The 227,241-nt window shown below is 70.6% G+C and carries 213 protein-coding genes, 1 tRNA gene and 4 pseudogenes (1 of these 218 running past the window's edge); 77 read left to right on the top strand and 141 right to left on the bottom strand.

Annotation, left to right across the window (positions count from 1 at the left end; genetic code table 11):
• Window positions 1-133: 133 nt before the first annotated feature.
• A complete protein-coding gene (locus tag RKD05_RS07760) occupies window positions 134-766 on the top strand; it encodes a hypothetical protein (RefSeq protein WP_424709166.1) in 633 nt (210 codons plus the stop codon).
• A gap of 72 nt (window positions 767-838) precedes the next feature.
• Here RKD05_RS07760 and RKD05_RS07755 read toward each other — a convergent pair whose 3' ends face one another.
• The 5 genes and pseudogenes from RKD05_RS07755 to RKD05_RS07735 all read right to left on the bottom strand — a co-directional run bounded on the left by RKD05_RS07755 (window position 839) and on the right by RKD05_RS07735 (window position 6,438).
• Window positions 839-1,897, bottom strand: a complete 1,059-nt coding sequence (locus RKD05_RS07755; RefSeq protein ID WP_424711794.1) for an ABC transporter permease — start codon at window positions 1,895-1,897, stop codon at window positions 839-841.
• Window positions 1,894-2,850, bottom strand: a complete 957-nt coding sequence (locus RKD05_RS07750) for an ABC transporter permease (RefSeq protein WP_424711792.1) — start codon at window positions 2,848-2,850, stop codon at window positions 1,894-1,896. Before RKD05_RS07750 ends, RKD05_RS07755 begins: the two co-directional genes overlap by 4 nt.
• Window positions 2,851-3,202: 352 nt before the next feature.
• Window positions 3,203-4,462 (bottom strand): annotated as a pseudogene (locus tag RKD05_RS07745) (sugar ABC transporter ATP-binding protein); the annotation flags it as partial.
• Window positions 4,463-4,487: 25 nt separating this feature from the next.
• Entirely contained in the window at window positions 4,488-5,207 is a 720-nt protein-coding gene (locus tag RKD05_RS07740) for an SDR family NAD(P)-dependent oxidoreductase (protein WP_424709164.1), read from the bottom strand.
• A gap of 70 nt (window positions 5,208-5,277) precedes the next feature.
• Window positions 5,278-6,438 (bottom strand): ABC transporter substrate-binding protein, encoded by a 1,161-nt coding sequence (locus RKD05_RS07735; RefSeq protein WP_022878156.1) that lies wholly within the window; start codon window positions 6,436-6,438, stop codon window positions 5,278-5,280.
• A 250-nt stretch (window positions 6,439-6,688) separates the two neighbouring features.
• Here RKD05_RS07735 and RKD05_RS07730 point away from each other — a divergent pair, with 250 nt between their 5' ends.
• From RKD05_RS07730 to RKD05_RS07715, 4 genes are all read left to right on the top strand, one after another.
• The gene (locus tag RKD05_RS07730; protein ID WP_424709162.1) at window positions 6,689-7,612 is read left to right on the top strand and encodes an alpha/beta hydrolase fold domain-containing protein; all 924 of its coding nucleotides are present in this window, start codon (window positions 6,689-6,691) and stop codon (window positions 7,610-7,612) included.
• A gap of 26 nt (window positions 7,613-7,638) precedes the next feature.
• Window positions 7,639-9,297: a flavin-containing monooxygenase gene (locus tag RKD05_RS07725; RefSeq protein ID WP_424709161.1), complete on the top strand. Its 1,659-nt coding sequence runs from the start codon at window positions 7,639-7,641 to the stop codon at window positions 9,295-9,297.
• 61 nt (window positions 9,298-9,358) lie between these two features.
• Window positions 9,359-10,129, top strand: coding sequence for an SDR family NAD(P)-dependent oxidoreductase (locus RKD05_RS07720; protein WP_424709159.1), 771 nt, complete (start codon window positions 9,359-9,361; stop codon window positions 10,127-10,129).
• The gene (locus tag RKD05_RS07715; protein ID WP_424709158.1) at window positions 10,126-10,368 is read left to right on the top strand and encodes a glutaredoxin family protein; all 243 of its coding nucleotides are present in this window, start codon (window positions 10,126-10,128) and stop codon (window positions 10,366-10,368) included. The genes RKD05_RS07720 and RKD05_RS07715 overlap by 4 nt, the downstream gene beginning before the upstream one ends.
• Before the next feature lie 20 nt (window positions 10,369-10,388).
• Here the strand turns inward: RKD05_RS07715 and RKD05_RS07710 are convergent, their stop codons facing one another.
• Together RKD05_RS07710 and RKD05_RS07705 are read right to left on the bottom strand one after the other, a co-directional pair.
• Window positions 10,389-11,351, bottom strand: a complete 963-nt coding sequence (locus tag RKD05_RS07710) for a serine hydrolase (RefSeq protein ID WP_424709157.1) — start codon at window positions 11,349-11,351, stop codon at window positions 10,389-10,391.
• 48 nt (window positions 11,352-11,399) lie between these two features.
• Window positions 11,400-13,373, bottom strand: a complete 1,974-nt coding sequence (locus RKD05_RS07705; protein ID WP_424709155.1) for a M13 family metallopeptidase — start codon at window positions 13,371-13,373, stop codon at window positions 11,400-11,402.
• A 73-nt stretch (window positions 13,374-13,446) separates the two neighbouring features.
• Here RKD05_RS07705 and RKD05_RS07700 point away from each other — a divergent pair, with 73 nt between their 5' ends.
• Together RKD05_RS07700 and RKD05_RS07695 are read left to right on the top strand one after the other, a co-directional pair.
• Complete coding sequence (locus RKD05_RS07700) at window positions 13,447-14,775, top strand: MATE family efflux transporter (RefSeq protein ID WP_424709153.1); 1,329 nt, start codon at window positions 13,447-13,449, stop codon at window positions 14,773-14,775.
• A gap of 42 nt (window positions 14,776-14,817) precedes the next feature.
• Window positions 14,818-15,351 (top strand): hypothetical protein, encoded by a 534-nt coding sequence (locus RKD05_RS07695; protein ID WP_424709152.1) that lies wholly within the window; start codon window positions 14,818-14,820, stop codon window positions 15,349-15,351.
• A 16-nt stretch (window positions 15,352-15,367) separates the two neighbouring features.
• Here the strand turns inward: RKD05_RS07695 and RKD05_RS07690 are convergent, their stop codons facing one another.
• The 3 genes from RKD05_RS07690 to RKD05_RS07680 form a co-directional block, all read right to left on the bottom strand.
• Complete coding sequence (locus RKD05_RS07690) at window positions 15,368-16,267, bottom strand: class C sortase (protein ID WP_424709150.1); 900 nt, start codon at window positions 16,265-16,267, stop codon at window positions 15,368-15,370.
• 74 nt (window positions 16,268-16,341) lie between these two features.
• A complete protein-coding gene (locus RKD05_RS07685) occupies window positions 16,342-17,751 on the bottom strand; it encodes a SpaH/EbpB family LPXTG-anchored major pilin (RefSeq protein ID WP_424709148.1) in 1,410 nt (469 codons plus the stop codon).
• Window positions 17,752-17,824: 73 nt separating this feature from the next.
• Window positions 17,825-20,341: a SpaA isopeptide-forming pilin-related protein gene (locus RKD05_RS07680; protein WP_424709147.1), complete on the bottom strand. Its 2,517-nt coding sequence runs from the start codon at window positions 20,339-20,341 to the stop codon at window positions 17,825-17,827.
• Between the two features lie 410 nt (window positions 20,342-20,751).
• Here RKD05_RS07680 and RKD05_RS07675 point away from each other — a divergent pair, with 410 nt between their 5' ends.
• Window positions 20,752-21,096 (top strand): hypothetical protein, encoded by a 345-nt coding sequence (locus RKD05_RS07675; protein WP_424709146.1) that lies wholly within the window; start codon window positions 20,752-20,754, stop codon window positions 21,094-21,096.
• Here the strand turns inward: RKD05_RS07675 and RKD05_RS07670 are convergent.
• Both RKD05_RS07670 and RKD05_RS07665 read right to left on the bottom strand, forming a co-directional pair.
• On the bottom strand, window positions 21,077-22,126 hold the full coding sequence (locus RKD05_RS07670) for a hypothetical protein (RefSeq protein ID WP_424709145.1): 1,050 nt from the start codon (window positions 22,124-22,126) through the stop codon (window positions 21,077-21,079). The two genes, RKD05_RS07675 and RKD05_RS07670, sit on opposite strands and share 20 nt — an antisense overlap.
• A gap of 97 nt (window positions 22,127-22,223) precedes the next feature.
• Entirely contained in the window at window positions 22,224-22,874 is a 651-nt protein-coding gene (locus RKD05_RS07665) for a TrmH family RNA methyltransferase (protein ID WP_424709143.1), read from the bottom strand.
• Between the two features lie 87 nt (window positions 22,875-22,961).
• On the opposite strand from RKD05_RS07665, the gene RKD05_RS07660 reads away from it, so the two are divergent.
• Both RKD05_RS07660 and RKD05_RS07655 read left to right on the top strand, forming a co-directional pair.
• Complete coding sequence (locus RKD05_RS07660) at window positions 22,962-24,239, top strand: Nramp family divalent metal transporter (RefSeq protein ID WP_424709141.1); 1,278 nt, start codon at window positions 22,962-22,964, stop codon at window positions 24,237-24,239.
• A gap of 9 nt (window positions 24,240-24,248) precedes the next feature.
• Window positions 24,249-24,884, top strand: a complete 636-nt coding sequence (locus tag RKD05_RS07655) for a metal-dependent transcriptional regulator (RefSeq protein WP_424709139.1) — start codon at window positions 24,249-24,251, stop codon at window positions 24,882-24,884.
• 174 nt (window positions 24,885-25,058) lie between these two features.
• On the opposite strand, the gene RKD05_RS07650 is transcribed toward RKD05_RS07655, so the two are convergent.
• A complete protein-coding gene (locus tag RKD05_RS07650) occupies window positions 25,059-26,006 on the bottom strand; it encodes an SDR family NAD(P)-dependent oxidoreductase (RefSeq protein WP_424709137.1) in 948 nt (315 codons plus the stop codon).
• Window positions 26,007-26,193: 187 nt separating this feature from the next.
• On the opposite strand from RKD05_RS07650, the gene RKD05_RS07645 reads away from it, so the two are divergent.
• From RKD05_RS07645 to RKD05_RS07630, 4 genes are all read left to right on the top strand, one after another.
• On the top strand, window positions 26,194-26,364 hold the full coding sequence (locus RKD05_RS07645) for a CsbD family protein (RefSeq protein ID WP_022878170.1): 171 nt from the start codon (window positions 26,194-26,196) through the stop codon (window positions 26,362-26,364).
• A gap of 84 nt (window positions 26,365-26,448) precedes the next feature.
• On the top strand, window positions 26,449-27,279 hold the full coding sequence (locus RKD05_RS07640; RefSeq protein ID WP_022878171.1) for an HAD-IIA family hydrolase: 831 nt from the start codon (window positions 26,449-26,451) through the stop codon (window positions 27,277-27,279).
• 1 nt (window position 27,280) lies between these two features.
• The gene (locus RKD05_RS07635; protein ID WP_424709136.1) at window positions 27,281-27,856 is read left to right on the top strand and encodes a YdeI/OmpD-associated family protein; all 576 of its coding nucleotides are present in this window, start codon (window positions 27,281-27,283) and stop codon (window positions 27,854-27,856) included.
• Window positions 27,857-27,868: 12 nt separating this feature from the next.
• Window positions 27,869-28,009, top strand: a complete 141-nt coding sequence (locus RKD05_RS07630; RefSeq protein WP_424709134.1) for a hypothetical protein — start codon at window positions 27,869-27,871, stop codon at window positions 28,007-28,009.
• 21 nt (window positions 28,010-28,030) lie between these two features.
• Here the strand turns inward: RKD05_RS07630 and pyrE are convergent, their stop codons facing one another.
• Entirely contained in the window at window positions 28,031-28,609 is a 579-nt protein-coding gene (pyrE, locus tag RKD05_RS07625) for an orotate phosphoribosyltransferase (protein WP_022878174.1), read from the bottom strand.
• Between the two features lie 56 nt (window positions 28,610-28,665).
• Here pyrE and RKD05_RS07620 point away from each other — a divergent pair, with 56 nt between their 5' ends.
• The 4 genes from RKD05_RS07620 to RKD05_RS07605 all read left to right on the top strand — a co-directional run bounded on the left by RKD05_RS07620 (window position 28,666) and on the right by RKD05_RS07605 (window position 32,575).
• The gene (locus tag RKD05_RS07620) at window positions 28,666-29,880 is read left to right on the top strand and encodes a hypothetical protein (protein WP_424709133.1); all 1,215 of its coding nucleotides are present in this window, start codon (window positions 28,666-28,668) and stop codon (window positions 29,878-29,880) included.
• A 71-nt stretch (window positions 29,881-29,951) separates the two neighbouring features.
• Complete coding sequence (locus tag RKD05_RS07615; protein WP_424709132.1) at window positions 29,952-30,794, top strand: exodeoxyribonuclease III; 843 nt, start codon at window positions 29,952-29,954, stop codon at window positions 30,792-30,794.
• A gap of 117 nt (window positions 30,795-30,911) precedes the next feature.
• On the top strand, window positions 30,912-31,340 hold the full coding sequence (locus RKD05_RS07610; RefSeq protein WP_022878177.1) for a YciI family protein: 429 nt from the start codon (window positions 30,912-30,914) through the stop codon (window positions 31,338-31,340).
• Window positions 31,337-32,575, top strand: a complete 1,239-nt coding sequence (locus tag RKD05_RS07605) for an RNA polymerase sigma factor (protein ID WP_424709130.1) — start codon at window positions 31,337-31,339, stop codon at window positions 32,573-32,575. Before RKD05_RS07610 ends, RKD05_RS07605 begins: the two co-directional genes overlap by 4 nt.
• Window positions 32,576-32,736: 161 nt before the next feature.
• On the opposite strand, the gene RKD05_RS07600 is transcribed toward RKD05_RS07605, so the two are convergent.
• Window positions 32,737-33,309, bottom strand: coding sequence for an NADPH-dependent FMN reductase (locus RKD05_RS07600; protein WP_424709129.1), 573 nt, complete (start codon window positions 33,307-33,309; stop codon window positions 32,737-32,739).
• Between the two features lie 146 nt (window positions 33,310-33,455).
• Between RKD05_RS07600 and RKD05_RS07595 the strand changes: the two genes are divergently transcribed.
• From RKD05_RS07595 to RKD05_RS07580, 4 genes are all read left to right on the top strand, one after another.
• Window positions 33,456-34,727 carry a sensor histidine kinase gene (locus RKD05_RS07595; protein WP_424709128.1) on the top strand — a complete coding sequence of 424 codons (1,272 nt, stop codon included), beginning with the start codon at window positions 33,456-33,458 and terminating at the stop codon, window positions 34,725-34,727.
• Window positions 34,720-35,391, top strand: a complete 672-nt coding sequence (locus tag RKD05_RS07590) for a response regulator (RefSeq protein ID WP_424709126.1) — start codon at window positions 34,720-34,722, stop codon at window positions 35,389-35,391. Before RKD05_RS07595 ends, RKD05_RS07590 begins: the two co-directional genes overlap by 8 nt.
• Before the next feature lie 241 nt (window positions 35,392-35,632).
• Window positions 35,633-36,517 (top strand): ABC transporter ATP-binding protein, encoded by an 885-nt coding sequence (locus tag RKD05_RS07585; protein ID WP_424709124.1) that lies wholly within the window; start codon window positions 35,633-35,635, stop codon window positions 36,515-36,517.
• Window positions 36,514-37,629: an ABC transporter permease gene (locus RKD05_RS07580; RefSeq protein WP_424709123.1), complete on the top strand. Its 1,116-nt coding sequence runs from the start codon at window positions 36,514-36,516 to the stop codon at window positions 37,627-37,629. The genes RKD05_RS07585 and RKD05_RS07580 overlap by 4 nt, the downstream gene beginning before the upstream one ends.
• A gap of 61 nt (window positions 37,630-37,690) precedes the next feature.
• Here the strand turns inward: RKD05_RS07580 and RKD05_RS07575 are convergent, their stop codons facing one another.
• From RKD05_RS07575 to RKD05_RS07530, 10 genes are all read right to left on the bottom strand, one after another.
• Window positions 37,691-38,071 (bottom strand): VOC family protein, encoded by a 381-nt coding sequence (locus RKD05_RS07575; protein ID WP_022879517.1) that lies wholly within the window; start codon window positions 38,069-38,071, stop codon window positions 37,691-37,693.
• Window positions 38,072-38,086: 15 nt separating this feature from the next.
• Complete coding sequence (locus RKD05_RS07570; protein WP_424709122.1) at window positions 38,087-38,776, bottom strand: hypothetical protein; 690 nt, start codon at window positions 38,774-38,776, stop codon at window positions 38,087-38,089.
• Between the two features lie 265 nt (window positions 38,777-39,041).
• Entirely contained in the window at window positions 39,042-40,436 is a 1,395-nt protein-coding gene (locus RKD05_RS07565; RefSeq protein ID WP_424709120.1) for a glycoside hydrolase family 32 protein, read from the bottom strand.
• Complete coding sequence (locus RKD05_RS07560) at window positions 40,433-41,422, bottom strand: LacI family DNA-binding transcriptional regulator (protein WP_022879520.1); 990 nt, start codon at window positions 41,420-41,422, stop codon at window positions 40,433-40,435. Before RKD05_RS07560 ends, RKD05_RS07565 begins: the two co-directional genes overlap by 4 nt.
• A 16-nt stretch (window positions 41,423-41,438) precedes the next feature.
• Window positions 41,439-42,350 (bottom strand): carbohydrate ABC transporter permease, encoded by a 912-nt coding sequence (locus RKD05_RS07555; protein ID WP_424709119.1) that lies wholly within the window; start codon window positions 42,348-42,350, stop codon window positions 41,439-41,441.
• A complete protein-coding gene (locus tag RKD05_RS07550; protein ID WP_026095925.1) occupies window positions 42,350-43,228 on the bottom strand; it encodes a carbohydrate ABC transporter permease in 879 nt (292 codons plus the stop codon). Before RKD05_RS07550 ends, RKD05_RS07555 begins: the two co-directional genes overlap by 1 nt.
• Before the next feature lie 70 nt (window positions 43,229-43,298).
• On the bottom strand, window positions 43,299-44,636 hold the full coding sequence (locus tag RKD05_RS07545) for an ABC transporter substrate-binding protein (RefSeq protein WP_424709117.1): 1,338 nt from the start codon (window positions 44,634-44,636) through the stop codon (window positions 43,299-43,301).
• Between the two features lie 50 nt (window positions 44,637-44,686).
• Window positions 44,687-46,153 (bottom strand): family 43 glycosylhydrolase, encoded by a 1,467-nt coding sequence (locus RKD05_RS07540; protein ID WP_424709115.1) that lies wholly within the window; start codon window positions 46,151-46,153, stop codon window positions 44,687-44,689.
• Between the two features lie 241 nt (window positions 46,154-46,394).
• Window positions 46,395-47,087: a hypothetical protein gene (locus tag RKD05_RS07535; RefSeq protein ID WP_424709113.1), complete on the bottom strand. Its 693-nt coding sequence runs from the start codon at window positions 47,085-47,087 to the stop codon at window positions 46,395-46,397.
• A gap of 27 nt (window positions 47,088-47,114) precedes the next feature.
• Window positions 47,115-48,884 (bottom strand): glycoside hydrolase family 15 protein, encoded by a 1,770-nt coding sequence (locus tag RKD05_RS07530; RefSeq protein WP_424709111.1) that lies wholly within the window; start codon window positions 48,882-48,884, stop codon window positions 47,115-47,117.
• Between the two features lie 114 nt (window positions 48,885-48,998).
• Here RKD05_RS07530 and RKD05_RS07525 point away from each other — a divergent pair, with 114 nt between their 5' ends.
• The gene (locus tag RKD05_RS07525; RefSeq protein ID WP_424709109.1) at window positions 48,999-50,366 is read left to right on the top strand and encodes a glucose-6-phosphate dehydrogenase; all 1,368 of its coding nucleotides are present in this window, start codon (window positions 48,999-49,001) and stop codon (window positions 50,364-50,366) included.
• 96 nt (window positions 50,367-50,462) lie between these two features.
• The gene (locus RKD05_RS07520; RefSeq protein ID WP_424709108.1) at window positions 50,463-51,047 is read left to right on the top strand and encodes a nitroreductase family protein; all 585 of its coding nucleotides are present in this window, start codon (window positions 50,463-50,465) and stop codon (window positions 51,045-51,047) included.
• 100 nt (window positions 51,048-51,147) lie between these two features.
• Here the strand turns inward: RKD05_RS07520 and RKD05_RS07515 are convergent, their stop codons facing one another.
• From RKD05_RS07515 to RKD05_RS07485, 7 genes are all read right to left on the bottom strand, one after another.
• Window positions 51,148-52,452: a type II toxin-antitoxin system HipA family toxin gene (locus RKD05_RS07515; protein WP_424709107.1), complete on the bottom strand. Its 1,305-nt coding sequence runs from the start codon at window positions 52,450-52,452 to the stop codon at window positions 51,148-51,150.
• The gene (locus RKD05_RS07510; protein WP_424709105.1) at window positions 52,449-52,730 is read right to left on the bottom strand and encodes a helix-turn-helix domain-containing protein; all 282 of its coding nucleotides are present in this window, start codon (window positions 52,728-52,730) and stop codon (window positions 52,449-52,451) included. The genes RKD05_RS07515 and RKD05_RS07510 overlap by 4 nt, the downstream gene beginning before the upstream one ends.
• Window positions 52,731-52,867: 137 nt before the next feature.
• Window positions 52,868-53,200, bottom strand: a complete 333-nt coding sequence (locus tag RKD05_RS07505) for a winged helix-turn-helix transcriptional regulator (protein WP_424709103.1) — start codon at window positions 53,198-53,200, stop codon at window positions 52,868-52,870.
• The gene (locus RKD05_RS07500; protein ID WP_424709101.1) at window positions 53,197-53,601 is read right to left on the bottom strand and encodes a VOC family protein; all 405 of its coding nucleotides are present in this window, start codon (window positions 53,599-53,601) and stop codon (window positions 53,197-53,199) included. The genes RKD05_RS07505 and RKD05_RS07500 overlap by 4 nt, the downstream gene beginning before the upstream one ends.
• A 43-nt stretch (window positions 53,602-53,644) precedes the next feature.
• On the bottom strand, window positions 53,645-54,112 hold the full coding sequence (gene rraA, locus RKD05_RS07495; RefSeq protein WP_424709099.1) for a ribonuclease E activity regulator RraA: 468 nt from the start codon (window positions 54,110-54,112) through the stop codon (window positions 53,645-53,647).
• Window positions 54,113-54,279: 167 nt separating this feature from the next.
• Window positions 54,280-56,481 (bottom strand): ATP-dependent Clp protease ATP-binding subunit, encoded by a 2,202-nt coding sequence (locus RKD05_RS07490; RefSeq protein WP_424709097.1) that lies wholly within the window; start codon window positions 56,479-56,481, stop codon window positions 54,280-54,282.
• Window positions 56,482-56,715: 234 nt separating this feature from the next.
• The gene (locus RKD05_RS07485) at window positions 56,716-57,705 is read right to left on the bottom strand and encodes a GlxA family transcriptional regulator (RefSeq protein WP_424709095.1); all 990 of its coding nucleotides are present in this window, start codon (window positions 57,703-57,705) and stop codon (window positions 56,716-56,718) included.
• A gap of 85 nt (window positions 57,706-57,790) precedes the next feature.
• Here RKD05_RS07485 and RKD05_RS07480 point away from each other — a divergent pair, with 85 nt between their 5' ends.
• Complete coding sequence (locus tag RKD05_RS07480) at window positions 57,791-58,054, top strand: hypothetical protein (protein ID WP_424709094.1); 264 nt, start codon at window positions 57,791-57,793, stop codon at window positions 58,052-58,054.
• Here RKD05_RS07480 and RKD05_RS07475 read toward each other — a convergent pair.
• The 5 genes from RKD05_RS07475 to RKD05_RS07455 form a co-directional block, all read right to left on the bottom strand.
• Window positions 58,030-59,316 (bottom strand): glycosyltransferase family 4 protein, encoded by a 1,287-nt coding sequence (locus RKD05_RS07475; RefSeq protein WP_424709092.1) that lies wholly within the window; start codon window positions 59,314-59,316, stop codon window positions 58,030-58,032. The genes RKD05_RS07480 and RKD05_RS07475 overlap by 25 nt on opposite strands.
• A 4-nt stretch (window positions 59,317-59,320) precedes the next feature.
• On the bottom strand, window positions 59,321-60,529 hold the full coding sequence (locus RKD05_RS07470) for a glycosyltransferase (RefSeq protein WP_424709090.1): 1,209 nt from the start codon (window positions 60,527-60,529) through the stop codon (window positions 59,321-59,323).
• Between the two features lie 201 nt (window positions 60,530-60,730).
• Entirely contained in the window at window positions 60,731-62,761 is a 2,031-nt protein-coding gene (locus tag RKD05_RS07465; protein WP_424709089.1) for an ABC transporter ATP-binding protein, read from the bottom strand.
• Complete coding sequence (locus tag RKD05_RS07460; protein WP_424709087.1) at window positions 62,758-64,485, bottom strand: ABC transporter ATP-binding protein; 1,728 nt, start codon at window positions 64,483-64,485, stop codon at window positions 62,758-62,760. Before RKD05_RS07460 ends, RKD05_RS07465 begins: the two co-directional genes overlap by 4 nt.
• A gap of 168 nt (window positions 64,486-64,653) precedes the next feature.
• Window positions 64,654-65,037 (bottom strand): DUF6958 family protein, encoded by a 384-nt coding sequence (locus RKD05_RS07455; protein WP_424709086.1) that lies wholly within the window; start codon window positions 65,035-65,037, stop codon window positions 64,654-64,656.
• Between the two features lie 63 nt (window positions 65,038-65,100).
• Here RKD05_RS07455 and RKD05_RS07450 point away from each other — a divergent pair, with 63 nt between their 5' ends.
• Window positions 65,101-65,694: a hypothetical protein gene (locus tag RKD05_RS07450; protein WP_424709085.1), complete on the top strand. Its 594-nt coding sequence runs from the start codon at window positions 65,101-65,103 to the stop codon at window positions 65,692-65,694.
• Between the two features lie 113 nt (window positions 65,695-65,807).
• On the opposite strand, the gene RKD05_RS07445 is transcribed toward RKD05_RS07450, so the two are convergent.
• Together RKD05_RS07445 and RKD05_RS07440 are read right to left on the bottom strand one after the other, a co-directional pair.
• The gene (locus tag RKD05_RS07445; protein ID WP_424709084.1) at window positions 65,808-66,191 is read right to left on the bottom strand and encodes a UBP-type zinc finger domain-containing protein; all 384 of its coding nucleotides are present in this window, start codon (window positions 66,189-66,191) and stop codon (window positions 65,808-65,810) included.
• 11 nt (window positions 66,192-66,202) lie between these two features.
• On the bottom strand, window positions 66,203-66,919 hold the full coding sequence (locus tag RKD05_RS07440) for an alpha/beta fold hydrolase (RefSeq protein ID WP_424709083.1): 717 nt from the start codon (window positions 66,917-66,919) through the stop codon (window positions 66,203-66,205).
• A 191-nt stretch (window positions 66,920-67,110) separates the two neighbouring features.
• On the opposite strand from RKD05_RS07440, the gene RKD05_RS07435 reads away from it, so the two are divergent.
• Window positions 67,111-68,115: a GlxA family transcriptional regulator gene (locus RKD05_RS07435; protein WP_424709082.1), complete on the top strand. Its 1,005-nt coding sequence runs from the start codon at window positions 67,111-67,113 to the stop codon at window positions 68,113-68,115.
• Between the two features lie 15 nt (window positions 68,116-68,130).
• Here the strand turns inward: RKD05_RS07435 and RKD05_RS07430 are convergent, their stop codons facing one another.
• Window positions 68,131-69,033, bottom strand: a complete 903-nt coding sequence (locus RKD05_RS07430; RefSeq protein ID WP_424709081.1) for a helix-turn-helix transcriptional regulator — start codon at window positions 69,031-69,033, stop codon at window positions 68,131-68,133.
• 106 nt (window positions 69,034-69,139) lie between these two features.
• Between RKD05_RS07430 and RKD05_RS07425 the strand changes: the two genes are divergently transcribed.
• Complete coding sequence (locus RKD05_RS07425) at window positions 69,140-69,736, top strand: TetR/AcrR family transcriptional regulator (RefSeq protein WP_424709080.1); 597 nt, start codon at window positions 69,140-69,142, stop codon at window positions 69,734-69,736.
• Window positions 69,737-69,814: 78 nt separating this feature from the next.
• On the opposite strand, the gene RKD05_RS07420 is transcribed toward RKD05_RS07425, so the two are convergent.
• Window positions 69,815-70,864: a helix-turn-helix domain-containing protein gene (locus tag RKD05_RS07420; protein ID WP_424709079.1), complete on the bottom strand. Its 1,050-nt coding sequence runs from the start codon at window positions 70,862-70,864 to the stop codon at window positions 69,815-69,817.
• Between the two features lie 145 nt (window positions 70,865-71,009).
• Complete coding sequence (locus RKD05_RS07415) at window positions 71,010-71,846, bottom strand: alpha/beta fold hydrolase (RefSeq protein ID WP_424709078.1); 837 nt, start codon at window positions 71,844-71,846, stop codon at window positions 71,010-71,012.
• A gap of 186 nt (window positions 71,847-72,032) precedes the next feature.
• Between RKD05_RS07415 and RKD05_RS07410 the strand changes: the two genes are divergently transcribed.
• A complete protein-coding gene (locus RKD05_RS07410) occupies window positions 72,033-72,527 on the top strand; it encodes a MarR family winged helix-turn-helix transcriptional regulator (protein ID WP_424709076.1) in 495 nt (164 codons plus the stop codon).
• Between the two features lie 8 nt (window positions 72,528-72,535).
• Here RKD05_RS07410 and RKD05_RS07405 read toward each other — a convergent pair whose 3' ends face one another.
• From RKD05_RS07405 to RKD05_RS07380, 6 genes are all read right to left on the bottom strand, one after another.
• A complete protein-coding gene (locus tag RKD05_RS07405) occupies window positions 72,536-73,171 on the bottom strand; it encodes a DUF998 domain-containing protein (RefSeq protein ID WP_424709074.1) in 636 nt (211 codons plus the stop codon).
• Window positions 73,172-73,420: 249 nt separating this feature from the next.
• Complete coding sequence (locus RKD05_RS07400; protein ID WP_424709073.1) at window positions 73,421-73,867, bottom strand: heat shock protein transcriptional repressor HspR; 447 nt, start codon at window positions 73,865-73,867, stop codon at window positions 73,421-73,423.
• A 67-nt stretch (window positions 73,868-73,934) separates the two neighbouring features.
• Entirely contained in the window at window positions 73,935-74,918 is a 984-nt protein-coding gene (locus RKD05_RS07395; RefSeq protein WP_424709072.1) for a DnaJ C-terminal domain-containing protein, read from the bottom strand.
• An 8-nt stretch (window positions 74,919-74,926) separates the two neighbouring features.
• Window positions 74,927-75,532, bottom strand: coding sequence for a nucleotide exchange factor GrpE (locus tag RKD05_RS07390; protein WP_022879418.1), 606 nt, complete (start codon window positions 75,530-75,532; stop codon window positions 74,927-74,929).
• A 12-nt stretch (window positions 75,533-75,544) separates the two neighbouring features.
• On the bottom strand, window positions 75,545-77,413 hold the full coding sequence (gene dnaK, locus RKD05_RS07385) for a molecular chaperone DnaK (RefSeq protein WP_424709070.1): 1,869 nt from the start codon (window positions 77,411-77,413) through the stop codon (window positions 75,545-75,547).
• A gap of 403 nt (window positions 77,414-77,816) precedes the next feature.
• Window positions 77,817-79,577, bottom strand: coding sequence for a DEAD/DEAH box helicase (locus tag RKD05_RS07380; protein WP_424709069.1), 1,761 nt, complete (start codon window positions 79,575-79,577; stop codon window positions 77,817-77,819).
• Window positions 79,578-79,727: 150 nt separating this feature from the next.
• Here RKD05_RS07380 and RKD05_RS07375 point away from each other — a divergent pair.
• Window positions 79,728-81,111: pseudogene (locus RKD05_RS07375) on the top strand (MFS transporter).
• A gap of 156 nt (window positions 81,112-81,267) precedes the next feature.
• Here RKD05_RS07375 and RKD05_RS07370 read toward each other — a convergent pair.
• Entirely contained in the window at window positions 81,268-81,783 is a 516-nt protein-coding gene (locus RKD05_RS07370; protein WP_022879422.1) for a MarR family winged helix-turn-helix transcriptional regulator, read from the bottom strand.
• Between the two features lie 110 nt (window positions 81,784-81,893).
• Between RKD05_RS07370 and RKD05_RS07365 the strand changes: the two genes are divergently transcribed.
• Complete coding sequence (locus RKD05_RS07365; RefSeq protein ID WP_424709067.1) at window positions 81,894-82,694, top strand: MarR family winged helix-turn-helix transcriptional regulator; 801 nt, start codon at window positions 81,894-81,896, stop codon at window positions 82,692-82,694.
• 162 nt (window positions 82,695-82,856) lie between these two features.
• On the opposite strand, the gene dcd is transcribed toward RKD05_RS07365, so the two are convergent.
• Window positions 82,857-83,462 carry a dCTP deaminase gene (gene dcd, locus RKD05_RS07360; protein WP_424709066.1) on the bottom strand — a complete coding sequence of 202 codons (606 nt, stop codon included), beginning with the start codon at window positions 83,460-83,462 and terminating at the stop codon, window positions 82,857-82,859.
• Window positions 83,463-83,652: 190 nt separating this feature from the next.
• Here dcd and RKD05_RS07355 point away from each other — a divergent pair.
• From RKD05_RS07355 to RKD05_RS07335, 5 genes are all read left to right on the top strand, one after another.
• Window positions 83,653-83,726: transfer RNA gene (locus RKD05_RS07355), tRNA-Gly, on the top strand.
• Window positions 83,727-83,958: 232 nt separating this feature from the next.
• On the top strand, window positions 83,959-84,360 hold the full coding sequence (locus tag RKD05_RS07350; RefSeq protein WP_424709064.1) for a PEP-utilizing enzyme: 402 nt from the start codon (window positions 83,959-83,961) through the stop codon (window positions 84,358-84,360).
• The gene (locus RKD05_RS07345) at window positions 84,360-85,679 is read left to right on the top strand and encodes a hypothetical protein (protein WP_424709062.1); all 1,320 of its coding nucleotides are present in this window, start codon (window positions 84,360-84,362) and stop codon (window positions 85,677-85,679) included. Before RKD05_RS07350 ends, RKD05_RS07345 begins: the two co-directional genes overlap by 1 nt.
• A 75-nt stretch (window positions 85,680-85,754) precedes the next feature.
• A complete protein-coding gene (locus tag RKD05_RS07340; protein ID WP_424709061.1) occupies window positions 85,755-86,948 on the top strand; it encodes a thiolase family protein in 1,194 nt (397 codons plus the stop codon).
• Window positions 86,948-87,364 (top strand): Zn-ribbon domain-containing OB-fold protein, encoded by a 417-nt coding sequence (locus RKD05_RS07335; RefSeq protein WP_424709060.1) that lies wholly within the window; start codon window positions 86,948-86,950, stop codon window positions 87,362-87,364. Before RKD05_RS07340 ends, RKD05_RS07335 begins: the two co-directional genes overlap by 1 nt.
• Before the next feature lie 64 nt (window positions 87,365-87,428).
• Here RKD05_RS07335 and RKD05_RS07330 read toward each other — a convergent pair whose 3' ends face one another.
• From RKD05_RS07330 to RKD05_RS07295, 8 genes are all read right to left on the bottom strand, one after another.
• On the bottom strand, window positions 87,429-88,229 hold the full coding sequence (locus RKD05_RS07330) for a coniferyl-alcohol dehydrogenase (protein WP_424709059.1): 801 nt from the start codon (window positions 88,227-88,229) through the stop codon (window positions 87,429-87,431).
• A 24-nt stretch (window positions 88,230-88,253) separates the two neighbouring features.
• Window positions 88,254-89,717 carry an aldehyde dehydrogenase family protein gene (locus RKD05_RS07325; RefSeq protein ID WP_424709057.1) on the bottom strand — a complete coding sequence of 488 codons (1,464 nt, stop codon included), beginning with the start codon at window positions 89,715-89,717 and terminating at the stop codon, window positions 88,254-88,256.
• Window positions 89,718-89,740: 23 nt separating this feature from the next.
• Window positions 89,741-92,347, bottom strand: a complete 2,607-nt coding sequence (locus tag RKD05_RS07320) for a CaiB/BaiF CoA transferase family protein (RefSeq protein WP_424709056.1) — start codon at window positions 92,345-92,347, stop codon at window positions 89,741-89,743.
• Window positions 92,344-92,844 carry an HtaA domain-containing protein gene (locus RKD05_RS07315; RefSeq protein WP_424709055.1) on the bottom strand — a complete coding sequence of 167 codons (501 nt, stop codon included), beginning with the start codon at window positions 92,842-92,844 and terminating at the stop codon, window positions 92,344-92,346. Before RKD05_RS07315 ends, RKD05_RS07320 begins: the two co-directional genes overlap by 4 nt.
• Window positions 92,841-94,088 carry an NAD(P)/FAD-dependent oxidoreductase gene (locus RKD05_RS07310; protein WP_424709053.1) on the bottom strand — a complete coding sequence of 416 codons (1,248 nt, stop codon included), beginning with the start codon at window positions 94,086-94,088 and terminating at the stop codon, window positions 92,841-92,843. The genes RKD05_RS07315 and RKD05_RS07310 overlap by 4 nt, the downstream gene beginning before the upstream one ends.
• Window positions 94,085-94,285 carry a ferredoxin gene (locus RKD05_RS07305; protein WP_424709052.1) on the bottom strand — a complete coding sequence of 67 codons (201 nt, stop codon included), beginning with the start codon at window positions 94,283-94,285 and terminating at the stop codon, window positions 94,085-94,087. The genes RKD05_RS07310 and RKD05_RS07305 overlap by 4 nt, the downstream gene beginning before the upstream one ends.
• A gap of 25 nt (window positions 94,286-94,310) precedes the next feature.
• On the bottom strand, window positions 94,311-95,576 hold the full coding sequence (locus RKD05_RS07300) for a cytochrome P450 (protein WP_424709050.1): 1,266 nt from the start codon (window positions 95,574-95,576) through the stop codon (window positions 94,311-94,313).
• 67 nt (window positions 95,577-95,643) lie between these two features.
• Entirely contained in the window at window positions 95,644-97,356 is a 1,713-nt protein-coding gene (locus tag RKD05_RS07295) for an FAD-dependent oxidoreductase (RefSeq protein WP_424709049.1), read from the bottom strand.
• 158 nt (window positions 97,357-97,514) lie between these two features.
• On the opposite strand from RKD05_RS07295, the gene RKD05_RS07290 reads away from it, so the two are divergent.
• Window positions 97,515-98,258 carry a FadR/GntR family transcriptional regulator gene (locus RKD05_RS07290; protein WP_424709048.1) on the top strand — a complete coding sequence of 248 codons (744 nt, stop codon included), beginning with the start codon at window positions 97,515-97,517 and terminating at the stop codon, window positions 98,256-98,258.
• Entirely contained in the window at window positions 98,255-98,983 is a 729-nt protein-coding gene (locus tag RKD05_RS07285; protein ID WP_424709046.1) for a FadR/GntR family transcriptional regulator, read from the top strand. Before RKD05_RS07290 ends, RKD05_RS07285 begins: the two co-directional genes overlap by 4 nt.
• Here the strand turns inward: RKD05_RS07285 and RKD05_RS07280 are convergent.
• Window positions 98,980-99,858, bottom strand: coding sequence for a tyrosine-protein phosphatase (locus RKD05_RS07280; protein ID WP_424709045.1), 879 nt, complete (start codon window positions 99,856-99,858; stop codon window positions 98,980-98,982). The genes RKD05_RS07285 and RKD05_RS07280 overlap by 4 nt on opposite strands.
• 63 nt (window positions 99,859-99,921) lie before the next feature.
• Between RKD05_RS07280 and RKD05_RS07275 the strand changes: the two genes are divergently transcribed.
• Window positions 99,922-101,550, top strand: coding sequence for a pyruvate, phosphate dikinase (locus tag RKD05_RS07275; protein WP_424709043.1), 1,629 nt, complete (start codon window positions 99,922-99,924; stop codon window positions 101,548-101,550).
• Window positions 101,547-102,434: a LuxR C-terminal-related transcriptional regulator gene (locus RKD05_RS07270; RefSeq protein ID WP_424709041.1), complete on the top strand. Its 888-nt coding sequence runs from the start codon at window positions 101,547-101,549 to the stop codon at window positions 102,432-102,434. The genes RKD05_RS07275 and RKD05_RS07270 overlap by 4 nt, the downstream gene beginning before the upstream one ends.
• A gap of 66 nt (window positions 102,435-102,500) precedes the next feature.
• Here RKD05_RS07270 and RKD05_RS07265 read toward each other — a convergent pair whose 3' ends face one another.
• Window positions 102,501-104,264 (bottom strand): PEP-utilizing enzyme, encoded by a 1,764-nt coding sequence (locus RKD05_RS07265; RefSeq protein ID WP_424709039.1) that lies wholly within the window; start codon window positions 104,262-104,264, stop codon window positions 102,501-102,503.
• 292 nt (window positions 104,265-104,556) lie between these two features.
• Here RKD05_RS07265 and RKD05_RS07260 point away from each other — a divergent pair, with 292 nt between their 5' ends.
• The 3 genes from RKD05_RS07260 (at window position 104,557) to RKD05_RS07250 (ending at window position 107,016) form a co-directional block, all read left to right on the top strand.
• Window positions 104,557-105,546, top strand: coding sequence for a hypothetical protein (locus RKD05_RS07260; RefSeq protein WP_424709038.1), 990 nt, complete (start codon window positions 104,557-104,559; stop codon window positions 105,544-105,546).
• Between the two features lies 1 nt (window position 105,547).
• Window positions 105,548-106,228, top strand: a complete 681-nt coding sequence (locus RKD05_RS07255) for a histidine phosphatase family protein (RefSeq protein ID WP_424709037.1) — start codon at window positions 105,548-105,550, stop codon at window positions 106,226-106,228.
• Window positions 106,229-106,296: 68 nt separating this feature from the next.
• On the top strand, window positions 106,297-107,016 hold the full coding sequence (locus tag RKD05_RS07250) for a FadR/GntR family transcriptional regulator (RefSeq protein WP_424709036.1): 720 nt from the start codon (window positions 106,297-106,299) through the stop codon (window positions 107,014-107,016).
• A gap of 6 nt (window positions 107,017-107,022) precedes the next feature.
• Here RKD05_RS07250 and RKD05_RS07245 read toward each other — a convergent pair whose 3' ends face one another.
• Window positions 107,023-108,102: an alcohol dehydrogenase catalytic domain-containing protein gene (locus tag RKD05_RS07245; RefSeq protein ID WP_424709035.1), complete on the bottom strand. Its 1,080-nt coding sequence runs from the start codon at window positions 108,100-108,102 to the stop codon at window positions 107,023-107,025.
• Between the two features lie 25 nt (window positions 108,103-108,127).
• On the bottom strand, window positions 108,128-109,558 hold the full coding sequence (locus RKD05_RS07240) for an aldehyde dehydrogenase family protein (RefSeq protein ID WP_424709033.1): 1,431 nt from the start codon (window positions 109,556-109,558) through the stop codon (window positions 108,128-108,130).
• Between the two features lie 131 nt (window positions 109,559-109,689).
• On the opposite strand from RKD05_RS07240, the gene RKD05_RS07235 reads away from it, so the two are divergent.
• From RKD05_RS07235 to RKD05_RS07220, 4 genes are read left to right on the top strand one after another with little or no spacing between them, the layout of a single operon-like run.
• Entirely contained in the window at window positions 109,690-110,886 is a 1,197-nt protein-coding gene (locus RKD05_RS07235; protein WP_424709032.1) for a cytochrome P450, read from the top strand.
• A 31-nt stretch (window positions 110,887-110,917) separates the two neighbouring features.
• Window positions 110,918-111,130 carry a ferredoxin gene (locus RKD05_RS07230; RefSeq protein ID WP_424709031.1) on the top strand — a complete coding sequence of 71 codons (213 nt, stop codon included), beginning with the start codon at window positions 110,918-110,920 and terminating at the stop codon, window positions 111,128-111,130.
• Window positions 111,127-111,726: a hypothetical protein gene (locus tag RKD05_RS07225; protein WP_424709029.1), complete on the top strand. Its 600-nt coding sequence runs from the start codon at window positions 111,127-111,129 to the stop codon at window positions 111,724-111,726. The genes RKD05_RS07230 and RKD05_RS07225 overlap by 4 nt, the downstream gene beginning before the upstream one ends.
• 48 nt (window positions 111,727-111,774) lie before the next feature.
• The gene (locus RKD05_RS07220; protein ID WP_424709027.1) at window positions 111,775-112,452 is read left to right on the top strand and encodes an SGNH/GDSL hydrolase family protein; all 678 of its coding nucleotides are present in this window, start codon (window positions 111,775-111,777) and stop codon (window positions 112,450-112,452) included.
• Window positions 112,453-112,476: 24 nt separating this feature from the next.
• Here the strand turns inward: RKD05_RS07220 and RKD05_RS07215 are convergent, their stop codons facing one another.
• The 5 genes from RKD05_RS07215 to RKD05_RS07195 all read right to left on the bottom strand — a co-directional run bounded on the left by RKD05_RS07215 (window position 112,477) and on the right by RKD05_RS07195 (window position 118,823).
• Window positions 112,477-113,739 (bottom strand): amidohydrolase family protein, encoded by a 1,263-nt coding sequence (locus tag RKD05_RS07215; protein ID WP_424709025.1) that lies wholly within the window; start codon window positions 113,737-113,739, stop codon window positions 112,477-112,479.
• Window positions 113,739-114,536, bottom strand: coding sequence for an ABC transporter ATP-binding protein (locus RKD05_RS07210; RefSeq protein WP_424709023.1), 798 nt, complete (start codon window positions 114,534-114,536; stop codon window positions 113,739-113,741). Before RKD05_RS07210 ends, RKD05_RS07215 begins: the two co-directional genes overlap by 1 nt.
• Window positions 114,533-115,837 (bottom strand): dipeptide/oligopeptide/nickel ABC transporter permease/ATP-binding protein, encoded by a 1,305-nt coding sequence (locus RKD05_RS07205; protein ID WP_424711790.1) that lies wholly within the window; start codon window positions 115,835-115,837, stop codon window positions 114,533-114,535. Before RKD05_RS07205 ends, RKD05_RS07210 begins: the two co-directional genes overlap by 4 nt.
• Before the next feature lie 380 nt (window positions 115,838-116,217).
• A complete protein-coding gene (locus RKD05_RS07200) occupies window positions 116,218-117,246 on the bottom strand; it encodes an ABC transporter permease (RefSeq protein ID WP_424709022.1) in 1,029 nt (342 codons plus the stop codon).
• A gap of 17 nt (window positions 117,247-117,263) precedes the next feature.
• Complete coding sequence (locus tag RKD05_RS07195) at window positions 117,264-118,823, bottom strand: ABC transporter substrate-binding protein (RefSeq protein ID WP_424709020.1); 1,560 nt, start codon at window positions 118,821-118,823, stop codon at window positions 117,264-117,266.
• A gap of 126 nt (window positions 118,824-118,949) precedes the next feature.
• Here RKD05_RS07195 and RKD05_RS07190 point away from each other — a divergent pair, with 126 nt between their 5' ends.
• From RKD05_RS07190 to RKD05_RS07180, 3 genes are all read left to right on the top strand, one after another.
• Window positions 118,950-119,972 (top strand): Lrp/AsnC family transcriptional regulator, encoded by a 1,023-nt coding sequence (locus RKD05_RS07190; protein ID WP_424709019.1) that lies wholly within the window; start codon window positions 118,950-118,952, stop codon window positions 119,970-119,972.
• 143 nt (window positions 119,973-120,115) lie between these two features.
• Entirely contained in the window at window positions 120,116-120,424 is a 309-nt protein-coding gene (locus RKD05_RS07185; protein ID WP_424709017.1) for a helix-turn-helix domain-containing protein, read from the top strand.
• On the top strand, window positions 120,417-121,601 hold the full coding sequence (locus RKD05_RS07180; RefSeq protein ID WP_424709015.1) for a type II toxin-antitoxin system HipA family toxin: 1,185 nt from the start codon (window positions 120,417-120,419) through the stop codon (window positions 121,599-121,601). Before RKD05_RS07185 ends, RKD05_RS07180 begins: the two co-directional genes overlap by 8 nt.
• Window positions 121,602-121,612: 11 nt before the next feature.
• Here RKD05_RS07180 and RKD05_RS07175 read toward each other — a convergent pair whose 3' ends face one another.
• The 14 genes from RKD05_RS07175 to RKD05_RS07110 form a co-directional block, all read right to left on the bottom strand.
• Complete coding sequence (locus RKD05_RS07175; RefSeq protein ID WP_424709013.1) at window positions 121,613-122,053, bottom strand: BLUF domain-containing protein; 441 nt, start codon at window positions 122,051-122,053, stop codon at window positions 121,613-121,615.
• Window positions 122,053-122,337, bottom strand: coding sequence for a hypothetical protein (locus RKD05_RS07170; protein ID WP_424709011.1), 285 nt, complete (start codon window positions 122,335-122,337; stop codon window positions 122,053-122,055). Before RKD05_RS07170 ends, RKD05_RS07175 begins: the two co-directional genes overlap by 1 nt.
• Before the next feature lie 86 nt (window positions 122,338-122,423).
• Window positions 122,424-122,822: an ester cyclase gene (locus RKD05_RS07165; protein WP_424709010.1), complete on the bottom strand. Its 399-nt coding sequence runs from the start codon at window positions 122,820-122,822 to the stop codon at window positions 122,424-122,426.
• Window positions 122,823-122,888: 66 nt separating this feature from the next.
• A complete protein-coding gene (locus RKD05_RS07160; protein ID WP_424709009.1) occupies window positions 122,889-124,460 on the bottom strand; it encodes a GMC oxidoreductase in 1,572 nt (523 codons plus the stop codon).
• A gap of 33 nt (window positions 124,461-124,493) precedes the next feature.
• Window positions 124,494-125,993, bottom strand: a complete 1,500-nt coding sequence (locus RKD05_RS07155) for an MFS transporter (protein ID WP_424709008.1) — start codon at window positions 125,991-125,993, stop codon at window positions 124,494-124,496.
• Window positions 125,994-126,122: 129 nt separating this feature from the next.
• Entirely contained in the window at window positions 126,123-126,899 is a 777-nt protein-coding gene (locus tag RKD05_RS07150) for an SDR family NAD(P)-dependent oxidoreductase (RefSeq protein ID WP_424709006.1), read from the bottom strand.
• On the bottom strand, window positions 126,896-127,897 hold the full coding sequence (locus tag RKD05_RS07145; protein ID WP_424709004.1) for a fumarylacetoacetate hydrolase family protein: 1,002 nt from the start codon (window positions 127,895-127,897) through the stop codon (window positions 126,896-126,898). Before RKD05_RS07145 ends, RKD05_RS07150 begins: the two co-directional genes overlap by 4 nt.
• Complete coding sequence (locus tag RKD05_RS07140) at window positions 127,894-128,919, bottom strand: amidohydrolase family protein (RefSeq protein ID WP_424709002.1); 1,026 nt, start codon at window positions 128,917-128,919, stop codon at window positions 127,894-127,896. The genes RKD05_RS07145 and RKD05_RS07140 overlap by 4 nt, the downstream gene beginning before the upstream one ends.
• Complete coding sequence (locus RKD05_RS07135) at window positions 128,916-130,049, bottom strand: FAD-dependent monooxygenase (protein ID WP_424709000.1); 1,134 nt, start codon at window positions 130,047-130,049, stop codon at window positions 128,916-128,918. The genes RKD05_RS07140 and RKD05_RS07135 overlap by 4 nt, the downstream gene beginning before the upstream one ends.
• Window positions 130,050-130,087: 38 nt before the next feature.
• The gene (locus RKD05_RS07130) at window positions 130,088-131,080 is read right to left on the bottom strand and encodes a cyclase family protein (RefSeq protein ID WP_424708999.1); all 993 of its coding nucleotides are present in this window, start codon (window positions 131,078-131,080) and stop codon (window positions 130,088-130,090) included.
• Window positions 131,077-132,036 (bottom strand): fumarylacetoacetate hydrolase family protein, encoded by a 960-nt coding sequence (locus RKD05_RS07125; protein WP_424708997.1) that lies wholly within the window; start codon window positions 132,034-132,036, stop codon window positions 131,077-131,079. Before RKD05_RS07125 ends, RKD05_RS07130 begins: the two co-directional genes overlap by 4 nt.
• A 34-nt stretch (window positions 132,037-132,070) precedes the next feature.
• Window positions 132,071-133,087 (bottom strand): VOC family protein, encoded by a 1,017-nt coding sequence (locus RKD05_RS07120; RefSeq protein WP_424708996.1) that lies wholly within the window; start codon window positions 133,085-133,087, stop codon window positions 132,071-132,073.
• 108 nt (window positions 133,088-133,195) lie between these two features.
• Window positions 133,196-133,933, bottom strand: coding sequence for a hypothetical protein (locus tag RKD05_RS07115; RefSeq protein ID WP_424708994.1), 738 nt, complete (start codon window positions 133,931-133,933; stop codon window positions 133,196-133,198).
• A complete protein-coding gene (locus RKD05_RS07110) occupies window positions 133,930-134,976 on the bottom strand; it encodes a Gfo/Idh/MocA family protein (RefSeq protein ID WP_424708993.1) in 1,047 nt (348 codons plus the stop codon). Before RKD05_RS07110 ends, RKD05_RS07115 begins: the two co-directional genes overlap by 4 nt.
• A 110-nt stretch (window positions 134,977-135,086) precedes the next feature.
• Between RKD05_RS07110 and RKD05_RS07105 the strand changes: the two genes are divergently transcribed.
• The 6 genes from RKD05_RS07105 to RKD05_RS07080 all read left to right on the top strand — a co-directional run bounded on the left by RKD05_RS07105 (window position 135,087) and on the right by RKD05_RS07080 (window position 141,206).
• The gene (locus RKD05_RS07105) at window positions 135,087-136,361 is read left to right on the top strand and encodes an ROK family protein (protein WP_424708991.1); all 1,275 of its coding nucleotides are present in this window, start codon (window positions 135,087-135,089) and stop codon (window positions 136,359-136,361) included.
• 43 nt (window positions 136,362-136,404) lie between these two features.
• Window positions 136,405-136,818, top strand: coding sequence for a hypothetical protein (locus RKD05_RS07100; RefSeq protein WP_424708989.1), 414 nt, complete (start codon window positions 136,405-136,407; stop codon window positions 136,816-136,818).
• A complete protein-coding gene (locus RKD05_RS07095; RefSeq protein ID WP_424708988.1) occupies window positions 136,815-137,828 on the top strand; it encodes a restriction endonuclease subunit R in 1,014 nt (337 codons plus the stop codon). The genes RKD05_RS07100 and RKD05_RS07095 overlap by 4 nt, the downstream gene beginning before the upstream one ends.
• Entirely contained in the window at window positions 137,825-138,784 is a 960-nt protein-coding gene (locus RKD05_RS07090; RefSeq protein ID WP_424708986.1) for a sugar phosphate isomerase/epimerase family protein, read from the top strand. Before RKD05_RS07095 ends, RKD05_RS07090 begins: the two co-directional genes overlap by 4 nt.
• Window positions 138,784-139,755 carry a sugar phosphate isomerase/epimerase family protein gene (locus RKD05_RS07085; protein ID WP_424708985.1) on the top strand — a complete coding sequence of 324 codons (972 nt, stop codon included), beginning with the start codon at window positions 138,784-138,786 and terminating at the stop codon, window positions 139,753-139,755. The genes RKD05_RS07090 and RKD05_RS07085 overlap by 1 nt, the downstream gene beginning before the upstream one ends.
• Window positions 139,756-139,901: 146 nt before the next feature.
• Window positions 139,902-141,206, top strand: coding sequence for a cytochrome P450 (locus RKD05_RS07080; RefSeq protein ID WP_424708984.1), 1,305 nt, complete (start codon window positions 139,902-139,904; stop codon window positions 141,204-141,206).
• A gap of 1 nt (window position 141,207) precedes the next feature.
• On the opposite strand, the gene RKD05_RS07075 is transcribed toward RKD05_RS07080, so the two are convergent.
• The 14 genes from RKD05_RS07075 to RKD05_RS07010 all read right to left on the bottom strand — a co-directional run bounded on the left by RKD05_RS07075 (window position 141,208) and on the right by RKD05_RS07010 (window position 154,701).
• Window positions 141,208-142,194, bottom strand: coding sequence for a Gfo/Idh/MocA family protein (locus RKD05_RS07075; RefSeq protein ID WP_424711788.1), 987 nt, complete (start codon window positions 142,192-142,194; stop codon window positions 141,208-141,210).
• On the bottom strand, window positions 142,194-143,057 hold the full coding sequence (locus tag RKD05_RS07070) for a ThuA domain-containing protein (protein ID WP_424708983.1): 864 nt from the start codon (window positions 143,055-143,057) through the stop codon (window positions 142,194-142,196). Before RKD05_RS07070 ends, RKD05_RS07075 begins: the two co-directional genes overlap by 1 nt.
• A gap of 1 nt (window position 143,058) precedes the next feature.
• Window positions 143,059-144,063: a sugar phosphate isomerase/epimerase family protein gene (locus RKD05_RS07065; protein WP_424708982.1), complete on the bottom strand. Its 1,005-nt coding sequence runs from the start codon at window positions 144,061-144,063 to the stop codon at window positions 143,059-143,061.
• Window positions 144,064-144,074: 11 nt separating this feature from the next.
• Entirely contained in the window at window positions 144,075-145,235 is a 1,161-nt protein-coding gene (locus RKD05_RS07060; protein ID WP_424711786.1) for a Gfo/Idh/MocA family protein, read from the bottom strand.
• Window positions 145,236-145,261: 26 nt separating this feature from the next.
• Window positions 145,262-145,678, bottom strand: a complete 417-nt coding sequence (locus RKD05_RS07055; protein WP_022877584.1) for a C-glycoside deglycosidase beta subunit domain-containing protein — start codon at window positions 145,676-145,678, stop codon at window positions 145,262-145,264.
• An 8-nt stretch (window positions 145,679-145,686) separates the two neighbouring features.
• Entirely contained in the window at window positions 145,687-146,328 is a 642-nt protein-coding gene (locus tag RKD05_RS07050) for a nuclear transport factor 2 family protein (protein ID WP_424708980.1), read from the bottom strand.
• A gap of 168 nt (window positions 146,329-146,496) precedes the next feature.
• On the bottom strand, window positions 146,497-147,531 hold the full coding sequence (locus tag RKD05_RS07045) for a sugar phosphate isomerase/epimerase family protein (RefSeq protein ID WP_424708978.1): 1,035 nt from the start codon (window positions 147,529-147,531) through the stop codon (window positions 146,497-146,499).
• A gap of 22 nt (window positions 147,532-147,553) precedes the next feature.
• Window positions 147,554-148,657, bottom strand: coding sequence for a sugar phosphate isomerase/epimerase family protein (locus RKD05_RS07040; RefSeq protein WP_424708976.1), 1,104 nt, complete (start codon window positions 148,655-148,657; stop codon window positions 147,554-147,556).
• On the bottom strand, window positions 148,654-149,061 hold the full coding sequence (locus RKD05_RS07035; protein WP_424708974.1) for a C-glycoside deglycosidase beta subunit domain-containing protein: 408 nt from the start codon (window positions 149,059-149,061) through the stop codon (window positions 148,654-148,656). Before RKD05_RS07035 ends, RKD05_RS07040 begins: the two co-directional genes overlap by 4 nt.
• Window positions 149,062-149,150: 89 nt before the next feature.
• Window positions 149,151-150,665 (bottom strand): GMC oxidoreductase, encoded by a 1,515-nt coding sequence (locus tag RKD05_RS07030; protein ID WP_424708973.1) that lies wholly within the window; start codon window positions 150,663-150,665, stop codon window positions 149,151-149,153.
• Window positions 150,662-151,456, bottom strand: coding sequence for a TIM barrel protein (locus RKD05_RS07025; protein ID WP_424708971.1), 795 nt, complete (start codon window positions 151,454-151,456; stop codon window positions 150,662-150,664). The genes RKD05_RS07030 and RKD05_RS07025 overlap by 4 nt, the downstream gene beginning before the upstream one ends.
• 71 nt (window positions 151,457-151,527) lie before the next feature.
• On the bottom strand, window positions 151,528-152,364 hold the full coding sequence (locus RKD05_RS07020; protein ID WP_063259064.1) for a carbohydrate ABC transporter permease: 837 nt from the start codon (window positions 152,362-152,364) through the stop codon (window positions 151,528-151,530).
• A gap of 1 nt (window position 152,365) precedes the next feature.
• Window positions 152,366-153,334 (bottom strand): carbohydrate ABC transporter permease, encoded by a 969-nt coding sequence (locus tag RKD05_RS07015; RefSeq protein WP_063259063.1) that lies wholly within the window; start codon window positions 153,332-153,334, stop codon window positions 152,366-152,368.
• A gap of 74 nt (window positions 153,335-153,408) precedes the next feature.
• Window positions 153,409-154,701 (bottom strand): extracellular solute-binding protein, encoded by a 1,293-nt coding sequence (locus tag RKD05_RS07010; protein WP_424708970.1) that lies wholly within the window; start codon window positions 154,699-154,701, stop codon window positions 153,409-153,411.
• A gap of 225 nt (window positions 154,702-154,926) precedes the next feature.
• Here RKD05_RS07010 and RKD05_RS07005 point away from each other — a divergent pair, with 225 nt between their 5' ends.
• From RKD05_RS07005 to RKD05_RS06990, 4 genes are all read left to right on the top strand, one after another.
• Window positions 154,927-155,865 (top strand): LysR family transcriptional regulator, encoded by a 939-nt coding sequence (locus RKD05_RS07005; RefSeq protein WP_424708968.1) that lies wholly within the window; start codon window positions 154,927-154,929, stop codon window positions 155,863-155,865.
• A 179-nt stretch (window positions 155,866-156,044) separates the two neighbouring features.
• Window positions 156,045-157,208: an FAD-dependent monooxygenase gene (locus RKD05_RS07000; RefSeq protein ID WP_424708967.1), complete on the top strand. Its 1,164-nt coding sequence runs from the start codon at window positions 156,045-156,047 to the stop codon at window positions 157,206-157,208.
• Between the two features lie 19 nt (window positions 157,209-157,227).
• Window positions 157,228-158,664 carry a GH39 family glycosyl hydrolase gene (locus tag RKD05_RS06995; protein ID WP_424708965.1) on the top strand — a complete coding sequence of 479 codons (1,437 nt, stop codon included), beginning with the start codon at window positions 157,228-157,230 and terminating at the stop codon, window positions 158,662-158,664.
• Between the two features lie 14 nt (window positions 158,665-158,678).
• Window positions 158,679-159,311 carry a TetR/AcrR family transcriptional regulator gene (locus RKD05_RS06990; RefSeq protein WP_424708963.1) on the top strand — a complete coding sequence of 211 codons (633 nt, stop codon included), beginning with the start codon at window positions 158,679-158,681 and terminating at the stop codon, window positions 159,309-159,311.
• A gap of 147 nt (window positions 159,312-159,458) precedes the next feature.
• Here the strand turns inward: RKD05_RS06990 and RKD05_RS06985 are convergent, their stop codons facing one another.
• The 7 genes from RKD05_RS06985 to pcaH all read right to left on the bottom strand — a co-directional run bounded on the left by RKD05_RS06985 (window position 159,459) and on the right by pcaH (window position 166,255).
• The gene (locus RKD05_RS06985) at window positions 159,459-160,934 is read right to left on the bottom strand and encodes a C-glycoside deglycosidase beta subunit domain-containing protein (RefSeq protein ID WP_424708961.1); all 1,476 of its coding nucleotides are present in this window, start codon (window positions 160,932-160,934) and stop codon (window positions 159,459-159,461) included.
• Between the two features lie 10 nt (window positions 160,935-160,944).
• The gene (locus RKD05_RS06980) at window positions 160,945-162,246 is read right to left on the bottom strand and encodes a C-glycoside deglycosidase beta subunit domain-containing protein (RefSeq protein WP_424708959.1); all 1,302 of its coding nucleotides are present in this window, start codon (window positions 162,244-162,246) and stop codon (window positions 160,945-160,947) included.
• Between the two features lie 192 nt (window positions 162,247-162,438).
• Window positions 162,439-162,819, bottom strand: a complete 381-nt coding sequence (gene pcaC, locus RKD05_RS06975; RefSeq protein WP_424708957.1) for a 4-carboxymuconolactone decarboxylase — start codon at window positions 162,817-162,819, stop codon at window positions 162,439-162,441.
• Entirely contained in the window at window positions 162,819-163,586 is a 768-nt protein-coding gene (locus RKD05_RS06970; RefSeq protein WP_424708956.1) for an alpha/beta fold hydrolase, read from the bottom strand. The genes pcaC and RKD05_RS06970 overlap by 1 nt, the downstream gene beginning before the upstream one ends.
• Complete coding sequence (locus RKD05_RS06965; protein WP_424708954.1) at window positions 163,583-164,908, bottom strand: lyase family protein; 1,326 nt, start codon at window positions 164,906-164,908, stop codon at window positions 163,583-163,585. Before RKD05_RS06965 ends, RKD05_RS06970 begins: the two co-directional genes overlap by 4 nt.
• Window positions 164,898-165,446 carry a protocatechuate 3,4-dioxygenase subunit alpha gene (gene pcaG, locus RKD05_RS06960; protein ID WP_424708953.1) on the bottom strand — a complete coding sequence of 183 codons (549 nt, stop codon included), beginning with the start codon at window positions 165,444-165,446 and terminating at the stop codon, window positions 164,898-164,900. Before pcaG ends, RKD05_RS06965 begins: the two co-directional genes overlap by 11 nt.
• A complete protein-coding gene (pcaH, locus tag RKD05_RS06955; protein WP_424708952.1) occupies window positions 165,443-166,255 on the bottom strand; it encodes a protocatechuate 3,4-dioxygenase subunit beta in 813 nt (270 codons plus the stop codon). Before pcaH ends, pcaG begins: the two co-directional genes overlap by 4 nt.
• Before the next feature lie 91 nt (window positions 166,256-166,346).
• Here pcaH and RKD05_RS06950 point away from each other — a divergent pair, with 91 nt between their 5' ends.
• Entirely contained in the window at window positions 166,347-167,099 is a 753-nt protein-coding gene (locus RKD05_RS06950) for an IclR family transcriptional regulator (protein WP_424708950.1), read from the top strand.
• A 163-nt stretch (window positions 167,100-167,262) separates the two neighbouring features.
• On the top strand, window positions 167,263-168,438 hold the full coding sequence (locus tag RKD05_RS06945) for a 4-hydroxybenzoate 3-monooxygenase (protein WP_424708948.1): 1,176 nt from the start codon (window positions 167,263-167,265) through the stop codon (window positions 168,436-168,438).
• A 79-nt stretch (window positions 168,439-168,517) separates the two neighbouring features.
• Here the strand turns inward: RKD05_RS06945 and RKD05_RS06940 are convergent, their stop codons facing one another.
• The 4 genes from RKD05_RS06940 to RKD05_RS06925 all read right to left on the bottom strand — a co-directional run bounded on the left by RKD05_RS06940 (window position 168,518) and on the right by RKD05_RS06925 (window position 173,356).
• Window positions 168,518-169,969 (bottom strand): amino acid permease, encoded by a 1,452-nt coding sequence (locus RKD05_RS06940; protein WP_051038656.1) that lies wholly within the window; start codon window positions 169,967-169,969, stop codon window positions 168,518-168,520.
• Window positions 169,970-170,115: 146 nt separating this feature from the next.
• A complete protein-coding gene (gene corA / locus RKD05_RS06935) occupies window positions 170,116-171,114 on the bottom strand; it encodes a magnesium/cobalt transporter CorA (protein ID WP_424708947.1) in 999 nt (332 codons plus the stop codon).
• A gap of 72 nt (window positions 171,115-171,186) precedes the next feature.
• Window positions 171,187-172,056 (bottom strand): EamA family transporter, encoded by an 870-nt coding sequence (locus RKD05_RS06930; RefSeq protein WP_424708945.1) that lies wholly within the window; start codon window positions 172,054-172,056, stop codon window positions 171,187-171,189.
• A 31-nt stretch (window positions 172,057-172,087) separates the two neighbouring features.
• Window positions 172,088-173,356 carry a serine hydrolase domain-containing protein gene (locus RKD05_RS06925; protein WP_424711785.1) on the bottom strand — a complete coding sequence of 423 codons (1,269 nt, stop codon included), beginning with the start codon at window positions 173,354-173,356 and terminating at the stop codon, window positions 172,088-172,090.
• Between the two features lie 183 nt (window positions 173,357-173,539).
• Between RKD05_RS06925 and RKD05_RS06920 the strand changes: the two genes are divergently transcribed.
• Entirely contained in the window at window positions 173,540-174,193 is a 654-nt protein-coding gene (locus tag RKD05_RS06920; RefSeq protein WP_424708944.1) for a heme oxygenase (biliverdin-producing), read from the top strand.
• A 9-nt stretch (window positions 174,194-174,202) separates the two neighbouring features.
• Here RKD05_RS06920 and RKD05_RS06915 read toward each other — a convergent pair whose 3' ends face one another.
• Entirely contained in the window at window positions 174,203-175,576 is a 1,374-nt protein-coding gene (locus RKD05_RS06915; RefSeq protein WP_022878185.1) for an ATP-dependent DNA helicase, read from the bottom strand.
• A gap of 4 nt (window positions 175,577-175,580) precedes the next feature.
• The gene (locus RKD05_RS06910; protein WP_424708942.1) at window positions 175,581-176,051 is read right to left on the bottom strand and encodes a MerR family transcriptional regulator; all 471 of its coding nucleotides are present in this window, start codon (window positions 176,049-176,051) and stop codon (window positions 175,581-175,583) included.
• 51 nt (window positions 176,052-176,102) lie between these two features.
• Here RKD05_RS06910 and RKD05_RS06905 point away from each other — a divergent pair, with 51 nt between their 5' ends.
• Window positions 176,103-176,948, top strand: coding sequence for an NAD(P)/FAD-dependent oxidoreductase (locus RKD05_RS06905; RefSeq protein ID WP_424708941.1), 846 nt, complete (start codon window positions 176,103-176,105; stop codon window positions 176,946-176,948).
• Here RKD05_RS06905 and RKD05_RS06900 read toward each other — a convergent pair.
• The 4 genes and pseudogenes from RKD05_RS06900 to RKD05_RS06885 form a co-directional block, all read right to left on the bottom strand.
• Window positions 176,933-178,513, bottom strand: a complete 1,581-nt coding sequence (locus RKD05_RS06900) for a chitinase (RefSeq protein WP_424711783.1) — start codon at window positions 178,511-178,513, stop codon at window positions 176,933-176,935. The two genes, RKD05_RS06905 and RKD05_RS06900, sit on opposite strands and share 16 nt — an antisense overlap.
• A complete protein-coding gene (locus tag RKD05_RS06895) occupies window positions 178,510-179,370 on the bottom strand; it encodes a glycosyltransferase family 2 protein (RefSeq protein ID WP_424711781.1) in 861 nt (286 codons plus the stop codon). Before RKD05_RS06895 ends, RKD05_RS06900 begins: the two co-directional genes overlap by 4 nt.
• A 76-nt stretch (window positions 179,371-179,446) precedes the next feature.
• Window positions 179,447-179,848: pseudogene (locus tag RKD05_RS06890) on the bottom strand (glycosyltransferase family 2 protein); the annotation flags it as partial.
• A 1,207-nt stretch (window positions 179,849-181,055) separates the two neighbouring features.
• Window positions 181,056-182,180: a serine hydrolase domain-containing protein gene (locus RKD05_RS06885; RefSeq protein WP_424708939.1), complete on the bottom strand. Its 1,125-nt coding sequence runs from the start codon at window positions 182,178-182,180 to the stop codon at window positions 181,056-181,058.
• A 106-nt stretch (window positions 182,181-182,286) separates the two neighbouring features.
• Here RKD05_RS06885 and RKD05_RS06880 point away from each other — a divergent pair, with 106 nt between their 5' ends.
• Window positions 182,287-183,369, top strand: a complete 1,083-nt coding sequence (locus RKD05_RS06880) for a hypothetical protein (protein WP_424708938.1) — start codon at window positions 182,287-182,289, stop codon at window positions 183,367-183,369.
• Between the two features lie 33 nt (window positions 183,370-183,402).
• On the opposite strand, the gene RKD05_RS06875 is transcribed toward RKD05_RS06880, so the two are convergent.
• The 14 genes from RKD05_RS06875 to RKD05_RS06810 all read right to left on the bottom strand — a co-directional run bounded on the left by RKD05_RS06875 (window position 183,403) and on the right by RKD05_RS06810 (window position 195,303).
• Entirely contained in the window at window positions 183,403-185,400 is a 1,998-nt protein-coding gene (locus RKD05_RS06875; RefSeq protein ID WP_424708937.1) for a cytochrome c oxidase assembly protein, read from the bottom strand.
• 95 nt (window positions 185,401-185,495) lie between these two features.
• On the bottom strand, window positions 185,496-185,783 hold the full coding sequence (locus RKD05_RS06870) for an HU family DNA-binding protein (protein WP_022878194.1): 288 nt from the start codon (window positions 185,781-185,783) through the stop codon (window positions 185,496-185,498).
• 206 nt (window positions 185,784-185,989) lie between these two features.
• Complete coding sequence (locus RKD05_RS06865; protein ID WP_424708936.1) at window positions 185,990-186,346, bottom strand: hypothetical protein; 357 nt, start codon at window positions 186,344-186,346, stop codon at window positions 185,990-185,992.
• Between the two features lie 916 nt (window positions 186,347-187,262).
• Window positions 187,263-187,568, bottom strand: a complete 306-nt coding sequence (gene rpsN, locus RKD05_RS06860) for a 30S ribosomal protein S14 (protein WP_022878196.1) — start codon at window positions 187,566-187,568, stop codon at window positions 187,263-187,265.
• Window positions 187,569-187,572: 4 nt separating this feature from the next.
• Window positions 187,573-187,743, bottom strand: a complete 171-nt coding sequence (rpmG, locus tag RKD05_RS06855; protein ID WP_022878197.1) for a 50S ribosomal protein L33 — start codon at window positions 187,741-187,743, stop codon at window positions 187,573-187,575.
• Window positions 187,743-187,979 carry a 50S ribosomal protein L28 gene (gene rpmB, locus RKD05_RS06850; RefSeq protein WP_013584774.1) on the bottom strand — a complete coding sequence of 79 codons (237 nt, stop codon included), beginning with the start codon at window positions 187,977-187,979 and terminating at the stop codon, window positions 187,743-187,745. The genes rpmG and rpmB overlap by 1 nt, the downstream gene beginning before the upstream one ends.
• A 295-nt stretch (window positions 187,980-188,274) precedes the next feature.
• Window positions 188,275-188,943 carry a DNA-3-methyladenine glycosylase gene (locus tag RKD05_RS06845; protein WP_424708934.1) on the bottom strand — a complete coding sequence of 223 codons (669 nt, stop codon included), beginning with the start codon at window positions 188,941-188,943 and terminating at the stop codon, window positions 188,275-188,277.
• Window positions 188,940-190,346, bottom strand: a complete 1,407-nt coding sequence (locus RKD05_RS06840; RefSeq protein ID WP_424708932.1) for a hypothetical protein — start codon at window positions 190,344-190,346, stop codon at window positions 188,940-188,942. The genes RKD05_RS06845 and RKD05_RS06840 overlap by 4 nt, the downstream gene beginning before the upstream one ends.
• Entirely contained in the window at window positions 190,336-191,193 is an 858-nt protein-coding gene (locus RKD05_RS06835; RefSeq protein WP_424708931.1) for a TIGR03943 family putative permease subunit, read from the bottom strand. Before RKD05_RS06835 ends, RKD05_RS06840 begins: the two co-directional genes overlap by 11 nt.
• The gene (locus RKD05_RS06830) at window positions 191,186-192,220 is read right to left on the bottom strand and encodes a permease (protein WP_424708930.1); all 1,035 of its coding nucleotides are present in this window, start codon (window positions 192,218-192,220) and stop codon (window positions 191,186-191,188) included. Before RKD05_RS06830 ends, RKD05_RS06835 begins: the two co-directional genes overlap by 8 nt.
• Window positions 192,201-192,614, bottom strand: a complete 414-nt coding sequence (locus RKD05_RS06825; protein ID WP_424708929.1) for a Fur family transcriptional regulator — start codon at window positions 192,612-192,614, stop codon at window positions 192,201-192,203. Before RKD05_RS06825 ends, RKD05_RS06830 begins: the two co-directional genes overlap by 20 nt.
• Before the next feature lie 42 nt (window positions 192,615-192,656).
• Window positions 192,657-193,517 (bottom strand): metal ABC transporter permease, encoded by an 861-nt coding sequence (locus tag RKD05_RS06820; protein ID WP_424708927.1) that lies wholly within the window; start codon window positions 193,515-193,517, stop codon window positions 192,657-192,659.
• Window positions 193,514-194,326, bottom strand: coding sequence for a metal ABC transporter ATP-binding protein (locus RKD05_RS06815; RefSeq protein ID WP_424708925.1), 813 nt, complete (start codon window positions 194,324-194,326; stop codon window positions 193,514-193,516). Before RKD05_RS06815 ends, RKD05_RS06820 begins: the two co-directional genes overlap by 4 nt.
• Entirely contained in the window at window positions 194,323-195,303 is a 981-nt protein-coding gene (locus tag RKD05_RS06810) for a metal ABC transporter solute-binding protein, Zn/Mn family (protein WP_424708923.1), read from the bottom strand. The genes RKD05_RS06815 and RKD05_RS06810 overlap by 4 nt, the downstream gene beginning before the upstream one ends.
• 80 nt (window positions 195,304-195,383) lie before the next feature.
• On the opposite strand from RKD05_RS06810, the gene RKD05_RS06805 reads away from it, so the two are divergent.
• Window positions 195,384-196,826, top strand: coding sequence for an MFS transporter (locus tag RKD05_RS06805; RefSeq protein WP_424708922.1), 1,443 nt, complete (start codon window positions 195,384-195,386; stop codon window positions 196,824-196,826).
• Window positions 196,827-197,166: 340 nt separating this feature from the next.
• Entirely contained in the window at window positions 197,167-198,351 is a 1,185-nt protein-coding gene (locus RKD05_RS06800; protein WP_424708920.1) for an ATP-binding protein, read from the top strand.
• 291 nt (window positions 198,352-198,642) lie between these two features.
• On the opposite strand, the gene RKD05_RS06795 is transcribed toward RKD05_RS06800, so the two are convergent.
• Together RKD05_RS06795 and RKD05_RS06790 are read right to left on the bottom strand one after the other, a co-directional pair.
• On the bottom strand, window positions 198,643-200,274 hold the full coding sequence (locus RKD05_RS06795) for an amidohydrolase (protein WP_424708919.1): 1,632 nt from the start codon (window positions 200,272-200,274) through the stop codon (window positions 198,643-198,645).
• The gene (locus RKD05_RS06790) at window positions 200,271-201,737 is read right to left on the bottom strand and encodes an APC family permease (RefSeq protein WP_424708918.1); all 1,467 of its coding nucleotides are present in this window, start codon (window positions 201,735-201,737) and stop codon (window positions 200,271-200,273) included. Before RKD05_RS06790 ends, RKD05_RS06795 begins: the two co-directional genes overlap by 4 nt.
• 154 nt (window positions 201,738-201,891) lie before the next feature.
• On the opposite strand from RKD05_RS06790, the gene RKD05_RS06785 reads away from it, so the two are divergent.
• On the top strand, window positions 201,892-202,902 hold the full coding sequence (locus RKD05_RS06785) for a LacI family DNA-binding transcriptional regulator (protein WP_424708916.1): 1,011 nt from the start codon (window positions 201,892-201,894) through the stop codon (window positions 202,900-202,902).
• Between the two features lie 60 nt (window positions 202,903-202,962).
• Here RKD05_RS06785 and RKD05_RS06780 read toward each other — a convergent pair whose 3' ends face one another.
• From RKD05_RS06780 to RKD05_RS06750, 7 genes are all read right to left on the bottom strand, one after another.
• On the bottom strand, window positions 202,963-203,583 hold the full coding sequence (locus tag RKD05_RS06780; RefSeq protein WP_424708914.1) for a hypothetical protein: 621 nt from the start codon (window positions 203,581-203,583) through the stop codon (window positions 202,963-202,965).
• Between the two features lie 206 nt (window positions 203,584-203,789).
• Entirely contained in the window at window positions 203,790-204,206 is a 417-nt protein-coding gene (locus RKD05_RS06775; RefSeq protein ID WP_424708912.1) for a DUF4260 domain-containing protein, read from the bottom strand.
• Window positions 204,206-205,519, bottom strand: a complete 1,314-nt coding sequence (locus RKD05_RS06770) for a dihydrolipoamide acetyltransferase family protein (protein WP_424708910.1) — start codon at window positions 205,517-205,519, stop codon at window positions 204,206-204,208. Before RKD05_RS06770 ends, RKD05_RS06775 begins: the two co-directional genes overlap by 1 nt.
• A gap of 107 nt (window positions 205,520-205,626) precedes the next feature.
• Window positions 205,627-206,604, bottom strand: a complete 978-nt coding sequence (locus RKD05_RS06765; protein ID WP_424708908.1) for an alpha-ketoacid dehydrogenase subunit beta — start codon at window positions 206,602-206,604, stop codon at window positions 205,627-205,629.
• A complete protein-coding gene (locus RKD05_RS06760) occupies window positions 206,601-207,731 on the bottom strand; it encodes a thiamine pyrophosphate-dependent enzyme (RefSeq protein ID WP_424708906.1) in 1,131 nt (376 codons plus the stop codon). Before RKD05_RS06760 ends, RKD05_RS06765 begins: the two co-directional genes overlap by 4 nt.
• Window positions 207,732-207,826: 95 nt before the next feature.
• On the bottom strand, window positions 207,827-209,281 hold the full coding sequence (locus tag RKD05_RS06755) for a family 43 glycosylhydrolase (RefSeq protein ID WP_424708904.1): 1,455 nt from the start codon (window positions 209,279-209,281) through the stop codon (window positions 207,827-207,829).
• A gap of 7 nt (window positions 209,282-209,288) precedes the next feature.
• Window positions 209,289-210,365, bottom strand: a complete 1,077-nt coding sequence (locus RKD05_RS06750; protein WP_424708903.1) for a histidinol-phosphate transaminase — start codon at window positions 210,363-210,365, stop codon at window positions 209,289-209,291.
• Between the two features lie 60 nt (window positions 210,366-210,425).
• Here RKD05_RS06750 and RKD05_RS06745 point away from each other — a divergent pair, with 60 nt between their 5' ends.
• The 5 genes from RKD05_RS06745 to RKD05_RS06725 all read left to right on the top strand — a co-directional run bounded on the left by RKD05_RS06745 (window position 210,426) and on the right by RKD05_RS06725 (window position 217,565).
• Window positions 210,426-210,830, top strand: a complete 405-nt coding sequence (locus RKD05_RS06745) for a phage holin family protein (RefSeq protein WP_424708901.1) — start codon at window positions 210,426-210,428, stop codon at window positions 210,828-210,830.
• A gap of 34 nt (window positions 210,831-210,864) precedes the next feature.
• Window positions 210,865-211,371: a low molecular weight protein-tyrosine-phosphatase gene (locus RKD05_RS06740; RefSeq protein ID WP_424708899.1), complete on the top strand. Its 507-nt coding sequence runs from the start codon at window positions 210,865-210,867 to the stop codon at window positions 211,369-211,371.
• Between the two features lie 27 nt (window positions 211,372-211,398).
• Window positions 211,399-212,778, top strand: a complete 1,380-nt coding sequence (gene purB, locus RKD05_RS06735; RefSeq protein ID WP_424708898.1) for an adenylosuccinate lyase — start codon at window positions 211,399-211,401, stop codon at window positions 212,776-212,778.
• Between the two features lie 345 nt (window positions 212,779-213,123).
• Window positions 213,124-216,438 carry an OmpL47-type beta-barrel domain-containing protein gene (locus RKD05_RS06730; protein ID WP_424708896.1) on the top strand — a complete coding sequence of 1,105 codons (3,315 nt, stop codon included), beginning with the start codon at window positions 213,124-213,126 and terminating at the stop codon, window positions 216,436-216,438.
• An 86-nt stretch (window positions 216,439-216,524) separates the two neighbouring features.
• Window positions 216,525-217,565, top strand: coding sequence for a zinc-dependent alcohol dehydrogenase family protein (locus RKD05_RS06725; protein WP_424708895.1), 1,041 nt, complete (start codon window positions 216,525-216,527; stop codon window positions 217,563-217,565).
• Window positions 217,566-217,577: 12 nt separating this feature from the next.
• Here RKD05_RS06725 and RKD05_RS06720 read toward each other — a convergent pair whose 3' ends face one another.
• From RKD05_RS06720 to RKD05_RS06700, 5 genes are all read right to left on the bottom strand, one after another.
• Window positions 217,578-217,913 (bottom strand): amino acid transporter, encoded by a 336-nt coding sequence (locus RKD05_RS06720; protein ID WP_424708894.1) that lies wholly within the window; start codon window positions 217,911-217,913, stop codon window positions 217,578-217,580.
• Complete coding sequence (locus tag RKD05_RS06715; RefSeq protein WP_022878463.1) at window positions 217,910-218,545, bottom strand: hypothetical protein; 636 nt, start codon at window positions 218,543-218,545, stop codon at window positions 217,910-217,912. The genes RKD05_RS06720 and RKD05_RS06715 overlap by 4 nt, the downstream gene beginning before the upstream one ends.
• Window positions 218,546-218,640: 95 nt before the next feature.
• The gene (locus tag RKD05_RS06710) at window positions 218,641-219,705 is read right to left on the bottom strand and encodes a WxL protein peptidoglycan domain-containing protein (RefSeq protein ID WP_424708892.1); all 1,065 of its coding nucleotides are present in this window, start codon (window positions 219,703-219,705) and stop codon (window positions 218,641-218,643) included.
• A 59-nt stretch (window positions 219,706-219,764) separates the two neighbouring features.
• Window positions 219,765-221,753 carry a fibronectin type III domain-containing protein gene (locus RKD05_RS06705; RefSeq protein WP_424708890.1) on the bottom strand — a complete coding sequence of 663 codons (1,989 nt, stop codon included), beginning with the start codon at window positions 221,751-221,753 and terminating at the stop codon, window positions 219,765-219,767.
• Between the two features lie 116 nt (window positions 221,754-221,869).
• The gene (locus RKD05_RS06700; protein ID WP_424708888.1) at window positions 221,870-222,787 is read right to left on the bottom strand and encodes a HupE/UreJ family protein; all 918 of its coding nucleotides are present in this window, start codon (window positions 222,785-222,787) and stop codon (window positions 221,870-221,872) included.
• A 425-nt stretch (window positions 222,788-223,212) separates the two neighbouring features.
• On the opposite strand from RKD05_RS06700, the gene RKD05_RS06695 reads away from it, so the two are divergent.
• Complete coding sequence (locus tag RKD05_RS06695) at window positions 223,213-223,863, top strand: hypothetical protein (protein ID WP_424711780.1); 651 nt, start codon at window positions 223,213-223,215, stop codon at window positions 223,861-223,863.
• A 235-nt stretch (window positions 223,864-224,098) separates the two neighbouring features.
• Complete coding sequence (locus tag RKD05_RS06690; RefSeq protein ID WP_424708886.1) at window positions 224,099-225,103, top strand: serine/threonine-protein kinase; 1,005 nt, start codon at window positions 224,099-224,101, stop codon at window positions 225,101-225,103.
• Between the two features lie 9 nt (window positions 225,104-225,112).
• On the opposite strand, the gene RKD05_RS06685 is transcribed toward RKD05_RS06690, so the two are convergent.
• Window positions 225,113-225,424 carry a hypothetical protein gene (locus RKD05_RS06685; protein WP_424708884.1) on the bottom strand — a complete coding sequence of 104 codons (312 nt, stop codon included), beginning with the start codon at window positions 225,422-225,424 and terminating at the stop codon, window positions 225,113-225,115.
• Between the two features lie 191 nt (window positions 225,425-225,615).
• Here RKD05_RS06685 and RKD05_RS06680 point away from each other — a divergent pair, with 191 nt between their 5' ends.
• Together RKD05_RS06680 and ppsA are read left to right on the top strand one after the other, a co-directional pair.
• A complete protein-coding gene (locus RKD05_RS06680) occupies window positions 225,616-226,482 on the top strand; it encodes a pyruvate, water dikinase regulatory protein (RefSeq protein WP_424708883.1) in 867 nt (288 codons plus the stop codon).
• Window positions 226,479-227,241 (top strand): annotated as a pseudogene (ppsA, locus tag RKD05_RS06675) (phosphoenolpyruvate synthase) (it continues 1,656 nt past the right edge of the window). The gene RKD05_RS06680 and the pseudogene ppsA overlap by 4 nt, the downstream one beginning before the upstream one ends.

Here is a 227,241-nt window from a genome sequence, read left to right as displayed (position 1 = left end):
GACGACGGCCGGAACGAAGCACGGCTACGGTCGGGCCTGGTCGCGCACATCGGCTTACTCGCTCCGCCCCGACGAGCGGTTGCTCTACCTCGTCCACACGGTCGAGGGCGGGTTCGATTTCACCGTCGAGGGCGTGACCGTCCGCACCGAGCCCGGCCAGATGATGGCCTTCGACGGCGGGGCCGCCGTCCAGGCCCAGACGATCGCCGACACCGCTCGCTACGTGTGGTTCTTTCCCGCGACACGCCTGACGCTGGGCCGGTCGCTCTTGACCGCGCACGAGCCGATCGCGCTGGTGAACGCCCCCATGCTGGGGCTGGTATCGATGACGAACGCCCTGTTGAACAATGAGGCCCAGACCTCGCCCTTCGCGCACGAACAGATCGGCTCGGCCATGGAGAACATGCTTCTCGCCGCCCTGGACGAGGAACAGCGCATCACCGAGGAAAGTGCCCTCCACCGCGACGGCCTGTTCACCGTGGCGCAATCGGTGATTCGGTCTCGATTCCCTGACCCCGGATTCGGGGTCTCGGAACTCGCGCGCGAACTGTCGACCAGTCGCAGCCACTTGCACCGAGCCTTCATGTCGATGGGGACGACGCCGCGGAGGGAGATCGAGAGATACCGTCTCGCCGAGGTCGAAAGACAACGCGCGCTCACCCCCGCCCTCAGCGACATCGTGGAAATGGCGGGATTCAGTTCCATGAGGCAGTACCGCCTGGTCCAGGCGCGCAACCGGGGCGCGTTCACGACCACTGACTCGTGAGCGCGGACGCCCGGCGCGTGAAAGGGCGGAGGCGCCCGACACGCCTCCGCCCCGTCCCGCACCCGTCCCGGGTCAGGACTCCCGTGCCATCCGCCGCACGGCCCTCCGCCGTACGAGCACCGGCACCAGCTCGCGGATCACCACGACCAGCACGAGCACGATCGCTTGGGTCAGCAGCTGCAGCGCGTCCGGCCAGCCGACCGACCGCAGGAGCTGGCCCAGTTGCGTGAGGAACAGCGCGGCCACCGCCGTCGCGGCGATCGAGGAGATTCCACCGGTGAGGGCCGTGCCGCCGAGGACGACCGCGGCGACCGTCGGCAGAAGGTACTGGTCGCCGAGGAACAGCGCGGGGGTCTTCGTGTACCCCGCGAGCAGGACGCCGGCAGCGCCGTAGCAGAGGCCCGCGAAGCCGTAGGCCGCGATCTGGTACACCCGCACCCGTACCCCGACGACGGCCGCGGCGGGTTCGCTGACCCCGACCGCGGTGAGACGCCGGCCGATGATCGAGCGCTGCGTGACCACGGCCGCGACGGCGATGACCACGATCGCGATGAGGGCCGTATTCGGGATGCCGAGCGTGCGGGCGAGCGCGAAGCGATTGAGCTCGTCTGCTGCCCCCGAGGGCGTGCCGTTCGCGATCGAGAACACCGTGCCGAGGAGGACGGCGTTCATCCCGAGCGTCGCGACGAGCGGCATGATCCGCAGCCCCGCGACGATCGCGCCGTTGAAGAGCCCGAAGACGCCCGGGAGCACCACCGCGGCGACGACCGCCGGCCACACGCCCCAGCCGTACTGCTGCGGCAGGGCCGTCGCGAGTACCGCGGCGAGCGCGATCATGCCCGGCACCGACAGGTCGAGGCCGCGCTGCTGCACGATGAGCGTCTGCCCGGCGGCGGCGATCGCGAGCACGGACGCGAAGGGGAGCATCGACAGCAGGGGCGCGGCATCCAGGCTCCCCGGCGCGATGACCGGGCTCACGAGGAACAGCGCCGCCGTCGCGACCGTGATCGGCACCCAGCTGCCGGCGAGCGCCCGCCGCCACACGGCTTCGGCGGAGCGGCCGGTCGGCGGAACGGGGAGCGAGGTGGTGGTGGTCTCCGGCGCGGAGCGCGGAGTGTCGATCTGGGTCATGAGGCACCTCCGGGAGAAGCGATGGCGGCGCCCCGCGGGCGACGTCGACGGCGGCCGCCGCCGCGCAGGGCGGCGTAAAGACCGGCCGCGGCGAGCGTGACGAGACCCGGCAGCCAGTACGACCAGGCCTGCGAGAGCCCCAGGAACGGTGAGACGTTGAGGATCTGCTGCACGAGGAACGCCGCCGCGATGACCGCGATGAACGATCCGCGCCCGCCGAAGATGCTCGTTCCCGCCAGGACGACGACGGTGACGGATGCCAGCGTGTACGACAGCGAGGGTCTCCCGTCGCCGATGCCGATCTGGGCCATGAGAATCACGGCCGCGGGGAGCACCAGCAGCGAGCAGAGCACGTAGGAGAGGAACCGCACCCATCCGACGCGGATGCCGAGGCGGGCGGCGGCCGCGTCGTGCGAGCCGACGGCCCGCAACTGCACGCCCCAGCGCGTGCGGCGCAGGGCGATCTCGAGCAGCACGAGCACCACGATGCCCGCGATCGTCGCGATCGGCACCAGTCCCACTCGGGCCTGGATCATCTCGGAGACGCCGGGGAAGATCACCCCGCCGGGCGTGGACCGCAGCAGCAGGTACAGGCCCTGCAGCGCCATGAACATCGCGAGCGTGGCGACGACGGGGCTGATCGCGAACCGGGTCACGAGCAGTCCGTTGATGACGCCCACTCCGATCGCTCCGGCGATCATGAGCGCGAGGCCGACGTAGAGGTTGCCGCCGTCGACGATCCAGAAGGACGACAGCACGACGAGGAACCCCATGAGCGGCCCGACCGACAGGTCGAAACCCGAGCCGAGCACCACGACCTGCTGCGCGGCGCCGACGAACAGCAGCGGCGCGATCATGAACAGCAGGTTGTTGAGGTTGAAGGGCGAGAAGTACGCGCCGTTGGTGGTCGCGACCGCGAGGGCGAGCGCGACGAACACGGCCGCGAGCGCCACGGCGGGAGCGTGGTCGCCCCGCAGCCACGCGCGCAGACGATGACGGCGGGCCGTCGGTCTCTTCGCGGGCCCGCACCGTCGTGGCGGTGAGAGCGGCGCGGGCGATCGCGGTCTCGGTGACCTCGGGTCCGGTGAGCTCCTGCACGACCTCGCCGCGCGAGAGGATCAGCACCCGGTCGCACAGTCCCTCGAGCTCGACACCGTCGGACGAGAGCACGACGACGGCGGCGCCGCCGTCGGCGGCCTCGCGGAGGATCCGGTAGATGTCGACACGGGCTCCGGCGTCCACGCCCTGCGTCGGCTCCTCGGCGAGGAGCACGCGGGGCCGGGCGAGCAGCGTGCGGGCGAGCACGACCTTCTGCTGGTTGCCACCCGACAGCGACGACACCGCGGTGCGCGGGCTCGGCGTCTTGATCGACAGGCGCCCGATCATCTCCTTCGCGCGCGCCATCATCTTCCGGTCACTGACGAAACCGGCGGTGGAGGCCTCGGGGAGGGTGCCGGCCGAGACGTTCTCCGCGACCGACAGCGGCAGGAACACGCCCTCGCGGTGCCGGTCGGCCGGGACGTAGACGACACCGGCCGCCGCCGCTCCCGAGGACCCGCCGCCGACCCGGCGGCCGTCGACGCTCACCTCACCCGTGGATGCCTCGAGTCCGGCGAGGGCGCGGATGAGCGCGGCTTGTCCATTCCCCTGGACGCCCGCGAGACCGACGATCTCGCCGGAGCGGACGGTGAGGGAGACGTCGTGGAAGTGGTCGCCCCGCAGTCCGCGGACCGTCAGCCGGTCGGCATCCTGGATCGTGCCGGCGATGCTGCCCTTCTCGGGGAACACCGCCTCGAGCTTGCGCCCGATGGCGCGTTCGATGATCTGCGCCTCGTCGACCTCGGCGGCGGGGAAGGTCCCGCGCACCTTGCCGTCGCGGAGCACCGTGATGCGGTCGGAGATCTGCTTCACCTCGGGGATCCGGTGCGAGATGTAGACCACCGCCGCGCCGCCCGCGACGACCTCGCGCACGCGGGCGAACAGCTTCTGCACCTCTTCGATACTGAGGTGCTCGGTCGGCTCGTCGAGGATCAGGACGCGCGGGTCGAGGGCGAGCGCTTTCGCGATCTCCACGACGAAGCGCTGCTCGACCGACAGGTCGGAGACACGCGTGCGGGCGTCGATGCCCATGTCCCACGGGGCGAGCCGTTCCGCGGCCCACGCGGCGGCGCGGCCGAGGCCGCCGACGCGGCGGAAGCCGACTCCGACGGCCATGTTCTCGGCGACCGTCAGGTCCGGCAGGAGAGCGGGGTCCTGGCGGACGATACCGAGGCCGAGACGCCGGGCCTCCTCGGGGTCGGCGGAGGCGAGTTCGGTGCCGGCGATCCACACCGAGCCCGCGTCCGCGGCGAGCGCCCCGGACGCGACCGCCATGAGCGTGGACTTCCCCGCCCCGTTCTCGCCCACGAGGGCGTGGACCTCGCCGGCGCGCACGTCCAGGTGCACGTCGGTGAGGGCGCGGACTCCCGGGAAGGTCTTGGTGATGCCGTCCAGGCGCAGCAGGGAGGCGACTCCCGCACCGGCCTCGGTGGGCGCGAGCGCCGTCCCCACGTCGATGTCTGTCATGGCGAATCCGTTCTGTCGGTGTGCATCACTGGGCGAGGTAGCCGCCGTCGATGACGAGCTCGGAGCCGGTGACGAAGCTCGCCTCGTCGCTGGCGAGGAAGACGACGCCGGCGGCGATCTCGTGCGGCTTGCCGGCGCGCCCCATCGGTGTCTGAGAGACCACGTAGTCGTTGACGTCGGGTGCCTGAGCGTCGGTGAGGGGCGTCTCGATGAACCCCGGATGCAGGGAGTTCACGCGCACGTTCTGCGTGGCGTACGTGATCGCGGCGTTCTTGGACATGTTCCGCACCGCGCCCTTGGTCGCGTGGTACGCGTGCGCGCCGCCGACCGCCGCCGAACCCCAGATCGACGAGATGTTGACGATCGAGCCGCCGCCCTGCGTGATCATGTGCGGGATCACCTCGCGCATGCCGAGCCACACGCCGGTCTGGTTGGTGGCGACGACGCTCTGCCAGTCGGCCATGGTGAGTTCGTGGAGCGGGTCGTACGCGATGATCCCGGCGTTGTTGACGAGGACGTCGATGTGGCCGTGCGCGTCGAGCACGTCGCCGATCACGCGGCGCCAGTCCTCCTCGGAGGCGACGTCGAGCGGGGCGTACTGGATGGGCCCGAAGGTGGGGTCCGCGGACGAGCGCGAGGTCGCGACGGTCGTCGCCCCCTCGGCGTGCAGGGCTTCCGCGATGGCGCGGCCGATGCCGCGGCCCGCGCCGGTGACGACGGCGACCTTGCCGGTGAGACGGTTCATGGCTTTCTCCTCCTGGGAGTGGGACGGGGGCCGGGGCCGCGGCACGTCCGGCCGCGACCCCGGCGGGGGATCACTGGAACAGCTGCTTCAGCTGGTCGACCGACAGGCCGGAGGAGAGGATCGCGTCGGCGGGCAGGCTGCTCTCGCACTTGGGCTGCTTCGACGAGTCCGTGGAGTCCTCGATGATCTCGAGGTTGTAGGTGGACGGCTCGTCGTTCGGCAGCCCGTTGGCCGCGGCGAGTGCCTTGTGCAGGGCGACGGTGACGATCCAGTTGCGCGAGGATTCGGTCGCGATCTGGTACGTCGGCTGCGTGTCCTTGTACTCGTACCAGAGGCACGCGAACTCGTTGCTGTCGTTCGCGGACCACACCGGGAACGGCTTGCCGGCGGCCTCGAAGGCACGGATGCCACCGACCGAGCCGCCGCCGTAGTCGGCGACGATGCCGTTGATGTCGCCGTACTTCGTGATGAGACCGGCCACGACCTGCTGCGTCTTGCCCGGCTCCCAGTCGGTGGCGACCGGACCGTCGGTGTTGAGCAGCGTCACCCCGGGGTTCGCCTTGACGGCCTCGAGGACGCCTTCGTAGACGCCCTGCGAGTACGAGTTGCCGGCGATACCGCCGAGCATGACGAGGTTGCCCTTGCCGCCCATGGTCTTGATGGTCCAGTCGGCGAGGTTCTTGCCGTAGGTGGTGATGTCCTCGGACACGAAATCGACGTAGTCCTTGCCGGGCGTCCCGCCGGGCGACCCGACGAAGGGCACGACCTTGACGCCCGCCGCGGTCGCCTTCTGGATGGTGGGGAGCAGCGCCTCACCCCCGTCGACGAACGTGACGATGACGTTCACGCCCTGCGCGACGAGCGAATTGATGTCGCTGATCGCCTTCTGGGTGTCGCCCTGGGCGTCGGTGTAGAGGACCTTCTTGATGTTCGGGCACTTGGCCGCCTCGGCCTCGAAGATGGCCCGGGTGATCTTGCGCCAGGAGTTGCCGCCGAAGCCGTCGGCGAGGGCGACGGTGATGTCCTTGTCGCCGCAGAAGTTCGAGATGTCCTGGATGTCGCCCTGGACGCCGACCGTGCCGGTGGTGACCTGGCTGTCGGTGGCGCCGGTGGTCGCGTCGCCGCCGGAGCCGGCCGAGGACAGCGACCCGGTGGAACAGGCCGAGGTGAGCAGGAGTGCCCCGACGGCGGCGAAGACCGCTGCCGCTCGGAGCGCGGTGCTGTGTCGCATGTGCGTGCCAACTTTCTCGTCATTGAGAGCCGGCCGGAGGGGTGGGTCCCCCGCTGTGGATGCCGGCATGGATGTGGTGGTGTCCAGCAGTCTGCGGCGGCGGGCGGGGGGCTGATCGCGTCACGGTGAGACGCGGGTGACTCATTCTGCGACACCCCGTCGCGACGGCCGGAGGGCGGTTCATCCTGGGGTCACCGGGGCGCTCCGATGCCCCGAACGACCTGGAATCCACGATGAGGAGGATCCGCGAATGGCCGAGAACAGGCCCACCGACCCCCTGGGGGAGATCTACGCCGAGTGGACCGTCGAGTTCACCGCCGCCCCCGACATGTCGCTCCCCGTCCTTCGATGGGTGTTCGAGGACTGGCAGCGCGCGACGGCCGAACCGGAGGACGTGACGTACCGTTCGACGAGCATCGGCGGCGTCCCCGGCATCCTGGTCACTCCGTTGGAGGCCGACCGCGATCGCATCCTGCTCGTGCTGCACGGTGGCGGTTTCGCGCTCGGTTCGTCGGCCAGCCACCGCAAGATGGCCGGACACCTCGCCAAGGCCGCACGCTCGTCCGCGTTCGTCGCCGACTTCCGTCTCGCCCCCGAGCACCCGTACCCCGCGCAGCTGGACGACGCGGATGCCGTGATCGACGCGCTCCTCGCCGACGGCTACGCCGCCGAGGCCATCACGCCGGTCGGCGACAGCGCCGGCGCGAGCATCGCGATCGCGACCGTCCTGCGGCGTCTGCAGCGCGGCGCGGCGCTCCCCGGGCGGGTCGCGACGATCTCGCCGTGGGTCGACATGGAGAACTCGGGCGAGACGATCGAGACCAACGACGCGACCGACTTCCTGATCGCCCGCGAGGGGTTGCAGGGGAACATCGACCGCTACCTCTCCGGCGGCGCCTCTCCCACCGACCCGCTCGTGAACCCGCTGTACGCGGACTTCACCGGGTTCCCGCCGCTGTTCATCACCGCCAGCGACGCCGAGTCCCTGTACGCCGACGCCGTGCGTCTGGCCGAGCGCGCCGCCGGCTTCGGCGTCGACGTGACGTTCGAGACCGTCTCGGGCGAACAGCACGTCTGGCCCCTCCAGGCGGGGCGGCACGCCCCCGCCGACACCTCCATCCGTCGAATCGCCGAATGGGTGCGCACGACCAGCTCGTCGCGCGTCTCGGCATGACCCCCTCCACCGAAAGGACCCCCGCCATGAGCGACACCCCTGCACGCGGTACCGGCGACCGCGACTACGACGCCATCGTCATCGGCGCCGGATTCTCCGGCTTGGCGATGCTGCACCACCTCCGCGAGATCGGCCTCCGCACGATCGCCGTCGACGGCGAGGACGGGATCGGCGGCACCTGGTGGGTGAACCGCTATCCCGGTGTGCGCACCGACAGCGAGTACTCGTACTACTCGTTCTCCTTCTCGAAGGAGGTGCGCGACGAGTGGACCTGGACCGAGCGGTACCCGTCCGGCGAGGAGGTGCTGGCGTACCTCAACTTCGTCGCCGACCGCCTCGACCTCCGCCGCGACATCCGCCTCAACACCCGCGTGGAGTCGGCCGTCTACGACGAGGATGCCAACACCTGGACGGTCCACCTCCAGGGCGGCGACACGCTCACCACGAAGTACCTGGTCAGCGGCATGGGTGTGCTCTCGCAGCCGATCTTCCCGGAGATCCCCGGTATCGAGACGTTCCGCGGTGAGAAGTACCACACCGCCCAATGGCCGCGGGAAGGCGTCGACCTGTCGGGCAAGCGCGTCGGGCTCATCGGCCTCGGCGCCTCCGGCATCCAGATCGTGCCCGTCATCGCCGGGCAGGTGGACGAGTTCTTCGTCTTCCAGCGCACGCCGAACTTCATCGTCGAGACGAACAACGACAAGGTCTCGGAAGAAGACATGGCGTGGCTCCGCGAGAACTACGACCTCGTCTACGAGAAGGCGGCGAACCACCCGTTCGGCGTCGCGATGGAACCCGCCGAGCACAGCGCGCTCGAGGTCTCCGAGGACGAGCGCCGCCGCATCTTCGAGAGCAAGTGGAACGAGGGCGGCTTCCACTTCGCGAACGAGTGCTTCAACGACCTCGCGACGAACCACGAGGCCAGCGAGCTGGCATCCGAGTTCATCCGTACGAAGATCGCCGAGATCGTGAAGGACCCCGAGACCGCGGAGCTGCTGTCGCCACGCACCTACTCGTTCAACGGAAAGCGCGTGCCGACCGGTCACGGCTACTACGCCGCGTTCAACCACGATCACGTCCACCTGATCGACACCGCCGAGACGCCGATCACAGCCATCACGGAGAAGGGCGTGAAGGTCGGCGACACCGAGTACGAGCTCGACGTGCTGATCTTCGCCACCGGCTTCGACGCCATGACCGGCACGCTCACTCACATCGACATCGTGGGCCGCGGAGGTCGCACGCTGCGCGAGAAGTGGGCGGAGGACGGACTCAAGTCGAACCTCGGCATCAATGCGAACGGCTTCCCGAACTTCTTCATGTCGCTCGGGCCGCAGACGCCGTACTCGAACCTCATCGTTCCGATCCAGCTCGGGGCCCAGTGGCTGCAGCGGGCGCTGAAGTGGGCCGAGGAGAACGGCATCGAGTACTTCGAGGCGACGCCCGAATCCGAGGACTGGTGGCGCGAGGAGACCGAGAAGACCGGCCGCCAGACCGTCATGTACACCGAGGGCAAGAAGGCCAAGGCCTGGTTCCTCGGAGAGAACATCCCCGGCAAGCCCGAGGAGTTCCAGGTCTACATGGGCGGCGGGCAGGTGTACCAGCGCTATTGCCGCGAGCTCGAGGAATCCGGCTACGCGTCGCTCCTCCACCGCACGGGCGCCAAGCAGCCCGTCGACGCCTGATCCGACCCCTCCGGCGGGGACGCGCACCGCGCGCGTCCCCGCCGTCACGAAAGGAATCCCCATGGCACGACTGCAGGGCAAGCGCGCGGTGATCACCGGCGCCGCCTCCGGAATGGGCCGCGCGACGGCCGAGCTCTTCGCCGCGGAGGGGGCGCGTGTCGCGCTCCTGGATGCGCAGCCCGAGGCCGGCGAGGCGGTGGCCGCCGGCATCCGGGAATCGGGGGGCGAGGCGCTGTTCACGCGCGCCGACGTGACGGACGAGTCCGACGTGCGCGCCGCGGTCGACGGTGCCGCCGCGGCGTTCGGCGGACTCGACGTGCTGATCAACTGCGCCGGGATCATCGGCGTCGACAAGCCCACGCACGAGGTCACGGAGCGGGAGTGGGATGCCGTGTTCGCGGTCGACGTGAAGGGCGTCTTCTTCGCGACCAAGGCCGCCGTCCCGCACTTCCTCGAGGCGGGGAAGGGCGCGATCGTCAACTTCTCCTCGATCTACGGGATCCTCGGCAACGACGAATTCACGCCGTACCACGTCGCCAAGGGCGCCGTGAACATGCAGACGAAACAGGATGCCGCCAGCTACGGCCGGCATCGGATCCGCGTCAACGCGGTGAACCCGTCGACCGTGCTCACCCCGCTCGTCGAGGGCATCGCCGCCGAGTACCCCGGCGGGATGCCGGCGTACGAGGAGATGATGACCGCACACCAGTCGATCCGCCGACTCGGCCGCCCGATCGACGTCGCCTACGCGGTGCTGTTCCTGGCCTCCGACGAAGCGGACTGGATTACCGGCGTGACGCTGCCGGTCGACGGCGGGTACACCGCCCGATGAGCGCCGAGATCGTGGTCTACGGGAAGCAGGAGTGCGTCGACACGCTCCGCACCCGCGCGCTGCTGCGAGACGTAGGCGCGGAGTACACGTTCGTCGACGTCGAGGCGTCGGCGGAGGACGCCGCCCGCGCCGCCGAGATCGGCGGCAGCACGAAGGTGCCGGTGGTCGTGCTCCCCGACGGCGCCGTCCTCGTCGAGCCGTCCGACGACGAGGTCCGCGCCGCGCTCGCGGCGAGCTGACCCAGCACCGGGGCGCCGGGTCAGAACACGTACTCCATCAGCTCCACTCCGAGCACGCGGAAGGCGTCGTGCGCGCGCAGCCGGTGAGCGATCGAGAGGTCGTCGAAGTTCACGATCATCGCGAACGCGACGCCGGCGCGCGGGCCCCCGAGCACGCCCGCTTCGGCGCGCACGCCGTTCGAGCGTCCCGTCTTGTTGACGAACAGCAGGCCGTGCTCGTCGTTCTCGTGCGAGAACGGATCCAGACCGGTGGCGGATGCCACGAGCGACAGGTCGTGGTTGAGACTCAGCCATTCCGCGACCTGGGCGCTGACCCCCGGCGACACCACCGTCGAGTTCACCAGCCCCGCGAACACCGCCGCCATCTCGCGCGCGGTGGACAGCGCGACGTGCGGCGCGTCGTCGGGGCCGCGGTCGTCGCGGAACCGGTCGAGCAGCGCCGTGCGGCGCAGCCCGAGCTCCTCGATACGGGCCCGGACCGCGGGCAGCCCGACGCGCTGCAGCAGGGCGTTGGCGGCGAGCGCGTCCCCCGCCGAGGCGGCGAGCACCGCGACGTCGGCCAGAGGCAGCGCGGGAGCCTTCAGGTGCTGCCACACTCCCCCGCCCGAGGCGGAGTCGACGGTCGCGCGATCGACGATCTCGAGCGCGTCGACGCGGCCCGCCTCGATGGCCGCGGCCACCTCGACGAGCAGCGGCACGACCCCGAGGCCGGCGACCGGCAGCGTGAGGAAGTCGTCGCCCTCGAGCACCGCGGAGCCGCCGTCGAGGTCGTCGATGCGCACCGACACCTTCGCTCCGGATGCCGCGAGTTCGTCGAGCGCCCGGAGCGTCGCCGTGAACGACCGCCGCCCGGCGGCCGCCCGCCGGGGCAGCCGCCGCGGGCCCTTGCGCGCCGACCCGCGGAGGGCCGGGGCGTCGCGTCGCGACGACTCCACGGGCCCTCCGGCGGGTTCGGGTGAGGCGGGCTCGGGAACCGGTGGCATGCCCACGAGCGTGGCTCCTTCCGGGTCAGGAGAGCAACAAACGCAACCTCACCAAATGGTGACGCGCTGGTCCTCGGCGAGCCACAGGGCGTCGCCCTCGGTCACGTCGAACGCGTCGTAGAACGCGTCGATGTTGCGGACGATCTGGTTGCAGCGGAATTCGTTGGGCGAGTGCGGGTCGATCGTGAGGAGCCGGATGGTCTCGGCATCCCGACCCTTCTGCTGCCAGATCTGCGCCCAGCTGAGCAGGAGCCTCTGGATGCCGCTGTATCCGTCGATCACGGGACCGTCGGCCGGCTCGTCCTCGCCGAGCGACAGCCGGTAGGCGCGGATCGCGATACCGAGGCCGCCGAGGTCGCCGATGTTCTCGCCGATCGTGAGCGCGCCGTTGACGTGGTGCTCTGCGCTGAGGCCCTCGGGCACGAGTTCCTCGTACTGGGCGATGAGGGCCTTCGTGCGTTCCTCGAACGCCGAGCGGTCGGCATCCGTCCACCAGTCGCGCAGCGACCCGTCGCCGTCGAAGCGGCTGCCCTGGTCGTCGAACCCGTGGCCGATCTCGTGCCCGATCACGGCGCCGATGCCGCCGTAGTTCGCGGCGGCGTCGCGCTCGGCGTCGAAGAACGGGTACTGCAGGATCGCGGCGGGGAACACGATCTCGTTCATCAGCGGGTTGTAGTACGCGTTGACGGTCTGCGGGGTCATGTACCACTCGTCGCGGTCGATCGGCTGGCCGACCTTCGCGAGCTGGCGGTCGTGCTCCCAGACGTGGGCGCGGCGGACGTTCCCGACGAGGTCGGCGGCGTCGATCTCGAGCGCGGAGTAGTCCTTCCACTTCACGGGGTAGCCGATCTTCGGCGTGAACGCGTCGAGCTTCGCGAGCGCGCGCTCACGCGTCTCGGGCGTCATCCACTCGAGGGATTCGATGGACTCGCGGTACGCCTCGATGAGGTTCGCGACGAGCACGTCCATGGCATCCTTCGCCGCGGGCGGGAAGTGCCGCTCGACGTACACCTTGCCGATTGCCTCACCGAGGGCGGCCTCGACGAGGCTCACCCCGCGCTTCCACCGCTCGCGGTTGACGGGGACGCCGGTGAGCTGCGTGCCGTAGAACGCGAAGTTCTCGGCCACGAACTCCTCCGACAGGAACGCCGCGGAGGAGTGCACGATCGCGAACCGCAGCCACGCCTTCCAGTCCTCGAGACGCTCCTCGACGAGCAGCGTCGCGAGCGACTCGACGAAGCTCGGCTGGTACACGACGACCTCGGCGAAAGCGTCTTCGTGTCCGGGCGCGACACCGGCGCGCCACGGCGCGAGGTCGAGACCGGCGAGACCGACCATCTCGTCCCACGTGCGGAGGTTGTAGGTCTTCACCGCGTCGCGGCTGTCCTCACGCGACCAGTGGTGCGTGGCGAGGTCGGTCTCGAGCGCGAACACCCGATCGGCGGATGCCGCGGCCTCGGCGACCCCGGCGAGCTCGAGGATGCGCTCGATGTGCGCCCGGTAGGCGGTGCGGGTCTCGGCGAAGTTCTCGAGCCGGTAGTAGCTCTCGTCGGGGAGCGACAGGCCGCCCTGGTAGATCACGGGGACGTACCGGGTCGGGTCGCCCGGGTCGGGCTCGACGAACAGGGTGAGCAGGCCGCTCACGCCGTCGCGCTCGAACTCGCCGACGAGCCGGAGGAATCCGGGCACGTCGGTGACGGCATCCACGCGCGCGAGCTGGTCGCCGAGCGGCGTCGCTCCCGCCTCCTCGATGCGGGCGGTGTCCATGAAGCTCGCGAACAGGTCGCCGATCTTGCGGGCTTCGCTGCCCGGCTCGGCCTGCTGCGACTCCTCCACGATGGTGCGGACGTCCTTCTCGGCCTGCTCGGCGATGAGATGGAAGCTGCCCCATCGAGCTTTGTCTTCGGGGATCTCGGTGCGCTCCAGCCAGCGGCCGTTGACGTGCCGGAACAGGTCGTCCTGCGGGCGGATCTCATCGCTGAGCTCTTCGAGCGCAAGACCTGCGTGGGGGGTCTGGGTCATGGACACAGGATAAATCCCTCCGCTCCACGCGGGCTCAGCATGTCGTGTCGGAGGCCGGCCGTAGGCTCGAACGGTGACCACACCCGCGCCGGCGACCCTGAACCGCCAGATCGTGCGGTTGGCCGTGCCGGCGCTGGGCGCGCTGATCGCCGAGCCGCTGTTCCTCATCGTCGACGGCGCCATGGTGGGCCACCTGGGGGTCGCGCCGCTCGCGGGCCTCGGGATCGGCAGCGCGGTGCTGCAGACCGTGGTCGGGCTGATGGTCTTCCTCGCGTACTCGACGACCCCCGCGGTCGCCCGCCGCTACGGTGCCGGTGAGCTGGGTCGTGCCGTGTCGGTCGGTATCGACGGCATGTGGTTCGCGCTCACGATCGGCGGGGTGCTCGCGCTCGTCGGGGTGATGGCCACGCCGCTCCTCGTCGGTGTCTTCGGCGCCGCGCCCGACGTGGCCGAGAACGCGCGCGTCTACCTGTCGATCTCGATGTGGGGGCTGCCCGCGATGCTCGTGGTGTTCGCCGCCACCGGGCTCCTCCGCGGCATGCAGGACACCTTGACGCCGCTGTGGATCGCCGGCCTCGGCTTCGGCGTCAACGCGCTGCTGAACGCGCTCTTCATCTACGGCTTCGGGTGGGGCATCGCCGGTTCCGCGATCGGGACGGTCCTGGCGCAGTGGGGCATGGTGGGCGCGTATGTGGTGATCGCCACCCGCCTGGCGCGTCGGCACGCGGCATCCGTCCGCCCCGAGGCCGAGGGTCTGCGGGGCACCGCGCGTTCCGGCGGGTGGCTGTTCGTCCGCACTCTCAGCCTGCGCGCCGCGTTCCTCGCGACGGTGGCGGTGGCCACGGGCCTCGGATCCGCCGAACTCGCCGGGTGGCAGATCGCCTTCACGATCTTCTCGACCGCCGCCTTCGCCCTCGACGCCCTGGCGATCGCGGCGCAGGCGCTCGTCGGTAAGTCGTTGGGCGCGGGCGACGTCGCGGGTGCCCGACACGTCCTGTCGCGCACGGTGGCGTGGGGCCTGTGGTTCGGGGTCGCCGTCGGGGCGCTCGTGGCGGCGGCATCCGGAGTCCTGGGGCTCGTCTTCACGGGCGATCCCGCGATCGCCGCGCTCATCCAGCCGGCCCTGCTCGTGCTCGCGGTCGCGCAGCCGCTCGCCTCGTTCGTCTTCGTCCTCGACGGCGTGCTGATCGGCGCGGGCGACGCGAAGTACCTCGCGATCGCAGGGCTGCTGAACCTCGTGCCGTACCTCCCCGCGCTCGTGCTCGTCGCCCTGTTCGCGGGCGGCGGCGCCGCGGGCCTGGCCTGGCTCGCCGCGGCGTTCTTCGGCGTCTACCTGCTGGCCCGCGCCACCACCCTGGGCCTGCGCGTGCGCGGCCGCGCCTGGACGACCGCGGGCGCCTGACACGCCCACGCGACTCCCAGGCGCCGCGCGTACCGTGCCGACATGAGGTCGAACCCCCCGGTCCTCGCGACCCTCCCCGCCCTGCTCTTCCCGGCGCTGCTCGTGCTCGCGGGGTGCACCTCGACCGACGCGACCCCGCCGTCCGCGTCCTCCGCCGGGCCATCGGCATCCGCCCCGTCTCTGGCCCCGTCGGCACCGTCCCCCGGCGCGGCGCTGCCGAGCGACGCGACCGCGCTCGAGCAGTGGGCGGCGACCGCGCTGCCGGAGAACGGCCTCGGCGGAAGCACCGCCGTCGCGCGCGGCACCGGTGAGGTCGGACCCGCCGGAGCCGCGGTCGACCTCGCGCCCGTCGGCGGATCCTGGGACGTCGTCGTCGCGTGCGAGAGCGCGACCGGAGCGCCCCTCACCGTCGAGGTCGCCGGGACCACCACCGACGTCGCGTGCGGCGCGCCGGGGCGGACCGGAGCGACGCCGACGACGATCCGATGGGATGCCGGCTCCCCGGCGACCCTCCGGGTGGACGCGCCCGAACAGGCGGTGTTCGCCTACGAAGTGCACCCGCGCGCCGGCACCTGAGTCGGGTCGGCGCGGCCTATGCCCGCGCTGGGCGCCCGGCCGTCCACACCGTCACGGAGAGCGCGAACAGCGTGACGGCCAGCACCAGGGCCCACCACGGGAAGCCGGGCACATCCGGGTGCGACCCCGCGTTCGCGAGGTCGGCCGCCGGTGTGGGCAGAACCCGCTCGCCCGTCACGAGGATCCGGTGGGTGTTGACCCCCAGCGGTGTGCACGTGACGAGGGTGACGAGGTCCTCCCCCGCCTGCGGCAGGAGCGTCTGCGTCTCGTCCGGGCGCACCACCCGCGTGTCGCGGACCCGGTAGGTGAGGACCTCGCCGAACACCTCGATGGTGAAGGTGTCCCCCACCGCCACCCGGTCGAGGTGATCGAAGAGCGTGGCCTGCGCGAGTCCGCGATGCGCGGTGAGCACGGCGTGCTGATCCGCCCCGCCGACGGGGAGGGACGTGCCCTCGAGATGCCCCACGCCCTTCGCGAGGGTCTCGTCGCTCGTGCCGTGGTAGATCGGGAGGTCGACGCCGATCACGGGGATCCGCAGTCGCGCCATCACCCCGTCGGCGTCCTCCCGCAGAAGGCTGCCGTAGTCGACGGCGGGGGCGTGAACGTCGGTGCTCTGCGGGATGCGCGCACCCGGCGCGACGACCGCGCCGCCCACGAGCGCCGCGTTGTACGCCGCGGCATCCCGGAGAGCCGCGGCACGAGCCGTCGTCGACGCCTCCCCGATCGTGCTCTCGACCCGCACGATGACCTGCGACTGGTGGTACTGCGCCCACCAGCTCGAGATCGTGGGGTAGAGCAGCAGCACGACACCCACGAGGGCCGTGAGCGCGAGGCCGACGGTCGCCCACGGCATCCTCCAGCGCGCGACGGCGGCCGCCGGCGGAGGCGTTCGGGATGCCGACGGGCTCGGGGTCATGTCACGCCTCCGTCTCAGCGGGTCGGGCGGAGGAGCCGCGAGGGGGAGGCGATCGCCGTCTCCCCCTCGGCTGCTCAGCGGCGCCGGGCGAGGACGCGGCGGCCGATGATCGCGCCCACGCCCGCGAGCGCGAGTGCGCCGCCGATCACGGTGAACAGCAGGCTCCCCGCGCCACCCGTGAGGGGCAGCGCCGGGCCGATCTGCTGCGTGTTCGCGATCGTGACGGTGGTCGGTGACGTCTCTCCCGCGGCCACCACGGTGACCGGGGTCCACGGGTCGGCGGGGAGCACGTAGCCGGCCGGAGCCTGGGTCTCCTTGAGCCAGTAGTCCGTGCTCTTCGTCGCATCGTTGCCCGCCCACAGCCCGTCGATGAAGATCTGCCCGTCCACATCGGTGGTGACGGGACCGGCGACCTTCGTGCCGTTCTTGGCGTCGTACACCTCGAACACCGCGCCCTCGAGGGTGTCCGAGGTCGTGGCATCCTGCTTGACGATCTTCAGCGGACCCCAGTTCGTCTGCGGGGTGTTGGTGGTGCGGTCGGACCCGTTCGTGTTCACCACGGCCGTGTTCGGGATGACGCCGTCGGCGCCGAGCGAGGTCACGGTCGTGGTGATGGCCGCCGTCACCGCGGTCGCGCCCGCCAGCTTCGCGAGCCCCGCGGTGGTGAAGGTGATCGTGGTGTTCCCGGCGACGGTGTAGTCGGTGTTCGCGGTGAGCGTCGTGCCGTCGACCTGGACGACGACTCCGACGTACGTGAGGCGCGGGTCGAGGGTGTCGGTGATCGAGAAGCTGCGGTAGGTGTCGCCCGCGGCGAGCGCCGGGATCGGCGCATTCACCGTCCACACGATCGTCGAGCCGAGCCCGGGCGCGGCGGGAGCGGCGACGGTCTTGGTCGGCGTCGTGGTGTTCAGCTTGTTCTTCGGATACACGTGCACGTCGTAGAGCCACGTGCCCTGGTTCGGGTACGGCACCGACACGAGGAACGGCTGCACCGGCGACACGATCGCGTTCGCGCCCGGGCTCGTCTCGGTGACCAGATACAGGCCGTAGGGCAGGTTCGAGACGACCGCCTGCCCGGTCGTGTCCGTGGCGGCCGCGGTGCCCGCCGCCAGCGAGAACGGAGCGGATGCCACGTTCTGGGGCGTTGCGCTCTGGATCTGGTCCCAACCGGCGGCCGTGGTCAGATCGATCGGCGTGCCGCTGTAACTCACGCGCTGGACGCTGAACTGGACCCCCGACAGCCCCTGCCCGAGCGCGGCGATCGCCGCGGCATCCGTGATCGGGGTGCCATCCCCCGCGGCGCCGGGATCACCGGCGTGCTTGTGGATGGTCAGCGTGCCGGTCGTGCCCTGGATGTCCGACGTGCTCGCGGTCGGGTTCGAGGCGTTCGCCGCCGGTGCCGCGGCGAACGCTCCGGCCGCGGCGAGGGCCATGATCCCGATGCCGGCGGCGAACCGGCGAAGCACGTGCGACCTGTTGCTCATTGCGATTCCTGCTCTCTGGTTCAGCGTCGCCGGCGACCGGCGGACGGTAGGTGTGTGGGGCTCGGGTGCGGGGTCAGGAGTGTGGGGTGCGGCGGCGGGCGCGGCGTAGCGCGCCGAGCACGGACAGTACGAGGAGGACCCCACCGGCGCAGACGAACGCGTCCGCGCCGGTTCCGCCCGCGAGCGGGAGAGCGGGGCCCTTCTGCTGCTCGTTCGTCTGCGCCCCGAGGTTCTGCGTCGTCCCGGCCGTCGCGGCGGACACGGTGAAGGCCAGGGATCCCGCGGCGACGTACCCGACGGGAGCGCGCGTCTCGGTCGCGGCGTAGCTGCCCCACGCGAGGTTCTCGAGGCGGAACGCCCCGGGTGCCGGGTCCTGGTCGAGACCGGTGCAGGGGGTGGCCGCGCAGTCCTTGACCACGGTGCCTGCCAGACCGGGACCGGTGAGGGTCCATTCGGATCCGGCCAGCAGGCCGCGGGTCGCCTTCGCGGTCTTGGTCCAGGTGACCGCGCCGGGCTTGCTCGAGTTGGTGACGGTGCAGACGACGGTGGCGTGCGCGGCAACGGCGACGGACGACCCCGTGACGGTCCCGCCGGCGCACGACCACGCCCCAGCCGCGTAGCCCGCGGGGCCGCCGGACTCGCTGAGCGCGTAGGTCCCCGGCGCCACGATGGCGTCGGTGATCGCGGCCGCGCCCGTCTTCCCGGTCACGGTCTGCGGTCCGGTTCCGGTCAGCGTCCAGTCCGCGGCGGTCGAGCTGCCCCCGTGGGTGTTGTCGACGACCTTCCGGAGAGTGAGAGTTCCAGAGGACGGCTTGTTCGTGATCGTGCACGCCACCGCATCCCCGGGCGCCACACCGGTGACGTCACCGCCGGACGCGACAGGCAGAGTCACCGTCCGCGTGGATCCGTCCAACGAGGTCACGGTGCAGGTCCCGGCGACGAAGTCCCACCCCGACTTCACGCTCTCGGAGACTTTCACGGTGGCCCGCGACGTGAGCGCGTCGAACGCGATCCGCCACGCGGCGTCGCCCGATGCGGGGGTGACCTGCGTGGTCGCCGAAGGTGTCATCGTCGCCGTGCCCGTCGTCGCGGTGGTCGCCGCCCCCAGCGTCCAGCCGCTCCCCGGGGCGGGGTTCTGACCGGTGATGTCCTGCACGGTCTTGTGCACGGCGACGGTCGCGATCAGAGGGGCGTTCGTGATCGTGCAGACGACGTTGTCGCTCGCGATGTTCGGGATCGTGATCGATGCGCCGGCGCCGCTCCCCACGATGAGCTGTCCGTCGTCATCGACGCATCGGTAGCTGCTGCTGTAGTCGGCCAGGCTTCCCGAGGCCGCCGTCTCGGTGAACGCGTACCCCGTGCCGTTCACGACGGGGATGGGTCCGATCTGCTGGCTCTGGAGACCGGTCGCGGTGCCGGACGTGGTAACTGACGCGACGTTCGTCAGGCCGCGGACGAGAGACAGCGTGAATTGATCGGTCGGGTTCACTCGCCCGGTCACCGACTTCAGGATGGTCAAGGTCGTCGGCGAGTCGCAGCTGGCCAGGTCGGTATTCGACCCGGGCGTCGCCGTGCTCACGGGCGACGCCCACGTCGCCGGGTCGACCAGCGCCACGGTGGACGCATTGGAGATGTAGGCGCGGCCGTCCGGTCGGAAGGCCAGCCCGTTGATCGACGTGAGCGGGGCCGTCTGAGCCGTCGTCTCGGACCGTGGGAGCTCGTTGTCGCCGGGGTGCGCAACGGCCGCGGCGAGGGTGCTCGCGGCGACCGTGTAGATGGTCGTCTTGCTCGCGCTGCCGACGATGTACAGATTGCCGAAACGGTCGAAAGCGAGATCGCCGTTCGTCTGGCCGGTCGCCGCCTTGATGTACCCGAGCTTCGAGTACCCGCCGGTGGCCGGGTCCCATTGGAAGATCTGGAAGGTCGCTTGGGAGAAGCCGCCGAAGATGAACGTCCCGGTGCTCAGGTTCACGGCGCCCGCGACCAGAGAATCCACTCCTGGCTTGTAGGCACTGCCGGGGACCACGTCCCAGACGCCCGTCGACGGTGTGTATCGAAGCAGGGCGCGAATCTCGTCGGCATCCGGGGACGAACGTTCGTACGCGTACATCGCCTGTCCGTTGTTGACGTCCACGGCCAGCCCGTTCACGGAGCTGACGACCGAGCCACCGACGGTCAGGCCCTTCCACCCGTCGCTCCACGCGGTCACCACGGGCGGAGAACTCGTGCTCGCCCCCGGAGCGATCTGCTTCACCTCACCGGTCGAGAGGACGGCGTACGCGTACCCGGTGCGGCACTGCGGAGCGGGCGTCGCGGCGGCGGCCGCCAGGGAGCGCAGCCCGGGCGCCGGTTCTGTGTCGGTCGAGGAGGCGTCCGGCGTCGGCCCCGCGTCGGCCGACGCCGGCACCGTGGTCTCCGTCGATCGGGGCGTCGGCTCGGGCTCGGGACTCGCCGACACCGCCGGCTCCGGATTCGCGGACGCCGACACCGCCGGCTCAGGGTTCTCGGATGCCGCGATCGCGGCGGGCGACGCCGCCCCGACCAGGAGCGCGCCGAGAATCACGGCCACCCCCGCACGGACGCGTGACACCCGGATGCGCGCCGCCCGGACGCGCGCCGCGCGGATCCCGAAGGGCCGACGGTCGGGTGACCACGAATGTTTCATTGGTTCGTCTCAGTTCAGGATCGGACCGAGAGGAACGGGATGCCGGAGACCGAGCACGTGCGCGCACGCACCCGGCCCATGACCCGAGAACGCCTGACTGTTGCGTCATCCGCCCCTACGCGTCCTGGGATGCTAAGACGGCTCGGCGCGTCGAACCCCCGGGATGGGCACGATCCCAGCCGCGGTGCCCGCGTTCTTCACCCGCTTTCGACGAGTCCGCACAAGACCGATGCGGGACGTCGGACCGACCCGGCTCGACCCGAACCCGAGCGCGCGGAACCCGAGTTCGCGCATTCTTTACACACGCGACACGCCGGATTCCCTATTCTGAGCGCATGCGGGGGCATGTGGCGGCAGTCGTGATCGTGGTCGCCGCGCTGATTCTGGCGATGGCCATCTTCTGCGCGGGCGGCTACTACTTCGTGGAGTACCAGGTGTGGGATGCGGCGTCTTCGACGTACGTGTACCGCGAGAGACCGTACTCCGGCGCGGTGCTGGGCCTCTCCGTGGTGTTCAGCGCCGCCGTACTGTACGCCGGGGCGCTGCTGCTCGTGCGGGCCGGCCGAGTGCATGGCAGGCCCCTCGTGGACGAGTGTCCGCTCCGGGGTGACTCGGCGCCGCGCACCGGCTCCCTCGACCGCGGCGCCGAGTCGGGCTCAATCAGCTCGCGGGGCCGTTGACGTAGCTCTGCGACACGGCGCGCTGGTCGGGGTCGTTGGCGACGGTTGCGGCGTAGCCGATCTGCGACGAGAACGTGCCCAGCGGCGTGTTCCCCGTTCCTCCCGAGTACGCGAGGCCGAACGTCACGACATCGCCGGACGCCAGTGGCGCCGTGAGCGAGAAGACGACCGAGCGGAAGTCACCCGACGCGGAGTTGTTCTGCTCGGCGAGGAGTCCGGGCGCGGGGGTGCCGTTGAGAGCGACGTTCGTCGGCGAGACCGTGTCGCCGAGCGCCACGTCGAAACTCAGCCGGACGACATCGCCCACGGCGGTCGGATTCGGCCCCACCGACGTGACGGTCGCTCCCGTGGGCCGATAGGCGGACCCGCCACCCGACGCCACCTCTTCGAAGTCCGCCGTCACCGTCGCGCCGAACGGCGAGGCATCCTCGGGGGTGCCGGGGCCGTTGACGTAGACGTTGTCGGACGCGGTCGTGTCCGACGGCTCGACGAGAGTCCACGTGCTCACCGCATCGGCGGGCTCGAGTGTGTCGTTCGGATAGTCCCCGAGGAACGTCAGCTGTGGACGGACGAGGATGCCCGTGTACGGGTCGGCGTTCGCGACGACCGTCGCGGCGAAGGTCGCGCTGTAGACGGCACGGTCCCCCGTGAGCACCGGGCCGCTGAAGGCCGCATCGCGGTCTCCCTGGCCGTCGCGCGTGTCGTAGGTGAAGCCGGTCACGTCCCAGAGTCGTCGATCGACCTCCAGGCGGAGGATCACCGGCCCCGTGTAGGTCTGCCCGGTCGTGCTGCCGACGACGACGCCCACCGGCTCGCTGGCGACGTAACGCTGGGTGAGCGCCGGAGTGAAAAGGGGCACACCGCTGCCGAACTGCGGGGAGAGCAGGGCGAGGTTCGTCGTGGTGCTCGCACTCGCCGACGGGGCGGCCACCGCCACGGCGATCACGGGCACGGCCCACGCACTCCCCTTCAGGAGCGAGCGGCGGTCGAGGCCGGAGACCGGCGCGGTCTCCAGAGGGGAATCGGACATGGCGAGGGGATCCATCCGTCGGGGGGCGAGTACGAACAGCATCGGTAGTCTGCGACACCCGGACGTGAATTTCGGCGGATCGCAGATGAGAAAGCTCTCATGCCCAGCGGCGACACCACTCGTACATGACGACGGCGGCCGCCGAGGCCGCGTTGATCGACCGCGTCGACCCGTACTGCGTGATCTCGATCACGCCGGTGGCCGCGGCGAGCGCTTCGGGCGACAGCCCCGGCCCCTCCTGACCGAACAGCAGTACGCACGCCTTGGGCACGTCCGCGCGGTCGACGGGGACGGAGCCGTCGACGTTGTCGATCGCCAGAACCGGAAGTCCGGCGTCGCGCGCCCAGCCGACGAACGCGGCGACGTCCTCGTGGTGCCGCACGTGCTGGTATCGGTCGGTGACCATGGCGCCTCGACGGTTCCAGCGCCGCTTGCCGATGATGTGCACCTCGGCGGCGAGGAAGGCGTTCGCGCTGCGGACGATCGACCCGATGTTGAGGTCGTGCTGCCAGTTCTCGATCGCCACGTGGAACGGATGCCGACGCGCGTCGAGGTCGGCGACGATGGCATCCATCGTCCAATACCGGTACGCGTCGACGACGTTGCGGCGGTCGCCCTCGGCGAGCAGCTCGCGGTCGTAGCGCGGGTCGTCCGGCCACGCGTCGGGTCCGCCGGGCCACGGCCCGACCCCCGGGAGCACCACCGGCGTCGCGTCGTCCGGCACCGGGGTCGCGTCGTGGTGGGTCACCGCTCCAGGCTATCCGCCGCCCCGCGCGCGCCGTCGAATCGAGCAACAGTACTTTTCGGCATCCCGAAATCTCGCTAATCTTTCGGGATGCCGAAAACTCTGGATGCCGCGCCCCCGCGCCGCGCCACGCGCCGCGCGGCATGGCTCCTCGGGCCCGCGATGGTCGCGGGCGTGGCGTATCTCGACCCGGGGAACGTCGCGAGCAACATGACGGCCGGGGCCGTGTTCGGCTACCTGCTCGTGTGGGTGGTGGTGCTCGGCAACGTCATGGCGTGGCTGATCCAGTACCTGTCGGCGAAGCTCGGCATCGTCACAGGCGAGAGTCTCCCGCAGCTGCTCGGGCGTCGCATCCACCGCCCGTGGGTCCGTCGGGCGTACTGGCTGCAGGCCGAGCTCGTCGCGATGGCCACCGACGTCGCCGAGGTCATCGGTGGTGCCGTCGCGCTGAATCTGCTGTTCGGCATCCCGCTGCTGTGGGGCGGGGCGATCACGGGCGTGGTGTCGATCGCGCTGCTGCTCGTGCAGTCGCGCCGCGGCGCCCGCACGTTCGAGACCGTCGTCATCGGGCTGCTGGTGATCATCGCTGTGGGCTTCACCGCGGGGCTGTTCTTCGCGCCGCCCGATCCCGTCGGTGTCGTCGGCGGACTCGTGCCGCGGTTCGACGGGGCGACGTCGGTCCTGCTCGCGGCCTCCATCCTGGGCGCGACGATCATGCCGCACGCGATCTACGCCCACTCGGCGCTGAGCCGCGATCGTTTCGCTCCCTCCGAACCGACCGCCGCCGCCGATCTCGAGGCGGCTCGCGGTGTCTCGACGCCGCGCCTGCTGCGCGCGACCCGGTGGGACGTGACGATCGCCCTCGCCGTGGCCGGCACGGTGAACCTCGCGATCCTGCTGCTCGCCGCAGCCAACCTCACCGGCGTCGACGGCACCGACAGCCTGGAGGGCGCCTACGCCGCTCTCCACGACGGGCTCGGCCCGCTGGTCGCGACGCTGTTCGCCGTCGGGCTGCTCGCGAGCGGGCTGGCATCCACGTCCGTCGGCGCGTACGCCGGCGCCGAGATCATGCACGGGCTCCTGCGCATCCGCGTCCCGCTGCTCGCGCGGCGCCTGGTGACGCTGGTCCCCGCGCTCGCGATCCTCGGGCTCGGCATCGACCCGACGGTGGCCCTCGTCCTCAGCCAGGTCGTGCTGTCGTTCGGCATCCCCTTCGCGCTCATCCCGCTCGTGGTGCTGACCTCCCGACGCGACCTCCTCGGCGTCCATCGCAACCGCCCCCTCACGACCGCCGCGGGCGTGGTGGCCTCGGTGTTCCTCGTCGCGCTGAACGCCGTCCTCCTGTGGCTGGTGTTCAGCGGCGGTTAGGCTGAGCGCGTGGACTCGCCCGTGGCCGACGACTATCTCAAGGCCATCTACCACCACACCGAGTGGCAGGACGACCCGATCACGCCCTCGCAGCTGGCCGGGGTGCTGAGCCTCGCCCCCTCCAGCGTCACCGAGATGGTGAAGAAGCTCGCGGCGCAGGGGCTCGTGAGCCACCGGCCGTACGGTCCCGTGTCGCTGACGCCCGCGGGCTCGCGGCGCGCGGCGTCGGTGATCCGTCGGCACCGCCTCATCGAGACGTGGCTCGTGCGCGAGTTCCACTACTCGTGGGACGAGGTGCACGACGAAGCCGAGATCCTGGAGCACTCGCTCAGCGACCGGCTCCTCGAGGGCATCGACGAGCGGCTCGGGCGACCCCGGTTCGACCCGCACGGAGACGCGATCCCGGATGCCACCGGCGCGGTGCACCGCGAACCCTTCGTGCTGCTGCAGGACGCGGCATCCGGCCACTCGGGGCGGGTGCTGCGGGTCAGCGATCGCGACCCCGAGCTGCTCCGGGCGCTCGTGGCACGGCGGATCGACGTGGGCCACGAGGTCGAGGTCGTGTCGCCCGATACCGTGCGCGCGGACGGCGTCGAGGTGGCGCTGCCCGAGGGCGCCGGCGCCTCGGTCTGGCTCACGCGCTGACGCGACAGGAGCGCCCGTGATGGGCGGAGGGCATGGGAGACGCGCGCGGCGCGCCCGTGACGGGCGGAGGGCGTGGGACGGCGGGAGGCCCGATCCGGCGCGGCGGATCCTCCCGCCGTCCCACGCCCTCCGATCGTCACCGCGCGCGACGCCGTCTCAGCCGAAGAACCGGATTCAGGATGCCACGCGGCGCACGCGCTCGAACGGCCAGCGGACGTGCGTCGCGGTCTCGCACGCGCGCCACAGGTCGGCGCTGAGCCCGCTGTCGCGCGTGAGGCGCGCGGGGGTCGCCCTGCGCGGAAGGCCCCGCGCGAGCTGCGCGGGTCCGTACATCGAGCCGCCCTCGGCGTGCGGGTCGGTCAGGGCGCGGACGAGAGCCCACGCCCCCTCGTCCTTCCCCTGCGTGAACGCGGCCTGGAGATTGTCGACGAACCGCGTGAGGCGCGTCGGTTCGTTCACCCCGCGGATGCCACGGGTCCGGCCACTCGTGGAGTAGCCGGGGTGGGCGACCAGGCTCTCGACCGGAACGCTGTGCGCCTTCAGGCGGCGGTCGGCCTCGAGGGCCAGCATCGTCGTGGCCGCCTTGGACTGCACGTACGCCCGCCAGGGCGTGTACCCCTCGACGAGGTCGGGGTCCGTCGGCAGATGCTTCCACAGCGACGTCGCCATGCTGCCGACCCACACCATGCGCCCGCGCGCCGCGGCCAGCGGGGTCAGCAGCTCACCGGCGAGCGCGAAGTGTCCGAGCACGTTCGTCGCGAAGACCTTCTCGTGCCCGCCGGCCAGCTCCCGAGTCTTGGGCGGGTGCACGATCCCCGCGTTCATCAGGAGGCCGTCGAGTCGACCCCGGGCGCGGACCGTCGCCGCGGCGGCGCGCACCGACCCGAGGTTGCTGGTGTCGAGGAGGAGCGTCTCGATCGAGGCATCCGGATGCGTCCGACGCACGGCCTCCTTCGCGAGCACGAGCCGGTTCGGGTTGCGGCCCGTCAGCAGCACGTGCGCGCCCGCACCGGCCAGCTGCTCGCACGAGAAGTAGCCGAGTCCGCGGGTCGCCCCGGTGACGAGGTACGCGCGGCCCGTGAGGTCGGGAAGGTTCCGGGGGTCCCACTCGTCGCGCGCCACCCTTCGACCCTAACGAGATCGCTCCGCCCCGTCACGGGTGCATTCCGCATGCGGAATACCGATCTCGTGAACTTTTTCGCTCGATCGCGTGACGAATGGCCGAGTCGACGCGTCTGAGGAGTGAGCACACCGGCTCCGCCGCGGCCACCACCCGGCGCGACGACGTCACTTAGGGAAGGAACCGATCATGGGTCTCGACGACAAGATCAAGAACGCCGCTCAGGACATCGTGGGCAAGGCGAAGGAAGCCATCGGCAACGCCACCGACAACGACAAGCTCGTCGCGGAGGGCAAGGCCGACCAGGTCAAGGCCGAGGCGAAGAAGGCCACCGAGGACGTGAAGGACACGTTCAAGTAAGCGTCCCCGCGGGGCGCCGACTCCGGGTCGGCGCCCCGTCCTCTTCCCTCTGGCTCTGTCGGCCCCCCGCGTTAGGCTGGGGCCATGCGAACCCGGGGCGACATCGAGTGCTGGCTCACCGACATGGACGGCGTGCTCGTCCATGAGAACACCCCCGTGCCGGGCGCGTCCGAACTGCTCGCGCAGTGGCGCGCCGAGGGTACGCCGTTCCTCGTCCTCACCAACAACTCGATCTTCACGCCGCGCGATCTGAGTGCGCGGCTGCGGTCGTCGGGCCTCGTCGTGCCCGAGTCCTCGATCTGGACCTCCGCCCTGGCCACCGCCGATTTCCTGCGGTCGCAGATGCCCGGCGGCTCCGCCTTCGTCATCGGCGAGGCCGGGCTCACCACCGCGCTGCACGAGGCGGGCTTCATCATGACCGAGACCGCGCCCGACTACGTCGTGGTCGGCGAGACGCGCAACTACTCGTTCGAGGCGATCACGAAGGCCATCCGCTTCATTCGCGACGGTGCCCGTTTCATCGCCACGAACCCGGATGCCACGGGTCCCTCGACCGAGGGCGTGCTGCCCGCGACCGGGGCGATCGCCGCGCTCATCACGAAAGCGACCGGCAAAGAGCCGTACATCGTGGGCAAGCCGAACCCGATGATGTTCCGGTCCGCCCTCAACCGCATCGGCGCGCACTCCGAGAACACCGGCATGATCGGCGACCGCATGGACACCGACATCGTGGCCGGCATCGAGGCGGGGCTGCACACCGTGCTCGTGATGACGGGGATCAGCGACCAGAACGAGATCGAGAAGTACCCGTTCCGGCCCGACGAGATCCTGGCATCCGTCGCCGACCTCGTCCGCGCCGAGCCGGTCGAGACCGACCTCGCCGACGGCGAAGAGGGCCTGGCCGAAGGCCTGTGACGTGGGCGCGCTCGACGACGGGGTGAAGGTCGCGGCGGTCGACGCCGCCGAGTGGGGCCGCTGGCTCGACGAGAACCACACCGTGTCAAAGGGCGCGTGGCTGCTCCGCGGTCGCGGAGCCGACGCCGGCCGCTACGTCGAGTACGAAGAGGCGATCTGCGAGGCGCTGTGCTTCGGGTGGATCGACGGTCCGGTGCGCGTGTTCGACGAGCTGAGCTCGGGCCTCTGGTTCGCGCCGCGTCAGCCCCGGAGCGGCTGGGCGGCGACGAACAAGGCCCGCATCGCCCGACTCGAGGCCGAGGGACGTCTGCGGCCCGCGGGTATCCGCGCGCTCGAGGTCGCCCGCGCGAACGGCGCGTGGGAGATCCTCGACGGGCCCGAGGCCGGCATCGAGCCACCCGAGCTGACAGCCGCGCTCGACGCGGTGCCCGCCGCACGGGCGAACTGGGACGCTTTCCCGCCCTCGGCCCGCAAGTTCGGCCTGACGCAGATCGCGATGGCCGTACGGCCGCAGACCCGCGAGGCGCGGATCGCCAGGATCGTCGCCGACGCCGCCGCGGGCAAACGCCCCGCCTGATCAGGAGACCCCATGGACGACCGCACGCTCTGGCTCCTCACGGCCTTCGTCATCACCGCCGGCACGCTCGTCGCGTTCATCGTGCAGTGGCGCCGCTCGCGGAAGGGCGACCACCGCGACCCGTTCGACGGTCCGGGCGACGGCGGGGAGTGATCCCCGAGGCGCCGCGGCCGACTACTGCGGGGCGAGGCCCAGGTCGTCGAGGTCGATGGATGCCAGCCACTGCAGGCCCTCGGCCTCGATCGCGGCCTGAGCGCCCGTCTTGCGGTCGACGATCACGGCGACGGCGACGACCTCGGCGCCCTCGCGGCGCAGGGCCTCGACGGCCTTGAGGGCGGACTGCCCGGTCGTCGAGGTGTCCTCGACGACGACGACGCGCTTGCCCGCGACGTCGGCACCCTCGATCTGGCGACCGCGGCCGTGGTCCTTGGGCTCCTTGCGCACGACGAACGCGTCGAGCGGGCGACCCGCGTGCACCGACTCGTGCATCACGGCGTTGGCGATCGGGTCGGCGCCCAGCGTGAGCCCGCCGACGGCGACGACACCGTCGAGGTCCTTCACGAGGTCGAGGACGAGACGACCGATCGCGGGGGCGGCTCGGTGGTCGAGCGTGAGCTTGCGCATGTCGACGTAGTACGTCGCCTTCTTGCCGCTCGAGAGGGTGAAGTCGCCGTGGAACACCGCCTCGGCGTTGATGAGGCCGATGAGGGCCTGACGGTCGGCTTCGAGCTCGGGCGTGGAGGCGGTGGTCACGGCGTCGATTCTATGGGGGTCACCGGGGCGGCCCGCCGACACGGGATACTCGCCGGGTGAGGAAGAAGAAGCTCGACGCGCTGATCCAGCGGCTCAGCGGCGAGGGGAGCACGGCCGAGGTGCGTGCCGCGCGGACGGAAGCCAAATGGCGCGCCCCCAGCCATCCGGAACTGCGTCGGACGCTCGCCGAGCACTACCGACGTCTCGGCGACCCCGCGCAAGCCGGGCGCTGGGGCCTCGTCTTCCCCGGGTGGGCGAAGCCGCACGAGGTCGCACGGTTGCGGTGGTTCCTCCTCGCCAACGCTGACGGCGGAGGCTTCGTTCGTCGGTATCTCGAACTCGGATGGCGCGAGCCCGTTCCCCCCGAGCTCGCGGACCTGGTTCCGCCCGCGCACGTGGACAGCGGGCCGAAACCCGACGCCCCGTCGTTCGCGGTGGGGTGCGGCGGCGCGGCTCTCGTCGTGGGTGGGATCGGGGCGATGTTCATCGCAGCGGTGCGGTTCGTCGGGCAGGCGCTCATCGCCGGCTCGGTGGATGAGTCGCTCCTTGACGTCCTCGTCCCGGGTCTGTTCGGTCTGGCAGGCGCGATCGCTCTCGTCCCCGCGTTCCGGAAGCGGTCGAAGGACGAGCGGGCGGCCGCTCGACGGTTCACCATCGAGCGCGCCCTCACCCTCCTCGACGAGCGTCCCGACGAAGGTCGGGTGATGCTCCAGTCTCTGGCCCGGACGACGGACGACGCCTCGGTGCGTGCCGCCCTCGTCACCGACGCACGCCGGAATGGACGACCCGCTGATGCCGGACGATGGGGATGCACGGAGGACGGCGTCACGACCCCCGCAGAACGCGACGCCTTCGCGACTATGATTCTGCGCAGACCGTCGACGAACGTGATCGAGCGGACGTTGACACTCTCAGGAGCGGCGTGGTCGATAGACCCCGGCAGCGGCGACCTCGCCGACGTTCTCCGTCGCGTCGGAGCGACACTTCCGAGCCCGGTTCCGCCGGTCGCCCCCGATATTCCGCCACGGCTACGGTGGTGGTTCGCCCCCCTCCTGGTCCTGCCTGTGGGGGCGGTCGGGATCAGCCTCCTCCCGGCATCTGCTCACCCGATCGCGGCGGGCACGCTCGCCGTCATGGCGACGTCGTGGGCGGTCATCGCCTTCGTGGCCGGTGTCGCGCGCGAGCGACCGCGTGGGCACAGGATCGGGTACATGGTGTGCGCTCTCGTCATGGCGGCCGTCGCGACCGGACTGGCGTTCGCCGCCACGTGAAGTCGTCATCACCTGCACGCGGACGTCGCCCTGGCCCGGCGATGTCCCCGCCCGAAAGTAGGCTGGATGCCATGCGCTTGGCCACCTGGAACGTCAACTCCGTCCGCGCCCGCGTCGCCCGCACCGTCGAGTTCGCCGTGCGCGAGCACATCGACGTGCTGGCGATGCAGGAGATCAAGTGCAAGACGGACCAGTTCCCGTACGCGGCGTTCGAAGAGGCCGGCTACCACGTCGTCGCGCATGGGCTGAACCAGTGGAACGGCGTCGCGATCGCCAGCCGCGAGCCGATCGAGGACGTCGAGATCGGCTTCCCCGGGATGCCCGGGTTCGAGAAGGGCCAGGAGGGTCCCGACCTGCCGAAGGAGGCGCGGGCCCTCGGCGCGACGATCAACGGCGTGCGGGTGTGGAGCCTGTACGTCCCGAACGGCCGCGGGCTCGACGACCCGCACTACCGTTACAAGCTCGACTGGCTCGAGGCCCTCCGCCGTCACACCGAGGACACTCTCGCGGCGACCCCCGGCCTGCCCCTGGCCCTCACGGGCGACTTCAACATCGCCCCGACGGATGCCGACAACGGCGACCCCACCGTGATCGAGGGCGTGACCACGCACGTCTCTCCGCCCGAGCGCGCCGCGTTCGCCGCGTTCGAGTCCGCGGGGCTCACCGACGTGGTGCGTCCCCTCATCCCCACCGGATACACCTACTGGGACTACAAGCAGCTGCGCTTCCCCCGCAACGAGGGGCTGCGGATCGATTTCATCCTCGGCTCCACGGCGTTCGCCGACGCCGTGCAGGGCGCCGAGATCCACCGCAACGAGCGCAAGGGCGAGGCGCCGAGCGACCATGTGCCCGTCGTCGCCGACCTCGACTTCGCCGACGGCGAGGACGACGACCTCCCGATGATCTTCGGCTGACGGCATCCGGGATCTTTTTTCGTCCCCCTGTCGATTCCGGGCCGCGCAATTCGACGCGATAGTAGGGGCAGGCATCCGCTCCCCCGGAATCCACGGCAGCAGGGAAGAGAAGAGACCATGACGAAGTACATGCTGATCATGCGCGGCACCGACGAGGCGTACGCGGCATACAAGCAGATCCCCTTCGAGCAGATCATCAACGACATGGGCGCGTACAACGAGTCCATGATCACCGCGGGCGTGCTCGTCGCCGGCGACGGCCTCGCCGAAGACATGAGCCAGAACTTCGTCGTCGAGTTCGGCGGTGAGGAGCCGGTGGTCACCGACGGCCCCTATGGCGAGACGCACGAGCTGTTCAACGGCTTCTGGATCATCGAGGTGTCGTCGCGCGACGAGGCGATCGAGTGGGCGCGCCGCGCGCCGCTCATCGCCGGCAACAAGCTCGAGGTGCGCCGGGTCACCGACGAGACCGACTTCGCCGCCTTCGCCGACAACGAGTACATCCAGAAGGAGGAGGGCTGGCGCGAGGAGCTGTCAGGGCGGTGACCCCCGACCCCGACCTCTCGCGCCGCGTCGCGGCGATCTGGCGCATCGAGGGTGCCCGGATCGTCGCGGCGCTGGCCCGCGTGGTCGGCGACCTCGGCACCGCGGAAGACCTCGCGCAGGACGCGCTCGTCGAGGCTGTGGAGCAGTGGGGGCGCGACGGCGTTCCGCGGAACCCCGGGGCGTGGCTCACGGCGGTGGCGAAGCGTCGCGCGATCGACGGCTGGCGGCGCGAGCAGCGCCTCGGCGCGAAGTACCGGCTCCTCGCCGCCGACCTCGACGAGGTGGCCGACGACGTGTGGGAGCCGATCGACGACGACGTCCTGCGGCTCGTGTTCGCCGCCTGCCACCCGGTGCTCTCGCGCGAAGCGCAGGTGGCGTTGACGCTGAAGGTCGTGGGCGGGCTCGACACCGAGGCGATCGCGCGACTCTTCCTGGTCCCCGTGCCGACGATGCAGCAGCGGATCGTCCGCGCGAAGAAGGCGCTGAGCGCGGCGCGCGTCCCCTTCGCGGTGCCCGAACCGGCCGAGTGGCCCGCACGGCGCACGGCGGTCCTCACCGTCGTGTACCTGATCTTCACCGAGGGCTACGTCGCGAGCACGGGCGACGCGGTCCTCCGCACGGAGCTCGCGCACGAGGCGCTGCGCCTCGGCCGCGTCCTCGACCGGCTGCTCCCCCGCGAGCCGGAGGTGCTCGGGCTGTCCGCGCTCATGGAGTTCCAGGCATCCCGCTTCGCCGCCCGGATCGACGGGAACGGGGATGCCGTGCTCCTGGCCGACCAGGATCGACGCCGGTGGGACCACTCGGCGATCGCCCGCGGCCGCGCGCTCCTCGACCGGGCCGACGCCCTCGGCAAGGGCCGCGGCCCGTATCAACTGCAGGCCGCGATCGCGCTGTGTCACGCCGAGGCCGCGAGCGTCGAGGCCACCGACTGGGACCGCATCGTCCTGCTGTACGAGATGCTCGGCCGGATCACCGCCAACCCGGTGGTCGAGCTCAATCGCGCGGTCGCCGTGTCGATGGCATCCGGTCCCGAAGAAGGGCTCGCGATCGTCGACGGGATGGATGCCACGCCCTTGCGCGGTTCGCACCTGCTGCCGTCGGTGCGCGGCGAACTGCTCGCGCGCCTGGGCCGCGTCGAGGACGCCCGCGCCCAGCTGCTCGAGGCCGCGGGCCTCACCCGCAACGCCCGCGAGGCCGCGCTGCTGCGGCGGAAGGCCGAGGCGCTGGGCGGCTGAGGCTCGAAGGTCCACCGGCGCGAAGCACGACGCTCGCGAACGTCGCAGATTTCCCCGTTCTTCGCAGGATTCCGCCGGAAATCTGCGAAGAACCGCCGAATCTGCGAACTTCGCGTGCAACGGCGGGGCCGGAGCGAACCCCGACCCCGCCGTGGGGTGCGTCAGACCGCGGGAACCGCCGCGGGAGCGGTGCGCTCGACGAGCGTCACGAGCGCCTCGATGATCGAGCGGAGGAACGCCGCCGTGCCCTCGTCGTTGACCGTGCCGTCCTCGTCGAACAGGCCGGGCGTCGATTGGATGTAGCCCTCGGGCTGACCGAGCACGAGCGCGTTGTAGTGCAGGAGGACCGAGCGCAGGTGCTGCTGACCGGCGGCGGTGGCGATGCCGCCCTGCGAGGTGCCGACGACCGCGGTCGGCTTGTCGTTGAACGACGCCTCGCCGTACGGACGCGCCGACCAGTCCAGCGCGTTCTTCAGCACACCGGGGATGGAGCGGCTGTACTCGGGGGTCACGATGATGACGCCGTCGGCATCCTCGATCGCGTTCTTGAAGTCCGTCGCGACCTGCGGGAAGTTCCCGTCGTAGTCGGGCGAGTAGAACGGGAGGTCCTTGATCGGAATCTCCTTCAGCGTCACGCCCTCGGGCGCGACCTTCTCGAGTGCCTTCGCGAGGCGACGGTTGATCGAGGTGCTGGAGATGCTTCCGACGATGTAGCCGATGGTGTAGTCGGTCACGATGATCCTTCCTGGGATGACGGGGACGCGGGGGCGCCCGGATGCATTCCCGTGTAACTGTTGCGTTCCGCGGCCTGTTCCCCGCGGGGGTTGACTCCGTCCGAAGGGGGATGCCGAACGTCGGTGGTCCCCCCTACCGTGGAGGGATGCCGAACCTCACGCGCGCGCAGTGGCGCAGCGACGTCGTCCTCGCGGCGGTGCTGTTCGTCGGGGGGCTCCTGAGCGCGGTGCTCTCCGCGGTTGCGGGGATCTACGGCGACCAGCAGGCCGAGTTCATCCTCGCGGTCGTGTACGTCACGGTGCTGGCCGTGCCGCTGGCCTTCCGGCGCCGGTGGCCGTCGATCGTGGCCGTGATCGTCTCGGTGGCGTACTTCGTCGCGGTCACGTTGCGCGTCCCCGAGATCTACGCGGGCAACATTGCGATGTTCATCGCCCTGTACACGGTCGGAGCCTGGTCGACGAACCGGCACCGCGCCACGATCGTGCGGGTGGCCATCATCCTCGGCATGTTCGCGTGGCTGTTCGTCGTGATGTTCCAGGACGCCACGATGCCGGTCGACCAGGTGCCGGAGGGCTTCCCGTCGCGCACCGGAGCCTTCTCGCCCTTCGTCGCGGCGCAGTTGCTGACGCTGGGGATCAACGCCCTGTTCTTCGGCGGCGCGTACTTCTTCGGCGAGCGCTCGCACCAGCAGCGTCTGCAGCGCGTCGCGCTCGAGGAACGTACGGCCGAGCTCGAGGCGGAGCGCGAGATCACGGCGGCCCAGGCGGTCGCGCTCGACCGCGTGCGGATCGCGCGCGAGCTGCACGACGTCGTCGCGCACCACGTCTCGCTCATGGGCGTGCAGGCGGGTGTCGCCCGTTCCGTGCTCGAGCGCGACCCCGACACCTCGCGGCGGGTGCTCAGCGGCATCGAGGAATCCGCGCGCACGTCGCTGAAAGAGCTTCGGCAGCTGCTCGAGACCCTCCGGACCCCGGATGCCACCCACGGCGAGGAGCCGAGCACCGACACCGCTCCGACGACGCACGGTCTGGCATCCCTCCCCTCCCTCGTCGCGGAGGCCTCGGCCGCGGGGCTTCCGACGACGTTCGCCGTGATCGGTGAGCCGGCGGTCGAGCCGCCGCCGCTGGTGCAGGTCAACCTGTTCCGGATCGCGCAGGAGGCGCTGACCAACGCCCGTCGGCACGCGGGACCGGATGCCACGGCCGACGTGCGCGTCCGGTTCGACGACACGTCGGTCGAGCTCGAGGTGACCAACACCGGCCGGCGCGGGACGGCGACCCCGGGGCTCGGGCAGCTCGGGATGCGGGAGCGCGCGGCGGTGTCGGGCGGCAGCATCGAGATGGGGCCGCGCTCCCGCGGCGGGTACCTCGTGCGGGTGCGCGTGCCGCTGGTCGAGAGCGAGGTGGTACATGCCTGACGTGCGCGTGCTGCTCGTCGACGACCACGCGATGATGCGGGCGGGGTTCCGTACGATCCTGTCGCTCGAGGACGACATCGAGGTGGTCGGCGAAGCGAGCACGGGGGTCGAGGCGATCGCCGCGGCCGCGCGCCTGCGGCCCGACGTGATCTGCATGGACGTGCAGATGCCCGACATGGACGGTCTCGAGGCCACGCGACGCATCATCGCCGACCCCGAATCCGACGCGGCGGTGCTCATCGTGACGACGTTCGACCGCGACGACTACCTCTTCGACGCGCTCGGGGCGGGCGCGAGCGGGTTCCTCCTGAAGAACGCCGGACCGGAAGAGCTCGTGGGCGCGGTGCGGGTGATCGGCGCGGGCGATGCGCTCCTCGCGCCGGAGGTCACCCGTCGCGTCATCTCACGGTTCGCCGGGCGCGGCGGCGACGTCGCGCCGCCTTCGCCCGCGGTGGAGCCGCTCGTCCTCGCGGAGCCCCTCACCGACCGCGAGGCCGAGGTGCTGAAGCTCGTCGCCGAAGCCTTGAGCAACGCCGAGATCGCCGCGCGGCTCTTCATCGGCGAGGCCACGGTCAAGACCCACGTGTCGAACGTGCTGCAGAAGCTCGGCGCCCGCGACCGCGTCCAGGCCGTCGTGCTCGCGCATCGGCACGGCCTGACCTGACGTCCACGCGGCCCCGGTGCCGGTACCGCCGGCCGCCGCCCGAGGACACAACGCAGGAAATCTGCGCAGCGCCGGCCGCGGCTGTGCGGAATCCCGCGGCTTCGCAGACATATCTCCTTCGTTGTGTCCGCGTGGCCGCCGAGCTCCCCCGCGCGGTGGAGTCCCAGAACCCTCCCCCGGACGGATGCCACGCCCCACCCTCATCCGTAGCGTGAATGCCATCACCAGAAAGGGGTGGACCGTGCTCGAACTGGACGGCATCACCAAGAGCTACGGCGGTCGCCGCGTGCTCGACGACGTGAGTTTCACCGTGGCTCCGGGGCGACTGACGGGCTTCGTCGGCGGCAACGGCGCGGGGAAGACCACGACCATGCGCATCGCGCTCGGCGTCCTCGGCAAGGACGCGGGCACGGTCGCGCTCGACGGCACGCCCCTCACGGCGGCCGATCGGCGACGCTTCGGCTACATGCCCGAGGAGCGCGGCCTGTATCCGAAGATGAAGGTCGTCGAACACATCGCGTACCTCGCGCGACTGCACGGTTTCGGCAAGGCCGAGGCCACCGCGAAGGCGACCGCGCTGCTTCGGCGGCTCGGCCTCGGTGAGCGCCTGAACGACCTGGTCGAGACGCTCTCGCTCGGCAACCAGCAGCGCGCGCAGATCGCCGCGTCGCTCGTGCACGAGCCCGACGTGCTGATCCTCGACGAGCCGTTCTCGGGCCTCGACCCGCTCGCGGTCGACGTGGTCGCCGGCGTGCTGCAGGAGAAGGCGGCGACGGGCACCGCGGTGCTGTTCTCCTCCCACCAGCTCGACGTCGTCGAGCGGCTGTGCGACGACCTGGTGATCATCGCCGCCGGCACGATCCGCGCGGCCGGCAGCCGTGAGGACCTCCGCGCGCAGCACGCGACGCACCGATACGAACTGCTCTCGGGCGGCGACGCGGGCTGGCTGCGCGATCAGCCCGGCATCACGGTGGTCGACTTCGACGGCGGGTACGCCGTGTTCGACGCCGCCGACGACACCGCGGCCCAGGCCGTGCTGCGCGCGGCGGTGGCGCGGGGGGACGTGGCGAGCTTCGCGCCGCAGCGGCCCACCCTCGCCGACATCTTCAAGGAGGTCATCCAGTGAGCACCGCAACGACGCCGCGCCCCGCCCCGAGCGAGCTGCAGAGCGTGTGGCTCGTGGCCGAGCGCGAGATCGGCTCGAAGCTGCGCAGCAAGGTCTTCGTGATCTCGACGGCGATCCTCGTCGTCGCGGCTCTCGCGTCGGTCCTGTGGGGCGGTTTCGCCGCCCGCGACGCCGGGGGCAGTGGCATCCCGGTCGCCGTCACGAACCAGACGCAAACTGCACTGTCGGGGCTCGAGGGTGTCGATGCGACGGTCGCCGACTCGGATGACGCAGCCCGCGCGCTCGTCGAGGACGGGACCGTGGATGCCGCCCTGGTGTCGGGATCGTCGAACCCCGCGTTCGACTACACCGTCGTGGTGAAGGACAGGGTCCCAGCCGCGCTCCTGCAGCTCCTCAGCGAGACCCCGGAGGTCGAGACGATCGAGCCCGGTGCGGGTGCGGCCGACGCGCTCCGCTACTTCATCGCGCTCGGGTTCGGCATCGTCTTCCTCATCGCCGCGAGTACGTTCGGCGGGACGATCGCGCAGAGCGTCGTCGAGGAGAAGCAGACGCGGGTCGTGGAAATCCTCATCTCCGCGATCCCGGTCCGTGCGCTGCTGGCGGGCAAGGTGCTCGGCAACACGGTCCTCGCGATGGCCCAGATCGTGCTGCTGGCGGCGGTCGCGGTGATCGGCCTCGCGGTCACGGATCAGGTCGGGGTGCTGGGCGCCCTGGGCGCACCGATCGCCTGGTTCGCGATCTTCTTCCTGTTCGGATTCGTGCTGCTCGCGTCGCTGTTCGCCGCCGCGGCCGCGATGGTCTCGCGTCAGGAGGACATCGGCGCCACCACCACGCCGATCACCATGCTGATCATGGCGCCGTACTTCCTCGTGATCTTCTTCAACGACAACCCCGTCGTGCTGACGATCATGTCGTACGTGCCGTTCTCGGCGCCCGTCGGGATGCCGCTGCGCCTCTACCTCGGCGACGCCCAGTGGTGGGAGCCCGTGCTCTCGCTGCTGATCCTGATCGCCTCGTGCGTCGGAGCGATCGCCGTCGCCGCCCGCATCTACCAGAACTCCCTGCTGCGCATGGGGGCCCGCGTCAAGCTGGCAGAAGCGCTGCGGGGCTGACCGGCTCGGGCCCGGTCACCGGCGGGATGGATGCCATGGCTTCTGGCATCCATCCCGCTTCTCATTCCTCGAGGACCGCGAGGACGTTGCCGGCCGGGTCGCGGAACCACGCGATCAGCGGGCCGCCCTCACGCATGATGCCGCGCGAATCGGTGGGGAAGTCGGCGTCGTCGTAGATCTTCGTCTCGACGCCGCGCGAGCGGAGGTCGTCGACGGCCGCCTCGACGTCGGAGACGGGGAAGTTCAGCACCGTAAAGGACGCCGGGACGTGGTGCGGCTTGCCGTACACGAGGACGATCCCTCCGGATGCCAGATGGAGACGGAGGAACCCGGATCCCTCGAGCACCTCCACGCGCAGGCCGAGCGTGTCGGCGTAGAAACGGTGGGCGGCGTCGAGGTCGTCGACGGCGAATCCGGAGAACGCCCCTTCGGAGTGGAACATGGTCGTGCCCTTTCTCTAGTTCTGCCTGATGTAGGCCGTGACGCTCTCGGACAGTCGGACGGGCGTGCCCGCGACGGCGTCGTCGGCCGGGTCGCCGATGGCGACCGTGAGCTTCTCGTCCACCCCGAACACCGCGGCCCCCGGGTGGCCGCCGCTCGCGCACCCCGCCGACCACGGCCGGTTCTCGGTGGAGGTGAAGACCGCGATGCATTCGCCGTCGCCGTCGTCGGGGACGGCGAGGTAGATGCGGAAGTCGCGGATCGTCGCGATGTAACGGATGCTCGCCGGGTCGATGCCGCTGTCGGACAGGATGTCGCCCGAGATCACGTCCTCGGCGGTCTGGGCGAACGCGAGTTCGGGCAGCGCCGGTGCGGAGGCGTCGGCCGGGGCGGGCTGGGTGGCCGCGGCGAAGCCGATCGCGGCCCCGAGGCCGACCAGGGCGACCGCGGCGAGCGCGGTGAGGATGCCACGGGTGACGGGACGGGACGTTCGCGGGGTGGCATCCACCGGCTCGTCGGGCGTGGGCGGCGCGGTCGGCGCGGGCGCGGGTGGCGTCGGCGGCGCGGTCGCGTCCGGTGCCGGGTCCGCGCGGATCTGATCCTCGAGCGTGCTGAGCCGGGCGATCTCGTCGGCGGTGGGCGCGGTCCCGCGCCCGCCGTACACGCGCTCGCGCAGCTGCGCCAGCTCGACGTCCTCGTCGCTCATGCCTCGACTCTAGGTGCGCGGTGAGTGGGGCGGGGCTGTGGGCGCCGGGTCGGGCGGCGCCGGCTCAGCGATCTGCACAAGCTCAGTGGAATCCGGCCCGATCGGACTGAGGGTGCGCGGATCGCTGAGGTTGCGCGGCACGCGCGGGAGAGCCCGGCACCGACTCAGCGATCTGGCCCCGGCTCCTGCGCCCTGCAACAGCGCGCGGCGGGGATCTCGAATGACATACCGTCCGCCGGGGCCCGGCGGTGAGAGGGGAGTCGGATCAGACGGTCGCCGGAACCGCCCGACCCTTCTGGACGACGCCGTCGGAGACGACGAGGCGCACCCCGGGAGCACCCGCCCCGGTCGGAACGTGCGTCGAGGCGGTCACCGGGCCTGAGCCGAGGGTCACGAGGTGCGAGAGCACGGTCGCGCCGTCGTCGGCGAAGATCTCGAGGAGCGGTCCGTCGAGGATCGCGGTGAGGACGCCGGTGCGGCCATCGACAAGCGGGGCCACCCGGGTGCCCGCGAAGTCGGGATGCAGGGATCGGGCAACCGTTCCGCCCCTCGACACGGACAGGGTGCCGACGGTGGGGTCGTGGACGATCTCGACCGTGGCATCCCCCTCCCCCTCGAGGGTCAGTCGCAGGGCCCCGGTCACCGCCGGGTCCCACCGGACGTCCACGAGAACGTGCGGCTCGACCGTGACCGGAGCCTCGACCGCGTCCGCACGATCGTCGCGGAGGTCGACGGACGGTCGCTGCACGAGACGCAGCTCGCCCTCGACGTCACGGAGTCCGAGGGTGCGCGGGATCGACATCGCGCCCCGCCACGGCGACGTCGGGACGACGTGGGCGTAGCGCCAGTTGCTCATCCAGGCGAGCATGACCGCCGCTCCGTCAGGCGCATCGTGGAAGGTCACGCCCGCGTACAGGTCGCGACCGTGATCGAGGGGCACGAGGGCGTCGCGATCCGCGCGGAATGCACCGTCGATGAGGTCGCCGACCACGTAGTGCATCGCGGAACCGACGGGGTCGGGATCCTCCCCGACGGGATTCGTGCTCAGCAGCAGCACCCAACGCCGACTGCCGGGCCGCCCTTCCACGGGGAGGTGAACGAGGTCGGGGCACTCCCACACCACGCCGTCCACACCGATCGGGCCGAAGGATCCGGACTCCCGCCACGAGAGCAGGTCGTCGGAGGCGTAGAACACCACGCGCCGCTCGACCGCTTCGACGGTCAGCATCAGCCAACCGCCGTGCGGGAGCCGCACCACCTTGGGGTCGCGGAAGTCGGAACTCCCCCGGTCGATCACCGGGTTGGCGGCATCCGGGATCCAGGTCTCGCCGCCGTCGACGCTCGTCGCACGGGACTGCGCCTGGATGCCATAACCGTAGGCACTCGTGTAGAACGCCGTGAGCGTTCCGTCGGCGTCGATGACGGTCGAACCCGAGTAGATCTGCTCGCCCGGTCGGTGCGGGAGCGCGACGCGATGCTCCTCCCACTGCAGGAGGTCGCGGCTGGACGCGTGGCCCCAGCTCATGTTCCCCCAGTCGTTCCCCTCGGGGTTGTACTGGAAGAACGCGTGCCAGCGACCGTCGACGAAGACCAGACCGTTGGGGTCGTTCATCCAATTGCGGACGGGGGCGAGGTGGAACCGCGGCCGGGGAAGGTTCACAGCGACTCCCGCGGAACGGAGGGGCAGGAGACCAGCTGGCGAGCGCCCACGGCCGGGGCATCGAGTCCGAGCAGCGTCCGCACGCCGGCCGCGCCGAGTTCATAGTGCGGCAGGGCGACGGTCGACAAGGGCGGTCGGAGATGCGCCGCGATGACGTCCTGGTTGTCGAAGCCCATGACCGCCATGTCGTCGGGGATGCGCAGGCCGCGTTCCCGGAGCCCGTCGTACAGACCCATCGCGACCCGGTCGTTGTGGCAGAAGACCCCGGTGGCGCCGGAGGCGAGCACGCCGTCGACCGCCGCGTATCCGCCCTCCTGGTCGGGGGCGGTTTCGAAGGCGAGCCCGGCGTCGAAGGCGATTCCGGCCTCCTCCAGCGCGGACCTGTAGCCGGCGAGCCGCCCGTCCCGGGCCGGCGAGGGCGTCGTGGTGTTGAGGAAAGCGATGCGGCGATGCCCGGCCGCGAGCAGTTCCTCGGTCGCCGTCCGACCGCCCTGCTCCTCGTCGGGGACCACCGCCGGGAACGAGTCGTCGCCGGCGAAGCAGTTCACCAGCACCGTCTCCGTGTGCTGCAGCGGCGGGGGGACCTCGATCTCGCGGTGATACCAGGTGGAGTACAGGATGCCGCGCACCTGGTGCTCCAGCATCATCGCGATCGCATCGTTCTCGGCGGCGGCATTGCCCTCGGTATTGGCGACGAGGAGGACGAAACCGTGGCGCCACGCCTCGTCCTGGGCGCCGTGGATGATCTGTCCGGCGAAGGGCGTGGTGGCGATGGCATCCGCCACCAGACCGATGAAGCGGGAACTGCCCTCCGACAGCGTCTTGGCGAGAGCGTTCGGACGGTAACCGAGCGCCGCGATCGCCTCGTGCACGCGACGCCGGGCATCCTCGCCGATGCGCGCGCCGGGCTTGTCGTTGACGACGTGCGACACGGTCGCGACCGAGACGCCGGCCGCCTTCGCGACATCGCGCATGGTGGTGGTCATGAGGGGATCCTCGTCTTCATCCCTTGGTGGCTCCGCTCTCCAGGCCGGCGATCATCGCCTTGTTCAGCACCAGGAAGACCAGCAGCAGTGGCGTCACCGTGACGCACACGGCGGCGAACGTCGCTGTCCAATCGGTGTTGCCCATCGCTCCGATGTAGTTTTGCAGGCCCAGCGGGATCGTCTTCAGTCCGTCGGAAAGCACGAAGGTGTTCGCGAAGACGAAGTCGTTCCAGATGAAGATGCTGTTGACCAGCACGACGGTGATGATGGTGTTCACCGACAGCGGCGCCGTGATCTGCAGGAAGATCCGGTACGGACCGGCACCGTCGAGCGAGGCCGCCTCGTACAACTCTCGCGGGATGTACTCGTAGAACGACGAGAAGAGGTAGACGCCCATCGGGAGCGAGAACGCCGCCAGCGGCAGGATCATCGACAGGTGGGTGTCGAGCAACCCCACCTGCGAGTAGTCGATGAAGAGCGGGACGAGCGCGATCTGCACCGGCACGATGATCCCGAGCAGGAACAGCGCACGGACGAGCCCGCTGAAGCGGAACCCGAGCACCTGCAGGGCGTAGGCGGCCATCATCCCCGCCACGACGATGAGCGCGCTGGCACCGAGGGTGACGATGAAGCTGTTGCCGATGTTCAGCGCAAGGTTGCCGGTGTCGAACGCGCGGGCGTAGTTGTCGAGCGTCCACTCCCGCGGCAGGGCGAAGGGGTCGCCGCCGGCGAAGTCCGAGGCCGTGCGGAAGCTGGTGAGGAAGAGCCACAGCAGCGGGTACACCTGCACGACGACGATCAGGATCACGGTGACCGTGAGAAGCGTGCGCTGGACCCGCAGGCGCGGCGAGTGGTGCACCGGCCGGGGTTCGATCTCGGGATTCCGGGGAGCGGATGCCGCGGGCGCGGGGACGAGAGTCGCGGTCATCACGCGTCCTTTCGACGGAGGAGCAGGAAGATGAGCCCGACCGCGACGAGGCATTCCACCACGATGAAGACGGAGAGGGCGCTGGCATAGCCGTAGTCGGTGTGCACGAAGGCGGTCTTGTACATGTACGTCGTCAGGAGCTCGGATGCCTGCCCCGGACCGCCGTTGGTCAGGAGGTACGGGATGTCGAATCCGCGCAGCGCGAAGGTGGTCGCCATCACCGTCGTGGTGATCCAGACGGGACGGATGTAGGGGAACCGGATGCGCCAGAACGTCTGCCACCACGAGGCGCCGTCCAGGCGGGCGGCCTCCTCGAGCTCCTTCGGCACGGCGATCAGCGCGGCGTAGATGATGAGCATGTAGAGGCCTGTGAAGCGCCACCCCTCGGGAATGGACACGGCGGCCAGCACGGTCTGGAGGTTCGACAACCACGCGGTCTGCAGCCCGTCGAGGCCGACGAAGGCGAGCAGCTGGTTGATCAGGCCCACCGGTTCGAGCGAGTAGATCCGGAGGAACAGGAACGCGATGGCCACCGTGGAGATCACGGCGGGCAGCAGGTACAGCGTCTTGACGAGCTCACGTGCGCGCGGCAGCGCGGTGAGGAGACCCGCGACGGCCAGGGCTCCACCGAGCTGGAGGACGAGGCAGATGGCAAGGTAGCCGAGCGCGTTGCCGAACGCGGTCCAGAAGACGTCGTCGCGGGTGAACATCTTCACGTAGTTGTCCAGGCCCACGAAGGTCAGACGGGTGATGCCGTCCCACGAGAAGAGGCTCAGCACGAGCGACTGCACGATCGGGAGCAGAACGGCGGCCCCGTACAGGAGCAGCGGAGGCACGAGGAAGACGGCGACGGCCAGCCCGGACCGGCGGGGAAGCATCGAGGTGCTCATGGGCCGACGGGTGGGCCGGCCGGCCCCGGTCACCCGGGGCCGGCCGGACGTCAGGACGTCAGCCACCGACGTTCTCCTTCAAGGCGGCATCCATCGTCGCCACGAACTCGTCGGGCGTGATGTCGCCCTGAACCAGCAGGGTCAGCTCCTGCTGGAGACGCGTGTTCGTGGCAGGGTCCAGCTGCGTGTCCCACGGCATCGCGATCTTGGTGCCCACGTCGCTGGATTGGGCGATCGCCCGGTCGTACAGAGGCGTCGCGTTGGACGGGATCGTGGTCTGGACATCGGTCGTCGGCGAGAGCGCGCCGGATGCGGCGACCTCGGCGGGGTAGCGCTCGAGCGCGAACTTCAGGAAGTCCCGGACCAGGGGGTCGTATGTCGCGGTGTTCACGGCCATCCCGATTCCCGACGGGGTGACGTATTCGTTGTCGGCCGTGGCCGCCCCGGGCAGCGTGGGGAGCGTGAAGTAGTCGACCTTGTCGCGGACGCCCGCGTCGAGCTTGTCCGTCGCCAGGTTTCCGAGTTCCCACGTGCCGATGTTGTACACGGCCGCCTTGCCCGACGTGAACTGCGCCTGCGCGTCGGCGTACCCGGTGGAGGAGAAGCCCTCCTGGAAGCAGCCGGCCTTGCCCAGCCCGGACAGCCACTCGGCCGCGGCGAGGCCGGGGGCGTCCGAGAACTTCGCTTCTCCGGTCTTGAGCTTCTGCACGTACTCCGGGCCGACCTGGCGGAACGGGTAGTACGCCATGTACCGCTCGAGCGGCCATCCGTCGGCCCCGTCCAGCGCGATCGGGGTGATGCCCTTCGCGCGGAGCGCCTGACACATCGGCGCGAAGTCGTCGAGCGTGGCCGGAACCGGGACTCCGGCCTGCGAGAGCAGATCACGGTTGTACCAGAAGAACTCGAGCTGGAATTCGAAGGGCACCATGTACAGCGAGCCGTCGTCGAAGCGCTGGTAGTTCAGGGCGGCTTCGCGGTAGGTGTCGGCGAGGCCGAGGTCCTTCAGCAGCGCGTCCACGTCGATCATCCGACCCTGCTGCGCGAGCTTCTGGGCGAACGGCGTGGCATCCGTGTCGAAGAGTTCGGGCAGTTTGTTGGCCGCCGCGAGCGTCTCGTACTTCTGGATGTAGCTGGGTCGGTCGGGCGTCGTGATGAGGTTGAGCGAGAAGCCCGGGTGGTCGGCGGCGTATTCGCCGGCGATCTTCTGCATCGCGGTGATGACGCCACCATCCGCGGGGCGCGAGAGAAGCCACGAGATCTCGCGGGGCTTCACCTCGCCCTCGGGGTGGACGTCGGTCGGGTCCGTGCCGCCGCCGGAAGCACCGCAGCCCGACAGGACGAGGGCAGCGGCAGCAGCGAGGGCGACCCAGGATGCCGTGCGCGTGAGGTTGACCATAGGAATCTCCGTTGATGTGTGGTTCGGGTGGTGGGAAGGAAAGGAGCGAATCAGGAGGACGCGACCAGGAGGTCGTCGTGCAGGGCGTCGGTCACGTCGGGGGTCCGCGCGGACACGTCGAGTTCGAGGACGGTGACGGTCCCCTCCCCGACGAAGGCGCCGATCGCTCCCTCGGTGCGGTCGTAGAGCCGCGTACTGAGGGTCACGGCACCGTCGACGGTGGCCACGCAGAGGTCGTCGACGACGACGACGTCGAGCCGATGCCGGCCGGGCTCCAGGAGAACGGGACGCTCGAGCTCGATGGCGAACGGGACGTCGCCCGAGATCTGCCACTGCTCACCGCCGGTGCGACGGCGCGGCCAGCGATCGAACACGAGGCGGTTGCGACGGGGTTCGAGGCGCAGCACGTAGGCCTCGTCACCGTCCGCGCTGGCCCGCAGCAAGAGCCCGCATTCGGTGGTGTCCGGGGCGATGTCGAACTCCGCCTGCACCCGGAAGGTGGCGGGCGCCGTCCCGGGGAGCACGAGGGCGGAATATCCGTCGGGTGCGGACAGAACGGTCGCGGATGCCAGTCCTCCGGCGCCCCGATCGAAAGTCTCGAGCAGCTCGCGCGGAGGGTGGAAACGCAGCGTGCCGTCGGAATTCTGCTCCGCCTCCAGGACGGAGAGGGTGCCGGCCCATTGCCAATCGCCGTCGTCGGTCGAGCCCTCTCGCGAGGAGATCCACCCGAAGAAGAAGCGGCGTCCGTCGCGCGCGGCCGATTTCGCCGCGTAATACGCCCGCCCGTCGAGGGTGTCGTTCTCCGGCACGTTCCAGGGGCCCTGCAGGCTGCGCGAGACGCGATAGCGCGTGGTGAAGGACTCGCTGAACTCGGAGTAGACCAGGTACCACCACCCGTTCCATTCGAAGACTTCCGGGCATTCGTGCGCGAGGTAACGCCGAGGGTCCCAGAACGGCTCGACGGGCTCCCACGACCGGAGGTCGTGCGAGACGCACTGCGCGATGACACCGCGGCGGCGCTCGGGGCCGTGCGCGTGCCGGGCGGTCACGAGCATGCGCCACAGCCCGGCTTCCTCGTCGCGGAACACGAAGGGGTCGCGCCAATCGGCCGTCTCGTAACCCGCCGTGGCGCCGAACGTGTCCTCCGGATGACGGTCCCAGGTACGCATGCCGTCCGTGCTCGTCGCATGCAGCACGAGCTGGAGAGGGAGTCCGTCGTTCCCGACGACGTCCGGGTTCTGTCCGGTGTAGAAGACGTGGTGGATGCCGTCGGCCACGACGACGCTTCCGGTGTAGACGTTGAAGTCGTCGGCATCCGGTCCTCCGGAGGCCAACGCCGGGCCGGTTTCGGTGAAGCCGACGAGGTCGTCGGTGACGACCCGGTGCCACGGCATGCCGATCTTGGGCGTGCGCCGCGACTCGTGGAGGTAGAAGAGGTGGAACCGGCCGTCCTCCTGCCACGGGATGACGTCACCGACCCAGGCTCCGGACGGTCGGAAGAACCCTCTTTGGTCCATGCGGATGACTCCTCGACGAGACGCTGTCTCCGATGAACCCAGGGTGGTTAATCGGTTACGCAGACCATAGCAAGGGACGCCGCGTATGGTCAACCGGTTAATCATGCCTTTTCGATGCGGCCGATCCGGGCTTCACCGACGGGGTCCGCGACGGCACCTCAGCGATGTGCACAGACTCAGTCGCGTCCGGCCCGATCGGACTGAGGCTGCGCGAATCGCTGAGGTTGCGCGAGGGCGCGGCTCACTCCGTCAGGTACGCGGTCACCGACTCGGACAGCCGCACGGGCAGGCCCCGGATCGACACGCGGGACGGGGCGCCGAGCGCGATGCTGAGGCGCCGGTCGACGCCGAACACTGCGCCGGCGTCGAGCGTGCCGCCGGCGGTGCATCCCGCCGACCAGGGCTGATCGTTGACGGCGATGAACGTCACGACGCACACGCCGTCTCCCCGCTCGCGCGCGGCGAGGAACACGCGGAAACCGCGCATGACGGCGATATAGCGGGTGCTCGCGGGGTCGATGCCGCTGTCCGCGATGATCCCCGACGAGATCTTGTCGTCGTCGGTCTGCGGGAACGCCAGTTCGGGATACGGGGATGCCGTCGACGCCGACGGCGTGGGGGAGGCTGCGGCGAGCGAGGGCGACGCGACGCCCGCGGCGTAGCCCGCCCCGATGAGCGCGGCCGCGGCGACGACCGTCACGATCACCGCGAGGGCGCGGGGACGGTGCGGAGGGGCATCCACGATCGGTTCGGGAGGGGCGACGGGCGACGGCTCGGCCGTCACCGGCTGCTCGACCGGCGTCGGGGCGCGGCCGGCGCGCAGCTCCTCCTCGAGGGCCGCGAGTCGCGCGATCTCGGCCTCGGTGGCCGGGCCTCCGGCTTCGCCGTAGACGCGCTCGCGCAGGTGGTTCAGCTCGACGTCATCGTCGCTCATGCCCCGACTCTAGAACGGCCGAGGGGGTCACGGGGCGGTTGCGCCCAAGGCATCCGAGGCACCCACGAGCGCGAGGTGCGACAGCGCCTGCGGGGTGTTGCCGGCCTGCCGCTTCCCCTTCGGGTCGTACTCCTCGGAAAGGAGGCCGACGTCGTTGGCGACCGCGGTCAGGCGGCGCATGAGGGCGACGGCGTCGTCGCGGCGGCCGGACCTCGCGTACTGCCCGACGAGCCAGAACGAGCACGCGAGGAACGGGTGCTCGTCCCCCGCGAGGCCGTCGACGCCGGTCGTGCGGTAGCGCAGCAACCAGCCGTCGGGCATGAGCGTCTGCTCCATCCGGGCGACGGTGGCGAGCATGCGCGGATCGTCGAACGCGCAGAAACCGACCTGCGGCAGGATCAGCAACGACGCATCGACCTCGTCGGTGTCAGCATGCTGCGTGAACCAACCGTCGGCGTGCACGCCGTGCGCGTCGATGTCGTCGCGCGCGCGATCGCGGAGCTGACGCCACGTGTCGACCTCGCCGTCCAGCCCGTTCTGCTCGACGGCCCGGATGCCACGATCGAACGCCGCCCACACCATCGCGCGCGAGTGCGTGAAGAAGTGCGGGTCGCCGCGCATCTCCCAGATGCCGTTGTCGGGGCGATCGAACCACTCCACGAGCTGGTCGAGGAGCGCCCGCTGCAGCGCCCACGAGAACGACGTCTCCTCGACGCCCGCGTTGCGCGCGGCCTCGAGCGCGACCATGACCTCGCCGATCACATCGGCCTGGTACTGGTCCACGGCACCGTTGCCGATGCGCACGGGTCGGGCGCCGTCGTACCCGGGCAGGCTCGTGATCTCGCGCTCGGGCAGGTCGCGCTCCCCCGCGATGCCGTACATGATCTGCACGTCGGCCGGGTCTCCGGCGATCGCGCGCAGCAGCCACGTGCGCCACCGGTGCGCGGCGTCGAGGTAGCCGTGGTCGATGTACGCGACGAGGGTCAGCGCCGCGTCGCGCAACCACACGTAGCGGTAGTCCCAGTTGCGTTCGCCGCCGAACGACTCGGGCAGCGACGTGGTGGCCGCGGCCACGATGCCGCCGGTCTCGGCGTGTGTGAGCGCGCGGAGGACCAGGAGCGAGCGCGTCACGAGGTCGGCGTGCTCGCCGGCCGCGTGCACGCGCCGGGCCCACGCGGCCCACCACTCGATGGTGCGTTTGAGGGTGGCATCCACGTCGATCGGGGCGGGCGCGGTCTGCCACGACGGCCCCCACGACAGCACGGAATCGACGCTCTCCCCCGCGACGGTGGTCCACAGCGCGCGGTGCGCGGTGTCGACGGCGATCAGGCGCGGACCGCGGAGGATCACGGCATCCGGACCCGCGACCGCGAGGATCGCGTGCTCGTGCCCCTGTCCGACCTGCCGCACCCACGGCACCGCCCGGGCGTAGTCGAAGCGGAAGCGCACCTCACTGACGAAGTCCACGGCGCCGGAGATCCCGATCACGCGCCGGATCAGCGCCTCGACGCCCTCGTCGATCGGCATCGCGTCGTGCACCTCGGCGACGCCGGTCGACGTCTCCCAGCGCGTGACCAGCACGAACGTGTCGGCGTCGTAGTGCCGGGTGACCGTGGCATCCGGATCCGTCGGACGCAACGACCACGCCCCGTGCGACTCGTCGCCCAGCAGCGCGCCGAACATCGACGCGCTGTCGTACCTCGGCAGGCACAGCCAGTCGACGCTGCCCTCCCGGGAGACGAGGGCGGCGGATCGGCAGTTGCTGAGGACGGCGTAGTCCTCGATCGCGGTGCTCACCCTCGTGATTGTGGCAGGGGATGCCGACATCGCGGCCGTGCATCTCGCTAGCGGCATCCGTGTGCCCGCTGCAAGCGACCTCCCGGTGTCGGAACCGGGCGCTACGGTGGCCCCATGCCGGCGGACACCACCCTGATCATCCTGGGCGCTTCGGGCGACCTGACCTCGCGTCTCCTGCTGCCCGCCCTCGGGCAGCTGCTCACGCGCGAGCCGAACCGGTCGGTGCGGCTGCACGGCGCGGGCATGGAGGACTGGACCGACGAGAAGTGGCGCGACACCGTGCGGGCGTCGTTCGCGACGATGGGCGCCGAGAAGGCCTTCGACAAGGTGGCCGACACCACCTACGGGCAGGCCGACATCACGAAGGCCTCCGATCTGCAGGAGATCCTGGATGCCGCCGAGGGTCGGCCCGCGCTGTACTTCGCCGTTCCGCCCGCGGTCGCCGAGAAGGCGTGCGTGGCCCTGGCCGACGTGAAGATCCCCGAGGGAACGATCCTCGCGCTCGAGAAGCCGTTCGGCACCGACGAGGCGAGCGCCCACGCGCTCAACCAGCAGGTCGCGAAGCTCGTGCCCGAGGACCAGGTGTTCCGCATCGACCACTTCCTGGGCCGGTCGACGGTGCTCAACCTCCTCGGGGTGCGCTTCGCCAACCGCCTCATCGAGAGCGTGTGGTCGGCCGACGACATCGCCGGGATCACCGTCGACTTCCCGGAGAAGCTCGGGCTCGAGGGCCGCGCGGGGTACTACGACCACGCCGGCGCGCTGGTCGACATGATTCAGAGTCACCTGTTGCAGGTCATGGCGTTCGTGACGATGGAGCCGCCGTCCTCCCTCGACCAGCTCGACCTGCGGGATGCCACGTCCGCGGTGCTGCGCGCGACGCACGTGTGGGGCGACGACCCGGTGAAGAACTCCCGCCGCGCCCGGTACACCGAGGGCACGATCGGCGACCGGCACTTCACGTCCTACGTCGACGAGCCCGGGGTCGACGCGTCGCGGCAGACCGAGACGCTCGCCGAGATGACGGTCGAGGTGCGCACCGCCCGCTGGCAGGGCGTACCGATCGTGCTGCGGTCCGGCAAAGCTCTCGGACCGGATGCCGGCGACCCGGCCGTGACCGTCACCTTCAAGCCCGTGCGGCACCTGCCCGACGGCTTCGTCGGTGAGAGCGACCCTTCCGTGCTGACGTTCTCGCTCGGTCCCGACACCATGAGTCTCGGGCTGAACGTGAACGGCGCCGACGACCCGCTCGAGCTCGAACGCGTCACGCTCGCGGCAGACCTCGGCGAGGGCGGCCTGAAGGCCTACGGCGAGGTGCTCTCCGGCATCCTGGACGGCGACGCCATGCTTGCCGTCCGCGGTGACGCCGCCGAACAGTGCTGGCGCATCGTGCAGCCGGTCATCGACGCGTGGCGCGCGGGAAAGGTCCCGCTCGACGAGTACCCGGCGGGGACCGCGGGTCCGACGTCGTGGGGGCTGTGACTTTCTCCGTCACACGGGAACATCCGGCGGCCTGACCGCGTTCGATGGACTGGGTCAACGGAGCCCCGGCATCGTTCTCACCCCGAGGAGTACCCCATGTCCCACGTTCTCGACCGCACCGCGCAGACCGACGTCCCGATTCTCGACGTCCTGGCCGAGCGCTGGAGCACGCGCGTCTTCGACGCCGAAGCCCCCATCGACGAGGAGGCCCTGCGCGCCGCCTTCGAGGCCGCCCGCTGGTCGCCGTCCGCCAACAACACGCAGCCGTGGCGCTTCATCGTCGGCCGCCGCGGAACCGACGCCCACGCGAAGATCGTCGAGTCGCTCGTCGGGTTCAACCAGGGATGGGCGTCGGCCGCCGGCGCGCTGATCGTGGTCCTGGCCGAGACCGCCGACGCGGAGGGCAACGCCCTCCCGTGGGCGACGTACGACGCCGGTCAGTCGGCCGCGTTCTTCACGGTCGAGGCGCACGCCCGCGGCCTCGCCACCCACACCATGGGCGGCTTCTCGGGCGACGAGCTGCGCAGCGCCTTCGGCATCGACCCCCGCTTCACGCCGGTGACCGTCATCGCCGTGGGTGCCTTCGGCGACCTGGATGCCGCCGACGAGGCCGTCCGCGCCCGTGAGTCCGCGCCCCGCACGCGCCGTCCCCTCGCCGAGTCCCTGCTTCTCGACGCCTGACGCGGCGCCGGCTCCCGGCATCCGTTCCCCGCCCCCGTATCCGCGCATCGCGGTGCGGGGGCGGATGTGCGCGCGGGGGCGTGCACCGCTCGACCGGGCGTTACGAAGGCGCGTCGCCACGCGGCTGCGGGGTCCCCAGGCGATCACGCAACATCAGCGGCAGGTGCGACGCGATGCGCGCGGGCTTCCCGTCCAGCAGGTTCTGCGCCTGGCCACGCACGTAGCCGGGAACGTGCGCTTCGATGCTGTCGTGAGCGGGGAGAAGCCGTGTCGCTTCCACCATCGAGGCGAGGGTCTCCTCCACCGCAGCCGTGGCGTCGGCTTCCGACAACCCCCAGGAGACACCCTCCGCGATGAGGTCGCCCCGCGTGACATCGGGCAGATCCTGGACACCGTTGACCCACATCGACAGACGGCTCGTGGCGCCATACGCGAGCGCGAGAGGTGCGACGTCATAGATCGGCGCGAGCGACGTCCCACCCTCGTCGTCATGGAGGAGTGAGAAGTTCTTCGCGTGGGCGTCGGTGTTGCCCATCGCCACATTGAACGCGACGTAACGCAACAGCCGCAGCCGATCCTCGGTTCGTATCGAGAACAGGTTCCCGCCGCTATCGAGCAGCCCGGCGATGGCACCGAGCGATGCCCGCGGGTCGTTCTGCTGGAACTTCTCGTTCCCACCCCACGGGATGCCGAGGGCCTGAGCCGCGTCCTCCTGATGCACGCGCACGATGTCCGTACCGGAGCGGCGACGATCGTATCTCTCGATCACCAGTACCCAGCGCGGCCCGATCTGCTCGACCCAGGAGTCCATGGCGGTCAGACCTGTTTCGCGGGCGACCGCGAGAGCGTAGGCCTCGGCTTCCACAGTGCTGCGAGAGTCCAGACTCACGGGTTTGAGAATGTGCGTCGACGGAACGATGCCATTCCCCCGAACCCATGTTCCGCCTTCGCGAGTGAGCGTGAGCTTGCGTTGGAATCCGGGCAGGGCGGAACCGCCGCCACCCAGAAGGAAGCCCTCCGCCCGGTCTAAGAGTGCGCTGACCTCGGCCGGAGCGAGTTCTTCCGGTTCGCCGGCCTCGCGGGCTGGTGCGCCGACGATCCGCAACGCTCCCGCGAGGTCAGCGCCGACTTCGGCCAAGAGTCCGAGGAGATCGCCCCGATCGACTTTCACCTCACGCGCGAGTCGAGCGATGTGTTCGCCCTCCGGTAGCAGCGCCCCGAAGAAGGCTTCGCTGCGGTCGGCGGACTCGTCCCCGACGCGGAGACTGGCACTGAGCACGCGCGACCGCAGCCCCCATCGCCGCTCCGCCTCGTGTGACCACCGCAGCACCGCTCGCGGGCCTTCACGCTCCAAATGGCCGATCAGAGTGCCGTACAGCACGACCGGCAGCCGATCGACGGTCACGTCTGAACCGGGCCGATCTGCCCCACGTCGGAATCCGTCCGCGGGGGCGAGCCGACCAGATCGTCGTCGAACTCCGCTACCAGACGTACCCCGAGCGCAGACAGCACCTCGAGATAGTGTGCGTCGAGGCGTTTGGCCCGACCGACCTCGAGCTCGTGCACGTATCGCTGACCGACCCCCAGAGCCTCAGCGAGTCGCCGTTGCGACCACCCCTGACTCTCGCGGATTCGCCGCACGACCCGCCCGATGTCGGCGGGCGATTCGATGTGTGCGCGCACGCGCCCTCCTGGTGATTCCCGATCCGACATCAGGGTAGCACTGATGTGCTTTCGGGATTCAGGGCATTCTTGATTCCCGTTACTACATCACACCGAACGATGGGTGGGGGATGCCGGATCACGTGACCTGGCCGAGATCACCCGTCCGGGTTCGCAACGCCGGGTGATCTTGGCGAGATCACGTGATCTGGCGCCCCGACCGCACCCCACAGGCCGAGCGCCTCGATCGCGGCGCGCAGCGCCTCACCCCGCTCTGTCAGGGCGTAGGCACGCGTGTTGTGCTTCAGCGGGAGGCGGCGGAGCACACCGGCCTCCTCAAGTTCGCGCAGGCGGACGGCGAGGATGTTCGTGCCGACGCCGAGGTCGCGCTGCAGATCGCCGTACCGCTGGGGACCCTTGAGCAGCCGCTCGACAATGAGCAGCGCCCAGCGGGCACCGACGACGTCGAGGGCCGCGGCGAGGTCGCTCACTCGGCCGCTTCGGCGTCCGGCTTCATCCAGAACGGCGAGTAGTGGTAGCCGTCCGGGTCGTCGAACTGGCGCTGATACATGAACGGATAGTCGTCGGTGTCGCCGATGCGCCCGCCCGCCGCGCCCGCGCGCTCGACGAGTTCGTCGACGGCTTCGCGACTGTCGAGGTCGAACGACACCGTGATCTTCGACGGGGTGTCGGGGCCGCCGATCAGGTCCTCGGTGCCGCCGACGGCGGCGTACATCTCGCGGCTGCCGAGCATGACGTACTGCTCAGGAGCGATCGCGAAGCACGAGACGTTGTGGTCGGACATCTGCTCGTTGAGCGTCCATCCGAGGGCGGTGTAGAACGCGGTCGCCCGCTCGACGGACTCGACCGGACACGTGAGGAAGAGGCTCATGGCCGCGATACTTCCAAAAGTGAAGTGTGCCGTCAAGAGCTGATCATCGCTCGACGAGCACACCGTCCTCGTCAGCCCACACGTGCCGCCCGGGCGTGAACACCACGCCCGCGATCGTCACCGGGACATCGACCTCGCCGACGCCGTCCTTCGCGCTCTTGCGCGGATTCGAGCCGAGCGCCTTGACCCCGAGCGGGAGGGATGCCATCGCTCCCCGGTCGCGGATCGCCCCGTGCACGATCACGCCGGCCCACCCGTTCTTAACCGCGGACGCCGCGATCAGATCGCCGACCAGCGCGGACTCCAGCGAGCCGCCGCCGTCGATGATGAGCACCGCACCGTCGCCCGGGGTCGCGAGCACCTGCTTCACGAGTGCGTTGTCGCGGTGGCAGCGCACCGTCCGGATCGGCCCGTCGAACGCGACGCGGCCGCCGAGATCGAGCAGCTGCAGCGAGAGGGAATCGAGGTCGTCGCCGCGCTCGTCGTAGAGGTCGGCCGTCGCGATGGTCATGCGGTCAGGGTAGCGACGCGGGTCCGTGCGGGGTATCGGGCCGTGGCATCCACCGCCCCTGTCGATAAACGCGATCTGCACCGAGAAACGCCGGGGGAGCGCGTTTCTCGGTGTGAATCGCGTTTATCGACGATGTGGCCCGGGCGGCAACCCACCCCGGGGCCGGACTACTCGACGATCTCCGCCTCGATGACGTCGTCGTCGAGGTCGCCCTGCTCGTCGGCGGGACCGGCGCTCGTGAGCACCAGCGACTGGCCGTCGCTCGCGACATCGACCTTCACCAGGTCGCCGTCGCGCACCCCACCGGCGAGGATCGCCATCGCGAGGCGGTCCTGCACCTCGGACTGGATCAGGCGCCGCAGCGGACGCGCACCGTACACCGGGTCGTATCCGCGCTCGGCGAGCCACGACCGGGCGTCGGGCGTCACCGCGAGCGTCAGGCGACGTTCGCGCAGCCGCTTGTGCAGCGCGTCGACCGCGAGCTCGACGATCTGGGCGAGGTCGTCCTCGGTGAGCGCCTGGAAGATGACGATGTCGTCGAGACGGTTCACGAATTCGGGCTTGAACGCCTGGCGGACGAGCGCCTGCACCTGCTCGCGCTTGGTCTCGATCGACAGCGTCGGGTCGATGAGGATCGGCGAGCCGAGGTTCGACGTCAGGATCAGGATGACGTTGGTGAAGTCGACCGTGCGGCCCTGGCCGTCGGTCAGCCGACCGTCGTCCATCACCTGCAGCAGGATGTCGAACACCTCGGGGTGCGCCTTCTCGACCTCGTCGAGGAGCACGACGCTGTAGGGGCGCCGCCGCACGGCCTCGGTCAGCTGACCGCCCTGCTCGTAGCCGATGTACCCCGGAGGGGCACCGACGAGCCGCGCGACGGAGTGCTTCTCGCCGTACTCCGACATGTCGATGCGCACCATGGCGTGCTCGTCGTCGAACAGGAAGTCGGCGAGCGCCTTCGCGAGCTCGGTCTTGCCGACACCGGTCGGACCGAGGAACAGGAACGAACCGACCGGGCGGTTCGGGTCGCTGATGCCGGCCCGCGAGCGCCGCACCGCGTCGGACACCGCCTTCACGGCATCCTTCTGTCCGATCAGGCGCTTGCCGAGCTCGCGCTCGAGGTGCAGCAGCTTCTCGGTCTCGCCCTGCAGAAGGCGCCCGACCGGGATGCCGGTCCAGGCGGCGATGACGGCCGCGATGTCCTCCTCGGTGACCTGCTCGTTGACCATGCGGTCACCGGCGGGTTCCTCGCGCTCGGCGGTCATCAGTTCGCGCTCGAGCGCCGGGATGTCGGCGTACAGCAACCGCGACGCCTTCTCGAGGTTGCCTTCGCGCTGGGCGCGCTCGGCATCCACGCGGGCCTTGTCGAGCCGCGTCTTCAGGTCGCCGACGCGGTTCAGGGACGCGCGCTCGCGCTCCCACCGGGCCTGCAGCTCGTCGAGCTTCGCCTGCTCGGCGGCGAGGGTCTCGCGCAGGGTCGCCAGACGCTCCTTCGAGGCGGCGTCCTTCTCCTTCTTGAGCGCGAGCTCTTCGAGCTTGAGGCGGTCGACGTGGCGGCGCAGCTCGTCGATCTCGAGCGGGGCCGAGTCGATCTCCATGCGCAGGCGCGACGCGGCTTCGTCGATGAGGTCGATGGCCTTGTCGGGGAGCTGCCGCGACGGGATGTAGCGGTTGGAGAGGGATGCCGCCGCGACCAGGGCCGCGTCCGCGATGGCGACCTTGTGGTGCGCTTCGTACCGCTCCTTGAGGCCGCGGAGGATCGCGATCGTGTCCTCGACCGTGGGCTCGCCGACGTACACCTGCTGGAAGCGGCGTTCGAGAGCGGCGTCCTTCTCGATGAACTCGCGGTACTCGTCGAGCGTGGTCGCGCCGATCAGGCGCAGTTCGCCGCGCGCGAGCATCGGCTTGAGCATGTTGGAGGCCGCGACGGATCCCTCACCGCCGCCCGCACCCATGAGCACGTGCAGCTCGTCGATGAACGTGATGATGCGGCCGTCGGACTCGGTGATCTCCTTGAGGACGCTCTTGAGGCGCTCCTCGAACTGGCCGCGGTACATCGCACCGGCGACGAGCGCCGAGATGTCGAGGGCGACCAGCTCTTTGTTCTTGAGGCTCTCGGCGACGTCGCCCGCGACGATGCGCTGCGCGAGGCCCTCGACGACGGCGGTCTTGCCGACGCCGGGCTCGCCGATGAGGACGGGGTTGTTCTTCGTGCGGCGCGTGAGCACCTGACTGACCCGACGGATCTCGCTGTCACGCCCGATGACGGGGTCGAGCTTGCCCTGGCGGGCCCGGTCGGTGAGGTTGATGCCGAACTGCTCGAGGGCGCTGCGCGCGTCCTCCTGTCCCGGCTGTTGTGTGGCGTTCATGTCGTTCTCCTGGGAAGTCTTTCGCAAACTTGAGTTGCGTTGGCTCAAGTTTAGCAGCGGGGCTGCCCGGCGGCAATGGGTGCGGCGACGGCAGGCGCAGCCGGGCCCGCGAGACTGCATCTAGCCGACGAGACCGACGCACGCTGCAGTGGGCTTGTCAGCAGCGTGCAGTCTCGCGGTCTGGGCCAACCGGAAACGAGCGGCGGATGCCAGAACCCGGCACCACGGCCGGACTCAGGCGGGAACGGCCTCGCGGGATGCCGCGATCACGTCGTCGGCGCACGAGAAGCGCGCGCGGTACGCGGTGGGGGTGAGGCCCATCGTGCGGGCGAAGTTCTGCCGCAGCACGGCGACGGAGCCGAAGCCGCACTCCGACGCGATGCGGTCGAGGCCGAGGTTCGTCTCCTCCAGGAGCCGCTGGGCGTGCAGCAGCCGCTGCCGCGCGAGCCACGCCGCCGGCGTCGCACCGAAGTCGGCCTTGAAGCGGCGGGCGAACGTCCGCGGCGACATGTGCGCGCGCGCCGCGAGCCGCTCGACGGACAGGTCGGCGTGGAGATTCTGCAGCATCCATTCGGTCACCGGCGCGAGCGAGAGCGACGTGTCGACCGGGAGCGGCGCGGCGATGAACTGCGCCTGCCCGCCATCGCGCTGCGGCGCCACGACCATGCGCCGCGCGATGCGGTTCGTGAGCTCGGCGCCGAGTTCCTGGCGCAGCAGGTGCAGGCACGCGTCCAGCCCGGCGGCGGTTCCGGCGCTCGTGATGATGTTGCCGGACTGCACGTAGAGCACGTCGGGGTCGACCTCGATCCGCGGGTACATACGCGCCATGGTGTGCGCGTAGCGCCAGTGCGTGGTGGCCCGCCGCCCGTCGAGCACCCCCGCGGCGGCGAGGACGAACGACCCGCTGCACACGCTGAGCAGCCACGCCCCGCGGGCGTCGGCGCGCCGCACGAGCTCGGTGACCCGCGGATCGATCGCGCCCCACTGCTCTCGGGGGACGGGGGCCAGCACGAGGATGTCGACGTCGTCCGCGGCATCCAGGCCCTTCTCGACGTTGATTGAGAAGCCGATGTTCGACGGCACGACCCCGGGGTCGGGGCTCACGATCCGGAAGTCGAAGTTCGGGATGCCATCGTCGCTGCGGTCGAGGCCGAACGCCTCACAAGCGAGGCCGAACTCGAAAGGAGCGAAGCCGGGCTGGACGACGACGGCGACGGAACGCATGGATCCTCCGTGTGGCAGAAAAGATTCGAACAACGTCCATCATGCCACTCGTGGGCACGATTCGTACAGACGTAGCTTCTCTGCCATGGCTTATCTCATCGCTCTCGGCATCCTCTCCCTCATCGGGATCGTCTCCACCGCGTGGCTCCTGTACACCGACGGCTACGGCCGCGTGCCCACCGACCCGCGCCGGCTCCCCGGCGGCGCCGAGCGCACCGCACCCCGCGTCACACCCGAACCTCCGTCGGCGAAGGCCGCAGCAACGCGAACCGCCGACGCCCGGGCCGCCGAGGGACGGGCCCCCGCGGCCCCGGTCGCGCGGCGTCAGCGCCGAGCGGCGCGCGCGTAGACCGCGACCATGGCGGCCGTGCGCGAGGACTGCCGGAAGCGCTCCCCGATCGTCGGATCCACCGCGACCGGGGAGCCGCCCGCGATGTCGGCGGCCGCGCGCCGCAGCGTCTCCGCGAGCGCCGCGACCGAGGCATCCGCGACGCTCCACACCCCGGCGCCGAGTTCCGCGGCGATGTCGGGGTCGCTGACCACCGCGGGAGTCCCGAGCGACGCCGCCTCGAACACCGTCATCCCCTGCGTCTCGAAGCCGATCGAGGTCTGCACGACGGCGTCCGCCTCCGCGAGCCGCGCGAGCGTCTGGGCGTACGGCATCCGTCCCGAGAAGCGAATGGATGCCACCGGCCGCGAACGCTCCACGAGGCGCCGCGCCGCGCGGAGCTGCGCTCCGCCGCCGATGACCTCGACGTCCGCGTCGATTCCGGACGCGGCGACCGCCTCGAGGAAGGGCAGCAGGCGCTTCTCGGGGCTCATCCGGCCGATCCAGACGAAGCGCGGACGCCCGGGGCGCTCCCCCGGTCCGGCAGCGAGCGCCGCGTCGAGGATGTCGTCGTCGATGCCGTTCCACACCACGTCGACGGCATCCTGGCCGGGCACACCGGGAACGGCGCCGTGGGCCTCGAGGCGCCGCGCGAAGTGCGCGGACGGCGCGGTGACCGCGGCCGACAGCCGGGCGAGGCGGCGGAGGTAGGCCCAGCCGTCGGGGGCTTCGCGCGCGAACGTCGCAGAATCCCCCGAACCTCGCAGAATCCCCGCCGAATCCTGCGAAGAACGCGGGATTCTGCGAACATCGGGCGGCCGCAGAAGTGCGGGCCGCAGCGCCCGCCGCGCCCACGCGTTCAGCACCCGCAGCACCAGCCCCGGGAACGGCGCGGTGGCTTCGATGCCGACGTCGACGCGGTTGTGCATCGTGTGCACGACGGGGAGCCCGTGGCGTGCGGCGTAGCGGTGGCCGATGAACGCGCCCCAGAAGTCGGCCTGCACGTGCACGACGTCGACCGGCGGACGCCCCGCGAGGGCGGCATCCACGAGGCGATCGGTCCGGGTACCGGGCCACGACAGCGCGTATTCGCGGTCGGGCGTGATCGGGACCGACGGGAGGTCGACGTAGGCGGGATCGGTGGGAGCCGGACGGTGCAGGCGCGGCGCGACGATCGTCACGGTGTGACCCGCGCGTTCGAGGAACCGCCGCTGCAACCGCATCGACACCTGTGCGCCGCCCAGCGACTCGACGTGCTGGTCGGCGAACATCACCACGTGCACGGGGTCACTCCGGCAGGGGCCGTCCGCGGTACAGCGCCTCGAACGTGTCGAGGGTGCGGCCGATGTCATGCACGCGCACGCCGTCGAGCGACGCCTGCTGCATGCGGCGGCGCTCCTCGGGGGCGGCGGTGAAGACGTCGGTCAGGCGCGCCGTGAGCTCGTCGACGTTGCCGGGCTCGAACAGGTAGCCGTTCTCGCCGTCGTGCACGAGATGCGGGAGGGCGACGGCGTTCGCGGCGACGATCGGCAGACCGGATGCCATGGCCTCCATCGTCGCGATCGACTGCAGTTCCGCGATCGAGGCGATCGCGAAGACGCTCGCGCGGGTGTAGAGGGCGCGCAGCTCCTCCTCGGACGCGTGCCCGTGGAAGGTCACGCGATCGGCGATGCCGAGCTGGGCGGCCAGCTGCTCGAGGTTGCGTCGCTGGTCGCCGCCGCCGACGATGTCGAACGTCACGTTCAGCGCGGGGTCGAGTTGGGCGAGCGCGCGCAGCACGACGTCGATGCCCTTCTCGGTCGTGAGGCGTCCGACGAAGAGAATTCGGTTGGCGTCCCGCGGCTCGAGATCGGCCGTGTAGTTCGCGCGATCGATGCCGCACGAGATCGGGATGACGCCGTCGATGTCGAGCGTGGACTCGAGGAAGTCCGCCGCACGGCGCGTGGGCGTGGTCACCGCGCGCGTGAGCGCGAACGTGCGCTTCGCGTCGGCCCACGCGAGCTTGACGAAGATGCGGTCGAGGAAGTCGGGCAGTGTCGTGAAGTCGAGGATGTTCTCGGCCATCACGTGGTTCGTGGCGACGAGCGGGATGCCGCGCTTGCGGGCTTCGCGGGCGAGACCACGCCCGATCACGATGTGCGACTGGATGTGCACGACGTCGGGCTTCACCTCGTCGAGCACCCGCCGGGCGTAGTGCTTCGACCGCCACGGCAGGACGAACGTCAGCCAGTCGTGCGGGAGGAACCGGTAGGCCGGGAGGCGATGCATCGTCATCGGCTCGCCCTCGATCACCTCGGTGAAGACGCCGGCATTGCCGTGGCCGACGCTGGGAGCCGCGACATGGATGTCGTGTCCGCGGCGAACGAGGCCGGCCGCGAGGCGTTCGGCGAAGCGGGCCGCACCGTTGACGTGCGGGAGGAAGGTGTCGGCTCCGATCAGCACCCTGAGCGGGCGGTCATCCGAGGACGAGGGAGCGGGCGTCGCAGGAGTGGTCACGGGTGGTGAGGCCTATCTGTGCGGCGGAACGGGTCGCACTGTGCGGTGCATGCGCGCTCCAACTGTACCCGAGGGGTTTTTCGGTCCCCTGGATGCCGCGACGACCGGGCCGCGGATGACGGCGGGTTACGCGGCGGGGCGCGGGGCACGACGGCACCGCGGACGCCGCGGCCGGATGCCCGGCCGCGGCGTCTCACGGTGTCAGCTGCGAGCCGCGGCCGGATCCGCCTCGGGCGTGGCCGCGTCGTCGCCCGCGGCGGCCTCGAACTGCGACTGGTACAGCCGCCAGTACGCGCCGTGCGCGGCGATGAGCTCGTCGTGGGAACCCTGCTCGACGATGTCGCCGTGCTCCATCACGAGGATGAGGTCGGCGTCGCGGATCGTCGAGAGCCGGTGCGCGATGACGAAGGACGTACGGCCCTCGCGGAGGGCCGCCATCGCCTGCTGCAGGAGCAGCTCGGTGCGCGTGTCGACCGACGACGTCGCTTCGTCGAGGATCAGCACCGACGGCCGCGCCACGAACGCGCGCGCGATCGTGATGAGCTGCTTCTCGCCCGCCGAGACGTTCGCCGCATCTTCGTCGAGCACCGTGTCGTAGCCCTCGGGCAGCGAGTGCACGAACTGGTCGACGCGGGTGGCGACGGCGGCCTCGACGATCTCGTCGTCGGTCGCCGACTCGCGGCCGTACCGGATGTTGTCGCGGATCGTGCCCGCGAACAGCCACGGGTCCTGCAGCACCATGCCGGTGCGCGAGCGCACGTCGTCGCGACGGAGCTCGGCGATGTCCTGCCCGTCGAGCAGGATGCGACCGCCGTCCAGCTCGTAGAACCGCATGATGAGGTTCACGAGCGTGGTCTTGCCCGCACCGGTCGGGCCGACGATCGCGACGGTCTGCCCCGGCTCGACGCGGAACGACAGGTCGCGGATGAGCGGCCGGTCGGGCGTGTACGAGAAGCGGACGGACTCGAACTCGATGACGCCGCGCCCCTCGACGTGGGCGGGGGCGTCCGCGGCATCCGGGTCCTGCTCGTCGGCGTCGAGCAGCGCGAACACGCGCTCGGCCGAGGCGGTACCGGACTGCACGACCGCCGCCATGCCGCCGAGCTGCGACAGCGGCTGCGTGAACTGCTGCGAGTACTGGATGAACGCCTGCACGTCGCCGAGGCGGATCTGCCCGCCGGCGACCATCAGACCGCCGAGGACCGCGATGCCGACGTACGTGAGGTTCCCGACGAACATCATGCCGGGCATGATCATGCCGGACAGGAACTGGGCCCGGAAGCTCGCCTCGAACAGCTCCTCGTTCTCGACCTCGAACTTCTCGCGCGCGTCCTTCTCGCGGCCGTAGACCTTCACGAGCGCGTGACCGGAGAACGACTCCTCGACGCGGGCGTTGAGGCGACCGACCTTCTTCCACTGCTCGCCGAAGGCCTTCTGCGACCGCGGGCCGATGACGCCGAAGATCACGGCCATGAGCGGCAGCGAGACCAGGGCGACGAGCGCGAGCTGCCACGAGATGCTGAACATCATGATGAGCACGCCGAGCACCGTCAGCACCGACGTCAAGGCGCTCGAGAGCGACTGCTGCATCGTCTGCGTGATGTTGTCGATGTCGTTGGTGACGCGCGAGATCAGTTCGCCGCGCTGCACCTTGTCGAAGTAGGACAGCGGTAGGCGGTTGATCTTGGCCTCGACGTCTTCGCGCAGGCGCCACATCGTGCGCACCATGATCACGTTGATGACGTAGCCCTGGATCCACGAGAGCAGCGACGAGCCCACGTAGATCGCGAGCACCGTCACGATCACGATGCGCAGGGCGTCGAAGTCGACGCCGGCGCCGACCTGGAAGTTGTCCATCGCCGCGACGATGTTGGCGATGTCGCCCTGACCCGCCGAACGCAGGGCCTCGACCACGGTGTCCTTCGGCGTCCCCTCGGGGAAGCCCTGGGCGAGCGACTTCGAGACCACGCCCTCGAAGATGATGTTCGTGGCGTCGCCGAGGACGCGCGGCGCGAGCACCGCGAGCACGACCCCGATCGCCCCGAGGAACGAGACGAAGGCGAAGGCCCACGCGTAGGGCCGCAGGAGGCCGAGGAGTCGGCGGAAGCTCGGACCGAAAGCCGCGGCCTTGCCGGGCGCGACGCTGTTCCAGTCGCCGGAGCCCTGGCGCGCCTGTTCGGCGAGCTCGAGTTCGGCGCGTTCTTCCTCGGTGAGGGCGTCGGGAGTGCTCATGCTTCCACCCCCAGCTGCGACTCGACGATCTCGCGGTACGTGGGACTCGTCTGCACCAGTTCGTCGTGCGTGCCGAGTCCGACCATGCGGCCGTCCTCCAGCACGACGATGCGGTCGGCCCCGGTGATCGTAGACACGCGCTGCGCCACGACGATCTTCGTCACGTCGGGCAACTCGTCCCACAGCGCTTTTCGCAATCGAGCGTCGGTCGTCAGATCGAGCGCCGAGAACGAGTCGTCGAACACGAGGACCCGCGGCCGGTGCACGATCGCCCGCGCGATCGCGAGGCGCTGCCGCTGGCCGCCCGAGACGTTCGTGCCGCCCTGCGCGATACGGGCGTCGAGTCCGCCCTCCATCTCGGCCACGAAGTCGCGGCCCTGCGCGATCTCGAGCGCGCGCCACAGCTCGTCGTCGGTGGCGTCCTCTCGCCCAAAGCGGAGATTGGATGCCACCGTGCCGCTGAACAGGAACGGTCGCTGCGGCACGAGACCGATGCCCCGCCACAGCTCGTCGAGGTCGGCCTCGCGTACGTCGACCCCGCCGACCCGCACGGCGCCACCGGTGACGTCGAACAGGCGCGGGATGAGGGAGATGAGCGTGGTCTTGCCGGCACCCGTGGAACCGACGATCGCGACGGTCTCGCCCGGGGCGGCCGTGAAGCTGATGCCCGACACCACCGGGGCTTCGGCACCGGGGTACGAGAAGGCGACGTCGTCGAACACGACCTCGCCGGGCGCGGGGAACGCCGAGACCGGGTTCGCGGGGCGCTCGAGCGTCGAGGTGCTGTCGAGGACCTCGCCGATGCGCTCGGCCGACACCGCGGCGCGCGGGATCATGACCGTCATGAAGCTCGCCATGAGCACGCCGCCGAGGATCTGCGCGACGTACTGGATGAAGGCGAACAGCGTGCCGATCTCGACACCGCCGGCGTCCACCTGGATGCCACCGAACCAGATGACGCCGACCACGGTGACGTTCAGCACGAGCATCGCGAGCGGGAACAGAAGGACGAAGAGCGACCCCACCTTGCGGCCGACGACGAGGATGTCGGTGTTCGCGCCGCGGAAGCGCTCTTCTTCGATGCGCTCGCGCACGAACGCGCGCACGACGCGGACGCCGGTGAGCTGCTCGCGCATGACGCGGTTCACGGCGTCGAGCTTGGTCTGGTAGCTGCGGAACAGCGGCACCATGCGCGCGATGATCAACGCGACCAGCACGAGCAGCACCGGGACGGCGACGCCGATCAGCCAGCTCAACCCCACGTCCTGCTGGAGTGCCATGATGATGCCGCCGATGGCGAGGAGCGGCGCGCTCACGAGCATCGTCGCGCCCATCATCGCCAGCATCTGCACCTGCTGGACGTCGTTGGTGTTGCGCGTGATGAGCGAGCCGGCGCCGAACTGCGACAGCTCGCGCTCGGAGAACCCGCTGACGCGTTCGAACACGTCGCGGCGGATGTCGCGGCCCGCGGACATGGCGGCCCGCGCGGCGAAGTACGTGGCGATGACGGATGCCGTGATCTGCCCGAGCGAGATGACGAGCATGATCGCCCCGCGCGACCAGATGTACCCGGTGTCGCCGCGGGCGACGCCGAGATTGATGATGTCGGCGTTCAACCGCGGCAGGTACAGCGTCGCGACGGCCGACGCCGCCTGGAAGAGGAGGATGGCGACGAGGAGCCAGCGATATCGCGAGAGATAGCGGATGAGGAGCTTTCCGAGCACGGCGTTCTCCGGGTGTCAGATCGGTGCGGCGCGGCCACCGCGAAAACCAGAGTGGCACGAACCTCCGACATTGCGGGAGCGCTTCCGCCGAGGGCGTACCCGGACTGCGGCGCCTGCCCCTTCCCGAAGCGGCGGGCGCGGGCGCCGTGACCTACCGGACGTGCGTCGTCAGCCGCCGTCGACGCGACGGACCCGTTGCGGAGAGCTTCGCGGGACGCGCTCGAGCACCTCCCGCGCCTCGAGATCGACCTTGGTGTACCGCACGTAGTTCGACAGCCGCCCGCCGGGAAACGCCGGGTGGGCGCCGAGCCGTCGCTGGGCGGCGTCGACGATCACCTGGAGCGGGACCGAGCCGTCGGGTCCCGCGAAGGCGTCGACCGTCTCGAGGATGACGGTGACGAGGAGCTCGTACTGTTCGAGCGAGATCGTCCAGCCGTCCAGACCGTCCGGGCGGGTGGCGTTGAACATCTGCACTCGGCCCCGCTCGCGAGCGAGGGCGTCTTCTCTCCAGGCGCGCTCGCTGACAGGACCGGAGTGAGGATCGCGCATCATGATGAGGTTCCTCCTCGGACGTCGTCCCCGGCATCCCGGCATCCGGGCTCGTAGGCTGAGACTATGCCTCGACTCCAGGCCGACGCCTCCGCCGCACTCTGGGTCCCCGTGACCGGCTCGCTGGGCCTGCGCGGGAGGCGTCACCGCAAGGCCGCGATCCGGATGCTGCTGACGCAGGCGAACCGCGCGGTCGGTGCGACCGAGCGTCCCGGCAGCGGACTCTTCGCCTGGGTGGCGAGCCAGGCCGCGCCGCTCCTCATGCGCCGGGCCGCGGGGCGCGTGCTCGTCTGGGTGTGGCGGAGCGACCCCGACCTCCTCGTCGTGATGGCGCAGCTGCAGGAGGCGACGCCGCAGCTGCGCGCCGCCCGCGCGATGATGCCCATGGAGTACGACGACACCGAGTCGTTCCGCAATCCGCACCTCGGTGTCGGCGAGAAGCTCGCGATGCCGCTCCCCGCCGACGCACGGACCCCGCCGTTCGCGACCTACACGTGGGACACCGGGGCGCACTTCGTCACGGTCACCGCCGTGTGCGCCGACCGCGAGCGCTTCGGCACCGTCATCGGAGCCGTCGACGACGTGGCGCGCACGCTGCGCGTCGTCGACGACCTCCGCGTCGGCGAGGCGGCCACGGTCCTGCGCCTCGACCCGGCCTGAGCGCCTCCGGCCCGGCCTGAGTGCCTCCGGCCCCGGTCGCCGGACCAGGGGAACCGGATGCCACGCCCCGACGCCGCGTCACGCCCCACGCCGGGCCGGCGCGGCGCGATCCCTCATGCACCCCCGCGGCGGGCGGCATCCAACTGCGCCTCCCAGTCCTCCGGGAGGCGGTCGGCCGGCCCGGGGACGGACTGGTCGGCGGGATGCGAGGTGGGCGGGGCGAGGGGCGGCCCCTGCACCGCCTCGCCCAGGGCGAAGTCCCACCACCAGTCCTCGCCCGGCTCGAAGCTCTGGATGTACCGGTGCCCGGTGGCCTCGGCGTGCGCGGTCGAGTGGCGGTGCAGCGAGGAGTCGCAGCACCCCACGTGCCCGCACGCGGCGCATCGCCGCAGGTGCACCCACCAACCGCCGATGCGATCGCACTCGAGACAGCCGGTGCCGCTCGGCGCGACGGCGGTGTCGATCTGCGCCGCCGCGCCGTTCCGCTCGTACGCCATGGGGAGTCCGATCAGCCCAGTTCGGCGATCGCGTCGGTGATCACCTTCGCGACCTCGGCGGGGTGCGACTGCATCACGAGGTGCGGGGCGTCGAGCTCGATGACCGAGCGGAGGCCCGCGCGCTGGTAGCCGAAGCGCTCGACGTCGGGGTTGATGGTGTGGTCGGCCGACGAGACGATGCCCCACGCGGGCTTCGTCTTCCACGCGGCGACGGGCGCGGCCTCACCGAACGCGAGCGCCGTGAGCGGGCGCTGCGACACCGCGAGCACCTCAGTGGTCTCGCGCGAGACGCCGGCGGCGAAGACGTCGGGGAACGCGGAGATCTCGACCGAGACGTCGGTGCCGTCCTCGGCGCCGTCCACCGGGAACGGCGTGTACACGAGGTGCTGGGCGAGGTCGGAGTCGGGGAAGCCGCCCTGCAGCTGGCCGAGGCTCTCGCCCTCCTCGAGCGCGTAGCCCGAGACGTAGACGAGACCCACGACGTTCTCGGCGACGCCGGCGACCGTGATGACTGCCCCGCCGTACGAGTGTCCGGCGAGGATCACCGGTCCGTCGATGTGCTCGACGACCGAGCGGATGTACTCGGCGTCGCCGAGCAGGCTGCGGTTGGGCACCGCGGGCACGCGCACGGTGTACCCCTCGTCCAGCAGCAGACGGGTGACGGGGGCCCAGCTCGCGGAGTCGGCGAACGCTCCGTGGATGAGCACGATGGTGGGGGATGCGGACATGTCGGTGCGTTCCTCTCGCGGGCGGCGGGGATGCCGTGCCGGTCACCGTACGCTCCGGGTTCCGGCCCCGGCACGGGCAGGTGTCGAGACTCGCGTGCGACACCTGTCGGAAGAGATCGCCGTGTGCCCGGGCCCGATCGGTGGGAGGGTGGAGCCATCCCCTCGCCCGTGAACCACCCGGAGGACACGACATGGATGCCGGACGTCGCCGCATCGGCTTCCTTCTGTTCGACGGGGTGAAGGCGTTGGACTTCGTCGGCCCGGCGGAGGTGTTCTCCGAGGCGAACCTCACGACCGACGCGTACGAGATCCTGTTCTTCTCGCCGGACGGGCAGGGTGTCGAGGCGTTCATGGGGCTGCGCCTGGGCGTCGACGGGGCGGCGGCCGACAGCGGACCGCTCGACACCGTGATCATCCCCGGCAGCGAGCTGGCCCCGGCGGTCTTCGACGACCCGGAGCTGCGTGCGGCGATCCTGGCGCTCGCGCAGCGGTCGCGCCGCGTCGCGTCGATCTGCAGTGGCGCGTTCGGACTGGCGGCGACGGGCCTGCTCGACGGCTTCCCCGCGACCACGCACTGGAAGTTCGCCGACATGCTCGCCGATCGCTACCCGCTCATCGAGGTCGACTCCGAGCGCATCTACACGCGCCAGGGCGACGTCTATACGTCGGCGGGCGTGGCGGCCGGGATCGACCTCGCGCTCGCGCTGCTCGAGGAGGATCTCGGCACCGACGTCGCGCGCAGCGTCGCGCAGCACCTGCTGGTGTACATGCGCCGCTCGGCCGGGCAGTCGCAGTTCTCCGCGGCGCTGAAGCTCCCGGCCCCGCGCACGCCCCTCGCGCAGGCGGTGGCGGAGTACGTCGCGAACGACCCTACGCGGCCGACTACCGTGACCGAGCTCGCCGCGCACGTCAACGTCAGCCCGCGGCACCTGACCCGCGTCATCCGCGAGGAGTTGGGCGTCACGCCGAGCGCGTACATCGCGTCACTGCGACTGGAAGTCGCCGTCAACCAGCTCGAGAACGGACGGACGGTCGCCGAGTCCGCCGCGGCCGCGGGCTTCTCGTCCGCCGCGGCACTCCGACGCGCGTTCGTCGACCGCTACCGCACGACGCCGTCGGCGTATCAGCGGCGGTTCCGCTCGCCGAGCGTCGGCATCGCCCCCGGCGACGAGCCCGCGGCCGGGTCGGCAGCCTAGACCCGCGTCGGGCACCTACGGCACGGTCGGGATGGATGCCAGGGGCTCGGCATCCACCCCCTCCTTCGCCCGTGCGCGGGCGACGAGATCGCGCAGAGCGGCGACGCCCGGGGTGCGCGGTTCGGCGAAGAACACCGTGACGGTGTAGCCGGAGGTGCCGGGGACGGCCAGGGTCTCGCTACGCAGGCTCACCCAGCCGTGCGGCTCGATGTGCACCATCGGCCACGAGCTGCGGTGCGGACGGATCTCGCAGCGGCTCCAGATCGCGGCGAAGCGGGGATCGCTCGCCGAGAGCCCGTCCACGAGCTTCCGCAGCCGCGGGCTGCGGGGATCGGCGTAGTACCGGAGGGCGGCGGCGAGCGTCTCGGCGGTCCGCCGCCAGTGCGGCTCCGAATGCGGCTCGGGGAAGTGCTCGAACACCGAGACGAGGAGGTTGGACCCGACGCGCAACTGGTCGGGCGCGAGCAGCCGCCCGGGCGCGTTCACGGCCACGACGTCGAGAGTGCCGTTGAGGGCGTAGGCGGGGGTGTCCGCGTAGAGCTCGACGAGGGCGGCCACGCCTTCCGGGAGGTCGTCCTCCTCGGCGGACGCCGGAGCATCGCCGGAGAGATCCGCGATGCGATGCAGGTACTCCTCCCCGGGACCGTCGAGCAGCAGCGCACGGCCGAGCGCCGAAAGGACCTGCCGGGACGGCTGGTGCCCGCGACCTTGTTCGAGGCGCAGGTAATAGTCGCTGCTGATGCCGGCCAGGTCGGCGACCTCGGTGCGGCGAAGCCCCCGTACGCGGCGACGCGGCTCGCGCGGGAGTCCCACCTGCTCGGGCGTCAGCGACTCGCGACGGTCGCGGAGGAACTCGGCCAATGGCCTCCCCATGTCGTGCACATCAGCCTCCGGCGAGTAGTGGAATGCTTCCTCCAATTCTCGATGGGAGCGGTTTCGCGCGTGCTGCACGAACGGACACGAGTGCGTCGCAACCGGACGAGTACGTTGAGAACCCCCGGGGGCGACGGGATAGCGTTGCCTCATGGGTCGGCCTCGGCAATACGACGAACAGAGCCTGCTCGACACGGCGCAGGAGCTGTTCTGGACGCGTGGCTACGACCGCACGTCGTTGGAAGAGGTCGCCACGGCGTCCGGTGTCGGCACGAGCAGCCTCTACGCGCGCTACGGCAGCAAGCTCGGACTGTTCCTCCGCGTCTTCGGTCGCTACTGCGCGGCCCGCGTCGAGCTCGCCTCCGGCGGTCCGGCGGGACCGAGCGCCGACCTCGAGACCGCGGCCGCGGAGTACCTCGACCGCGTCGTCGCCGACTGCCTCTCGTACGCGGACCGCCGCGGATGCCTCATGCTCAACAGCATCGCCGAGCTCGGCGAGCGGTTCCCCGAGGTCCTCGCGGTGGCCGACGCCGCGATCGACGAGATGGAGACCGCGCTCACCGCGCGGCTGCGTGAGACCGCCGACGCCCGCGACATCACCCTCAGTCCGGAGGACGCGCGCCGCGCCGCGGAGAGAACGGTCCTCGCCTCGCAGGGCATCGTGCAGCTCAGCCGCCTGCGCGTGCCGCCGGAGCGGCTGCGCGACCTCGCGGCGCGCTCCTCGCGGCTCCTCGCGCGCTCAGCCTGACGGTCCGCCGCGGAGCGGCCCTGGGCGCTGCGCGCGGCCGCGCCGCTGCCCATGTCAGGCAGGGCCGACGCGTCAGGCCTACGCCCGCAGCCGCTCCGCGCTGCGCTCGCGCGGCAGGGCGACCGGCGTCACCGCGGTCGGCTCTCCGCGGCGCAGCTCCTCGTCCCACAGCCGCAGGAGCTTGAGGGTCAGGTGCAGCGTGCTCCGCTGCAGGCCGTCGGCCAAGGCCTCACGGACCACCTCCGGCATCTGCTCGAGCCGGTAGTACAGCGTCGTGCGGTGGATGTGCAGGCGCTGGCAGGCGACCGAGGCGCGACCCGCGGCATCCAGGTACGCCTCGACGGTGTCCCGCTGCGTCGGGTCCTCCGCGGACGCGAGGACGAACGCCGCCGGGCACGCCTGCACGAGCAGCGAGCGAGACCGGGGCAGCGTCTGCACGAGCGCCCAACCTCCGAGGTCTTCGGCGCGCACCGAGGTCACCTGGTCGGGGAGCGTCGCGCGCAGGTGGGCGGAGCGGATCGCGCGAGAAACCGCGTCATCCACGTCGCCGTCGTCGGGCGACCCCGCCGCCAGCGCGAACCCCCGGGCGGTCATGCCCTGCGCGGCGGCCTCGGCATCCACCGTCCTGTTCAGGGCGTCGAGGTCGAGGGAGCGGGATGCCACGAAGATCGCGGCTCCGCGACGGGCGCCGACGAACTGCAGGGCGCCGTGCGCGGCGGTGGCCAGGCGTCGTCCGAGAGCGACGATCCGCAGCTCCGGCGCCGGGTCGAGCACGACCGCGAGCAGCTCGATGCCGTCCGCGCGTCCGTCGATCCAGCGGCGGGAGCGGAGCTCCCACAGCGCGTCGCGGCGCACACTCGAGTCGTCGTCGATGAGGCTGGCGAACACTCGGTCGCGTCGCGCGGCCGGGCTCGCCCCGACCGTCATGTCGAGCAGGTGCACGGCGGCGTCGATCAGCGCCCACTCGCGCGCGGAGATCTGGGCGCGCGTCCGGCCGCCGACCCGGAGCGCGGAGCCGTCGCCGAACGCGATGTCGGCCGCGGCATCCGCGGGCTCGTCGGCGCGGCGGACCGTCACGCGGCGCCCGAGGGCGTGGGACAACTGGTCGACGATCTGCGGCTGGTGCATCGTGCGGCTCCTCACGTGCGGTCCGGGGTGGGTACGGCCCACGCTACGGACGCCCCCGCCGGCGCGCGTGGCCCTGCCGCACCCACGCTGGAAGGACGACGGCGCGCCCCGGGTGGGAGCGCGCCGTCGTATGCGGAGAGCCGACTTACTCCTGGATGAACGCCAGGATGTCGGGGTTGATCACGTCGGCGTGCGTCGTGAGCATGCCGTGCGGGTAGCCCTCGTAGATCTTGAGGGTCGAGTTCTGCAGCAGCTCGTGCTGCCGGAGGGCGGCGGCCTTGTACGGCACGACCTGGTCGTCGTCGCCCTGGAGCACGAGCACCGGGACCGTGATGGCCTTGAGGTCTTCGGTCTGGTCGGTCTCGGAGAACGCCTTGATGCCGAGGTAGTGCGCCTGCGCGCTGCCGGTCATGCCCTGGCGCCACCAGTTGTCGATGACGGGCTGCGAGGGGGTGACGCCCTCGCGGTTGAAGCCGTAGAAGGGGCCGGATGCCACGGCCTCGAAGAACTCCGCGCGGTTGGCGGCGAGCGCTTCGCGGAAGCCGTCGAACACCGACAGCGGGGTGCCCTCGGGGTTCGTGTCGCTCTGCAGCATGATCGGCGGCACGGCGGCGACGAGCACGGCCTTGGCGACGCGACCCTGCGGCTGGCCGTACTGCGCGACGTAGCGGGCGACCTGGCCGCCACCGGTCGAGTGACCGATGTGGATGGCGTTGTGCAGGTCGAGGTGCTCGACGACGGCGCTGACGTCGCTGGCGTAGTGGTCCATGTCGTGGCCGGTGCCGATCTGCGACGAACGGCCGTGACCGCGGCGGTCGGAGGCGATGACGCGGTAGCCCTTGTCGAGGAAGTACAGCAGCTGCGCGTCCCAGTCGTCGGACGACAGCGGCCATCCGTGGTGGAAGACGATGGGCTGGGCGTCGGTGCTGCCCCAGTCCTTGTAGAAGATCTCGGCGCCGTCGGTCGTGGTCACAAATGGCATGTCAGCCTCCGCTCGGATGTTCGACGAGCGCCCTCGGTTGAACTCGCCGGGCGTGTTCCGGGGCGTCGCCGGTGAACATGCCTCACTGTAAGCGGGGGTGGGGACACCGGCATCCGACAATCGTCCGAGAATCGTCCGACCCGAGGCGAGACGTAGACTTCCCTCTGTTTCGGAGAAAGGTCTGCGATGCCCGAGGAAGCACCCCCACCGCCGGAGCAGTATCCGGCGATGGCGGCGGCGATGCGGGAGTTCATGGCGCGGGCGGTGCTGTTCCAGGATGCCGTCGCCCGGTCGGTCGGCCTGAACAGCAGCGATCTGCAGGCCGTGGGTCTGCTGTTGAGCGAAGGTCCCGCGACGCCCGGCGAGCTGGCGGCGCGCACCGGGCTCACGCACGGAGGCGCGATCACCGGCCTCATCGACCGCCTCGAGCGGGCCGGCTACGTCACGCGCACGCGCGACCCCGACGACGGACGCAAGGTGCGGGTCGTCGCCGACGCGCGGCGCGTGTTCGCCGATGTCGGTCCCGTGTACGCGCGTGTCGGGGCGCGGTGGGACGCGTTCCTCGACACACTCACGCCCGACGAGATCGCGGTCGGCACGCGGATCCTCGAAGCCGCGGCCGAGGTCAACCGGGTCGAGATCGAGCTGCTGCGTTCGTCGCGCGGCGCCGACGCGGACTGACCGCGGTCCTAGCGACGGGCGCCGGTCACCGGGTGCGGCGTCCACGCGTAGAGCCGCGCGCTCGCGAGCGCCAGCCAGCCCCACGCGGCGAGGACGGCGATCCACAGCAGCGCCACGCCGACCGGCGACTGCGCGAGCGCGGCCCCCGCGACGAACCCGACCAGGACGAGCACGCCGAGCACGACCGACAGCCGCGCGCGCCCCGAGACCTGCTCTGCGCGACACCAGGCGGCGTACGCGAAAGCGGCGGCACCGATCGCGACGAAACCGAGCGCGCCGAAGAGCAGGTGCAGGATGCCGCTGACCGAGGCGCCCGGCTCGGACCCGGGCGGGAACCCGGCGACCGGGTCGGGCGGGAAGATCCCGCTCAGCACGAGGCCGACGCCGTACACGCCGACGAGGACTCCGATCGCCAGCCCGCGCCCGCTCCGGATGAGGCGCAGGATGCCGTACGCCGCCGCGAGCACCATGAGCCCGGACAGGATGACATTGGCGCGCTGCAGCCACCCGAGGTCGCCGAGCATGAGGAGCGAGAGTGCGTGCTTGCTGAGGTCGAATCCCGGCCGCGTGAGCGCGAGCACGAGTCCGACGACGACGTAGAACGGCCCGGCGACGACGCCCCAGCCCAAGAGGCTGCGGGTCACGGCCGAAGCCGTGTCGATCTGCGGCCGACTCATATTCTCTCGCATACAGAGAGATTATGGGAGGGGTCGGCTGGGGTCAACGCCGCGGGCGGCCGGCCCGCGCGACCTCAGCGATCCGCGCAGCCTCAGGGCCCGGCATCCATCCGAACCGACATTGCGCGGATCACTGACCCGGCGCCACGCCGCGCGGCCACGCGCGAACCACTGACCCGAGCCGGGCCGCAGCCGCACGCGCAGACGCGAGGCGCGTCAGTCCTCGTCGGGGTCGAGCAGCCCGCCCGGGCGCCACAGCACGACGTCGGTCGCGCGGCGAACGCGGGCACCGTGGCGCAGCGTCACGACCGAGCCGGTGGCTCCGGCGGCGAACACGCGCGCGCCGGGGCGCGCCTGGCGCTCCGCCATGAGCTGCCGCTCCAGGTCGCTGACGCGGCGGGCGAGTTCGTGCACGCGCTCCTCGAGGGCGAGGAGCCGCGCGATCGCGGGAAGACTCATGCCCTCGCTCGACAGCCGCGCCACCTCGCGCAGCTGCTGCACGTGGCGGCTCGAATACCGCCGCGATCCGCCCTGCGTACGGGCGGGCACGACGAGGCCGAGGCGGTCGTACTGCCGCAGCGTCTGTGGGTGCATGTTCGACAGCTCGGCGGCCACGGCGATCGCGAAGATCGGCGCGTCCTCATCGATTTCCTTGTCGGACACGGCCTCTCCTCTCTCGTCGATCGCCTGCTCCTGGCATCCGATTGTGGCGGATGCCAGGAGTCCAGCGTTACTGCCGCGCCTTGGCCATCAGGTCGGCGCGGGGATTCTCTTTCGGTTCGAGCGCGTGGAAGCGCTCGAGGGCCTCGCGGGCGTCGTCGTCGAGGTGGCTGGGAACGGCCACCTGGACCTCGGCCAGCAGGTCACCGGTGCCCTTGGACGAGTGGATGCCACGCTCCTTGACGCGCAGCACCCGCCCGGACGGGGTGCCCGGGGCGACACGCAGTCGCACGGGGTCTCCGCCGAGGGTCGGCACCTCGATCGTCGCGCCGAGGGCCGCCTCGGTGAAGGTCACGGGGACCGTCAGCCGGAGGTTCAGCCCGTCGCGGGTGAACACCGGGTGAGGCCGGACCGCGACCGTCACGACGATGTCGCCGTTCTCTCCGCCGTCCGGGGACGGACGACCGCGACCGCGCAGCCGGATCTTCTGGCCGTCGGCAACTCCCGCGGGGATCTTGACCTTGAACGGCACGCCGTCCTCGCCCTGCAGCGTGATCGTCTCGCCCTTGGCCGCGGTGACGAAGTCGAGCGTCGTCCGGGCCGTGACGTCGGCGCCGCGCTGCGGGCCGCCGAAGCCGCGGAAACCGCCCGACGGCTGCCCGAACCGGCCGGAGCCGAAGCCGCCGCCCTGCTGGTCGAACATCGAGAAGAAGTCGTCGAAACCGCCCGACGCTCCCCCGCGCTGCTGCCCGAACCGGCTGAAGACGTCGTCGAAACCGCCGCCGCCCGCCGTCCCGGGTGCCGAGAAGCGCGCCCCCGAGCCCATGGCCCGGATCTGGTCGTACTCCTCGCGCTGCTCGGGGTCGCTCAGCACGGCGTACGCCTCGCTGATCTCCTTGAACTTGGCCTCGGCCTTCGCGTCACCCGGGTTCGAGTCGGGGTGGTACTGGCGCGCGAGCTTGCGGTACGTCTTCTTGAGATCGGCAGCACTCACGCCCTTGTCGACACCGAGGACCTTGTAGAAGTCCTTGTCGAACCAGTCCTGACTCGCCATGCGTCCTCCTACTCGACCGGCACGGCGACGACGACCTTGGCCGGCCGCAGCTCGACGGAGCCGAGGCGGTAACCCACCTCGACGACCTCGAGCACGGTGGCCTGGGTCACGCCGGGCGTGGGCGCCTGGAAGATCGCCTCGTGGTGCTGCGGGTCGAAGGGCTCGCCGGCCGTGCCGTACGAGACCACGCCGAGCCGCTCGGCCACCGCGCGCACCTTGTCGCCGATCGCGGCGAAGGGGGTGCCCTCGACGAGATCGCCGTGCTTCTCGGCGCGGTCGAGGTCATCCATGACGGGCAGCAGGCCCTTCACGGCCTCGCCCTTCGCGCGCTCGATCTCGCGCTCGCGCTGCTCCTCGGTCCGTCGACGGTAGTTGGCGTACTCCGCCTGCAGGCGCTTGAGGTCGATCAGCAGCGAAGCCTCCTTGTCGGAGGAAGCTCCCTCTGCGGCGGCCTCGGGCGTCTGCTCGGCGCCGAGGATGTCGTCGATCGTGAGGCCCTCGGCATCCGGGGTCTGGTCCGACGGCGCGGGGCCGGAGGTGTTCTCCTCCGGCCCCGTCGTCTCGTCAGGACCGGCGCCCGAGCCCTGGGGCTGTTCGTCGTCCTTGTGTGCCATCAGTTCTGTCGCTTACTTCTTCTCGTCGGTCTCGTCGTCGACCACTTCGGCGTCGATGACGTCTTCCTCGGGGTTCGGCGTCTCACCGTTGCCCGGCTGGCCGACGTTGGGGTCGGCGGGCTGGCCCTGGGCCTGCGACGAGGCGTAGATGGCCTCGCCGAGCTTGCCCTGGCTCGCGTTGAGCTTGTCGAACGCGGTCTTGACCGCGTCGTCGTCCTCACCGGCGAGCGCCGTCTTGAGGGCGTCGACGTCGGCCTGGACGTCGTTCTTGACGTCTTCGGGCAGCTTGTCCTCGTTGTCCTTGATCAGCTTCTCGATCGAGTACGACAGGGTCTCGGCCTGGTTGCGGGTCTCGGCGGACTCGCGGCGCTTCTTGTCTTCCGCCGCGTTCTCCTCGGCCTCGCGGACCATGCGCTCGATGTCCTCCTTGGGCAGCGACGAGCCGCCCGTGATGGTCATCGACTGCTCCTTGCCGGTGCCCTTGTCCTTCGCGGACACGTGCACGATGCCGTTGGCGTCGATGTCGAAGGTGACCTCGACCTGCGGGATGCCACGGGGAGCCGGGGCGATACCGGTGAGCTCGAAGGTGCCCAGCGGCTTGTTGTCGCGGGTGAACTCGCGCTCGCCCTGGAAGACCTGGATCGCGACAGACGGCTGGTTGTCGTCGGCGGTGGTGAAGGTCTCGCTGCGCTTGGTCGGGATGGCCGTGTTGCGCTCGATGAGCTTGGTCATGATGCCACCCTTGGTCTCGATGCCGAGGCTCAGGGGGGTGACGTCGATGAGCAGAACGTCCTTGCGCTCACCCTTGAGGACGCCGGCCTGCAGGGCGGCGCCTACGGCCACGACCTCGTCGGGGTTGACGCCCTTGTTGGCGTCGCGACCGGTCTCCTTCTTCACCAGCTCGGCGACCGCGGGCATGCGGGTCGAGCCGCCGACGAGCACGACGTGCGCGATGTCGTCGACCTTGACGCCGGCCTCACGGATGACGTCCGAGAAGGGCTTGCGGGTGCGGTCGAGGAGGTCCTTGGTGAGGTCCTCGAACTTCGCGCGGGTGAGCGTCTCGGACAGCGACACGGGGCCCGACTCGGTGAGCGAGAGGTAGGGGAGGTTGACGCTCGTCGAGGTCGACGAGGACAGCTCCTTCTTCGCCTGCTCCGCGGCCTCCTTGAGGCGCTGCAGGGCGATCTTGTCGCCCGAGACGTCGACACCGGTCGTGTTCTTGAACTGCGTGATCAGGTAGTCGACGACGCGCTGGTCCCAGTCGTCGCCACCGAGGCGGTTGTCACCGGCGGTGGCGCGCACCTGGATGGTGGAGAAGTCGTCGTCCTTGCCCACCTCGAGGAGGGAGACGTCGAAGGTTCCACCACCGAGGTCGAAGACGAGGATGAGCTCGTCCTCCTTGCCCTTGTCGAGGCCGTACGCGAGCGCGGCGGCGGTGGGCTCGTTGATGATGCGCAGGACGTTCAGGCCCGCGATCTCACCGGCCTCCTTGGTGGCCTGACGCTCGGCGTCGTTGAAGTACGCGGGCACCGTGATGACGGCATCCGTCACGCTGTCGCCCAGGTACTCCTCGGCGTCGCGCTTGAGCTTCTGGAGGATGCGCGCGGAGATCTCCTGCGGCGTCCACTTCTTGCCGTCGACGTCGAACGTCCAGGTCGTGCCCATGTGGCGCTTGACGGACGAAACGGTGCGGTCGACGTTGGTCACGGCCTGGCGCTTCGCGGTCTCGCCGACGAGCACCTCACCGTCCTTGGTGAACGCGACGACCGAGGGGGTCGTGCGGAAGCCCTCGGCGTTGGCGATGACCTTGGGCTCGCCACCCTCGAGCACGCTCACGACGGAGTTGGTCGTCCCGAGGTCGATTCCCACTGCACGTGGCATATGTGTCTCCTTGATCATGAGCCGGGCGGATGCCACGACTCTGGGTTGCTTCTGAAGCCTGCTGCGCGGGTTGAGCCGCGATGACTCAAGGCTAGCGCAGCCCTCTCGGGGCGTCAAGCAGACTTGATATGGATTGGCTCAACTTCTATGGCGGCGTCGACGGCATGCATGTCCCACTATGTGCGGCTGCGGCGCCTCTGAACGGCACAAAGTGGGACACGCTCCCCGGGCGCCGCCCCACCCCCACGCACATGTCCCACAATGTGCAGCCGCAGCGGCCCCACACCGCACAAAGTGGGACACGCTCCGCCTACGCCGGCCGACGCGCGAATCACCCCGCACACCACGACGCCCCCGCGACCGGGCAGGTCGCGAGGGCGTCGAAGGAATGGATGCCGCGGGCTCAGTCGCGATCGTACGAGCGGCGCTGCGGCCGGTCGCTGCGCTTCGCGGAACGGCCGCCCTGATCCAGGCGCAGGTCGATGAGCACGCCCGAGATGCGGGTGTCGGTGAGCCGGTTGAGGGTGTCGCGCGACAGGTCGGCCGGGAGCTCCACGAGCGAGAAGTCCTGGCGGATCTGGATCGCACCGAAGTCGTTGCGGCGCAGGCCGCCCTCGTTCGCGAGCGCCCCGACAATCTGGCGCGGCTCGACCCGCTGCCGACGCCCCACCGCGATGCGGTACGTCGCGAACCGTCCGTCGCTGCTGCGCCGATCTCCCCGGTCGCCGCGGTCGCCCCGGTCGCGGTCGCCGTCGCGCGGCGCGCGGTCGCGATCCCGGTCGAAGCGCGGCTGCTGGATGGTCTCCTCCTCCATCAGCAGCGGGGTGTCCCCCTGCGCGACCACGGCGAGCGCCGCGGCGACATCCGCCTCCGGCACGTCGTGGTGCGCGACGTAGTGGGCGACGACGTCGCGGAACGTCGCGATCGCGGCGGTGTCCTCGAGCGCGGCGGTGATCGCGTCGTCGAAGCGGGTAAGGCGCGTGGCGTTGACGTCGTCAACGCTGGGCAGCGACATCTCGGTGAGCGGCTGACGCGTGGCCTTCTCGATCGCGGTGAGCATGCGGCGCTCGCGCGGGGTCACGAAGCTGATGGCATCCCCGCTCCGTCCGGCACGACCCGTGCGGCCGATCCGGTGCACGTACGACTCGGTGTCGATCGGCAGGTCGTAGTTGACGACGTGGCTGATGCGCTCGACGTCGAGCCCGCGCGCGGCGACGTCGGTCGCGACGAGGATGTCGAGCTTGCCGGACTTCAGCTGGTTGACCGTGCGCTCGCGCTGCACCTGTGCGACGTCGCCGTTGATCGCGGCGGCGGTGTAGCCGCGGGCGCGCAGCTTCTCGGCGACCGTCTCGGTCTCGTTCTTCGTGCGGGTGAAGACGATCATGCCCTCGAAGTTCTCGACCTCGAGGATGCGGGTGAGGGCGTCGATCTTCTGCTGGTACGACACGACGAGGTACCGCTGCGTGATGTTGGCCGAGGTCGTGGTCTTGGTCTTGACCGTGATCTCTTCGGGGTCGTTGAGGTACTGCGCGGAGATGCGGCGGATCTGCGCCGGCATCGTGGCCGAGAACAGCGCGACCTGCTTGTCGGCGGGGGTGTCCGCGAGGATGGTCTCGACGTCCTCCGCGAAGCCCATCTTCAGCATCTCGTCGGCCTCGTCGAGCACGAGGTACTTCAGTTCGCTGAGGTCGAGGGTGCCCTTGTCGAGGTGGTCCATGATGCGACCCGGCGTGCCCACCACGATGTCGACGCCGCGGCGCAGCGCCGACAGCTGCTGGCCGTAGCCCTGGCCGCCGTAGACGGGGAGCACCGAGACGCCCTTGATGTGCGCGGCGTACTTCTCGAACGCCTCGCACACCTGCAACGCGAGCTCGCGCGTCGGGGCCAGCACGAGGGCCTGCGGATTCTTGTGGCCGGTCTCCATCTGCGACAGCACCGGAAGGGCGAACGCGGCGGTCTTCCCGGTTCCGGTCTGGGCGAGGCCGACGACGTCGCGCCCCTGCAGGAGCACGGGGATGGTGGCGGCCTGGATGGCCGACGGGGTCTCGTAGCCGACGTCCTTGAGGGCCTTGAGCACGGCGGCATCCAGTCCCAGATCGGCGAACGTGAGCTGCTCGGGGGCGGTGTCCGCCTCGGCGGAGGGGACGGGGGATTCGGATGCCATGACTCCACGGTAGTCCGCCACCCCGGGAAACCCCCGTTCGGGGCCGCGTCAGAGGCCGCGCGAGGGCATACCCTGAGCGCACGCGTCAGCGGCGGCGCGGGCGCGCCCGACGTATCCGCACGTTCACCGAAGGGTCTTACCGTGAGCGACATGTCCACTCCGAGCGCCGCGCCCGCGGCATCCGTCCCCTCCGCCCCTGGCAAGCGCCCGGTCCTGGCCTGGGCCCTGTGGGACTGGGGATCCGCGGCGTTCAATGCGGTCGTCACGACGTTCGTGTTCAGCACGTACCTGGCGAGCTCGTACTTCGTCGACCCCGCCGATCGTCGCGGCCGCCGGCGACGACGACCGCAACCCGGAACTCGTCAAGGCGCTCGCGGACAACGCCGCCCTCGTGGGCAACGCCCTGATGATCGCCGGAATCGTGGTCGCGCTCCTCGCGCCCGTGCTCGGTCAGCGCAGCGACGGAACCGGACGCCGCAAGCTGTGGCTCGGCATCAACACCGGCGTCATCGTGCTGGCGATGGCCGCGATGGTGTTCGTCGAGGGGACGCCGCCGTACCTCATCCTCGGCGCGACGCTGCTCGCCGTGGGCAACGTCTTCTTCGAGTTCGCGAGCGTCAACTACTACGCCATGCTGTCGCAGGTCTCGACGCGCGAGAACATCGGGCGCGTCTCGGGCTTCGGCTGGGGCATGGGATACGTCGGCGGCATCGTGCTGCTCCTCCTGCTGCTGGTCCTGTTCATCCAGGGATTCGGGAACCCGGATGCCGCCGGCCTCCTCGCCGTGCCCAAGGACGGTGGCTGGAACATCCGTCTGGCGATCCTGGCATCCGCTGTCTGGTTCGCGGTGTTCGCGATCCCGGTGCTCGTGCGCGTGCCGGAGATTCCGGCGCAGAGTCGGCAGGTGCGCGTGGGTTTCTTCCAGTCCTACGTGCTGCTGTGGGGCACCCTGCGATCGCTGTGGCGCGACAGCCGCCCGGTGCTGCTGTTCCTCATCGCGAGCGCCGTGTTCCGCGACGGGTTGGCCGGCGTGTTCACGTTCGGCGCGATCATCGCGGCGCAGGTGTTCGGCTTCTCGTCGACCGAGGTGCTGTACTTCGCGGTCGCCGCGAACGTGGTCGCGGGCATCAGCACGATGTTCTCCGGGCGCCTCGACGACCGCTTCGGCCCCAAGCGCGTGATCGTGTTCTCGCTCATGGGACTCATCGTGCTCGGCACGGTGATCCTGTTCATCGGCACGTCGCAGCCGCTCTTCTGGGTGGCGGGGCTCGGCCTCGGGCTCTTCGTCGGCCCCGTCCAGTCGGCCAGCCGCACCTACCTGTCGCGGGCGACGCCGGAGGGTCGTGAGGGTGAGATCTTCGGCCTCTACGCCACCACCGGTCGTGCGGTGTCGTTCCTCGCGCCCGGGCTCTTCGCCCTGTTCGTCCGACTCACGGGCGACACGCGCCTCGGCATCCTCGGCATCGTGCTGATCCTCGCCGTGGGCCTGGCGCTGATGATCCCGGTTCAGAACCGGGGCGCCGCGATCCGCTGACGCCGGGTCGGCCGAGCCGCCCCGCGGTGCGAAACTCCTGAGTTTCCGCCACCACCCACGCGCGGATCGGTGGAATCCCGTCCGCGCGGGCCGCGGCAGCGACGATTTCTCAGGAGTTTCGCACGCGAGCGGATCGCGAATCCGGATGCCGCGGCGTCAGTCCTGCGGCCAGGCGTCGGCGAACTTCGCCAGGAGACGGGCGAAGTCGGCGCGCTCGGCGTCGGTGAAGGACTCGAGCGCGGAGCGCACGGCATCCCTCCTCCTGCCCCGGAGGCTCGAGACGAGCCGCTCGCCCTCGGCGGTGAGGCGGACGCGCAGGCGTCGGGCGTCGTCGGGGTCGGGCTCGCGTTCGACGAGTCGCATCTGCACGCCCTGCTGAACGAGCCGCGATGCGCGGGGCTGGTCGACGCCCACGGCGTCGGCGATCTCGCTCACCGACAGCGGACCGGATGCCGAGAGCAGGGCATCCAGCATGCGGAAACGCGCGACCCCGGCGAACCTCCCCTGGCCGGGCTCGCCCCACGGGGGGCCGCCGGGGAACGCGTGCGGGCCGTGCCCTCGATGGTCGTGCGGGTGGGGGCCGCCGAAGCCTCCCCCGAACGGCGGCCGCGGGCGACGACCGCGGATCTTGGCGAGGGCGGCGGCGATCTCGTCGGCGGGGTCGGCGGTCATGCGGCGATTTTACATGTCGCTTGACAAGCATTCGGAATACATGTCACAGTACATCCGTTGTCATTTGACATGTAACCGGCGGATCTTCCGCCCCACGAAAGGAACACCCCATGGACACCTCCACACCTCTGGATCCCCGCAGCCTCGCCCATCGCCTCACCACGATCGGACACGCGCTGCACCATCGCCTCTTCGCGCAGCTGCGCGACAGCGACCTCCACCCCAAGACCGTCCTGCTGCTGCGTGCGATCGACGGCCGCATCGACGCTCCGTGGATCGCCGACCGCCTCGCGCGCGGCGGCAAGCGCCTCACCGCCCTCGCCGAGCGCGACTGGATCGAGCGCACCGACGACGGCTGGGCCCTGACCGCCGAGGGTCGCGAGATCCTCGACCGAGTGGATGCCGATCGCTCGGCGCTACTCGCGGACGTCCCGGCCGAGGAGCTCGAACGCCTCGTCGCCTCCCTCGACGCGGTGTCGGCGGCGCTCGGTCTCGACGAGTCGGACGCGACGCCGTTCGGCCCCCGCGGACGCGGCGGCCGCGGGCCCGGCATGCGCGGCCTCGGCCCCGGTTTCGGTCCCTTCGGGCGCGGCTTCGGCCCCGGCTTCGGCCCCGGCGCCGGGTTCGGTCCGGGCGCCGGGTTCGGTCCGGGCGCCGGGTTCGGCTCGGGCTGGCGCGGCGAGCGTGACGCCGACGCGCAGGCCGGCGCCGAGCAGCACGACCCGCGGCACCGCGGCGGTCACGGACGCGGGTGCGACCCCCGCGGCGGACACATGCACCACGGCCACGGCCACCACCGCGGCCACGACGATCGCCGGGCGGAGCAGCGCGCCTACGAGCGCGGTTTCGACGCCGGATTCAGCCGCGGCCGCGAGTCGACGGCGTCCGGTGAGCCCTCGGCATCCGAGTGACCATCGATAAACGCTTCTCGCGGCAGGAAACGGGTGCACAACGCGTTTCTTTGCGGGAATGGCGTTTATCGCCGGACACCACACCGCACCCGGGACACCACGAGCGCGCAACAGAACAGCCCCGCCGAGGTCGACTCGGCGGGGCTGTTCGGTGTTCCGGGCTCAGCGCCCGGCGGAGCCGGCGTCGGTCGCGCCGACGTCGGTGCGGTGGAAGTTGAGCGACGACCGCGATGCCGTCGGGCCGCGCTGGCCCTGGTAGCGGTTGCCGTAAGGCCCCGATCCGTACGGGTTCTCGGCGGGCGACGTCAGGCGGAAGTAGCAGACCTGGCCGATCTTCATGCCCGGCCAGAGCTTGATCGGCAGCGTCGCGACGTTCGAGAGCTCGAGGGTGACGTGCCCCGAGAATCCCGGGTCGATGAACCCGGCGGTCGAGTGCGTGAGCAGCCCCAGGCGCCCGAGCGACGACTTGCCCTCGAGGCGCGCGGCGACGTCGTCGGGCAGCGTGACGCGCTCGAACGTCGACCCCAGCGCGAATTCACCCGGGTGCAGGATGAACGGCTCGTCCGGTTCGACCTCGATGAGGCGGGTGAGCTCGGGCTGATCCTCGGCGGGATCGATGAACGGGTACTTGTGGTTGTCGAACAGCCGGAAGTACCGGTCGAGGCGCACGTCCACGCTCGACGGCTGCACCATGGCCGGATCGAAGGGGTCGAGCCACAGGCGTCCGTCGGCGAGTTCGGCACGGATGTCGCGATCGGAGAGCAGCACGCGCCCAGCCTAGGGCGTGGGGTCGCGCGGGTCCGCCAGATCACGCGATCCGGGCGAGCACACCCGCAATGTCGCGCCACGGCGCGCGCCCTCGACCACGTCACGTGATCTGGGCGCCCATGAGTGACGAACCCCGACCTGGATGCCACGGGAGACGCTGTTATGCTGGCGGGAGTGCCGTCAGGCGCTCGGGGCTGTAGTTCAATGGCAGAACTTCTGCTTCCCAAGCAGACAGCGCGGGTTCGATTCCCGTCAGCCCCTCCACAGGTCCGACAGACCGGCAGAGCCGGTGTGTCGGACCTTTCGCGTGGATGCCGAAGGCGATCCGCACTTGCGCGCACAGCCCACCGCGCGTCCGCGCGCGCCGAGCCGCGGCGCACGCGCCACGCAGGCCCCGCAGGCATGGAATACGGACCTTGTGTAATTGGGTTATCGACGTATAGTTCTAATGGTTGAGCCATTGCCGACCGTACCACGCTTCAATGAGGAGGCACCCATGACAGAGCGCATCATCGGAACGGGGGTCAAGGCCTTCACCTCGCCCCACGGGGCGACGGGCCGTATCCGTTTCCTCGACTCCCCGGAGGAGGTGCTGGATTTCATCGACGGGCCCGACGTCGAAGAAGCCGTCGTCATCTCCCGCGGCGGAACCACGACCTTCATGTCGCCGGCGCTCATGGCCGGCGTCGCGGGACTCATCACCCTTCAGGGTGCGCCGGAGAGCCATCTCGGCATCCTGTCGCGCGAGTTCTCCATCCCCTGCGTGATGTCCACGCAGTTCACGGAAGGCGTCACGACAGCCCGCGACGAGACGATCCCCGCCGACGGCACTCTCGTACGCCTGGACATTTCGGGCGATCGGGGCCAGGTCTTCCTCGTCGAGAGCGAGGACGCGTGATGACGAGCATCACCGGGGGCGCGCCCGCCTTCGACCTCGACCTCTGGCTCACGAAGTACCTGGGCATGATCCCGCAGGGCATCGCCGGCGATGCCGAGATCCGCTCCCGTCTGACCACTCCCTTCGTCGACACCACCGATGAGGACGTCCGGAAGACCCGCCTCAGCGCAGACGAGATCAACAGCTGGCTCGACTACGCCGGGTGGAACCTGTGGGACTTCATCCTCGGCCGGGCTTCGGAGGGAGAGTCCGGCCTCATCCCGCGTCAGGAGTACGAGACGAACTCCTTCGTGCAGCAGTGGAACACGTACCCGACCTGGATCCGCCAGCTCACCGACGAGCTCGGCGTCGACGGACTTCTGGGCCTGGCGCAGACTGCACGGCACGAGGTGGGGACGAAGATCAACGTCACCCGCAACTGGGCGGCATCCGTGTGCCCCATCCTGGGCCGCGGAATCGGCATCACGCTCGACCAGGACACCGCCGATTCGCGTCGCGACGACCTCGAGACGCTCATCCAGTTCGGTCGGCGGCTGCAGCACGGCACGTGGGGCGGGGGCTCCGGGCTGGTGTCCGGCCGGAACTTCACCCTGGACGTTCTCGCTCCGGAGTTCCTTGCGCAGTTGGTCGCCCAGGCGCAGTCCCTGGAGGATCCCGAGAAGCTCCAGGCCTTCCGTCGGTTCAACGCGAAGACCGAGCTGTTCGGCTTCATGCTGCACTACGACTGCCGTGCCGGCATGGGCGACACGGGCCCGTACCCGCTTCCGGACGGCCGGTTCGCCATCGTGCGCGACCACTTCCTCAACGAGGACATCTACCCGTGGGCGGGGGTCGCCGAGGGGCTGCCCTACGCGGTGACCCAGGTCATGATCTTCCCCGCCGACAAGGTGAAGGTCACGATCAACGACATCATGACCACGTTCTCCGACCCGTCGAACTACCTCGACTACATCGAGAGCGTCGCCGTGTTCGCCCGTGACACCCGCGACACCCCGATGGCCGAACTGCGCGTCGTCACAGCCGAGGAGATGGCGACCTACGCCCAGATCGCACAGAAGGGCACCCTGTCGATGTATCGCGACCTGGCGAAGAAGTCGACGGAGCAGAAGATCCGCGACGGGATCATGGTCTACACGCGCGAGTTCCTCTTCCCGCACGCCATGAAGGCGGGCCTGTGGGACAAGTGGGTCGCCGAGGGCTTCGACACGCTGCACCCGAACACCGAAGCCGCATGGCCGACCCTCGCGAGCCCGAAGGCGGCCGAGATCCTCACGCCCGTGCTGCTCTTCGGCGGGGGCTTCCCGCCCGTGTCCGAGTAGCACCGAATCCCGAGCGACGCGCCTCCCGCTTCCCCGCGGCGGGAGGCGCGTCGCCCTTCGAGAGAAGACACGAGTATGAGCAGATCCGTCGCGATCATCGGGTACGCCGCCGCACCCGTCGGAAAGTGGCAGACGCCCCCGGATGCCGACGAGCACGTGCTCGAGCACGAAGTCCTCGGCAGGCTCGCCATCGAGGCCGCCCACGATGCCGGGATCGACAGGTCCGACATCGGCGCGTTGGCGATGAGCCTCCCCCGCCCGTACACGCAGCAGAAGTACTTCGCGACGTTCCTGGCGAACTACCTGGGCCTGCCGCTGACCGCGGGGATCGCCGAGGTCCTGGGCAACGGGATGACCGGAGCCCTGGCCTTCGAGTCCGCCGCCAACGAAATCCTCCTCGGACGCGCCAAGGTGGCTCTCGCGATGGGCATCAACGTCGAGACCGCGATCAGCGCACGCGATCACATGATGAGCTCGATGCGCGCCGTCGGCGACGTCGACTTCCAAGCTCCGTTCGGCATCACCCCGATCGCCTGGTACGCGATGGATGCCAACCGGTACATCCACGAGCACGGCTCCTCCCGCGAGCAGATCGCCACCGTGGCCGTGAAGAACCGCCTCCACGCGTCGATGAACGCGCTCGCGCACTTCCGCTCCCCGATCACCCTCGAGGAGGTGCTCGCCCAGCGACCGATCGTCGAACCGCTCGGCCTGTACGAGGTGCCCCCGCGCAGCGATGGCGCCGCGGTCCTCGTCCTCGCGGACGAAGACGTGGCTCGTGCGCTCGGCCGACCGTACGTCCGGGTGCGCGGGCGCGGCTTCTTCCACGAGGGCGCCCACCAGATCAGCGCGATCCCGAACGACATGATCCGCCTGGAGGCTGCCGAGCGTGCCGGCGCGGAGGCGTGCGCGCAGGCCGGCATCCGCTCCGTCGACGTGGACTTCGCGGAGCTGTATGCGCCGTGCACGATCGTCGAGATTCTCGTGGCCGAAGCTCTGGGCCTCACGCCGCGCGGCCACGGCGCGGCGTGGGCCGCCGAAGGGCGAACGACCCTCGGCGGTGACATGCCCCTCTGCACGTCCGGTGGGCTCACCTCGCGCGGCCATCCCGCCTACATGACGCCGCTCTACAGCTTCGTCGAGGCGGTCGAGCAGCTTCGCGGCACCGCGGGAGGCCGCCAGGTCGCCGGCGCACGGCTCGGTCTCGTCTCGGCGGAACTCGGCAACTACAACGCCGCGCTGGTCCACGTCCTCGAGGCGGTGGCCTGATGATCGACATCGTCACCGTCGACACCCCCCACCCCTACCCGCCGAGGATCTCGGCGTTCACGCGGCCGTTCTGGGAGGCGCTGGCCGAAGGCCGACTCCTGACCACCCGCAGCGTCGCGACCAGGGCGTTGACCTTCCCACCGAAGCCGATCTCGCCCGCGGACTGGACGACGGAGGTCGAGTGGGTGGAGCTGTCGGGATCCGGCGTCCTCTACTCCCACACCACCATCCACGCCGCGCCGACCGCGTTCGTCGGCGACCTCCCGTATCGCGTGGCCATCATCGACCTCGACGAGGGGATCCGCCTGGCGACCCGTCACATCGGCGAGATCGCCCCCGTCATCGGGGCTCCCGTCGACCTCGTCGCCGTGCGGCACACCGACGCCGTGTCGTTCGCGGCACGGTCGCGAGCCTGAGCACGACGCGCGAAGGGGGCGTGGCATCCGTCGATCGGATGCCACGCCCCTCGGTGCGCGGCCGTCAGGCTCGGCCGGGGTACGGCACGTCGCCGGCACGCATCCCGGCCTTCAGCCCTCCATCGACGTCGAGGACCTGGCCGTTGACGAAGCGTGCCGCGGGAGAGGCCATGAAGACGAGCGCGTCGGCGATCGTGTCCGGCTCCGCGAACCCACCGACGAGGTTCCTGATTCGCTCGACGCGGTCCTCCGTCATGACCTTGAGGAAGTCGCCGATGATCGGCGTGTTCGTCATGCCGGGCGATATCGCGTTGATGCGCTTGCCCTTCTGCGCGTACTCGATCGCTTTGCGGATCGTGTAGTAGCTGACGGCTTCCTTCGAGAAGTTGTAGGCCTTTCCTTCCGCCTTGCCCTCCGCGTACCACGCGACCCCCTCGGCGAATCCCGCGGTGTCGTAGAGCTCACGATGGACGTCCTCGCGTGTGGGCCACAGCACGTCGCCGTTCGAGGACACGTTCGTGACGTTCCCGCCCGGGGCGAGCAACGGCTCGACCGCCTCCGTCAGGTGTCGAAGACCCAGGTAGTTCACCGAGACCACGAACGCGTCGGGCAGGGATCCGCCGGGCACACCCGCGATGTTCAAGAGACCGGAGTACGGTCCCCCCTCTGCGAGCCGGGCGACGACGGCGTCGATGCTCGCCGGATCGGAGAGGTCGACGGCGTAGTGGGCCGTGACAGGGTAGTCCGGTTCGTTGCGGTCCAGGCTGATCACCTCGGCGCCGGCCGCGACGAGCTTGCGCCCCGTGGCGCGTCCGATGCCGGATGCGGCACCGGTGACGATATACCGGCTGTTCTCGAGTGACATGTGTGCTCCTCTTCTTCGAGTGGTCTAGGCGTGCCGCGCCGGGCCGGCGAGGGTCTGCAGCTGCGTGAACGCCTCGAGGCCCCAGCTGCCGTTCTCGTACCCGATCCCGCTGTGCTTGGCACCGCCGAACGGCAGGTGGGGCAGGATGCCGCGGGTGTGGTGATTCACCGAGGCCTGGCCCGACTCGAACCGCGACGCGATCTCGCGCGCCCGCTCGAGGTCCGCGCCCCACACGGAGCCGGCGAGGCCGAAGTCGGTGCCGTTCGCGCGCGCGACGGCCTCCTCGACGTCGTCGTAGCCCACGACCGGGAGGATCGGGCCGAATTGCTCGTCGGCGACGATGGCGGAGTTCTCGGCGACGTCGGTCACCACGGTAGGCGGGAAGAAGTAGCCCGCACCGTCCCTCGCCGCACCGCCGGCGGCGATCGTCGCCCCCTGGGCCGCTGTCGCGGAGGCGAGATCTCGGATGCCACGGAACTGCGCCGGCGTCGCGAGCGGCCCCAGCTGGGTCCCGTCGAGCAGCGGGTCGCCGACGCGGGCCCGCCCGGCCAGGTCGGCGAAGGCCTCGGTGTAGGACGCGCGTCGGCGTTCCGGCACGTAGAGGCGCTTGATGAGCGCGCACATCTGGCCGTTGTTCTTCATCGCCGCCCAGAAGAGCTGCTCGGCGAACTCCTCGGGTTCCGCGTCGTCGAGCACGATCGCGGCGTCGTTCCCCCCGAGTTCGAGCGTGAGGCGCTTGAGCGACGACGCCGTCTTCTGGGCGATGCCCATGCCCACCGCCGTCGACCCGGTGAAGCTCACCTTGCGCACCAGCTCGTGATCGATGAGCTTGCTGCCCAGCGGCTCGGGTCCCGAGATCACGGCGAGGACACCGGCAGGGACGATCTCCCGCACCAGCTCGCCGAAGAGCAGTGCGGTGAGGGGCGTCGAGGACGAGGGCTTCAGCACCACGGTGTTTCCGGCGAGCAGTGCGGGTGCCGTCTTCCACGAGATCATGAGCATCGGCTGGTTCCACGGGATGATCCCGGCGACCACGCCGAGCGGACGGTGCACGACCTCGACGAAGCCGTTCTCGTCGTCCTGCACGACCCGGTCGCCGAGATCGACCTCGGCGAAGTGCCGGAACCAGTCGGCCGAACGGAGGACGTCGCCGACGCCCTCCGCGCGCGGCTTCCCCTGCTCGAGCGTCACCAGGGTGCCGAGCACCTCCTGGTTCGCCACGAGGACGTCGGCGATGCGGTGCAGAACCGCGCGGCGCGCCACGATGTCGCCGCGCCACCGCGGGAAGGCCGCGTGCGCGGAGCGCACCGCGCGATCGAGCTCATCGTCCGAGCAGCGCGGAGCCGTCGCGAGTGTCTCGCCCGTCGACGGGTTGTCGACCGCGAATCGGTCGGCCCCCGAGACGGCACGGCCGTCGATCGTCATCGAGTACTCGCGCGCCCGGATCCGGTCGACCAGGTCGGTCACCGTCGTTGTCACGGTGGTCATTCGGTGCTCCTTCGGTAGGGGTCTCACACGACGCCGTCCGCGCGCAGCGCGGCGATGCGGTCATCGTCGAACCCGAGGATCTCGGCGAGGATCTCGTCGGTGTCTTCGCCGTAGTTGGGGCCGGAGCGGTCGAGTCGACCACCGATGTGCGTCGGGGTGACCGACATCCGCACCGGGTGCTCCTTCACCGGCCACGTCCCGATCTCGCTCTGGCGCAGCTCTACCGTCCAACCGAGGTGGGCCAGCTGGGGGTCCGACTCATAGCGATCGGATGCCTCCTGGCAGACGCCGGCCGCGACCCCGGAGCGCTGCAGGAGCGCCATGAGCTCGCCGCCATCGCGATCGCGTGTGGCCTCCTCGATCTCGGCATCCAACTCGTCCTGGTGGGCCAGCCGCGCCGCCATGTCGACGAAGCGCGGGTCGCTCGTCCAGTCCGTCCTCCCCAGAGCCGCGGCGAGCGCGCGCCACTGCTCCTCGTCGAAGACGGCGAGCGCGATCCAGCGGTCGTCGCCCCGGGTCCGGTAGGCACCGTGCGGTGCGGCGGCACGGTACGGCGAGCGGTTCCCCGCCCGGCGCCACGAGCGGCCGTTCACCGACCAGTCCAGGAAGGCGGTCCCCGTCAGTTGCAGACCGATCTCTCCCTGCGACGCGTCGATGTGGCATCCGTGGCCCGTGCGATCCCGCCGGTACAGGGCGGCGATCATCGCATTGGCCATGTTGTAGGCCCCGAACCAGTCGAGGTACGAGTAGCCGATGCCGGCCGGGGGGAACGGGGAGGGGAGTCCCGACATCTCGCTGATGCCGGTGAACGCCTGCGCCGTCGGGCCGAAGGCACGCAGCCGACCGTACGTGCCGTGCTCCCCCATGCCCGACTGCTGGACGTAGATGATGTCGGGCTTGAGCTTCTTGAGCCGGGCGTATCCCAGCCCCATGCGCTCCATGGTCCCCGGGGAGAACCCCTCGACGACCATGTCGGCGTCGCGGATGAGGTCCTCGAGGATCCGGCGCCCCTCGGGCGACTTCAGGTTCAGCGACAGCGCGCGTTTGCCCGCGTTGATCTCCATGAAGGAACCGCTGCGGTTGGGATTCGACCGGTCGAAGGCCGGGGTCGGGAGCGGCGCGGTCGCGGCGCTGCGTTCGTCGCGACCGCCGGGCGGGCACAGGCCCTGGCCCGTGCGCATCCCGTCGAGGCGACTGTCGTGCTCGACCTTGATGACGTCGGCGCCCAGGGCCGCGAGGAAGCGTCCCGCACCCGCGCTGGCGAGCATCCAGCTGAGGTCGATGACGCGCACGTGCCCGAGGGCGAACGGCGCGCCGTGCACGCTCCGCACCTCATCGGTGGGGATGGATGCCACGGGCCGGTGCGTCGACGGCGCCGCCCAGTCCCGGCGGACCTCGGCGGTGTGCTCGCCCACGCGCGGCGCGGGGCCGCCGTACGCCCACGCGGCGTCCTCCGAGTACCACTTCGCCCCGACGTGCGCGACCGCGCGTGCGAGGGCCGGTTCGTGGAGATCGACGACGGCGCCGCGCATGCGCCAGTGGGGGTCGGTGACGTTCTCCTCCGGCAAGCGCACGGGCGCCCAGGGCAGCCCGTGGCGTTGACCCGCCCGCCACACGTCGGCGGAGTACAGGGTCGAGGAGAAGAGCTTCTCGACCGCGCCCGAGAGGCGATCGACCGCAGCCGCCGTCTGGCGCCCCTCGGCCGTGGCGTACTGCGGTTCCTCCAGGGCGGCACCGCTGCCGTACTCGCGGAGCACGGCGACCGTCGACTCCCACGCGCTCGCGTCGGCGGTGACCGATCCCTTCAGGTAGGTCTTGTAGGGCAGCGCGTAGCGGCCGTCCTTCGTGATCGCCAGGGCCGGCAGACTCGCCGACACCATCGAGTGACGGCACGTCAGCCGCCGGTGACGCTGGCCGAGGAACAGCCAGTCGGGGGCGTCGGTCTCGGTGTTCTTGCTGACGGCCTCGTGCACCGCGACCGACATCGCCTGACCCCGCCCGGTCCGGTGGCGGTAGACCAGAGCACCCAGTACCGAGATCACGGCCTGCTCACCCGTGATGTGGTACGCCTGCCACATCTGCGGGGCGATCGGCGGGGTGTCGTAGAAGCCGCGCGGATCCGGATCGTATCCGCAGTTCATCATCACGCCGCCGAGGGCGAGGTGGATGAGGTCGCTCCCGACGTAGTCGGCCCAGGGGCCGGTGTCACCGAACGGCGTGACGCGCAGATGCAGCAGGTGCGGGAGCTCGGCGAGGAGGGTGTCGGCATCCACTCCCCGCTCGACGGCCCAGCCGCGCGGCATGCTCTCGATCACGAGGTCGGCCTGCCGGGCGAGCCGCCGGAGTTCGTCGCAGCCCTGCGGGCTGTCGAGGTCCAGCGCAACGGAGCGCTTGCCGTGGTTGTAATGCCACCAGTACAGGCTCTTCTCCGGATCGGGCACATCGTCGACGAACGGGCCGTAGGCCCGCGTCGGAGAGCCCTCCCGCGGTTCGACGCGAACGACGTCGGCACCGAGTCCGACGAGGACCCGGCCCGCGTACTCGCCGAGCTCCCCGCCGATCTCGAGCACTCGCAAGCCATCGACGAAGCCGGCCGCCCCCGGGGAGACGGTCTCGGAGGCCGCGGTCATCGCCGCGTGACCCTCAGCGAGAACCCCGCGGCCTCGGAGGCGGGCTCGTACACGCCGCCCAGCAGGGCCGCACCGGCCGCCGTCAGCCGTGTGACGGCGGCATCCCACTCCCAGCCGTCCGCGGTTCGCGTCGGACCGCCGTCGGCCGTCGCGACGACGATGCGACGTTCGAACGACCCGGGCGGAGTCGTGTCGACGCTGAGGGACGCGCCCTCCGCCGTGACCGACACGTGGGGATCACGCAGATCGACGTGCAGCATCCCGCGGTAGCCGCGGAAGCGGACGCCCCCCTCGAACAGGAAGGTCGTGGCGTCACCGGCGTCGCCGGCATCGACGCGCACCGCGTCGAAGACGAGGTCCCCGTCCTCCGACTCGCGCGCCGCGCCGGACTTCTCCTCGGTGCCGTCGGGGAGAGCGCCGACGTAGTCGCGGAAGCTCTGCTTGACGTTCCAGCGCAGGTCACCGGCGACCGCGGCGGTCTCGGACTCCGCGCTCATGACGCTCCCACGGCGACACGGGCGGACAGCGCGCGATAGATCTCGCGCACCTCGTCCCAGCTCATGCCCTCACGGATGCGGCGGCGATCCTTCATGATCTTCGACGGCTCGTTCACGGCCAGAGCGCCCACCACCTTGCCGCCGTCCTCGAACAGCGCGACCCACTTGCGCGACTCGACGCTGCCGAACACCACCTCGGGCTCGCGGTCGGTCACCACTCCGGTGAACTGGATGCGGTGCCCGTACCAGTCGCTCCAGAAGTACGGGACCGTGCTGTAGGGCTGGCGGTCCTCGACACGGACCACGGCGTTCTCGCCCGCGACGGACCCCTGCTCGTTCGCGCTGGTCCACGTCTCCAGGCGCGCCGTGAGACCCGTGTGCGCGTTGGGCCACGAGATGACGTCCCCGGCGGCGAACACGCCGGGGACCGACGTCTCGAGGAACTCGTCGCACAGGACACTGCCGTCGCCGGCGAGCTCGACGCCGCTGCCCACGAGCCATTCGGTGTTGGGAACGACGCCGATGGACACGAGCAGGGTGTCGGTGGGGATCACGGAGCCGTCACCGAGCACGACCCGCGCCACGGCACCACCGTCGGCTTCGACGGCCTGCACGCTCGCCCCCAACCGCAGATCGACCCCGCTCTCGCCGTGCCACTCGGAGAACAGCAGTCCGAGGTGACGGCCCAGCGCACGCTGCAGGGGAACGGGAGCGGCCTCGATGAGCGTCACCTCGGCGCCGAGCTTGCGGGCGGCCGTGGCGATCTCCGCGCCGATGATGCCGGCGCCGATGATCGTCAGGCGTTTGCCGGGCCCGAGTCCCGCGCGCAGGGCCGGGACGTCGCGCGCGTCGCGCAGCGTGACGATCCCGGTGGCGGCGGGCAGACCCGGCAACTGCCGCGGCCGCGTGCCGGTGGCGACGACGAGCGCGTCGTAGTCCACTCGCTCCTCGCCCACGACGACCTGCCGCGCCGAGGTGTCGAGCCCGGTGGCGCCGCGTCCCGCAAGCCAGGTGACACCGAGTCCGGTCGCCGGGTCGTCGTCGCGCAGGGTCGGGGCCTCGACACCGTCGAGGAGGCACTGCTTGCTCAACGCGGGGCGGTCGTAGGGGTGCTCCTCCTCGGCGCTGACGACGGTGATGTCACCCCTGAATCCGGCCTGGCGCGCCGCCTCGGCGGCCCGGAGCCCCGCGAGCGACCCTCCCACGACGACGAGCCTCTGGATGCCATCCGCCACCGCGCTCACGAGAGCGCCCCCACGATGCGCAGAGCGGCGGTCGGGCACGCACGGACCGCGTCCTCGACGGCGCGACGCTCGTCCTCGGTGAACGAGTCCCGGACGAGCACGAGCTTGCCGTCGTCGTTGACCTCGAAGTGCTCCGGGTCGGCGGCCTCGCACAGGCCCAGTCCGACGCACTTGGTGCGGTCGACGTCGATCTTCATGAGAGTGCTTCCTTCTCGAGACGGGTCAGAGGGCGGTGACGTGGACGGGGAGGTGCCGCACGCCGTTGATCAGATCGCTCGCGAGCGGTTCCGGCTCACCGGTGACCTCGACGCGCACGCGGTGCAGGAGCTGCGAGTAGATGGCGGTGAGCATCGTGGTGGCGAAGCGGTTGCCGAGGCAGAAGTGGACGCCGCCACCGCCGAAGGAGACCTGCGGGTTGGGATCTCGCGAGAGGTCGAAGGTCCCCGCGTTCGGGAAGCGCTCCTCGTCACGGTTCGCGGAGCAGTAGAACAGCGCGAGCCGGTCGCCTTTGGCGATCTGCCGGCCCCTCCATTCGATGTCGAAGGCTGCGGTGCGGGCGTGGTGGATCACGGGGTTGCCGTAGCGCAGGAACTCCGGCACGGCGGTGCGCAGGCGCACGTCGATGTCCTCGCGCAGCCAGGCCTCCTGGTCGGGGTGATCGGCCAGGGCGATCTGGGCGAGCGTCGTCGTCTGTTTCGTGGTGTCGTTCGAGGCGATGGTGATCAGGTACGTGAACGCCCCGATGTCGTCGTCGCTCAGCCGCTGCCCGTCGATCTCGGCCTGCACGAGGGTCGAGATCAGATCGGTGCCGGGTGAGTGACGGCGATGCTCCGCCATGCTCCGGCCGAGCTCCATCACGTACGCGCGGGCCGCACGGAACGCCTTCATCGGATCGGCGGGGTCGCCGAACTCGGGGTCCGCCTTGCCGATGAGCACGCCCGAGGCCCGCACGAAGCCCTCGAACTCCGATTCGGGGAGGTCGATGAGGCGCGCTCCGACACGGGCGGGCAGCTTCTCGGCGACGTCGGTGACGAAGTCGAAGTCCCCGCCGCCGGCAACGTCATCGACGACGCGGGTCGCCTCGGCGGTGATGTCGTCTACGAGCGAGAGCACGCGTTTCGGGGTGAAGGCGGCGCTCACCAGCGCCCGGTTGCGCTGGTGGAGCTCGCCGTCCTGGGTGTGGAAGAAGCTGGTCGACGATCCGTCCCACGGGTAGCCGTCGATCTGGATGCCGTACCCGGAGAGGAACACGTCGTTCCGTCGCGCAGCTTCGGCGAGGTCATCCGCCTTCGTGACGGCCCAGAAGCCGAGTTCCGCCGTCGGCACCGGCAGCTCCATCGGCGGATGGAAGGTGATCTCCCCGCGTTCCCGAAGCTTCGCGAACGTCTTGTCCCGCTCGTTGAACGGCAGCCTCCAGAACGCCGCCGACGAGATGTCGAGATCGGTGGAGTACTCGTGGGGCGTGTAGGCCCGCGGTACAGCTTCCATGTCGTTCACCCTCTCGCGGACCGCCTTTGGTCCAGCCATTATATTATTAGACCCTTAAAACCCCGTGTCAAGCGTCGGCCTGCGCGCCCGACTCCGCCCCGACGGATGCGGCCAGCGCGGCACCCACGCGATACCCGTTCACCAGGGCCGCCCCGATGTGCGATCCGTAGCCCGGGTAGCCGCCGCCGAAGATGCTCTTCGCTGCCGCACCAACGGCATACAGCCCGGGAACCGGGGCATCCCCCGCCGCCAGCACGCGGTTCTCGGCATCCGTGGCGATCCCGGCGAAGGTGCCGAGGTCACCCATCCGGATCTCCGCCCCGAAGTAGGGCGGCCGCGAGAGTTCCGCGAGATTGGGGTTCGGACGATGATCGGGGTCGCCGCGGAAATGGTTGTACTCCGTCGAGCCCCGGCCGAAGGCGGAGTCCACGCCGGCCGCGGCATCCCGATTGAAGGAGTCCAGGGTGTCGGCGAGTCCACCGGGATCGATTCCGAGCTTGGCCGCGAGTTCCTCGGCGGTCTCGCCTCGCACGAGGTAGCCCGTGCGGTAGAAGTATCCGCGCGGCATCGGCCAGGGCTTCGCGTAGCCGATGCCGTACTTGTGCATCGCGCGCGAGTCCACGATCAGGTAGGCGCGGATGTCGCGCTCATCGGCGTGATGATCCAGGATCTGCCGCCCGAAGTCGTGGTAGCTCAGCGCCTCGTTGCCGAACCGTCGCCCGTGACGGTCGACGCAGATGAGCCCCGGCAGACCGATCTGCCGCAGATGCGGGAACAGTCGCTCCTTACCGGTCCGCAAGAACGAGAACACCGTCACCGGCGCCCACGAGGCGACCGAACTGACGTCGGCGTCGACACGGCCCCCCGCCGAGATCGCCAGACGCGCGCCGTCCCCGCCATGCCCGACCGTCGGCGTGAAGTGCTGGTCGCCGTGCGGATCGTGCGGGAAGTAGCGAGTGCGCAGTTCGCGGTCGCCCGAGAACCCGCCCGCGGCGATGACGACGCCGCGGCGCGCCGTGATGCGGCCAGGGTGATCGCCTCCGAGCCGCGCCCCGACGATGCCGCCGCTGTCGTCGGCGAGGAGCTCGACCGCAGGCGTCGAACGCCACAGCGTCACTCCCTTGTCGAGCGCGGACCGCACCATCAGGGTGATCAGCGCGTTGCCGTTGGTGCGCTTGACGGGCCGGCGATACCAGGCGGTGTCCCACCAGGTGCGCAGCAGCTTGAAGCCGACGTAGAAGAAGGACCGCCACGACTGATTGACGTGCGTGAACTGATACAGATCCGGTCCCACCTGGGGCATGTACCCGAACACGGTGTAGCTCGACAGATAGGGCTGGATCGTCATCCGGTGCTCATCGAGGATGCGAGCGTCGGTGTCCCGCGGGAGGATCGCCCGCCCGCCCAGACGCGCGCCCGGCAGGTCCATCTGATAGTCCGGCGACTTCTCGGGATAGTCGAACTGCACGGCCGTTCGTTCCTCGAAGAACGAGATCGCCTCGGGCACGGCATCCAGGAATGGCTCGACGCGCTGCGCATCGAAGGTGTCGGGGGCGAGCGCGCGTAGATACGCGAGCTGTTCCTCCCGCGTGTCGCCCGCACCCCCCTTCGGAGTCCCCGGCACCCAGGCCCAGCCCGCGGAGATTGCGGTCGTTCCCCCGAAGTACGGTTCCTTCTCGACCACGACGACGGTGAGACCCTCGTCCGCCGCCTTGAGCGCGGCGGCCAGGCCGGCCGCCCCGGATCCGATCACCAGCACGTCGCACTCACTGTCCCTCACGCGTCGCTCGCGCCGAGGTCCGCCGCCGTTCGTCATCATCGACTCGTCCGTTCGTTATGGTCGTTCACAACAATGGTCCTTCCATTAACTTTACCCACGGTCGGGCGGATGGGCCAAGATGGGAGAACGACGAACGACGGAGAGATCGAGGAGGCGCCATGAGCGACGGCACGGTACGTTTCGAACCGGCTCAGACCAAGCGCGCTTTCGACAGCATCATCGACCAAGTGCGCGAGCGACTGCGCGAGGGGACGCTCCGCCCCGGACAGAAACTCCCCAGCGAACGCGAGTTCGCGATCCAGCTCGGCGTGAGCCGCAACACGGTGCGCGAAGCGGTGCGCATGCTCGAGATCGCGGGGCTGGTCTCGTTGAAGAAGGGCGCGTCGGGCGGAGCATTCATCACCTCCGACAACTCCGAGGCGCTGGCCCAGGGAATCGTGGACGGACTCACGCTGGGAACCTTCACGGTGGGTGAACTCATGGAGGCGCGCATCGCGCTCGACACCGCGATCGCCCGCCACGCCGCAGCGGAGATCACGCCGACCGAGGTCGAGGAACTGCGCGCGCTCGTCGAAGTCGCACGCGGATATGCCACCGAGGCCGAATGGCCCGAACGCCTCCGCTCGCACCTCGCGTTCGAGGAACGCCTGGGGCAGATCGCCGGCAACCCCATCCTTCGGCTCCTCAACGCCCCCCTGCTCGAGTTGACGTCCGAGGTATCCCTGAGGATCGGCCCATCCGTCGGCGAAGCGATCTGGGTCGCGCGCGAGCACCTCCTCGACGCGCTCGCCCGCAACGACGCCGCTGCCGCCGAGCGGGTCGTCCGCGACTACCTCGAGAATCTCCACACCAGCTGGCTCGGCCACGGTGCCTACGAGAACTTCCTCGGCGGCGAGGCATGAGCGGGAACGACCAGACACCGGCCGCCTTCGTCCCCGTCGTCACGCGCAAGACCACGGACCTGATCGCCGACCAGATCCGGCAGCGGATCTTCGCCCGCGAGTTCGCGACGGGCGAGCTCCTGCCTTCGGAAGCGGAGTTGGTGCGCCAGACGGAATCCAGCAGCGCATCGGTGCGCGGCGCCCTTCGCGCGCTCGAGGCGCAGGGACTGATCCAGATGCGGTCGGGGCGCGCGGGTGGCGCCGTGGTCCGCCTGCCCGGCGAAGACGAACTCGCCGCCACCGTCACCCAGCTGATTCGCGGACACTCGCTCGATCTCGATGCCCTGCTGGAGATGCAGCAGGCGATCGAGCCGGTGTGTGCCGAGCTCGCCGCCCAGCACCGCACGGACGACGACGTGACCGAGCTCCGGGCCGCCGTCGCGCGGATCACGGCGAGCACCGACACCGCCGCGATGATCGAGGCGCACGGTCACTGGCACCGACTCGTGGCACGAGCAAGCCACAACGAGTTGCTGGCGGGCCTCATGGTCGCCCTGGTGACGTGGATCTTCACCGCGGTGGAGGAGAACGCCCACGAGATCGCCCGCGTCGAGAGTGCGGCCTACGAGGAGATCACGGACGCGATCGTCGACCGGGATGCCGCGCGCGCCCGTGCCCGGATGCGCGAGCACGCAACGAGTCGAGCACGTTCTCTCCGCTCCCCGCGGTCCACTCCCGAGGGCTAACCGGAGACCGGCGCCACCAGGGCCGCGCGGAGTCGGTCCACGACGTCGTCGCCGACCCCCGCCTCGCGCCGCAGGAACTCGCGCACCGAACCGTGCTCGGCATCCAGCCCCTCCAGCATGAGCCGCATCGTCTCGGCCGGCGACTCGAACAGTGCGCTCACCGCGGACGCATCCACTCCCGCGGAGGCCAGGACATCGGCGTACGCTTCGACCCGGTTGGGCCGGAAGATCGAGGTCATCGAGTAGTCCGCCACCGTCGCATCACGATCGACGCCCAGCACCTCCAACAGCAGCGCGACAAGCATCCCGGTGCGATCCTTTCCCGCCGCGCAGTGGATGAGCGCCGGGGTCGCTCCCGGCTCGGCGAGGACGCGCAGCGCGCGTCCGAACCGCGGCGCGCGCGCCCGAACCGTCCGCACGTAGTAATCGGCCAGCTCCGCCGGCCCGAACGAGCGGAGCTCGCCGACCCTCAGGCGGCGCATGTAGTCGGTGGCATCCCCCTCCCCTCCTTCGTCGATCGGCTCGGCGACGAGACGCGCGCCGGTCGGCTCGGCCCAGGCCGAGGGGGCGAGGGCGGCCTCCTCCGCGGCACGCAGGTCGATGACCGTGCGCAGCCCCAGCGCGCGGTAGCTCTCGATCGCCGCGTCCGACCACTCCGCGACACGCCGCACCGACGGACCGGGGTGCGCGAGCGCTTCGCCCCGCAGCACCGCTCCGGGCCGCACGACTCCCTCGCCCGCCACAGGAAGACCCCCGAGGTCGCGAGTATTGGTGGTGCCGGGAATCTCGACTCGCGACGCGCGCAGGCGCTCCTGCCACAGCGAAAGATCGGGGAATGTTTCCGAGATGTGGGCCTCGTCGAGCTCGTCAGTCATAAGTATATAATGCGATGGTTGGGCCTTTAAGCCAACGACACCCGCTGGTACGACGGAGTACACATGAGTGAAATGCCGATGACGCAGCTGATCGATCACGAACCCGTGATCTATCCCTTCGATCACCCGCACGAGGTCCCCGCGCGTCACCTCAAGAACCTGCTGGGCGGCAAGGGCGCTGGGCTCGCGGAGATGACCACCGCCCTGGGGATGGCCGTGCCGCCGGGATTCACCATCCCCCTGACGGTCTCCAACGCCTATCGTGCGCACGGGTGGCCCGCCGCCCTCGACGCACGCCTGGACGAACAGATGGACAGGCTCGGGACCCGCATGGGTCGCCGCTTCGGCGACGCTCGCGACCCCCTGCTCGTAGCGGTGCGCAGCGGCGCTCCCGTGTCGATGCCGGGAATGCTCGACACGGTGCTGAATCTGGGCCTCAACGACGAGACGGTCCACGGGCTCGTCGCGGCATCCGGCGACCCCGTCTTCGCGTGGGACAGCTACCGCCGATTCACGCAGATGTTCGCAACGACCGTTCTGGGCGTCCCCGGCGAGGCGCTTCCTGAATGCGCCGACCCCACCGACGTCGAGGCGCTCCGGGCGCAGGTCGACGCCGTCCGTGCCGTCGTCCGCCGCGTCACCGGCGAAGACATCCCCGCCGCTCCCGCGGACCAGTTGCGGCGGGCCATCGTGGCGGTCTTCGAATCGTGGGACAGCGCGCGCGCCCGGGCGTACCGCGCCAAGGAGGGCATCGACGAGCGGATGGGGACCGCGGTCAACGTCCAGGCCATGGTGTTCGGCAACCGCGGCGAGCGCTCCGGCACCGGCGTCGTCTTCACACGCAATCCCTCCACCGGCGAGGCCGCGCCGTTCGGCGATTACCTCCCGCGCGCGCAGGGCGAGGACGTCGTCGCCGGCACGGCGCACACGCTCCCGATCGATCGTCTGCGCGACATCGCTCCCGTGGCGTACGAGAACCTGCTCGTTGCGCTCCGCCGCCTCGAGGTGCACTACCGCGACATGTGCGACGTGGAGTTCACGATCGAGGACGGTCGGCTCTGGTTGCTGCAGACACGCGTCGGCAAGCGCGGCGCGACGGCGGCGGTGCGCATCGCCGCCGAACTCGTGGACGACCCCGCCGTTCGCCTCGAACCCCAGGTTGCGATCGAACGCGTCCCCGCCGAACTCCGCGACAAGGCGCGGCAGGAAGTCGTCGCCCACGCCCGGCGCCTGACTCCCCGCGACGATCTGCTCACCGTGGGACTCGGCGCTTCACCCGGCCGCGCGAGTGGACGGATGGTCCTCAACAGCGAGGATGCCGCGGATGCCGACGACGACGTGATCCTCGTCCGGCCCACGACCAGTCCGGAGGACGTCGCCGGGATGGCGGCATCCGTCGGCATCCTCACGACCACGGGAGGTCTCGTCAGCCACGCCGCGGTCGTCGCGCGAGGATGGCACCTGCCCGCCGTCGTCGGGGCGAAGGAGATCGCGATCGACGGCGCGCACGTACGCGTCGGCTCGCGCACGCTCCACGCCGGCGCCGTGATCACCATCGACGGCAGCACGGGAGAGGTCTGGGAGGGGGCGCACGCCGACGACGAAGGCGGCGCTGACGCCGAGGAGCTCGTGCGCGCGCACCTCCCCGAGCTGGAGCGCCTCGACAGCTGGGCGAGGGCGGCGGGACGATGATCTCGCCGGCCCGGGACTCCGCCGTCGCGTGGGACACCGCGCCGGCGTCGTCGGTCACCGAACTGGACCGGTTCGCCCGCGCGATCGCCACGGTGCGTCGTGCACGGAGCACCGCCGAGACGCTCGCGGCCATCCCGAGGGCGGTCACCGAGCTCGGCTTCGAGCGGGTGATGCTGTCGCTCGTCGACGACGAGTACTGGCGCCCGCAGGCGGTCCAGATCGTCGCAGACACGTCGTGGTCGGCGCGCGTGATGGACTCCGCGCTGCAACTCCCCCAGGCGATCCGCGACAGCGCGCCCGAACGCCGCGTGATCGAACGCGTGACGCCGGTCATCGTCCCGCCGCCCCGCGACGTGCACCCGTGGTCGAAGAAGACATGGGATTACCGGCATCCGCGCAAGGTCACGGCCTACGTGGCGGCCCCCGTCGAGATCGGCGGTCGTGTGGCCGCGCTCATCCATGCCGACCGCGCCACCTCCTGCCGCGCGCTCACCGGCGCGCACGCCACGCTGCTCTGGAGCTTCTGCGGCGTCGTGGAGCTGGCGCTCACGGCGCGGGCCGCCGAGGAAAGACTCCAGCGGATGCGCGGGCACCTCGACGACATGCTCGACCTCACCGGCACAGCCACGCACCCGCGACTCCCCCGGCTGGCGAGTCCGGAGCGCGTACCCCCTCGCGAGATCGTCGCGTTCGACTCCCTGACCGCGCGCGAGCGCCACGTCCTGGAACTGCTGGCGCGGGGCCTGAGCAACACGCAGATCGCCGAGCAGCTGCTGCTCACCGAGGGCACCGTCAAGGCCCACGTCAAGCACATCCTGGCCAAGACGCAGAGCCCGAACCGGACGGCTGCGGCCCTGAAGTGGGCGAACGGCGACGTGGGCTGATCCGATCGGATGCCGAAGAGGCGCCGCTCCCGAAGGAGCGGCGCCTCTTTTCGTCCGGAGATCGGCTCACTCGGAGACGACGCGCACCTCACCGGTGCTTCCGTCGACGGACACGAGCATCCCCGTGGCGAGTCGGCTCAGGGCATCCGGCACGGATGCGGCGGCGGGGATGCCGAGTTCGCGCGAGACGATCGCGGCGTGCGAGATGGTCGCCCCGGTCTCGACGACGACGGCGCCGGCGACGAGGAACAGGGCGCCCCACGACGAGTCCGTCGTCCGAGCCACGAGCACGTCGCCGGGTTCGATGTCCACGTCGTCCTCGATCGAGGTCACGACCTGCACGCGTCCGGTGTGAGAGCCCGGTGCGACCCCGATGCCCTGGAGGACATCGCCGACGGCCGCACGCGTGACCTCGCGCTGGGGGACCCGGAAGTCCTCGAGGTCGGGGTAGCGACCGTCGACGATGAACGGCGGCACCTTGCTCTCGAGTTCGGTGAGGGTGGCCCGGCGTTCGGCGATCGTCCGCCCCCAGGGCTCGGGGGCGTCGAGGTACCCGTCGATCTCGCTGTCCTGCAGCATGAGGATGTCGGACCAGTGCGAGAGGCGTCCGGCCTCGACGTGGCGGCGCCCGAGTTCCTTCATCACGTCGCGCACGTGGTTCACCAGGCGCGTGCACTGCACCTTGGACCCCTCGCGCGCCGGCAGCAGGGCGGGGATGACGCCGGCCGCGGCCACGAACATGCCGTGCGCCTCGGTGCCTTCCAGGGCCGCGGCCACCGCGGCGACGGCGTTCTGACGCTCCGCGACGAACGACGACGTGCGCTTCTCCGGAGACGCGTCGTCCTCGGCGCGCCGCGATCCGTCGATCATGTGCAGGACGATGCGCGGCTGCGAGGCGTACGTGGGCGAGCGCAGCTCCCAGACGCTCGGGCCCAGGAACCCCCAGTCGCCGATGAAGCGGTCCCACGCCTCCCGGAACGCGGCGGCGTCCGACGAAGACGAGCCCGCGATGCGCTCGAGCGCGCCGTCGAGCCCCGCATCGAACGCGGCGGTCAGTTCGGGCGAGCGGCGCACGATCCGTGAGATTCCCCAGATGTCGAACGACTGCTGTGCGGAGTCGACGCCGCCCAGGCCTGCGAAGATCGCGGACGTCAGGTGGCCCAGGCCCGCCGCTCCCGCGGCCTGTGCGACCACACCGGTGGCGATGTTGGCGCTGTAGAGGTTGAACATGTGGGTGGCGAAGACCGGCCGCAGTTCGTCGACCACGCGTCGCGCGTAGGCGACGAGCTGCCCGTCGGACAAAGCGGAGAAGTCGGGTGCGGCAGCCAGGAGCGCGTCGATGTCGCGGGCGTGCCCTTCGTTCGGGTCGGGGGCGGGCGCGAAGATCGCCCCCATCCACGCACCGATATCGGCCGAGCGCTCCTCGTCGACGTCGTCGGGGTGCTCCACGTAATCGGGAACGTCCGGGTGCTCACCGAAGAACGACTGGTCGATCGCCTGCGTCGTCATCCCGGGCGCCCGCACCCCGAGCACGCGAGACATCGAGAGGTTGATGTACACATAGCCGCCGAACGACGCGACGCACGTGCACTTCCCGGTCTCGAGGGGTCCGAAGTCGGAGGGGGCGAACGCCCCGATACGGAACAGGGCGTCCCGGTAGCCGCCCTCGTACACCACCCGCCCCAGCAGACTCCACGTGAACGGGCTGGAGGCATCCGTGAACACCTCACCGGTGTTCGCGCGGGTGAACACCGGATAGCGGGCGTTGACCTCGTCGTCACTCGGCCAGATCTTGGTGCTCGTACCCGAGGGCTGGGTCGTGATCGTCATGATCGAATCCTTTTCTCTTCGCGGGGAAGTCGCCTCGTCGAGGAGACCGGTTCCGGGGAGGAGTACCTCCCGCACACCCGTCCTCGCCGCGGTCTCCCTTGATCGCAACGCACGGCATCCGGGCACCCGGAGCCGTGCCACGAATCTAGGAGCGCGGTCCCCTCGGAGCGCATTACGCCGTGAATCGCTTCCGAAGGGGGCAGTCCGCCTCCCCCCTTCGGACGACTCTGCCGGATCGATCGCACTCCCGTCGAGCCGGCCGCGAGACTGGACGGGAACGAAAGAGGTCAGCATGATCACGGACGACGACGTCGAGTTCCACGCGCCGAGCCCCGACCCGATGTGGGCGGAGACGAACTACTTCGGTTTCGAGATCCCGGAAGCGGGAACCCACATCGGGCTGTACTCTCTCTTCCGCCCGAACCTGGGGATCGTGAACTCGGCGGTCTTCGCCAACTCCCGGATGGTGCCCGTGCAGACGGCCATCGACTTCTGGGACCACCGCGCCTACCTTCCGCTGGGCGAGAACCGCCTGTCCGACTTCTCGCTCGCGAACGGGCTGCGGGTGGCCTGCCTCGACCCGAACCGTCGGTGGGAGCTCCGCTTCGACAGCGAGTGGCTGACCGTGGACGTGGAGTACTCGGCCCTCATGCCTCCGTACGACATCCACGACCGGGCGATGGACCCGCTCGCGCGCGACGGCGGCGACGACCTGGCGTCGGGCGACCTGTGGAAGGGCGGTCACTTCGACATGACCGGCGCCGTCGAGGGGACGGTGCGCCTGCACGACCGCTCGTACGACGTGGACTGGCTGCTCACGATGGACCACAGCTGGGGCGTCCGCGGGGAGTACCAGAGCGGGACCATGACATGGCTGCAGGCCCACTTCTCGCGCGATTTCGCCGTGCACGCGATCTTCCAGTCGGATGCCACGACCCCTCCGGGCCAGCCGCTGGATCTGTCCATCAGCCACTCGTACGTGATGGATCACGGCGAGGCCGTGGGGGTGAAGGCCGGTACCGGCCGGACGCTCCGCGAGGGACTCGCGCAGCGCGAGGTGGAGCTCGAGCTCGTCGACGTGCGCGACCGGGTCTGGAAACTCCACGGAGTCGCCCAGACGGGCTTCCCCGCCGAGTATTGGCCCGGGTCGTCGTCGCCCATGGCGATGATGCGCTGGACGCTCGACGGCGAAGTGGGCTATGGGACCACCACCGACTTCTACGACTACCGTCACCACGTCGCCCTGCAGGCGCAGCGGGCGCGCGCGGCCGCGGAGCGCTGAGATGGGAGCGGGAGACGCGCTCGTCGGCGGCGCGCAGCGTCCGTTCGCTCGTCCTCGAGATGCCGTCGAGATCCTCCTCGTCCGACACGGCACGTCCGCACGAGGGGACGAGCCGGGCTCGCGCCAGCTCCGCGACGGCGCGTCCGACCCGCCGTTGAATGACGGCGGCCACGCCCAGGCGGAGCGGCTCGCGCCGCGGCTGGCAGCGATCGGCGCCAGCCGCGTGTTCGTGTCGTCATTGCGGCGCACCGCGCAGACGGCGGAGCCGCTCCTGCGACGGACCGGCGACACCGCCACCGTCGTCGACGACCTCCGGGAGGTGTACCTGGGTGTGCTCGACGGCGAGAAGTTCGAGGTCGAGCGCGCCGCAGGGAGCCCGGTGGTGGAGGACGTCTTCCGGCACCAGCGCTGGGACGTCATCCCCGAGGCGGAGAGCGCGGAGTCCTTCTCGACCCGCGTGCGCCGCGGGCTCGATGCGGTGGCGGACGCGACCCCGCACGGCGCGGCATCCATCGCCTTCGTGCACGCGGCCGTCATCGCCGAGCTCCTGGCCCAGATCACGGGAAGCCGAGCGCTCGCCTTCATCGGCGTCGAGAACGCGTCGATCAGCACCGTGATCCGCAGCGGGTCCGGGCACTGGATGCTGCGCAGTTTCAACGACACCGCGCACCTCTCGGCCTGAACGGGACGATCGCCCCCGCGTAGGATCGAATCCGCCCGCCCGGCGGGACGAAGCGAACGGAGTGTGCGATGGCGCAAGCGCAGGACTCGCCCGCGGGTGCCGAGCCGATCGTCCTCGGCAAGATGAAGGTTCCGCGGGCGTCGCAGATGCTGGCCGATCAGCTCGCCGAGCACATCCTGAGCGGCGAGTTCCCCGAAGGGTCGGGACTGCCCCCCGAACGTGAACTGGTCGACCAGACGGGACTCAGCCGCACCACGGTCCGCGAGGCGCTCCGCATCCTCGAGGTGCAGGGCCTGATCAAGGTGCGGGCGGGGCGCGCCGGCGGCGCGTTCGTCCAGCGCCCCGGCGAGCAGGCCATGGCCAACACCGTGCAGGACATCATCCTGGGGCGTGAGATCACGCGGACCGCTCTGCTCGAGGCTCGGCGCGCCATCGAACCGTTCTGCGCACGCCTGGCGGCACGCACCCGTACCGACGAGCAGCTCGACGAACTCGAAGAGTCCCTCGACACGACCGACGGCGACTGGCACGTGGCTGTCGCGCGAGCCGGCAACAACCCTCTGCTGTCGGGTCTGATGGTTTCGCTCACCCAGGGAATCCACGCCGCGACCGAACACGACCTGATGGATGCCGACGCCCTCGGGCACGCGGTCGAGTCGCACCGAGCCGTGACCGACGCCATCCGCGCGCGCGACGAGGACACGGCGGAGCGCGAGATGGAGCACCACGCGCACGTGTTCTTCAAGCTCGATGAACGCGTCGTCCCTCGGCAGATGGGGCGGCGCTGACCCCACTCACTCTATGTGGATCGGCGTGCGCACCACCGCGCCCGACCGCTGATCGGCGACGACGCGGTTGATGTCGGCGAGTTCGACAGGGTCCGACAGAAGCTTCTCCACCGGCAGGCGTCCCGTGCGCCACAGGTCGGTCAGCAGGGGGAGATCACGGCGCAGGCTGATGCCTCCGTGGAAGCTGCCGGTGATGCGCTTGTCGTCGTGGAACATCTCGTAGGCCGGAATCTCGACGACCGCGCCCGGGGCGCCGGCGCCGACGACGGTGACGGTGCCCCCGCGCCGGACGGCCCGCCAGGCGGTCAGAACCGTGGCGGGCGCCCCCACCGCGTCGATCACGACGTCGAGGTCGCGGCGTCCGTCGGCGAACTCCTCGGGCGTGGCCGCGGCCGTCGCCCCCAGGGACAGCGCGAAGTCCCGGCGCGAGGCCATCGGGTCGACGGCCACGAGGTCGCTCGCTCCGGCGACGATCGCCCCCAGGAGGGCGTTGAGACCGATCGCGCCGCACCCGATCACGGCCACGCGGTCGCCGGGGCGTACAGCCGCGCTCCGTAGCGCAGCCCCCGCGCCGGTGGCCGTGGCGCAGCCGAACAGGGCGGCGATCTCGAACGGGAGGTCGTCGGCGATCTTGATCACGGCGTGATCGGGGAGCAACGTGCGCTCGGCGAACGTCGCCGTCTTCATCCCCTGGTGCACGGCCTGACCGTCGATCGAGAGCCGCTGGGTCGAGGTGTGTTCGCGACCCGCTCGCGCATCGGCGGTCGAGCTACGGTTCGCGCAGAGGTACTCGTCGCCGCGCAGGCATGGTCGGCACGTTCCGCAGGGGGCCACCCAGAGCACGAGCACGCGGTCGCCTGGGCGGACGTTTCGGACCTCGCGGCCGACCTCGGCCACGACGCCGGCACCCTCGTGACCCAGCACGACCGGGGTCGGCTGGCCGAAGACGGTGGTGAGCGAAAGGTCGGACGCGCACACCCCGACCGAGTGGAGGCGCACAACGACCTCGCGCGGGCCGGGCGTCGCCAGGCTGACTTCGCGGACGTCGAACGGCCCGCCCGACTCCCACATCACTGCTGCACGCATGTCCTTCTCCGTTGCTCGATGCCGATCAGCCGGCGTAGTGGATGGAGGTGTACGACAGGTACGACGCGAGGCCCTCGAGTCCGAACTCGGTGCCGATGCCGCTGTCCTTGTGGCCGCTGAACGGGGCCGCGGCGTTGGAGCCGTACTGGTTGATGCCGACGGTGCCGGTGTCGATCCGGCGTGCCACCGCCGTCGCCGCTTCCTCGTCCCGGCCGAACACGGTGCCCGCGAGGCCGTAGGGCGAGTCGTTCGCGATGCGGATCGCGTCCTCGACGTCGCGATAGGTGAGGACGGTCAGGACGGGGCCGAAAATCTCCTCCCGCGCGATCCTCATCGCGTTGTCCGCCTCGACGAAAACGGTCGGACGCACGAAGAATCCCCGTTCGAGCGGCGCCCCGACGCCCCCCACGAGGGGGCGCGCACCCTCGTCCACCCCGAGCCTGATGTACTCCGCGACTCGATCGCGGTGACGACGCGAGACCAGAGGGCCGAAGAACGTGGAGGGGTCCGACGGGTCGCCGAGCGGGGCCGCGGCGATGGTCTCGGCGACCACCTCGGCCAGCTCCTCCGCGCGGTCGTGCGGCAGAAGCAGGCGCGTGCAGGCCTTGCAGGTCTGCCCGGTGTTGCGCATCGAAACCTTCAGGATGTTCGCGGCGAGCACCGTGGCATCCGTGTCGGGAAGGGCGATGGCCGCGGACTTTCCGCCGAGTTCCAGGGTCACGGGACGCAGGAGCCGCCCCGCCGCTTCACCGATCCATCGGCCTGCGGCCGTGGAGCCGGTGAACGAGATCTTGCCCACCATCGGGTGCTCGACGAGGGCCTGCCCGGCCTCCACTCCGCCCGTGACCAGATTCACCACTCCGGGCGGGAACCCCACCGCGCGGACGGCATCCATGAGCTCCCGTGCCGCGAGCGGCGTCTCGGGTGCGGGCTTGATCACCACCGTGCAGCCCGCCACGAGAGCGGGGGCGAGCTTGACCACGATGAGGCTCAGCGGATAGTTCCACGGGGTGATGAGCCCCGCGACGCCGAGCGGAGTCCGCAGAACGCGCGACCGGCCGGGGGAGAGCGGATTGAGCCTCACGTCTTCCGCGAACGCGTCGTCGGCGAGGCCGGCGACGAGTCGAAGGTGGGCGGCGGCTTGCACGGGCGCGTGCCGGGCTTCGCTGATCGGGGTGCCGTTCTCCCGCGTGATCACTCGGGCGAGGTGGTCAGCACGTCGCTCCACCTCGTCGGCCAGGCGCACGACCAGAGCGGCACGCCGTCCGGGGTCGGTGGAGCTCCAGTCGGGAAAGGCCCGTCCGGCTGCGGCGACGGCCGCATCGATATCGGGTGCCCCGCCGTCCGGCACCTCGGCGATCGTCTGCTCGGTGAACGGGTCGACAACCGGCAGCCGACGTGGGCTCAGAGCGGGACGCCAGTCGCCGTCGATGAAGACGGTGTCGTACGTGTGCATCGCGCGGTCTCCCTCGACGGTTGCGATCTGTTCGCGCTCCCGAGAAGATGGAGCGTTCGCGTAAACCATACATGTGAGTTATGGTTGGACCAAACTTCGACACGGAGTCGAGGCTCGAAGGAGAGTCATTCATGAGTGCCCCCACGCAGATCGACCTCATGGACCTGTCGCCGTTCATCGCGGGCACGGAGCTGGAGAACTTCGCCGCGCTCCGCGAGCACGACCCTCTGCATTGGAACGAGGAGCCGAACGGCGGTCCGGGATTCTGGTCGATCACGCGCTACGCCGACCTGATCACCGCGATCGACGACCCGACGACCTACATCAACGGCGAGGGCACCCAGATCCTCAGCCGCAAGGTCGAGGGCCACCACCCGACCGTGCACAACACCGATGCCCCACGCCACATGGAACTGCGCCGCATCGCGACGCCGCACCTCCGGGCGGTCAAGATCAAGGACTGGCTCGAGATCATCGACTCCAACGTCGACGAGATCCTGGATTCCGTCCAGGATCGGCACGACTACGACTTCGTGCACAACGCCGCCGCGCTGCTGCCGATCCAGGTGCTCGGCGAGGTCCTGGGCGTCCCCCACGAAGACGGGCACCTGCTGCTGGATTGGACCAACCGCGTCGTGTCGGACGACCCGGAGTACATGACGACGCCGGACGAGAAGGAGCGTGCGCGCGCCGAGATGTTCGCGTACTTCAAGGAACTGACCGAAGAGCGCCGCAAGCGCCCCCGTCATGACATCATCTCGATCCTCGTGCAGGCGAAGATCCGCGACGAGCCGCTGTCCTGGGAGGACCTCGCGGCCTACTACTTCGTCCTGGTCGGGGCCGGCAACGAGACCACCCGCAACCTCCTCACCGGGTCGATCCTCGCCTTCCACGAACACCCCGACCAGTGGGAGATCCTCCGCCGGGATCCCGGGCTGCTCGGCTCGGGCATCGAGGAACTGATCCGCTACGTCACGCCCATCCGGGCGATGCGTCGTACCGCCACGTCCGACGTCCAGTGGTACGGCAAGACGATCCGCAAGGGTGACAAGGTGGTGCTGTGGTTCCAGTCCGCCAACCGCGATCCCGAGGTGTTCGAGGCCCCCGACGACCTCCGCGTGGATCGCTACCCGAACGAGCACGTCGGTTTCGGATGGGGCGTGCACTCGTGCATGGGATCGCACCTCGCACGCGCCGAGGCCAACTCGTTCCTCGGCAAGATGGTGGAGCGCGACCTGCGGATCATTCCGCGCAGCGAACCCGACCGCCTGCACACCAACCAGTTCAACGCGTTCAAGCGCCTTCGCGTCGACAGCGAACGCGCCTGACGGCCCGCATCCCTCAACGAGGAGGAAAAGGATGAGTATGAAGATCGAGGTCGACTGGGACCTCTGTGTCGGACACGGGCAATGCGAGTTCGTCGCGCCCGACATCTTCACGGTGAACGACGAAGGCATCCTCGAGGTGCTCGACGAGACGCCGCCGGAGACGGAACGCGGAAAGGTCGAACAGGCGATCCGCCGGTGCCCCGTCCGTGCGCTGGCGCTGGCCGCCGAGGGGGTCGCCCCGTGACCGCGATCGCGTTCGACCGCTTCGAACTGCTGCACCAGATCAAGGTGCGCGGATTCGCCTCGGCTCACGCGGTCGCGACCGGTCTCGGACACGCCGACGAGGACGGGGTGGAGGCGGCGCTTCGCGAACTCGAATCCCTCGGTCTGTTGAAGTACCGCGAAGGCCGGGTGACGGGGTTCTCGCTCACCGCCGACGGGCGGTCGACGCACGCCGAGCTGCGCGACACCGCACTCTCGGCGGCGCAGCGCGCCACCATGACACACGCCTATGAGGGGTTCCTCGGGCCCAACCGCGAGTTCAAGACGCTGACGACCGACTGGCAGACCCGCGACGAGACCGAGGACCCGGCCCCGCTGCTCGATCGCCTCGACGATCTGCACGCCCGCGTGGACGCTCTGCTCGTCGAAGCCGCGCACGCGCAGCCGCGATTCGCCCACTACCGCCGACGGTTCGCCGACGCCCGAGCCCGCCTCCGCGCCGGGGACGCGACCGCGTTCGCGCGCCCCATGTCGGAGTCCTATCACGACGTCTGGATGGAGTTGCACGAGGACTTCGTCTCGTCGCTCGGGCACGAGCGCACCGAGGCCGACGAGTGATTGCGGCGGGGGCGACCCGTCGCCCCCGCCGCAACCGAGAATGGACGCATGCGTCGCGCGCTCGGCATCCTGATCGCTGCCGTTCTCGCGCTCTGTCTCACGGCGTGCGCGCCTCCGGCGCAGCCGCAGCCGCCCGCCGAGGGCGCCACGACGGTCGCGTTCTACGGCGACTCGTACACGCGCGGGACGGGCGCGAGTTCGTCCGACAAGCGCTGGTCGACGATCGTCTGCGCGGAGCGCGGATGGACCGAGATCAACCGCGCCGAGAACGGCCTGGGCTTCGTCAACCGCCGCGCGAGCATGGGGCCGGGGCTCGATGACATCCCCGCCCAGATCATCCGCGACGATCCCGACATCGTCTTCGTCACGATGGGCCTGAACGACAACTTCAGCTACGACGGCGCCGCCGCCGAGATCCGCGCGGCGATCGACAGCGACCTGGACCGGCTGCGCCAGGGCCTCCCCGGCGCGCGCATCGTCGTGGTCGAACCGTTCTGGTGGACCGCCGACCGGCCGGCATCCGTCGACGTCATCATCGGCTGGGTGCGCGACGCCGCGGACCGGATCGGCGCCGATTACATCGCCGGGGCGAGTCACTGGCTCGACGGGCACTACGCCGACGACGCCGACAGCTGGATGGCCGGCGACGGACTCCACCCGGACGACGTCGGCTACGCGCACATCGCCGAGCGGATGGATGCCGAGCTCCAGGCGCTCGGCCTCTGAAACGGCCGCGGCGCGCCCGGGCCGTCAGGCCCCGACGGGCACGCGCTCCGAGACGAGGAGATCCTTGAAGATCCGGCCCGCTTTGGCCACGACGACCACGTTCTCGGGAGAACCCAGTGCGGATATGTCGGTCAGCGGGTCGACGTCGGCGACGACGAAGTCGGCGATCTTGCCGGCTTCGAGCGTGCCCAGGCGGTCGTCGACGCGCAGGAGCTCGGCCGCGAGCGCCGTGCCCGCACGCAAGGCGTTCATCGGCGACATGCCGAGCTCCACGAGGTGCGAGAGCTCGGCGAGATTGCGCCCGTGCGCGCAGATCCCGGAATCGGTGCCCATCGCGAAGCGCGCGCCCCGCTCGATGGCGCGGGCGATGTTCACCCGCGTGATCTCGACCCAGCGCACCTTCTTCTCGTAGTGGAACGGTTGCATGCGCTCCTTCACGAGCGGCGTGAAGACCGTGGAGAGCGTCGGCACGAGGAACGTGCCGTTCTCACCCGCCAGGTCGATCCCCTGGTCGTCGATGCCGTAGGCGTGCTCGACGCTGTCGACCCCGCCGCGCAGCGCAGCGAGGATGCCGGCGGTTCCCTGTGCGTGTGCGGCGATCGGCCGACCACCGTGGCGGTCGACCTCGTCCCGGATGGCGCGGATCTCGTCCGCGGTGATCCCCTCGTCGGTCGGCTGGTCGTGGGGACTGGACATCCCGCCGGTGGTGCAGACCTTGATGACGTCCGCACCGTCGCGCAGCAGGCGACGGGTGGCCGTGCGCACCTCGTCGACGGTGTCGGCGATCTCGTCGGACGCGGACACGTGGTACGTCACGTGACCGCCCGGAAGGTGGAAGTCGGAGTGCCCTCCCGTGTGACTCATGATGCGGACGGCCGTGTGCAGGCGCGGACCCACCACGAGCCCCTGCTCGACCGCGGACTTGTGCCCCAGAGTCAACCCGGCGAGGTCGCGCGCCGTTGTCACCCCCGCGTGGAGGGTCTGCTCGAGTCGCCGTCCGGTCTCGAACACGACCTGCACCGGGTCGGTGGTGAGGTCGTGGAAGGGACCGTTGCCGGAGTCGAAGCCGAGGTGCACGTGCGCGTCGATGAAGCCGGGCAGAAGCGTGCGGCGCCCGAGGTCGCGCGTGACCGTCGCCGCGACGACGGGCGCGCGGGCGGCGGGGCCCGCGAAGAGGATGCGTCCGTCCTCGTCGACGTGCAATTCGGCATCGGGCACGGGAGCCGCGCCGGTGCCGTCGATCAGCCGGGCGCCGGTCAGGCGCAGAGAGACGGAGGAGATCGTCATCAGTGGATCCTTTCGAGGGCGGTCTCGAGCGTGAAGTCCGGGGAGCCGGGGACGGATGCCAGCAGCTCGCGGGTGTAGGGATGCTGCGGTGTCGCGAACACCTCACGGACGGAGCCGTACTCGACGATGTCGCCGGCGCTCATGACGGCGACCTCGTCGCACACGACATTGACCACCGCGAGGTTGTGGGAGATGAACAGCATCGTCAGCCCCAGGTCGCGCCGGAGCTCCGCGAGCAGGCGCAGCACTTCGGCCTGCACCGAGACGTCCAGTGCCGACGTGACCTCATCCGCGACGAGGACGCGGGGCTCCACCGCGAGCCCGCGCGCGATGGCGATGCGCTGACGCTGACCCCCGGAGAACTCGTGGGGGTAGCGTCCGACGGCATCGCGCGGGATACGCACGCGATCCAGCAGTTCGTCGATCCGCGCACGCGAGCCTCGCACGGAGGGGCGGACGGGGTCGATCGCCTCGGCGAGCGCCTGGCCGATCGTTCGGCGAGGGTTCAAGGACGAGTAGGGGTCCTGCGGGATCAGCTGCACGCTCCGGTGCAGCCGTCTGCGGCCCGCGCGATCGGCATCCCCGACCTCGATGCCCGCCACCTCCACGACACCCGACGTGGGGGCGACCGAGCCGACCAGCACCTTGGCGAGCGTCGATTTGCCCGAGCCGGACTCGCCGACGAGACCGACCGCGGCGCCGCGCGCGACGTCGAGATCGACGCCGCGCAGCACTTCGCTCCGGCCGAAGGAGACGCGCAGGTCGCGCACGCTGATGAGCGAACCGAGATCCGTCATGCGGACACCTCCGGGCGGGCGACGTCGAACGCGGGGTTCGCCTCGAGCAGGCTGCGCGTGTACGGGTGGCGGGCGTGTTCGTGGTCGAGATGTGCGGCCGGCAGCTCTTCGACGATCTCGCCGTCCTTCATCACGAGCACGCGATGGCAGAGCGCGCGCACCACGGCGATGTCATGAGAGATGAACAGCAGTGCGCATCCGTTCTCGATGCTCACGCGGCGGAGTTCCCGCAGGATCTCGCGCTGAACGGTCACATCGAGGGCTGTCGTCGGCTCGTCGGCGATGATCAGTTCGGGTGTGACAGTGAGGGCGGAGGAGAGCATCGCCCGCTGTCGCATCCCCCCGGACCACTCATGAGGACGCTGGCGCATGCGGCGCGGCGCGTCGGACACCCGCACCGCCTCGAGGGCTCCCCTGACGGCGGCGTCGGCCTGGGAGCGACTGCGGCCGAAGTGGGCGCGGAGAACCTGACCCAGCTGAGCGCCCATCCGCAGGGCCGGGTTGAAGGTCGTTCCCGGGTCCTGGTACACGAGCGCGATCGCCCGCGCCATCGCCGCGGGCGGCTGGCGCCGGAGCAGATCCTTGTCGCCCAGGGTGAGCCGCCGAGCGCTCGCCTCCAGACCGTCGGGGAGGAGGCGGGCCACGGTCAGGGCGGTGAGGGACTTGCCGGACCCCGACTCCCCGACGATGCCGAGCATCTCACCTCGCCCGATGCTGAACGAGACGCCCTTGACCAGAGCGACGCCGTCGGCACGCGAGACCACGACGTTCTCGGCGTGCAGCAGCGCGTCGCCAGGCGCGTGCAGCTCCGTCGGCCGCACGGGAGCGGCACGACGCGGCGCGGGCCGGCGCGGATCGGCGCGAGCGGCGAGGCCGTCGCCGAGCAGCATGGCGGCGACACCGGCGAGCACGATGAGCGCGGCGGGACCGACCACCTGATACGCGCGACCCGCGAGGAGCGACGGAAGCGCCTCGTTCAGGAGCTTGCCGTAGTCGTAGGCGGGCGATTGAACCCCGAGCCCGACGAAGGACAGCGCGGAGATCGCCGTCAGCGACGCGGCGAAGGTGGAGGCCGTCAGCACCAGGATCGGTTCCGCGATGTTCGGCAGGACGTGCCGACGCAGGACGGCGAGCGGCGGCACACCGAGCAGGCGGGCGGTCTCGACGTAGTCGCGATGCAGGACCGATCCGGCGAGATTGGCGGCGAGCCGGGCGAAGTAGGGGATGCCGGAGACCCCGATCGCGACGACGGCCGAGGGAGCGCTCGCCCCGAGGATCGCGGCGACGACGAGAGCGAGCAGGAGACCCGGGAAGGCGACGAGGCTGTCGATCGCGCGCAGGGCGAGCTCCCGCGGCCCGCCCGGGCAGGAGCTGCACGACTCCGCCGAACAGCACGCCCCCGACGACGGCGATGAGGGTCGCCCCCGCGGTCATCAGCAGCGTGAGACGGGTCGCCACCAGGCTTCGGGCGAACATGTCGTGCCCCACGGCATCCGTCCCCAGCCAGTGCTCGGAGCTCGGCGGCTGCGACCGTGGACCCAGGGCGTCGGCCTGGCTCTGGAGCACGAGGGGAGCGACCACGGCGATGATCAGCAGGAGCGCTGCGAGCGCGAGACCGGCGATGAGTCCGGCGCTGCCGGCGCGCCGCCCGGGGGCGCTGCGCGTCGTGGATGCGACAGGGTCAGGAATCTGCATGACGTCCTCCGAGGGTGCGCGGGTCGACGATGCCGAGCAGGACGTCGACCAGCAGGTTGACCAGAGCGGCGACGAGGCCGATGACGAGCACCATCCCCTGGATGACGGGGAAGTCGCGGTTCAGGATGGCCTGGATGATTCCGGTTCCGAGGCCGGGAAGCGCGAAGACGCTCTCGATGACGAGCGCGCCCCCCAGCATGCCGCCCAGGATCAAGCCGCTCAGGGTCAGGGTCGAGGTGAGGAGGTTCGGGAGCGCATTGCGGAGGTACAGCGCGGCGGCACCGAGACGCCATCCGCGCGCGGTGCGCATGTAGTCCTCGGCGAGCGCCACCGCCGTCTCCCGACGCACGAGACGCGACACCATGCAGATCGGCCCGACCGAGAGCGCGAGCACGGGGAGGACGAGCGAGGCGACCGGGGCCGACGCCACGTAGGCCGGCGGGAGGAGCCACAGAACGCCGACGCCCGTGCCGAGGAGGACGACGAGGATCGTCGCGAAGATGTAGCCGGGCAGCGAGTCGAGGAGACCCGTGACCGCGCCGAAGCCGGTGTCGAGCCACGAACGTCGTCCGCCCCGGGTGAGCACACCGATCGTCAGACCGAGGGGAATCGAGACGAGCAGCACCAGGACGATGCTCGACAGCGCGATCGCCGCGGTGAACGGAAGGCGTGCAGCGATCAGTTCCGCAACCGGGCGCCCGTACATGAAGGACTGTCCGAGATCGCCCTGCACGAGTCCGCCGACGTACACGGCGAATTGCTGCCACACCGGCAGGTCGAGTCGCAGCCGCGAACGCAACGCCTCGATCTGCGCGGTCGTCGCGTCAGGACCGGCCAGCGCCACGGCGGGGTCGCCGGGGATGAGCTGGACGATGAGGAAGGACACCACGACCAGCACCGCGATCGTCGCCGCCAGTCCCGCCGCACGGCGCACGGCGAACCCGATCCAGGGGGAGGTCGCTGTGCGACGTGGCGACGACCGAAGCGCCGGCCGAGCGTGCGCGAGCTGTGTCATGGTGTCCTCCCCCGTCGTCACTTCGTGATGCGCATCGTCGACACGTCGAGGTAGTCGCCGAAGGCACGGATGCTGAATCCGTCGGCCATGAAGACGATCCCGGGCGTGCTCACCAGCGGCAGCGCGTCGACGCGCTGGAGGATGCTCTCCTGCGCGTCGCCCAGGGCGGCGCACTTCTCGGTGGCATCCGTGGCGCTCATCGCCCGCAGGAGGGCCGCGTAGCCCGCGTCGTTCGCCGCGCCCGTCTTCGACCGGCCCCCGTCCTCGGTCACCGGACCCATCGCCCGCAGGAGCGACGACGGCAGCGTGCCCATGATGTTCACGTCGCCCTGCAGCGTCATGTCCCACTCCGACCCGCCGGCACCGGTCGTGGAAGACCAGGTGGCGTTGTCCAGCGCGTTCACCTCGACCGTCGCGCCCTGCGCACGCAGGACCTCGGCGATGTAGTCGTTGGCCGCGCCGAACCCGGTGGTCCCGATGAGGCGGATGGTGACGCCCGACAGGGTGTTCGTGGCATCCGCGTCGTACGAGATCGCGCCAGCCGGGTCGTCGACGACACAGGCGAGGGCGTTGGAGGCGAGCGTGTGCAGCACCTCGCCGCGTCCGTTCGTCACGACGTCGTTGACCGCGCTGGGGTCGATGGCACGGGCCACGGCGAGGCGCAGATCGCGGTCGTCGGCGAAGATCGTGCCGGGGCGCTCGTTGAAGACGAGGTAGCTCGTCGAGTTGGTGTACGTGACCGAACGGAATCCGCTCGCGCCCTCCATGCGGTCCACGGCGTCGCCGAAGACCGGGGCGAGATCGATCGCTCCCGCCATGAGCTGCGTGGCCACGGTGGCGTCGTCCGCGATGGGGGTGAGCACGACCGTGCGGGCCGGGCGGCCCTCGAGAGGCGTCGCGAACGCGGGCCACTGGTCGTAGCCCTCGCGCAGCGCGAAGGTGTACGACACCGCGGGCTGCGCGGCGGCAAGGGTGTACGGGCCGGTGGTCGCCCCGGCGACCGTCCCGGCCGCGAGTCCGTCGAGATCGGCGAGGCCGGGAGCGCACACGATGCCGGACTGCGGCAGGCTGACACCCACGGGGAGGTCCGACCACGGCTCGGACAGCGACACTTTCACCGTGCCGGCCGCGTCGTCCGCCGTGACCGTCGCAGTCCCGGCGCCGATGGCCAGGCTGCGAGCCGACGACCCCGTCTCGGGGTCCATGAAACGCGCGAGGGACGCGGCGACCGCGTCGGGCGTGAGGGGCGATCCGTCGGAGCAGGTCGCGTCATCGCGCAGGGTGAAGACGTAGTTGCTCGCATCGATGGCCTCCCACGAACTCGCGAGGCCTCCCACGAGCACATTGCCGTCATCGCGGCGCAGCAGGGTGTCGTAGAGCAGCCGCGCCGTCGTGTAGTCGTCGGTGGCGCGCGAGAGGGCTGGGTCGAAGGTGCTCGGATCGGTGAGCAGCGTGGTGCGGATGGTCTCCACATCGCTGCCGCCGCCATTCACCTCCCCGCCCGCCGCACAGCCGGCGGTCGCGAGCACGCCCACCACGGCCAGAGTGGATGCGAGAAGACGATGCGATCGCGCCACGATTCCTCCAATTGGATACAAGAACTGCTATTCGGGATACTTTCCCCCATGATGTGGCGTCCGCGCGAATCGGCCACCCCATCGACGAAGACCGCACGAATCGTTCGATCGGAAGGCACCGGACGCATGGATATCCCCGAGCTCGACGCACTGGATTACCGCATTGTTAACGCGCTCCAGCTGCATCCACGCGCCTCGTGGGCCGAGTTGTCGAGCGTTCTGTCGTCGGATGCGAGCACGCTGTCCCGCCGCTGGAGCCGCCTCATCGACAGCGGAGCGGTGTGGTCGAGTTGCTTCTACATGCCGCTCGAGCGCCGGAAGCGGCAACCTCTCGCGTTCGTCGAGGTGCTCTGCCACCCGGCCGGCCTCGGCGAGACCGTCGACGCCCTGACGGTGATCCCCGAGGTGTTCAGTGTGCACGGCACCTCGGGTGACCGGCAGGTCTACGTCACGGTGGGCGCGACCTCTCTCGCGGAGATCGATCGGTGCGTACGCTCGCACATCGCCACCGCACCCGGTGTCACGACCACACGCGCGCACTATGTGCGGCGGGTCTTCCAAGAGGGCGGGCAGTGGCGCCTCGGCGCGCTCACCGACGCTCAGGCCGCGGCGATCGCCGCCCGACGACCCCAGCCGGCGTCCGACCTCGCGGCGGAACCGAGCCCCGAGGAGTGGAGTGTGCTCGAAGCACTGGCCGACGACGTCCGCCGTCCACTGGCTCACATCCGGGAACGCACCGGCGGCTCACTGGCGGCGGTATCTCGACGGGTCACGGCACTGCTGGGCGCGGACTGGGCGCACTGGCGCATCGACGTCGCGCACCGCGCGCTCGGCTACGAATGCGCGGTGATGCTCTGGCTGCGCGCTCCCCAGGAGAATCTCGAACAGATCGCCACGTCCTTCCGACTCCTGCCGGAGTCGCGCCTCATCGCCTCGGTGACCGGGCCGGCGAACCTCGCGATCTCCCTGTGGCTGCGGGACCTGGCCGACCTCGACGACCTCGAACGGCGTGTGGCCAAGGTCTATCCCCAGCTGTCGTTCACGGACGTATGGGTCGTCCCCCAGGTCTACAAGCGAGCGGGCCACATCCTCGACGCGAACGGGATGCAAGCGCGGCACGTGCCCTTCCGCGAGAACGGCGGCGACTGAGCACGGCGCCATCCCGCCGCGGACCCTCCGGGCGCAGCGCGAACGGCCTGGGCTTCAGCGGACCGCATAGGGGGGCACGTAAGAACGGTGCGCACACACCTAAATCGCTTTTAGATCTGTCAGCATCGAAGTAACATCAGTTCATGGCTAGTCCGACCCCGGTCCCCGTCACACGCGGCCTGCGAACGATCGGGCAGAACGTGGCCGATCAACGGAAACTGATGAATCTCACGGCCAAGATGGTCGCCGAGCGGGCAGGGGTCAACCCCCAGACGATCAGCAAGCTCGAGAACGGCGAAGGCACGACGCTGGAGATCGCTCTGCGCGTGCTGCGCGTCCTCGGCCTGCTGGATGCCGTCGTCACCGCGACCGATCCCTTCCAGACTCCACGCGGACGGCTGATGGCCGACGAGAAGCTGCCGCAACGGGTGCGGGTCCGCGGCGATGGCTGATAACTACACGGTGACGACGACGCTCCGGCGCGAAGAGGTCGTCGCCGGAATCCTGTACCGGGCTCGCACGTCCGGGACGTTCGTCTACGACACCGACTACCTGCGCCGCCGCGACGCCTTCGCCCTCGTCCCCGCTCTCGGGCTGTTCCCCGGCCCGCAAAGCCTCGGACCGCCGAACCCCTTCAGCGACTCCGCACCCGACACCTGGGGACGAAAGGTGCAGAACCGTGCCGCGGGCAGACGCCTCGACGACCTCACACTCATGCTCGGAGTGAACGACGAGGGACGCCAAGGCGCGACACGCTTCTGGCGGGACGGAACGGCTCTCGCCGACGGCGATGGGGTGCCCGCCGAGGCGGACCTGTCGGAGATCATCCGGGTCGCCGACCAGATCGAACGCGACGATCCGGACATCGACGAGGTCGCACTGCGGCGCCTGTTTCGAGCGACCGGCTCCCTGGGCGGGGCACGGCCCAAGGCCAACGTCCGCCTCGGCGACGAGTTGTGGCTCGCGAAGTTCCCCAAACCTCGCGGCGATGACTGGAACGTCATGGCTTGGGAGGCATCCATGCTCGACGCGATGGACCGCTGGGGGATCGACGTTCCCGCTCGGCGAACGAAACAGATCACGGTGGAGGGGACCGTCCGGACGGTCCTGTTCCTCCGTCGGTTCGATCGGGGACCCGGGGGAACCCGTATCCCGTACATCTCGGCGATGACGGCGCTCGAAGCCCAGGACGGCGAGGGGGGTGATTGGCTCGACCTCACCGATTTCGCGCGAGCCCACGGCGCGGACGTCACGCAGTTGTGGCGGCGTGCGGTCTTCGGGGTTCTGGTCGGCAACCTCGACGATCACTTGCGCAACCACGGCTTCCTCCGCCGAGGAGGCGGTTGGGCGCTCTCACCCGCATTCGACGTGAACCCCGAACCCCGTGACCACGGCGATGATCATGAACTCGCGCTCTTCGGCACCACGACCCTGGATTTCAGCGACTTCCTCACGAAGGAAGCCCTGTCGACGTTCGGAGTGAGCCCCGCCGAGGCTAGAGCTCACCTCGACGCGCTGCTCCCCCTCCTCGAGGCCATGCCGCGGTTCGCCGAGCATCACGGTGCGGACGTGCGAAGCATTCGGGTCATGCAGACCCGCCTCGAAGCGGCGGCGACCCGTCTCGGGTGAGGCCTCCGCCGCTACGCGGCGCGACGCCCGGATCGCACCCGGAACCACAGCGTGAGCTCGGCGAGCGCCCGCGCGGTGACCGTGGCATCCGTCGAATCGAGGTCGTCGAAGCTGTCGCGAAAACCCTCCGGCGGAGCCGAGGTCGACGTTCCGAGTGGCTCGTACCCCATCGTCCAGTCGGGGAAGCGGCGGTCGGCGATCGACTCCGACACCAGCAGCCGCACGTCGCGGTGGCGTGGGTCGCGGCCGATGCGGTCGATGGCATCCCGAACCGACGACTCCGGCCCCTCGAGCACCTGGAGGAACCGTCCGCGGCGGTACAGCAGCAGACCCGACAGGTCGGAATGGACGTTCGCGACGCGGCTCGACTCGAGGAGCCGCGCGAGGTCGTCGTCGTCGAACGGCTCGGCGGCCGTGCTCGAATACGTCATCGAGTAGAGGTCGTCGGCCATCAGGACACCGCCGATCCGGGGAGGGCGTCGGGCACCTGACGCAGTTCGATCACGGGATCGGCGACGGCCGCCGCCTGGGTGTGCGCGTGGGTGACGGCAGCCATCGCCGCGACGAGCCCGGGGAAACGGCCGACCGGACGGGAACGCCCGTTGTAGGCCCAGTAGGTTCCATCGGCCTCACGGTCGATGTAGCCCAGGAACGCCCCGCGCGCGCTCGCGACGTGGAACCCCTCCTCGACCCGCGACCACACGATCCCGGCACCCGGGCGATCGTCAACAGTCATTCAGCGTGTCCTTCCGCCCCGGCAGGGGCCCCGTTCCGAAAGTACACATGCCGGAGACGTCGGCCAGCCGCTTGACAGCCCCGCGGTCAGACCACTGCCGCGCGGATCGCGTCGGCGTCGTCGGTTCCGGATGCCTCGACCACGCGCCCACGCACGACCCGGTACATCGCGAACGAGGCGATGCTGACGCGCCGCCGCGTCGGCGGCACGTGCTGGAAGACGCCGGTGTGCGCGCCGCTCCCCCGCAGGTGCACGGCGAGGCGGTCGTCCTCGACGAGCACCTGGATGCGACGCCACTGCCAGTCGGGGAAGCCGCGCACGAGGTCGGTGTACTCCGCCACCCACGCGTCGGCCCCCGCGGGCAGGTGCGCACGGCGCACGTCCGGCGCGAGGAACTCCCGCAGCGCCTCGGGATCGTGGCGGTTGAGCACGTCGAGGAACTCCTGGAACCACTCACGCGTCTCCCAGGCCTCCACGCGCCCCATTATCCCCGTGCGTGAGGGGTCAAGATTTGTCGCCTCGCGGCGCGAGAAGCGACAAATCTTGACCCCTCACGCGCCCGTCAGCTCCTCCGCGAGGCGGCGGGCGCCGCGCACGGCGATCGCGACGCTCGTGAGCGTCGGGTTCATCGTGTTCGCGGTGGGGATGAGCCCGTTGCCGCCGACGAGCAGGTTCTCGAACCCCCAGACGTGCGAGTACGGGTCGGCGACCGAGGTCGCGGGGTCGGTACCCGCGCGCATCGTCCCCATGAAGTGCAGGCTCGAGCCATTCGGCAGCAGCCGCGGCTCGGCGATGAACGAGCCGAGCGCGGCACCCGCGCGCCGCAGCCGCTCGGTGGCCTCGGCGATCTCAGTATCCTCCCGCTCGGTCAGCGCGTACTCGATCGTGAAGTTGGGCAGCCCGCGGTAGTCGAGCTCGTCGTCGCTGAAGATCGCGCCGTCCTCGACGCGCGGGAACTTGCGCACACCGAACCCCATGTTGATGTACCCCCAGCGGTTGCCCGCGGCGGGGTGCGCGGGGTCGAGCGGGAACGGCGGGGTCTCGGCGTACATGATCTGCGCCGAATACGGGTGCTCGGGTTCGGAGAACGGGATGCGATTGACCGCGGCGACCGGATCCGCGGGGTTCATCGCGCGGCGGTCGAGCTCGGCCTGCAGCTCGTCGTCCGAGACGAGCTCGCTCATCCGCTCGCCGTCGAGCACGACGGTGCCGATGACGACGTGGTGCTCGGTGAGGTACCGGCCGAGGGGAGCGGGACGGATGCCGGAAGCCCAGAGCAACTGCGGCGAGCGGAACGCGTCGGCGGCGACGACGACGGCATCCGCCGGCACGAACTCCTCCTCGTGCGTGCGGAGGTCCTCCACCACGACGCCCTGCACGCGCGCACCGTCGTGCTCGATGCGGCGGACGAGGGTCAGGTCGCGCAGCTCGAACCGGGCCGCGGTGTCGGTGCCCGGCTCGATCAACGGGCCCAGGACCGTGTCGGTCCCGGCCCACCGCATCGTGCCGTCGGGCTGCGGGTCGCCGGCGACGGGCAGTGTGCTCACGCCGTAGCCCTCGGGGAGCTCGGCCCCGAACTCGCGGTCGAGGAGCGTGCGGATGGCGGCGCCCACGGGCGAGTCCGAGAACGCCGCGCTCTGCTTGTGCAGCAGGTCTTCCGCGGTCGAGACGAGGTCCTCCCACTCGTCGTCGGGGATGAAGTCGAGCTTCTCGCTGAACGCCGGGCGCGGGATCGCGCACGTCCAGTGCGCGCCCTGACCGCCGACGTTCGTCGCGGCGGCCGCGGCCGGGAAGGTCGGGGCGTGCGCAGAGCCCTCCCCACCGAAGTCGAGCAGGTGCGTGCCCTGGCGCGCCGTGAACATGCCCTCGACGATCGTGCCGGACGGGATGCCGAGCGAGTCGCGGAATTCCCCCGCCTGGGGCCCCTGCGACCGCTCGCGCGCGCGGGCCTTCTCGTCGGGGTCGACGATGTTGCGCACGCTCTCACCCGGGCGCTCGGTCACCTGCGGGCCGGCCTCGAACATGACCACGCGCGCGTGCGGAAGCGACTCGAGCAGCACGCGGGCGTACGCGGCGCCGATGGGTCCGCTGCCGACGACGGCGATCGTGGGGGTCTCGGACATGGTCTCTCCTTCGAGATCAGGCGGGCTGAGAGATCAGGCGGTCTGGCGCTCGGCGTCGGTTGCGGCGTCGACGGGCGCGGGCACCTCGTCGGACAGACGCCCTCCGGGCAGCAGCAGGGCGAAGACGATCCCGCAGGCGTAGACGAGCGCGAGCCCCAGGAACACTGGAGCGAACGTGTCATGGTAGATCACCGCGACCGCGTCCTGCACCTGCGGGGACGCGGCGCGCACCACCGCCGGCGTGAGGGTGCCGGCATCCAGTCCGGGCGGGAGGTGCGCGGCGACACCGAACCCGACCACGCCGCCGACGATCGCCGTCCCCACGGCCGACCCCACCTGGCGCACGAGGTTCGTGGTGGCGGTGACCGCGCCCAGGTCGGAGCGGGCGGCCGCGCTCTGCACGACGGCGAAGATGAGGTTCGTGAACGAGCCGGTGCCGATACCGACCACGGCCATCACGACCATCGGGACCCACAGCGGCAACCCCGCGGGCAGGGCGGCCATGACCGCGAGTCCCGCGGCTCCCAGGACCGTGCCGAACACGGGGTAGAAGCGGTAGCGACCGGAGCGGCTGACCAGCCAGCCGGTGAGCAGGTTGCTGACGAGCATGCCGAGCACGGTCGCGATCGGCACGAGGCCGGACAGGGTCGCGGTCGTGCGGTACGCCATCTGGATGTACGTCGGCACGAACGCGACGATCGCGAAGAGGCCAGAACCCACGATGAGCGACAGGCCGAGGCACGCGAGGATCGTGCGGTTGCGGAGGATCCGGGGCGGCAGGATCGGTTCGGCCGCGCGCCGCTCGATGCCGATGAGGGCCAGGATGCCGATCACCGCGGCCGCCGCGCAGGCCAGTGCCGCGGGACGCAGGGCATCGTCGCCGATCCAGGTGACCGCGAGCACGAGCGCGAGGAGCGTGCCGGTGAAGACGATCGAGCCCGGGATGTCGAAACGGGGGTGCGCACCACCGGGGAGGCGCGGGACCGCGACCGCGGCGAGCGCGAAGGCGGCGAGACCGATCGGGATGTTGATCCAGAACACCCAGGACCAGCCCCAGAAGTCGGTGATGAGACCGCCGACGACGGGTCCGACGACGATCGCGACGGGGAAGGCGGTGCCGATGATCGCCATGTAACGCGGGCGCTGTCGCGGGCTCGTGACGCGGGCGATGATCGTCTGCGACATGAGCTGGATGCCGGCGGAACCCAGCCCCTGGACGACGCGGGCGGCGATCAGCCACCCGAGGTCGGGGGCGAAGCCGCACGCGAGCGAAGCGACGAGGAACAGCCCGAGCGAGACGAGGAACACGCTGCGCGGGCCGACGACGTCGCCGAGCTTGCCGAGGACGGGCAGCATCACGGTGGCGGCGAGCGTGTAGCCGACCATGATCCAGCTCATGTACTCGAGCGCGCCGAGATCGCCGGCGATCGTGGCGAGCGACGTCGAGACGACGGTGTGGTCGAGGGCGCCGATGAACGACACCGCGAGAAGGGAGACGACGAGAATGCGGATGCGAGCGGGGGAGAGAGTCATGCGTGGGGCGCCCGTACGACCGGACGATCGACGCGACCGTATGTGCCGCTCCGGCTCCCTCACCGGGCGAACGGACCCGTGGGCCCCGACGTCCCGTCCATCATACCCGACTTATGTCGGTTTTCAACATTAGCGAAGGGCGTTCGACAGCACCGTCGCCGCGCCCGAGAGCGCCTGTCCTCCGTCGACGCCGATCTCGGTTCCCGTGAGGAAGGCGGCAGCATCCGACAGGAGGAAGGCCACGGTGTCGGCGACCTCGACCGCCTCACCGACACGCTGGAGCGGGATGATCGCGGTGTTCGCCTCCGCGAACGCGGCCGGCGCGGATGCCGTCATCGGGGTGCGGATGAAGCCAGGGTGGACCAGATTCACCCGGATGCCACGGGGTCCGAGTTCCGTCACGCTCGCGTGGGTGAGCCCGCGCAGCGCCCACTTGCTCGCGGTGTACGCGGCCGTGTAGTGCCCGCTGAGTCCCGCCACGGATCCGATGTTGACGATCGAGGAGCCGGCATCCATCGACGCAAGGAGGGCCTGGATGCCGAGCATGGCACCGGTGACGTTGACGGCGAAGACGCGGTCCCAGTCGGCGCGGGAGAGCTCGCCGATACGCGCCCGGTGCGTGATGCCGGCGTTGTTCACGAGCCCGCGCACGCGCCGGCCCTCGAGCGACGCGGCGAGTGCGCCCCAGTCCTCCTCGGACGCGACGTCGAGGCGCCGGTACTCGACTCGGCCCGCGAGATCCGCGGCACGATCACGCAGCTCCGGCGCCTCGTCGGCCCGGTCGACGGCGACGACGTCTGCCCCGAGGTCGGCGAGGAGCAGGGCTTCCTCCGCACCCTGCCCGCCAGCCGCGCCGGTCACCACGAACAGGTTGCCGGCGATGCCCGGAAAGCGCAGTTCCGTCATCGTCCGGTCGGGGAGCCCGAGGCGTCGGCGCGCACCCGCGCCCGGGAACGCGCGCGCGCCCGCGGGACCGCTGGCGCGGCGACCCGCTCCCCCACGACGTTGACGATCTCGCCGACGCCCTCGATCACCATGCGCACCTCGTCGCCGGGCTCGAGCGGGCGCGGGTCGAGCGCGCCACGGCGCCCCCACAGCTCACCGAGGCATCCGCCGTTGCCGACCGTGCCGGAGCCGAGCACATCGCCCGGCACCACCACGGAGTTCCGCGCGGCGTACATGACCAGCTCGGGGAACGGCCAGCCCATGTTCGACACCAGGTCGGCGCCGATGAGCTCGCCGTTGACGAACAGCTCGGCGCGCACCGCGAGGAAGCCGTCGGCGTCGAGGTACGGCTCGAGTTCGTCGGCCGTGACGATCCACGGTCCGAGCGTCATCGCGAAGTCCTTGCCCTTGGCGGGCCCCAGCCGCACCTTCATCTCCCGCGACTGCAGATCGCGCGCGGACCAGTCGTTCATCACGGTGTAGCCGAAGATGTGGGACGCCGCGTCCGTGGCATCCAGGTTCTCCCCATCCGAACCGGGCACCCCGCCGATGACCGCCGCCAGCTCCAGCTCGATGTCAAGCCGCTGGGTCTCGGGGATCGCGACGACGTCGCCGGTCGCGCGGACCGTGTGCGGGTTGGTGAAGTAGAACGTCGGGGCTTCGTACCACTCGGGCACGACCTCGCTCTTGCCGTCGACCGACGCGCTCACGCCCTCGACGTGCTCCTCGAACGCGACGAAGTCACGGATCGAGGCCGGCACGAGCGGGGCGAGCAGGCGGACGTCGGCCAGTGGCCGGGCCGCCCCGGCGTCTCGCCGCGCGTACAGTGCGGAAGCGGCGGCGAGACCCTGCGCGAGCACCTCGGCCACGCGCAGTCCGTCGGGGAACGGGATCACCGAATCTCCGTCGACGAACCCCTCCCCGATGTCGGCCCCGTCGACCCACCGCGCGATCCTCACGCGTGCACCCGCGTCCGCAGCAGCGCCTCGGCGTTGCTCCCCAGGATCGCGATCGCGTCGGCCTCGGCGAGCCCCGCGCCGCGGACGAAGGCGACGGGGTCGTCGAGCCCCATGTCGAACGGGAAGTCGCTGCCCAGCAGCACCCGGTCGGCCCCGGCGACCTCGACGAGCCAGCGCAGCGCCCGCTCGTCGTGCACCACCGTGTCGAACCACAGCTTCGAGAGGTAGCTCGAGGGCGCGTGCGCGCAGCCGTGCGCCTCGGGCCGCACCTTCCACGCGCGGTCGGAGCGGCCGATCGCGGTGGGAAGGTATCCGCCGCCGTGCGCCGCGACGAGCCGGAGCCCCGGATGCCGGTCCAGCACGCCCGCGAAGATGAGGTGCGAGAGCGCGACGGCGTTCTCCGTGGGCTGGCCGACCGTGTTGGAGAGGTAGAACCGGTCGAGGCGCTCGTCGAGCGAGCAGCCGAAGGGGTGCAGGAACACCACCGCCCGGAGCTCGGCGGCGCGCGCCCAGAACGGCTCCAGCCGGTCGTCGCTGAGCTCGACGTCGCCGGCGAACGACGAGATCTCGACGCCCGCGAGCCCGCGCCCGAGCACCGCGTCGTCGAGGGCGTCGACGACGAGGTGCGGGTGCTGCAGCGGAACGGTGCCGAGTCCGACGAGACGGTCGGGCGCCGCCGCGACGTGTTCGGCGATGAGGCGGTTCGCCTCGCCGGTCGTCCACGTCGCGAGACCCTCGTTCGCCCACGGGTAGAAGTGGTTCGGCGACGGGCTGACCCACTGCCGGTCGACGCCCTGGGCGTCCATCGCGGCCAGGCGCGCCTCGACGGAGGTGAGGCGCGGAAACCGCTCGCCGATCATGCGACCCGAGGCCTGGAGGCTCGCGAGACCGTTGCGACGCAGCTCGAGGTCGGCCGCGGCCTGCACCTCGTCGGGCACGCGCCGCTCCACCTCGGCGTGCAGCCCCGGCATGAGGAGGTGGGCGTGGACGTCCGTGACGCCGTGCCCCGCGACGGCGCTCATGCGCGGGCCGCCGTGAGCTGCGCGACGCCGAACATCAGGCCGCCCATGTCGGCGTCGCGGACGCCGTCGAGCTGCCATTGACCGAGCTGCACCGACGCGTCGACGATGGCTTTGGCCCGCGCGACGCGTCGCTCGTGGAACGCGTCCCACAGCGCCTGGTCCACGGCATCCCGTCCGATGAGCAGCTCGGTGAGCACCGAGGCGTCCTCGAGTCCCTGCGCCGCGCCCTGCGCGATCGTCGGCGGGCAGCTGTGCGCGGCGTCGCCGATCACGACGACGCGGCCGCGGTTCCACGGCGCCTCGACGAGGTGTCGCGTGAACCAGGTGTAGTTGGCATCCGCCCCCGCCTCGATGTCGGCGCGGATGTGGTTCCACGGACCGTCGTACGCACGCGACTGCTCGACCATGATGCGCCGCGCCTCCTCGGGCGACACGTGCGAACGGTCCTGCGCGGCCTCCACCAGGAACGCGTACATCGTGTCGTCGCCGGTGGGCGTGTACCCGGCGATGTACATCGGCCCGCCGTAGTACAGCTCGCTGCGGTCGACGTCGGGCGGCAGCGACACGAAGGTCCGCCAGATGCCCATGCCCGTCTGCTCGGGAGAGACGTGGATGCCGATCAGCTCGCGCACCGCGGAGTGCAGGCCGTCGGCGCCCACGAGCAGGTCGAACATGCCCACGGACTCGCCGTCGACCTCGACCGTGACGCCGTCGTCGGTCTGCGAGAGCCCGGTGATCCGCCGACCGAAATGCACGCGGGCGCCGTGCGCCTGTGCCGCCGCGAGGAGGATCCGGGCGAGATCGGGGCGCGACATGCCCATCGTCGAGGGATAGTCGGGCCCGCCGGTCTTGAGGTCGGGAAGGGCGGCGACCACGGGCGCACCGGGGCCGGGGGCGCGGAGATTCAGTCCCTCGAACGCCTTGCCCGCGGCTGCCACCTCGCCCCACACGCCGAGCTCGTCGAAGACGCGCAGCGCATTGCCCTGCAGCGTGATGCCCGAGCCGCGCGTCGGGAGGGCGGGCTGGGCGTCGTAGAGGTCGACCTCGACCCCGGCCCTCGCGAGGAAGATGGCGGATGCCAGGCCGGCGACGCCGGCACCGGCGATGGCGACTCGTTGGACGGCGGTCATGTCAGAACCTCTCTGTTCTTACGACGGGGGGATCGGGTTTACAGCAGGGCGACCGGATTCACCGGCGACCCGACAGCGCCGGTGATCGGGAGCGGCGGTGCCGAGAGGAGGAACTCCCAGCGTCCCGCGGAGGCGCACGCCTCGGCGAGCGCCTCGAGGTTCCACATCTCGCCGATCGTGAGGCCGAGGTTGGGGATCACGACCTGGTGGAGCGGCTGGAACGCCGGCACGTCGAACTCGTTCGGCCGCACCTCGAAGCCCCACGTGTCGGTGGCGATAGCGGCGATCTCGGTGCGGTGCAACCACCCGGCGGTCGTGAGCGACAGCCCCGGTGCGGGGCCGCCGGCGTAATCGCCCCAGCCGTCGCGGCGCACGCGCGCGAACTGCCCGGTGCGGACGAGCACGATGTCGCCGCGTCCGACACTCACGCCCTCGGCGGCCGCGCACGCGTCGAGGTCGGCGGCGGTGATGGCGTAGCCGTCGGCGAGTTCGCCGGTCTCGGGGGCGAGGTGGCGCCCGACGTCGAGGAGCACGCCGCGCGACACGATGACGTCGGCGGCGTGCTCGATGCCGGTGACGAGGTCGCCGTCGCTCGTGACGACGTCGCCCGCACGGCGCCCGTTCCACGCGAATCCGTGGTCGAAGATGTGCCCGAGGCCGTCCCACTGGGTCGAGCACTGCAGGGGCATCGCGATGACGTCGTCGGCGCCGCCGATGCCGTGCGGGAAGCCCTGGTTGCCGCGCTCGGCATCCGTTCCCGTGTCGGTCATCGTGTGGACCGGGTTGGTGCGGCGACGCCACCCCTTTTGCGGCCCGTCGGTGTCGAAGCGCTGCGAGAGCGAGACCGAACGCCCCTCCCGCACGAGCGCGGCGGCCTCGCGACGCTTCGCGGCGTCGATGAAGTTGAGCGTGCCGAGCACGTCGTCGTCGCCCCAGCGTCCCCAGTTCCGGTACGCCTCGGCGCGCGCGGCGATCTCGGCCTCGGGGTTCTGCCGGTCGAGGTCGGCGGGGTTCTCGGACGGCGCGCTCACGCTGCGCCCTCCGCGACGCACCGCACGACCTGCGTGCCGAGCGCGCCGATGGTCCCCGTCATGACGTCGCCGTCGCGCAGGAATCTCTTCCAGTGCTGACCGTTGCCCGCGGGGCTGCCGGTGAGCAGCAGGTCGCCGGGGAGCAGCGGGTGGGTCTGGGATGCCGCCGAGATCAGCGCCGGCACGTCGAAGAGCAGATCGGAGGTGTTGGCATCCTGCATCACCTGTCCGTTGAGTTCGAGACGCACCGGGGTGTCCGCGGGGTCGACGAACCGCGCGGGCACGAGGAGGGGCCCGGTCGGCAGGAACCCGGGCGCGTTCTTCGCCCGGTACCAGTCGGTGCCGATCTCCTTCATGTCCTTGCGGAACACGAGGTCGCGCGTGGTGATGTCGTTGACGATCGTGTACCCGGCGACGTGGTCGAGCGCCTCCTCGCGCGACACGCGGAACGCTTCGCGCCCGATCACGACGGCGAGCTCGAGCTCCCAGTCGTGCACCTCGCTGGAGGCGGGCAGCACGAGCGGCACGTCATCGCCGACGACGCACGCGGTGAGCCCGATGAAGAAGTACGGCTCGCCGCTGCGGGCGCGCTCGTCCATCATGTCGGCCGCGAAGACGCGGGCCTCCTCGGGCGTGCGGTCGGTGTTCTGCGTCAGGCCCGCCGCCACCAGTTCGATGACGTGCTGGCGGTAGTTGGCGCCGGTCTGCAGCACCTGCCGGGGCTCGACGGGGGCCGTGAGGGTGACGTCCGAGAGCGGATGCCACTCCCCCGGCGCCTCTCCCGCGTCAAGGGCGAGAGCTTCGAGGCGATCCCAGTCGGGGTCGGCGAGGAACGCGTTCAGGCCACCGCCGAGCTCGTCGTCGGCGAGCGCGCGGATGCGGTCGCCGACGACGAGGCCGACGTGCACGGCATCCCCGTCCCGGAAACGCGCGAGGGCGAAAGGTGCGGTGGTCATGGTGGTGCTCACTCTCCCCGACCGGGATCGTCGTTCAGCCTCGGCCCTGGATCGCGTAGGGGTTCAGCAGCGCGTCCTTGATCTCGTCGGGCACGCCCTCCTCCGTGGCGCTGGGGCCGTCGGCGGGCGGGAACGACTCGGTCATCGACATGGGCATGGCACCGTTGCGGTACATGTTGTTCGAGCCGAGCGAGGGCTTCCAGGTGTTCGCCTCCCAGTCGGGGACGTAGTTGCGGTAGCCGCCGGTGTTCAGCTCGATGCGCAGCGTCGAGGGCTCGCGGTAGTAGAGGAACGTCTGCTCGCCGATGCCGTGGATGTTGGGGCCGTACTCGATCGGGATGCCGTTCTCCATGAGGGTGTCGGCGGCGATGAGCAGCTCTTCGCGGGTGTCGACCCAGAAGGCGTAGTGGTTGATGCGACCGGCGCGGGTCGAGCCGTCGAGGACGACGCCGAGGTCGTGCGACTTCTCGTTCGTGGTCAGCACCGAGAACACCGAGATGGGCGCCTCGTCCAGGACCGTGCGGGCCATGAAGCGGAAGCCGAGCGTGTCGACGTACCACTTCACGAACGCGTCGACGTCCGAGGTCGCGACGGTGACGTGGTCGAGCTGGCGCGGAGCGCCGGCGACCGAGCTGCGCTTCTCGGGACGGTCCGGGAAGATCGACGCGGTGTGGGGCTCGGCGCGGTGGCGCTCGACGTCCCAGTGCAGCGTCATGTTGTGGCCGAACGGGCCGGTGAAGCGGTAGGCGCGGCCGATGCCACGGCCGTCGAACCACTCCCCCTGGATGCCGGTCGCCTCGACGCGCTTCGCGGCCTCCTCGAGCGCCTCGGCCGACGACGTGCGCCAGGCCATGGTCTCGAGAGCGGGCTCGTCGCCGCGGACGACGACGACGGAGTACGAGTAGTAGTCGCCCCAGCAGCGCAGGTAGACACGGTCGTCCTCGCGCGCGACTTCGGTCAGACCCACCTGGTTGACGTAGAAGTCCACCGAGGCATCGACATCGGGCGTCGTGATCGCAACGAAGGACAGGTGCGAGAGAAGCTTGATCATCTTCGATCCTTTCGGTGAATCGGGCCATTCCGACTCTTCTTCCACTATCCGACCGAAGTCGGTATCAGGGAAGCCGATCCTGTGGATGCCACATATCGACGTGGCTTATCACCGCTCCAGGATGCCGTCGTCGTGGGCCAGCTCGGCGAGATCGCTCCCACGCACGCCGGTGACCACGGCATCCCGGAGCCGCCGCAGGGCCACACGCTCGGCCGCCTCGCGCTTCGGCGCGGCGATGCTCCGGCCTTCGACGTCGTCCGTCTCGACGTGGATCGTCGCGGCCGCGGAGTCGATCCGGACCTCGACGCGCCGGGGACCGAGCGCGACCGCCGTCAGCGCGTCGCCGATACCCGACCCTCCCGAGGCGCGCGTGAGGCTCACCCCTACCGACCCGCGCACGAGAGCCAGGACGTCGGCGGTCCGGGTCGCGTCGTGCGCGACGACGTCCAGCGGACCGCCGGCGAGCACGCGTCCCCACCCCACGGCGTCGCGCAGCAGCACCGCTGCGTCCGAAGCGGCTCCCCACGCGTCGACGACGACGTGCGCCGCGGGCGTCGGAACGATGGATGCCACGACGTCGGCGCGCAGCCGACGGCGCGCGACGACCACGGGGACGTCGAGCGCGCGGAGTCGCTCGTGCGCCGACGCGGGAGCGGGATGCGGTTCGTCGACCACGACTCCGAGCGCGTCGGTCAGCCGTTCCAGGCGGTCCCACCACGCCCCGCGACCGTCGACGACCCGCAGGACGCCGGTCTCGTCGGCATCCGCCAGACGGACGAGGGGCGCGAGCTCGGCGACCGCGGCCCGGTAGGCGGCGAGGTCGGTCCACACGGGCAGCGCGCTCATGCGAGCACCCCGTCCCGCACCGCCGCGGCCGCGCCGTCGGCGACCGCGATGACGAACGCGGCATCCGCGCGCAGCTCGTCGTACTCCATCGCCGTCTCTCCGCGCAGCAGCGCCGCGAGGGCACGCCATTCGGCGTCGTAGCCGTCGCGCCGGTCGATCGGATACACGGTGTGGACGCCGCGTCCGTCGCGGACCGTCGTCCGGGCGCTGCCGGCGTGGACGAACGGCGGGGGGAACTCGACGTCGATGCGCGCGCCGTCGGTCGCGACGTTGACCCGCCACAGCGAGTCCGCGCCGTCGGGCCCCATGACGGCGGTGAAGCGCACGACCGCGTCGGGCGAGCGGAGGGCGAGATCGAACCCGATCGGGGCGACGGGTCGCGCCCACACGACCTCGGTGGCATCCGGGACGAGGTCGCGGACGAGCGGCAGGTCGTGCACGGCGAGCCCCACGACCAGCTGCCGCACGATGCGCGCGCTCAGCTCGCGGTCGTCCGGGTCGATCGGCGGACGGGCGGGTCCCGGCGGCGCGGGGAGGGGCGCCCCCGTGACCAGCTCGTGGTACCTGCCGTTCGGCGCGAGCGAGAGCGTCACCGACACCGACCGGACACGGTCGCGCGTGGCGTGGAGGTGGTGCGTCGCGCGCGACCACGCGGGATCGAACAGGTGATTCGTACCCACCACGAGCAGCGCGCCGGCGTCGGCGCACGCGGCGACGATCTGCTCGGCGTCCTCGATCGTGGTGGCGAGCGGCTTCTCGCAGAAGATGGCCCGGCGTCCGGCCGCGAGGCTCGCGCGCACGTGCGCGGCGTGCTGCTCGGGCGGGCTGCACACGGCGACGACCTCGACCTCGGGGTCGGCCAGCAGCGCGTCGACGCCGCTCGAGGAGCGCGCCCCGAAGCGCTCCGCGATCGCGGCCGCCCGCCCGCTGCCGCCGTCGCTCACGTGCACGAGCCGGAAGTCGCCGGAGGTCCGCGCGAGCGTCGGGGCGTGCAGCGCCGCCACCCCGGGACCCGCCCCGATGATGCCCACACCCCAGGTCATGTCGCTCCTTCGCGGCCACTTCAGCCCGAATGGTGCTGAAGTTCGAGACTAATGAACCATAGATGACGCGAAACCGGGAAGGAGAAGGGTCCTCTGTGTGAAGATCGAGCATGGCCAACGTCTCCACGCTTCGCTTCGGCGCTCAGACCGACGAGGTCACCAGCCTGCTGCGGATCGTGAACATGGTCCGGCTCGGCGAGGCGGTGACGCGTCCCGAGATCGGCCGCGTCACGGGACTCGGTCGCGGCGTCGTGACGCAGCGGGTCGACCGCGCGGTCGAGATGGGTTTCCTGGAGGACGCCGAGTTCGCCCCCTCCTCCGGCGGCCGAGCCCCGCGCACCCTCCGCTTCCGCTCCGAGCGCGGACGCATCGTCGTGTGCGCCCTCGGCGGCCTGCACATCCACGTGGGCGTCACCGACCTCGACGGCGAGATCCGCGCGGAGTCGCACCGCGTGTGGAACATCGCGAGCGGCCCCGACGAGACGCTCGCGGTCGCGACGGCGATGGTCGACGAACTGCTCGAGGCCGACGGCAACCCCCCGGTCTGGGCCGTCGTGGTGGGCGTCCCCGGACCGGTCGACTTCGAGACGGGCCGCCCGGTGGCGCCGCCGATCATGCCGGGCTGGAACAACTTCGACGTCCGCTCCCGCTTCGAGGAGCGCTACTCGGCTCCGGTCTGGGTCGACAACGACGTCAACATCCTCGCCGCCGGCGAGCGCGCGCGTCGGCGGGAGGACAACCCCGACCTCATCTACTGCAAGGTCGGCACCGGGATCGGTGCGGGACTCGTGTCGCACGGGCGCCTGCACCGCGGCGCGAACGGCGCGGCCGGCGACATGGGCCACGTCCGGGTACCGGGCGCGCAGCAGCAGTGCCGGTGCGGGAAGATCGGATGCCTCGAAGCCGTGGCCGGCGGCTGGGCGCTGGTGCGCGACGCGAAGGAAGCGGTCGCCGCGGGAGGAACGGGCGCCCTCGCCGACATCGTCGCCTCCGGCGCCGAACTGGCCCCGGAAGACATCTCGAAGGCCGCAGAGCGGGGCGATGCGCTGGCGATCTCGCTCATCCAGGCCTCCGCGCGGCAGATCGGCGAGGCGGTCGCCGCCCTCGTGAACATGTTCAACCCGAGCGTCATCGTCGTCGGCGGGGCGGTCGCGGCGGCCGGAGAGCTGTTCCTGGCCGAGGTGCGTCACCGCGTGTACGAACTCTCCCTGCCGCTCGCGACGCGCGATCTGGCGATCGTGACGAGCGTCAACGACGCGCGCGAGCCGCTCCGCGGCGGGGTCGATCTCGCCCGCGAGCAGCTGTTCGAGGTGGTGTTCCCCCGGTGGTTCGCGGAGGGTCGCCCGACGCTCGCCGCGATCCGCGGAGAAGCGATCCCCGCGTAGCACTTCTTCCGTTTTTCGACATTAGTCGGTAGTTTCAGGGCTTATGGTCCTGTCCGCGCTGCGCGACGATGCGCTGCACACCCTTCCCGACGGGTATGCCCTCCGGCTCTCCCTCCCGTGGATCCGCTCGCTCCCCCTCGCCGGTCTCGTCGAGCCCGAGGTGCGGATCGACGGTCGCCCCCTGCCCGCGACGGTCCAGCTCGGCGACCGCCGCGTCGACCCCGCCGCCCTCGAGTCCGAGACCCGGTGGTGGCACGTGCAGGACCGCGTGGCCCTGCACGTGACGGATGCCGTGAGCCCTGGCATCCACGAGGTGTCGGTGTCGTTCCGTCTCGAGGTGCCGTACCTCGACGGCGGGCCCGACGGGCCCCTCCGCCTCCCCTTCTTCTTCACCCGTGCACTGGACACGGAGACCCCGACGACGGGCGTCTCGCGCGACGTCGGGAGCCTCGCGTGAGCGCGCTGCCCGCGGGCTGGACGCTGTCGGCGAGCGCGTTCAACCTCACGCCCGAGGTCGTGCGCGCCGAGCGCACGGCCCCCGACCTCGCCCTGACGCTGGTCGAACGCGGCCTCGCCTCCGCGATCGAGGTCGAGCTCGGGCAGCTCTGGCGCGGCTACCCCGCCGCCACGCTCGACGAGGCGCGCGTCCTGCGCGACCGCCTCGACGCCGTCGGCGGACGCGTGAGCATCGTCGGCGTGAGCATCGACGAGTGGGACGGGCGTCACCGCCGCACGGACGACGAGCGCCTGGCGTTCCTCGAGCCGCAGCTGCGCACCTCCGCCGCGCTCGGCGCGCAGGGCGTGCGTCTCCCCCTCGGCCAGGCGGGCGTGCTCCTCGAGCGCGCGCTGCCGCTGCTCGAGGAGCTCGACCTCGTGCTGTACGAGGAGGCCCAGGGGCACGGGACTCCCGCCGCGGCGCCCGAGGCCTACGCGCGGATCGCGGCGATCGACAGCCCGCATGTCCGCCTGCTGCTCGACATCAGCATGCTCATGCCGGCGCTCCCCGTGACCTACCTCGATGCCCTCTCCCGCGGCGGCGTCGATCCGGCGCTCGTGGCCCTCCTGCGCAACCACTGGCGCGAGCCCGAGACCCACGGCGCGGTCATCGACCACCTGCGGTCAGGGCGCGTCCCGGGCCCGGTGCACACGCTGTACATGAACCTGCTCGTCCGCTTCGGGCGCTCGAACATCGCCGACGTGGCATCCGTTCTGCCCCTGCTCGGCGGGGTCCACCTGAAGTTCTGGGACCTCGACGACGCCGACAACCGAATTTCCGACCCGATCCGCGACGTGGGCACCGCCCTCGCCGCGACGGGCTTCACCGGCACGCTCTGCAGCGAGTGGGGCGGCCAGGAGTGGGTCGACGACGACCCGTGGGAGACGACCTCGCGTCATCTCTCGCTGGCCGCCGGTCTCCTCTCCGACCGTCACCCATCCGAACCCCTGCAGGAAGCGAGCACGCCATGACCGACCGATCTCCCATCAAGTGGAGCTACATGGACCACTGGCGGGCCCAAGGACCCGCCGGACCCTACGACCAGTGGCAGTCGCGGCTCGCGATGAAGCGCTTCCTCCAGCAGGTCGCGGCGGTCGGGTTCGACGCGATCGACACGTTCGACTTCCGCATCTGGCAGATCTTCGAGCAGTACGGGTCGGTGGCCAACTACCAGGAGTTCGTGCAGGAGCAGGGACTCGAGCGGATCGTCAACACGTTCCACGGCGTCTACTACTCCCCCGACCGCTACGCGCCCGAGGTGCCGGCGACGCACGCCACGATCCTCGAGGACTTCCAGCGGACGCTGGACATGTGGTCCGGCATCCAGCTCGACAACATCATCGTGATGCCCGGGTCGCGCTACTTCGACGAGGCCGGCGTGCCCGACGACGGCCTCAAGCACGCGGCCGACATCTGGGGGAAGGTCGGCGAGCTCACGCAGCAGTACGGCGTCAACCTCACCTGCCACCACGAGTTCTACGCCGGCATCCGCACGCGCGACCAGATCGACCGCTTCTACTCGTACGCCGACCCGCGCTACGTGAAGTTCTTCGTCGACACCGCGCAGCACTGCATCGCCGACGTCGACCCGGTCGCCGTGTACGAGAAGCACCACGAGCGCGTGACCGGCTTCCACTTCAAGGACACCCGCCACAAGGACGTCAACGACGACTACCGGATGTTCCCGGATGCCGAAGTCTCGGCGAAGACGACCGAGAAATGGTTCTACGAGATGGGGACCGATGAAGGGCTCGTCGACTTCGAGGCGATGATGCGCTCGGTCCGCGACAACGGGTACACCGGCTGGATCAGCGTCGAACACGACAAGGCCGACAAGCTCGGCGGCGACTACGCCGAGAGCACCGCGATCTCGCGCTGGTACGCCAAGAACGTGCTGGACGGCATCTACAACGAGAAGGTGGCGTGATGAGCGACGTGCGCTGGGCCTACGCCGTCAACCAGTGGGACACGAACATCGACTCGTTCGTCCGCAAGCGCGAGCACGAGCGCGCGTTCAAGACCGCGTCGATCAGCGGCTTCTCGGGCGTCGAGCTCACCGCCGTGAGCTTCGGCGCGTGGGAGCCGCTCGGGACGCCGCAGCAGATCGCCGACCTCTACGGCTCCCTCGAGGGGTTCCGCGAGGTGCTGTCCGCGTGCGCGCTCGAGGCCGTGAGCAGCTACGTGTACGACCCCTCCGTCGGGTTCGAGGTCGAGATGGGGCGCGGGCCCGACCCGCTGAACCCGGAGTCGGTCGGCGAGATCACCCGCACCGCACGCTGGTTCGCGGATGCCATCCGCCGACTCGGCGGGAGCGTGCTGGTCGTGCGCGCCGCCCCCTCCGCGTGGCAGACGGGTCCCCTCTCCGACGAGCAGATCGGCGTGCTCGCCGACCTGTGGAACACGGTCGGCTCGGCCGTCGCCGAGGATGGCATCGCCCTCGGCCTGCACGTGGACTTCCTCTCCGCGCTGCGCCTGGGGGATGGCATCCATCGCCTGCTCGCGGCCACGGATCCCGCGAAGGTCGGGCTCGCGATCGACACCGCGGAGTACGCGATCGCGGGGATCGATCCGGTCGCGCTGTACCGGCGGTACGCGGACCGCGTCGTGCACGTGCAGCTGAAGGACGCCCGCGAGACCGTGGACGACGCCGAGGCGTCGACGCCGCACGCGGAGCAGTTCATCCGCACCGAGGGCGGTGCGCGCAAGATCCTGCGGTGGTTCTACGAGCCGAGCGACGAGCGCGCGCTGGTCGACTTCGAGGGCTTCGTGGGGGCGCTGGCCGAGCACGGCTACCGGGGCTGGATCGTCGTCGAGTCCGACCAGAGCCCCCACCCCGCCGAGAGCACGATGGTCGCGGGCTGGTACGTGCAGAAGGTGCTGCAGCCGCTGCTGGGCTGAGGGGTCTCCCCTTCGCGTGAGGGGTCGAGAACTGTCGCCTCGGCTACCGAGAAGCGACAATTCTTGACCCCTCACGCGCTAGCACACGGAGGCCTGCGGCGCCGCCCCCTCGGGGCGGCGCGCGGTTGCGTGGAACCGTGGCGGGCATGGCATCCCTGCTTCGTGATGATTCGCTCTCGCTCCTGGTCCGCGGCTACGGGTTCGGGGAGCATCTGTGGCGGCGGGCAGAGAAAGGCGCCCGGGCGGTGCCGTTCCGGCTGCTCGGGCGGCCGGCGCTGCTCGTCCGCGGCGAGGAGGGCGTGCGGTTGTTCTACGACGGAACGAAGACCCGCCGCCACGGCGCGATGCCGCCGTTCATCCAGGAGTCGCTGTTCGGGCGCGGCTCGGTGCACAGCCTCGACGGCGACGCCCACCGGCACCGCAAGGCGACCTTCGTCGACGTCCTGTACGACGACGCCGAGGTCGACCGCTTACTGCCCGAGCTCGAGCGGGAGTGGCGCGACGAGCTGCACGCGTGGGTCGCGGGCGGCGAGCAGTCGGCGTACGACGCCGCGGTCGGGGCTCTGGGCCGCGCGATCATGCGGTGGGCCGGCATCCCCGGGACGCCCGCGGCGAAGACGCGCTGGGCGCGGCGGCAGGCGCAGATCGTCGACGGCTTCGGCGTGCCGTACTCGCCCGAGTACCTGCTCGCGCTCGTGAACCGCCGTTGGTCCGACCGGCACGCCGCGAAGCTGATCGAGGCGGTCCGCGAGGGTCGGCTGCACCCCGCCGAGGGCACCGCGCTGCACGCGTGGGCTCACCACCGTGACCGCGACGGCGCCCTGCTCAGCGCGCGGCAGGCCGGGGTCGAGCTGCAGAACAGCTTCCGCCCGATGATCGCCGTCGCGCGGTTCGTCGCCTTCGCCGCGAAGGAACTGCACGATCGACCCGAGTGGCGCGAGCGCATCGCCGCCGAGACCGCGGAGCGGGGGCTGCTCGTGGGAGGGGAGCTGGCGACGATGTTCGCCCAGGAGATCCGCCGCACCGCACCCTTCGTCCCGATGCTGCCCGCGTGGGCCACGACCGACGTCGAGCTCGACGGACAGCGCGTCCCCGAGGGCGGCCGCGTGCTGCTCGACATCCTCGGCACCGACACCGACGCGCGGGAGTGGCCGCGGGCGAACGCCTTCGAACCCGAACGCTTCCGCGGCGTGGAGGATTACGAAGCCCTCGCCGCGTTCGTGCCGCAGGGCGGCGCCGACGTGGCGACCGGACACCGCTGCCCCGGCGAGAAGCTCGCGATCACCGGGCTCGCGGCATCCATCTCCGCCCTCAGCGACCCGCGGATCCGCATCAGCGGCCGCGGCCTCGACGTGAACGAGCGACGGATGCCGACGAAGCCGCGTTCCGGCGGCCGGGTGCGCCGCGCCGACGCACCGTCGGCCTGCCCGTTCCACCGCTCGCGGGCGTGAGTCAGCGCGGCAGCAACCCGGCGGCGCGGTAGATCTCGTCCACGACGCGCATCGTGCCGACGGCGCGGCGGGCGTCGAGGATGCTCGCGGAGCCGGTGGTCAGCGCGTCGCGCAGGTGCTCCAACTGACGCGCATAGCTGTTCTCGGCGGGGTCGACCGCGACCTCGTGCAGCACCGCGCCGTCGGGCGAGGTCACGATGAGCCTCGCGCCCCACTGCGGCACGATGACGCTCGTCGCCCGGAGGTTTGCGGCGCTCCCGAAGACCCGCACCTCCATCGCGCCGGCGTCGTCGCCGAGGAACGACGCCCGGACCGCGGCGGGGATGCCGCCGGGGAGCCGCAGTTCGGCGTCGGTCTGCAGGTCGATGCGGGGGTCGGCGTCGTACGTCCGCGCCGACGCCGAGACCACCTCGGGCTCGCCCCACGCCGCCCGGAGCAGATCGACCGCGTAGCAGCCGACGTCCATCACCGCGCCGCCGGCGAGGTCGCCGTCGAGGCGGATGTTGCCGGGCTTCACGACGAAGTGCGGGATGCTGAAATCCACTTCGACCCGCTGCACGTCACCGAGGACCCCCGACGCGATCGTGGCGAGGAGGTCGGCGATGAACGGATGCAGGCGGTAGTGGAAGCCGACGAACGCGCGTCGGCCGCTGGCATCCGCCGTCTCCGCTATGGCTGCGGCGGTCGTGCCGTTCGCCGACAGGGGCTTCTCGCACAGCACGTGCTTCCCGGCCTCGAGGGCACGCGTCGCCCACTGGGCGTGCACGATCGGCGGCAGCGCGAGGTAGACGAGGTCGACCCGCGGATCGGACAGCACCGCGCCGTAGTCGCCCCACGCCGGGAGGTCGAGCCGGTCGGCGAAGGCGCGCGCCCGCTCCGGATCCCGCGCGCCGATGGCCACGACCTGGACGCCGTCGATCGTCCGCGACGGTTCGACCATCGCGCGTTCCGCGATGCCGCCCGCCCCCAGAATCCCGACGCCGAGCATCACCCCTCGCCGTTGTAGTAAGGCCAGGGGTTGATGCGGCGGTCGCCGCGGCGGTCGGGGCCGGTGAGCGTGACCTCGCCGGTCGCGGCCCACTCGACACCGCGCGGGAACATCCGGATGAACTCGATGCGCCGGAACGTGTCGATGTCGTGCCCGATCGTGATCGTGAACGACCGGCCCGCGCCGTACTCGTTGATCCACGCGAGCGGCTGGTCGGTGTTGATCCCCGGCAGAGCCGCGATGCCCTCCGGCGGGATGTCGACGGGGTAGTGCGACATCGGCCACACGGGCGCCTTCTCGTACGCCTCGAGGTCGTCGAACGTCGTCAGCAGAACCTGGGCGCCCTCGTACATCTGCACGCCGACGAGGATGTCGTCACCGGTGACGGTCCACGTCTCGTTGATGCCCTCGGTGATGGGATGCCGGGGCTCGGCGGTCCGCAGCAGCGCCTCGCCCCACGGACGCGGGCGCAGTCCCGTCTCCCACGCGCTGAGCTTGGCTCCGCGCATGACGTTGTACTCCTCGGGGTAGCCCCAGCGGTCCTCCTGGGCGGCGGAGCCGTGGAACCAGACGATGCCCTTGCCCTCGTCGTGCACGAAGCGGAGGATCGCGGCATCCGTCTCCGCCCCGAACCCGGTCGCGATGTCGTGGTACCCGTCGCGGCCCTCGAACACGACGATCAGCACGTCGTACTTGTCGATGACGCTCGCGGGCAGCCCGCGCGGGTCCTCGACGACGCGGACCTTGAAGCGCCCGGTGTCCTCCAGCAGGGTCGTGATCCACTGGTTGTGCAGGCGGAAGCTGCGGTGGGCGTTGTCGTGCTCGGTGGTCATGTGCCCCGAGAGGATCAGAACGTTCAGCACGTCAGTCCTTGCGCGAGAACGCGGCGTCGAAGAGCTGGTGCGGCGGCGTGATCTCGGCCAGCTTACGGACGAAGGCGAGCGCCTCGGGGCCGCCGACGAGACGGTCCATGCCGGCGTCCTCCCACTCCACGCTCGTCGGGCCGTCGTAGCCGATCGCGTTCAGGGCGCGGAACAGCGGCTCCCACGGCACGGCGCCGTGCCCGGTCGACACGAACGTCCAGCCCCGGCGCGGGTTGTCCCACGACAGGTGCGACCCGAGCACGCCGTTGCGGCCGTCGAGGTTGGTCACCGACTCCTTGCAGTGCACATGGAAAATGTGCTCGGCGTAGTCCAGGACGAACGCGACCGAGTCCAGCTGCTGCCAGACGAAGTGCGACGGGTCGAAGTTGAAGCCGAAGCTCTTCCGGTGCCCGATGGCCTCCAGCGTCTTCTTCGCGGTCCAGTAGTCGTAGGCGATCTCGGACGGATGCACCTCGAGGGCGAAGCGCACCCCGACCTCCTCGAACACGTCGAGGATCGGGTTCCACCGCTCCGCGAAGTCGCGGTAGCCGGCCTCGATCATCGCCTCGGAGGCCGGCGGGAACATCGCGACGTACTTCCAGATGCTCGACCCCGTGAACCCGGTCACCGTCTTCACCCCGAGCTTCGCGGCGAAGCGTGCCGTGTTCTTGAGGTCTTCCGCGGCGCGCTGCCGCACGCCCTCGGCATCCCCGTCTCCCCACACGCGCGACGGCACGATGTCGTGGTGGCGCTCGTCAATGGGGTCGTCGCACACCGCTTGGCCGACGAGGTGGTTCGCGATCGTCCAGACCTTCAGGCCGTTGCGCTCGAGGACGTCGAGGCGCGACTGCACGTACTCGGCGTCGTCCCAGCGCGAGACATCGATGTGGTCGCCCCAGCAGGCGATCTCGAGGCCGTCGTAGCCCCACTCGCCGGCGAGACGCGCGACCTCTTCGAAGGGCAGGTCGGCCCACTGGCCGGTGAACAGGGTGATCGGGCGTGCCATGACGAAACCTCTCAGGAGACCGGAACAGGGGATGCCACGCTCGTCCACGCGGCGGCCGCGGCGGAGCTGCGCTCGACCGCGTCGAGGACCCGCTGCACCGAGAGGCCCTCGGCGAACGACGGGTGCGGGTCGGTCCCGCCGTCGATCGCGGCGACGAGGTCGACGACCTGGTGGGTGAAGCCGTGCTCGTAGCCGAGCATGTGACCGGCGGGCCACCACGCCGCGACGTACGGATGCACGGGTTCGGTGACGAGGATCTGGGTGAAGCCCTGGCGCCCCTCGGGGGCCGTGCGGTCGTAGAACCGCAGGCTGTTGAGGTCCTCGAGGTCGAAGGCGAGCGCCCCGCGGTCGCCCGACACCTCGATGGTGAGGGCGTTCTTGCGGCCGGTCGCGAAGCGCGTCGCCTCGAACGACGCCAGCGCGCCGTTCGACAACCGCCCGGTGAAGATCGCGGCGTCGTCCACCGTGACGTCGCCGACGCCCTCGCCGGCCGAGCCGGACAGCCCCGACCCGGCGGCCTGCAGCGGACGCTGCTTCACGATCGTCTCGAGCGTCCCGGTGACGCTGTCGACGCCGAGGCCCGTGACGAACTGGGTCATGTCGATGATGTGCGCGCCGATGTCGCCGAGCGCCCCCGACCCGGCGTGCTCCTTCTGCAGGCGCCAGGCGAGCGGCATCCCGGGGTCGACGAGCCAGTCCTGCCGGTACGCCGCGCGCACCTGCTGCACCGTGCCCACGGCCCCCTCGGCGATCATGTCGCGCAGCAGGGTCACCGCCGGCACGCGACGGTACGTGAATCCGACCATCGACCGGATGCCACGCGCCCGCGCCCGCTCCGCCGCCTCGGCCATCGCCTCGGCCTCGGCCACGGTGTTCGCCAGCGGCTTCTCGCACAGCACGTGCTTGCCGGCCTCGAGCGCCGGGATCGCGATCTCGGCGTGGGAGTCGCCCGGTGTCACGATGTCGACGATGTCGATGTCGTCACGGGCGATGACCTCGCGCCAATCGGTGGCCGATTCCGCCCAGCCCCATTTCGCGGCGGCGGATGCCACGGCATCCGCGTTCCGTCCGACGACCACCGTCATCTCGACCGGGCGCGCCAGATCGAACACGTGCGGCGCCTGCCGCCACCCGACGGAGTGCGCGGCCCCCATGAAGCCGTAGCCGATCATCGCGACGCGTAGGGGCTGGGCGGAGGTCATGCCAGCACCAACTCGCGCTCGACCGGCACGCGGTTCGTGACGTAGCGACCGGGACCGCCGTCGACGCCCGGCATGATCTGCATGTAGAGCAGACGCATCGTCAGGACGACCTCGACGGTGATCTTCTCGCCCGCCGCGGGCGGCGTGTCGAGGTGGATCAGCACGTCGGGGCGGTCGGCGACGAACCACAGGGTGTCGGACTGCTCCGGCAGCTCCTCGACGCGGTACTCGCGGCCCTCGAGCGAGAACCGGAGGTCCTCGGTCGGGACCGCGACACCGTTCACCGAGGCGGCGACGCCGTCGACGGCCGAGAGCCAGAGGCTCCGGTACCACGGCAGCTGCACCGAGACGGCGAGCCCGTCGTCGGTACGACGGACGTCCTTCTCGGCGAAGAGCGAGTTGTGGGTGGCCACGCGGACTCCTAGGCGAAGGTGTCGACGAAGTGCTCGTGCGCGACCGGGGGCACGGGCTCGAGCTTCTGCGTCGTCTCGGGGCTGTACGGGTGGTTCTTCGACGGCACCGGCTCGTCGGCCGGGGGCATGAAGACGGGCTTGCCGTCGTCGCCGAAGTACATGAGGTCGAGGTCGAACGCACCCTGGTTCTTCAGGCCGAAGCTGACCCAGTTCTCCTCGAAGGGCGCGCGGGCGAGCTCGTAGCAGCGGAACTTCCAGAACTTCCACTCGCCGTCCTGCTTGAGGAAGTCGATGGCGTACTTGCACCACACCCAGTGCGCCCAGACCTTCTTGCCGAGCACCTCGTCGGGCGAGTACATGTCGGGGAACGCCTCGGCGACCTTGGGGTCGGTTAGGCCCGACTCGGTGCCGGCCATGAGCCAGACGCCCTTGGCGGTCTTGCCGTCGGCGGCCACCTCGATCACGGGGGTGTTGGTGGTGTGGAGGATGAGCTTGCCCTCGGGGTGGGGGCGGCCGCGGTGGTAGTCGGTCACGCTCTGCCAGGTCGTGTACTGACCGGCGTTGGTGTACCGGGCGCGGATGCCCTCGGTGCCCTCCTTCACCCACATCGGGATGATCTGCTCGTCCTCGAACGCGTTGTGCAGGAACATGTAGCGGTTGAACAGGTTCTCGACCTGTCCGCGGTCCTCGGCGCGCTGCGCGAGGGACTGGGCGGGCCTCGACCTGCTCGCGCAGGCGCGCGATCTCGGCGACGAGGTCCGAGATGGATGCCTCGGTGGTGGTGTTCGACACGGGTACTCCTTCGTGGGTGGTGGATGTCAGGCCGGCTGGCGCGCGGCGACGGTTTCTTCGATGGCGGTGCGCATGAGGGCGTGCTGCTTCTTGACGAGGTCGATCGGGTCGCTCTCGCCCAGGTCGCTGAAGGCGTGGCCCTCCCACTCGCTGGAGAGGTAGCCCCGGTATCCGCCCTCGACGAACTGCTTCACGATGCGCGGAATGTCCATGGCGGGCTCCTGGCCGTCGGCCCCGATGTCATAGAACTTCGCGTGGACGTGGAAGATCTGCGGCATGATGTCGAGCCACTCCTCCGGCGGCACCAGCCCGTGCATGTTGAACGCGAGGCGCGTGAACGGCCCGAAGCGCAGCGGGTCCACGCCCTCGCCCGACAGGTAGTCCTCGAACTTCTGATTGCGCACGTGCATGGGGGTCGGCTCGTGCCAGATCTCGTCCATGACCGGGAAGTGCTTCTCGTCCATGCCCATCTGGCCGAGCGTGCGCAGCAGCGTCGGGGAGAGGGAGTGCATGGTCGAGGAGAAGTCGGCGGTGAAGCCAAGGCGGTCGCTGCCGAGCTCCTCGTACACCTCGCGGATCTCGAGCACCTTCGGGTCGTTCGGGCCGGAGGGCGCGTGGATCTCGTAGCCGAGCTTCTGGTCGTACTTCTCGGCGAGGGGCAGCAGGCGGCGGAGCAGTTCCTTGCCGGCCGAGCGGATGACGACCCTCTTGAAGCCGAGCGTGTGGGCCGACTTCAGCTGGCGCGCGAAGAAGTCGTGCTCCTCGTCGGGCGTCATGTCGCGATCCTTGCGGCGCCCCATGTCGAGGTTGGTGCCGACCGCGCTGGCCTCGAGGCCGTACTTCTCCAGCGAGTCGAACCACAGCTTCACGAAGTCGTCGTCCACGTCGGGGTACGACCGCAGCAGCTGCGCGAAGTTGAACTCCACGCCCGGGCCGATGCCCTGGTCGTGCACCTCGCGGATCAGCGTCTCCGGGGTGTACAGCCCCGCGGCGAACTCGCTCGTCATCGAGTAGAGGGTGGTCCCCAGCTGGATGCCGGTCCCGGCGATGCCGTCAGTCATGTCGGTGTCCTTTCGCGGGTGGTCAGGCGCGCACGGCGTGCGACAGGTGGGCGTCGATGGCGCGCCGGGCCTCGGCGGCATCCGTGATCATCCGGGAGCCCGCGGCCTCCGCGGCCGTGCGCTGGATCGCCTGCTCGGCGCGGATGATCTCGAACGGGCTCTGCCAGTGGTTCCAGTGCCAGCCCTCGTACTCGCTGGAGACGGCGCCGCTGTAGCCGTTGTCGACGAGCAGCGTGATGAGGTCGGCGACGGGCACCGAGGGCTCCTGGCCGTTCTCGTCGATGCCGAAGAACTTGCCGTGCACGTGCCGCACCCACGGCATGATCTCGAGCCAGTCGTCGACCCGCGCCGGGCCGAAGAGGCCCGTGCCGTTGATGCCGAGATCGATGCCGAGGTCGGGGCGGCCGAACTGGTGCGAGAGCCCGATGAACCGGCCGAACCGCTGGCCGTGGTCGGCCTGATCGGCGGGCGGGCCCTGCTCGTAGTACTCGTCCCACAGGGCGACGACGGCGGCGAGCAGCTCCTCCGACGCGCCGCGGCGGCGATACGCCTCGAGGAGCGAGGGCGCGAACCCGCTGACCGTGGCGCCCCAGTCCATCGTGAACCCGAGGAAGGGCGACCCGACCCGCTCGTAGCGGTCGCGGAGCGCGAGGATCCGCGGGTGCGAGGCGTACTGATCGGCGTGCACCTCGAGAGCGAGCGTGACGCCGTACTCCTCGGCGATGGGGGCGAGCGCCTCCATCGAGTCCGGCGTGAGCGAGATCTGCACGCGGGCGATCGGGAAACCGAGCTTCGCCGCCGCCGCGATCTGCCGGCGCATGTAGGCGATGAGCTCGTCCTGGTCCATGAGCTTGTCGGGACGCAGGCCGATGTCGGCGTTGACCGCGAGCGACGTGCGGACGAGGCCGACCTCGTCGATCAGGTCGGAGAAGCGTCCGGCGAAGTGGTCGTCGATCTCGGGGAAGCCGCGGAAGCTGGAGAACCCGATGATCTCCAGGCCCGGTCCGAAGCCCTCCGCCGCGGTCTTGCGGATGAGCTGGTCGAGGTCGTATTCGCGGCCGTGGAACGCGCGGGTGAAGCTGTACAGCGTGACGCCCTGGATGGGCGTGCCCTTCAACGCGGTCATGCGAGCGCCTCCTCTGCCTGACGGGCCGTCATCGTCTTGGTGTCGTGCTCCTCGATGTGCAGCACCTGATCGTCGGCGATGATGATGTACGGGATGTAGAGCTCGAGGTCGACGCGGACCTCGTGCTCGCCGGCATCCACCGCCAGGTCGCCCGAGAGCACGGCGGAGTCGGTGGGGAACCACCACTGCTCTGTGTTCGTCTTCATCTCGGCGAACGTGAACTCCGCGCCGTTCATCTCCCAGCGCAGCGTCTCGGCCGGAGCCTCGACACCGTCGATCGTGAGCTTCGCGGCGGAGATGCAGGATGCCGGGAGCGCGCGGTACCAGGGGAGGCGGACTTCGACCGCCACGCGTCCGTCGCGGACGTTCAGCGTGCCCTGTTCGATGATGCGATCCGGGATCACCGCGACCTCCTCGTCGCTGCGGCGGAAGCCGCAGACCTCTTTGTCTTGATTTCTACAGTCTAATGTCGGTTTCCTGCATAAGCAAGGAGTCAGACGAGGGATGCCGTGATCGCGCGGGCTCCGCGGACCGCCAGCGCCACGGACGTCAACGTGGGATTGCACGCCGTCGCGGTGGGGATGACGCCGTTGCCGGCGACGAACAGACCCGGGACGCCCCAGACCTGGCTGTCGACGTCGCACACGCTCGTCCCGTCGTCCTCGGTCCCCATGCGCGTGGTGCCCTGGTAGTGCAGCGACGAACCGAGCGGCAGGGTGAAGGGCCGGTCGCCGACGGGGTCGCCGACCGCCTCGGCCAGACGCGTGATCTCCGCGCGGGCGCGTTCAATCACCTCGTGGTCGCGATCGGTGAGGACGTAGTGGATGCGGGGAGCCGGCATCCCGTACCCGTCCACGTGCGCGTCGTCGAACTCGACACGGTCGTCGGCCCGCAGGTCCTTCGCGCAGAACAGGCCGAGACCGACGATCGAGCCGGGGACGACCGGGTCGTCCTCGGCGAGCGCGATCGGCGAGGCGTCGAGCTGCATGATCTGGCCGTGGAACGGCACGGCGTCGGTGAACGGCACCCAGCTGACGCCGCTGTACTCGGCGAGGCCGGTGGTCGGGGAGTCGTCCCCGAGCGGGGCGACGTCGCGCAGGCGCGAGGCGTACACGACCTGGGACTGGTCGTTGAGGTAGCGCCCGAGCGCGGCCGGGCGGATTCCCGAGGCCCACAACAGCTGCGGGGTGCGCAGCGCGTCGGCGGCGACGACGACCGCCCGCGCGGCGATCTCGTGCTCTTCGCCCGTCCGGAGGTCGCGTACGACCACCCCGGCGGCGCGCCCGTCGGCGAGCACCACCGAGGTCACGAGCGACTCGTCGAAGAGCGTGAACCCCGGGTTCGCCCGCGTGGCGTCCCCCAGGACGACGTCCGATCCCGACCACACGAGACGGCCGTCATCGCGCCGGTGCACGGCGAGCGGCATCCGCTGCACCTTCGTCGCCTCGGTGCGGCCGGCATCGACCGCGACCGCCAGGCGCTCGCGCACGATCTCCCCGAACGGGGCGGAGTCGAAGGCGTTCCGCGTGACGCCGAGCAGGCGCTCCGCTTCGACGAGGAGTTCGTCCATGTCAGGGAGGAACGCGATGCGCTCGCTCTCGTTGGGCCACGGGCACGCGCCGGTCCAGTGGGCGGCCATGCCGCCGACGTTGCTCGACATCGCCGCGACCGGCAGGCCGTTCTCCCCCTCGAAGACGTAGCCGTCCTCGAGCAGGAACGTTCCGGGACGCGCCCCGCGCACCCCCGCCTTGGCGGCACCGGGGCTGGCGACCTTCGTCCCCCGCTCCCCCGGCCCCTCGGAGGCGACCTGCGCACGCGCGCGCTCGGCCGGATCGGCGATGTTCTTCACGTGCGCACCGGGCGGGTCGGACACCGTCGGACCCACCTCGAACATCGCGATGGTGAGGCCCGGTGCCCGCTCCGAGAGCACGCGGGCGTACGCGGCGCCCGTCGGACCGCTGCCGACGATCGCGACGTCGACCGATTCCGGGTACTCGCGTGTGCTCATGCCGTCCGCCCCAGCTCGACGATGTGGGCGACGGATGCCGCGGACTCGATGGTCGGGTAGTACTCGAGGCCGATCGGCCCGTCGTAGCCGCTCGCGCGCAGGAGGCGGAAGCGCTCGGCCCAGTCGAGGTCACCCGTGCCCGGCTCCCCGCGGCCGGGGGCGTCGGCCAGCTGCACGTATTTGATGAGGTCGCCCGCGTTCGCGAGCTCCGCCTCCATGTCCTCGCCCTCGACGGCCGAGTGGTAGATGTCGTAGAGCACCCCGAACTGCGGCGAGTCGACGCCGCGCGCGACGTAGACGGCTTCGGACGTCCGGTCGAGCAGCGAGCCCGGGTGGTCCACGCGGACGTTCACCGGCTCGAGCACGAGCGTCACGCCCGAGCCGTCGATCTGCGCGACGGCCTTCCGGTAGATCTCGATCAGCTTGTCGAGCTGCACCTGGCGCTTCCAGCCGCCGAAGCCCGTGCCGCTGCCGACGACGATGCGCGGGCAGCCGAGGTCTAGCGCGATCGCGACGCCCTCGTCGAGCTTGCGGTAGAACTCCGAGTGATCCCACGGCGGGATCATGAACTGCGTGCGCGGCTCGGCGAGCTGCGCCGTGAGCTGCGTACCGGTCTCCTCGAGCGCGGCCTTGAGGGCCGGGAGGTCCTTCGGCGTCGCCGGGGCGTCCACGCCGGTCGGACCCCAGATCTCGACGGCGTCGAAGCCGGCGGCGGCCGCCGCGCGCACGCGGTCGTGGTAGTCACCGGCCTCGGTGAAGAGCAGTTCGATGTTCGGAGCGAGCTGGTACATGGGGGTCCTTTCGTTGTGCGGGCGCGACGACCGATGGATGCCAGGGGCCCTGGCATCCATCGGGGTGCGCCCTAGCCCTTGAGGCCGCCGGCGAAGCCCTGGATGAAGCGCTTCTGCGCGAAGAGGTAGAAGGCGAGGATCGGGATCATCGAGACGATGACGATCGCGAAGATCTTGTTCCAGGCCGACACCAGCGAGCCGATGTAGTAGTACATGGCGACCGGGAGGGTCTGGTTGGCGGAGCCGCCGAGGAAGATCAGGGACGTGAAGAAGTCGTTCCACACGATGAGTCCCGCGAGGATCGCGACCGTGCCGGTGGCCGGCGACATCAACGGCAGGACGATCCGGAAGAAGATCTGCGTGCGGCTCGCCCCGTCGATGGTGGCCGCCTCTTCGTACTCGGTGCCGAGCCCGCGGAAGAAGCCGGCGTACAGGAAGATCGACAGCGGCAGCAGCATCCCGGTGTAGAGGATGATCATGCCCCAGGCCGAGCCGGTGAGTCCGAGCGAGCGGGCTCCGATGTACAGCGGCACGGTGCCGAGCTGCGTGGGCAGCACGATCGCGATGAGGAACAGGTAGTAGACGGCGCGGCTCCAGCGGCGGGTGCTGCGGGCGATCACGTACCCGGTCAGCGACCCGAGCAGCACCAGTAGGACGATGCTGCCGGCGGTGATCACGATGCTGTTGACGAGGCCCATCACGACGTTGGAGTTACCGGTGGCCGTGAGGACCTTGAGGAAGTTGCCGAAGTCGGGGGCCGCCGGGGGCGCCAGGGTCGACGACGTGATGACCTCGCGGTCGGACTTCAGCGCCGTGGTGATCAGGAAGTAGAACGGCAGGAGGAAGACCAGCGCGAGGAGCCAGAAGCCGAATTCGCGGAGCGCTGTGAGCTTGGTGTAGCGGAACATGTCAGGACTCCTCGGAGCGACCGGCGGTCACACGCTGCTGCACGACGGCGAAGACCAGGATGATAAGGGTCAGCAGCAGCGCGAGGGCCGCGCCGTAGCCGAAGTTGCCGAGGGCGAACGACTGCTTGTACACCTGCGTCGCCAGGGTCTCGGTGGCCGCGGCGGGGCCGCCGCCGGTCAGGGCCATGATCTGGTCGAAGACGCGCAGACCGTTGACGAGGCCCAGCGTCGTGGCGATCGCGACCGCGGGGCGGATGGACGGCAGGGTCACGTGCCAGAACCGCTGCCAGAGGTTCGCACCGTCGATGGCGGCGGCTTCCTCGATCTCGACCGGCACCGCGGCCAGACCCGCCATGTAGATGACCATCGCGAAGCCGATGTTCTGCCACACCAGCACGATCAGGATGGTCCAGATCGCCCACGTGGGGTCGGCGATCCACGCGCGGGCGACGTTGCCGAGCCCGAGACCGCGCAGCGCGATGTTGAGCGGACCGTTGTAGTCGAAGATGAACTTCCAGATGTACGAGGTCGCCAGGGGGCTGAGCACCACCGGCATGAAGAAGAGGGTCCGCAGCACGTAGCGGGACTTGAGACCGCGGTTCAGGCCGAGAGCGAAGGCCAGCCCCAGGATGTTGCTGAGGATCACCGAACCGAAGGCGAGGAACAGGGTGTTCCCCAGCGCGCCGAGCTTGGTGGGGTCCTGGAAGATCTTGACGAAGTTGTCCAGACCGATCAGCTGGAAGGCGCCGATGCCGGTCCAGTTCGTGAAGGCGAAGAAGCCGCCGACGCTCGTGGCGACGTAGTGGATGCCGATGACGAAGACGATGCCGGGGAGGGCCCACCACCAGTGCCCGAACTTCAGCAGTCCCGGCCGTCGCGGAGCCGGCGCGCGGCGCCGTCCGCGGCGCGGCAGCACCACGCGTTCGGTCTCGGTCCGAGCCGCCTCGCTCGGTCGAAGGGTTGTGCTCATGACGTCCTCGTCTCCGTGGGGAAGGGTGCGGCTCCGCCGCCCGGGTCCGCAGGGGTCCCGGGCGGCGGAGGAGGTCAGTTACCCCAGGCGGCATCCATGCTCTGGAGCACCTGGTCGATGGTCGTCTGACCGGTGAGGAGTCCCTGACCGCCGGTCTGCAGCGCCTCGTACACCGAGGGGTTGGGCCAGATGTTGTTCGGCAGCGGGGTGTACTGCTTGTTCTTCAGCAGGTCGGCCACGGGCGCGTAGATGGTCCCGCTGAGGTCGAGCTTGTCGAAGGCCGAGACGGGCAGCTCACCCGAGAGCTCGTAGTAGCGCTGCTGCTGCTCGGGCTGGGCCATCCAGGTGAGGAAGTCCTCCGCGGCCTGCTTGTTCTTGGCCTTGGCGTTGATCGACAGCGTGTAGTTCGAGCTGCCGAGGACCATCGGCTTGCCGCTCTTGGCGGGGAAGGGCTCGACGGCGAACTCGGCCTGCGGCGGCGCGGCCTTGGAGATCTCGACCGCCGCACCCGACGGGATGAAGCTACCGACCGAGGTGCCCTGCGCGAGGCCGTTCGTGATGGCGTCGAAGCCACCGCCCTCGGCACCGGGCTGGAAGCAGCCGGCGTCCTTCAGGTCGATGAAGGTCTGGAGGGTGTCCTTCCAGCCCTGGCTCCCGGCGAAGGTGACCTTGCCGTCGGCGCGCTGCTGGTTCCAGTCGGGCGTGGCCGAGTAGACGCGCGTCGCCGAGATGCCCTGGATGGTGAGACCCACGTTCGGGCCGGCGGCACCGGCGAGGGCGAGGAGCGAGGCGCCCTGGCTCTGCATCGAGGAGCACGCCGCGGTGAACTCGCTCATCGTGGTCGGGAAGTCGGTGAGGCCCTTCATCTTCGCGGTGCCGAGGCTCGCGACGATGGCGCCGATCGTGAAGTCGAGGGGCTGGCCGTAGATCTTGCCGTCGACGGTGTAGACCGACTCGCTGCCCGGGATGATGAGGTTCTTCGCGGTGTCGCCGAGCGGCTCGAGGAAGCCGGCCTGGGCGAGGGGGAGGATGCTGCGCGCGTCGCCGGAGCCGGGCGTGGTCTGGATGACGTCCGAGGCGTTGCCGGCCTGCAGCTGCGTGCGGATGGTCTCGCCGTACTTGTCGTTCGGCGTGGGGTTGGTGGTGATCGTCACACCCTCGTGCGACTGCTGGTATTCGTTGGCGAGCGTCTGGTAGGGGCTCTCCAGGTCGTTGGACGTCGCGAACGTGAACGTGAACGACTTCCCATCTCCCGAGCCGGTGTCGCCACCGCCGGAGCCGGAGCATCCGGCGAGGACCAGGGCGGCGGTGGCGGGGAGGGCGAGGAGACTTACGAGCCGCGTGACGCGACGGCGGGGTTGAGTCATGGCCAGCCTTTCTGACGACGTTGTCGGCGGCCCCTTCGGTGGAGCGCCTGTGCTGTGTTCCTCAGTATTGGACGGATGCGCCGAAAAAGCACATAAGTCTTGCGGATGGAGCGCATAAGGCCCGCCGGAGGGAATGGCATCCATCCCCGCGATGACACACGTGCGGCGCATAGACACCGTGGATACACTGGCGGGACGCATATCCGAGCGAAGGATCACATGGTGGTGACCGATCATGCGACGCTGTCGCGTCTCGACCTCAATCTGCTCATCGCGCTCGACGCCCTGTTGACCGAGCGCAGTGTCACGCGAGCAGCCGACCGCCTCCACTTGAGCCAACCGGCGCTCAGCGCCTCGCTCGCACGGCTGCGGGTCCACTTCAACGACCAGATCCTCGCCCGCCGCGGCAACACGTACGAACTCACGCCGTTCGCCGTGCGCCTGACCGACCACACGACGACGGCGCTCGAGGCCGCGCGACGCGTGTTCGAGAGCCAGGCGTCCTGGTCGCCCGCGGAATCGACGCGCGAGTTCTCGATCTACGGCTCGGACTACGGCTTCGTCACCGTCGGCACGATCGTGTCGCGCCTCGCCGCCGAGCGCGCGCCCGGCGTGCGGTTCCGCTACATGCTGCACAACCCCGGCATCGTGGAGGACGCCGCGACACGGCTGCGCTCGGCGGACGCGATGGTGATCCCCCACGGCCCGGTGTCGGAGCTGCCCTACCTCGACCTGTGGCAGGACGACTGGTACGCGGTCGTCTCCGACGACAACACCGAGGTCGGCGCGGAGCTCACCATGAAGAACCTCTCGGACCTGCCCTGGGTGCTGACGTTCCAGTCGCGCTCGGCGTTCACCTCCGCGGCGCGCCAGATCCAGCAGCTCGGCGTGGAGCCGCACATCGAGGTCGTCCTGGAGAGCTTCCTCTCGGTCGGACACTTCGTCAGCGGCACCCGCCGCGTCGGACTCGTGCAGTCCGCCCTCGCGCCGCATCTCCTGCGCATCGGCGGCATCCGCGTCGTTCCGCTCCCGTTCGTGGCGACGCCCCTGGTGAGCGCCTTGTGGTGGCATCCCTCCCACACGAGGGATCCCGAGCACGAGTGGATGCGAGGACTCTTCGCCGAGGCCGGCCGACTCATCGCCGCGGGGCACACGCCGCAGTGACCCCGGCGGCGCATCAGGGACGGTGATGGACCGCATCGGGAAGCCACCGCCCGCATCGGTCGCCGTTCCCGGCAGCCCGTGGCTACTCTCGAAATCCGAACCATCGTCCTGATTCGGTAATCGCGGCCCCCGGCGAGCACCGCATCGACGCCCGATGTCTGCTCAGAGAGGAGCACGCCATGGCACACCCCTTGAGGATCCTGATCGTCGGCGCCGGGATCGGAGGCCTGAGCACGGCCTCGGCCCTCGCCCGGATCGGCGCGAAGGTCGACGTCATTGACGACAAGCCCGAGATCAGCGTCGCCGGCGTCGGGTTCGGCCTGCGCATCAACGGCCTGCGGGCCGTGCGCGACATCGGTCTCCTGGAGGACGTCCTCGAGATCGGCCACCCCGCGCCCGGGATCGACAACTACGACGCCGACGGCAACCTCCTGAGCACCATGAGCTACGGCACGCAGGACGAGGGACTCCCCGGCTGCGTCACGATGTCGCGGATCGCCTTCCTCGAGCTCGCGGCGAAGCACGCTCTCGCCAACGGGTGCACGTTCCGGATGAGCACGACCGTCGCGGGCATCGCCCAGGATGCCGACACGGCCACGGTCACGTTCAGCTCGGGCGACCGCGCCGACTACGACCTCGTCCTCGGCTTCGACGGGCTCCACTCGCAGATCCGTCGCGAGTACTTCGGCGAGAAGTACGCTCCGCGCCCCGTCGGCGGGGTGGCGTGGCGCGCGGGACTCCCGAACCGCCGCAAGATCATGCAGCCGATCATCTGCCAGGGCTACGGCGGCAAGATCATGCTCACGCCCCTGTCGGAAGACCTCATGTACATGGTGCTGACCGTGGCGGAGGAGGGGCGCCCGCGCTACGACGCGAGCAAGATGGCCGAGATCATGCACGACCGCGCGGCCGCCCTGACCCGCGGGTCGGAGTTCCTGTCCGACGCGCTCGAGGACGTCCGCCACGCCGAGAACGTGGCCTACACGCCGTACTCGACCGTGTGGGTGCCGTACCCGTGGTTCCGCGGTCGCGTGATGATCCTCGGCGACGCGGCGCACACCATGACCCCGTACCTCGGCTCGGGGGCGGCGATGAGCATCGAGGACGGTGTCGTGCTCGCGCAGGAGCTCGCGAAGGACCAGTCCCTGCTGGACGCGCAGCTGAACTTCATGAAGCGCCGCCTTCCGCGCGTGCGCGCGGTGCACGAGCGGTCGATCGAGTCGATGCTCGAGGAGTTCGACTCCGTCACCGAGGAGACCTACCGCGCGCGCATCGAGCACCTCCGCCACGACGAGCCCATCGCCAACGAGTACGCGAACCGCCTCCTGCGGATGCCCTACTGAGACCCCCGAGGAGACGCACGTGTCGCACACCCCCACCCGCACCCTTGTCGTGGATGCCGCCCGCGAGAGCGCCTTCCGCCCGCTGAACGGCGTCGGCGGCGTCCCCGGCCCCGTCGAGGGACACCCCGAATTCCCCGACATGACGCCCCTGTGGCGCGAAGCGGGGGTGACGGTCGTCCGCTCGTTCGACTGGGTCTCGCGCCTGGACACGCGCGACAACCCGACGAGCCTGTTCCCCGACTGGAGCGCCGACCCCGACGACCCGGCGAGCTACAACTTCACCGCGACCGACCAGTGGGTGGACGCGGTGCACGCGATCGGCGCCGAGGTCCTGTTCACGGTGGCCAGCTCCATCCCGAAGAACAAGCTCCCGGCCGAGGACGTCGAACTCTACGGGCGGGTCGTCGAGCACATCGTCCGTCACTACTCCCAGGGGTGGGCCGGCGGGCCCGCGAAGCCCGTCCGGATCTACGAGTTCGGCGACCAGCCCGACTTCGGACCCCTGCACTTCGCGGGGCAGCCCGAGGAGTTCTACGCCATGTATCGCGCGTTCTGCGAGGCGGTTCTCCGAGTGGATGCCACCCTGACGGTCGGCGGCCCCTCCCTCGCCTTCGCGCTCGAAGCCGACGCGCCCTACCGCGAGGGCTTCCTGGAATTCGTGCGCGAGAACGACCTCCCCCTCCACTTCTTCTCGTTCCTGTGGTTCACCGACGGCAGCCGCGATCCGCTGGACTACCGCTTCGTGTCCCAGCAGCTGCGGGAGGTCCTCGACCGTCACGGGTTCGCCGACACCGACCTGACGCTCTCGTACTGGAACTACCTCGCGGTCCCGAGCAGCTCCGCACCGGCCGCCGAGAAGGGCGCGTTCCAGGCCGCGACGTCGATCTACCTGCAGGACACCGTGATCGACCACGCCTTCTTCTTCCGCGCCGACAGCGGCCGCGACCCGCACTACGGCTTCGTCGATCCGGGCGGAGTCGGCGACGTCGACGGGCGGCCCGACGAGCGATCCCACGCGCTCGCCCTCGCCGGACGAGCCCTCACCGGGCGGCGTCTGGCCGTCTCGGGCGGAGACGAGTCGGGTCTCGCGGTCGCCGCCGGCCGCGACGGCGACACCGTGCGGGTCCTGGTGGCGAACTACGTCGCCCCCGACAGCGCCCTCGCGCCGCGCGACGAGGACCGCTTCACCTTCCGCATCCCGATCGGCGAACAGCGGATCGAGTTGGGGTTGACCCTGCCGCCGCAGCGTCCCGAGCTGGCATCCGCGGGGGTGGAATCCGTGCGCATCGAGGTCCGGAACCTCCCCTGGACGGATGCCACGGTGCACGCGACCATCACGTCCCTGGACGGCGTGGCCCGCGGCCCGCAGCCGGTGACGGTGTCCGAGACCGGCGGCCTCCAGCTGGACGTTCCCCTGCCCCCGCAGTCCGCGATCCTCGTGGAACTCACGGCCTGAGGACGGGAGCTCCCGTGCGCGGTGTATCCGAGCCCAAGCAGCAGCGCAGCCGCGACTCCTTCGCGAAGGTGCGCGCCGCGGTCCTGGAGCTCCTGCACGAGCGCGGGACCGGCCAGTTCTCGCTCGCGGAGGTGAGCGCGCGGGCGGAGGTGTCCATCGGGTCGATCTACGGCCGGGTGTCGAGCAAGGCGGGGCTGCTGAGGCTCATCCAGAGCCAGGAGTTCGACCGCCTCGACGTCGAGACCGCGGAGCGCGTCGGCGCGGCCGGCGTGGGGGCCGCGGGCTTCGCGGCGGCGACGGCCGCGATCGTCACCGCCTACGCGGGGATCCTGCGCGAGAACCGCGACCTGCTGTCGCCGTTCTTCCTCCTGGGCGTGGAAGATGCAGAGATCCTCGAGCGTGGGCGCGTGTCCGGTGACGCCGGGCAGGGGGTCTTCATCGACGCGCTGCTCGCGGCCGCCGAGGAGCACCGCGTCGAGCTGGCGCCGGACGAGGCGCGCTGGGCGTTCGAGGTCTTCTACAGCCTGTGCGTGCGCTACCTCGGCCTCGGCGTGACCGCGACGGCGAGCCCGCACGACACATACGCCTGGCCCGACCTCCTCGACCGCCTCGCCCGCACGGTGTATCTCACGGTGTCGGCGGACTGAAGCGGGGCAAGGACCGTCCTGTCACCGGACGATTCGAGTCCGCTGGCGGAGCGATAGGGACCACGACCAAGACCCCTTCTTTCCGCCAAATGCACCAATCTCAGCCTCCGATTAGCACGTTTAGAGGATTCTTGAGGGGCTGACCGGTCAGACTGCCGGCACCGCCCGCATCGACGCGCGGATGAGGTCGTGCTGGCGCCGCACGAGCAGCAGCGGGTCGACCTCGCCGAGTTCAGCGAAGGCGTGGCCCTCCCACTCGCTCGACCAGAAGCCGCGATACCCGCCCTCGACGAACACGCGCACGAGCTCGGGGTAGTCGATCGCCGGCTCCTGGCCGGCGTCGTCGATGTCGTAGAACTTCGCGTGCACGTGCAGGATCTGCGGCATGATGTCGGCCCACTCGCGCGGGTCGACGCGGCCGTGCATGTTGAAGGCGAGGTGCGCGAACGATCCGAGGCGCCCCGGGTCGAAGTCCCGGCCGCGGAGGTAGCCGAGGAACTCCTGCTGACGCGCCTGCATGGTGGCATCCGTCGCCCAGATCTCCTGCAGCTTCGCGACCGCGTCGTCGTCGAGGCCCGCGCGGCGGACGGCCCGCAGCAGGGTCGGCGACATCGCGTGCATCGTCGAGGAGAAGTCGGCGACGAAGCCCAGCAGCGGCGAGTCGAGCTCGGCATACGTCTCGCGCACGCGCAGGATCGGCTCGGCGTTCGGGCCCATCGGCGCGTGGATCTCGTACGCGAGCTTCAGCTCGAGGTCCTCCGCGATCGGCAGCAGCCGGCGCAGCAGGTCGGGCTTGGCCGACTGGATGCGCACGAGCGGGAACCCGAGCTTCTTCGCCCCCTCGAACATGAGCGTCGAGAACGCGAACTCCTCGTCGGGGGTCATGTCGCGGTCGCGCCGGCGCCCCATGTCGAGGTTGGCCCCGAACGAACTCGCGACGAACCCGTGGCGGTCGAACGCCGCGCGCCACGTGCGCACGAAGTCGTCGCCGACGACCGGATAGGTCGGCACCATCTGGGATGCCACGATCTCGATGCCGGGTCCGATGCCGAGCTCCGCGACCCGATCGAGCAGCCCGTCGAAGTCGTACCATCCGGCGCGGAACTCCGCGCTGGCGGAGTACAGCGTCAGCCCCAGCTGGAACGGGTCGTCGTCGGTCGCGGGAGGCGCGGGCGCCACCTCGTGCACGAGCGCCGGGGGCGCGGCATCCGCGTCGACGACCGTCAGGGTCTTCACGTCGTGCACCACGTTCGGCACGTACATCCCGGGTCCGCCGTCGACCCCGGGCGCGATCTGCATGTACGGCAGGCGCAGCTCGCCGTGCAGCACGACCTCGTGCGTCTCGCCGAGGGCGACGGGCTCAGCGCGCCGAGCCACCAGCAGCGGGTGCTGCTGCAGGAACCACAGCGTCTCGCTCTGCTCGCGCAGCTCGTCGAGCCGGTAGCGGCGGTCGCCGAGCTCGAACCGGAGGTCATCGGCATCCACTCGTTCCCCGTCGACGGAGAGGTCGAGCGACGTGACCGACGACAGCCACAGGCTGCGGTACCAGGGGATCGTCAGCCGCAGCGCGAGCCCGTCCGGGTGGGGACGGAGGCTGTCGTCGTGGATCAGTCCGTTCGGCACGGCGGCCGTCTCAGAGCCGGTCGGCGATCTGGCGGATCAGCGAGTGCTGGCGGCGCACCTGCTCGATCGAGCGCCACGGCTCGCGCTCGCCCTCGTACTCGCTCGAGAGGTAGCCGGTGTACCCGGCGTCCTTCAGCGCGCGGAGCACGGGCTCCCACGGGATCTGCTTGTCGTCGAGCTCTTCGTCGATGTCGTGGAACTTCGCCTGGATGAACACCACGTTGTCGATCACGTCGAAGACGTCGTTCGGGTCGACATGGATGCCATCGAGGAACGCCGGGCGCTGGCCGGGCAGCTCGCCGGGCTTGAGCGGAATCGGGCGGTCCTGGAAGATCCCGGTGTCCAGCAGCAGCCCGAAGTGCTTCGTGCCCGTGCGGCGGATGAGGGCGATGTAGTCCTCGACCACCTCGTGCTTGATGGGCGTCGGTGAGTGGATCTCGGGGCAGATGATGACGTCGAGCTCTTCCGCGAGCGGGAGCGACGCCTCGACGGCCTCGGTCCAGATCGGGTGCGGGACGAGGTCGCTGGAGACGACACCGATCTTCGGCCGCACGAACCGGAAGCCGAGGCGCTTCGCGAGACGCAGGTCGCGCTGCAGGACGGCGGCGCCCTCCTCGGCGGTCATGTCACGGGCGTTCGGGCCGCTGGAGTGCAGGCGCGTGTCGATCCAGGAGCCGTAGTTCGTCGGCTCGAGGCCGTACTTCTGCAGCAGCGCGAACCACTGCTCGACCCACTCGTCGGAGGGGTTCGGGTAGTTCGGGATGTGCGCCTCGCCGAGGATCTCCAGGCCCGTCGCGCCGATGTCGGCGATCGAGGCCATCGCGGTCTCGAGGTCCATGACCGTGCCGAAGTCGCTCATGTAGCTGTAGAGCGAGACGCCGTACTGGAAGGGAGCACCGGATGCCTCGGGCGCGAGCGTGACGTGCTTGGTCACGCGGTAGGTGCTGGGCTGGTGCTCCTGCGGGATGTACGACATCCGCAGGCGGAGTTCGATCGACAGCTCGTGCACGCCGTCGGGCAGACCGCCCGGGAGCGGGACGGTCACGATCGCGGCGTCCTCGAGCGGCCAGCGCACGCCGTCGCCGTCCCACAGCTCGGCGAGCGTGTACTGCTTGCCCTGCAGCGTCCACAGCGGCACGTCGGGCGCGACGTCGACGAGCCCGGGGATGCTCACGCCGATGCCGTCGATGAGCGAGGCGGCCATGCCGCGGTACGACGGCATCCGGACACGGAACTGGAAGCCGGTGATCTCACCGCCCTCGCGGACGTTGCGGAATCCGACGGACTGGATGAGGTCTCTTTCGAGAAGCATCGTCGCTCACTCTCTCTGGGGTTCGCCTTCGACGCTACCCGCTTATGCCCGATTCCGACATAAGCGTTTCTGATCCCCCGCATCAGCCCGCGTGACGCACCCGCCCCACACCCGCCCGGCACCCGCCCGGCACCCGCGTGAGGGGTCAGTTTCTGTCGCTTCTGGCATCCGGAAGCGACAGAAATTGACCCCTCACGCCTCCGCGCGGAACACCTCGGAGGCGATGCGGAACGCCGTGTTCGCCGCAGGGACGCCGGAGTAGATCGCGGACTGCAGGATGACCTCGCGGATCTCGTCGATCGTCAGGCCGTTGCGGATCGCGGCGCGCAGGTGCATCGCGAGCTCCTCGTGGTGCCCGTGGGCGATGAGCGAGGACAGCACCGCGACCGAGCGCGAGCGGCGGTCCAGCCCGGGCCGCGACCAGATGTCGCCCCACGCCACGCGCGTGATGAAGTCCTGCCAGTCGGCGGTGAGCTCGGTGGCGGCAGCGGTGGCGCGGTCGACGTGCGCGTCGGACAGCACTTCGCGGCGCACCACCATGCCCTGGTCGTAGCGTTCCTGGTCGGTGGCCATCAGGCGTCCTCTCCCGAGACGGTGGCGAAGAACGAGCGGAGGACGGATGCCACGGCCTCCGGCTGCTCCGCGGGCGGCAGGTGTCCCGCGTCGTCGATGCGCACGGCGCGCCCGTGGGCGACGCCCGCGGCGATCTCGACGGCCTTCTCCTCGGGCGCGACGGCGTCGAACTGCCCCCACGCCGCGAGCACCGGCACCTCGATCTCCCCGAGCGACGACCGCACGTCGTACGCGGCGAGCGCTTCGCAGCACCGGGCGTAACTCTCGTCGTCGGCGTCCTGCAGGACGTGCAGCAGGCGACCGCTGAGCTCGGGGCGCCGGGCCATGGACTCGGGGGCGAACCACCGCTGCGCCGAGCCGATGATGAGGCTCGAGGTGCTCTGCGTGCGCGCCTGCGCGGCCCGCGCGGTCCACGCCTCGGGGTCGCCGAGCTGAGCCCCGGATGCCACGATCGCGGCGGCCCGCAGCCGGGGGCCGTGCCGCAGCGCCAGCTCGAGGCCCGTCGCGCCGCCGAGCGAGACCCCGGCGTAGAGGAACGTCTCCTCGGGGACGGCCGCGGCGACGGCGTCGGCGAGGTCGGCGACCGTGAACGCGCCGGTCGCCACCGGGCCCACGCCGTGGCCGGGGAGGTCCCACGCCGCGACGCGGTAGTCGTCGGCCAGCAGCGGTATGACGTCCTCCCACAGGATCGTGGAGGTGCCGAGCGACGGCCCCAGCACGACGAGCGGGGCGTCGGCGGGGCCGACGGGGGCGGTGAGCGCGATCATCGGGGGTCCTCCGTGCGGGCCAGGCGCGGCGCGAGGCCGACGTAGCCGGCCGGGTCGAGCAGCGCGTCGAGGTCGAGGTCGCGGGTCTCGGGCAGCGCGCGGAGCGCCTCCCCGAGGTCGCCGTCGCCGCTCACGATCGCGGCGAAGCGGTCCGCTCCGATCAGCGGCACGAGCACGCCGCGCAGGCGCTCGCTGACGATGCGGCCGCCGGTGAGCGCGAGGTTGCGGGCCACGGCATCCGTGTCCACGCGCAGATGCGCCGCGAGCGACGAGGCGTGCCAGGACGCACCCAGCGCGAGGCGCAGCAGCTCGCGCAGCGTCGGCCACTCGGCGTGCCAGGCGCCGTCCGGACGCTCGTCGACGGCGAGGGCGGATGCCAGGTGCAGCGTCGCGGCCAGCTGCGGCGCGCGCAGCGCGGCGGAGCGGATGAGCACGGCCTCGGCCGGATTCTGCTTCTGCGGCATGGCCGAGGATCCACCGCCCGTGCCCTCGGCGACCTCGCCGATCTCGGTGCGGCTGAGGGTCGCGACGTCGGCCGCGAACGCGCCGAGCGCGTCGATCGCCTGCACGAGCGCGTCGCCCAGCTCGGTCACCGGCCAGCGCGTGACGTGCCACGGCGCGTCGGGGACGTCGAGCCCCGCGGCCCCGGCGTACGCCGCGGGCAGGGCGGCAGCGGCATCCACCGATCCCGTGATCTCGACGAACGACGCCAACGTCCCCGCGGCGCCGCCGAGCTGCGCGGGGAACACCAGCGCCTCGAGCCGCGCCAGGGAGCGATGGATGCCACGCCCCCACGCCGCCGCGCGGGCACCGACCGTCGTGGGCACGGCGTGCTGCGTGAGCGTGCGGGCCGCGGCGACGGTGTCGGCGTGCGTCTCGGCGAGCGCCCGCAGCCACTGTCCGGCGTGTGTGAGGGACGCGATCACCTGCGCGACCGCGGCGCGCGCGACGATCATCGTCGCGGTGTCGAGGATGTCCTGACTCGTCGCCCCGCGGTGGATCCAGGGGCGGCACTCGGCGGGCACGCGACCCTTGAGTTCGCCGACGAGCGGGATCACGGGGTTGCCGCCGGCCACCGACGCGGCCGCGAGCGCGCCGAGGTCGATGCCCAGCGACGGGGAGCCGTACTTCTCGTCCAGGCCGAACGTGTGATCCACGGCGACCGCGATCTCGCGGGGGGCGATCCCCCGGTCGGCGTAGGCCGTGACGAGCGCGCACTCCGCGCGCACGAGCGCATCCAGGTACGCCCGATCCGAGACGAGGATGTCGTGACCGACGGTCGCCGGCGAGAGGAGCCCGGCGTCGAGGGGGTCAGAAGGCAAGGAAGACCGTCTCCTTCTCGCCCTGCAGCCGGATGTCGTGGTGGAGGTGTCCGTCGGGCGTACGCGTCGCCACGAGGCTAGCGCGCTCGTCCGCGTCGAGCGAGGACAGCAGCGGGTCGGCGGCGAGCGCGGCGTCGTCGCCCGGGACGTAGATGCGCGTGTGCAGCTTGTTCGGCAGGCCGCGGGCGAAGACGATCGCCGCGAAGAACGCCGCCGTGCCACCGGGTTCGCGCGTCCAGAACTCGTAGTGCCCCTCGTCGTTCGTGAAGGCGCGACCGAAGCCGGTGAACGTGTGGTCGTCGCGGCGGAACGCGCCGCGCGCGCGGGACACCGAGCCGTCGGCATCCGCCGCGAAGATCTCGACGAGCGCGTCCGGGATGGGGGCTCCCGCGCCGTCGTACACGGTGCCGGAGAGCACGATCGCGCCGGGCGAGTGCGGGAACGCGACCTCGTGCTGCTTCGGGAACTCCAGGCCGTAGGCGAAGAACGGGCCGACCGTCTGGCCGGGGGTCGGGCGGTGGGTCTTCGGGGGGATCATGCGTCGCCCTCCTGCTCGAAATACGTCTGGTCGGGGCCGTCGACGACGATGTCGAAGCGGTAGCCGGTGGCCCACTCGGGAGAGGTGAGGTCGTGGTCGTAGACGCCGACGAGGGCGTCACGGTCCTTCTGCCGGTGGATGCTGTTGTAGATCGGGTCGAGCGCGAACAGCGGGTCGCCGGGGAAGTACATCTGCGTCACGAGGCGCTGCGTGAACGACGTGCCGAACACGGAGAAATGGATGTGCGCCGGACGCCACGCGTTGCGGTGGTTCTTCCACGGGTAGGGGCCGGGCTTGATCGTCGTGAACGCGTACTCGCCCTGGTCGTTGGTGATCGCGCGGCCGGCGCCGGTGAAGTTCGGGTCGAGCGGGGCGGGGTGCTGGTCGCGCTGATGGATGTAGCGCCCCGCGGAGTTGGCCTGCCAGATCTCGATCAGCTGATTCGCGAGAGGCCGCCCCCACGAGTCGAGCAAGCGTCCTCGCACGGTCATGCGCTCACCGAGGGGCTCGCCGGCGTGCTGCAGCGTGAGGTCGGACTCGATCGCGGCCACGTCGCGCTGCCCGAACGCGGGCGAGAACAGCTCGATGGTCTCGGGGTCGACGAGCTTGGGGTTCTTCGTGGGGTGGCGGAGCACGCTCGACCGGTACGCGGGGAAGTCGTACGCGGTCGCGGGGAGCTGCTCGCCCGCGGCCTCGCGGGCCTCGAGCGCGGCGTGCGCGGCCTGGATCTCGCGGGTGATCTCGTCCTGCGTCGCCTGGTCGGGGGCGGCGAGGAGCGATTCGGGGGCAGCGGCGGGGGTGCGGGACATCGGGTCTCCTTCGACCGATCCATGTTCCGGCATGCGCCGAGTCGCGCGCCAGTGCGTTCCCGCTCAATGGGAGTCGTGGCATCCTGAGTCCATGGCCAACTCCCCCTCCGGCGACTCGGTGACCGACCGTCTGGTGCGCATCCTGGAGACCTTCACCCCCACGCGCACCGCGCAGACGACCGCCGAGATCGGCCGCCGGGCGGGCCTGCCGAGCTCGTCCGCGCACCGGATCGTGAACGAACTGGTGGATGCCGGACTCCTCGAGCGCGACGAGGAGCGCCGGGTGCGCGTCGGCATGCGGTTGTGGGAGCTGGCCACGCGCTCGTCGCACGCGCTGCGTCTGCGGCAGGCGGCGCTGCCGTTCATGGAGCGGGTCCAGGTGCGGGTGCGCGAGCACACGCAGCTCGCGATCCTCGAGCAGGGCGAGGCGCTGTTCCTCGAACGGCTGAGCGCACCCGACTCGGGGGCGAACATCACGCGCGTCGCGGGACGGCTGCCGTTGCACGCGTCGTCGTCGGGTCTCGTGCTGCTCGCGTTCGGTCCGCACGACCTGCAGGAGCGTGTACTCGGGGGGCCGCTCACGCCGGTGACGCCGTCGACGATCGTGGACCCCGCGGCACTGCGCCGCACGCTCGCCGAGATCCGGACGCTGGGCCACGTCATCGCCCCGGGCTACGTCGACGAGGTGTCCACCGGCGTCGCCGTGCCGGTGCGCGACGAGACCGGTGCCGTCATCGCAGCGCTGTCCGTGGTACTGCCGCGCGACGCCGAGACGCAGTTCGCCCTCGGCGAGCTGCACCGCGCCGCCCGTGACACCGAGCGCGCCCTGGGCTACCGCCGCTGACCCTCTCCCTCGCGTGAGGGGTCAATATCTGTCGCCTGCGACGCGTCGAAGCGACAGATTTTGACCCCTCACGCGGACGGAAACCTGCCCGTTCATTGGGAATGCGGCAGCGACCGAGGCGCATTGCGGCGAACATCGGCGGGTACCCGTCGAAGGAGACGCCATGACCACCACCGTCCGTACCCGTGTCGCGATCGTCGGCGCCGGCCCCGCGGGGCTCTTGCTCTCGCACCTGCTGGATGCCAGCGGCATCCCGTCCGTCGTCATCGATCAGCGCTCGCGCGACGAGATCGAGAGCACGATCCGCGCCGGCATCCTGGAGCAGGGCACGGTCGAATTGCTCGACACGCTCGGCGACGCGTCGCGCGTCCGGACCGTCGGGCACCGCCACGACGGCATCGAACTGCGCTTCGCCGGCGAGGGGCACCGCATCGACTTCCCCTCTCTCGTCGGCCGGTCCGTGTGGCTGTACCCGCAGCACGAGGTGCTGAAGGACCTCATCGCCGCGCGCCTCGCCGCCGGGCAGGACCTGCGGTTCGGCGTCACGGCGGAGAGCGTCGTGGATGCCGAGACCGACCGCCCCCGCGTGATCGCGCGGGACGCCGAGGGGCAGCCGTTCGAGATCGAGGCGGAGTTCGTCGTCGGATCCGACGGATCGCGCAGCGTCGCCCGCGCCGCGGTGACGGGATCGAGCACGGGCGGATACTTCCGCGAATACCCGTTCGCGTGGTTCGGCATCCTGTGCGAAGCGCCGCCCAGCTCGGAGGAGCTGATCTACAGCAACTCCCCCGACGGCTTCGCGCTGATCAGCCAGCGGTCAGCGACCGTGCAGCGGATGTACTTCCAGTGCGATCCCGAGACCGACACCGCGGCGTACTCGGAGGCGCAGCTGTGGGACGAGCTGCAGAAGCGCGTCCCCGGTACGACGCTCAAGGAAGGACCGATCTTCCAGCGCGACGTGCTGCGCTTCCGGAGCTTCGTCGCGCACGAACTGCTCCGCGGCCGGGTCGCGCTCGTCGGCGACGCGGCCCACACCGTCCCGCCCACCGGCGCGAAGGGCATGAACCTCGCGGTCGCCGACGTGCGCCTGCTCGCCGCCGCGCTGAACGCGCTGCTCCTCGAGGGCGACGCGCGCCCGCTCGAGACGTACCCCGAGCGGGCGCTGCACCGCATCTGGAAGGCGCAGCACTTCTCGTGGTGGATGACGAGCCTCCTGCACGTGACTCCGGATGCCACCGACTTCGACCGCCGCCGCCAGCTCGGCGAGCTGCGCTCGGTGGTCGAGTCCGAGAACGGCCGGGCCTACCTGGCCGAGGCGTACACCGGCTGGCCGCTGTAACGCGCGTGAGTCGCCAGGATTTGTCGCCTCGGCTCGCCGAGAAGCGACAAATCCTGGCGACTCACGCCAACAGCCGCGCCTACTCCTTCGAGAACGGGCTCGGCACCACCGGGACCGTGCCGGTGTAACCGTCGCGCTCCTCGGCGAGTTCGGCGATGCGCTTGCGGCGCGCGAACCACCCGATCGCGATGAGGATGCTCGCGACCAGCGCCACGAGCGCGGTCGCGGGCGAGTCGACGAACACGAGCACGAGCACCACGAGCAGGAACGCCAGCGTCAGGTACCCGGTGTACGGCGCCCAGAAGAGGCGGAACGACGGGCGCACGAGCTCACCGCGGTCGGCGAGCTTCTTCAGGCGCATCTGGCACAGCATGATCGTCGCCCACGTCACCAGGATGCCGACGGCCGCCACGTTCAGCACCGTCTCGAACGCGTCGCTGGGCGCCACGAAGTTGATGACGACTCCGAACAGCGCGACGAACGCCGTGATCGCGATGCCGCCGTACGGCACGCCCGCCTTGTTCATGCGCGCGGCGAACTTCGGCGCCGACCCGGCGACCGCCATCGCGCGCAGGATGCGGCCGGTGGAGTACAGCCCCGCGTTCAGCGACGACAGCGCCGCCGTGAGCACGACGAGGTTCATGATGACGTCGACGCCGGGCACCCCGATCGACGCGAAGAACGTGACGAACGGGCTCTCGTCCTTGGAGTAGGCGGTGAACGGCAGCAGCAGCGAGAGCAGCAGCACCGACCCGACGTAGAACACGGCGACGCGGATGATGACCGAGTTGATCGCGCGCGGCATGACCTTCTCGGGGTTCTTCGTCTCACCGGCGGCCGTGCCGATCAGCTCGATCGAGGCGTACGCGAACACGACGCCCTGCATGAGGATGATCGCGGGCAGGATGCCGTTGGGGAAGAAGCCGCCGTTGTCGGCGATGAGCGAGAACCCGACGGGTGCCCCGGTGGGCGTGCCGAAGATCACGAAGTAGATGCCCACGAGCAGGAACGCCACGAGCGCCGTGACCTTGATGAGCGCGAACCAGAACTCCAGCTCGCCGAAGACCTTGACCGACACGAGGTTCACCGCGAGCACCGTGACGAGGGCGGCGAGCGCCCACACCCACTGCGGAACGGCGCCGATCCACGGCACGTACTTGCCGAAGAAGTTCATGTACAGCGCGGCCGCGGTGATGTCGACCATCGTCGTGGTCGCCCAGTTGATCCAGTAGAACCAGCCCGAGACGAACGCCGCCTTCTCCCCGAAGAACTCGCGCGCGTACGAGACGAACGAGCCGGAGGTCGGCCGGTGCAGCACCAGCTCACCGAGCGCCCGCAGAATGAAGAACGCGAACAGGCCGCACACCGCGTACGAGAGCACGATCGCCGGGCCCGCCTGGGCGAGACGGCCGCCCGCCCCGAGGAAGAGGCCCGTGCCGATGGCACCACCGATCGCGATCATCTGGACTTGCCGCGAACTCAATCGCTTGTGGTACCCCTCGTCCTCGAGGTGCACGGACGCGGTCGTGATCGGCTCGGCGGGAGTCCCGGCGCCGGCGCCATCGCCGGGGACGGAACCCGAGCCGGAGCCCGAAGGAGTGGTGTCAGTCACCTCTACATCATCGGCATCCGGCCCTCTGCGCCCGTGAAGCGCGCCGGAGAGCCGGTCGCTGCGCCTCACAGCCAGTGCTTGCGCTTGAACGTGACCCAGAGCCCGAACGACGTCGCGGCCATGAGCGCGAGCGCCATCGGGTACCCGAACGTCCAATCGAGCTCGGGCATGTTCTTGAAGTTCATGCCGTAGATCGCGCCGATCAGCGACGGCCCGAACAGGATCGCCGCCCAGCCCGAGATCTTCTTCACCTGCTCGTTCTGCTCCAGCGAGGTCTCGGTCTGCCGCTGCGTGACGAGCGTGGCGTTGACGGTGAGCGCGTTGTCGAGGATCGCGCGGAGGGAGCCGAGCTTGTCGCACTGCCGCAGCACGTGGTCGAGCACGTCGCGGAGCGACCGCTGCAGCTCGATGTCGACCCCGTACTTCTCGGCGCCGCGGAGGAGAGCCTCCAGCATGTCGCGCAGCGGCTCGGTGGCCCGCTGGAAGTGGATGACCTCGCGCGCGAGTTCGTAGATGCGCTGCGTCAGCTCGACGTCGCCCGTGCCGAAGAGGGCGTCCTCGATCTCGTCGACGTCGTTCTGCAGCCCCGCCGCGACCGGGTCGTACTGGTCGACCACCTCGTCGAGGATCGCGTACAGCACCGCCTCGGGTCCGCGGGCGAGCAGTTCGGGCTGCCCCTCGAGCCGGCGGCGCACCTGCGCGAGGTCCGGCACCTCCGCGTGGCGGACCGTGACGACGTAGTCCGACCCGACGAAGACATGCAGCTCACCGAAGTGCACGGTCTCGGTCGCATCGTCGTAGCGCGCGGGCCGCAGCACGGCGAAGAGGTTGCCGCCGTAGCGCTCGAGCTTGGAGCGCTGGTGTCCGGCGAGCGCATCCTCGACGGCGAGCGGGTGCAGCGAGAATTCCTTCGCGACGCGTTCGAGTTCCGCGGGCGAGGGCCGCAGGAGCCCGATCCACGCCATGCCGCCGTGGGCCTCCATGTACTCGAAGGTCTGGTCGAGGCTCGACGGGTTCTCGATCCGGTGACCGTCCACGTACACGGCGCTGTCGATGATGGGCATGCGTCCGTTCTACCCCTCGAAGATAAACAGCGGATGCCGCTGGCGCGGGGCGCCGGGGCGTGGCATCCGGTGTCAGACGACCGGTTCGCTCGCCGGTCGCCGCCCCGCCGCCGTCACCGCACCGATGCTCGCCGCGATGACGAGGCCGATTCCGGCGATCTCGAGCCACGAGAGGTGCTGCCCGAGCAGCAGGAACCCCGCGAGCGACGCCGTCGCCGGACCGAGGCTCATCATGATCGCGAACGCCGACGCCGGCAGCCGGCGCAGCGCGATGAGCTCGAGGGCGTACGGGATCGTCGACGACAGCACGGCCACCGCGGCCCCGAGCGCGAGGACGTCGGGCCGCAGCAGCGCACCCTGTGCCTGCGCGATACCGAACGGCAGCGCGATCACGGCACCCACGCTCATCGCGAGCGCGAGGCCGTCGAGGCGCGGGAACTCCCGCCCGACCCGGGCCGACGCGAGGATGTACAGCGCCCAGCTGGCCGCCGCACCGAGCGCGAAGACGACCCCGAGCGCGTCGAGGCGGTCCCACCCGCCGGCGCCGAGCGCGACCACACCCGCGAGCGCGAGACCGGCCCACAGCCACCGCGCGATCCCCGTTGCGGTGAGGATCGACAGCGTCAGCGGCCCGAGCACCTCGATCGTCACGGTGACGCCCAAAGGCAGGCGGTTCAGCGCCAGGTAGAACAGCCCGTTCATGGACGCCAGCACCACACCGAACCACACCACCGAGCGACACGCGCCCGCGCTGTGCCCGCGCAGCCGGGGCCGCGCGATCGCGAGGAGGAGCAGCGCCGAGAAGACCAGGCGCAGCATCACGATGCCGAGCGGCCCGGTTCGCGGGAAGAGCAGGACGGCGAACGAGGCACCGACCTCTTGGCACGCGAGTCCGACCAGCACCAGGGCCGCGGCGGTCCCGCGACCGGTGCGCGCGGTCACGGCGCGACCGCGCGACGGGTCACGCGCGAGATCACTGGGCGGCGGGCGGGCAGATGGCGATCGTGTTGAGGTTGTCGCGCATCTGCTGCGCGGTCCACGGCAGACCGGCCTCGGGGGTGGTGCGGCCGTTCGCGGCGGGCGCCTTGGAGGCGATCGCGGCCAGCTCCCACGCGAGCCACGCGCCCGCCATCTCGTTGGCGCCGGAGTTGTTGAGGACGACGGCGACCGACATCCCGGTGGAGGGGTCGGCGAACGCGCCGACGATGTAGCCGGGCGCAGAGCCGAACTGCCCGATCAGCGATCCGGCCTGGTAGGCGCCGCCCGCGGCGGTGAACCAGGTCGGGGCGTCCGCGCTCACGGGGACGGGGTTCGCGAAGCGGTCGTTGCCGTCGGGCAGCAGTGCGCCCGTCGCCAGGGCCTGCGCGTACCGACCGAGATCCGCGATGTCGGTGACGGCGCCGGATGCGCCGGCGCCGAAGCTCGCCGACGTCACCGTGTAGTTTCCGGGATCGGTGCAGTTCCAGGCGTCGCCGTTCTTCTGCGACCAGTACCCGTTGAGGGCGTTGTCCGAGGGTGCGGCGGCGGTCGGCCCGGGCAGCGACGTCCCGCTCAAGCCGAGCGGTCCGGCCACGCGCTGCGCGAGGACGTCGGACAGGGTCTCGCCCGTCGCGCGCTCGATGGCCAAGCCGGCGAGGAGGTAGTTCGTGTCGGACCCGGCGTAGGCCGCACCCGGCGCGTTACGGCGCGGACTGGCGATGCCGTACGCCATGAGCTCGCGGCCGTTCCACGCGCGATCGGGCTTGCTCAGCACCTGGTTCTGGAGGATGTCGCCGTACGTGCCCAGACCGGACGTCCCGTCGCACAGCTGGCGCAGCGTGATGTCGTCGAAGCCGGGCAGCCCGCTGACCCACTTCGTGATCGGGTCGTCGAGCGACCACGTCTTGTCGGCCGCGAGTTCGTAGACGACGTCACACGTCATCGAGCGCGTCACGTCCGCCGCGCGGAAGCCCATGTCGGTGGTGACCTCCGCGCCGCCCGGACCCTGCGTGCCGAGGCCCGCGACCCACGTGCCGCTCCACGGCGCCCACACGCCCACGATCGCGCCGGTCGAACCGGTGATCGCCATCGCCGAGGTCACGGCATCCTGCAACTGGGTGACCGTGTCGCCCGGAAGCTCCGCCTGCACCTGGTCGGGAACCTTGATGGATGCCGTCGACTCGGGCGTGCACCCGGACAGGGTGAGGGCGATGATGCTGGCTCCCGCGACCACCACGGCCGCAGATCGGCGCCAACCCCGCATGTCCACCCCACGATTCCGCGCGCGACGAAGCGGCGCTCGAAGAATTCAAACACACGCTGAACAATCGGGGCGTCCGCTTCCACCCCGGCGGAGTCACGTCTGCATCACGGTTGACCGGGGATTCGCCGTACAAGATGCGTCATAGGAGTTAGGTTCACCTAACCCGTTGCGTATGATGTCCGCATGAACGCCGTCGCTTCGTTCTCCGCCGCCCTGCGGGAGCGGTCGAGCGCGGCCCACACGTCGTCCGAATGCACCGACTTCATGGTCGACCTCATCACGGGTACCGGTACGCGCGACGACTACATCGCGCACGTCGTGCAGCACTGGTTCATCTACGAGGCCCTGGAGGCCGGTACCGCTCTCCTGCGCGACCACCCCGTCGTGTCGGTGTTCCTCAGCGACAAGCTGACGCGCCTCCCCGCGATCGCGGCCGACCTCGAGTTCCTGATCGGTCCCGACTGGCGCGAGCGGATCGCCCCGCTCCCCACGACCCAGGCGTACGTGTCGCGCATCCGCCACCTGGCATCCCAGTGGCCGGGCGGCTTCGTCGCGCACCACTACACGCGCTACCTCGGCGACCTGTCGGGCGGCCCGTCGATCGGCCGGGTGCTGCAGCGCCGGTTCGGCTTCGAGACGAACGGGATCGGCCTCTACCTCTTCGCCGACATCGCCGATCCGTCGGCGTTCAAGCGCGTCTACCGGGAGCAGCTGGATGCCGCGCCCTGGGACGACGACGAGAAGGCCCGCGTCATCGACGAAGTGCTCGTCGCGTACCGGTTCACCACCGAGCTCTGCGCCGATCTGGCCCGCGCGAAGGCGGCGCGGGTCGCCTGAGGACGCGCCTCAGGCCTGCGCGGCCTGCTGCCGACCGAGCCACGCCTGCTTCATGAAGCGCCGGACGTCCTCGTCGACGCGGATGTCGCTGGGGCGGAGGGGCCGCGAGAGGTACAGACCGTCGAGCGAGGTCAGCCGGCTCAGCGCGACGTAGGTCTGGCCCGGCGCGAAGGCGCCGGCGCCGAGGTCGACGACCGCGCGGTCGTACGTCTTGCCCTGCGACTTGTGGATCGTCACGGCCCACGCCAGGCGCAGCGGGAACTGCGTGAACTCGGCGACGATCTCGCGCGAGAGGTTCTTCGTGCCGGGGTCGTACGCGTAGCGATAGCGCTCCCACACGGCCGGCTCGACGTCGTGCTCGGTGCCGTCGACCTCGACGCGCACGCTGTCGCCCGCGATGCGGGTGACCGTGCCGATCGTGCCGTTGACCCACCGCGGCCCCTCGCCGAACTGGGCGGAGTCGTTGCGGAGGAACATCACCTGCGCGCCGATCTTGAGCGTGAGCGCGAGCTCGGCGGGGTAGTTCGCCTCGCCGCGGCCGAAGTCGCCCGAGATCTCGGCGTTCGCGGTCTGCGTGCGGCCGACCAGCTCGTCGAGGTGTCGGCGGTTGATCTCGTTCACGCGGTCGTTGCGGGTCGCGAGCGTGATGATCGGGTGCTCGCCGTCGGCGGGGTGCGGTGGGGTGCGAGCCCCGGCGGCGTTGAGGATCCCGGCCATCTCCGCGGTGACGCGCCCGTACCGCACCGCGTTGAGCAGCGTCTTGAAGCCCGGGTCGGACTGCCGGTGGATCTCGACGAGCTCGTTGACGTGCAGGTCGGCGCCGTGCCGCCCGATGTCGATGAGCCCGTCGCCCGACGTCTCGCCCGACCACACCTTCGCGTCGAAGAACCAGAACGAGCGGTAGTGGTCGCGGATGTACCGCGCCTCATCACCGCGCGGGGGCACCGGCGCGAGCTGGTACGGGTCGCCGAACATGACGATCTGGGTGCCGCCGAACGGCTCGGCGCGGCGGCCGCGGGCCTGACGGAGCGAGCGGTCGATGGCATCCATCAGGTCGGCGTTCACCATCGAGATCTCGTCGATGACGAGCGTGTCGATCGCGTTGAGGAGCTTGCGGGTCGCGTCGTTCTGGTCGATCTCGCCATTGGCGATGAGCCCGATCGGCAGGCGGAACAGCGAATGGATCGTCTGCCCCTCGACGTTGAGCGCCGCGACGCCCGTGGGGGCGCACACGGCGATCTGCTTCTTCGTGTTCCACGCCAGGTGCTGCAGCAGCGTCGACTTGCCCGTGCCCGCGCGGCCCGTGACGAACACGTGCTCGCGCGTGTCCTCGATCAGCCGGAACAGCGCCTGCTGCTCGGCCGAGAGGGGTGGCGTGGTCACCGGTTCATGGTAGTTCGCGCGGGATGCGGCCGTCGGGACGCGCGGGAACGGGCGGTTCGGTGTGAGTGACGAGCCACCGGGCCTGGCCTGTGAGGACGTCCTCGACGTGGCTGCGGAAGCGGGGGCACTCGGTGATGTCGTGCGCGCGGCAGCGCAGCGCGTGCTCGGTCATCGCGCGGGCCTGAGCGATGTCGGCGGCGCGGCGGTCGAGCTCGGCCACGTGCTCCTCGAGCACGCGGTGCCGGTCGGGGGCGTCCTCGTCGAGGAGCACGCGGATCTGGTCGAGCGACATGCCCGCCGCCTTGTTGCGGAGGATCACCGCGATGCGCACGAGATCCGCGTCACCGAAGCGGCGCCGCCCCGCCGGGTTCCGCGCGGGGCGGAGGAGACCCTCGTCCTCCCAATGCCGTAGGACGTGCGTCTCGAGCCCGAACCGGGCCGCCGCGTCGCCGATCGTCTCGCCGTTTGACTTCATGTCGACATGAAGTCACACGATGGTTGCGAACGCAAACGGAAGGAGCCCGTCATGTACGAGGCCATCATCATCGGCGGCGGTCCCGCGGGCCTACAGTCCGCCCTCACCCTCGGGCGCATGCACCGACGCGTGCTGCTGCTGGACTCCGGCGAGTACCGCAACGCGACGGTCGAGCACGCGCACAATCTGCTCGGCAACGACGGCGTCGCACCGGCCGACCTGCGCCGCCGCGGTCGCGCCGAGCTCGCCGCGTACGCGACGGTCGAGATCCGGGATGCCACGGTCTCCGGGGTCGCCGCGGACACCGACGGCGTGCGGGTGGAGGTCGACGGCGAGACGCTCCGCGCGGAGCACCTCGTCCTGGCCACGGGCCTCGCCGACGACCTGCCGCCGATCCCCGGACTCGCGGAGCACTGGGGGAACCGCGTCGCCAACTGCCCGTTCTGCCACGGCCACGAGTTCGCCGGCCGACCGGTCGCGATCCTCAACGCCTCCCCGCACGCGGCCATGCTGCGCGGAATGCTCGAGCCCGTGGCATCCGAGGTCCTGGTGATCGACCCCGCGCGCGTGGCGGCCGTCGAAGAGGTGGAGGACGGGCTGCGGCTTGTTCTCGACGACGCGTCCACGGTCGACGTGGCCGGGGTGTTCGTCGCCCCGGCGCCGCGTCAGCGCGCACCGTTCGCCGCCGACCTCGGCCTCACGTTCCAGGAATCGGGGGCCGTGCGCATCGACCCGTACGGGCGCACCGGCGTCGAGCGCGTGTTCGCGGCCGGCGACATGGCGCACCCCGACCACTTCCCCGGCCCCATGGCGACGCTCGCGGTGGCGATCGCGAGCGGGCAGCTCGCGGCGGTGGCGATCGTGCAGAGCCTCGCGGCGACTCAGCAGCCGGCCTGACCCCCGATCACGCGGTCGGCGGGGAGTGGCATCCACGCCGACGTCCCCGGATCGATGGATGCCGCGGCGGGGCTGTCGCCCTGCGTCCACCATCGCGCCTGGAACGCCGTGCCGTCGAGCTCGACGCATTTTCCCGCGGTGTAGACGTCGGTGCCGTTCCACGTCGGGAGGAGACCCGCGGGGAGCGTCGGCTGCGGCTGCGGGGTCTCGCCGGCGAGCACGGGCCCGACGATCGTCCACGGGGAGTCGCTCGCGGCCACCGTGGGGTCGTCGGGCTCGGCTCCGCGCGTCCACCACTTCGCGCGGTACACCGTGCCGTGCCAGACCACCTTCGTCCCCGCGAGGTAGGTGCTCCCGGAAACCCACACCGGGTAGGGGCTGCGGGCCGGATCGTCCGTCGGCGCCGGCGGGAGGGGAGTCGGCGCCGCGGGGACGGCCTCGACGGATGCCGTGAAGCCCGCGCCGAGCGTCGCCGCGAAGGTGGCCTCCCCCTGGTCGACCCCGCTGCAGGCGTCCGAGACGAGCCGCACGTCGGCGTAGTTCTCGCCGCACGTGCGGTCGCGGTTGAGCGACCACATCGACACCCGACCGAGGTGCTGCGCGAGCGCGAACGCGTTCAGCTGCCGCGCGTCGTCCAGCCCGAACACCTCCTGCTCCACGTCGTTCTGGCCGATCATCGGCGTCGCGCCGACCTTCGCCCACGCCGTCGCGTCGGCGATCGGGGTGTCGGCGTGGGCGTACGCGTCGACCAGCTGGTCGTGCACGGCCGTGAGCGCGTTCTCGGCGACGACGGCCGTGCTCCGCCCGCCCAAGTCGGTGCCGTAGTCCATCGTCATGGCGTTCACGCCCGCGAGGTCGACCCCCGCGTCGAGCATCTGCGCCACGGCGGCGCGACCGTCGTCGGTGAGGCCGCGTTCGGACACCGGGAGGGTGAGCCACACGGCCAGCGGGTGCCCGCTCGCCGCGCGCTCCCGCTGCAGGTCGGCCACGGCGAGCGCCCGCCGGAGCCCCGCGACACGGTCGGCGAGGTCGTCGTTCTCGATGTCGAGATCGATGCGGCCAACCGCGTAGCGGTCGACGACGTCGGCGTAGGCCTGCCGAAGGGCGTCGACGTCCGCACAGGCCGATGCCAGTTCCGTGTTCGCCGCCCCGCCGAAGGAGACGACGACGTCTCCGCCGCGCTGTCGGAGCCGGGCGATGCGCCGATCGAGGTCGAGGTCGTCGGCAGCGGCATCCAGGGAGTACGCCGCTCCCCACGACGGCGCGCAGTCGTCGGCGGCGGCGGCGACCACGAAGGCCAGCACGACATCGCGCGTCTCGTCGTGGCGTGGGGTCTCGAAGTCGTACGCCGGGGTCGCGGTGACGTCGACGTAGCCCGCGAACCACGGCGCGGGGACCTCCGCGCGCGCCTCATCGGTGGCGCTGAAGAACCGGTAGCCCACGACACCGCCGGCCACGACGACCGCGACGATGGCGAGACCCGCGAGCACCCGCCACGGCGAGAGCCGCTTGCCGTCGTGCGGTCCCGGGGCGGGCGGGGAGACATAGCTGACGCGGGAGTTCATCGGATGCCGGAATCGATCGGGCTCGGGAGCGTGGAGGTCTCCGCCTCGAGGCGGGGTGGAGTCGTCCGCGCGGTGGCCCGATCGCCGACCGCGGGATAGCCGTGGTACAGCGCCGCCTCCCAGTCGAAGTCCTCTCCCGTCGCGGTCGTTCCGGCCGCGCCCGCCGCGACCGGCACCCACATCCAGTTCGTCAACCCGAGCCAGACGTCGACGATCGAATTGCGCACCCCGATGTTCTCGACGATGGCCCAGGCCGCGCAGATCGAGTTGAACCCGGCGAACGCGGCCGTGCCCCAGTTCTGCGCGGATGCGTTCCACCACGCGGTGACCACCGAGAAGACGAGGATCGCCCACGGACTCACGACGTACAGGAGCTGCGTCGCCGTGCGATCGCGCACCTTCGGCGTGCGGGCGAACGGGATCTTCCGCCCGGTGAGCGCCTGCTCGACCGACTTCAGCACGCCGGCGAGGTTCACCGGCAGCAGGATGAGGTTGAAGCCGTAGATGCGGAAGATGTCCCTCCGCCGATAGCCGGTGGTGCGCAGATCGCTCGCCTGCGAGAGGAAGTACGGCAAGGCGGCGAGCACCACGAGCGGGCTGAGCAGGGCGCTGTCGAAGGGGAACGCGAGCAGGAACACGAGCCCCACGCTCGCCCACGCGAGCGACGCCATGTAGTTCACGCGCAGCAGCCATTCGGCGAGCCGCACGGGCGTCTCGGTGCGGCGCCGCGCCCGCACCTGGGCGAGGAACTTGGGGAGGATGAGCAGCCCGCCGTTCGCCCACCGGCGTCGCTGCACGACGAGCGAGCCGAAGTCCGGCGGCGTCGCGCTGTAGCTCAGGCGCTCGGGGTAGTTCACGAGCGTCCACCCGCGCTGGGGTCAGGTCGATGCTGGACTCGGTGTCCTCGATGACCGTGCGGTCCTGCACGTAGCGGCGCACCTCGAACCCCGACGTGGACTCGATCTCGAGGATGTCGTCGAGGGCCTCCATCCGGATGACGGCGTTGGCCCCCACCCAGAAGGTGGCGCCGTGGGCGGTCATGCCCTGGTGGAGGATGTGCTGGAGGTCAGTGGTCGCACCCGCCAGGCGTTCGATGCGGGTCGGGGCACCGCGGAACGACGAGTACGGCGTCTGCGTGACCGCGACGCGCTCGTTGCCGGGCTGTTCGAGGAAGTGCACGAGCCGCAGGCAGTAGTCGCGCAGCAGCAGGGAATCCGCGTCGAGCGTGAGCAGATATTCGGCGTTGGGGACGACGAGATCCGCCTCGGCGGCACCCGAGACGAGCCGGAGGTGGACACCCTGCGGGGTCCGTTCCGCGCGGTAGCGCCCGCCCATGAGCCCGATGTAGGCGTTCAGGTTCATCGCCTTGTTGGGTTCGTGCGACAGGGACGCGTACGCCTTGCGTTCGAAGACCGCCATGTCCGCGGTGAAGATGCGGACGAGCCGGCGGTGGAGCCCGAGGAGACGCTCCGGTTCCGGTGTCCGCTCGGCGATCAGCGCGGCATCCAGGGCCCGAGCGGTGAGTTCGAGGTCGTCGGCCAGCCCGCGGATCACCTGGTCGATGAAGAACGTGTCGACGTGATCCTCGTGCGGCTCGGTGTCCGCCATGTCGCGCAGCCACCGCACGGCTTCGACGTAGGCGGCGTGCACGCGCCGGACCGCGTCCTGGCCCACACGCCCGGTCGTCAGCAACTCGTGCTCGAACGTGAGCAGCGACTCGAAGAACAGCGATCGCGGGCCTTCGAGATCTGCATGGATGCCGGCGGCCAGGGCCCGGGTGGCGGCCAGGCGAGCGCGGTCGGCGGGATCGGACGGGGAGGGCGGATCGTCGAGGAGGAGGACGACCCGCAGGTCCGGATACTCCTGCAGGGCCGCCGACCACAGCGTCTTGCGGATGACCGACGGCTCTTCCGCGTAGGACGGAACGAGGACGGTGAGGCCGTCGCCGTGTCCGCTGAGGAAGTGCTGATCCAGTTCCGCGCGGGCCGCGCGGCGGTGACGACGGAACCGACCGAGCGCTCCCTCGCGCGCGACCAGGTACATGAGGGCGGACAGCGTGAGGAATGTGACGACGGCGGCATATATCCATGCCTCGACCGTGAGGAGGTAGTCGTCCGGCCCGTACACCCGGAGCTGTCGCACGATGGTCGTGAGGATGTAGGCCGCCCACGCGACGACGGTGACGATGATCGCGACGCGCGCCCACACGAGGGTCGCCGCGGACGGCGGCGTGTGGACGGTCGGCAGCGGAACGCGCGTGCGCTCGGATCCCCACTGGCGTCGGCGAGCATGTGGGAGCGCTCCCACGCGCTGACGCGACCGTCGGTGTGTGCGAGACATGATTCCCCCCGGGAGCGCCGCATTCGGGTACGGCGTCGGATGCGGTCCGAGGTGCCCCCACCCCACCGCTCCTGCTGGACGCAGGCCGTACCCACACTGCACCTGACGGCGCCCGCACGGGACCGTCGCGGGCTCTCGCGCGGAAGAACTGCGCCATTCTTGCGCCGATCTTGCGCTCGCCTTGCGCTTTCGGCGCGGCTTCTCAGACGCGCGTGCTCCCGAGGATCACGCGGGCGAGGCGTGACAGCTCGATCGCACGCGCGTCGACGCCGCCGGGGACCGTCATCCGCGTCGGGATGTAACCGAACGCCAGGTCGTGCGCCGGGTCGGCGAAGGCGATCGCGCCGCCGGCGCCGTCGTGCCCGAAGGCGCGGAAGCTCGCGAACGGCATGTCGAGGTGCGGCTTCATGAAGGCGATCCCGAAGCACATCGGGATGTCGAGCACCATGTCGCGCCCGCGCACCTGCACCTGCGCCATCTCCGCGAACGTCTCGGGCGGCGCGATCGGCTCACCGACGTTGCCGAGCGTCGCCGCGTACAGCCGCGCGAGACCACGGGCGGACCCGACACCGCCCGCCGCCGCCGTCCCGCGACGCCGGACCGCGGGCGAATGCGGCCCGAAGTCGGCGAGCAGAACGTCACCCGGACGACCCAGCGGGCCGAACGACGCGGCGAAGAGGTTGTCGCGCGGGCCGGGATCCCCCATCTCGGTGAGCAGCGGCGGCCGCGGGTCGACGTAGCGGGCGGCCTGATCGTCGGGCAGACCGAGGAAGAAGTCGATGTCGCGAGGAGCGCGGATCCGCGACTCGAAGACGTCCTGCAGCTCCGCCCCCGCGATGCGGCGCACGAGCTCCTCCATCAGGATGCCGATCGTGATCCCGTGGTAGCCGAAGGTGGCCCCGGGTCGCCACAGCGGACGCTGGCGCGCGAGACGATCGGCGCCCGCGCGGGAGTCGATGGCATCCTCCGGACGGATGCCGTCATCCGTCGCCGGAAGCCCCGCCTGGTGCGACAGGAGCTGGCGGACCGTGACCTCGCCCTTCCCCGCCGCGGCGAACTCGGGCCAGTAGTGCGCGACGGCACGGTCGAGCTCGAGCGCCCCCTCACCGAGGAGCAGCGCGATGACGGTCGCGGCGACGCCCTTGCTCACAGAGTAGACGCCGGTGATGGCATCCGCTCCCGGTCCGCACGTCAGATCGACGACGACCTCGTCGCCGACGATCATGCACAGCTGCGCGCCCCAGTCCGGGTCGGCCGCGGACCACTCCGCGAAACGCTCGCGGACGGGCTCGAGATCGGGGCGGACCCGACCCTGGACAGAACTCACGGCATCCTCCTCGATAGCCCCCGCCGCCCCCATGGCCGACATCTCGAAACCCTATCGGGCGCGACGTATTCCGTTCGCGCGCGGGTGGCTTTCTTAGACTGAGACCGTGAACAGCGCGGCGGGGGCACCGACGGCATCCGAGGATGTCGCCGTCGCGCGCCCCCGGCGCCTCGCGCGCGACCTGACCATCCTGGCGATCGTGGGCGTCCTGCTCCTCGCGGCGCTCGGCGCCGGTGCGGCCGCCGCCTACCGCGAGCTGTACAGCCCGCGCGCGTTCGTCCTGCACTACCTCGAGCTGCTGCAGGACCGTCGCGCGGCCGAAGCCCTCGCGGTTCCCGGCGTCGCGGTCGACTCCGCCGAACTCGAGAGCGCGGGCCTGCCGACCTCGGCATCCGATGCCCTCCTCCGTCCGGACGCGCTGCAGACCATCACCGACGCGCGCGTCATCGACGAGGTCGCGGACGGCGACGTCACCCGCGTGACCGTGGCCTACCGCGCGGGCGCCTACGACGGGAAGACGACGTTCGCCGTTCGCCAGGACGGCTGGATCGGCGTCGTGCCGCACTGGCGCTTCGATGTCAGCCCGCTCGCGGTCGTCGCGCTCACCGTGGGCGGCTCGATGCAGTTCTCGGTCAACGGCTTCGAGATCGACAAGCGGCAGGTGTCGATGGACGGAGTGGATGCCGACCCCTCGGCGCCCGTCCCCCTGCTGGTGTTCTCCCCGGGGCTGTACTCCGTCGCCGTGGACACCCCGATGTCGACGACGCCGGGCGTCGCGATCCTCGCCGACTCGCCGCTGACCGACGTGCCCGTCGAGGTGCAGGCGCAGCCCACGGAGCAGTTCGTATCCGTCGTGCAGCAGCGCGTGTCCGACTTCCTCACCGCGTGCGCGCAGCAGAAGGTGCTGCAGCCCACCGGCTGCCCCTTCGGCTTCACCGTGCGCAACCGCATCGACGACGCCCCCACGTGGTCGATCGTCGAGCAGCCCACGGTCTCCGTCGTGCCGGACGGCGCGGGGTGGCGCATCCCGTCCACCCGCGCGGTGGCGCACATCGAGGTCGACATCCGCTCGATCTTCGACGGGTCGGTCCGCACGGTGGAGGAGGACGTCCCCTTCACCGTCAACGGCGAGATCTCGGTGCAGCCCGACGGCTCGGCATCCATCTCCATCGGCGGCAGCCTCGACTGAGCCGGGTGCCGCACCGGGAGCGGGCGGTCGGGCTCAGCGGCCCTTCGCGGCCTCGCGCTCGGCGGCGCGGGCATCGCGCTCGGCCAGCCGCTGCAGCTCGGCGTTGTAGGCGTCGAGCTCGACGTCGCCCACCCGGTCGACGTGGCGGTCGCGGCGGCGCTGCTGCCGCTCGTCGCTGCGGCTCCACTGGATCGCGACGGTGACGGCGAGGATCAGCGTCGGGATCTCGCCGACGCTCCACGCGACACCGCCACCGGTGTACTGGTCCTGCAGCGGGGTGGCGCCCCACGTGCGGCCCATCGATCCGAACCATTCGGCAGCCATGAGGCCGGAGTTCATCATGATCGCGATGCCGAAGAACGCGTGCATCGCCATGACGGCGATGAGGATCAGCAGCCGCCCGGGGTAAGGCAGGCGGAACGGCACCGGGTCGATCCCGATGAGGCTCAGGACGAACAGGTACCCCGTGATGAGGAAGTGCGCGACCATCCAGATGTGACCGACGTGGTCGTACAGCGACCAGCGGAACAGGTCGGTGTAGTAGAACGCCCAGAGCGACACGATGAACAGGCCGGCCGCGACGAACGGGTTCGTGAGGACCTTCGCGACCGGGTTGTGCACGGCCCACAGGATCCACTCGCGCCCGCCGCGCGAGCCGTCGTCGCGCTTGCGGATCGCGCGCGCCGCGAGCGTGACGGGAGCACCCGCCACCAGCATGAGCGGGATCGCCATCGACAGCAGCATGTGCTCGATCATGTGCACGCTGAACAGGTAGTCCTGGTACACGTTCAGCGGACCCGAGGTGACCCAGAACACCGCCAGCATGCCCAGCGACCACAGCACCGTGCGGTGGATCGGCCACGCGTCGCCGCGCCGGCGGAGGCGCCACACGCCCGCGAGGTAGAAGAACAGCCCGAAGCCCGCGACGAACGCCCACAGCAGGTCGATGTCCCACGCCGTGAACCAGCGGTCGATCGTGAACTCGGGCGGGACCGGCGCCCCGGTGAGCACCTCGGCGGGCGAGGTCCCGATGAGCGGGAGATCGGCGGCGGGCGGGGGCGTGCGGGCGAGGGCGACCGCGATGCCGCTCGCGACGCCCATGAACACCAGCTCGAGCAGCACGACGCCCCAGAACCGGCGCGACCCCTCGGCATCCCCCATGCGGCCGATGAGGCGCCGGCGGTACCAGGCGCCGAGGACCCCCATCGCGACGAGCGCGGTGACCTTGACGAGCACCAGGATGCCGTACGGCGACAGGAGGTTCTGCCACCCGACCAGGCCGATCGAGGCACGCACCGTGCCCGAGATCGCCACGACGACGAAGGCCGCCAGCGCGATCGAGGAGTACCGCAGCATCGTGGTCTGCAGCTGCGCGCGGGTCATCGCCGGGCGCACGACCACGAGGAGGATGAGGCCGCCGAGCCAGACGGCCGCGGCGAGGATGTGCAGCACGAGCGAGGTGACCGCGGCGGTGTGGCTCGCCTCGGTGCCCGCGTGGCCCTGCGTCCCCATCGGGATGAGGGCGGCGAGCGCGAGGATCGCGACGAGGAGCGTCGGCAGCCACGAGCGCACGGCGAACGTGAGCACCGTGAGCACGGCACCCGCGATCGTGGTGATGAGCCAGGCCGGACCGATCTCGGTCTCGACGAGGAACCGCCCCAGCTGCTGCCCGAAGAGCGGGTCGAGGGTCGGGGTGGCGTTGATGACGTTGAGGAACGTCAGGAATCCGGTGGTCGCCGACGCGACGGTGAACACGGCCGCGCCGATGGATGCCGTGTCCAGCGCGATCTCGAACGGTCGCTCCCCCGCCGGCAGCGCGAACAGCGCCAGGACGAGCGAGCCGACCATGGCCGCGGCCGAGAGGTTGACCACGAGCGTCGAGATCGGGAGACCCCAGCGGACGAACGGACCGGGGTCGGCGAGGAGCGACGGTGCGGCACCGCCGCCGTAGGCGAGACCCGCGACGACGCAGATCACCGAGACCACGACGAGGATGACGGGTCCGGCCACGCGCAGGGCTCGGGGATTCACCCCCCAAGCCTACGTCGTGCCCCACCACGCGCGGCCGGGAAGACAAGAGGGGGGATGCCGACTGGCATCCCCCCTCTCGACAGGTCCCTGTCGTCTTACTTGACGGCGGCCTTCAGCTTCGAGCCGGCGGTGACCTTGACGCGCTTGCCCGCGGGGATCGAGATCTCCTCGCCCGTCTGGGGGTTGCGGCCGGTGCGGGCCGACGTGGCGACCTGCTCGAACGCGATCCAGCCGGGGATCGAGACCTTGCTGCCCTTGGCGACCGCCTCGGAGACGGTGGAGAAGAGGGAGTCGAGCACGCTCGACACGGCGGACTGGCTCTGTCCGGTCGCGCTGGCGATGCTCGCGACGAGCTCGGTCTTGGTGATGGACTTGTCGGCCATGTGGTTTGTCCTCCAGGCGACTGTGGTGTCGCCTCTCGTTACATCGGACGAGGAGGGATTCTCCTCGGTGGTCGGGAGACCGCCTCGACAGTATCAACCGAACCGCGGAATTACGCGGATTTTGACGGATTTCGCCCTCGGAAGGGCGGCGTGTCGCGAGTCGGATGGGGCGCGTGGGGTCTGTGGGGCGCGCGAGAGGACCCTCGTCACCCCTTCGCGCGGGATCGGAGCCGATGAACGCCGAGCGCCGCGGCCACCGCCAGGGCCGCCACCCCCCACGGCACGAGGGTGCCGACGTCGGGGGTGCCGCTCGCGGCGAGCTGAGGCGCAGCCGTCGGAGTGGACGTGGGTGTCGGCGTGGGCGTGGTCACGACCGGCGCGGCCGAGTCGGTCGGCGACGGGGACGGCGAGGCGTCGCCGGCCTTCTGCACCGTGAGTTTCGTACTGACCCACACCTCTTGCGTGAAGACGAACACCTGATACGTACCGGGCCGGATGTCGGGAACCTGCCACGACGTGAACAGGTCGCCCGTCGAGCCCGTCGTTCCCAGGCAGGCGTTCACGTTCGGGTCCGCCTTCACCAGAACGCAGAGTTCCTGGAACGGGGCCGAAGCCGCCGGCGAGGACCGTGATCTGTTCGCCGACGGCGGCGGCGTCGGGGGTCAGGTCGACGTGCGCCCCATCGTTCCCCGGAGAAGAGTCGTCGGACGGGAGGACGAAGAGGTTCAGCGTCGCGGTCTGATCGCCCACCCGCACCTGAACCGGATGCTGCCCCGGGCTGAGGTCAGGCACGGCGAAAGGGAGCGTGAACGTACCGTCACCGGCGCTCTTGCCGACGAGCGTCGGATCGGGGCTCGCCGACGTCGTCACCAGGACGTCCGAGTCGGTGGGGAAGCCGAGTCCGATCAGCTGCAGGTTCTGCCCCACGGTTCCCGCGGGCGGCTCGAACCACACGGCGCCGTCGGAGTCGCCCGGAGGTGGCGTGGTACCGGGATCGGATGCCACGACGGTATACCACGCGATCCACTCGATGCCCCCCACCCAGAGGATCACGCCATACTTCCCCGGCTGTTCATCCGGGATCGTGAAGGGCACGAGGAAACCACCCTCGCTGTTCGTGTGGCCCACGGCGACGGGTTCCTCATCCGGGGAGGTCGCCAACTGGACCGTGACGAAGGGGTCGAAACCCGTACCGATGAGACTCAGTTCCTGTCCCGCGACCCCTTGGGCGGGCAGGAAGAAGGCGTTCGGTCCGTCGACCGCACCCGCGGCCCCGCTCACGCCGAACACGGCCGCGAGACCGATCCCGACTCCCCACGCGACGATTCGCCGCACCGTCTTCCGCACGCCTGCTCCTCTGCAACCGGGAAGGTCGGTGCCCCGCCGCCTTCGCGGGAATACTAGCGAAAGGAATGGCCGGGAAACGACGAAGGGCGGGAGCCCCTCTCGGGCCCCCGCCCTTCGCGGTGGTGCGGGTGCTTACCAGGACGACTTGGTCACGCCGGGCAGCTCGCCACGGTGCGCCATGTCGCGGAAGCGGACGCGCGAGACGCCGAACTTCGTCAGCACGCCACGGGGGCGGCCGTCGATGACGTCGCGGCTGCGCACGCGGGCGGGCGACGCGTTGCGGGGCAGCTTCTGCAGGCCCACGCGGGCGGCCTCGCGGGCCTCGTCGGTCGCGTTGGGGTCGACCAGGGTCTTCTTCAGCTCGGCGCGCTTCGCGGCGTAGCGCTCGACGACGACCTTGCGCTGCTCGTTGCGCGCGATCTTGCTCTTCTTAGCCATGTGCTTAGCGCTCCTCTCGGAAGTCGACGTGCTTGCGGACCACGGGGTCGTACTTCTTGAGCACGATGCGGTCGGGGTTGTTGCGGCGGTTCTTGCGCGTCACGTAGGTGTAGCCCGTGCCGGCGGTCGAACGCAGCTTGATGATCGGACGGATGTCCTGAGCCTTCTTCGCCATTACAGCTTCACGCCCTTCGCCTGCAGGTCACGGACGACAGCCTCGATACCGCGCGCGTCGATGACCTTGATGCCCTTCGCCGAGACGTTGAGCTTGATGTTGCGACCCAGCGACGGAACGAAGTAGGTCTTCTTCTGCACGTTCGGGTCGAAGCGGCGCTTCGTCCGGCGGTGCGAGTGCGAGATGTTGTGACCGAAGCCGGGAACCGCTCCAGTCACCTGGCACACTGCTGCCATGGTGATGTCTCCTTCTGTACCGTGACACCGGACGGTGCCACCCAAGATCCCTTGTCTGCACCCCGTTCCGGGCGCAGCACGAGGCCGGGATCGGAAGAAGGGGTACGTACTGCGTGCTGGAGTGCGCGCAGACAAGCGATCAGTCTAGCACGGACGGCGTGTCGCCTTGACGGCCGCCGCCTCCGCCGGTTGGCACACGCTCAGCGATTCGCGCAAACTCAATCGGATCGGCCCGGATGCCACTGAGGTTGCGCGAATCACTGAGGTTGCGCCGAAGGGGAACCCGGGTCCGATCTCAACGCGCCGCCTCCGCCGCACCCCGCCCCCACCGGAACGCGGACACGGTGGGGGCGCCGTCGATCCAGAACCGCCACGGGAAGGCATCCGTCCCCGCGATCCCGGCCACGCCCACGCGCGGACCGGTCGTCGCCGCCGTCGGCTCGTCGGGCAGGTGCAACCGCGCCCGGGCGCCCGCGCGCTCGGCGCCGGTGACCGCGTCGATCCCGTCGTGGAACGGATGCCGGAGGCCCACGGCATCCCCCAGTCGTCCGGGACCGCGCGCGAGGTCGCGTGCCGCACGGACGACGCCCCCGCGCTCCCGCCGCCGGCGCTCGGCCACGTCGGCGCCCTCGATCACCTCGCCGCCGCGCAGCAGCACACCGCCGGCGACGCCGTCCGGACCGCACACGACGTTGACGCATGAATGGATGCCATGGCTCAGGTACACGTAGAGGTGACCGGGTTCTCCCCACATGGTGGCGTTGCGTGCGGTCGGGCCGCTGCGCGCGTGCGAGCCCGGGTCGGGGCGATCGCCCGTGCCGAGCCCGTGGTACGCCTCGACCTCGGTGAGGCGCAGGACCACGCGCTCCCCCGCGACCACGGTCTCGAGGTGCGCGCCGAGGAGCAGGGGCGCGACCTCGACGGGCAGAGCGGAGAGGTCGTCGCGCGTCGCGGGTCGCGTCATCCGGGCGGCACCTGGCACCACGACAGGTCGAAGCCCTGCAGCGCGGACAGCTCCTGACCGGTGTCGATCTCGACGAGATGCGTCTGGAGGCGCCCCGGGAGCGGCAGCTGGTATCGGTCGAACGGGTTGTCGACCGCCTGCGGCGCGACGAGCACCGCCGCGTAGCGCCCGCTCGGCGAGACGCACGTCTGCAACACGGTGTCGGTTCCGGGGACCTTCAGCAGCGGACGCACCGTGCCGTCCGGGTCGACGTGGCCGATCGTCGTGGATCGGTAGGCGCCGTCCGATCCGATGTCGGCGAACGAACGGAGCGTGCCGGTGCCCGTTCCCGGCACGGGCGTCGCACGTCCCGGCATCCCGGGCGGGTCGACCGGGCTTTCGAGGGGCTGCTCGGAGCCGTCCGTGAGGTTGATTTCGCGGATCCCCTCGAGCCGCTCGACGATCGCGATCGACGAGCCGCGCGCGATGCCGTCGATGGACTGGGCGGTGCCGAGCGGCGCAGCGTTGCCGCCCTGCGCGTCGGTCAGCAGCAGCCGGAAGTCGAACGTCAGCACGAGCATGCTGTCGGTGTCGGGCACGAACCGCCAGTCGGCGACGCGCACGTCCCCGCCGTTGAGGCCGACCTCGACGGGCGGCGCCTCGTCGGCGGCGGACGCCGTGAAGAGCTTGCTCTCGCGTCCGCCGGTCGTGCCGAGAGTGGCATCCGAGAAGGTGAATCCGATGCGCTCACCGCGGTCCGCGGACTGCAGGTTCGACACGAAACCCGGACCCGGCAGCGGGATGTCGCGCGGGTTCTTGCCGTCGAGGTCGGTGATGACGACGCGCGCGCGGTCGTCCTCGCGCACCGAGATCACGAGGTGGTTCGCGGTCGCGCGGAAGTCCTCGATGTGCGGGTGGGTGAACACCGGCAGCCCCGCGTCGCCGTGGAGGTCGGTGTGGAAGATCGTGTCGCCGGAGGACGTGCCGCGCTGCAACAGGAACGCCTGCAGCGGCGGAGTGCGGAAGGTCTCGGTCAACGTCGACGCGGGCCCGGCGCCGAGCCCGCGGACGTCGTGCACGGTCACGCTGTAGTCGGAGTCGTCGCGTAGCGGGAGGGTGAAGCGGATGCCGACGCTCCGCCCCGACGTGTCGACCGTGAACGGTGTCGCCGGCTGCACCTCGACCTGCGAGGGGTCGATCTTCGCGAGGGACTGCGTCGTGGTGAGGATGACGCGGGCACCGGATGCCGCGACCGCGGCGCTCGGGTCGACCTGCACGTCCGTGACCCGGGGGCCCTGCGCGACCGCGACGACGCCGCCGACACCGCCGACCAGGACGAGCGCCGCGACCACGGCCCCGAAGGCGAGGAGATACCCGCGACCGCGGCGCCGACGGGCGCGGACGCGGCGGGAGTCAGTACTCATACGGATCCGTCGGCTGGTCGATGGTCGCGACCTGGTCGGCGCGCACCTCGAGCGCACCGTCCCCGCTCGAGCGGACCGTTCCGGTCACGGTGACCCACTGCCCGGTCGCCGGCGCGGAGACGTTCGCGCTGATCGGCAACCGCGCCGTCTGCGCGTCGATGACGCAGTGCGTGATGACCAGGCGCGTGAGGTCGAAGGTCGCGCCGTCCTGCCCGGGCGTGATGAACCCGGTGAGCGTGACCGGCTTGCCGTCGAACGTCTCGGGGTTGGTGGCGTGCGCGAACACCGCGGACCAGTCGCCGATGCCGAACTTCGAGGTGTCGCCGGAGGCCGCGAGCGTGATCACGTCGGCGCCGACGAACAGCGGCGGGGCGCCGACGTCGCGCGAGACGGCGAGCTCGGCCGACAGCGCCGCGGGCGGGGTCAGCAGCACGGCGACCACCGCGCCCGAGGCGATGAGCCCGCCGCTGAACGCGGCGATGCCGGCCGGCGTCAGGCGCGGGCGCGCGGCGAGATGCTCGTGGGCGTCGTGATCGTGGGCGTCGGACGCGTCGGTGTGGGCGTGGTCGGCGTGCGCGAAGGCCTCGCGACGGGCCGGCGCGGGTGCCGGGGCGTGCCCGTGCTCGTGGTCGTGACCGTGATCGGCCTCGGCGCCGAGCGGCAGCGCGAACGTCGCGATGGCGCCGACGAGGGCGACCACCGCCATCCCGATGGCGAACCACGCCGAGTCGGGGTTGACGTACAGCGCGAGGCGGCCGGTGAGCCACAGCGCGATCGTCGTGACCGCGAGGCACGCGGCGAGGCCGACGCCGAGCCACCGCGTGGCCAGGGCACCCGTTCTAGACAAGGAGGTTCACCACCGTTCCGAGCGCGAAGGCCGACAGCACGACCACGATCGTCAGCCCCACGAGCACGCGCGTGGTGAAGGTCGTTCGCAGCAGCGCGTACATCTTCAGGTCGACGACCGGACCGACGACGAGGAACGCCACGATCGAGCCCGGCGTGAAGGTCGAGGCGAAGGACAGCGCGAAGAAGGCGTCGACGTTGGAGCACAGGGACACGACGACGGCGAGCACCATCATCGCCGCGATCGACAGTGCGGGGTCGGAGCCGATCGCCAGCAGTGCGCTCCGCGGGATCAGCACCTGCACGGCCCCCGCGATGAGCGAGCCGATGATGAGCGCCGGCATGACCGACCGCAGCTCGACGACGAACTGTGCGAGCGAGCGGCGCCCGCGTCCGCCGCGCTCCTGCACCACGATCTCGCACGTCTCGAGGAAGCGTTCGGTGAGGAGCTTGTCGGGATCCGGATGCCGGCTGTACAGCCAGCCGATGAGGTTGGCGATGAGGAAGCCCCCGACGAGGCGACCCACCAGGATGCCGTCGCTCAGTCCGAACGCGGCGTTCGTGCTGATGATGACGATGGGGTTCACGATCGGCGCGGCGACGAGGAACGTCAGGGTGTCCGACACCGCGAAACCGCGCATGAGCAGACCGCGCGCGAACGGCACGTTGCCGCACTCGCACACCGGGATGAGCATGCCGAGGAGCGACAGCACCGCCCGGCGCGCCCACGGGGCGCGTGGCATCCATCGCTCGATCGCCCCGGGCGGCACCCACACCTGCACGATGATCGACAGCAGCACGCCGAGGACGACGAACGGTAGCGACTCGATCAGCACGCTGAGCGCGAGGGTCAGGCCGTCCTGCGCGCGGGTGGGGAGGGGCGCCGCGAAGAACGTGGGCGCGAACGCGTCGATGAGGAACAGCGCGACGACGACGAGGACACCCACGCCGAGGCCGGCGAGGGTACGCGTGACGCCGGAACGCGGTGGGGCCGACGCGACGGTGCGACTAGTCGTCGCCACGCTCACGAGCGCGCGCCCGCGCGCAGTCGTCGCAGATGCCGAAGATGTCGACGACGTGCTCGGCCTGCGAGAAACCGTGCTGCGCGGCGGTGCGCTGCGCCCACTCCTCGACGGCGTCGGCCTCGATCTCGACGGCGACGCCGCACGAACGGCAGATCAGGTGGTGGTGGTGGCCGCGGGTCTCGCAGGCGCGGAACAGGTTCTCGCCCTCGGGGCTCTGCAGCGAATCGGCGTCGCCCTGGGCCGCGAGACCCGCGAGCGCACGGTACACGGTCGCCAGTCCGATGCCGGTGTTCTCGTCGCGCAGGGTCGCGTGCAGCGCCTGCGCGCTGACGAAGCCGCCGGCACCGGCGAGAGCTTCGCGCACGCGTTCGCGTTGCCACGTGTTGCGCTGGACCATGCGGGCGATTCTACCGAGACGAGTGGTGAATCGGCTGGGCGGCTACAGCGCGCGGGTCGTCCGGTCGCGGCGCGCGCCGACGAAGCGGCAGACGAGGTAGATCACGAACGAGATCGTGGTGATGTAGGGGCTCACCGGCAGCGTCCCGGCGACGGCCAGGAGCACGCCGCCCACCGCCGACACGAAGCCGAACAGCGCCGCGAGCAGCGGCACCGACAGCGGACCGGATGCCACCCGCATCGCCGCCGCGGCCGGGGTGACGAGCAGCGCCATCACGAGCAGCGCGCCGATGATGTGCACCGCGACGGCCACGATGAGCCCGAGCAGCAGCATGAAGCCCAGCGACACCGCGGTCGTGGGGACGCCGCGCGCCGCGGCGGACTGCGGGTCGAGGGAGTCGAAGCGCAAGGGGCGCCAGATCATCAGCAGCCCCATGAGCACGATGAGGCCGATCACCACGAGCCAGCCGAGCTGCCCGCTCTGCACCGACACGATCTGCCCCGTCAGCAGGCTGAACCGGGTGGCGCTGCGCCCGTTGTAGAGGGACAGGCACAGGATGCCGACACCCAGACCGAACGGCATGAGCACGCCGATGATCGAGTTGCGATCGCGGGCGCGCGCCCCGAGCAGCCCGATGATCGCGGCCGCGATGAGCGACCCGACGATGGACCCCGAGACGACGTCGGCCCCGATGAGCAGCGCGACCGCGGCGCCCGCGAACGACAGCTCGCTGATGCCGTGCACCGCGAACGCCATGTCGCGCTGCATCACGAACACGCCGATGAGTCCGCCCACGAGCCCGAGCACGGCGCCCGCGTAGACGGAGTTCTGCACGAGGTCGAGGATCGCGCCGTACTGGCTCACGCCGCCGAAGAGCGCATCGCCCACGTCCGCCCAGTTCATGCGTCGTCCTCGTCGTGGTGGTGGTGGCTCTCGTCGGCGTCGGGCGCACCGACGACGACCAGGCGCCCGCCCGCACGGGTCACGAACACCGGAGCGCCGTACAGGCCGCTCAGCGTCTCGGACGTGAGCACCTCGTCGGGGGTTCCGAGCGTGAAGCGGCCGTGCGCGATGTAGAGGATCCGGTTCACGTGCGCGAGCACCGGGTTGATGTCGTGCGTGACGAGCAGCACGGCGGCGTCCCGCTCGCGGCGGTGCCGGTCGATGAGCCGCACGACCGCCTGCTGGTTCGCGAGGTCGAGGCTCGTCAGCGGCTCGTCGCACAGCAGCAGCCGGGGGTCGTCGGCGAGCGCCTGCCCCACCCGGAGCCGCTGCTGCTCCCCGCCGGAGAGCAGCCCGACCGGGCGGTCGGCGAACGCGGTCGCGCCGACCTCCGCGAGCAGCCCGTCGATGCGGGCGCGGTCCTTGCGGCGCGAGAACGGCAGCCCGAACCGGTGTCCGTCGACGCCGAGCCCGACGATATCGCGCCCGCGCAGCGGGGTCTCGCGGGGCAGCGGCCGCTGCTGCGGCACGTAGCCGATGCGGCGGTTGCCGGCGCGCCGCACCGGGGCGCCGAGCGCCTCGATCGTGCCGTCGCTCAGCCGCTCGAGACCGAGGATCGCCCGCAGCAGCGTCGTCTTGCCCGACCCGCTCGGGCCCAGCACCGCGACGAGCTCGCCGGGCTCGACCTCGAGGTCGAGCCCGGACCACAGCTCGCGTCCGCCGCGTTCGAGTGCGGCTCCGCGGATGCGCAGGGGTGCGGCGTCGGTCACGCCGCCAGCGCGTTCGACAGCGCGGTGATGTTGCTCTGCATCCACGAGAGGTAAGTCTGGCCCTCGGGGAGCGTCTCGGTGAACTCGAGCACCGGAATGTTCTTCGCCTTGGCCTCGTCGGTGACCTGCGTGGTCTCGGCGCCGGCGGTCTGCGGGTTCACGATCATGACCTTGATCTGGCCCGAGTCGAGCAGCTGCAGCGACTCCAGCAGGGTCGCGGGCGGCACGTCCTGGCCCTCCTCCACGGACTCGCTGAACTCGTTCGGCGTCGCGTTCACCAGGCCGGCGGCCTCGATGAGGTATACGGGCACGGGCTCGGTCACGAACACCTTCGCGCCGGCATCCTTCGCCTCGATCTGCCCGAGCGAGTCCTTGAGGCCCGCGACCTTCTGCACGAACGCGTCGGCGTTGGCGCTGAAGTCGGCCGCGTGGTCGGGGGCGAGCTTCCCGAGGTGCTCGGCGATGGCCTTCGCGAGGTCGTCGACCGTGTCCGGGTCGTACCAGACGTGCTCGTTGAAGCCCTCGACGTGTTCGTGGCCGTGGTCGGTGTCGTCCGCGCTGGGCGACGCGCTCGCGTCGTCGTGCGACTCGGCGCCCGGGTAGTCGTGGTTGTACTCGACCGCCGTCAGTACGTCGGCGGATGTGCCGCTCGCGTCGATGAGCGACTCCATGAAGCCGTCGTACCCGGCGCCGTTCTCGATCACGAGCTGGGCGCCCTTCAGCGTGAGCTGGTCCTGCGCGCTCGCCTCGTACTCGTGGGGGTCCTGCGTCGGCGACGTGATGATCGACGTCACGTCCACGACGTCCCCACCGACGGCTTCCGCGATCGAGCCGTACACGTCAGTGGATGCCACGACCGTGACCTTTCCGTCGGCGTCGGTCGAGCCGCTGGCTGCGGGCGTGCCGCCGGCGCAACCGGCGAGGGCGAGCACGGAGGCCGCGCCGAGAACGAGGGGGGCGAGAAGGCGTCGGGTCATGGCATCCACTGTAAACGGTAGTGATAACCGTTCTCAAATCGGCGGCGCCACCCGCACGGGAGACGGATAGCCTGGGAGCGATGTCACGGGACGAGAACGCGCGAAGAAGACTGTCCCGGAGCACCCCGAACGGCGCCGTCGTCGCCGTCCTCGCCATCGCGGGGCTGTGCTCGTCCTTCATGTTCACGCTCGTCGTGCCCATCCAGGCGAAGCTGCCCGAGCTCCTGAACGCCTCGAGGGATGACACCGCGTGGGTGGTCACCTCGACGCTGCTCGCCGCCGCGGTCATCACGCCGATCGCGGGACGCCTCGGCGACATGTACGGCAAACGCCGCATCGTGCTGGCTCTGCTCGCCGTGATGATCGCCGGGTCCGTGATCGCCGCCCTCTCCCCCGGGATCATCGGGTTGATCGTGGGTCGCGCCCTGCAGGGCGCGGTGGTCGGCGTCGTTCCCCTCGGCATCTCGATCATGCGCGACGTGCTCCACGAGAACCGGGTCGACAGCGCGGTCGCCCTCATGAGCGCCACCCTCGGCGTCGGCGGCGCGATCGGCCTTCCCATCAGCGCCCTGGTCGCCGAGACCACCGACTGGCACTGGCTGTTCTGGATCGCCGCGGCTTTGGGCGCCGTCGTCTTCGTGCTGATCCTCGCGATCGTCCCGGTGAGCGTGCTCCGCACCGCCGGTCGCTTCGACTACGTCGGCGCGGCGGGACTCGCCATCGGTCTGATCGGCGTGCTGCTCGCGGTCTCGCGCGGCAACTCGTGGGGGTGGACGTCGCCGCTCACCCTCGGCCTGGCCGCCGGTGGCATCCTGATCCTGCTCGTGTGGGGCTGGTACGAACTCCGCATCGACGAGCCGCTGCTCGATCTGCGGGTCGCGGCCCGGCGGCCGGTGCTGCTCACCAACCTCGCGTCGGTCGCGATGGGCTTCGCGCTGTTCACCTCGAACGTCTCGCACCCGCAGATCCTCGAGCTGGCCACCGCCACGGGCGTGGGCCTCGGGCTGTCGCTGCTCGCCGCGAGTCTCGTCGTCATGCCCTCGGGCCTCGTGATGATGGTGCTCTCGCCTCTCTCGGGCGCGCTCGCCCGCACGATCGGCCCCCGCGTGCTGCTAGTCGCCGGCTCGGTGTCGCTGATCCTCGCCTACGGGTTCAGCCTGCTTTTTTCGACCGAGGTGTGGCACTTCGTCGTGGCGAACATCCTCATCGGCTTCGGCATCGGGTTCGGCTACGCGGCGATGCCGATGCTCATCATGCGCTCGGTCCCACCCAGCGAGACCGGCGCCTCGAACGGCCTGAACGCCCTCGCGCGGTCCCTCGGGACGAGCACGTCGGCCGCCGTCGTCGGCGTGGTGCTCGCGACCCTGTCGACGGGCGAGGGCGAGACCCGCGTACCCACCGCCGAGGCCTTCGACGTGTCGTTCGCGCTCGGTCTGGGCGCGGCGATCGTCGCTCTCGTTCTCGCGCTGCTCATCCCGGCGCGGCAGGCCCCGAGCGAGCGGCATCCGGCTCTTCCGGAGTGAGCAACGCCGCGCGGCCCCGACGGCGAGGAAGGCCAGACGTCGACGGTCGCGAGTCGCAACTGATCATCAGAGTTGTCCACAAGCGGATGCCATCAGTGAAAGCACGCTACGTTGTCGTCCACCCCTGTGTGACCTGTGGATAACTACACGGGTGTAATTCACCCCTGGCCACTCAACGGGCCGTCCTCCCGCGCAAGCACTGGGGAATCGACTCCGACACAGTGGGCCGAGTTATCCACAGGCGCGCCCCTGTTTAAGTGACGTAGACGATATACACGTGTCATGCCCGCGATGCCTTGCACGGCGCGGGATCTCTTATTTAAGCGAACACGGAGTCGACGTGCCTGACCGATCTGACGATGAGCGATACCTGGACGGTTTCCTGGACCAGGACGAACGCCGTGACCTCGAATACAAGAAGGCCGAGTACAGCTTCGGGACCGACAAGGCGCTCTCCTACTGCGCGGGGATAGCCAACAGTGGCGGCGGATACCTCGTCCTCGGCGTAACGAATGATCGCGTCGTGCATGGCACCGCTGCGTTCCCGGATCCGCGCGGCCTTGAGTTGCGAGTGCATGAGAAGCTCTCCCTGTCCGTCGTCGTGCGTGAGCTCACCTACGACGGCAAGCGCGTCCTCGTCCTGCAGATACCGCCACGCCGCCGTGGGACGCCCGTGGCCTTCGACGGGCGTTACTACCTCCGCGTGGGCGAGAGCCTTGTCGACATGACCGCGCACCAGCTCGGCGAGATCTTCGACGAGTTGCGCGAGAGGCCCGGAACTGCGGCCGTTCGCGACCACCTTTCCGCCGCTGACGTCCACGCCCTCCTCCACGTAGAGAAGTACTTCGAGCTCTTGGACCTACCCCAGCCCACAGATCCGGAGTCATCCCTGAGCATCTTGGAGTCGAAGAACCTCGTTCGCCGCGATCAGAACTCCGGGTTCTACGCGATCACCGCAACGGGAGCGCTTTTCATTGCGCGGGACCTGGCTGCGCTCGGCATGGAGTGGCGGCGTGTCCGACTCATCAGGTACGCGGGTACAGACAGAGTCCACGCTGTCTTCGAACACCTCGAATCCCGCGGCTACGGAATCTGTTTCGAGGAGCTGTTGGATCTCGTCAGAGCCCACGTGCCCGTGGTCGAGGTGATTGCGGACGGCCGTCGCAGAGTCGAACCCATCTACCCAGGCACGGCGCTGCGCGAGTTCATCGCGAATGCCCTCGTGCACCAGGACCTCGATGAGCGGGGTGTGCAGATCACCATAGAACTGTTCGAGGATCGAATTGAGATCCGCAACCCAGGACGCCCGCTGATCGACGTCAAGAGATTCGTCGACGACACGCGTGCGCGCAACCCTGAACTCGCCGAGATCCTTCGACTCGCTCGGATCTGTGAGATCCGCGGTAGCGGCGTCGACCGGGCCCTCCTCGCGATTGAGAACCTCTTCGCCCAGCTCCAGACTTCTACGCCGGCGACAGCTCGACCACCATCGTCCTACACAAGGAACGACGCTTCGACGAGATGAATCTGGATGAACGGGTCTGGGCTGCGTTCCTCCACGCCTCAGTCCGGTATGCAGGAAGCGACAGCCTGACGAACTCGTCCCTCCGCGCTCGCTTCGGCCTCCCCGACTCGAGAGCGGCCGTCGTGTCTCAGGCCATATCGGCGGCCGTGGAAGCAAACCTCCTGAAGTTGGACCCGCGAGCGGGCGCGTCGCGACGACACGCGCGGTATCTGCCGTTCTTTGCATGAGAGGCCAAGAACTCTCGACTCGAGGATGCATAGGCTTCTGGGCGCGCGGCGACCCCGGCCTGCCTCAGCCGACCCCGGCCGACGACGGCATCGACTCCCGTGCCGCGCCGACGACGACCCGCCCGCCGACGACGGTGAGGAGCACCTCCGCCGCCCCGAGCGCGGCGGGGTCGGCGGTGAGCGGGTCGACGCTCAGGACGGTGAGGTCCGCGAGCGCGCCGACCTCGAGCGTTCCGCCCTCCTCGCCGATCGTCCGGTAGGCGTCGGTCGTGAAGCCGCGCAGCGCCTCGATCTGGGTGAGTCCTTGGTCCGCGCCGACCGGACCCGCGTCCGGATCGTCGTGCCGTCGTCGCAACTGGGCGTCGGCGAGGATCCCGGGGGCGTCACTGGGGGCGACCGGCCAATCCGATCCGAGGGCGAGGGGCACCCCGGCATCCACGATGTCCCGCGTCCGGAAGGCGAGGGCGGTGCGCTCGGGGCCGAGCCGCACCGACCAGTTGTCGGTCTGATCCGACCGCAGGAAGTGCGTGCAGTGGGTCGGCTGCATGCTCGCCGTCACGCCGCCGGCACGGAAGACCTCGAGCACGTCGTCGGTGAGGACCTCGATGTGCTCGACGCGGTGCGTCGCGTTCCGCTCAGGCACCGCGGCGATCGCGCGGGCGACGAACGCGACGCCCGCGTCGCCGATCGCGTGGGTCGTCGTCGGGACGCCGGCCGCGTCGAGCGCGGCGAGGGCGACGGGGTACTCGTCGGGCCGGAGCCAGAGCGACGAGGTCGACTCGCCGAAGGCGTCGGGGCGGTGCAGCCACGCGGTGCCGTTGTCGATGGTGCCGTCGATCATGGTCTTCACGCCCCGGACGGTCCAGTTGCGGCCGCTCCGACCCTGCAGGTCGATGAGCCGGCCGACGTCGGCGAGGTCGGTGCCAGGCTCGAACCACGGCGACATCCGCAGCCGGATCGGGAGGTCGCGCTCCGCCTCGATCGCCTCGAGGAGGGCGATGGCATCCGGAGCGAGATCCTGCACCTGACCGGACGTGAAGCCCGCCTCGGCCATGTGGAAGAGGATCTCGTATAGCCGCTCGGCCCGCTCCGCGAAGTCCAGGGGCGGAATCGCCCCCTCGACGAGCGCGATCGCCTGCGCTTCCAGCAGCGCGCCGGTGAGCCGTCCGGTCCCGTCGACGACCACCCGCGACGAGTCGGAGAAGGTCTCGTCGCCGCGGACGCCGGCGCGCTGCAGCGCCGACGTCGAGGCGAGCGCGCCGTGGGCGTCGAAATAGCGGAGGAACGCCGGGCGGTCGCCGGCGACTTCGTCGAGGATGTCGTTCACCACCTCGCCTCCTTCGAAGGCGGCGGGCTGCAGCCCCCACCCGAGCAGCCAGGCGTCGTCATCGAGGCGTGCGCGTTCGACCTCCAGGGCCTCTCGCAGGGCGTCGAGGGAGCGGCATCCGGTCAGATCCGCCCCGCGGGTCAGCCCGATGCCGAACACCGGGTGGATGTGGCAGTCGACGAACCCGGGGAGGATCGTGCCGTCGCCGACATCGATCACGCGGGTCGTCGGACCGATCCAGCGGTCCAGCCGCTCGCGCGAGCCGTAGTCGAGGACGCGGTCGCCCACGATCGCCACGCCCCGCGGGGCGGTGTCGTCGTCGACCATCGTGACGACGCGGCCTCCGAACACCACGAGGTCGGCCGTCATCGGATGATCTCCTGCGCCGACGTGCGGACGTTGCCGCCGATGGCGTCGAAACGCTCGGACCCGCGGCTGCGCAGCACCAGCGCGAGCACGACCCCGATGGCGAGCACCGTGGGCGTGACCGCGAGGATGAGCGCGTCGATCACGGGCCCCGCACTGGTCAGGTAGTCGACCGTGAGCACGAGGACGACGAACAGCACCGCCATCAGGACGATCGACAGGATCGCCGCCGGGAGCACGTACCAGCGCCGCGGCAGAGTGCGGTTGCGGACGATGAACGCGACGACGGCGATCGAGGCGAGCAGCTGCAGGGCGATCACGCCGTAGACGCCCGGGGAGTTCACCAGGATGACCAGCTTCGTGAGCGGGTCGAGCCCGGCGATCGCGAAGCCCGCCACGACGACAGCGCCGAGGATCGACTGCAGGAGTCCCGCCAGCCACGGCGCCCCGCGGCGGTTCGTCCGCGAGAAGAAGGACGGAAGGATGCCATCGCGCGAGAGCGCGAAGCTGTAGCGGTTGATCGCGTTGTGGAAGGCGAGCTGCCCGGCGAAGATGCTCGTCACGATCAGGACGAACATCACCGTCACTCCCCACGGGCCGACGTACTGACCCGTGGCGACGAAGAAGAAGGAGGACGGGTCGGCGGCGATGACCCCGGCGACATCGGCGCTGCCGAACGCCTGGATGACGATCCAGAGGGTCGCGGCGTAGAAGATCGCGAGGAACGCGACGGCGATGTAGGTGGCGCGCGGGATCGTCCGCTCGGGCGACCGCGCCTCGGCGCGGTAGAGCACCGTGGACTCGAACCCCATGAAGGCGGCGAAGCCGAAGCCGAGGATCGCCAGCATGTTCGGGGTGAAGACGTTCTCGGGGGCGAGGGTGCCGAGGTCGAACTGGGCGCCGCGCTGGAGCACGATCGAGCCGGCCAGGATGACGAGCATCACCGTCTCGAGCACGAGCAGCACACCGAGCACCTTCGCCCCCACGTCGACGCCGAGCGCCGCGAGCCCGAACACGAGCACGACCCCGACGAGCGACGCGGCCCACCACGGCACGTCGAGGCCGAAGACCGCGGCGAGCATCCCGTGCGCCATCACGCCGAACAGGCCCCACAGCCCGATCTGCAGCAGGTTGTACGAGACCCAGGCGAGCAGCCCCGCGCTGAGCCCCGCGACCCGTCCGAGACCGGCCGTGACGTAGGTGTAGAAGCCGCCCATGGGCTTGAGGTGGCGGGCCGTGAACAGGAACCCGACCGCGAAGATCGCGAGCACGGCGCCGGCGATCGCATAGACGAGCGGCGCCGAGGGACCACCGATCAGCACGGCGAGCGGACCGATACCGGCGAGCACGCTGAGCGGCGCGGCGGCCGAGACGACGAGGAAGACCACGCCCCACGTCCCGAGGGCCGCGGGACGCAGCCCGTCGGTCCGGGGGTGGTCGGTGGTACGGAGGAGCTGCTCGGTCACAGTCGGGCCTCTCGGGTTGGGGACCCGCCTCATCGTCGAGGCGGTCTGGTTTAAGGAGAGCATGAAGCAGAATTCGGAAATGCGCAATCGATTGCGCATTGATTGTTCGCTCACCGAAACCTCTCCGTAAACTCGACCGGAAGAGAGGGGCCGAATGAAACAGCGCGCGACCCTGCAGCAGGTGGCCGATCTGGCCCAGGTCTCCCTGGGCACGGCATCCCGCGCGCTCGCCGGCCGTGGCCGCGTCTCGGAGGCCACACGCACGCGCGTCCGCGAGGCGGCCGCGACGCTGTCGTTCGCGCCGAACACCGCGGCCAGCAACTTCCGCCGATCACGGGCGGGATCCGTCGGCCTCTGGCTCCCGCCGCAGGTGAGGTTCATGGACTACTACATGAACTTCACGTTCGGCCTCTCCGAAGCCCTCGGCGAGGACGAGGTGTCGCTTTCGCTCATCCCGCACAGCCTGCGCCCCGACAGCGTGGACCGCCTGCACGTCGACGGATTCGTGATGTCCGACGTCGTCGCCGGCGACCCGCTCGCCCGGGCGATCCTCGAGTCCGGCAAGCCCGTGATCACCTCCGAGGTCGTGCCAGAGGGGATGCCAGCACCCACCGGCTCCGTCGTCACCGACCAGGCCGCGGCGATGCGGGACTCGCTCGACCGCCTCCGCCGCGGGGGCGCGACATCGATCGTCCTCCTCGCCCCCGACATCGCACAGTCCTGGGTCGACGCGGCCCGCGCGGGCGCGTCGACCTGGGCACGTGACGCATCCGTCCGGCTCGAGGTGATCACGCTCGCCGAGGTCCCGCCCGCCGCCGGCATCCACACCCTCATCGCCCGCGTGCTCTCGACGAACGACGACGTGGATGCCATCGTCTGCGCGGTCGACGGCGTCGCCGTCGGAGTGCTCACCGCCCTCCACGACCTCGGCGTCGCCGTCCCCGATCGGGTCCAGCTCGTGTCGCACGTCGACAGCGCCGCGATGCCCGTCGTGCTTCCGCCCATCGCCGCCGTGGATCTGCGGCCGCGCGAGGCCGGGATGCTCACCGGCCGGATGCTCCTCGCCGAGCTCGACGGCGGCCTGGGCGAGGACGAACGGGTGCAGACGCTCGCCCTGGAGTTCCACGAGCGCGCCTCCCTGCGGCCCGTGGCCGAAGAGGCCTGATCGGTGCGCACACGACAGCGGCGCCACCCCGGAGGGTGACGCCGCCGGAAACGCTGCGGATCAGCGCAGGATGCCGCCGAGGTCGAGCGCGCCGTCGACCACGTCGTCCACACCGGACGTGACGCCGCCGACCACGTCGTTCACGGAGCCGGAGATGTCGCCGACCGAGGCGCCGTTGTCGCCCGTCGAGACGCCGGCGTCACCGGTGGAGACGCCCGTGTCGTTGCCCGAGCCCACGGGAGCGTCGACCGGAGCGGTCAGTTCGTTGCCCGAGCCGAGGTCGTTGCCCGAACCGATCGGCGCCGTGGTGTCGTTGCCCGAGCCGATCGGCGCGGTCGTGTCGTTGCCCGAGACCACCGGGGTCTGGTTGCCCGAGGCCACGTCGCCGTTGAGCGAGTCGCTGACGAGCGGGCCCTGCACGAGCGGGCCGATGTTCGCGATGTCGCTCACCGCGGTCTGCGGGTTGGCCGCGAAGTCGCCGCTCTCGATGAGGCCACTGACCCACGTGTAGAACGGGTCGGACGCATCCACGAACTGGGTCGCAGTGGTCGTGGCATCCGTCGAGGTCACGTTGTCGTCGGCCGAGGCCGGCAGCGCGAGTCCGGCGACGGCGAGAGCCGCAGCTCCGGTGCCGGCCGCAGCGATCATGCCGATTCGGGTCTTCGTGTTGTACGTACGCATCAGGTTTCCCTTTCCGTTTCCGTATACGGCGCTTCCGCCGCACGATGGGTCATCCGAAGAGGACCCGGAATCGGATGGGTGAGAATCCGGAGGGATGCCGATCTGCGGCGCCGTCCACTCGACGCGATCCGCGCCCTGGCAGCGATCGCGGGGAACCCTGGCAGAACCCTGGCAATGCCCATCCGGAGCCGCCTCTCGACCGCTCCTCACGCCCCCGGCGAACGCTCCGCGCGCTTCGCGGGGCCGATCGGACCGAGGTGCGTGTGCGACGCGTCCTGCAGCTTGAGGCCGTACCCGACCGCACGATCCACGCCGACGTGGAATGCCCAGCAGGCTCCCACGAGCAGCAGCCACGTCAGCGACGTACCCGTCGCCGCAAGGACGAGGTACGCGACGGCGATGAGCGCCGGTCCGACGTAGCTGTGGACGAGGTTGTAGGTGAGCGCTCCGAGACGCGGGCCGCGCAGATATCCCACCGCCGAGAGATCGAACACGAGGAACAGCGCGAACAACAACCACCACGGCCCACCCGCGACGATGACCGCGACCAGGATCGCGACGGCGACCGCGGCGTTCTCGACGCGCTGGGTCGTCGAAGCCCGGGCGTCGTCTGCGGATCGCATCAGTCGAGCAGCAGCGCCGGCTCTTCCAGAACGGATGCCACATCCGCGATGAACCGCGAGATGCCGTCGCCGTCGACCACGCGGTGATCGAACGAGCCCGAGACCGTGGTCACCCAGCGGGGGCGCACCTCGCCGTCGACGACCCACGGCTTCTGCCGGATCGCGCCGAGGGCGATGATGCCGGCCTCGCCGGGGTTGATGATCGGGGTGCCGGCATCCACTCCGAAAACGCCGATGTTCGTGATCGTGAACGTGCCGCCGGCCTGATCGGCGGGGCTCGTCTTGCCCTCGCGCGCGGTCAGGGTGAGGCTCTCGAGCGCCTTGGCGAGCTCGCGGGTGTTCATCGCCTGCGCGTCCTTGATGTTCGGTACCAGCAGGCCGCGCGGGGTCGCCGCGGCGATACCGAGGTTGACGTAGTGGCGCATGCGGATCTGCGCGCCGTCGTCGCCGTCGACCCAGGTGGCGTTGATCATCGGCGTGCGGCGCAGGGCCCAGATCACGGCGCGCGCCATGATGAGCAGCGGCGAGATCTTCACGTCGGCGAAGTCCGGCGACGCCTTGAGTCGCTTGACGAGCTCCATCGTGCGCGATGCGTCGACGTCGACCCACACCGAGACGTGCGGGGCCGAGTACGCGCTCGACGTCATCGCGTTCGCGGTGGCCTTGCGGACGCCGCGGACCGGAATCGACTCCTCGCGCGCGTCGTCGACCGGCGTGGGTGCGGCGGGGGCGGCGACCGGGATCGTCTCCTCGCGCACCGTGCCCCACTCGGGCGTCTCGATGTTGCGGAAGACGCTCGCCTGCTCGGCGTGCTTCACGACGTCCTGCCGCGTGACCTCGCCGGCGGGGCCGCTCGGCGTCACGGCCGCGAGGTCGACGCCGAGGTCGCGCGCGAGCTTGCGGATCGGGGGCTTCGCGACGACCCCCACGGAGGCCTTGACCGGACGCTCCGCCGGCTTCCGCCGCCGCGACGACACGGCGCCGCCGGTGCCGTAGCCGACGAGCACCGCTCCGCCCGGGTCGCTGGGCTCGGGAACCGTGGTCGGCTGCGCGGGCGCGGGGGGCGTGGCATCCGCCGATCCGATCGTGATGATCGGCGCGCCGACCTCGACCGTCGCCCCCTCGGATGCCAGCAACTCGCCGACCGTGCCCGCGAACGGCGACGGCAACTCGACGAGCGACTTCGCCGTCTCGATCTCGACGATCACGTCGTTCACGGCGACGGTGTCGCCCGGGGCGACGCGCCACTGGACGATCTCGGCCTCGGTGAGTCCTTCACCGACGTCGGGGAGGACGAAAGTCTGCTCGGTCACGGTGTGTCCTTTGCTCGCGAGACAGCATCTCACTGACGAGACAGCGGCGGAATGCCGCGGTCTCGTCGGCGGAGTGCAGTCTCGCGGTCCACGGGGGTGAGTGGGGGTCAGTAGGCCAGCGAGCGGTCGACGGCCTCGAGGATGCGGTCGGCGTCCGGGAGGTACGTGCCCTCGAGCTTCGCGGGCGGGAACGGCACGTCGAAGCCCGACACGCGCAGCACCGGCGCCTCGAGCGCGAAGAACGCCCGCTCGGTGACGGTCGCGGCGACCTCGGAGCCGAGCGACGTGAAGCCCGGCGCCTCCTGCGCGTAGACCATGCGACCGGTGCGGCGCACCGAGTCCAGCAGCGGGCCGTAGTCGACCGGCGACAGCGAGCGCAGGTCGACGACCTCGCAGCTCGTGCCCTCGCTCTCGGCGAGCGCCGCGGCCTGCAGCAGCGTCGTCACCATCGCACCGTGGCCGACGAGCGTGACGTCGGTGCCGCGGCGGACGACCCGGCTCGCGTGGAGCGGCAGCGCGGGGGCCTCGGTGTCGACCTCGCCCTTCTGCCAGTACTTCGCCTTGGGTTCGAAGAAGATGACCGGGTCGGGCGAGTCGATCGCCTGCTGGATCATCCAGTACGCGTCGTTCGCGGTGGAGGGGCTCACGACCCGCAGGCCCGGGGTGTGCGTGAAGTACGCCTCGGGGCTCTCCTGGTGGTGCTCGATCGCGCCGATGTGCCCGCCGTACGGGATGCGGATGACGACGGGAAGCTGCAGCGCGCCCTCGTGGCGGTTCGTGAGCTTCGCGAGCTGCGACGTGATCTGGTCGAACGCGGGGAAGACGAACCCGTCGAACTGGATCTCGAGCACGGGACGGAAGCCGCCCATCGCGAGACCGATCGCGGTGCCGACGATGCCCGACTCCGCGAGCGGCGAGTCGATGACGCGGCGGGGGCCGAAGTCCTTCTGCAGGCCCTCGGTGACGCGGAAGACGCCGCCGAGCGGGCCGATGTCCTCGCCCATGAGCAGGACGCGGTCGTTCGTCTCGAGCGCGCGACGGAGGCCGGCGTTGAGGGCGCGGCTGATCGGGAGGTTCTCGGTCATTCCGCTCCCCCTTCCATCGCGGCCTCGTAGTCGTCGAGCCAGCGCTGCTCCTCGGCGATCAGGGTGTGGGCCTCGGCGTAGACGCTGTCGAACATCTGCGCCCGGGGGAGCCCGCCGAGCTCGTTCGTGCGCACGCGCACGTCGTCGGCGAGCGCGCGGCCCTCGGCATCCGCATCGTCGAAGAACTGCTGCGACGCGCCTCGCGCCTCGAGGAACGTGCGGAGGCGCGCGATCGGGTCGCGGTGCGCCCACGCCTCCTCCTCCGCGGAGGTGCGGTACTTCGTCGGGTCGTCGCTCGTGGTGTGCGCGCCGCGACGGTAGGTCATCGCCTCGATCGCGCGCGGACCACCACCGGCGCGGGCCTCGTCGAGCGCGAGCTTCGACACCGCGTAGCTGGCGAGCACGTCGTTGCCATCGACCTGGACACTCGGGATGCCATACCCCGCCGCCCGCTTGTAGAGCGGGGTCCGCGACTGGGTGGCCACGGGGACGGAGATCGCCCACTGGTTGTTCTGCAGGAAGAAAACCTCGGGCGTCTGGAAGCTCGCGGCGAACACCATCGACTCGTGCACATCGCCCTGGCTGGACGCGCCGTCGCCGTAGTAGACGATCACGGCTTCGTCGCGCTCAGGGTCTCCGGTGCCGCACTTGCCGTCGAACACGAGCCCCATGCCGAGGCCCGTGGCGTGCAGCGTCTGCGCACCGAGCACAAGTGTGTAGATGTGGGTGTTGCCGTTCTTGGGGTCGGACGGGTCCCATCCGCCGTGCGTGAGCCCGCGCATGAGCCGGATGATGTCGATCGGGTCGACACCGCGGATGCGGGTCACCACGTGCTCGCGGTACGAGGGGAAGATGTGGTCCTGCGGCCGGGCGGCACGAGCCGAACCGACCTGCGCGGCTTCCTGCCCGAAGGACGGCGGCCACAGGGCCAGCTGCCCCTGGCGCTGCAGGTTGGTCGCTTGCACGTCGAAGGCGCGGATCGAGACCATGTCGCGGTAGAACGTCTCGAGTTCCGCGTCGGTGAGGGCCTCGATCAGGGGCAGATAGCGCTCGGCCTCAGGGGTGGGCGCGAGGGTGCCGTCGGCCGCCAGAACGCGCACGAGAGCCGGGTCGTCGAGCGGGGTCATGTACCCACGCTAACGGTCACGTCATGCCCTGTACCGCATGAGGTGCACAACGGATGCCGCGTTTCTGCGGGGGTTTCCGACAAGGGGCGGCGGCGTCACTCATCGCCGAGCGGGAAGTACCGGACGCTCACGACCCGGGCGGGCGTCGGCCCGAGCGCCCGCAGCGCGAGGGTACGACCGGTGAATCCGCCGGCGACCTCGGTCGAGAGATACCGGCCGTCGAGCGCGACGATCCACCGTTCGCCGTCCGCGTCGAGCAGGCCGAACCGCAGGTCGTCGGGGCCGTCGTGGGTGGCATCCACCGCCTCGACGAGGAGCGCCACGACGTCGCCGGTCGCGGAAGCGGAACCCACGGATGCCTCGAGCGGACCGACGCGCGCCCGCACCTCGGCCGCGCCGGCGTCGAGGGCGATCTCGTACCAGTGGCGATCATCGAGCCGGACCCGCAGGGCCACGGCGGCGGAGGCATCCACGCGCGCCTCGAACCGCCACCGCAGGTCGCGCACGCGGACCGCGAGGTCGTGCGGTTCCAGCGCGACGCCGCCGGCGGGATGCGGGCCGGGGAGTGCCCCGTGGGGCGACACCCACCGCGGGTGCAGGTTCGCTGTCGCGAACTCGTCGGTGAACGCCGTGTCGGGGCGCGCGGGCAGCGCCTCGTCGGTGTGGACCACGGGCCAGTCGTTCACCCACGCGACGCGGGTGAGGAACGTCTCGCGTCCGACGACGTGGAACCCGGGCGTGAAGCCGCGCGGGCGCACGCCGAGGTACACCATCGCCCACGAGCCGTCGGGGCGCTCGACGAGATCGGCGTGCCCAGTGTTCTGCACGGGGAACCCGGTGCTGCGGCGGCTGAAGATCGGGTTCGCGGGTGCCGCCTCGAACGGACCGTCGACCGCCCGGGAGCGCGCGACGCACACCGCGTGTCCGCGTTCCGTGCCACCCTCGGCGGTGAGCAGGTACCACCACTCGCCGCGGCGATACAGGTGCGGCCCCTCGGGGTGCGCGAGGCCCGACCCGCGCCAGATCACCCGCGGCTCCTCGAGCCGGACGCCGTGCTCGGGGTCCACACGCACCTGCGCGATCACCGGCAGCGTCCCTCCCTCGGGCCGCAGCGACTCATCCAGCGCGCAGTACGTGAGGACGCAGGTGCCGTCGTCGTCCCACGTGAGGTCGGGGTCGATGCCGCCGAGGCCCGGGAGCACGATCGGATCCGACCACGGCCCCGCGGGGTCGGTCGCCGTCACGACGAACTGCTCCCCGCCGCGCTCGACGTTCGTGCCGACGACGAAGAACGTGCCGTCGCGGTGGCGGATCGTGGGCGCGTAGATGCCGCGGCTGGCCGGCGATCCCCCGGCGAGGAACTGGCTCTCGCGCGTCAGCACGTTGCCGAGCTGCGTCCACGTCCGCAGGTCGCGGCTGTGCCAGATCGGGATGCCGGGCGCGTACTCGAACGACGAGTTCACGAGGTAGTAGTCCTCGCCCACACGGCACACCGACGGGTCGGGGAAGAATCCCGGGATGACCGGGGTCGTGGCGGCATCCCGAGTCATCGTGGCCTCAGCGCGGGGCGACGGAGGCGGCGATCTCGACGATGCGGTCGATCGACTCCTCCTCGCCGATCGAGATCCGGATGCCATCGCCCGCGAACGGGCGCACGATCAGCCCCGCCTCCTCGAACGCGGCGGCGACCTCGAGCGTCCGTTCGCCCGCGGGCAGCCACACGAAGTTGCCCTGGGCGTCGGGGACGTCCCAGCCGGACTCGCGCAGGCGCGTCACAAGGGCATCGCGCCGGGCGGCGAGGACCGCGACACGGTGCAGCAGTTCGGACTCGGCATCCAGGCTCGCCAGCGCCGCCTCCTCGGCCGCCGCCGTGACGGACAGGGGGATCGCGGTGCTGCGCGCGGCGTCGAGCACCCGCGCGTGGCCGATCGCGTAGCCGACGCGCAGGCCCGCGAGGCCGTAGGCCTTCGAGAACGTCCGGAGCATGACGATGTTGGGGCGCGCGAGCAGCGCGCGGACGCGGTGGCCCTCGACGGCATCCGGGTCGGTCACGAACTCGGCGTACGCCTCGTCCAGCACGATGAGGACGTCGGCGGGCACGGCGCCAACGAAGGCCGTGAACTCGTCGAAGCCGACGGTGGGACCCGTGGGGTTGTTCGGGCTGCACACGATGATCAGGCGCGTGCGGTCGGTGACCGCGGCGGCCATCGCGGGGAGGTCGTGACGGGCGTCGGCCGTCAACGGCACCTGCACGCTCGTCGCCCCCGACACCGCCACGAGCGACGGGTACGCCTCGAAGGACCGCCACGCGTAGACGACCTCGTCACCCGGACCGGCCGTGGCCAGAAGCAGCTGCGCGAGCAGCGAGACGCTCCCGGCGCCGATGTGGATGTCATCCGCCGACACCCCGTAGCGGGCACCGAGGCGCTCGCGCAGCCGGGCGGCCGTGGCATCCGGGTATCGGTTGATCGCCGTCGACGCGCGGACCGCGTCCAGCACGCCGGGCAGCGGATCGAACGGGTTCTCGTTGCTCGACAGCTTGAACGCGTCCGGGCTCGCCTGACGCCCCTGGCGGTAGGCCGGCAGGGCGGCGATCTCGGGACGGATACGGGGGAGGACCGGCTCTTCGCTCACGGGACGAGCCTAACGAGGACACCCCGTGCGCGTGTCGGACCCCCGTGCCACGATGGGGGCATGCGCTTCGTCGTCCGCGTGGCCGTCAACGCCTTCGCCATCTGGATCGTCACCCTGCTGCCGGCCCTGCAGGTGACGCTCATCCCGTTCGCCCCCGGCGAGTGGTTCCAAGTGCTGCTCACGCTGCTGCTGGTCGGGCTCATCTTCGCCCTGGTCAACACCATCGTCGGCACGATCGTGAAGATCGTCGCCATTCCGCTCTACATCCTCACGCTCGGACTCATCTCGCTCGTCATCAACGGCTTCCTGCTGTGGCTGACGGCCGTGATCACGTCGAACTGGGACTGGGGCCTGCGTACCGGCGAGTTCTGGCTCACCGTCGTGGCGGCACTCCTCATCGCGATCATCAACGCCGTGCTCGGTGGCATCCTGCGCCCCCGCGGGGACGAAGGCTCACGCCGCTGATGCGCTCGCGGCCCGTCCCGGCCATGATGGAGGGATGACCGCGAGTGCCGACGCGCCCTTCCGCGTCGTCTTCGTCTGCAGCGGCAACATCTGCCGGTCGCCGATGGCCGACGTGGTCTTCCGCCGTATCGCCGTCGACGCGGGCCTGGGGTCGCGCGTCGTCTCGACCTCGGCGGGCACGGGCGACTGGCACGTGGGCGAGCGCGCCGACCACCGCACGCTCGCGGCCCTCGAACGCCTCGGCTACGACGGGGCCACGCATCGCGCACGACAGTTCACGTTCGCGGACTTCACGCACAACGACCTCGTGGTCGCGCTCGACCGCAGCCACGAGCGCGTGCTGCGGGGGTGGGCGCGCAACGAGGACGACGCCGACAAGATCGCGCTGCTGCAGTCCTTCGTTCCGGATGCCGAGACCCTCGACGTCCCCGACCCCTACTACGCGGGCCCCCCGATGTTCGACGAGGTGCTCGGTATGATCGAACGCGCCAGCCGAGCCCTGTTCCGGCAGCTCGAGCCCGCCATTCGTTCCGCGGGCTGACCCTTTCGCGCGACCCCCGGGAGACCCGTGTCCGCTCTGCCCCCGCAGCCCCTCAGCCCGCTCGACGGACGCTACTTCGCGACCGTTTCGGAGATCGGCGACTACCTGTCGGAGGCGGGCCTGAACCGCGCCCGCGTCGAGGTCGAGGTCGAGTGGCTCCTGGCCCTCACCGACCGGTCGCTGTTCGGCACGTCTCCCGTCTCGGACGCCGACCGCGCCCGCCTCCGGGCGCTGTACGAGGAGTTCGGCGCCGACGAGATCGCCTGGCTCAAGGAGAAGGAGGCGGTCACCCGCCACGACGTCAAGGCCGTCGAGTACCTCGTGCGCGATCGTCTCGACAGCCTCGGCCTCACCGCCCTCGCCGAGCTCACGCACTTCGCGTGCACGAGCGAGGACATCAACTCCACCGCCTACGCCCTGACCGTGCAGCGCGCGGTCGAGCGCGTGTGGCTCCCGAAGCTCCGCGCCGTGACCGCCGCCCTCGCCGAGCTGGCCGTCGAACACCGGGATGCCGCCATGCTCTCCCGCACGCACGGCCAGCCCGCGACGCCCACCACGATGGGCAAGGAGATCGGCGTCTTCGCGTGGCGCCTCGAGCGCGTCATCCGTCAGCTGGATGCCGGCGAGTACCTCGCGAAGTTCTCGGGGGCGACCGGAACCTGGTCGGCGCACGTCGCCGCCGAACCCGACGTCGACTGGCCCGCGCTGACCCGCGCGTTCATCGAGTCGCTGGGCCTCGGATTCAACCCGGTCACGACGCAGATCGAGTCGCACGACTGGCAGGTCGAGCTGTACGACCGCGCGCGGCACGCGGGTGGCATCCTGCACAACCTCGCCACCGATATCTGGACGTACATCTCGCTCGGGTACTTCACGCAGATCCCCGTCGCGGGGGCGACCGGCTCGTCGACGATGCCGCACAAGATCAACCCGATCCGGTTCGAGAACGCCGAGGCGAACCTCGAGATCGCCGGCGGACTGTTCGCGACCCTGGCATCCACTCTCGTGACGAGCCGCATGCAGCGCGACCTCACCGACTCCACGACGCAGCGGAACATCGGCGTCGCGTTCGGCCACTCGCTGCTCGCGCTCGACAACCTGCAGCGCGGCCTCACCGAGATCTCGCTCGCCGAGGACGTGCTGCTCGCCGACCTCGACGCGAACTGGGAGGTGCTGGCCGAGGCGATCCAGACCGTGGTGCGCGCCGAGATCGCCGCGGGCCGCTCCCGGATCACCGACCCGTACGCGCTGCTGAAGGACCTCACGCGGGGTCGCCGGGTCGGCGGCGCGGAGCTCGCCGAGTTCGTGCGCGGTCTCGACATCGGGGATGCCGCGAAGGAACGCCTTCTCGCCCTGACTCCGGCCACGTACGCCGGACTCGCGTCGCGGGTGGTCGACGCGCTCTGAAGCCGGGCCGGTTCCCACCGGCGCTCCGCCCCGCGCGGCGGGTGCGGCTGTACCGTCCCGCGGCGAACGGCCGCGACACACGGACAGGCGGCATCCCCGGTCGGCGCGTCCGCCACGGAATCCGCCCGACGGAGCGGGGCGGGACCGGACGGCACGGGGCGGCGGCGGCAGTGAGCCGTGGCTAGCGGGTGGAGGCCGGCTCCTCGGATACATTCTGGAAACGGCATGTGATCGAACAGTGGACGCGCGGGCGCCTCGCATCCTACGGTGTTGACGTCAACATCCACTCGCGACCCTAGGTCGCCCAAGCGTCGCGACGTCGCGCCGCGGAACGGAATCGACGCGATGACGCATCGACGCGCCCTCGCCCCCCGCCGGATTCTCGCGGCCGCCACGGTCGCCGTGCTGGCCGGAGCGCTGGCATCCCCCCTCTCCGCCCTCGCCCTCGAGACCGATCCGAACGACGGCGTGCCGCGCCTCGATCCACCGGTGACCTACACGTCGTTCGAGCCGATCGCCGACCCCGGTCCCGGCGCCGCCGACTACTTCCAGCCGAAGTGGTACGACACCGACGGGCGGCACATCCAGGCCCACGGCGGGCAGATCGTCACGACCGAGGAGAACGGCCAGACCGTCTACTACTGGTACGGCGAAGACCGGACGAACGGCTACTGGAACAGCCCCGGCGTCGCGGTCTACCGATCGACGGATGCCAAGAACTGGACGAACCTCGGCGACGCGCTGCGCACCATCACGAAGCGCGACGACCTCCTGACGCCCTACTTCGCGGAGTTGTACGACACCGTCGACGAGAACGGCCAGCCGCGGAACGACAAGATCGACGCGCTCGCCTACCACCTCGACACGCAGCAGGCGTCCGACTCCACCGCGATCTTCGAGCGGCCCAAGGTGCTGCACAACGACAAGACCGGCAAGTGGGTCATGTGGTGGCACGCCGACGGACGCACCGAGCCCGGCGGGAGCACCTACGCCCGCTCGATGGCCGGGGTCGCGGTGGCCGACTTCCCCGCCGGTCCGTTCCGCATGGTCGGCGCGTTCCGGATGCCGAACCGCACGGACTACCAGGCCTGCACGCCGTACGCGGTGCCCGGCCAGGCCCGTGACATGACCGTCTTCCAGGACGACGACGGGAAGGCATACATCTCGTACTCGTCGGAGGAGAACTACTCGCTCTACATCGCGGCCCTCGACGACAGCTACACGAACGTCACGCACACGACCGATCACGATCCGATCGACGTCCACGCCTACTCCGAGGACGGCCGATTCCCGTACGTCTTCGCCGACGGCAGCGCGGACGCGCCGGTGCGCGGCCAGGATTTCCAGATCGTGAAGGAGTGCGGTCACCTCGAAGCGCCCGCGGTCTTCGAACGCGACGGCACCTACACCGTCGTGACCTCGGGGGCGACCGGATGGGCACCGAACCCGCAGACCTACTACACGGCGAAGGACCTGATGGGGACGTGGATCCGCGGCGTGCAGCCGGGTGACGCCAACGAGACCGTGGACTACTCCGGCATCCCCGACGGCGGCGACGGCCTGCTGTCGGTCGGCGACACGAACCGTTCCACCTTCGGCTCGCAGACCACGAACGTCTTCGAGCTCGAACCCGGGAAGTTCGTCTACATGGGCGACCGCTGGAACGAGGGGAAGTCCGACTCGACCTACGTCTGGCTCCCGCTCACCGTGGGCGAGGACGGCCGCCTCGAGATGCACAACACCGCCGCCGAGGACCCCGCGCGCTACAGCGACGGCTGGGACGCCTCGTACTGGGACGACAAGGGCTTCGGCCACGGCACCTGGTCGGTGACGCCGAACGCGGTGCCGGACACGGTGCGCCGCGGCACCGCCGCGAACCTGCCCGCGACGGTGAACGTCGACTCGAACGGTGCGGTCGCACCGGTCGCCGTGACGTGGTCGTCGCTCGACACGAGCGTGCTGGGGCCGCAGATCGTCACGGGCACCCTGGCCGCCGACGCGAACTTCACCGCGGGGCGGACGTTCCAGCGCACGATCACCGTGACCGAGCCCGGCCTCGCCGACATCGCCCCGGAGGCGACCGTGACGGCATCCAGCCGGAACAACCTCGTCGGCACGATCGTCGACGGCAACCCCACCGCCAAGGGCTGGGACGACTGGACCGGCAACGGCTACCCGCGAGACAGCTGGCTCGCGTTCGACTGGGGCGTCCCGCGCACGTTCGACTCGATCGTCGTGCACACCTACAAGGACGGACCCACGGCGACCTGGCCCTCGCGGATCCAGGCGCAATACCGCGACGCCTCCGGCGCGTGGGTGGACACCGAGGTCGGCGCGACCCTGGCCCAGGATGCCTCGACCCCCGCACCCGTGGCCGTGATCGACGCGCGTTCGCTGCCGGCATCCAGCGCCCTGCGCCTGCGGCTGACGAGCGACGCGAACACGTGGCAGTCGATCGCGGAAGTGGACGTCTGGGGCAACGCCTCGATCCCGAACGTGTGCAGGGGCGGGGATGCCACGGTCTCGGCATCGTTCCACCAGACGAAGTGGGCCACGATGCCCGCCGGAAACGCGTGCGACGGCAAGCAGAACACGCAGTGGTCGACCTGGACCGACGCGGGCTACCAGGACACGGCGACCTTCACCCTGGAGACTCTCGAGATCCATCGCGTGAACGAGGTGCACTTCACCAACATCGAGGGCACGATCGCCGGCGTGAGCGCCGAGTACCGCGCGCCGTCGGGCGAATGGATGCCGGTCGAGCTCACCGGATCGGCACCGACCGTCACCAACGGCACCGAGACCACGCTGTCGTTCACGAAGGTGCTGGCCACCGGACTGCGCCTGACGTTCGCCACCCCGGGCTCGTACCTCAAGATCCCCGAGATCGTCGTGCCCGAGGCCGGCGGGATCGCCGCGATCACTCCGATGCTGAGCGCCGAGCCGAACGCGGCGGGCTGGTTCCGCGCACCGGTGTCGGTGCAGCTGTCGCACGACGGGGGTTCCGACGTCGTCGTGCAGCACCGCATCGACGACGGCGCCTGGGTCGACGGCACCGACCTCACGGTCGACACCGACGGCGCGCACACGGTCGCCTACCGCGCGTTGATCGACGGCGTCGAGCAGGACGACGTGTCGGGCTCGCTCGACGTCCGCATCGACACGGTGGCTCCGGTCACGACGGCGACCACCGGTTCCCCGGTTCTGCGGAGCCTCGCGCTCCCGGCGACTGCGGCGGCCGTCGCGGGCGACGGGACCGCGACGTTCACCGCGACCGACGCCGGCTCGGGCGTCGAGCGCACCGAGTACTCGCTCGACGGCGGACAGACATGGGTGACGGGCACGACTGTCACGGTGACGGATGCCGGCTCCCACGCCGTTCAGTACCGCTCGGTCGACGTGGCCGGCAATGTCGAGGTCGCGCGTGTGGTGACGCTCGTGGTCACCGACCCCGGCACCGACCCCGGCACGGGCGGCGGCACCGGCACCGGCACGGGCGGCGGCACCGGCACCGGCGCGGGCACCGGCACCGGCACCGGATCCTCCAGCGCCGGATCGCTCGCCGTCACCGGCGCACAGGCCCCCGTGGCCCTGACCATCGCGGGCCTGCTGGCGCTGGCCCTCGGCGGCGTCCTCGTCGCCCGTCGACGCCGGGCCTGATCTCACGGACGATGCCCCCGGCTCGATGATCGAGTCGGGGGCATCGTGGCATCTCCGCGGCGCGCACCGGCGGGAGAATGGATGCCGTGCGCGCGATGATCATGGATGCCCTGGCCGAACCCCTCGAGGTCCGAGAGGTGCCCGCGCCGACGGCGCCGGCGGGCGGGGTGGTCGTCGAGGTGCACGCGACCGGGCTGTGCAAGAGCGACTGGCACGCGTGGGTCGGCCATGACGACGTCGCACTCCCCCACGTTCCGGGGCACGAGCTCGCGGGCGTCATCGCCGAGATCGGCGAGGGCGTCCACGACTGGAGCGTCGGCGACCGCGTGACCGTGCCCTTCGTCATGGGGTGCGGCGACTGCGAGTGGTGCCGCAGCGGCAATGCGCAGGTGTGCCCGCGCCAGGAGCAGCCCGGCTTCACGCAGTGGGGATCGTTCGCCGAACGCGTCGTCGTGCGGGCGGCCGACACCAACCTCGTCGCGATCCCGGACGGGGTGTCGTTCGAGGCGGCGGCGGCCCTCGGATGCCGCTTCGCCACCGCCTATCGCGCCCTCACCGGCCGCGCGCGCGTGCGTGCCGGCGAGTGGGTCACCGTCGTCGGGGCCGGGGGCGTGGGGTTGAGCGCCGTCATGATCGGCGCCGCCCTGGGCGCCCGCGTGATCGCCGTCGACCGGACGCCCGCCGCGCTCGAGGTGGCCCGACGTCTCGGCGCGGAGCACACGATCCTCGCCGACGGCGCCGATGTCCCGGCATCCGTCTCCGCCCTCACCGACGGCGGGAGCCACGTCTCGATCGACGCGGTCGGCAGCGCGCAGACCGCGCGCGACGCCGTGCTGAGCCTGCGCCGACGCGGCCGACACGTGCAGATCGGCCTGCTCCCCACCGACGACGGGATGACGCCGATGCCGATGGCGCGCGCGATCGCGTGGGAGCTCGACCTCCTCGGCAGCCACGGCATGGCGGCCGCGGACTACCCCGAGATGCTCGACCTCATCGCGCGCGGGGTGCTGCGCCCGCAGGACCTCGTCGAGCGGGTCGTCGGGCTCGGTGAAGCCGCCGAGATGCTGCCGCGCATGGACACCGCGGCCCCGGCGGGCATGACGATGATCGACCCGCGGAGGGTCTGACTCAGCCGGGACTCAGGCGCGCGGAGCCTCGGGGCCGTCGTTCGTCTCGGGGGCCGCGGGCGGTTCGTCCTCCTGCGGCACGAGCAGCGGCCGGTCGACCTCTTTCGTGACCTGCGCGGGGTCGACCGCGAGGAGCAGGAGCGCGAGGCTGACGAGCACGACGATGAAGGTGACGCCGGCGGCGATGAGGCCGATGATGAGCGCGCGCTGGACCTCGTCGGCGGGGAGGTTCTGGAAGACGCCCAGCGAGACCGCCGTCACACCGCCCGCGAAGACGGCGGCGATGAAGGCCAGCCCGAGCAGCTGGACGGGCTTCATGAGGTCGCGGCGAGTGGGCTTGTCGTTCATGATGCGGCCTCCTCGGCCGAGGCGGCCGGAACCGGTTCGGGGCGGCGGGGCGAGAACCCGGCGATCGCCAGATAGACGGCCACGATGGCGGCGTACCCGCCGAAGATACCCACGGCGATGGTGATTCCGGTGAGAGTGAAGGTTCCGGCGCCCTCGATCGAGTAGTCGTACGAGAAGCCCGGGCTCGTCAGCAGGAACCCCACGGCGAGGATGAGCGTGAGCACGCCGATCGTGAGTCCGTCCCGGGCGAGGGATGCCGAGCGCCCGGCGCGGCGATCGCGCACGGCGCCGATGATCTCGACGGCCCCCGAGACCACCGCCCACACGATGACCAGGACGAAGAAGAACCCCGTGGTCCGCCAGGCACCGATGCTCGCCGCGAGTCCGGCGATCCCGGTGACGACCGCGAGGACCAGCGGCGTGGCGCGCTGCCCGCTCGGGTACACGAGCCAGACCGACAGCACGAGCACCAGGGCGGTCGCGAGCGCGAACCCGCTGAACACGCTCGACCCGACGACCGCGGAGTGATCCGACGAGAACGTGACCATGACCGCCGCGAGCGCGGCGAAGAGCGCGCGCGCCAGTTGGACGTGGCGCACGTCGAAGGAGCGCGCGGCAGGAGGAGTGGTCACGGAGGGTCCCGGAGAGACGGAGTCGATGGCATCCAGTCTATTCCCCGGCGGCTGGGCGCCCTCCGTGTGCACCGACGTCGAGATATCCCGGGCGATCAGCCCGCGGGGGTCGCGACGTCTTCCTTCTCGGCGAGGGTGCGGGCGACGGCCTCGGCGACGCGGGCGTCCTCGGCCTCCTGACGGCGGCGACGACGCGTGCGCAGCCAGCGCGGGCCGAACACCGCACCCACCACGATGAGGAGCACCACGACGAGGATCGGCCACGGCACGGCCCAGCCCATCGCCGACGCGGTCACCGTGTCGAGGTCGGTCGTCGAGCCCGAGGCATCCGTCACGGTCGGGATGGCGGTGACCGAGGCCCACACCAGGCCCATCGCGGCCACCGCGGGCACGCGGACGTCGCGCTGCCACGACTCGCCGGGGAGCAGCACGGGAGCCGCCTCGCCGGGCGCGGCCTGAACCTCGCCCCAGCCGAAGATGCCCGCCACCGCGTCGGTGTCGTCGGCGGAGAGCGAGACGTTGCCGGTGTTGTGCAGGCTGTAGTGCACCGTCGCGTCGCCGAAGAGGAGAGGCACGAGCCCGCCGTCCCAATCGACGCTCACGCCGTCGACCGACAGCGCCGGCGCGAGGTCGCCCCCGACCCGGATGCCGGTGCGGATGCCGAGGCGACGGTCGACGTTGACGTTCGCGGTCTGATCGGCGACGGTGAGCGACGTCACGACGCCACCGGCGTAGTCGCCGGGGGTCGCGTCGGACGGGATGTCGACGGTGAAGGGCACCTCGACGGTCTGCCCCGCGGGCACCGAGACGTGGTGCTGCGGCACGACGATCCACTTGCCGACGCCGACCGGCGCCTCGGCGGCGAGGCGGAGGTCGAGCGTGCCGGTCGAGGTGGTGTAGCCGTCCGCGGCGTAGACGTCGAGCTCGACGGGCTCGGTGCCGCGGTTGGCGACGACGATGGCGTCGTCGAGGTGCGCGCCCGGGTTGAGCGTGTACGAGAAGTTCGTGCGGTCGGCGCCCAGCGAGTTCGACGCGGTACGGACCGTCCACGTGACGTCATCGGTGGCCGCGGATGCCATCGCGGGCACGCCGACCAGAGCGGCGGCGGCGGCGAGGAGCGGCGCGAGGGTCGCGGCGAGGAGGCGGGGGAAGTTGTTCATGAGGGTCCTTCGGGAAGGACCGGCGGGGAGGGTCGCTCCCCGCCGGTCCGGTTCGCTGGTCAGCCGGCCAGCGCGGTGAGGGTCAGGGTCGCGCGGTAGCTACCCTTGTCGATCGTGTTCGGGATCTTCAGGTCGAGGTCGGCACCGACGACACCGGCACCACGGTCGTGGCCCATGGGCGCCGAGCTCAGCGAGCGCGAGACCGACAGACCGTCGCCCCCGTCGTAGCCCGAGCCGACCGCGGCACCCGCGACGGCACCGGCACCCGGCGTGACGACCTTGGGCGTCCAGCCGAGGTACTTGCCCTCGAAGGTCTTCTGACCGTCGACGAAGTCGCCGACCGACGCGGAGATGGACCACGCGGCCTTGCTGGCGCGGGTGTCGGTCACCGTGATCGGGTTGATCTGGCCGGTGGCCTCGAAGTACTGGAAGTTCTTCTCCTCCGCCGTACCGAGGTCGACGAGACCGTTGTGACCGTTGATCGTCCAGCCGAACTCACCCGGGGCCGTCGTGGGGACGTCGACCTGGATGTCCTGGCCATCGCCGTGGTTCGGGTGGATCTTGACCTCGTCCTGGATCGAACCGATGGCCTCGGCCGGCTTGGTGCCGTTGTCGGGGCCGCACCACAGGACCTTGCCGAGCTCGACGGCCGCGTTGGGCGCGGCGCAGTTGCCGGACCGGATGTTCTGCACGACGAGCTGGTCCTTCTGGACCTGCACCTTCACGTACGTGCGGACGTGCTCCTGGTTCTGCACGGAGTTGTACCAGTAGTTGGCCGGGTTCAGCGGGTCGGCGCCGTTTCCGGCACCGCTGGTGCCGCTGTTGTCCGGCGCCGTGATGTCGTAGTACTTCGAGCCGGAGGCCGAGTTCGCCGTGACGTACACGACACCGCCGGGGCCCTCGAACACCTCGTCCTGGCCGGGCTGCTCGTCCGCGTTGGCCTTGGCGCCGTTCTTGATCTCGTACGAACGCGAGTAGCTGTGGTCGTGACCCTGGAGGACCAGGTCGACGCCGAGCTTCGAGAACGTCGTCGGGAAGTCGACGCGACGGATCTTGTTGTCGCCGTCCTTCGCGTGGTCGGCCGGCGAGTAGATCGCGTGGTGGTACACGAGGACCGTGTACTTCGCCTCGGCGCCGTGCTTGTTCACGACGTCGGTGACGTACGCCACGTGCGCGTCGTCGCCGCCGCCGCCCTGAGAGGTGGCGTAGCTGTTGCTGTTGAGGTCGATGAACAGCGTGTCCTTGTAGATGAACCAGTAGTCACCGCCGGACTCGGTGCCGATGCTCGAGGCGCCCTTGCGGTAGTACGCGGCGGAGCGGTCGGTGTTCGGGGTGAAGAAGTGCTGCTCATACGACGTGCCGCCCACGTCGTGGTTGCCGATCGTCGCGGCCCAGGGGTACTGGCGCAGCTGGTCGGGAGCGAGGAACGCGTTCCACTGGTCCTCGTTGTTCGCGGCGTCGACCTGGTCGCCGCCCGAGACGAGAAGCTCCGCGTTGGGGTTGGCGTTCACGGCGACGTTCATCGTGTCCACCCAGCCGGCCTGGTCCTTCGGGATGTTGCCCGACGAGCCGATCTGCGGGTCACCGAAGAAGAGGAAGTCGTAGTCGCCCTCGAACGACTGCGTCTTGAACGAGTACGTGGTCGACCAGTTGCCGTCCGAGCCCACGCGGTACGAGTACGCCGTGTTCTCGGCGAGGCCCGTGATCGTCGTGTGACGGTTGAAGCCGGTCGTCGAGGTGTTGGCGGCACCGGATGCCGAGAACGTCGTCGCCGTGACGGGGAACTCCCCGTTCACGAGCGTCGAGGTCGGGGCGACCTGGACCGTCTGCGCGGTGTCGGCCGAGGAGTACCAGCTGACGTTGCGCTGCGACTCGTCGGCTCCGACACCGAGGATGATGCCGGAGAGGGTGGCCGTGGTGTCGGCCGAGGCTGCCGGGGCGATCGCGGCGCCGGAGAGCACGAGCGACGCGCCGACGGCGGCCGTTGCGATCCACGAGACACGGCGACGCGTGCGCGCCCCGTGCGACGTCGATGCTGTGAGGAGCATGGCTGTCCATTTCTCTAGGTGAGGGGCCCGCGGTCGGGCGGGCCGTTCCACGCTGTTCCCCGCGGGTGACCAGGACGTGAATGGTTGACCGTGCACATCTATCGATCAGGGCAACGTCACTCGATCCCGAGGATGCGCTGCACGAACCAGACCAGGCCGGCCACGGTGACGATGACGGCCAGGATGCCGCTGGCCCACATCCCGATCCGGGGAGCGCGGCGGCGCAGCAGCACCAGCAGGGGGAAGACGACCACGATGATGCCGATCTGCACCGCCTCGATGCCGATGTTGAACACCAGGAGCGACCACAGGAGCGTCCACGACCACGGTTCGTCGATGCCGAGCGCCGACGCGAAACCGAGGCCGTGCACGAGCCCGAAGAGGAACACGACGCCGACCCGCAGCCAGCCCGCGCGGTCGAGCCGCAGGAATCCGTGGGCGTGCGAGAGGTCCTGATCGACCTTGCCGCCGCGCCAGAGGCGCCACAGGTACCAGGCTCCGACGACGGCGATCGAGAGCGCGATCGTGGGCTCGACGATCTCCGCCGGGGCGGCGACGAGCCCCGTCGCGGCGAGGATGAACGTGACCGAGTGCGCGAGCGTGAAGGTCGTCGCGGCGATCACGACCTCGCGCAGCCGCCGCGACCCGACGATCAGCGCGAGCAGGAACAGGATGTGGTCGATCCCGGTGAGGAGGTGCTCGGCACCGAGCCGGAAGAACTCCCAGAACCGCTCGAGCGTCGTCTGCGCCGTGGTGAACGACGGGTGCTCGGCATCCAGGACCGTACTTCCCTCGTGGATGTCGAGCGCGTACGTGAGGATCGTCTTCGTCCCGCTGACGAAACCCTCGTCGTCGGGGAACAGGGTCGAGACGACCTCGTGGCCGTTCTCGGAGGGCGGGCACGCGTAGTCGAACGCGAGGACGGCGTAGGGGACGCCGTCCTGGTGCGTCATCGTGACGTCCTCGGCGAGCGCCGGGGTGCAGTCCGCGCCGCCGGCGTCGATCAGGAAGTGCTGCGCGACGTAGCTCGTCACGTCGCCGCGGTACTTCTCCAGCGCGGCGGCCTGCTGCGTCGGATCGTCCGCCTCGAACGCCGTCGTCCCGTCCTGGAAGAGCGCGTCGTTCTTCGCGGCGGTCGGCGGCGGACACGACGAGGAGGTCGTACTCGAGCTGGAGTTTCGCCCGCACCACTCCCGTCCCGCCGCTGGACAGGTCGGCGTACGCCACCGACGACATGCCGTGGGCCTGGGCGGGCGCCGCCGAGAAGAGGAGGGCGAGGATTCCCGCACCGAGGAGGAGAACGCGCGCGGCGCGCCGGGTCACTGCAGACATGAAGGCCTTTCCGCGAACGAGGGTGCCCTGGCGGTGTGAACGGTTGTGCCCGGGAGGGGGAACGGAAACGGAACGTGTGTCTCGCGTTCTCCCGCGCGCCATCCGCGTCGCGCAGGGTGGAGCGGTGATGCGCAGGACGACGATGGCGGCCGTGATCGTGGCGGCGATGGTGATGACGGGGTGCTCCTCGGCATCCGGGTGGAGCGAGATGCGCGCGCACCCGACCGCGATCGGCACCCCCGGCGCGGGGTTCGCCCCGCCGACCCCTCTCGCCCCCGAGGCGACCTACGCGCCCGAGGCCGGGTCGTGGGACGGGGTGCGGCCGCCCGCGGGTTACCGCGTGGTGCTGCTGACCGTGGGCGACGACGCTCCGACGGCGACGCTCGTGAACGCGGTGCAGGACTGGGCGGCCGAGACGAAGGCGGACCTGCGCGTCGTGCACGCGGATGCCGACATGATCGACGGCGCGGTCGAGGCGATGCAGATGAACCCCGACCTCATCATCAGCGCCGGCGATGCCCTCGTCGACCCGCTCGCGACGGTGACCGCCAATCACCTCGACCGGCAATTCCTCATCGTCGGGGCGGAGCTCGCCGAGCCCACCGAGAACGTCACCGCGGCCGACTGGACCGGCGCGGCCTACCGCGGCGAGGGCCTCGGCAAGGCCTCCGCGTACGACCCCGCGAGCTTCACGCCCGAGCGCGCGGCCGCAGCCGTCCGGGCCGGCGTGACCTCGGTGCTCACCGGCCAGCGCGGCATCGTCCTCTGGATCGACTGACGCGCGAGTCGCCATCGGCGCGCCCCGGAGCGACGAACTCCGGCGCCTCAGCCGGAAAAACGCGGCTGACATTATGGACCGCGAGGATGCCGCTTGTCATCGGGCGGACGGCAGAGATCTCGGTGGGTAACGTCGAGCGCACCGCGACGGGCGGGTTCCCGCCCCCGTCGCGGGCACGAGCCGCGCACCCGCGAGTACCACCGGGTTCCGGCCGTGGACCCGAGAGGACGACCGGATGCGTGACACCGACACGACGCCCGTGCCCGCCCTCGGCGACGTCTTCGCGCGGCGCTACCGGCTGCTCGAGCGGCTCCCGGAGGGCGGCGGGCGTCTCTTCCGCGCGCGGGACGAGATCCTCGCGCGCGACGTCGCGGTGAAGGTCTTCGAGGTCGACCCCGCGGCGGCCCCCGACTCGCGCCGCCGTCTCGCGGGGGCGCGCATGCTCACCGCGCTCGACCACCCCGCGCTGGTGACGATCTACGACGCGCACGTCGGCCACGGCGGCGAGAGCTACCTCGTCATGGAGTTCATCCACGGCCCGACCCTGCGTCAGCACCTCGAGGAGCGCGGACCTCTCGCTCCCCCGTTGGCCGCGGCGATCCTGCGGGACGTCGCGCTGGGACTCGCCGCCATCCACGACCTCGGTATCGTCCACCGGCACCTGACGGCCGAGAACGTGCTCCTCCGCCCGCTGCGGAACGCGGGCCGCCCCTTCCGCGGCATCCTCGCGGACTTCGGTGTGACGCACCTCCTCGGCGAGCGCGCCCCCGAGACGCCCGTCGACGACCGGGAGTACCTCCCGCCCGAACGGCTCCACGGGGAGGAGCCCCACGCCGCCTCGGACATCTACGCGCTCGGGCAGCTCGCCATGGAGGCGCTGACCGCGGAACGTCCCCTGAGCGGTGGAGCCGTGCAGGAACTCCTCCTCGCCCCGCTCTCGTACGACCCCGAGATCCCGACGCGGTTCGGCTACGGCTGGGAGCTCCTGCTCACGGCCATGACCGACCCGGATCCGGATGCCAGGCCCACCGCGATCGAGGTCGCCGAGCTCGCGATCGAACTCGCGGAGGGGTCCGGGGCGCCGGTGCCCGTGGCCGAGGCAGCGCCCGCCGATGAACCGGAGGAGACCGCCGCGGGCGCGGAGCCGGTCGCGGCCCTGCGTGCGGTGCACCAAGCGCGCGAGACCGCGACGCGACGCCGCCGTCCCCCGATCTGGGCCTGGGTCACGCACTACCGCTGAGCGCGCGGCTCACACCCGACGCCGCCGCGCGCGCCGGATCGCGACACCGACGGCGAGCGCCGCGACGCCGAGGCCGGACGCGATCGCGAGGGTGATGGCATCCCACCCCGTCGCGGGGAGCTGACCCTGCGCTCCCGGAGGGGGCGAGACGGATGCCACGGGCGTCGGCGCGGGCGTGGGAGTCGGGGTCGGTGTCGGGGTCTGCCGCGAACTCGCCGGCACCTCCACCACGATGATCTCCACGCCGGGCGCGGGCTCCGGCGCGGGCGCCGGGGCAACGGTCGTCGTGAGAGCCCACGCGATCAGGAACGCCACCGACATCTCGAACCACCTCTCGGCGCTCCACTGTGTCGGGCGTACGTGTCCGATCCGGCGGCAGCGAGTGAACGGGAGGGGAAGAACGGCCGTCGCCGATCCCGCGAGGAGGAATCGCTTACCACCGGAGCAAGATCTGCGCTTCTTTCGGTCATATTGGTCGCAAAGGTCGCTTGAGGCACCCCTAGCTTCGTCACATGCCACTTCCTTTCGACGCCACCGCCGCGCTCGCCACCGCCACGCGCCCGGTGTTCTTCGTGTCGGACAGCACCGGCATCACCGCCGAGACGCTCGGCAACGCCCTGCTCGCGAACTTTCCGGGCACCCGCTTCGAGCGCCGCACGATCCCCTTCGTCGACGAGAAGGCGGTCGACTCCCTCCAGGCCGACCTCCACCGGGCGGCCGCGGGCGGCGGGTCCCCGATCGTCTTCGCGACGCTCAAGGATGCCGGCATCCGGGCCCGTCTGGCCGCGGCGGGCGCGGTCGTCATCGACCTCCTCGCCGGTCACCTGACGGAGCTCGAGGCCGAGCTCGGCGCGACGGCCGAGACCCGCGCGGGCCAGTACCACGGGCTCGGCGACCTCGAGCAGTACTTCCGCCGCATGCGGGCGGTCGAGTTCGCGATCGAGCACGACGACGGCCAGAGCGGCCGCGACCTCGCGAACGCCGACGTCATCATCGTCGCGCCGTCGCGCTGCGGGAAGACGCCCACGACGATGTACCTCGCCCTGCACTACGGGCTGCTGGTCGCGAACTATCCACTGACCGACGACGATTTCCCCACCGACGGCCTGCCGCGCATCGTCGCGCCGCACGCCGACCGCTGCTTCGGCCTCACCACCACCGCCCTGCGCCTGAGTCAGGTGCGGCACGAACGCCGTCCGCACTCGACCTACGCGAGCCTCGCGCAGTGCACCCTCGAGATCCGCCGGGCCGAAGACCTGTACCGCCGCACCCACATCCCGTTCCTCAGCTCCGCGACCCGGAGCGTCGAGGAGATGTCCGCCGTGATCCTGCAGTCCATGAACCTGCGGGACCGACCCCGAGAAAGGCCCACCCCATGACCAACATCCTGCGCTTCGACGAGATCGGCATGGGCGACCTCGCCCACGTCGGCGGCAAGAACGCCTCGCTCGGCGAGATGGTGTCGCACTTGGCATCCGCCGGCATCCGTGTCCCTCCGGGGTTCGCGACCACATCCGACGCGTTCCGCCGGTTCCTCGCCGAGGACAGCCTCGACGCCCGCATCGCCGACGCCGTCCGGGGCGTGGACGTCGAGGACGTCGCCGCCCTCAGCCAACTCGGCGGCCGCGTGCGCGCGTGGATCGAGGAGCAGCCCTTCCCCGCCGACCTCGAGGCCGACATCCGCGCCGCGTACGCCGCGCTCGTCGCGAACGAGACGGACCCGGATGCCGTGACGTGGGCCGTCCGCTCGAGCGCGACGGCGGAGGACCTCCCGGATGCCTCGTTCGCGGGGCAGCAGGAGACGTTCCTCAACATAGGCGGGATCGAGAACATCCTGCGGGCGATCCGCCGCGTGTTCGCGTCGCTCTACAACGACCGTGCGATCGCGTACCGCGTGCACCACGGCTTCGACCACCACGAGGTGGCCCTGTCGGCCGGTGTCCAGCGGATGGTGCGCTCGGACGTCGGAGCCTCGGGCGTCATGTTCACGCTCGACACCGAGTCCGGCTTCGACGACGCCGTGTTCCTCACCAGCTCGTACGGCCTCGGCGAGGCCGTCGTGCAGGGCGCCGTGAACCCCGACGAGTTCTACACCTACAAGCCCGCCCTGCGCGCGGGTCGCCCCGCGATCCTCAAGC

The organism is Microbacterium sp. SLBN-111 (assembly GCF_049739645.1).
In the GTDB taxonomy this organism is placed as follows: Bacteria; Actinomycetota; Actinomycetes; order Actinomycetales; family Microbacteriaceae; genus Microbacterium.
This window is presented reverse-complemented; position numbering and strand designations above follow the sequence as displayed.

What these genes read in the sequence shown, in the direction of transcription:
- RKD05_RS07755 (WP_424711794.1), bottom strand. Translation starts at nt 1,897, where the DNA reads ATGACCCAGATCGACACTCCGCGCTCCGCGCCGGAGACCACCACCACC.
- RKD05_RS07740 (WP_424709164.1), bottom strand. Translation starts at nt 5,207, where the DNA reads ATGAACCGTCTCACCGGCAAGGTCGCCGTCGTCACCGGCGCGGGCCGC.
- RKD05_RS07735 (WP_022878156.1), bottom strand. Translation starts at nt 6,438, where the DNA reads ATGCGACACAGCACCGCGCTCCGAGCGGCAGCGGTCTTCGCCGCCGTC.
- RKD05_RS07730 (WP_424709162.1), top strand. Translation starts at nt 6,689, where the DNA reads ATGGCCGAGAACAGGCCCACCGACCCCCTGGGGGAGATCTACGCCGAG.
- RKD05_RS07725 (WP_424709161.1), top strand. Translation starts at nt 7,639, where the DNA reads ATGAGCGACACCCCTGCACGCGGTACCGGCGACCGCGACTACGACGCC.
- RKD05_RS07720 (WP_424709159.1), top strand. Translation starts at nt 9,359, where the DNA reads ATGGCACGACTGCAGGGCAAGCGCGCGGTGATCACCGGCGCCGCCTCC.
- RKD05_RS07715 (WP_424709158.1), top strand. Translation starts at nt 10,126, where the DNA reads ATGAGCGCCGAGATCGTGGTCTACGGGAAGCAGGAGTGCGTCGACACG.
- RKD05_RS07710 (WP_424709157.1), bottom strand. Translation starts at nt 11,351, where the DNA reads ATGCCACCGGTTCCCGAGCCCGCCTCACCCGAACCCGCCGGAGGGCCC.
- RKD05_RS07705 (WP_424709155.1), bottom strand. Translation starts at nt 13,373, where the DNA reads ATGACCCAGACCCCCCACGCAGGTCTTGCGCTCGAAGAGCTCAGCGAT.
- RKD05_RS07695 (WP_424709152.1), top strand. Translation starts at nt 14,818, where the DNA reads ATGAGGTCGAACCCCCCGGTCCTCGCGACCCTCCCCGCCCTGCTCTTC.
- RKD05_RS07690 (WP_424709150.1), bottom strand. Translation starts at nt 16,267, where the DNA reads ATGACCCCGAGCCCGTCGGCATCCCGAACGCCTCCGCCGGCGGCCGCC.
- RKD05_RS07685 (WP_424709148.1), bottom strand. Translation starts at nt 17,751, where the DNA reads ATGAGCAACAGGTCGCACGTGCTTCGCCGGTTCGCCGCCGGCATCGGG.
- RKD05_RS07675 (WP_424709146.1), top strand. Translation starts at nt 20,752, where the DNA reads ATGCGGGGGCATGTGGCGGCAGTCGTGATCGTGGTCGCCGCGCTGATT.
- RKD05_RS07670 (WP_424709145.1), bottom strand. Translation starts at nt 22,126, where the DNA reads ATGTCCGATTCCCCTCTGGAGACCGCGCCGGTCTCCGGCCTCGACCGC.
- RKD05_RS07660 (WP_424709141.1), top strand. Translation starts at nt 22,962, where the DNA reads ATGCCGAAAACTCTGGATGCCGCGCCCCCGCGCCGCGCCACGCGCCGC.
- RKD05_RS07645 (WP_022878170.1), top strand. Translation starts at nt 26,194, where the DNA reads ATGGGTCTCGACGACAAGATCAAGAACGCCGCTCAGGACATCGTGGGC.
- RKD05_RS07640 (WP_022878171.1), top strand. Translation starts at nt 26,449, where the DNA reads ATGCGAACCCGGGGCGACATCGAGTGCTGGCTCACCGACATGGACGGC.
- RKD05_RS07630 (WP_424709134.1), top strand. Translation starts at nt 27,869, where the DNA reads ATGGACGACCGCACGCTCTGGCTCCTCACGGCCTTCGTCATCACCGCC.
- RKD05_RS07615 (WP_424709132.1), top strand. Translation starts at nt 29,952, where the DNA reads ATGCGCTTGGCCACCTGGAACGTCAACTCCGTCCGCGCCCGCGTCGCC.
- RKD05_RS07610 (WP_022878177.1), top strand. Translation starts at nt 30,912, where the DNA reads ATGACGAAGTACATGCTGATCATGCGCGGCACCGACGAGGCGTACGCG.
- RKD05_RS07595 (WP_424709128.1), top strand. Translation starts at nt 33,456, where the DNA reads ATGCCGAACCTCACGCGCGCGCAGTGGCGCAGCGACGTCGTCCTCGCG.
- RKD05_RS07590 (WP_424709126.1), top strand. Translation starts at nt 34,720, where the DNA reads ATGCCTGACGTGCGCGTGCTGCTCGTCGACGACCACGCGATGATGCGG.
- RKD05_RS07575 (WP_022879517.1), bottom strand. Translation starts at nt 38,071, where the DNA reads ATGTTCCACTCCGAAGGGGCGTTCTCCGGATTCGCCGTCGACGACCTC.
- RKD05_RS07570 (WP_424709122.1), bottom strand. Translation starts at nt 38,776, where the DNA reads ATGAGCGACGAGGACGTCGAGCTGGCGCAGCTGCGCGAGCGCGTGTAC.
- RKD05_RS07560 (WP_022879520.1), bottom strand. Translation starts at nt 41,422, where the DNA reads ATGACCACCACCATGCGCGATGTCGCGAAGGCGGCCGGCGTCTCGGTC.
- RKD05_RS07555 (WP_424709119.1), bottom strand. Translation starts at nt 42,350, where the DNA reads ATGACCGCGACTCTCGTCCCCGCGCCCGCGGCATCCGCTCCCCGGAAT.
- RKD05_RS07550 (WP_026095925.1), bottom strand. Translation starts at nt 43,228, where the DNA reads ATGCTTCCCCGCCGGTCCGGGCTGGCCGTCGCCGTCTTCCTCGTGCCT.
- RKD05_RS07545 (WP_424709117.1), bottom strand. Translation starts at nt 44,636, where the DNA reads ATGGTCAACCTCACGCGCACGGCATCCTGGGTCGCCCTCGCTGCTGCC.
- RKD05_RS07540 (WP_424709115.1), bottom strand. Translation starts at nt 46,153, where the DNA reads ATGGACCAAAGAGGGTTCTTCCGACCGTCCGGAGCCTGGGTCGGTGAC.
- RKD05_RS07535 (WP_424709113.1), bottom strand. Translation starts at nt 47,087, where the DNA reads ATGAGCGACGATGACGTCGAGCTGAACCACCTGCGCGAGCGCGTCTAC.
- RKD05_RS07525 (WP_424709109.1), top strand. Translation starts at nt 48,999, where the DNA reads ATGCCGGCGGACACCACCCTGATCATCCTGGGCGCTTCGGGCGACCTG.
- RKD05_RS07520 (WP_424709108.1), top strand. Translation starts at nt 50,463, where the DNA reads ATGTCCCACGTTCTCGACCGCACCGCGCAGACCGACGTCCCGATTCTC.
- RKD05_RS07500 (WP_424709101.1), bottom strand. Translation starts at nt 53,601, where the DNA reads ATGAGCCTCTTCCTCACGTGTCCGGTCGAGTCCGTCGAGCGGGCGACC.
- rraA (WP_424709099.1), bottom strand. Translation starts at nt 54,112, where the DNA reads ATGACCATCGCGACGGCCGACCTCTACGACGAGCGCGGCGACGACCTC.
- RKD05_RS07490 (WP_424709097.1), bottom strand. Translation starts at nt 56,481, where the DNA reads ATGAACGCCACACAACAGCCGGGACAGGAGGACGCGCGCAGCGCCCTC.
- RKD05_RS07485 (WP_424709095.1), bottom strand. Translation starts at nt 57,705, where the DNA reads ATGCGTTCCGTCGCCGTCGTCGTCCAGCCCGGCTTCGCTCCTTTCGAG.
- RKD05_RS07480 (WP_424709094.1), top strand. Translation starts at nt 57,791, where the DNA reads ATGGCTTATCTCATCGCTCTCGGCATCCTCTCCCTCATCGGGATCGTC.
- RKD05_RS07465 (WP_424709089.1), bottom strand. Translation starts at nt 62,761, where the DNA reads ATGAGCACTCCCGACGCCCTCACCGAGGAAGAACGCGCCGAACTCGAG.
- RKD05_RS07455 (WP_424709086.1), bottom strand. Translation starts at nt 65,037, where the DNA reads ATGATGCGCGATCCTCACTCCGGTCCTGTCAGCGAGCGCGCCTGGAGA.
- RKD05_RS07450 (WP_424709085.1), top strand. Translation starts at nt 65,101, where the DNA reads ATGCCTCGACTCCAGGCCGACGCCTCCGCCGCACTCTGGGTCCCCGTG.
- RKD05_RS07445 (WP_424709084.1), bottom strand. Translation starts at nt 66,191, where the DNA reads ATGGCGTACGAGCGGAACGGCGCGGCGGCGCAGATCGACACCGCCGTC.
- RKD05_RS07440 (WP_424709083.1), bottom strand. Translation starts at nt 66,919, where the DNA reads ATGTCCGCATCCCCCACCATCGTGCTCATCCACGGAGCGTTCGCCGAC.
- RKD05_RS07435 (WP_424709082.1), top strand. Translation starts at nt 67,111, where the DNA reads ATGGATGCCGGACGTCGCCGCATCGGCTTCCTTCTGTTCGACGGGGTG.
- RKD05_RS07425 (WP_424709080.1), top strand. Translation starts at nt 69,140, where the DNA reads ATGGGTCGGCCTCGGCAATACGACGAACAGAGCCTGCTCGACACGGCG.
- RKD05_RS07420 (WP_424709079.1), bottom strand. Translation starts at nt 70,864, where the DNA reads ATGCACCAGCCGCAGATCGTCGACCAGTTGTCCCACGCCCTCGGGCGC.
- RKD05_RS07415 (WP_424709078.1), bottom strand. Translation starts at nt 71,846, where the DNA reads ATGCCATTTGTGACCACGACCGACGGCGCCGAGATCTTCTACAAGGAC.
- RKD05_RS07410 (WP_424709076.1), top strand. Translation starts at nt 72,033, where the DNA reads ATGCCCGAGGAAGCACCCCCACCGCCGGAGCAGTATCCGGCGATGGCG.
- RKD05_RS07395 (WP_424709072.1), bottom strand. Translation starts at nt 74,918, where the DNA reads ATGGCGAGTCAGGACTGGTTCGACAAGGACTTCTACAAGGTCCTCGGT.
- RKD05_RS07390 (WP_022879418.1), bottom strand. Translation starts at nt 75,532, where the DNA reads ATGGCACACAAGGACGACGAACAGCCCCAGGGCTCGGGCGCCGGTCCT.
- dnaK (WP_424709070.1), bottom strand. Translation starts at nt 77,413, where the DNA reads ATGCCACGTGCAGTGGGAATCGACCTCGGGACGACCAACTCCGTCGTG.
- RKD05_RS07380 (WP_424709069.1), bottom strand. Translation starts at nt 79,577, where the DNA reads ATGGCATCCGAATCCCCCGTCCCCTCCGCCGAGGCGGACACCGCCCCC.
- RKD05_RS07370 (WP_022879422.1), bottom strand. Translation starts at nt 81,783, where the DNA reads ATGACCGCCGACCCCGCCGACGAGATCGCCGCCGCCCTCGCCAAGATC.
- RKD05_RS07365 (WP_424709067.1), top strand. Translation starts at nt 81,894, where the DNA reads ATGGACACCTCCACACCTCTGGATCCCCGCAGCCTCGCCCATCGCCTC.
- RKD05_RS07350 (WP_424709064.1), top strand. Translation starts at nt 83,959, where the DNA reads ATGACAGAGCGCATCATCGGAACGGGGGTCAAGGCCTTCACCTCGCCC.
- RKD05_RS07345 (WP_424709062.1), top strand. Translation starts at nt 84,360, where the DNA reads ATGACGAGCATCACCGGGGGCGCGCCCGCCTTCGACCTCGACCTCTGG.
- RKD05_RS07340 (WP_424709061.1), top strand. Translation starts at nt 85,755, where the DNA reads ATGAGCAGATCCGTCGCGATCATCGGGTACGCCGCCGCACCCGTCGGA.
- RKD05_RS07335 (WP_424709060.1), top strand. Translation starts at nt 86,948, where the DNA reads ATGATCGACATCGTCACCGTCGACACCCCCCACCCCTACCCGCCGAGG.
- RKD05_RS07330 (WP_424709059.1), bottom strand. Translation starts at nt 88,229, where the DNA reads ATGTCACTCGAGAACAGCCGGTATATCGTCACCGGTGCCGCATCCGGC.
- RKD05_RS07325 (WP_424709057.1), bottom strand. Translation starts at nt 89,717, where the DNA reads ATGACCACCGTGACAACGACGGTGACCGACCTGGTCGACCGGATCCGG.
- RKD05_RS07320 (WP_424709056.1), bottom strand. Translation starts at nt 92,347, where the DNA reads ATGACCGCGGCCTCCGAGACCGTCTCCCCGGGGGCGGCCGGCTTCGTC.
- RKD05_RS07315 (WP_424709055.1), bottom strand. Translation starts at nt 92,844, where the DNA reads ATGAGCGCGGAGTCCGAGACCGCCGCGGTCGCCGGTGACCTGCGCTGG.
- RKD05_RS07305 (WP_424709052.1), bottom strand. Translation starts at nt 94,285, where the DNA reads ATGAAGATCGACGTCGACCGCACCAAGTGCGTCGGACTGGGCCTGTGC.
- RKD05_RS07300 (WP_424709050.1), bottom strand. Translation starts at nt 95,576, where the DNA reads ATGGAAGCTGTACCGCGGGCCTACACGCCCCACGAGTACTCCACCGAT.
- RKD05_RS07290 (WP_424709048.1), top strand. Translation starts at nt 97,515, where the DNA reads ATGAGCGACGGCACGGTACGTTTCGAACCGGCTCAGACCAAGCGCGCT.
- RKD05_RS07285 (WP_424709046.1), top strand. Translation starts at nt 98,255, where the DNA reads ATGAGCGGGAACGACCAGACACCGGCCGCCTTCGTCCCCGTCGTCACG.
- RKD05_RS07280 (WP_424709045.1), bottom strand. Translation starts at nt 99,858, where the DNA reads ATGACTGACGAGCTCGACGAGGCCCACATCTCGGAAACATTCCCCGAT.
- RKD05_RS07275 (WP_424709043.1), top strand. Translation starts at nt 99,922, where the DNA reads ATGAGTGAAATGCCGATGACGCAGCTGATCGATCACGAACCCGTGATC.
- RKD05_RS07270 (WP_424709041.1), top strand. Translation starts at nt 101,547, where the DNA reads ATGATCTCGCCGGCCCGGGACTCCGCCGTCGCGTGGGACACCGCGCCG.
- RKD05_RS07265 (WP_424709039.1), bottom strand. Translation starts at nt 104,264, where the DNA reads ATGACGATCACGACCCAGCCCTCGGGTACGAGCACCAAGATCTGGCCG.
- RKD05_RS07260 (WP_424709038.1), top strand. Translation starts at nt 104,557, where the DNA reads ATGATCACGGACGACGACGTCGAGTTCCACGCGCCGAGCCCCGACCCG.
- RKD05_RS07255 (WP_424709037.1), top strand. Translation starts at nt 105,548, where the DNA reads ATGGGAGCGGGAGACGCGCTCGTCGGCGGCGCGCAGCGTCCGTTCGCT.
- RKD05_RS07250 (WP_424709036.1), top strand. Translation starts at nt 106,297, where the DNA reads ATGGCGCAAGCGCAGGACTCGCCCGCGGGTGCCGAGCCGATCGTCCTC.
- RKD05_RS07245 (WP_424709035.1), bottom strand. Translation starts at nt 108,102, where the DNA reads ATGCGTGCAGCAGTGATGTGGGAGTCGGGCGGGCCGTTCGACGTCCGC.
- RKD05_RS07240 (WP_424709033.1), bottom strand. Translation starts at nt 109,558, where the DNA reads ATGCACACGTACGACACCGTCTTCATCGACGGCGACTGGCGTCCCGCT.
- RKD05_RS07235 (WP_424709032.1), top strand. Translation starts at nt 109,690, where the DNA reads ATGAGTGCCCCCACGCAGATCGACCTCATGGACCTGTCGCCGTTCATC.
- RKD05_RS07230 (WP_424709031.1), top strand. Translation starts at nt 110,918, where the DNA reads ATGAGTATGAAGATCGAGGTCGACTGGGACCTCTGTGTCGGACACGGG.
- RKD05_RS07220 (WP_424709027.1), top strand. Translation starts at nt 111,775, where the DNA reads ATGCGTCGCGCGCTCGGCATCCTGATCGCTGCCGTTCTCGCGCTCTGT.
- RKD05_RS07215 (WP_424709025.1), bottom strand. Translation starts at nt 113,739, where the DNA reads ATGACGATCTCCTCCGTCTCTCTGCGCCTGACCGGCGCCCGGCTGATC.
- RKD05_RS07210 (WP_424709023.1), bottom strand. Translation starts at nt 114,536, where the DNA reads ATGACGGATCTCGGTTCGCTCATCAGCGTGCGCGACCTGCGCGTCTCC.
- RKD05_RS07200 (WP_424709022.1), bottom strand. Translation starts at nt 117,246, where the DNA reads ATGACACAGCTCGCGCACGCTCGGCCGGCGCTTCGGTCGTCGCCACGT.
- RKD05_RS07190 (WP_424709019.1), top strand. Translation starts at nt 118,950, where the DNA reads ATGGATATCCCCGAGCTCGACGCACTGGATTACCGCATTGTTAACGCG.
- RKD05_RS07185 (WP_424709017.1), top strand. Translation starts at nt 120,116, where the DNA reads ATGGCTAGTCCGACCCCGGTCCCCGTCACACGCGGCCTGCGAACGATC.
- RKD05_RS07180 (WP_424709015.1), top strand. Translation starts at nt 120,417, where the DNA reads ATGGCTGATAACTACACGGTGACGACGACGCTCCGGCGCGAAGAGGTC.
- RKD05_RS07175 (WP_424709013.1), bottom strand. Translation starts at nt 122,053, where the DNA reads ATGGCCGACGACCTCTACTCGATGACGTATTCGAGCACGGCCGCCGAG.
- RKD05_RS07170 (WP_424709011.1), bottom strand. Translation starts at nt 122,337, where the DNA reads ATGACTGTTGACGATCGCCCGGGTGCCGGGATCGTGTGGTCGCGGGTC.
- RKD05_RS07165 (WP_424709010.1), bottom strand. Translation starts at nt 122,822, where the DNA reads ATGGGGCGCGTGGAGGCCTGGGAGACGCGTGAGTGGTTCCAGGAGTTC.
- RKD05_RS07160 (WP_424709009.1), bottom strand. Translation starts at nt 124,460, where the DNA reads ATGTCCGAGACCCCCACGATCGCCGTCGTCGGCAGCGGACCCATCGGC.
- RKD05_RS07155 (WP_424709008.1), bottom strand. Translation starts at nt 125,993, where the DNA reads ATGACTCTCTCCCCCGCTCGCATCCGCATTCTCGTCGTCTCCCTTCTC.
- RKD05_RS07150 (WP_424709006.1), bottom strand. Translation starts at nt 126,899, where the DNA reads ATGACGGAACTGCGCTTTCCGGGCATCGCCGGCAACCTGTTCGTGGTG.
- RKD05_RS07140 (WP_424709002.1), bottom strand. Translation starts at nt 128,919, where the DNA reads ATGAGCGCCGTCGCGGGGCACGGCGTCACGGACGTCCACGCCCACCTC.
- RKD05_RS07135 (WP_424709000.1), bottom strand. Translation starts at nt 130,049, where the DNA reads ATGACCGCCGTCCAACGAGTCGCCATCGCCGGTGCCGGCGTCGCCGGC.
- RKD05_RS07125 (WP_424708997.1), bottom strand. Translation starts at nt 132,036, where the DNA reads ATGACCACCGCACCTTTCGCCCTCGCGCGTTTCCGGGACGGGGATGCC.
- RKD05_RS07120 (WP_424708996.1), bottom strand. Translation starts at nt 133,087, where the DNA reads ATGATCAAGCTTCTCTCGCACCTGTCCTTCGTTGCGATCACGACGCCC.
- RKD05_RS07115 (WP_424708994.1), bottom strand. Translation starts at nt 133,933, where the DNA reads ATGAGCGCGCTGCCCGTGTGGACCGACCTCGCCGCCTACCGGGCCGCG.
- RKD05_RS07110 (WP_424708993.1), bottom strand. Translation starts at nt 134,976, where the DNA reads ATGACCTGGGGTGTGGGCATCATCGGGGCGGGTCCCGGGGTGGCGGCG.
- RKD05_RS07105 (WP_424708991.1), top strand. Translation starts at nt 135,087, where the DNA reads ATGGCCAACGTCTCCACGCTTCGCTTCGGCGCTCAGACCGACGAGGTC.
- RKD05_RS07100 (WP_424708989.1), top strand. Translation starts at nt 136,405, where the DNA reads ATGGTCCTGTCCGCGCTGCGCGACGATGCGCTGCACACCCTTCCCGAC.
- RKD05_RS07090 (WP_424708986.1), top strand. Translation starts at nt 137,825, where the DNA reads ATGACCGACCGATCTCCCATCAAGTGGAGCTACATGGACCACTGGCGG.
- RKD05_RS07085 (WP_424708985.1), top strand. Translation starts at nt 138,784, where the DNA reads ATGAGCGACGTGCGCTGGGCCTACGCCGTCAACCAGTGGGACACGAAC.
- RKD05_RS07080 (WP_424708984.1), top strand. Translation starts at nt 139,902, where the DNA reads ATGGCATCCCTGCTTCGTGATGATTCGCTCTCGCTCCTGGTCCGCGGC.
- RKD05_RS07075 (WP_424711788.1), bottom strand. Translation starts at nt 142,194, where the DNA reads ATGCTCGGCGTCGGGATTCTGGGGGCGGGCGGCATCGCGGAACGCGCG.
- RKD05_RS07065 (WP_424708982.1), bottom strand. Translation starts at nt 144,063, where the DNA reads ATGGCACGCCCGATCACCCTGTTCACCGGCCAGTGGGCCGACCTGCCC.
- RKD05_RS07060 (WP_424711786.1), bottom strand. Translation starts at nt 145,235, where the DNA reads ATGATCGGCTACGGCTTCATGGGGGCCGCGCACTCCGTCGGGTGGCGG.
- RKD05_RS07050 (WP_424708980.1), bottom strand. Translation starts at nt 146,328, where the DNA reads ATGTTCCTGCACAACGCGTTCGAGGACGAGCAGATCATCCCGATGTGG.
- RKD05_RS07045 (WP_424708978.1), bottom strand. Translation starts at nt 147,531, where the DNA reads ATGACTGACGGCATCGCCGGGACCGGCATCCAGCTGGGGACCACCCTC.
- RKD05_RS07040 (WP_424708976.1), bottom strand. Translation starts at nt 148,657, where the DNA reads ATGACCGCGTTGAAGGGCACGCCCATCCAGGGCGTCACGCTGTACAGC.
- RKD05_RS07030 (WP_424708973.1), bottom strand. Translation starts at nt 150,665, where the DNA reads ATGAGCACACGCGAGTACCCGGAATCGGTCGACGTCGCGATCGTCGGC.
- RKD05_RS07025 (WP_424708971.1), bottom strand. Translation starts at nt 151,456, where the DNA reads ATGTACCAGCTCGCTCCGAACATCGAACTGCTCTTCACCGAGGCCGGT.
- RKD05_RS07020 (WP_063259064.1), bottom strand. Translation starts at nt 152,364, where the DNA reads ATGTTCCGCTACACCAAGCTCACAGCGCTCCGCGAATTCGGCTTCTGG.
- RKD05_RS07015 (WP_063259063.1), bottom strand. Translation starts at nt 153,334, where the DNA reads ATGAGCACAACCCTTCGACCGAGCGAGGCGGCTCGGACCGAGACCGAA.
- RKD05_RS07010 (WP_424708970.1), bottom strand. Translation starts at nt 154,701, where the DNA reads ATGACTCAACCCCGCCGTCGCGTCACGCGGCTCGTAAGTCTCCTCGCC.
- RKD05_RS07000 (WP_424708967.1), top strand. Translation starts at nt 156,045, where the DNA reads ATGGCACACCCCTTGAGGATCCTGATCGTCGGCGCCGGGATCGGAGGC.
- RKD05_RS06980 (WP_424708959.1), bottom strand. Translation starts at nt 162,246, where the DNA reads ATGCTTCTCGAAAGAGACCTCATCCAGTCCGTCGGATTCCGCAACGTC.
- pcaC (WP_424708957.1), bottom strand. Translation starts at nt 162,819, where the DNA reads ATGGCCACCGACCAGGAACGCTACGACCAGGGCATGGTGGTGCGCCGC.
- RKD05_RS06970 (WP_424708956.1), bottom strand. Translation starts at nt 163,586, where the DNA reads ATGATCGCGCTCACCGCCCCCGTCGGCCCCGCCGACGCCCCGCTCGTC.
- pcaG (WP_424708953.1), bottom strand. Translation starts at nt 165,446, where the DNA reads ATGATCCCCCCGAAGACCCACCGCCCGACCCCCGGCCAGACGGTCGGC.
- pcaH (WP_424708952.1), bottom strand. Translation starts at nt 166,255, where the DNA reads ATGTCCCGCACCCCCGCCGCTGCCCCCGAATCGCTCCTCGCCGCCCCC.
- RKD05_RS06950 (WP_424708950.1), top strand. Translation starts at nt 166,347, where the DNA reads ATGGCCAACTCCCCCTCCGGCGACTCGGTGACCGACCGTCTGGTGCGC.
- RKD05_RS06945 (WP_424708948.1), top strand. Translation starts at nt 167,263, where the DNA reads ATGACCACCACCGTCCGTACCCGTGTCGCGATCGTCGGCGCCGGCCCC.
- corA (WP_424708947.1), bottom strand. Translation starts at nt 171,114, where the DNA reads ATGCCCATCATCGACAGCGCCGTGTACGTGGACGGTCACCGGATCGAG.
- RKD05_RS06925 (WP_424711785.1), bottom strand. Translation starts at nt 173,356, where the DNA reads ATGCGGGGTTGGCGCCGATCTGCGGCCGTGGTGGTCGCGGGAGCCAGC.
- RKD05_RS06920 (WP_424708944.1), top strand. Translation starts at nt 173,540, where the DNA reads ATGAACGCCGTCGCTTCGTTCTCCGCCGCCCTGCGGGAGCGGTCGAGC.
- RKD05_RS06910 (WP_424708942.1), bottom strand. Translation starts at nt 176,051, where the DNA reads ATGAAGTCAAACGGCGAGACGATCGGCGACGCGGCGGCCCGGTTCGGG.
- RKD05_RS06905 (WP_424708941.1), top strand. Translation starts at nt 176,103, where the DNA reads ATGTACGAGGCCATCATCATCGGCGGCGGTCCCGCGGGCCTACAGTCC.
- RKD05_RS06900 (WP_424711783.1), bottom strand. Translation starts at nt 178,513, where the DNA reads ATGAACTCCCGCGTCAGCTATGTCTCCCCGCCCGCCCCGGGACCGCAC.
- RKD05_RS06870 (WP_022878194.1), bottom strand. Translation starts at nt 185,783, where the DNA reads ATGGCCGACAAGTCCATCACCAAGACCGAGCTCGTCGCGAGCATCGCC.
- rpsN (WP_022878196.1), bottom strand. Translation starts at nt 187,568, where the DNA reads ATGGCTAAGAAGAGCAAGATCGCGCGCAACGAGCAGCGCAAGGTCGTC.
- rpmG (WP_022878197.1), bottom strand. Translation starts at nt 187,743, where the DNA reads ATGGCGAAGAAGGCTCAGGACATCCGTCCGATCATCAAGCTGCGTTCG.
- rpmB (WP_013584774.1), bottom strand. Translation starts at nt 187,979, where the DNA reads ATGGCAGCAGTGTGCCAGGTGACTGGAGCGGTTCCCGGCTTCGGTCAC.
- RKD05_RS06845 (WP_424708934.1), bottom strand. Translation starts at nt 188,943, where the DNA reads ATGACGCGACCCGCGACGCGCGACGACCTCTCCGCTCTGCCCGTCGAG.
- RKD05_RS06840 (WP_424708932.1), bottom strand. Translation starts at nt 190,346, where the DNA reads ATGAGTACTGACTCCCGCCGCGTCCGCGCCCGTCGGCGCCGCGGTCGC.
- RKD05_RS06825 (WP_424708929.1), bottom strand. Translation starts at nt 192,614, where the DNA reads ATGGTCCAGCGCAACACGTGGCAACGCGAACGCGTGCGCGAAGCTCTC.
- RKD05_RS06820 (WP_424708927.1), bottom strand. Translation starts at nt 193,517, where the DNA reads ATGAACTGGGCGGACGTGGGCGATGCGCTCTTCGGCGGCGTGAGCCAG.
- RKD05_RS06810 (WP_424708923.1), bottom strand. Translation starts at nt 195,303, where the DNA reads ATGACCCGACGCCTTCTCGCCCCCCTCGTTCTCGGCGCGGCCTCCGTG.
- RKD05_RS06805 (WP_424708922.1), top strand. Translation starts at nt 195,384, where the DNA reads ATGTCACGGGACGAGAACGCGCGAAGAAGACTGTCCCGGAGCACCCCG.
- RKD05_RS06795 (WP_424708919.1), bottom strand. Translation starts at nt 200,274, where the DNA reads ATGACGGCCGACCTCGTGGTGTTCGGAGGCCGCGTCGTCACGATGGTC.
- RKD05_RS06785 (WP_424708916.1), top strand. Translation starts at nt 201,892, where the DNA reads ATGAAACAGCGCGCGACCCTGCAGCAGGTGGCCGATCTGGCCCAGGTC.
- RKD05_RS06780 (WP_424708914.1), bottom strand. Translation starts at nt 203,583, where the DNA reads ATGCGTACGTACAACACGAAGACCCGAATCGGCATGATCGCTGCGGCC.
- RKD05_RS06775 (WP_424708912.1), bottom strand. Translation starts at nt 204,206, where the DNA reads ATGCGATCCGCAGACGACGCCCGGGCTTCGACGACCCAGCGCGTCGAG.
- RKD05_RS06765 (WP_424708908.1), bottom strand. Translation starts at nt 206,604, where the DNA reads ATGACCGAGAACCTCCCGATCAGCCGCGCCCTCAACGCCGGCCTCCGT.
- RKD05_RS06760 (WP_424708906.1), bottom strand. Translation starts at nt 207,731, where the DNA reads ATGACCCCGCTCGACGACCCGGCTCTCGTGCGCGTTCTGGCGGCCGAC.
- RKD05_RS06755 (WP_424708904.1), bottom strand. Translation starts at nt 209,281, where the DNA reads ATGACTCGGGATGCCGCCACGACCCCGGTCATCCCGGGATTCTTCCCC.
- RKD05_RS06745 (WP_424708901.1), top strand. Translation starts at nt 210,426, where the DNA reads ATGCGCTTCGTCGTCCGCGTGGCCGTCAACGCCTTCGCCATCTGGATC.
- RKD05_RS06740 (WP_424708899.1), top strand. Translation starts at nt 210,865, where the DNA reads ATGACCGCGAGTGCCGACGCGCCCTTCCGCGTCGTCTTCGTCTGCAGC.
- RKD05_RS06730 (WP_424708896.1), top strand. Translation starts at nt 213,124, where the DNA reads ATGACGCATCGACGCGCCCTCGCCCCCCGCCGGATTCTCGCGGCCGCC.
- RKD05_RS06720 (WP_424708894.1), bottom strand. Translation starts at nt 217,913, where the DNA reads ATGAACGACAAGCCCACTCGCCGCGACCTCATGAAGCCCGTCCAGCTG.
- RKD05_RS06710 (WP_424708892.1), bottom strand. Translation starts at nt 219,705, where the DNA reads ATGAACAACTTCCCCCGCCTCCTCGCCGCGACCCTCGCGCCGCTCCTC.
- RKD05_RS06705 (WP_424708890.1), bottom strand. Translation starts at nt 221,753, where the DNA reads ATGCTCCTCACAGCATCGACGTCGCACGGGGCGCGCACGCGTCGCCGT.
- RKD05_RS06695 (WP_424711780.1), top strand. Translation starts at nt 223,213, where the DNA reads ATGCGCAGGACGACGATGGCGGCCGTGATCGTGGCGGCGATGGTGATG.
- RKD05_RS06690 (WP_424708886.1), top strand. Translation starts at nt 224,099, where the DNA reads ATGCGTGACACCGACACGACGCCCGTGCCCGCCCTCGGCGACGTCTTC.
- RKD05_RS06685 (WP_424708884.1), bottom strand. Translation starts at nt 225,424, where the DNA reads ATGTCGGTGGCGTTCCTGATCGCGTGGGCTCTCACGACGACCGTTGCC.
- RKD05_RS06680 (WP_424708883.1), top strand. Translation starts at nt 225,616, where the DNA reads ATGCCACTTCCTTTCGACGCCACCGCCGCGCTCGCCACCGCCACGCGC.